This is a genomic window from Streptomyces huasconensis, from assembly GCF_021028635.1.
GTDB classification, from domain to species: domain Bacteria; phylum Actinomycetota; class Actinomycetes; order Streptomycetales; family Streptomycetaceae; genus Streptomyces; species Streptomyces huasconensis.
Window position 1 is genome coordinate 1,316,881 of sequence record NZ_CP086119.1, and the last position, 224,875, is coordinate 1,541,755.

Here is a 224,875-nt window from a genome sequence, read left to right on the forward strand (position 1 = left end):
CGGTGTCGCGCTCGGCGGTACAGATCTCGACGGACTTCGACAAGGCCCCGCTCGCGTACTCCCTCTCGGCACTCGCGGGCCTCGTCTACGGCTTCATCACGTACTCCCTGGTGCGCGGCGGCGACACGGCCCGCAAGGCGGCGCTGGTGTGCTGCGCCGCCGAGCTGGTGGGCGTGCTGGCCGTCGGCACGTGGACGCTGGCGGAGCCGTCCGCCTTCCCGGACGCCACGGTGTGGTCGGACTTCGGAATGGGCTACTTGTTCATCCCGGTGATCCTGCCGGTGACGGCGATCTTCTGGCTGCTCCGCGCGCGGCGGACGGGACGCTAGCGGGGCCGCTCGTCGCGTCCCGGCGCCGCGCCCGGTGAGGGCGCCGGTCTCAGCCGCCGGCCGACGGCTTGGCTTCCGGGGCGCTCGCTGCCCGTCGGTGGGCTCGCCGGCATTCGGCTTGCACAGCGTTACCGACGGCCAGTGGCGGGGCAGATGCCCTTCGGGCCTCGAAGTCCGTGTCTTCGCTGCTGAGCTCCTCGTCGATGAGGCTGAAGGAGATCTCCTGGTCGCCGTTGGGGTAGCAGCCCAGGCTCAGGAGTCCGAGGGCGCACTCGGCCGCGGTGCGCAGAACGACGTCCGAGGGGGCGGTGCCGGGCTCGGCGTCCGCCACCGTCCGGGCGGCTACGTGGTCCAGGAGATCGTCGCGCAGTGCCTGCATCTCCTCGTCGGAGTAACAGTCGTATCGCATGGTGTGCCAGCGGTGGTGGGCCCGCCGCCGGATGTTCTCCAGCGCCTCTTCGATCCGCGGCTCACTCACTTCATGCCGCGCTACGTCCTTGATCGTCATGACGGTCATCCTGGCAGCCGCCACTGACACCGCGGGAAGCCGGCCGTGAGCCCGCTGCCGGCCGGGGCCGGCGGCTTGCGCCGCCGGGCCGGGGTGCGTCAGGCGCTCGCCGCGTACGCGCGGGCGTCGGAGTCCTTGGCGAGGGTCACGACGGTGAGCCGGTCGTTGACCCGCTGGGTCTTCACGGGGGCGTAGCCGTGCTTGCGGTAGAGCTGGAGGTTCTGTTCGCTGCGGTGGCCGGTGAAGAGCTGGAAGCTCTTGGTCGTGCTGTTCGCGCCGAGCTGTCGCTCGATGGCGTTGAGGAGCCGGCCGCCGAGGCCGTGCCGCTGCAGGCGGGGGTGGACGATGAGCTTGCCGATCCGCGCCGTGCCGTCGGCGTCGACGGTGCCGCGCACGGAGGCCACCACCTCGTCGCCGAGCCGGGCCACCAGGACGGTGTCCGAGGCGACTTCGGCCTTGACGGAGTCAAGGGACTGGGTCAGCGGCTCGATCGAGTAGTCGCCGTAGAGCTCGGCCTCGCTCTGGTAGCAGAGGTACTGCAGTTTGAGGATCTGTTCGGCGTCCGCTTCGGACGCCGCCTCCGAGATGGTCACGCTCATGCCCATGTGTGCATGCCTCCCGCTCACCTGCTCCACCGGTTGTCTAACGCTCCCTTCCCCGCGGTGCAGGAGCCGCAACCTCCGCCGCCAGCATTCTGCGCAGGCATCCCAGGCATCGGGAACGTTCCGGTCCCAGACTCCCCTGTGACATTCCCAACTCCCCTGCGATCTCACGGTAGGTGAGGTCCTTGGGGGACAGCAGCGCCGCCAGGAGACGGGGGCAGCGGCCGGGCAGCCTGCGGACCGCGGCGTGCAGGGTGCGGTGCCGGTCGGCGGTCAGGGCGCGCTGCTCGGGGCCGCGGTCGGCGTCGTCGGCGGGCTCGGCCGCGTACGCCACCTCGCGCCGGCTGGCGTGCCGGGAGCGGCGCGCCTCGGACTGGACGGCGCCGCGCAGCCACAGCGCCGGGTCGGTGGGCGGGCCGTCGGACTCCAGGCGCTCCAGCAGGCGCAGCCAGACGGCCTGTTCGAGGTCGCCCGCGTCGGCACCGGAGTCGAGGGCCTCCGCGGACGCCTCGGCGGCGAGCAGCGGACGCAGCGTGGGGATGAGGGTGGGGATGAGCGTGGGGATGGGCTCGTACGTCATGCACGACGGGACGCGGCCGCTCCGGCGGAAGGTTTCCGGAGCGGCCGTCTCTCACCCCAACCGGGGGCGTCCCCACGGCCGTTGACGGGCGTCGCTCAGTCCTTGGCGAAGTCCGCGGCGGCCAGCAGCGCGGTGTCCGGGTTGTCGGAGAAGATGCCGTCGATGCCCGTCTCGAAGTAGGCCTTGAAGGCCCCGAAGGCGTCTCCGTAGGCGGCCGGGTCGGTGCCCTTCCTGAAGTTCGCGGGCAGGAAGGTGTTCTCGTTGCGCATCGTGTACGGGTGCAGGATGAGGTCCGCCTCGTGCGCGTCCGCGACGAGCGTGGTCGGCGTGCCGAGGCTGCCGTCGGCCTTCTTCGGGATGATCAGGTCGAGGGTCGGGCCGATGCCCTGTGCGAAGCGCGCCAACCACGCCAGGCCCTCGGGCTTGATCAGGTCGGCGACGGTGCGCGGGTCGCCCGCCTCGACGAAGTCCCACGGCCGGGAGTTCGCACTGGACAGGAGCACGACGCGGGGCGCGGCGACCAGCTTGGCCAGGCGCTGGATGCTGCCGGGCTCGAAGGACTGGAGGAAGTTCGGCGAGTTCTTCTTGTGGCGGCCGTAGCGGCGCAGGAGCTTGGCAAGCGGCTCTTCGAGGCCGAGGCCCAACTGGCGGAAGTACGTGGGGTGCTTGGTCTCGATGTGCAGCCAGATCTGCCGGCCGCGCCTGCGGCCCTCCTTCTCGGCCCACTCGAAGACCTCTTCGAGGGTGGGGATGTCCCAGCGGCCGTCGTAGAGGGTGTTGTGCCGGCGGGTGCCCGGGATGCGCTCCTTGGCGCGCAGCGTCTTCAGCTCGGCGAGCGTGAAGTCCTCGGTGAACCAGCCGGTGAGCTTGACGCCGTCCACGGACTTGGTGGTCTTGCGGGAGGCGAACTCGGGGCGCGCGGCGACGTCCGTCGTCCCGGTGATGTCGTTCTCGTGACGGCATACGAGATGGCCGTCCTTGGTGGGTACGACGTCCTGCTCGATGACGTGCGCGCCCATGTCCAGGGCGAGCTGGTAGGAGCCGATGGTGTGTTCGGGGCGGTAGCCGCTGGCCCCTCGGTGCGCGACGACGGTGGGCTTGGGCAGGCTCTCGTAGCCGTGCCCGTGTCCGTGCCCCGGCCCGTGCCGCTCGTCGGCTCTCGCCACTCCCGGCAGGCCGACCGCGGCGGCGCCCGCGCCGAGGAGCGCCGCTCCCAGTACCGCTCGGCGTCCCCGGCCCGTCCCCGGCTGCTGCTGACCCGACTCCTGCGTCGCCATTGGCGTTCCTCCCGTTGTGCATCCGCCTTGCACCTGACAAAGCGGGACTGATCGTAGGTGGCCGCGAGTGACGGGTGGGAGACCCCGGACCGAACGGCGGGGTGACGCGACATGGCGAGTGGGCGCACCATGGAGGCTGCGGCCGGGCCCGGTCCGTGCGGCACGGCCGCTACGCAGAGAGAAGTGTGTGGGTGACAAGCACCACTACTTCGGGCCACACCGTTCCCACGGGGATACGGTCGTCGCTAGGGCCACGACCCGGAGCGACGTGGCGCAGAGCCGTGTCAACACTGCGTATCGGGTGCGTGAACCCGATGTGCAAACGGCGGTGACCCGCGAGTACCGTACTCACCTGCACTTACTCGTCACCTACTCGCCGTCGACCCGTTGACACCGGAGGGCCTGTTGTCCCGTCTAGCGCTCATCAAGGCAGTGCTCGGACCGATCTTGCGCCTGATGTTCCGCCCACGGGTAGAAGGCGCCGAGAACATCCCCGGGACCGGGCCCGTCATTCTGGCCGGGAACCACCTGACGTTCATCGACTCGATGATCCTGCCGCTGGTGACCAACCGCCCGGTGTTCTTCATCGGCAAGGACGAGTACGTCACCGGCAAGGGTCTCAAGGGCCGCCTGATGGCGTGGTTCTTCACCGGCGTCGGCATGATCCCGGTGGACCGGGACGGCGGGCGCGGCGGTGTCGCGGCGCTGATGACCGGGCGGCGCATTCTCGACGACGGCAAGGTCTTCGGCATCTACCCCGAGGGCACGCGGTCGCCCGACGGGCGGCTGTACCGGGGGCGTACGGGCATCGCGCGGCTGACGCTGATGACCGGTGCGCCGGTCGTGCCGTTCGCGATGATCGGCACGGACAAGCTGCAGCCCGGCGGCAAGGGGCTGCCGCGGCCGGGCAAGGTGACGGTGCGGTTCGGTGAGGCGATGGAGTTCTCTCGGTACGAGGGGATGGACCGGGACCGGTATGTGCTGCGGGCGGTGACGGACTCCGTGATGGCGGAGGTCATGCGGCTGTCCGGGCAGGAGTACGTGGACATGTACGCCACCAAGGCGAAGGCGGCGTAGCCCTGCGGGGCTTGGGCGGTTTGGTTTGTGCGCCCGCGTCGGTGCGGGGGGCTTTGCCCTTCGGGCCGGGGCGGGCGTTTTTTGTTTTTGGGGTGAGGCGGGTGTTGGGGGTGCGGGGCGGGGTGGGGGCGAGTGCGGGGGGCGTGTGCGGGTTGGTTGCGGTTGCTCGCGCCGTTCCCCGCGCCCCTGACCGGGGCTGGCCCCGGTGCGTCACTGCGGGTTCGTCGGGGTTGCTCGCGCCGTTCCCCGCGCCCCTGGGCGGGGCTGGCCCGCAGCCCCGCCTGTCGCTGGCGCGGCCCTCACGGGGCGTCGTCCTCCGTGGGGAGTGGGCTTTCTTCCAGTTTTTGGCCCTTCAGGAGGAACCATGCCGCTACCGCCGTTGCCAGGAGGACCGCCGCGCCGACCGTCGCCGCCAGGCTGAGGCCGTCCACGAACGCCGTGCGGGCCGCCGCCAGGAGCGCGTCCGCCTCGTGGGGTGGCAGGGCCGTCACCGACTCCACCGCGCCGCCCAGGGACTCGTGGGACGCCGACGCCACGTCGGGCGGAGTGCCGGCGGGGGCCGTGAAGTCGCGGTAGACGCCGGTGACGATGGAGCCGAGGAGGGCGATGCCGAGCGCCGCGCCCAGTTCGTACGCCGTCTCCGAGACCGCGGAGGCCGCGCCGGCCTGTTCCTTGGGGACGCTGGACAGGATGACGTCGGCGGTCACCGTGAACGAGAAGCCCGCGCCGATGCCGACGACCAGGAGCGAGGCCCCCAGCAGCGGGTAGCCGGTGTGCTCGCTCAGACCGGTGAGCGCGGCGAGCGCGAGGCCCACCGCCGCGAGGCCGCCCGCGACCACCACACGGACGGAGAAGCGCCGCGCGACCATGCCCGCGATCAGGCCCGCCCCCACCGCGCCCACCGCGGCCGGCAGTTCGGCGAGGCCCGCCTCGAACGGCCGCCTGCCCTGGACCAGTTGCAGGAACTGGGAAAGGAAGAAGACCAGGCCGGAGAGGCCGAGGACGGTCAGCAGGTCGGCGAGCACCGCCCCGGAGAAACCCCGGTTGCGGAAGAGCCGCATGTCCAGCAGGGGCGCCGGGAGGGTCAGTTGGCGGCGTACGAACCAGGTGAGCGCCGCCGCGCCGATGACCGCCGCCACCACGACGTCCCAGCGCAGACCGTGCGCGGCCGCCTCCTTGATGGCGTACACCACGGCGATCATGCCGATGAGCGACAGCGCGACGCTGACCAGGTCCCAGGGGCCCGGCGCGGGGTTCTTCGACTCCGGCAGCAGCTTGATGCCGACGAGGACGAGCACCGCCATCACCGGCAGGTTGATGAGGAAGACCGAACCCCACCAGAAGTGTTCGAGCAGGAAGCCGCCGACGACCGGCCCCACGGCCGCGCCGGCGGAGGCCATGGCGCCCCAGATGCCGACCGCGAGGCTGCGCTCGCGCGGGTCGTGGAAGATGTTGCGGATCAACGCCAGGGTCGACGGCATCAGGGTCGCGCCCGCGACGCCGAGCAGCGCGCGGGCCAGGATCATCAGCTCCGGGCTCGTGGCGTAGGCGTTGAGGACCGAGACCGCGCCGAAGGCGACGGCTCCGGTGAGCAGCAGTTTCTTGCGGCCGATGCGGTCGCCGAGGCTGCCCATGGAGACCAGCAGGCCGGCGATGACGAAGGAGTAGACGTCGCCGATCCACAGCAGCTGGGTGCCGGAGGGCTTGAGGTCCTCACTGATGTACGGCGTCGCCAGGCCGAGCACGGTCGCGTCGACGGCGACCAGGAGCACGGCGAGGACGAGGACGGCGAGCGCGAGCCAGCGTCCGGGGCCGCGCTCCACGTCGGCCCCGGACGCCCGCTGATGGGTGCTGGTCATGACTCCACTCTCCGTCGTGCGCCGCCGATCAGCAGCTCGGAGATCATGTACGAGACGTCCTTCGCCGCCACCCGGCCGTCCTGCACGGCCCAGGCGCCCGACCCGATGAGGCCGTAGAGCGCCTCGGTGAGCCAGGCTGGGGTCAGGTCGAAGCGGAACTCCCCGCTCTCCTGGCCGCGCCGGAAGAGCGCGGCGAGCCGGGCGTCGATCCGGGACCAGCCCTCGTTCTGCGCCTCGCCCTCGAAGAGCTGGTTCTCGGTGTAGAGGAACGCGAGGAGCCCGGCGGCGGGCTCGATCTCCTTCACCAGGCGCCGCAGGGCGTCCTGCGCGCTGCCCTCCCCGAGTCCGGCCCGGTCCAGGGCCGCCTCGCACTCCTGGAGCCCGAGCTCCTCCAGGGCGCGTACGAGGGCGTCGCGGCCCGCGAAGTGGCGGTGGAGGGTCGCCCGGCTGATCCCTGCGGCGCGGGCGACCTCGTCCATGGTGGAGGTGGATTTTCGGGTGAGCAGGGCCGCGGCGCTGCGCAGGACCTGGTCGCGATCGACAGACATGAGACGACTCTACGCTCTTTGAGACGTAAATGTCTCATAATGGTGTCTCAGGGTGCGCTCACGGGGTCAGTGCCACGGCAGGTTCGCCCGCCGCGTCCAGTACTCCCGCGGCCCCTCCGCCAGCTGCGCGAGCCGCTCCAGGTGTCCCGTTTCCAGGTCGACGGCGGCCGCGTGCAGGTTGGAGACCAGCTGGACCGGGGTCGCCGCCCCGGACAGGACGACGCCCGCCCACGGTGCGCGCAGCACGGCGGCGAGGGCCACGGCGTCGCAGCCGAGCCCGGTCTCCGCGGCGACCTCGCGGAGCGCGGCGGGCGCGTGCGGGGCGGCGAGGCGGCCGTTGGCCATGGCCTCCTTGACGATGACGGTGAGGCCCGCGTCGTGCGCCTCGGCGAGTGCGGGCGCCACCGAGGTCTCCAGGAGGTTGTACGTGGCCTGGACGGTACGGAAGAGCGGTTCCCCGGCCACGGTGACCTCAAGGGCGGCGCGGATCGCCGCCGCCTGCTCGGGGCCGCTCACGGAGAGGCCGACGGTCACGCCCTCCTCGGCCAGCGCGGCGAGACGCGCGTGGAGTTCCTTGTCGGTGAGCGCCGGGCTCTCGGGCGTGACGGAGTGGATCTGGTAGAGGTCGAGCCGGTCGCCGAGCAGGGCGGCGCTCTCCGCGCGCTGCCGGTCGTAGGCGGCCACACTGTGGTCCTTGACCTCGTGCGGGCCCTCGACGTCGGTGCGCCAGTCGGCCGTATACGTGTAGCCCCACTTGCTGCCGACGACGACATCGCGGTGGTCCGGCCTCGCGTGCAGCCAGTCGGCGAGGAACTCCTCGGAACGGCCGTACGAACGCGCCACGTCGACGTAGCGGACCCCCGAGGCGTACGCGGCGTCGAGGAGTTCGAAGGTGCGTTCGCGCAAAGCCTCGACGCTGCGGGACGGCGGCAGGTCGCTCTCGCGGCCCAGCGTGATGTAGCCGGGCCTGCCGACGGCGGCGAGGCCCATCCCGATGTGCGCGGTCGGGGTCGTGGCTGCGGCCAGCCGGGCGAAGGGCATCGCGGGCTCCTCGTCGTTGGGGATCTTCCCGCCAACGTAACCCCCCGCGCCCTGCGTCACCCGCCCCGCCCCACGTCACCGCCTGCGCCCCGCGTCACCCGCCCCACCCCGCGTCATCCCACGCCCCGCGTCACCCGCGCGCGTTCGCCCACTCCCGCTGCGCCGCCAGGTCCGCCTTGACCTCGGCGAGCTGGACCGCGACGGCGGACGGGGCGGTGCCGCCGCGGCCGTTGCGGGAGGCGAGGGCGCCCGGCACGTTCAGGACCGTGCGGACCTCGGGCGTGAGGTGCTCGGAGATCGCGGCGAACTGCTCGTCGGTGAGACCGTCCAGTTCCTTGCCCTCGGCCTCGGCGACCTTCACGCACTCCCCCGCCACCTCGTGCGCGACGCGGAACGGCACGCCCTGCCTGACCAGCCACTCGGCGATGTCGGTGGCGAGCGAGAAGCCGGCCGGGGCCAGCTCCTCCATGCGCTCGCGGTGGACGGTGAGCGTCGCCATCATGCCGGTGAAGGCGGGCAGCAGGACTTCCAGCTGGTCGCAGGAGTCGAAGACCGGCTCCTTGTCCTCCTGGAGGTCGCGGTTGTACGCGAGCGGCAGGGCCTTCAGCGTGGCGAGGAGCCCCGTGAGGTTGCCGATCAGACGGCCCGACTTGCCCCGCGCCAGCTCGGCGATGTCCGGGTTCTTCTTCTGCGGCATGATCGACGAACCGGTCGAGAAGGCGTCGTGGAGGGTGACGAAGGAGAACTCCTTCGTGTTCCAGATGATGACCTCTTCGGCGATCCGCGAGAGGTTCACGCCGATCATCGCGGTGATGAAGGCGAACTCCGCGACGAAGTCACGGGAGGCCGTGCCGTCGATGGAGTTGCCCGCGCTGCCGCGCTCGAAGCCGAGCTCCGCGGCGACCGCCTCCGGGTCGAGGCCGAGCGAGGAACCGGCCAGCGCCCCCGAGCCGTACGGCGAGACGGCCGTCCGCGTGTCCCACTGCCGCAGCCGCTCCGCGTCCCGGGACAGGGACTGGACGTGCGCGAGGACGTGGTGGGCGAAGAGCACCGGCTGGGCGTGCTGGAGGTGCGTGCGCCCCGGCATGGCGACGTCCGGGTGGGCCTCGGCGAGGCCGACGAGCGCGTCCTGGAGGTCGGCGATCAGGCCGCCGATGATCCGCGCGTGGTCGCGCAGGTACATCCGGAAGAGCGTGGCCACCTGGTCGTTGCGCGAGCGCCCGGCCCGCAGCTTGCCGCCGAGGTCGGGGCCGAGCCGCTCCAGGAGACCGCGCTCCAGGGCGGTGTGGACGTCCTCGTCGGCGATGGTCCCGACGAACGAACCGTCGGCCACATCGGCTTCGAGCCGGTCGAGCCCGGCCAGCATGCGGGTCAGTTCGTCCGCGGTGAGCAGCCCCGCCTTGTGCAGCACGCGCGCGTGGGCGCGGGAGCCGGCGATGTCGTACGGCGCGAGGCGCCAGTCGAAGTGGACCGACGCGGACAGCTTGGCCAGGGCCTCGGCGGGCCCGTCGGCGAACCGTCCGCCCCAGAGCCGGACGTCACCGCCGTTGTTGCTGCTCACTGCACGTGCTCCTCAGGGCTGTCGCTTGCGGGTTCACTGGTACGCGCTGCACGCGCCATGCATGAGCATGCAGAAGACTGCATGATTCGTCAATTGACCCATCGATCCACCGACCGCCCCGACGGGGCAGATCACCGAAGTTGTTAGACAGTCGAACGACCTCGGCGATAGGTTCGGCGCCATGGGAAAGACGTACACACGCATAGACGGCCGGCTCCGCGCCTTCATCGAGGAGCAGCCGATGTTCTTCACGGCGACCGCTCCCCTCTCCGGTGACGGCACGGTCAACCTCTCCCCCAAAGGCCTCAAGGGCTCCTTCGCCGTCATCGACGAACTGACCGTCGCCTACCTGGACTTCGCGGGCAGCAGCGCCGAGACCATCGCCCACCTGCGCGAGAACGGCCGTATCACGCTCATGTGGTGCGCCTTCCAGGGACCGCCCAACATCGTGCGGGTGCACGGGCGCGGCGAACCCGTCTTCCGTGACGACCCGCGCTTCAAGGACCTGCTCGGCCACTTCCCCGGCATCGACCCCACGCCGCACGGCCTGCGCGCCATCATCCTCGTGACGGCCGACCTCGTCCGGGACAGCTGCGGCTACGCGGTGCCCTTCATGACGTACGACGAGGACCGCGATCTGCACGGCAAGCGCTTCGGGCGGGAGGACGACGCCTCGCTGAGCGCCTACTTCGGCAAGAAGGAGTACATCGCGCAGAGCATTGACGGCCTTCCCGGGCTGCCGCTTCCACTGCCGCCCTCCAGCGTCTGAGGCATGCGCCCCGAGCCGCCGCCGCCCTCGTCGCCCTCGGCACGGCCGGGGCAGCGCCCGGCGCGGCGCCACCGCTGCCCGAGCGGATGGCCGAGACGGGCGGTGGCAGCCGGCTCATCACCGCCGAGGCGCTGGGTGGCCCGGCTCTTCGTGTAGGGACCACATATCGAGACGGGGTTGCACGGGTGCGGGGCCGGGGCGTTGCATCGCGCCGTGCGAGCCGAACAGACGATCCCTCATCCCGCCGACGACGACACGGACGGCGCCGACAAGGCCGCCCGCCGCGCCGTCACCGTCTTCCCCGTCCTCGTCCTGGCCGCTGGCGCCGTCGGCCTCGCCGCGCCGGGGGCGTTCGAAGGGTGGGGCACCCACGTCCCGTACCTGCTGGGCGTGGTGATGTTCTGCATGGGGCTGACCATGACCCCGCTGGACTTCCAGGGCGTCGTCAAGCGGCCCTGGGCGGTGGCGCTCGGGCTCGTCGCGCACTACGTGATCATGCCGGGGCTCGGCTGGCTGATCGCCCACGGGCTCGGGCTCTCCCCGCAGTTGGCGGCGGGGGTGATCCTGGTGGGCTGCGCCCCGAGCGGCACCGCGTCGAACGTGGTGACGTATCTGGCGCGCGGCGACGTGGCGCTGTCCGTCTCGGTCGCCACCGTCTCGACGGTCCTCGCGCCGCTGGTCACGCCGCCGCTGACGCTGCTGCTCGCGGGCGAGTATCTGCCCGTCGACGCGGGCTCGATGGTCACGGACATCCTGAAGACCGTGCTGCTGCCGGTGCTCGGCGGCCTGGCCGTGCGGCTGCTCTTCGGGCGGTACGTCGACCGGGTCCTCGGCGCGCTGCCGTGGCTGTCGGCGCTGACCATCGCCGCGATCGTGGCCATCGTGGTCGCGGGCAGCGCCGCGGCCATCAAGTCGGCCGCGGCACTGGTGTTCCTCGCGGTGTTCCTGCACAACGGCCTCGGCCTCGCGCTCGGTTACGGCGCGGGCAAGCTGGCCCGCCTCGGCCCGCCCGCCTCCCGCGCCATGGCCTTCGAGGTCGGCATGCAGAACTCCGGCCTAGCGGCGTCCCTGGCCACGGCCCACTTCAGCCCGCTGGCCGCGCTGCCCTCGGCGGTGTTCTCCGTGTGGCACAACGTGTCGGGGGCGCTGGTGGCGGCGTGGATGGCGCGCAGGAGTGCACGCCCGTCCGGTGGCTGAGGACGGGCCGGGCGCGGCCCGGGGTCACTCGTTGGAGGCCAGCCGCAGCAAGTGGTCCGCCAGCGCCTGGCCGCCCGCCGGCTCCCTGCTGATCAGCATCAGCGTGTCGTCGCCCGCGATCGTGCCGAGGACGTCGTGCAGTTCGGCCTGGTCGATGGCGGACGCCAGGAACTGGGCGGCGCCCGGCGGCGTCCGCAGCACGACGAGGTTGGCCGAGGCCTCCGCGGAGATCAGCAGCTCCGCGGAGAGGCGGCGCATCCGCTCCTCCTTGGCCGACTCCCCGAGCGGCGCGCGCGGGGTGCGGAAGCCGCCCTCGCTCGGCACCGCGTAGATGAGGTCGCCCTCGGCGTTGCGGATCTTCACGGCGTTCAGCTCGTCCAGGTCCCGCGAGAGCGTCGCCTGCGTGACGGTCAGGCCGTCGTCGGCGAGCAGCTTCGCGAGCTGGCTCTGGGAGCGCACCGGCTGCCGGTTGAGGATGTCCACGATCCGGCGGTGGCGTGCGGTGCGGGTCTGCGGCACGGCGGGACCCGCGTGATCGCCGTGCTCGTTGCCTTGCGCCTGGCTCATCGTCGTCTCATTCTCCGGATCGTCCGTCCCCGTCGGCCTCGGCGGCCTTGTCCAGTACGCCGGGCAGCGCCCGGAGGAACGCCTCCACCTCGTCGTCGCGCACGTTCAGCGGTGGCATCAGCCGTACGACATCGGGGGCGGGGGCGTTCACCAGGAAGCCGGCGTCCTGAGCCGCCTGCTGGACCTGCGGCGCGAGCGGCTCGGTGAGCACGATACCCAGCAGCAGGCCCGCGCCCCTGACATGCCCGACGAGCCGGTGCCCGAGCGCCTCGATCCCGCCCCGCAGCTTCTCGCCCGCCCGCTTGGTGTTCTCCAGCAGTCCCTCGGCGGCGATGGTGTCGACGACCGCGAGCCCCGCGGCGCACGCGACGGGGTTCCCGCCGAACGTCGTGCCGTGGTGGCCGGGCTTGAACAGCTCCGCGGCGGCGCCGAACGCGACGGTCGCGCCGAGCGGCAGACCACCGCCGAGCCCCTTCGCGAGTGTGACGACATCGGGCTCGACGCCGTCGTGCGCGAGGTGCTCGAACCAGTGGCCGGTGCGGCCGATCCCGGTCTGCACCTCGTCGAGGACGAGGAGGGTCCCGGTGGCGCGGGTGATCTCCCTGGCCGCCTTCAGGTAGCCCGCTGGTGGCACGATGACGCCGTTCTCGCCCTGGATCGGCTCGATGATCACGAAGGCGGTCTCGGTGGTGACGGCGGCGCGCAGGGCCTCGGCGTCGCCGTACGGGACGTGGGTGACGTCGCCGGGCAGCGGCCGGAACGGCTCCTGCTTGCCGGGCTGACCGGTGAGGGCGAGGGCGCCCATGGTGCGGCCGTGGAAGCCTCCGTCGGTGGCGACCATGTGGGTGCGGCCGGTCAGCCGGCCGATCTTGAAGACGCCTTCGTTGGCCTCCGCCCCGGAGTTGCAGAAGAAAACACGGCCTTCGCGTCCGAAGAGTTCCAGGAGGCGTTCGGCGAGTCGGACGGGCGGCTCGGCGACGAAGAGGTTCGAGACGTGGCCGAGCGCGCCGATCTGGGCGCTCACGGCCTCGACGATCGCCGGGTGGGCGTGGCCGAGCGCGTTGACGGCGATGCCGCCGACGAAGTCGACGTACTCCTTGCCGTCGGCGTCCCACAGCGTGCTGCCCGCGCCGCGCACCAGGGGCAGCCGCGGCGTGCCGTAGTTGTCCATGAGCGCGCCCTGCCAGCGCGCGGTCAGCTCCTGGTTGCTCATGACTCCCCCTCGGTGTCGGCGTGGTGCGGCGCGTCCGGCACGACCATGGTGCCGATGCCCTCGTCGGTGAAGATCTCCAGCAGGATCGAGTGCTGGACGCGGCCGTCGATGACGCGGGCGGTCTCCACGCCGTTGCGTACGGCGTGCAGGCAGCCTTCCATCTTCGGGACCATGCCGCTGGCCAGATCGGGCAGGAGTCTCTCCAGCTCGGTGGCGGTGAGCCTGCTGATGACCTCGTCGGAGTTCGGCCAGTCCTCGTACAGGCCCTCGACGTCGGTCAGCACCATCAGGGTCTCGGCATCAAGCGCCGCAGCGAGTGCCGCAGCCGCCGTATCAGCATTGACGTTGTAGACATGGTGATCGTCCTGGGAGCGGGCGATCGAGGAGACGACCGGGATGCGGCCGTCGGCGAGGAGCGCCTCGATGGCGCCCGTGTCGATCTCGGTGATCTCGCCGACCCGGCCGATGTCGACCAGTTCGCCCTCGATGCGGGGCTGGTGCCTGGTGGCGGTGATGGTGTGCGCGTCCTCGCCGGTGAGCCCGACGGCGAGCGGCCCGTGCCGGTTGAGCAGGCCGACCAGCTCGCGCTGGACCTGACCGGCGAGCACCATGCGGACGACGTCCATCGCGTCCTCGGTGGTGACCCTCAGGCCCGCCTTGAACTCGCTGACGATGCCGTGCCGTTCGAGCGCCTTGCTGATCTGCGGGCCGCCGCCGTGCACGACGACGGGCTTGAGGCCCGCGTGGTGCAGGAAGACGACGTCCTGGGCGAAGGCGGCCTTCAGCTCCTCGTCGACCATGGCGTTGCCGCCGAACTTGATGACGACGGTCTTGCCGCGGTGCCGGGTCAGCCAGGGCAGCGCCTCGATGAGGATCTGTGCCTTGGGCAGCGCGGTGTGTTTGCGGGCGGTGGGCTGGCCGCCGGGGTCCTTGCTCATGAGGAGTACGCGCTGTTCTCGTGGACGTAGTCCGCGGTGAGGTCGTTCGTCCAGATGGTCGCGGTCTGATCGCCCGCCGCCAGGTCGGCGGTGATGACGACCTCGCGGTAGCGCATGTCGACCAGGTCGCGGTCCTCGCCCACGGAACCGTTCTTGCAGACCCATACGCCGTTGATGGCGACGTTCAGCCGGTTCGGGTCGAAGGCGGCCGACGTGGTGCCGATCGCGGAGAGCACCCGGCCCCAGTTGGGGTCCTCGCCGTGCAGGGCGCACTTGAGGAGGTTGTTGCGGGCGATGGACCGGCCGACCTCGACGGCGTCGGCCTCGCTCGCGGCGTTGACCACCTCGACCTTGATGTCCTTGCTGGCGCCCTCGGCGTCGCCGATGAGCTGCCGGCCGAGGTCGTCGCAGACCTCGCGGACGGCCTCGGCGAACTCGGCGTACTCCGGGGTGACTTCGGCCGCGCCGGAGGCGAGGAGCAGCACGGTGTCGTTGGTGGACATGCAGCCGTCGGAGTCGACCCGGTCGAAGGTCACGCGGGTGGCGTCCCGCAGCGCCTTGTCCAGGACGTCGGCTTCGAGGTCGGCGTCGGTGGTGAGCACGACCAGCATGGTGGCGAGGCCGGGGGCGAGCATGCCCGCGCCCTTGGCCATGCCGCCGACGGTCCAGCCGTCCCTGGTCACCACGGCGGTCTTGTGCACGCTGTCGGTCGTCTTGATGGCGATGGCGGCCTTCTCGCCGCCGTGCGCGGAGAGTTCGGCGGCGGCCTTCTCGACGCCCGGCAGGAGCTTGTCCATCGGCAGCGTGACGCCGATGAGCCCGGTGGAGGCGACGGCGACCTCGCCCGCGTTCAGGGACAGGACGTCGGCCACCTTCTCGGCGGTGGCGTGCGTGTCCTGGAAGCCCTGGGGGCCCGTGCAGGCGTTGGCGCCGCCGGAGTTGAGGACGACGGCGGAGACGAGTCCGCCCTTGAGGACCTGCTCCGACCAGAGGACGGGGGCGGCCTTGACGCGGTTGGAGGTGAAGACGCCCGCGGCGGCCAGGCGGGGGCCGGTGTTGACCACGAGGGCCAGGTCGGGGTTGCCGTTCTCCTTGATGCCGGCGGCGATGCCCGCCGCCGTGAATCCCTTGGCTGCCGTCACACTCACGGCGCGACTCCGATCGTTGTGAGCCCGGTGGTCTCGTCGAGGCCGAGGGCGATGTTCATGCTCTGCAGGGCGCCGCCCGCGGTGCCCTTGGCGAGGTTGTCGATGGCGCTGATCACGATGACGCGGTCGGCCGCCTCGTCGTACGCGACCTGGATCTGTACGGCGTTCGAGCCGTACACGGCGGCGGTCGCGGGCCACTGCCCCTCGGGGAGCAGGTGGACGAACGGCTCGTCGGCGAAGGCCTTGGCGTACGCGTCCCGGACGGACTCGGCGGTGACACCCGCCTTGGCCTTGGCGCTGCTGGTGGCGAGGATGCCGCGCGGCATCGGGGCCAGGGTCGGCGTGAAGGAGACGGTGACCGGGGTGCCCGCGGCGGCGCTGAGGTTCTGGATCATCTCGGGGGTGTGCCGGTGGGCGCCGCCGACCCCGTACGGGGACATGTTGCCCATGACCTCCGAGCCGAGCAGGTGGGGCTTGGCGGCCTTGCCCGCGCCGGAGGTGCCGGAGGCGGCGACGATCACCGCTTCGGGCTCGACGAGGTCCGCCGCGTACGCGGGGAAGAGCGCGAGGGAGACGGCGGTCGGATAGCAGCCGGGCACCGCGACGCGCTTGGCGCCCGCCAGCGCGGCGCGGGCGCCGGGCAGTTCGGGCAGGCCGTAGGGCCAGGTGCCGGCGTGCGGGCTGCCGTAGAACTTCTCCCAGTCGCCCGCGTCCTGCAGCCGGAAGTCGGCGCCCATGTCCACCACGAGGACATCGGGGCCGAGCTGCTCGGCGACGGCGGCGGACTGCCCGTGGGGCAGCGCGAGGAAGACCACGTCATGCGGCCAGTCCTGCCCCGCGAGGACCTCGGCGGTGGTCGGCTCCAGGACGCGGTCGGCGAGGGGGAGCAGATGCGGTTGCAGCGCACCGAGGCGCTCGCCCGCGTTCGAGTGCGCCGTGAGGGCGCCGATCTCCACCTCGGGGTGGGCGAGGAGCAGGCGCAGCAATTCGCCGCCCGCGTACCCACTCGCCCCTGCCACTGCTGCGCGTACCGCCATGGAACCTCCTCCTGAATGGCATGACTATACGTCTAAGCGCAGGGTTATGCAAAGGGTCAGGAGGCGGGCAGGCGGCGACAGCCGGACCGCAAACTTAGGCAAGGGTACCCTTAGTTGACCTACGCCGGGAACGGGATGCCGGGGCCCGAAATTCACGTGCCGCCCCGTCCCGGCCGCGCTACCGTCGGCCGTATGAACGTCATCGGCCTCTGCCTCACCGCGTCCGCGCGAGCGCCCCGCTCGCCGGCCGCCGCCGCCTGACGTACGTACGTACGTCCCGCACTCCCCACCGGCGACCGGAAACGGCCCCCGCCGGTGGTTCCGTGGTCCTCTCGTCTCATGTCATCCCGGTTCCGGTGATCGCACGGGCCGTCTTCCGGTGCCTCCCGTCGCGACGCGAAGGAGCCACTCCCATGAAGACCCCCCTGAAGACCGGGCCGAGCACCGAGGACATCGTCCGTACGTTCGTCGAGTACTACGAGGAACGCGGGCACCGCCGGATCACCGGCTCGACCCTGCTGCCGCCGCCCGGCGACCCGGTGCTCTTCACCACCTCGGGGATGCATCCGCTCATCCCCTACCTCGAAGGGCGCCCGCACCCCCTCGGCACCCGGCTCGTCAACGTGCAGCGGTGTCTGCGCACCACGGACCTCGACGAGGTCGGCGACCCCACCCATCTGACCGTGTTCGAGATGCTCGGCACCTGGTCACTCGGCGACTACGAGGGACCGCAGAGCCTCGACTGGGGATACGGGCTGCTGACGGAGGGGTTCGGCGTCGATCCCGGGCTGCTGCACGCCACGGTCTTCGGCGGTGACGAGCGGACCGGGCCCGACACCGCCTCCCTGGAGCTGTGGCAGGACCGAGGGGTGCCGGTGGAGCCGACCGACGAGGACAACTGGTGGCCCAGCGGATCGGCCGGGCCGTGCGGGCCCGACTCGGAGATCTTCCTGTGGACCGGCGACGGGCCGCCTCGGTCGACGCCCACGCGCGACGAGCGCTGGGTGGAGGTGTGGAACCACGTGATGATGCGTCACCGCCGCCTCGACGACGGCTCGCTCGTACCGCTGGCCCGGCGCAACGTCGACACCGGCCTCGGCCTGGAGCGGCTGGCCTCGCTGCTCCAGGGCCGGCGGTCGGTGTTCGAGTGCGACGTCTTCGAGCCCTGGCGGCGGCTCGTGCCGGGTCTGTGGCCGCTGGACGAGCCGTCGCTGCGGCTGGTCTGCGACCATCTGCGCTCGGCCGTCGTGGTGATCGGCGACGGCGTGGGCCCGGCCGCCTCAGGCCGCGGCTATGTGCTGCGCCGGCTGGTGCGGCGCGTCCTCACCGTGCTGTGGCGGGACGACGCCTCGCGCACACTCGGCGACCTCCCGGAGGACCTGGTGCGGCACACCCTGGACCGCTTCCGGCAGGACACCGATCCGGGGGCCGTGCGCCGGGTCCTGACCGACGAGGAGCGCCGCTTCAGGCGGCTCCTGGAACGCGGGCGGCAGGTGCTGGCCCGGCCCCGCTTCCGGGGGCCGTTGGGCGAGGAGGACTTCCGCCATCTGCACGACACCCATGGCCTGCCGCGCGAGCTGGTGGTGAGCCTGCGCGCCCGGGGCTAAGGCCTGTCTGACAATTCCCGTCTGCCTCGCGACGCCATGCACGCTCCCCCGAGCTCTTCGAGCAGGGGGTGCCCCCACTCGCCGCACCGGGCGCAGAGCCAAGTACATCCAGTACGAGGCCCTACGCCCGGCACGCCGAGAGCACGCACCTGACGCCGCGAGGCCGCCCTCCGGGCGACGACGGGAATTGTCAGACAGGCCCTAGCGGGCGTCCTCGGCGGTGCGGTCCGCGCGCTTCTGGGCCTGCTCGGCCTGCTTCTCCTTGATCCGCACCGCTTCCTTGCGGACCTCGGCCTGGGTGGCGCGCTCCTGACGCAGCCAGCCGGGCATCTCGTCCTTCAGCGCGTCGATCTGCTCCGTGGTGAGCGGCTCGGTGATCCCGCCGCGGGCGAGGCCCGCGATGGAGACGCCGAGCTTGGCGGCGACGACGGGGCGGGGGTGGGGGCCGGTGCGCCGCAGATCCTGGAGCCACTGGGGCGGATCGGCCTGCAGCGCGTTCAGCTCGCTGCGCGAGACGACGCCCTCCTGGAACTCGGCGGGCGTGGCCTGGAGGAGCACACCCAGCTTCTTCGCCGCGGTCGCGGGCTTCATGGTCTGGGTGTTCTGGTGCGACGTCATGGTGTCAAGGGTATCGAGCATGTGCGCCACCTCTGACCACGGCGGGTAGCCTGGCGAGGTGACAGGCTCGGAAGTAACCCCTTCGTTCCGGCTCGCCTACGTCCCGGGGGTGACGCCCACCAAGTGGGTGCGTATCTGGAACGAGCGGCTGCCCGACGTCCCCCTGACCCTCGTGCAGGTCTCCCCCGCCGAGGCACCTGACGTGCTGCGCGCGGGCGGCGCCGACGCCGGGTTCGTACGCTTGCCGATCGACCGTACGGATCTCAGCGCGATCCCCCTCTACACCGAGACCACGGTCGTGGTGATCCCCAAGGACCACGTCGTGGCCGCGGTCGACGAGGTGTCCCCCGAGGACCTCGCCGACGAGATCGTGTTCCACCCGCTGGACGAGACGCTGGAGTGGGAGCGGCGCCCGGGGCGGCCCGCCGCCGAGCGCCCGGCGACGACGGCCGACGCGATCGAGCTGGTCGCCGCTGGGGTGGGCGTCCTCCTCGTCCCGCAGTCCCTCGCGCGTCTGCACCACCGCAAGGACCTCACCTACCGCCCCGTCACCGACGCCCCCGAATCGCGCGTCGCCCTGTCGTGGCCGGAGGACGCCACCACGGACCTGGTCGAGGACTTCATCGGCATCGTCCGGGGCCGGACGGTCAACAGCTCGCGGGGCCGGACGCCGACCCCCGCGGTGAAGGAGAAGCCGCAGGCCAAGGCCAAGCCCGCGGCCCAGCCCAGGAAGAAGCCCGCGTCCCGCCCCAAAGCCGCCAAGCGCGGCAAGCCGCGGCGTCGGTCCTAAGCTACGCGGAGACATGGAGGGGGGCCTCCCGCCGAGCGGCGGGAGACCCCCTTGTGCACGCACCGGATGAGCCGGTGCCGCGGGCGTCAGCCCAGGATCGACAGCGCCTGGTTGAGCGTCGCGGACGGGCGCATGACCTTGGTGGCCTTGTCGACGTCCGGCTGGTAGTAGCCGCCGATGTCGACCGGGGAGCCCTGCACCGCGATCAGTTCGTCGACGATGGTCTGCTCCTGCTCGGTCAGCGTCTTGGCCAGGGCCGCGAACGCCTCCGCGAGCTGCGTGTCCTCGGTCTGCTTGGCCAGCTCCTGCGCCCAGTACAGGGCGAGGTAGAAGTGGCTGCCGCGGTTGTCGATGCCCCCGAGGCGGCGGCTCGGCGACTTGTCGTTCTCCAGGAACGTGGCCGTGGCGCGGTCCAGGGTGTCGGCGAGGATCTGCGCGCGGGCGTTGCCCGTGGTGGTGGCGAGGTGCTCGAAGCTCACCGCGAGGGCGAGGAACTCACCGAGGCTGTCCCAGCGGAGGTAGTTCTCCTTGACCAGCTGCTGGACGTGCTTCGGGGCGGAGCCGCCGGCGCCGGTCTCGAAGAGGCCGCCGCCGTTCATCAGCGGGACGACCGACAGCATCTTGGCGCTGGTGCCCAGCTCCAGGATGGGGAAGAGGTCGGTGAGGTAGTCGCGCAGGACGTTGCCGGTGACGGAGATGGTGTCCTCGCCGCGGCGGATGCGCTCCAGGGAGAACGCGGTGGCCTCGACCGGCGACAAGATCCGGATGTCCAGGCCCGCGGTGTCGTGGTCGGCGAGGTACTGCTTGACCTTGCCGATGAGCACGGCGTCGTGGGCGCGGGTCTCGTCCAGCCAGAACACGGCCGGGCTGCCGGTGGCGCGGGCGCGGGTGACGGCGAGCTTGACCCAGTCCTGGATCGGCGCGTCCTTGGTCTGGCACATGCGGAAGATGTCGCCGGCGGCGACGGCCTGCTCCAGGACGACCTTGCCCGCGCCGTCCAGGACCCGGACGGTGCCGGTGGTCTGGACCTCGAAGGTCTTGTCGTGGCTGCCGTACTCCTCGGCCTTCTGCGCCATCAGGCCGACGTTCGGGACGGAGCCCATGGTCGCCGGGTCGAAGGCGCCGTTGACGCGGCAGTCGTCGATGACGACCTGGTAGATGCCCGCGTAGCTGCTGTCCGGCAGGACGGCCAGGGTGTCGTGCTCCTCGCCGTCCGGGCCCCACATGTGGCCGGAGGTGCGGATCATGGCCGGCATGGAGGCGTCGACGATGACGTCGCTCGGGACGTGCAGGTTGGTGATGCCCTTGTCGGAGTCGACCATGGCCAGCTCCGGGCCCTCGGCCAGCTCGGCCTCGAAGGACGCCTTGATCCGCTCGCCGTCGGGGAGCGACTCCAGGCCCTTGAAGATGCCGCCCAGACCGTCGTTCGGGGTCAGGCCGGCTGCGGCGAGGGTCTCGCCGTACGCGGCGAAGGTCTTCGGGAAGAAGGCGCGGACCACGTGGCCGAAGACGATCGGGTCGGAGACCTTCATCATCGTGGCCTTGAGGTGCACGGAGAACAGCACGCCCTGCGACTTGGCGCGGGCGACCTGCTGCTTGAGGAACTCGCGGAGCGCCGCGACGCGCATGACGGCGGCGTCGACGACCTCGCCCGCGAGGACCGGTACGGACTCGCGCAGGACGGTGGTGGAGCCGTCGTCACCGACCAGCTCGATGCGCAGCGAGCCGTTCTCGGTGATCACCGCGGACTTCTCGGTGGAGCGGAAGTCGTTCTCGCCCATGGTGGCGACGTTCGTCTTCGACTCGGAGGTCCAGGCGCCCATGCGGTGCGGGTGGGCCTTGGCGTAGTTCTTGACCGACGCGGGGGCGCGGCGGTCGGAGTTGCCCTCGCGCAGGACCGGGTTGACGGCGCTGCCCTTGACCTTGTCGTAGCGGGCGCGGATGTCGCGCTCCTCGTCGGTCTTCGGGTCGTCCGGGTAGTCGGGGAGCGCGTAGCCCTGGCCCTGCAGCTCGGCGATCGCGGCCTTCAGCTGCGGGATCGAGGCCGAGATGTTGGGCAGCTTGATGATGTTCGCCCCGGGCGTCTTCGCCAGCTCGCCGAGCTCCGCGAGGGCGTCGTTGATGCGCTGGCCCTCTTCGAGGCGCTCGGGGAAGCTCGCGATGATCCGGCCCGCGAGCGAGATGTCACGGGTCTCCACGCTGACACCTGCCGTCGAGGCGTAGGCCTGGACCACCGGCAAGAACGAATGGGTCGCCAGGGCCGGGGCCTCGTCAGTGTGGGTGTAGATGATGGTCGAGTCAGTCACCGGGTGCTCCGCTCCGCGTCTGCAACATTGCTCGACATCAAGATATCTCCTCCCTCCCCCCGTACGGACAGGGCCCTGGGCACCTCTTTCTGCGTAGACACTGTCTACGCGATGTAGTAGACAGCGTCTATGAGTACGGAGACGAGTGCGGAGAGCACACGGGACGCCGGGCTGCGGGCCCGGCTGGTGGACGTGGGCGTCGAGCTTCTGGCGGCCGAGGGCGTGCAGGCGCTGACCCTGCGGGAGATCGCCCGCAGGGCGGGGGTCTCGCACGGGGCTCCCCGGCGCCACTTCCCCACGCACGTGGCGCTGCTGTCGGCGATCGCGCGGCGGGGGTACGCGGCGCTGGCCGCCGAGGTGGCGGGGGCCGTGACCGACGGGGACGCGCGTACGCGGCTGAAGGCGCTGAGCCGCGCCTACCTCGGCTTCGCGGCGGAGCACCGCGGCATGTTCGAGCTGATGTTCCGCCACGACCTGCTGGAGAGCGACGGACTCGGCCTGCGGGAGACCAGCCTGCCGCTCTTCGACGTCCTGGTCGGTCTCGTCGCCGAGGCGCGCCCCGCGTCCGGCGCCGGGGCACGGGTCACCGCGGGGGCCCTGTGGGCGAACCTGCACGGCATCGCCCAGCTCTGGGAGTGGGGCAGCCTGCGGCTGGCGTCCGGGGCCGCGGACGTGGAACCGCTGATCGAGGCCGCGCTGGACGCGCACCTCGGGCGGGTGGAACGGTGACCGCCGGGCCGCGAGCGCGGCAGGCCTCCGCTCCCGGGGCAGCGGGGCGGCGCCTGACCCTGGCGTGCAGCGTCCTCGGCGCCATGATCGTCGCCCTGGACGGCACCGTCCTGACCGTCGTCCAGCCCGCGCTCCAGCGTGATCTGGACGCGTCGTTCGCACAGGCGCAGTGGACCAGCACCGGCTATCTGATCGCCGTGGCGAGCCTGCTGGTCTTCGCGGGGCGGCTCGGCGACCGGTACGGGCATCGGCGGGTCTTCGCCGTCGGAACCCTCGGCTTCGCGCTCGCCTCGGCGGGGGTCGGCCTCGCGTCCGGCATCGGGTGGGTGATCGCGCTGCGCGCCGGCCAGGGGGTGTTCGGCGCGCTGCTCCAGCCCGCCACGCTCGGGATGCTGCGGGCCGCGTACCCGGCGGACAGGCTCGGGATGCCGATCGCGGTGCGCACGAGTGCGATCGGGCTCGCGGCGGCGGCCGGGCCGCTGCTCGGCGGGGCGCTCGCGACGGAACTGGGCTGGCGCTCGGTGTTCTTCCTGAGCGTGGTTCCCGCGCTGTTGATCGGCGTACTAGCGCTGGTGGTCCGCGTGCCCGCTCCGCCTCGCGGCAGGCCCGCCGCCGGGCTCGACCTGCCCGGTGCCGCGCTGTTCGCCGTCTCCCTCGCCTGCCTCGTGCACACGCTGGTCGGCGTCGCGGAGGGCGGCCGGCCGGCGGCCACCGTGCTCGGGGCGTGTGCGGCGGCGCTCGCGGCGGCCGCGTTCCTCCGGCACGAACGGCGCGCCGCGAACCCGCTGATACCGCCCCGCCTGATCGGCTCGGCCGCGGTCGGGCCCGCCCTCGGCGTCCTGGTGGCGGCCTCCGCGGCGATGTTCGGGACGCTGTTCGTGGCGACGTACTTCCTTCAGAACGTACGAGGGCTCGACCCGCTGCACAGCGCGGTGCGGGCGCTGCCGCTCGCGATCATGATGATCGTGAGCGCGCCGTACGCGGCGGTGCTGTTGCGCCGGTACGGCCCGCGCGGGACGATCACGGCCGCCATGGCGGTGCTCGCGCTCGGCGTCCTCGCCCTGTCCCGGCTGGACCAGACGGCGGGGCCGGTGGCGGTCGGCGGCGGGTTCCTGCTGGTCGGCGCCGGGTTCGGCACGGTGATGGTCGCCGCGACGGCCGTCGTCGTCCGGCATGCCCCGGTGACCGACGCGGGCGTGGCGGGCGGCCTCCAGCAGACCGCGATGAACGTCGGCCCGACGCTGGGCATCGCCATGGCCACCACGCTGATGACCGCCCTCGCGGGCCGCGCGCACGGCACGGGGCCGCACTGGACCGACGGCGCGTTCCTCAGCGGGATGGGCCCGACCCTGACGGCGCTCGCGGCCGTGGCGGCGCTCGGCGCGGTGGCGGGGAAGAGGCTGCCGGGGCGGGCGGCGAACACAGGGGCGGCGCCCAAGCCGCCGGTCTCCCCTCAGCAAGGTGCCCGGCGACCGGAACCTGCCGCCGACCCCGCGTCGACGGCTCGGCGCGATGGCAGCGACCACACTGCCGGGCCGGGTGGCGAACACCCGGGCGGCGACCAGTCGCCGGGAGCAGTGGCGGGAGCCCGGGGTGCATGAGTCCGTGCCCCCGGTCATCCACGCGTCCCCCGGCCGGCGTCGCTAGCGGCCACCCCCAGACCCACCCCCCAGCACCGCGTCCACCATCCGCAAAGCCGCCCGCGACTGCTTCTCGTTCTGTTCGCGGCTGTCCAGACGCAGCGTGAAGGCGGCGCTGGTCACCGCCATGGCGCCGTCCGAGGTGACGCCGCATTCGGAGACGCAGCCGAGGCTGGTCCCGCCGTGGAACCAGATGCCGTCGCGGCGGCCGGCCACCGGGCGCCAGGCGATGCCGAGGCCGTAGCGGACCCCGGCGGCGGACACCCAGTCCTGCACGGGCACGGTCTGCTTCATCGCCGCCAGCTGGGCCGGGCGCAGCAGGCGTCCGCCGAGCAGGGCGCGCAGGAAGACACCGTGGTCGCGGGGTGTCGAGATGAGGCAGCCGTCCGCGCCGCCGCCGAAGCCGAGGGTGGTGTCGACGGGCCGGGTGCCGTTCGGGAAGTACGTGTAGCCGGTGGCCGTCGGCCTCGGCACGTACGACGACGTGCCGGGGGTGAGGGTGTCGCGCAGGCCGAGCGGTTCGATGATCCGCTCGTGGAGTTCCTGGGCCCAGGGGTGGCCCGTGACCGCCTCGACGAGCAGTCCGGCGACGACGTAGTTCGTGTTGGAGTAGCTCCAGCGCCGCTCCCCCGCCGGGTCGCCGGCGTCGGGCAGCCACTGCGGGGGCTTGCTCAGGGCGGCCTTCAGCTGCTCCTCGGGGGTCTGGGAGCGGAAGCGGTTGCGCCGGTAGGCCTCCGGGGTGAGGTCGTCCGGGTCCGCTCCGAGGGCGACGTAGTCGTTCAGGCCGCTGGTCTGGCGCAGCAGGTTGGTGACGGTGATCCGACGGCCGTCGTTGCCGTGGCCCCGGATCGCGCCGGGCAGCCACCGTTCGACGGTGTCGGTGAGCTTCAACCGCCCCTCACCCACGAGTTGGAGGAGGAGGGTCGCCGTGAACGTCTTGGTGTCGCTGCCGATCCGGTAGTACGCGTTCCACGGCACCGGGTCCTTCGCCGTGCGGTCGGCGACGCCCGCGCGGGCGGCCGTGCGGCCGTGCGGGCCCCGCACCTCGGCGAGGACGCCGGTCACTCCGGTGGCGTGGAGGGCGTCCACGTGACGTTGCAGGGCCGCTTCCCGGCGGGGGGCCGCCGCCGAGGCGGAGGGCGCCGCCCCCGTGAGCAGCGCCGCGGTGGCCGCCGCGAGCCCCGTACGCCTGCTGATGTCCGTCATGAGTGGTCCTCCGGCTTCGGGCAGGTGAGGTCGGCGGCGGGCATCGTGCTCCCTTGGCCCGTCGGTGTCCGCTCCGGCCCACCCGGCCGGAGACGATCACCACGCTAGGGAGCCGCGGGGCACGCCACCATCGGGCCACCGGGCCCAAAACCCCTGGGGACAGCCCCCGTACGCCCCCTCCGGTTCCCCCGAGGCCGTGCGGTCTTGCCCTGGAGTCCGCTCCAGCTCCTAGGGTCGGAGGCGACCACGGAGCACCAGCCAGGAGGTACCACCATGACCGCCCTTCCCACCCGCCGGCTCGGCGCGTTGACGGTCTCTGCCCAGGGACTCGGATGCATGGGGATGAGCCACGGCTACGGCGCGTCGGACGACGACCGGTCGATCGCGACGATCCACCGCGCCCTGGACCTCGGCGTCACCCTGCTCGACACCTCCGACTTCTACGGAAGCGGCCACAACGAGCAGCTCATCGGCCGCGCCCTCGCGGGTGCGCGCCGCGAACGGGCCGTCGTCGCCACCAAGTTCGGCTTCGCCAACCGCCTGGGCGAGCCCCCGTACATCCGGGGTGACGCCGCGTACGTCCGCGAGGCCTGTGACGCCTCGCTGCGCCGCCTCGGCGTCGACCACATCGACCTGTACTACGTGCACCGGGTCGACCAGACCGTGCCGATCGAGGAGACCGTCGGCACGCTCGCCGAGCTGGTCGAGTCGGGCAAGGTGCGCCACCTCGGGCTCTCCGAGGCCGGCGCGGACACGATCCGCCGGGCGCACGCCGTGCATCCGATCGCCGCGCTGCAGAGCGAGTGGTCGCTGTGGACCCGCGACCTGGAGGCGGAGATCGCGCCGGTCTGCCGGGAACTGGGCATCGGCCTCGTGCCGTTCTCCCCGCTCGGCCGCGGCTTCCTCACCGGCCGTTACACCTCGCTCGACGCGCTCTCCGAGGACGACCTGCGGCGCACCCAGCCCCGCTTCGCCGACGGCAACCTGGAGCGGAACCTCGCCATCGTGGACACCCTGAACGCGCTCGCCGCCGAGAAGGGCGTCACCGCCGGGCAGCTCGCGCTGGCCTGGGTGCAGCACCGCGGCGACGACGTCGTGCCGATCCCGGGCACGCGCCGCGAGAAGTACCTGGAGGAGAACGTCGCGGCCGCCACGCTGGAGCTGTCCGCCGAGGATCTCGCCGCCATCGACGCGGCGGCCCCCGCGGACAGGGTCGCGGGCCCGCGGTACGACGAGCGCAGCATGTCGGTGGTCGACAAGTAGCGGTTACCCTGCCGGTATGCCTGCCGGTGCGTCCTGCCTCCACCCCGTCGCGGAGGTCCTCGCCCACCTCGTCGGCGAGTGGCGCGTGACCCGCACGGTCCGCGACCTCACCGACGGGTCCGAGGGCCATTTCACGGGTACGACGCTCTTCTCGCCGCTGCCGTTGCCGACGCCGCCGCTGCCCGCGTCGGAGGAGGGCGGGCTCCTCCACCACGAGTCGGGCACCTTCACCTGGCACGGCGTCGCACGCCCCGCCGAACGCACCCTGCGCTTCCTGCCGGGCGCCGCCCCGGGCACGGCCCGCGTCGAGTTCGCCGACGGCCGCTTCTTCCACGACCTGGACCTGCGCACCGGCCGCCACGCGACGGACCACCCGTGCGCGGCGGACCTCTACCGGGGCGAGTTCGAGGTGTACGACGCGGACCACTGGCGCACCCGGTGGCGCGTCGGCGGCCCCGCCAAGGACCTGCTGCTCGTCACGGAGTACGTACGGGCCGCCCAGGGCCCGCCAGGTCACTGACTGGTTAGCGCCATCCAGTCCTCCGGGGCGTCCAGGGCCTTGAACCCGGCCTTCGCGTAGAGGCCGTGCGCGTCGGCCGTGGCCAGGAGCACGCGGCGCAGGCCGAACGGCTCCAGGTACGCGCGGACCGCGTCCACGAGGGCGGTGCCGAGCCCGCCGCCGCGCGCGGCCGGGGAGACGTACACGTCGCAGAGCCAGGCGAAGGTGGCCCGGTCGGTCACCACGCGCGCGTACGCCACCTGCTGCCCCGAACTCACGTCGTACGCACCGAAGTTGAGAGACCCGGCGATCGCCGCGTCCTGCTTGGCGCGGCTGCGGCCGAGGGCCCAGTACGCGTCCGTGGAGAGCCAGTGGTGGACGCGGGCCGCGTCGATGCGGGCGGGGTCGGCGGAGATCTCGTACGCACCGTGGAGCGTGCTGCTGTCGTTCATGCCCCGACCCTGCCAGCACTCCGCGCGCCGCGTCGACCACTTTCCGCCCGGCAGCTACCCCCGCACCTCGTCGCAGGCCGCCCGCAGCCTGCGCACCCCCTCGCCGATCTCCCCCACCCCCGCGACCGCCGCGAAGCTCAGGCGGACGTACGCCGCCGGGGGCTCCGCCGCGTAGTACGGCCGGCCGGGGGCCACGGCCACGCCCGCGCGCAGGGCGGCCGATGCCAGCGCCGCCTCGTCGGTGCCGTCGGGCAGCCGCACCCAGAGGAGGTAGCCGCCCGCGGGGATGTGCGGCATCGCCAGCTCGGGGAGGTTCAGCCGCAGCGCCGCGGCCATGGCGTCCCTGCGCACCCGCAACTCGCCCGCCACGGACCGCAGATGGCGCGGCCAGGCCGGGGAGCCGACCAGTTCGAGCGCCGCCTCCTGGAGCGGGCGCGGCACGAAGAAGTGGTCGACGACCTGGATGGCGCGCAACCGCTCCAGTACCGGTCCGCGCGCGGCGAGCGCGCTCACCCGGAAGCTCGGCGAGGTGGCCTTGGTGAGCGAGCAGACGTGCACGACGACGCCGTCGTTGTCGTCGGCGCAGAACGGCGGCGGCAGCGGCCCGGCGTCCTCGTGGACGAGGCGGCGCACGAAGTCGTCCTCGACGACGAACGCTCCCGCCTCGCGGGCGATCCGCAGCACCTCGGGGCGGCGCTCGGCGGAGAGCACGGCCCCGGTCGGGTTCTGGAACAGCGGCTGGCAGACGAAGACGCGGGCGCCCGTCGCGCGGAAGGCGGCCGCCAGGAGCTGCGGGCGCACCCCGTCCGTGTCGACGGGCACCGGCACGGGACGCATCCCCGCCGCGCGGGCGATCGCCAGCATGCCCGGGTAGGTGGGCGACTCGACGAGCACCGGCGCCCCCGGCGGCGCGAGCGCGCGCAGCGCCGTGGTCAGCGCGCTCTGCCCGCCCGCCGTGATCAGCACCTCGGCGGCCGTGACGGCCCCGCCGATGCCCCGCGCGAACCACTCCCGAAGCTCCGGCAGGCCGTCGAGCGGCGGCCTGCCCCACGCCCCGGGCCGCCGGCCCGCCCGCGCGAGCGCCGCGGCCATCGCGCGCTCGGGCTGGAGGGAGGCGTCGAGGTAGCCGCCGTTGAACTCGATGACGCCCGGCGGCGGGGCGGCGAGGGTGGCGAGCACCCCGGACGCGTCGACCGCGCGCGGCGCCGGCTCGGCCGTGGCGTCGGCGCTCAGCGACACCTCCTGCCACGAGGTGTCCCCGGTCGGCACGGCGGGCGCCGACGGCTCGGCACGGAAGACACCGGAGCCGGGCCGGGTGACGACGAGCCCTTCGGCGGCCAGCTGCGCGAGGGCCCGCGACACGGTCACCGGGCTCACCCGGAACCGTTCGACGAGCGACCGGCTCGACGGCAGCTTCTCGCCGGGTGAGTAGCGGTTCACCTCGCTCCGCAGCCGTTTCGCCAGTTCACCCACGCTGCTACTCTCTTGCATGACAGCACAGGATAGCGCTACTCGTCCGCAGCGGATAGCGGTCGCCGAAGCCACCACGGCCCCGGAAGGCACCACGGCCCCGGGAGGCACCCCCGCCCCGCACGGCTCACGCCGTACCGGCACCGTGCTCGCCGCCCTCGGCGTCACCGCCTTCTCGCTCACCTTCCCCGCCACCGCCTGGGGCCTCGAAGGCATCGGCCCCTGGAGCCTCGTCACCCTGCGCGGCGCGCTGAGCGCCCTCATCGCGGGCGGCTGCCTGCTCGCCCTGCGCGTCCCGGTGCCGCACCGCCGTCACTGGGCGGGGCTCGCGGTGGTCGGCGCCGGCGTGGTCGTCGGCTTCCCGCTGCTGACCACGCTGGCCCTGCAGACCTCCACCACCGCGCACGCGGCCGTGGTCGTCGGCCTGCTCCCGCTGACGACCGCCGTCCTCTCGGCGCTGCGGACCGGGGCGCGCCCCTCCCGCACGTTCTGGGCGGCGGCGCTCGCCGGGGCCGCCGCCGTCATCGCGTTCACCGTGCAGCAGAGCGGCGGCGCGCTGTCCGCCGCCGACCTCTACCTCTTCGGGGCGCTGCTGATCTGCGCGGCCGGCTACACCGAGGGCGGTCGCCTGGCCCGTGAGATGCCCGGCTGGCAGGTCATCGGCTGGGGGCTGATGCTCTGCCTGCCGCTCAACCTGCTGGGCGCCGCCCTCGCCCTCCAGCACGAGTCCTTCCGGCTCACCGGCCACAGCACGGCGGGGCTGCTCTACGCCGCGATCGGCTCGCAATTCCTCGGCCTGGTCGTCTGGTACCGGGGCATGGCGGCCATCGGGGTCCCCAAGGCCAGCCAGCTCCAGCTCGCCCAGCCGCTGCTGACCCTCGTCTGGTCGGTGTTCCTGCTCGGCGAGGACCTGCCCGTCGCCGCGCCCCTCACGGCGGCCGCCGTACTCGTCTGCATCGCGGTCACGCAACGGGCCCGCGGCTGACTCGAAGCTGACCCGACCGGCGTCCGACCAGGCGCCGACTCCCGCCCTGCGCCCTAGACTGGAGGCCACGGATCGCGACCGCAGAGCGGGACGAGGGAGTACTCCACATGCGCGCAACCGTAGGAGACAGGCTGGTGGTCCACGGCCGGATCGTCGGGCAGCACGACCGGATCGCGGAGGTCGTCGAGGTGCTCGGCGCGGACGGCACCCCGCCGTACCGCGTACGCTTCGAGGACGGCCACGAGACGCTGATGTCGCCGGGCCCCGACACCGTCGTACGGCACGAGGACCCGGCCACCTAGGTCTGCGCGGCCGTCAGCGCGGCGGCCTCGCGGGTTCCTGGTAGTGGTCGGCGACCACCCGTGCCATCGCGCCGATCTTGTCGACGCCGACCTCCTTGGCGGAGAAGTAGATGTGCCCGCGCACCTCGCTGAAGCCCTCGGCGTAGGTGAGGTGGCGGGACAGCTCCGCCGGGTCCTGCCAGGCGGCGGGCTGTGCCGGGTCACCGGCCTTGTAGAGGGCCTCGCCGATGTACAGGCGCACGCCCGTGCCGCGTACGACATCGCTCCACCACGGGACCAGCTTGGCGTAGTCCGCCGCGGGGAAGCCGATGTTCCAGTACACCTGCGGGACGATGTAGTCGAGCCAGCCCTTCGTCACCCAGCCGCGCGTGTCCGCGTACAGGTCGTCGTACGTCTGCACGCCCGCCCGGGTGTCCGAACCCGTCGGGTCGGTCGCCTTGTTGCGCCAGACCGCGAAGGGGCTGATGCCGAACTGCGTGCGCGGCCGGGTCTTCTTGATCCGGCCGGACATCTCGCGCACCAGCCGGTCGATGTTGTCCCGGCGCCAGGAGGCGCGGTCCGCGAAGCCGCCGCCGTGGCGGGCGAAGGCGGCGTCGTCGTCGAAGGTCTGGCCCGCGACGGGGTACGGGTAGAAATAGTCGTCCCAGTGCACCGCGTCCAGCGGATAGCGGCGGACCGCGTCGAGCATCGCGTCCTGCACGAAGCGGCGCACCTCGGGCAGGCCCGGGTTGTAGTAGAGCTTCCCGCCGTAGGGCACCACCCAGTCGGGGTGCACGCGCGCGGGGTGCGTGGCCACCAGCCGCGAGGGGTCGGTGTGGTTCGCGATGCGGAAGGGGTTGAACCACGCGTGCAGTTCCAGGCCTCTGCGGTGCGCCTCCCGCACCGCGGTGCCCAGCGGGTCCCAGCCCGGGTTCTTGCCCTGCGTCCCGGTGAGGTACTCCGACCACGGCTCGTGCGGCGAGGGCCACAGGGCGTCGGCGGTGGGCCGCACCTGGAAGACCACCGCGTTCAGTCTGCGGTTCACCGCCGAGTCGAGGAACGCAAGGAGTTCGCTCCGCTGCTGCTGCGCGGTCAGGCCCGGTTTGGAGGGCCAGTCGCGGTTGACGACGGTCGCCAGCCACATGGCCCGCAGCTCCCGCTCCTTCTTCCGACGCCGGTCGGGGGCCGCCATCGCGTCCCCCGCCGTCGCCAGGCCCGCGATCGTCGCCGCGGCCACCACCGAGAAACCCCGACGTGACATACGCCTCATCTGTACGCCCCTGAGCTCGCTGTGTCCGGCACCTTTCGCCGGGTTGCGGCCAGCATGCCCGACCCGGCACGCCATGGACCCTCAGTTGCGGAGTAACGTTCACGGCCGAGGCAGGCACCATCCATACGGGGGACCTGCCGGCCCCGTTGATCAGCGAAAGGCACGAGGTGACCGACTCCATGACCGATATCGCACGCGTCGGAGTGGTGGGCTGTGGCCAGATGGGCGCCGGAATCGCAGAGGTCTGCGCCCGCTCCGGACTGGATGTGAAGGTCGCGGAGACCACCGGCGAGGCCCTGGAGATCGGCCGCACGCGGCTGTACAACTCGCTCTCCAAGGCGGCCGAGCGCGGCAAGATCTCCGACGAGGAGCGGGACGCGGCGCTGGACCGGCTGAGCTTCACCACCGACCTCGGCGAGTTCGCCGACCGTGACCTCGTCATCGAGGCCGTGGTGGAGAACGAGCAGGTCAAGACCGAGATCTTCCAGGTGCTCGACCAGGTGGTGACCCGGCAGGACGCGATCCTCGCCTCGAACACCTCCTCCATCCCGCTGGTGAAGCTGGCCGTCGCGACCTCGCGGCCGGACCAGGTCATCGGCATCCACTTCTTCAACCCGGCGCCGGTGCAGCAGCTCGTCGAGCTGATCCCGGCGCTGACCACGTCCGAGGGCACCATCAGCCGGGCGCAGGTCATGGTCGAGAAGGTCCTCGGCAAGCACGCGATCCGCGCCCAGGACCGCTCGGGCTTCGTGGTCAACGCGCTGCTCATCCCGTACCTCCTCTCCGCGATCCGGATGTTCGAGTCGGGCATCGCGAGCCGTGAGGACATCGACAACGGCATGGAGATGGGCTGCGCCCACCCGATGGGCCCGCTCAAGCTCGCCGACCTGATCGGCCTGGACACGGTCGCCTCGGTCGCCGACTCCATGTACGCCGAGTACAAGGAGCCGCTGTACGCCGCGCCCCCGCTGCTCCAGCGCATGGTGGACGCGGGCCGCCTCGGCCGGAAGACCGGCTCGGGCTTCTACACGTACGCCTGACGCCCCGTGTGAATCCTCTGTGGTGACGGGCCCGGCACTCCTGCGAGTGCCGGGCCCGCGGCGTTCACACACCGTGTGCGCGGTGGGCTCGCATATGCCCATCGCACACTCTCCCGCCCAGTCCGTCACGCGAGTTGACTTCCCGTGCGGAAGAAGGGGGGACGCGCCACTACAGAGAGGAGTGGACTCGTGACCACCGATGGCGAGCGAGCCGTGGTCCCGGAAGAACTCGCGGAGTTACGCCGCAGCCTGGACGTGGGCCTCGCCCGCGTCGACGGACGGCTGGCGTTGCTGACGCAGCACGACCAGCAGACCGCCAAGAACGTGGAGGCCCTGCAATCCCGGGTCTCCGCCCTGGAACACACGCGCTGGCCGCTCCCCACGATCGTCGCTCTCGCGACGGTCGCGGCGCTCGCCGTCGCGGTCTGGCAGGCCCTCGGCCACTGACCACCGCACGGCTAGCGCGCGTCCTGGCCGAGGCGCAGATGGTGCAGGAGGAGCAGCGCCGCGGCCATGTTGGCGGCCGGGACCTCGCCGCGGGCCACCATGTCGGGGACGAGCTTGAGCGGGACCCACTCACGGCGGTCCGACTCGAAATCGTCCTCGGGATGGCCCACATAGGTCCCTTCGTCGGACCAGTAGATGTGGTGCCGGGCGTCGGTGAGCCCGTTCGAGGGCTCGACGCTCATCAGGTGCCGCAGCGGGCCCGGCCGCCAGCCGGTCTCCTCCTCCATCTCGCGGGCCGCCGCGTACGCGATGTCCTCGCCGTCCTCGACGACGCCCGCCGCGAGTTCCCAGCCCCAGCTGTCGGTGATGAAGCGGTGCCGCCACAGCAGCAGCACTTCGTTGGCGTCGTTGACGACGGTGGCCACGGCCACGGGCCGCATCCGTATGAGGAAGTGGTCCAGATGCCGGCCGTCGGGCAGCTCGACATCCGCGAGATTGACCGTGAACCACCTGTTTCCATACACAGTTTGTTCGCTCTGTTTCGTCCACTGCACGGTTCTGCCACCTTTCGCCGAGTTGACGGCAATATCGCAGCAGGGAGAACCGCAGAGCAGTGGGCGCCAGGGGGCGTCACGGGGCGCCAGGGGTCAGAGCGGGACGCGCAACGCCCCGTCGATGAGTTCGGCCGCCTCGGCCGTGCCCGCGCAGTCGCTGCGCACCAGGTGCTCCCGCACCGCGCGCAGCCGGTCCCGCAGCCGCTGGGACTCCATCCCCCGCGCCTGCTGCGCCATTTCCACCGCGGTGGCCACCGCCTCGTCGGTGTTGCCCTGGCGCAGTTCGATCTGGCTGAGCATGGCGAGGCGGTGGACGCGGCCCCGGTCATGGGCCGGCGTGTCGACGGCCGCGGCGGCATGCTCCCGGGCACTGACCAGGTCACCGAGGCTGAGCAGGGCCTCGGCCACCTGGACGTTGACCAGTCCCGGCTGGACATACCCCGTCTCGTCCGGCTCGCGGCCCCGCAGGATGCGGTCGGCGGCGGCCTCCGCGCGCCGGATGCACGACAGGGCGCTCCGGCCGTCGCCCAGGTGCGCGTACGCCTTGGCCTGCATCGCGTACAGGTCGGACGCCAGCGCCGGGGTGAGGTCGCGGCCCGCGGCCCGCAGCGCCGCCTCGGCGAACGCCACGGCCTGGCGGTACTCCCGCATGAACAGCGACTGGTTGACCAGCAGCGCGATCACATACGCCCCGAGCCCCCGGTCCCCGCTGGCCTTCGCCAGCCGCAGAGCCTGGTGGAAGTAGCGCTGGGCGAGGCCGTGCGCGTCGGAGTCGTAGGCGCAGATGCCCGCTATGGCCACCAACCCGCCCGTGGAGCGGTGCAGTTGGCGGCCCATCTCGTCGGTGTAGCTGCCCCGCAGCAGGGGCGCGGCCTCCGCGTTGAGGAAGCCGACGATGCGGGTGCGGGTCGCGACGCCACCGGTCTTGCGGTACATCTGCTCGTAGTGGGCACGGGCCGCGCGCATCATCTCGATGTCGGCCGTGCTGACGGGGTGGCGTCCGCCGCGGGACACGTCGACGTCCTCGGGCGGGTTCTCCCACTCCCAGACCGGCATCACCGCGGGGGTGCCGGTGACCGCGGGCGCGCCGAGCAGGTGGGGGCGCTGCTGTTCGTCCGAGCGCCACAGCGCGGTGGCGCGCTCCACGAAGCCGGAGAGCGTGCACGTCGCCGATCCCGCGGGGGCGGCGGGGACACCGGGCACTCCCAGGCCGATGTCGTCGAGGGTGACGGGCCGCTGGAGCCGGGCGGCGAGTACCTCGCAGATCAGGTCCGGGACCTGGCCGCGCGGGCGCTGGCCCTTCAGCCAGCGGGAGACGGCGGTGTGTTCGTAGCGCAACGCGAGGCCCCTGGACTTCCCGGCCTGGTTCACGTGGGCGGCGAGTCCCGCGTGCGAGATGCCCGCTTCGTCGAGGATCGCGTCGAGCAGGGTGTTGGGCTGCATGGATGCCCTCCGGTGGCTCGGTGCTGTTCAGAGTAGTGGAGGCGCCTTCACACGGGGTGTGAACGGAGTGCCCGAATCCGGGGGGTGTGCGCTCTGCCGCGTCCCGTGTGGGGCCGCTTGACTGAGGGGCCTCATCAGTCGATGAGGCCGGTGGGTCGCCGGCTCCCCCCTCAATACAGTGCGGCGGCCCCTCCTGGCGCCGTCCGTCCCGTCGTCTGCCCGACAACTCCATGGCGGGGCGGACGGCGCGCGGCTCGCTCCGTCCCACCGGGCGCTCAGCTCATGGTGCGGGTGATGGGCCGCTCGGACTCCTGCTGCCGGTTGGGGGCCTGCTCGCGGTCGTTGCGCAGGACGAGCAGCGCCGCGTCGTCGGACGGCAACTGGCCCGCGTGGCGCAGGAATTCGGCGTAGACCGCGTCGATGAGGTCCTGCGGGGTGGCCGGCCGGGCCCGCGCCGCCTCGGTGAGGGCGGCCTGGAGCGGGAAGAACGCACCCGCCGCGTCGCGGGCGTCCTCCATGCCGTCCGTGTGCAGGACGAGCGACTCGCCCGGCAGCAGCCGCCCGCAGTGCACCACGGGCAGTTCTCCGGGGAGCGGGAAGAGGCCGAGCGGAGGCAGCGGTTCGGCGTCGGCCAGCGGCCGGGCCTGCCGGGTGAGCAGGTACGGCCAGGGGTGGCCGCAGTTGATGGCCAGCAGCTCGCCGTCCTCGCCGATCTCCAGGAGCAGCACGGTGACGAACTCCTCGGCCAGCGCGCCGTCCTGTGCCGCTCTGCCGCTCACGGGCTGCTCGGCGTACGAACGCTCCCGCAGGTGCCGCCCGAGGGCCCGCTCCAACCGGCGCATGACCGCCGGGAGTTCGGGTTCGTCGTGGGCGGCGTCGCGGAAGCTGCCGAGGACGGCGGCGACGGTCCCGATGGCGCCGAGGCCGTGCCCGCGGACGTCACCCATGACGACGCGCACGCCGTGGTCGGTGGCGGCGACCTCGTACAGATCGCCGCCGACACAGGCGCCCCGCGACGCCGAGACCCGGCCGGCGGCGAGCGCGAGCCCTTCGACGCGGGGCGGCAGCGGTCTCAGCAGCACGTTCTGCGCGGCGCCGGCGACCTCGCGGACCTGGCGCAGCTCCCGCAGCAGGGTCCGGTGGACATGCACGACGAGCCCGGTGCCGACGACGAAGAAGACGGCGCTGCTGACGATCCGCGCCCCCATGCCGTCCTGCTGGGCGAGCGGACAGGCCAGTTTGAACGTGATGGCGACGGCGCCCCACACCGTCGGCAGGCCCAGCGAGAGCACCCGGCGGAAGCGACGACGGCCGCCCCCGCAGGCTAGCCGGGGGTCTCTCGCGGGGCCGCGCGGGCCCTTACCACGCGCTCGTGCTCCCCTGGTCCCCGCTCTCGCCCGCGACACCATCGCGCGGGGAGCCCCAGCCCTGATACGGATCATGCTGTCGGCCCCCCTCAGCCCCGTGCGGCGCGCAGACCGACCCCTACGGCCGGAATGATTCTGTCGACCGAGTGACCCGATCGGGCCAGAGTGATGCCCTTTGTCACCCCAACGAGTGAGGGGCTCACCCGGCGATCCGGATGAGCCCCTCTTCGCGCCCCATGGTGCGCGGGGCGTCGCCTACCGGCGGTGACTACGCTCCGCGGAGCACCGCGCCCGTGCGCTCGGCCGCCAGGGCGACGGCCGCGTCACGGGCCGCCGACGCCTCGTCGACCGTCAGCGTGCGGTCGGGCGCGCGGAAGCGCAGCGCGTACGCCAGGGACTTCTTGCCCTCGCCGATCTGTTCGCCCTCGAAGACGTCAAACAGCCGGATGGACTCCAGGAGGTCGCCCGCGCCGCCGGTCAGGTAGTACTCGACCACGGCGGCCGGCACCTCCTTGTCGACGATCAGCGCGACGTCCTGCGTGGCCACCGGGAAGGCGGAGATGCGCGGCGCGCGCAGCGTGCCCTCGCCGGCCCGCGCCAGGCGGTCCAGGTCGACCTCCATGGCGCAGGTGCGGGCGGGCAGGCCGAGCGCCTTGACGACGCGCGGGTGCAGCTCACCGGCGTGGCCCACGGAGACGATGTCGCCGTCGATGACGACCTTCAGCTCCGCGCAGCGGCCCGGGTGCCAGGGGCCGTACTGCCCCTGGTCGACGATCAGCTCGGCACCGGCCTCGCGGGCGAGGGTGCGCGCCGCCTCGACGGCGTCCGCCCAGTCGGCCGGGCGGCCCTTGCCCCACCAGCCGGCCTGCTCGCGGGCGCCCGCGAGGACGACGGCGGCGTGCCGGGGCTGGACGGGCAGCGCGTCGGTGAGGGAGGCGATCTCCTCGTCGGTGGGCCGCCGGTCGACGGGCAGCCGCACCGCGACCTTCAGCTCCTGGCGGGGGTGGAAGACCAGGCCGGTCTCGAAGAGCGCCAGGTCGTGGCTGCCCCGCCCGTCGTTGCGGCGGAGCGCGGCGAGCAGCCCCGGCAGCAGCGTCGTACGGAGGGCGGGCTCCTCGTCGGAGAGCGGGTTGACGAGCTTGACCACGCGGCGGTTCGGATCGTCCGCCTCCAGGCCGAGCTGGTCAAAGACGTTCTCCCCGATGAAGGGGTAGCTCAGCGCCTCCACGTATCCGGCGCCGGCCAGCGCGCGCCCGACACGGCGGTGCAGGCGCTGCCGCTCGGTGAGGCCGCGGCCCGCGGGGGGCTTCGGCAGGGTCGAGGGGAGGTTCTCGTACCCCTCAAGACGGATGACCTCTTCGGCGAGGTCGTTCGGCTCCGCGAGGTCGGGACGCCACGACGGCACGGTGACGGTCAGGTCGTCCTGGCCGTACACGTCGCAGCCGACCTGCTGGAGGCGGCGTACGACGGTCTCGCGGCCGTAGGTGACACCGGCGACCCGGTCGGGGTGGTCGGCGGGCATGGTGATCGTGCGCGGCGCGGTGGGGGCGATGATCTCCGTGACGCCGGCCTCGGCGGTGCCGCCCGCGAGCAGCACCAGCAGGTCGACGGTGCGCTGCGCGGCGGCCGACGTGGCCTGCGGGTCGACGCCGCGCTCGTAGCGCTTGGCGGCCTCGGAGCCCAGCTTGTGGCGGCGCGCGGTGCGCGCGACGGACAGGGCGTCGAAGTGCGCGGCCTCGATCACGACGTCCGTCGTGCCGCCCTCGGCGTCGTGGTCGGCGATCTCGGTGTTGGCGCCGCCCATGACGCCCGCGAGGCCGATGGGCCCGCGCTCGTCGGTGATCACCAGGTCCTCGGCGTCGAGGACGCGCTGTGCGCCGTCGAGCGTCATGAACTTCTCGCCCTGCTCGGCCCGGCGCACGCCGATCGTCCCCTGGATGCGGGAGCGGTCGTACGTGTGCAGGGGCTGGCCCAGCTCCAGCATCACGTAGTTCGCGACGTCGACGGTGAGCGAGATGGGGCGCATCCCGGCCTTCTGCAGGCGCCGCTTGAGCCAGATCGGCGAGCGGGCCTCGGGGCGCAGGCCGGTGACGGTGCGCGCGGTGAAGCGGTCGCAGCCGAGCGGGTCGCTGATCTTGACGGGGTAGCCGAAGGAGTTCGGCGCGGGCACGTCCAGGAGCGCCGGGTCGCGCAGCGGCAGGCCGTACGCGATGGCGGTCTCGCGGGCGACGCCGCGCATCGACAGGGCGTAGCCCCGGTCGGGCGTGACGGCGATGTCCAGGACCTCGTCGACCAGTTCGAGCAGCTCGATGGCGTCGGTGCCGACCTCGTGCTCGGGCGGCAGCACGATGATGCCTCCGCTGCCGTCGTCGCCCATGCCCAGCTCGTCGCCGGAGCAGATCATGCCGTGCGAGGTCTTGCCGTACGTCTTGCGGGCGGCGATCGCGAAGTCACCGGGCAGGACGGCGCCCGGCAGGACCACGACGACCTTGTCGCCGACGGCGAAGTTCCGGGCGCCGCAGACGATCTCCTGCGGCTCGCCGGTGCCGTTGGCGGTGCCGACGTCGACGGTGCAGAAGCGGATGGGCTTCTTGAAGCCCTCCAGCTCCTCGATGGTGAGGACCTTGCCCACGACGAGCGGGCCCTTGAGGCCGCCGCCGAGCTGCTCGACGGTCTCGACCTCGAGGCCGACCTCGATCAGCTTGGCCTGCACGTCACGGCCGGTCTCGGTGGCGGGGAGGTCGACGTACTCCCGCAGCCAGGAAAGCGGGACCCGCATCAGATCTCCATCCCGAACGGCCGGGTGAACCGGATGTCACCCTCGACCATGTCTCGCATGTCTTCGACGTTGTGGCGGAACATCAGCATCCGCTCGATGCCGAACCCGAAGGCGAATCCGCTGTACTTCTGGGGGTCGACGCCGCAGGCGGTCAGCACCTTGGGGTTGACCATGCCGCAGCCGCCGAGCTCGATCCAGCCCTCGCTGCCGCAGGTGCGGCAGGGGCGGTCGGGGTTGCCGACGGACTCGCCGCGGCAGACGTAGCACACCATGTCCATCTCGGCGGACGGCTCGGTGAACGGGAAGTAGTTCGGCCGCAGCCGGGTCTTCATGTCCGGGCCGAAGAGCGCCTGGACCATGTGGTCGAGGGTGCCCTTGAGGTCGGCCATGGTCAGGCCCTCGTCGACGGCGAGCAGCTCGATCTGGTGGAAGACCGGGGTGTGCGTCGCGTCCAGCTCGTCCGTGCGGTACACGCGGCCGGGGCAGACGATGTAGACGGGCGGCTCGCGGCGTTCGAGGAGCGCGCGGGCCTGCACCGGGGAAGTGTGCGTCCGCAGGACGACACCGGACTCGTCGCCCGACTTGCCCTCGGGGCCCTGGACGAAGAACGTGTCCTGCATCTGCCGGGCCGGGTGGTCGGGCGTGAAGTTCAGGGCGTCGAAGTTGAACCACTCCGCCTCGACCTCGGGGCCCTCGGCGACCTCGTACCCCATGGCGACGAAGACGTCCGCGACGCGCTCCATGAGCGTGGTCAGCGGGTGCCGGGCGCCGGCGGCGGTGCGGTCGTACGGCAGGGTGACGTCCACCGCCTCCTCGACCAGCACACGGGCGTCGCGCTCGGCCTCCAGCTCGGCCTGGCGGGCGGCCAGCGCCTTGTTGACGGCGCCGCGCGCCATGCCGACGCGCTTGCCCGCCTCGGCCTTGGCCTGCGGGGGCAGCGCGCCGATCTCGCGGTTGGCGAGGGCCAGCGGCGAGGTGCCGCCGGTGTGCGCGACCTTGGCCTCCTGGAGCGCGTCGAGGGAGTCTGCGGCCGCGAAGGCGGCGAGCGCCTCGTCCCGCATGCGCTCGATCTCTTCAGGTTTCAGTGCCTCGACCTCAACAGGGTCGTACGACTTGTTCGGTGCCGACATCTCTTCCCGTGCTTCCGGTTGGCTGGCGGATGGTCCCCGTCGACGAGTCGGAGACGGAGTGTCCCAAGGTTGGGGACGCAAAGTGCCAACGACCGAGTCTAACGGGGGTGCGGTGATCGAATGCGCCCGCGGGCTGCTCGGAACGTCCTGGCCGGAGTCCGTCGTGGACTCACAGGAGGTACGCGGGAGTCCCCACGGGCAACGTAAATCGGAACTGGGCGCCGCCGCCCGGGGCGCGGCCGACGGTGATCGTCCCGCCGTGCGCCTCCACGATGCCCTTCACGATGTACAGCCCCAGTCCCGTCCCGCCGCGTTTGCTGCCCCGCCAGAAGCGGGTGAAGACGCGGCCCATCGACTCCTCAGGAATGCCGGGACCCTCGTCGCTCACGGTCACGGCGGTCTCGGCGCCGCCTCGCTCCCGGGGGGACGAGGAGGGCGCCACGTCGATGGTGACGGTTCCCTCGCCGTGCCGCACCGCATTTTCCAGCAGGTTGCTCAGTACCTGGTCGATCTTGTCGGGGTCCGCCCACAGGTCGGGCAGCGGCTGCTGGAGGCGGAGCAGGAAGCGGGCGGCGTCCTGGCCGGAGGCGACGTGCGCCTGGATGTGCCGGCCGACGGCGGCGCCTATGTCGACGGGCTGGCGGCGCAGTTCGAGCCGCCCGGAGTCGATGCGGGAGATGTCGAGGAGTTCGGCGATGAGCCGGGTGACGCGGTTGGCGTCGGCGTCGACGGTCTCCAGCATCAGCTTCTTCTGGTCGTCCGTGAACCTCTCCCACTTGGCGAGCAGCGTCGCCGTGAAGCCCTTGACGGAGGTGAGGGGCGAGCGGAGTTCGTGGGCGACCGTGGCGATCAGCTCGGCGTGGCTGCGCTCGGTGCGGCGGCGGGCCTCGGTGTCCCGCAGACAGACGATGACGCGGCGCACGGGCCCGGTGCGGGAGGCGCGCAGATAGCGGGCGGAGACCAGGACCTCGCGGCCGCCCGGCAGCAGCAGATTGCGCTCGGGCTGGCCGACGCGGATGGCGAGGCCTCCGTAGGGGTTCGTCAGCTGCCACCAGCGGCGGCCTTCGAGGTCCTCTAAGGGGAGGGCGTGCTCCAGGGGGCTGCCGAGAGCGTCGGCGGCGGGGACGGCGGTGATCCGGACGGCCGCCGCGTTGAAGCAGATGACGTGGCCCGTCTCGTCCGCGACGACGAGCCCGTCGGGCAGGTCGTCGGGGTCGAGCCCGAGATCACCGGGACCGCTGCGGTCGGCGCGAGCACGGACGACGTCCGGTGCTCCCGGTGCTCTGCTGGTGCCGACACTCATGCCCCGTACCCCACCTCTCGGACTGGCGGTGGGGGTGCCTCCCCGCTCCAGCAAAGGCGTGAGCTTGGGGGAGGGCCCCCGAGCCCGTCACCCTACTAGCTCGATGTGACGGAGCGGCACCCTCCGGCGGCGCGCTGTGCACGAGCGGAGGCGTAGAGGCACACGGCCGCGGCGGTCGCGAGGTTGAGGCTCTCGGCCCTGCCGTGGATCGGAACGCGCACCACGGCGTCGGCGAGTGCGCGGGTCTCCTCCGGCAGCCCCCACGCCTCGTTGCCGAAGACCCAGGCGGTGGGGGTGCCCATGGTGCCCTTGTCGAGCTCGGTGTCGAGGTCGTCCTCGCCCGCGCCGTCGGCGGCGAGGATACGCACGCCGGCGTCCTTGAGTCCGCGTACGGCCGTCTCCACGGGCACCCCGACGGCGACCGGCAGGTGGAACAGCGACCCGACCGAGGCGCGCACGGCCTTGGGGTTGTAGAGGTCCACGGAGGCGTCGGTCAGCACCACGGCCTCGGCGCCCGCGGCGTCGGCGCAGCGCAGCACGGTGCCGGCGTTGCCGGGGTCGCGTACGTGGGCGAGGACGGCGACGAGCTTGGGCCGGGCGGCGAGGATGTCCTCGAAGGGGGTGTCGAGGAACCGGCAGACCCCGACGAGCCCCTGCGGGGTGACGGTCGTCGAGATGTCGGCGATGACGTCCTCGTCGGCGAGGTGCACCCGGGCCCCGGCGGCACGGGCCTCGCCCACGATGTCGGCGTAGCGCTCGGCGGCGTCGACGGTGGCGAACAGCTCGACGAGGGTGTCCGCGTGCCCCGCGGCCTCCCGCACGGCCTGCGGCCCCTCGGCGAGAAACAGCCGCTCCTTCCCCCGGAAATTCCGCTTGGCCAGCCGCCGGGCAGCGCTGACGCGCGGCGACTTGGGGGAGATCGACTCGGGAGCGGCGGTCATGAACTCACCTTCGGGTAGCTATGCGGGCGCCCCCGCAGGGGCAGCCCCGTAGGGGTGCGGGGAACTGCGCGACCAGCCGGTCACGGCCCGCGGACGGCAGACAAGAGAAGAGGGCAGACGAGAGCCCGAACGCAAGCGGACCCGTAAGCCAAGCGGCTTACGGGTCCGAAACAACGCTCAGCTCAGCGCAGTGTCACGCGGCCTTGGGCGCGTTCACGTCGCTCGGCAGCGCCTTCTGCGCGACCTCGACCAGCGCGGCGAACGCGTTCTGGTCGTTGACGGCCAGCTCCGCGAGGATCTTGCGGTCCACCTCGATGTTGGCGGCCTTCAGACCCTGGATGAAGCGGTTGTAGGTGATGCCGTTGGCGCGGGCAGCAGCGTTGATGCGCTGGATCCACAGCTGACGGAAGTCGCCCTTGCGCTTCTTGCGGTCGTTGTAGTTGTAGACCAGGGAGTGGGTGACCTGCTCCTTGGCCTTGCGGTACAGGCGCGAGCGCTGGCCGCGGTAGCCGCTGGCCGCTTCGAGGATCGCCCGACGCTTCTTGTGGGCGTTGACTGCCCGCTTGACGCGTGCCACTTGTTAACTCCTTGTAGCGGGGCCGTGGTTGGACTCACACGACCCGATATCGATTGGGTCCCGGTCAGAGCTGAGGCGCGCGGTGCGCGCCCCGGCTCACTTGCCGAGAAGCTTCTTGATCTTCTTGGCGTCGCCCGGGGCCATCTCGGCGTTGCCGGTGAGGCGACGCGTCAGACGGGACGACTTGTGCTCGAGCAGGTGGCGCTTGCCGGCGCGCTCACGGAGCACCTTGCCGGAGCCGGTGACCTTGAAGCGCTTGCTGGCACCGCTGTGCGACTTGTTCTTCGGCATAGCGCCGTTCTCTCCTCGTCAGTGGCACTCCGATGCCCGGTCGTGAAACCGGGCATCCGGGAGCCATATGTGTCAGGTGGCGATCCCCTGGACTCGCGTCCGGGAGGATCAGGCCTCGGCGTTGGCCTCGGCCGGGGCCTCGGCGGGAGCCTCCTCGGAGTGCTCCTCCCCCTCGGCGGAGTTCTGCGAGCGGCCGGGGTTGGCCTTCGCGTCCGCCTTGCGGGCCGCCTGGGCCTCGCGGGCCTCGGCCATCGCCTCGGTCTTCTTCTTGTGCGGACCGAGAACCATGATCATGTTTCGGCCGTCCTGCTTCGGGTTCGACTCGATGAACCCGAGGTCCTCGACGTCCGAAGCGAGACGCTGCAGCAGCCGGAAGCCAAGCTCGGGGCGGGACTGCTCGCGACCACGGAACATGATCGTGATCTTGACCTTGTCGCCCTGCTTGAGGAACCGGACGACGTGACCCTTCTTGGTGTCATAGTCGTGCGGGTCGATCTTCGGCCGGAGCTTCATCTCCTTGATGACCGTGTGCGCCTGGTTCTTGCGCGCCTCACGGGCCTTCATGGCCGACTCGTACTTGAACTTCCCGTAGTCCATGAGCTTGCACACGGGCGGACGGGCGTTCGCCGCGACCTCGACCAAGTCGAGGTCGTACTCCTGCGCGAGCTCCAGGGCCTTGGCAAGCGGAACAATCCCGACCTGCTCACCGCTGGGGCCGACAAGTCGCACCTCGGGAACGCGAATCCGGTCGTTGATGCGGGGCTCGGCGCTGATGGATCCTCCTCGGTAGCACCACGCGACCGTCTGGCGGACAGCCGCGTTACGTCTGTTGTGGGACCAACCGAGCGAGGCCACAAAAAATGCCCCGACCGATCACAGAAGGGGCTCCATTACTACCGGAGCACCTCCGCGGTGATCGCGGGGCGCACATCGGGCGACCCGAAGCCTCGGGGACTTCGGCCGCCTGACCGGTGACCCGCCGCTCCGGGGAGCGGTCAGGTGGGAGAACGGAGCCTCCACTTGTGGGCCGGGTCCTCGCGTTGGCACGCGGGTCTCCGGCCGGTCGTTACACAAGGTTAGCAGCTCCCCCGGGGTGGGGCGAACCGGTGGGGGCGGCGGCTCCCGGGGCGGGGCGGACGCGGGGCGCGGCTTATCGTGTGGGACATGAGCGACACGACCCCCACCCCCGAGTCTCCCGCGGCCCCCGGGACCGCCGGGCCCGACTCCCCCGACTTCGACACCCTGACCCGTGACATCGCGGACGTCCCCGCGGTCGAGGTGATCACCACGGTGGCGGTCCACCTGATGAGCGCCGCCGCCGTGAACCTCGGCCTCGCCGAGGGCGGCGAGGGCCACAAGGACCTGGACGAGGCCCGCAAGCTGATCCACTCGCTGGCCGGTCTGATGGACGCCAGTGCCACGGAGATCAGCTCGTTCCACGCGGCGCCGCTGCGGGACGGTCTGAAGTCCCTGCAGCTGGCGTTCCGCGAGGCGTCGATCGTGGCGGACGAGCCGGGTCAGGGCCCGGGCGAGAAGTACACGGGCCCGGTCTTCGGCTGAGCCCGCACGCCATGCGTGCGTAGGTCAGACCGTATGGACGTGCGTACGTAGCTCACACCGTACGTACGTAGAGGGGCTCGCCCGGCGGCGTGGCCTCGGCCGGCAGGAGTGCCAGGTCGAGGCCGTGCACCAGGCGGGCCCTCAGTGTTTCGTCGGCGGCGATGCGGCGGGCCACGCGCTGGGCGGCCTCGGCGGGGTCGGCGGACGGGTCGAGGACCAGGGCGAGGGTGCCGTCGGAGCTGCCGGGGCCGAGGTGGGCGCGGAGCACGGCGGGCTCGGCGGCGACGGCCGCGCGTACCGCACCGGTGACGGCGGGGTCGGCGAGCGGGTCGGCGCTGGCGCGGCCCTCGGCGAGGGCGATCAGCGCGGCCCTGCCCAGTTCGTAGGGGACCGGGCCCGCGAGGTCGAGGACGATCGTGTCGGCCTGCTCGTGGGCGGCCGCCTGGAGGGCCTGGTGCAGGGGGACGGCGACGGGCCGGGCGGCCGGGTCCCACAGGGCGAGCGCCTCGATGGAGGTGAACGCGGGCAGCGCCTTGCGGCCGCCGGCCTTCAGGGTGGGCACGGCCATGTCGCTGGTCTTCTCGCGGCGCAGCCCGTTCTCGTCCACCTCGACCTCGCCGAGGACGGCGACGACGGGGACGAGGAGCCGGGCCCCGGCGAGGGCTTCGAGGACGGGGCCGTGGGCCGTACGCTCCTGCGACCAGGCGGTGAGCGCCGCGGCCAGCCGGGGGTCGGCGGTGCCGTCGTCGTCGGAGAAGCCGGGGTCGGGGATGTTCTTGTTCGCCATGTTCGCCACGGTCGTCGACCCTACAGAGGGCCCGCGCCGCGTCCTTCCGGCGGGATGCGCCTGCCGCGCCAGAGCGAGACCGCCGCCGCGAGCAGGACGACGCCGAGGCCGCCCGCCGCCGGGCCGATCCAGCCCGCGGGGCCGTCGTCGCCCCGGCGTGCGTCGGGGCCCCGGCCGAAGTACTTCTCGCCGTACGCCGCCGCCGCGGGCTCGGCCTTCTTCAGCCGGCCGGCGCGGTCGAGGGCGGCGGCCGGGTCGATGAGGCCGAAGCCGCGGGAGTCGTCGCGTCCACCGGGCGGGGCGTCGCGGGCGGTGTCCTCCAGGAGCTGCTTGATCTGCGCGGGGGTGAGGCGGGGGTGGGCGGCGCGGATCAGGGCGACGGCGCCGGAGACGAAGGCGGACGCGGCGCTGGTGCCCCAGCCCTCGTAGTACTTGCGGTCGGGGTCGGCGATGACGATGTCGTCGCCTGGCGCGGCGACGGTGGCGTACCAGCGGCGGGTGGAGAAGGAGGCCCGGGCGCCGTTCTCGTCGACCGCTGTCGCGGCGATCACGCCGGGATAGGCGGCCGGGTAGGAGATGTGGTCGCCGCGCTCGCCGCCGTTGCCCGCGGAGGCGACGACGGCGACGCCCTTCTTCAGGGCGTACTGGACGGCGGCGTCCTCGGCGGGTTCGGGGTGGGCGGACTTGGAGTCGTCGCCGAGGGAGAGGTTGATGACGTCCGCGCCGTGGTCGGCGGCCCAGCGGATGCCTTCGGCGAGCGCGTTGCCGCGGGTGTCGCGGGCCTTCTTGCGGGCGGGGTCGCCGTCTTCGAGGATCACGCGGACCGGCAGGATCTTCGCCTCGGGTGCTATGCCGAGCACGCCGTCGCCGCGGCCGACGCCGTGTCCGTGGCCCGCGATGATGCCGGCCATGGCGGTGCCGTGGCGGGCCCAGGGGCGGTCGCCGCGGCGGGCGCCGAAGCCGACCATGTCCTTGCCTGCGAGGACGTTGCCCACGAGGTCCGGGTGCCGGCCGTCGACGCCGGTGTCCAGGACGGCGACGGTGATGCCCGCGCCCCTGGTGGCCTGCCAGGCCTCGCCGGTGCGCATGGTGTCCAGGGCCCACTGCTGGGCGCGGATGCCGTCGTCGGCGTGTGCCGTGGTGGCGGGGGCGAGGGCCAGCGCGGCGGCGAGCGCGGCGGCGACGAGGGGCCGGCGGGTCCTCGCCATCACGTCTCTTCCGCTCGGGCGATGTTCTTGCGCAGGCCTCGCTCGACGCGGTCGGCGATGCCCTTCGCCTCGTGGCCGAGGCCCGCCTGTGCGGGCGCGGCGGCGGTGTTGCCGCTCATCGCGTCGGTGGCGGACCGGGGGTCCGTGACCGTGCGGCCGTCGGCGAACCCGGACACGGCGTACGCGACGACGGGCGCGTCCGGCAGCACGGACACGGTCCAGGAGGCGCGCTGGGCGTCCCCGAAGCCCTCCGCGACGGTGCCCTTGGCCGGGTATGTCCGGGGCATCAGGTCGGAGCGCTGCTCCAGGCCCTCTTCCGTGAAACGGTTCCGCAGGGCCCGCATGCCGTCGGCGTCCGCCTTGGTGAACAGCAGGCCGACGGTGGTGACATGGCTGCGGGTCGCGTCGGTGTACGTGGCGCGCAGCAGCCGCAGGCAGCCGGCGGGCGCGAGGGCCTTCCTCAGCAGCGGGTCGAAGGCGGCCTCGCAGGTGCTGTCCGGGGCGACGGCGACCCGGCTCCAGGAGCGGTCGGCGCCGCCGGGGCCCGCGCCCTCGCCCTTGAGGGTGGGCGGGAAGAGCCGGTCGACGGGGAGGCTGTGCCAGAGCCGGCCCGTGGCCGCGTACGCGCTGCGGGTGGACCCGGTGGCCGAGGACTCGCCGGTCAGCCAACTGCCGGTCACGGCGCCGCCGATGAGGCCGAGCCCGAGGACGGCGCAGGCCGCGGCGGCGACCGCGCGGCGGCGGACCCGGGCGCCGAGGGGGCGCGGCCGGGGGGCGGTGTCGTCGTCCAGGGCGGGCCGCGCGAGGAAGACGAAGGGCCGCCCGGCGCCGGGCCTCGGCGGCGCGTCGTGGGCGGCGGTGTCCTCGGCCACCGGGCCCGGGGGCGGCGGATCGGCGGGCTGGGGGGCCGTTACGGGTACGGCCGTTCCCTCATCGGCGGTCCGCCCCGGCAGGTCGTCCACGTCGAGGACGCGGAGGGTGCCCGTGGCCGCGGGCGGGGTGTCGGGGAGCCGGGCAGAGGCGGGTGGGGGCGGTGGGGCATCGCTGTCCCTGGCGGAGCCGGGGGGCGCGGCGCTGAAGGGGTCCGTGCACTCTCCGGCCGTCGCGTCCGGCGACGGCGCGACGGGACCGGCGACGCGGACGCCGGCCGGGGTGCTGCCCTCTCGTGCCGCGGACCCGTCACCGCGCCGCGGAGCTGCCGGGCCCCTGCGGCGGGCGGCTTCGTTGAACGGGGCCAGGAGGTCGGCCACGCGGGACGCCCGGTCGGGCTCCTCGGCGTCGAAGCCGGTGTCGGCCGCGTCCGTCTCGGTTCCGTCGGCGGCCTTGCGCGAGTCGGCCCTGCGCGATGCGGTGACGCCCGTACCCCGTCCCTCCGGGCGCGGCGCGGTCAGGAGCCAGTCGTCGTCGATGGGGGGGCGCACGTCGGGGAAGCGGGCGGAGGGGGGCGGAGGCGGCTCGTCCGGCGGGGTGCTGGGGCGAGGCGGCACGGTGGGACGCGGGGGAATCGGGGTGCGTCCCGCCTCCGTGCTCATGCTCCCCCGTCTCCTCGCGCTCCGGCTGCCGGAACGCTCGGCCCGGCGAGGCTCCGTGCGCGTCACTCTACGGGCAGACGCAGGCCGTGCGGGAACTCGGTCCACGGCCCCGGGCGATCTGCCCGGATCATCCCTCTACCCTCGGGTAACCGTGTCTGGCAGGCTTCGGCCATGACTGCCCGTGCCGCGGACCGTGCCGCAGACAGGGCCCGTTACGACCGGGCCACCGCCCACCTCGACGCGCCTCTCGCCCTCGTCGATCTGGCGGCTTTCGACGCCAACGCCGACGACCTCGTACGCCGGGCCGGCGGCAAGCCGATCCGCGTCGCCAGCAAGTCCGTGCGCTGTCGGGCCCTGCTGGAGCGGGTCCTGGCCCGCGAGGGCTTCGCCGGGATCATGTCCTTCACGCTCGCCGAGTCGCTGTGGCTCGCCCGCTCCGGCTTCGACGACGTCCTGCTCGCCTATCCTTCGGCCGACCGCGCCGGCTTCGCCGAACTGACCGCCGATCCCCGGCTCGCGGCGGCCGTGACCGTGATGGTCGACGACCCGGCGCAGCTGCGGCTGATCGACGAGGCCAGGGCCGGCGGGGCCGAAGAGGTGCGGGTCTGCCTGGAGTTGGACACCTCCTTCCGGCCGCTGGGCGGCAAGGTGCGGATCGGCGCGCTGCGCTCGCCCCTGCACTCCCCCGCGCAGGTGGCCGCCCTCGCCCGGGCGATCACCCGGCGGCCCGGTTTCCGTCTCGTGGGCGTCATGGCGTACGAAGGCCATGTCGCGGGGGTGGGCGACGCGGTGGAGGGGCACGCGGCGCGCTCGCGGGCGATCCGGCTGATGCAGGCCGCGGCCCGCAAGGAGCTGGCGGAGCGCCGGGCGCGGGCCGTCGACGCCGTGCGGGCGGTCGCGCCGGACCTGGAGTTCGTGAACGGCGGCGGGACGGGCAGTGTGCAGCACACCACGGCCGAGCGCGCGGTGACGGAGATCGCCGCCGGGTCGGGGCTGTTCGTGCCGCGGCTCTTCGACCACTACACGTCGTTCAGCGGGCGTCCGGCGGCGGTGTTCGCGCAGCCCGTGGTGCGCAGGCCGGGCCCGGGCACGGTGACGGTGCTGGGCGGCGGCTATCCCGCGTCGGGGGTCGCGGGCCCGGACCGCTCACCGGTGCCGTATCTCCCGGAAGGGCTGCGGTACGACCCGCAGGAGGGCGCGGGCGAGGTGCAGACGCCGCTGCACGGGCTCGCGGCGGACGATCTGCGGATCGGCGACAAGGTGTGGTTCCGGCACGCGAAGGCCGGGGAGCTGTGTGAGCGGTTCGACGCGCTGCTGCTGGTGGAGGGCGACCGGGTGACGGGGAGCGTGCCGACGTACCGGGGCGAGGGCCGCACCTTCCTGTGACCCCGCCCGCCTCTTACGAGTCCGGTCCTACGAGTCCGGCGTCGCGCCGACGTCCTCGCCGACGCCGCCGCCCGTCGCGCCGTCCCCGACCGACCGGATGCCCTTGACGATGCGGTCCATGTCGCTGAGGGGCGGCGCGGCCTCGGCGATGTCGATGGAGAGGCGGACGATGACCATCGGTTCGGAGCCGATGCTGGACTTGAAGGCGACCGACTGCACATACCCTCCGGCGCCCTTGCCGGTCCTCACCTTCCAGCGGACGTAGTAGCCGCTGCGGCCCGCGACGGCGACCGTGCCTTCCTTGACCTTCGTGTGTCCGCTCACGCCGCCGTAGTGCTCGTTGTCGAGGACGTCCTTGCCGTAGACGCTGTCGGTCGCGTCCTTGATGTCGCCTCGGGCCAGCGCCTTGGGCGACGTCTCGTCGGTGGAGGTCACCGTGTGCGAGGTGACCTCGCCGTAGCGGCAGAGGCCCGGGTCGCCCGGGCAGTCGAAGGTGTCCGGCGTCTGGAGGGTCGGCTCGTCGTTGATGACGCCCTCCGCCTTCTCCCAGCCGTCGATGACGGGGAGCGTGATGCCGTTCAGGTCGTCGACGAGGACGTTCGGGTCCGCGGTCGGCGAGGCGGACTTCGACTCCGTGGCGGTCGCGGTCGGTGTCGGGCCGGTGGGGGCCGACGGGCTCGGCGCGGGGCCGCCGGCCCGCGGGTCGCCGTCGTCCTTGCCGAGGACGACCACGCCGGTGACGATCGCCGTGACGAGGACGACTCCGGCGGCGGCGAGCGCGATGACCTTCGCCCGGCCGCCGCCGGAGGCCGCCGGCGCCATCACCGCGGTCGCCGCCGGGTCCGGTGCCGGGCCGAAGCCCTGCTGCACCGGCGCCGCCTGGGCGTGCCCGGGGGTGCGCCGGTGCTCGGTCCAGGCGGTTCCGTCCCACCAGCGCTCGACGGCGGGCTGGTTCGGGTCCGGGTACCAGCCGGGCGGAGGTGTCATGCTCATCCCGGCACTCTAGGGCGTGACCCGAACGTCAGTACACCGAGTCCCGCTGGTCGGGCACGACCGAGCCGTCGTCGCGGAGCACCGGGCCCTTGCGGCCGTCGTGTTCGTTGTACGCGGCGGTGGAGCACGGGTACGTGCCGCTCTTGCGCGGCATCGGCTCGATGAACATCGGGTTCACGACCCAGCGGCCGTCGGCGTTGTCGTACGCGCGGCACATGAACTCGCTCTTGTTGCGGTTCAGCACGAGGTGCGCGCCGGTGGCGTCGCCGACGAACGTCACGTCGGTGTCGGCGTCACCGCTCCCGAGCGCGATGCGGTGGTCCCAGTCCTGCTTCTCCCAGGCCGACTTGCCCTTGACCTTGAAGATCTCCTGGTTGATGAAGCAGCGCTTGCCGTCGATGTACGGGATGGCCTCGCCTTTGTTGACGGGCACATCGCCGCAGCCCTGGTTCCAGGTGGTGATACGGCCCTCGCGGTCCAGGACGGAGCGGATGGCGATGGTGTGCGCGCGGTCGATGCCGACGCTCCTGGACCACACCTCGGCGACCGGCTCGGAGCCCGCCGAGACGATGTAGACGTCGAAGCCGGCCTTCTTCAGGGTGCGGATCAGGTCGCGCTGCTGGTCGTAGTAGCGGACGTAGCCGGGGAGTTCGTGGGTGCCGACGGTCTGGGTGGCGCCGATCGGGGCGGCGAGCGCCTCCTTGCGGGCCTTCGCGGCGTACGACTCCAGTTCGGGGACGGTGTGCCCGGCGAAGAGCTGCGGCACCCAGGCGTACTGCGGGACGGTGTGGCGGTGGTCCCACTCGCCCGCGAAGGCGGCGGCGCCGCTCATGGTCTTCCCGTCCTCGCGGATCTCGAAGATCTCGTCCGCGCAGGCGGTGTTCTTGGAGGTCGGCAGGGGATTGCCGACGGGGACGTCGGTGCCGCAGGCCTCGGTGAGGGCGCGGTCCGCCGCGTCCGTCATCCACTTGCTGGTGGACTTCCAGCTCTTGGGGCGGAGGATCTTGTCGTGCCGCAGGGACCAGGCGATGGTCGCGTCGGTGACGTCGTTCTTGGCGACGGTGTTGTCCCAGTCGAAGGCGGCGACGGGACGCTTCTGGCCGTGTCCGAGGCGGGGGTTCGAGCAGCGGCCGCGCTCGTCGATCATGCGCTGGAGCCTGGCGCGGTTGTCGCCGTGCCAGGTGAGCTTCTTCGACAGCTGGGGACAATGCGCGCTGTGGGCACGGGAGTTCGCGGGCGTGGCGGCGACCGCGGGGAGAGCTGCCGGCACGGCTGCCAGGGTGGCGGCCGCGGCCAGGGTCAGCGCCAAGATGTTTCTGTTACGCATGTGAGTGGACCGTACATTCTTTCTGCGGGTCTGACGATGCCTGCCGGGGATCAGGGATTCCGCGTGGCCGCGTGGACCGTGTCCCGCTGGTCGGGGATCACGGAGCCGTCGGTGCGGCGCACCGGGCCCGCGTCGCCGTTCCGTTCGGTGTAGCCGGTGGTGGCGCACGGGTACGGGTCGGTCTTCGCGCCCTTGGGCTCGATGAACATGGGGTTGATCAGCCAGCGGCGGTCGGCGTTGTCGTAGGCGCGGCACATCAGTTCGTTCTTGTTGCGGTTCAGGACGAGCCGCAGGACGGTGGCGTCGCGCAGGAAGGAGATGTCGGTGTCGGAGTCGCCCGCGGCGAACACCTGCCGCTTCGCCGCCGGTCGCACCTTCTCGGCGGCGGCGCCGCGCATCCCGTAGATCTCCTGGTTGATCCAGCAGCGCTTGCCGTCGATGTACGTGATCATCGAGTCGTCGCCGTCCCGCACGGTGCCGCAGCCCTTGAGGTGGGCGGTGTGGCGGCCGTGCGCGGTGACGTTGCGGATGCCGAGGGTGTGCCGGGCGTCGACGCCGACGCTCCGGGACCAGACCTCGGCGACCGGCTCGGGGGACGCGGAGACGACGTACACGTCGAAGCCGGCCTTCTTCAGGGTGCGGATCAGGTCGCGCTGCTGGTCGTAGTAGCGGACCCAGCCGGTGGCCCGGCCGGTGCCGACGCGCTGCCGCGTGCCGATGGGCGCGGCGAGGTTCTCCGCGCGGGCTGCGGCGGCGAACCTCTTGACCTGGGGGGTGGACCAGCCGCGGGTGAGTTGCGCGAGCCAGGCGTACTGCGGCTCCATGCGGCGGTGGTCGAACCCGGCGAAGGCGGCCTTGCCGGTGGTCGTGGTGCCCTCGCCGTAGACGGAGTGGATCTCGTCCGCGCAGGCGGCGCCCCGGGCGGTGTTCCGGTGGGTGGGCAGCGTGGTGCCGGTGGCCGGGCAGGCCGTGGTCAGGGCCTTCGCCGCCGGGTCGGTCAGATAGCGGCTGGTGGTGTGCCAGTCGCCGCCCTGGGGCGTCCGTATCTTGCCGTGGCGCAGCAGCCAGAACATGGTGGCGTCGCCGACGTCGTTCTTGATGACGGTGTTGTCCCAGTCGAAGACGGCGACGGGCTTGGCGCCGCCCTTGCGCTGCCCGTCGCCGCAGTGGCCGTACGTGTCGATCAGGTGCTGGAGCCGCGCCTTGTTCTCGCCGTACCAGCCGCGCGAGACGGTGAGGTCGGGGCAGGCCGCGGCGGGCCGCGCCCGGGGTTCGGGCTGGGTGGCTTCGGCGGTGGCCTGGACGGCGGCGAGGCCGGCGGAGGCGACGGCGAGTACGGCTGCGGCCGCGACGGCGCGGCGCTTGAAGTTCACGAACACACTCCCGTGTCTACGCAGGCCGGCCGGGCACCGTGCGACGCCCGGCCGGCCTGGGGGTAGCTGCTGGGTGAACAGCCCGGAGCCGGGCCTACACCGGGGTGACGTACGCCCCGGAGATGCCGCCGTCGACGAGGAAGTCCGTGGCGTTCACGAACGAGGAGTCGTCGCTGGCGAGGAACGCCACGGCGGCGGCCATCTCGTCGGCCTCGGCGAAGCGGCCCACGGGGATGTGCACGAGGCGGCGGGCGGCGCGCTCGGGGTCCTTGGCGAAGAGTTCCTGGAGGAGCGGGGTGTTGACCGGGCCGGGGCAGAGCGCGTTGACGCGGATGCCCTCGCGGGCGAACTGGACGCCCAGCTCGCGGGACATGGCGAGGACGCCGCCCTTGGACGCGGTGTAGGAGATCTGCGAGGTCGCCGCGCCCATCCGCGCCACGAACGAGGCGGTGTTGATGATCGAGCCCTTGCCCTGGCGCCGCATGTAGGGGATGGCGGCCTTGCAGCAGAGGTAGACGGAGGTCAGGTTGGCCTCCTGGACGCGCTTCCAGGCCTCCAGGCCGGTGTCCAGGATGGAGTCGTCGTCGGGCGGCGCGATGCCCGCGTTGTTGAAGGCGATGTCGACGGAGCCGTAGGTGTCGAAGGCCACCCTGAAGAGCGCCTCGACCTCCTCGGCGTCGGTCACGTCGACCTTCACGAAGGTCCCGCCGACCTCCTCGGCGGCTTCCTTGCCCGCCCGCTCGTCGATGTCGCCGCAGACGACGTGGGCGCCCTCGGAGGCGAGGCGGCGCGCGGTGGCGAGGCCGATGCCGCTGCCGGCGCCGGTGACGACGGCGGTGCGGCCGACGAGGCGGCGGCAGATGTTCTGCTCAGTCACTGTGCGGGACCTTCCGTGCTGATGAAGACGTTCTTGGTTTCCGTGAAGGCGTGGAGGGCGTCCGGGCCGAGTTCGCGGCCGAGCCCAGACTGTTTGTAGCCGCCGAAGGGGGTCCAGTAGCGGACGCTGGAGTGCGAGTTGACGGAGAGGTTCCCGGCCTTGACGGCCTGGGAGACGCGCAGGGCGCGGCCCACGTCCCGGGTCCAGACGGAGCCGGACAGGCCGTACTCGGTGGCGTTGGCGAGCCGGACCGCGTCGGCCTCGTCCTCGAAGGGGATGACGACGGCGACGGGTCCGAAGACCTCCTCGGCGGCCACCGGGGCGTCCGGGGCGACGTCGGTGAGCAGCGTCGGCGGGAACCAGAAGCCGGGGCCCTCGGGGGCCGTGCCGTGGATGCCGTCGCCGGGGGTGACGTAGGAGCGGACGCGGTCCAGCTGGGCCCGGGAGATCAGGGGGCCCATCCGGGTCTTCTCGTCGGCCGGGTCGCCCACCACGATCGACTCGATCGCGGGCGCCACGATCTCCAGGAAGCGGTCGTACACCGAACGCTGGACGAGGACGCGGGTGCGGGCGCAGCAGTCCTGGCCGGAGTTGTCGAGGTACGACATGGGGGTGGCGAGGGCGGCGGCCTCCACATCGGCGTCGGCGAAGACGATGTTGGGGCTCTTGCCGCCGAGTTCGAGGGTGAGCCGCTTCACCCGGTCGGCGCACTTGGCCATGATCTGCTTGCCGACGCGGGTGGAGCCGGTGAACACGATCTTGGCGACGCCGGGGTGCTCGACCAGCGCGTCGCCCGCGACGGCGCCCTCGCCGGGCAGGACCTGGAAGAGGCCTTCGGGCAGCCCCGCCGCCAGGGCGAGTTCGGCGAGGCGCAGCGCGGTGAGCGGCGTCGTCTCGGCCGGCTTGAGGATCACCGCGTTGCCCGCGGCGAGGGCGGGCGCCGTGCCCCAGGCGGCGATCGGCATCGGGAAGTTCCAGGGGGCGATGACGCCGACGACCCCGAGGGGCTCCAGGAGGGTGACGTTCAGGCCGCCGGGTACGGGGATCTGCCGGCCGCTCAGCCGTTCGACTCCCCCGGCGGAGAAGTCGAGCAGGTCGCGGACGTTGCCCGCCTCCCAGCGGGCGTTGCCGATGAGATGACCGGCCTCGCGCACCTCCAGCCGCGCCAGCTCTTCGAGATGGTCGTCGACCTGGGCGGCGAAGCGGCGCAGCAGGCGGGCCCGGTCGGCGGGGGCGGTGGCCGCCCACTGTTCCTGGGCGCGCGCGGCGCGGGTGACGGCGGCGTCGACGTCCTGCGCGGTGGCGGCGGGGACGGTCGCGACGACCTCTTCCGTCGCCGGGTTCAGTACGTCGAGTTTCGATGCGCCGGGTTTCGATGCGTCGCGCTGCGATGCGTCGAGTGGTGATGCGTCAAGCAAGGGTGCCTCACATGCGTTCGAAGGAGCGGCGGAGCTCCCAGTCGGTCACCGCGGAGTCGAAGGCTGCCAGCTCGACCCGCGCCATGTTGCGGTAGTGCGCGACCACCTCGTCACCGAAGGCGGCCTTGGCGATGGCGCTGTTCTCCCACAGCTCGGCGGCCTCTCGCAGGGTGGTGGGAACGTGTTCGTAGTCGCCGGTGTAGGCGTTGCCGGTGCACTCCTCCGGCAGTTCGAGCTGCTGCTCTATGCCGTACAGACCGGCGGCAACCAGGCCCGCGACGGCGAGGTACGGGTTCACGTCGCCGCCCGGCAGCCGGTTCTCGAAGCGCAGCGAACGGCCGTGGCCGACGACGCGCAGGGCGCAGGTGCGGTTGTCGTAGCCCCAGGCGGCGGCGGTCGGCGCGAAGGAGCCGGGGACGAACCGCTTGTAGGAGTTGATGTGGGGCGCGTAGAGGAGGGAGAACTCGCGCAGCGCGGCGAGCTGTCCGGCGAGGAAGTGCCGCATGACGGGCGACATGCCGCCGGGGTCGTCCTGGGAGCCCCGCATGGCGTTGTCGCCGTCGGCGTCCTGGAGCGAGAGGTGGATGTGGCAGGAGTTGCCCTCGCGCTCGTTGAATTTGGCCATGAAGGTGAGCGAGACGCCTTCCTGGGCCGCGATCTCCTTGGCGCCGGTCTTGTAGATGGCGTGCTGGTCGCAGGTGACGAGGGCCTCGTCGTAGCGGAACACGATCTCGTGCTGGCCGGGGTTGCACTCGCCCTTGGCGGACTCCACGACGAGCCCGGCGGCCGTCATGTCGTTGCGGATGCGGCGCAGGAGCGGCTCGATGCGGCCGGTGCCGAGGACGGAGTAGTCGATGTTGTACTGGTTGGCCGGGGTGAGGTCCTTGTACCCGGCGTCCCAGGCCTGCTCGTAGGTGTCCTTGAAGACGATGAACTCCAGCTCGGTGCCGACGTGGGCGGTGTAGCCCAGCTCGGCGAGGCGCTCCAGCTGGCGGCGGAGGATCTGCCGGGGGGCGGCGACCACGGGTGAGCCGTCGCTCCAGGCGAGGTCGGCGATCAGCATCGCGGTGCCGTCGTTCCAGGGGACGCGGCGCAGGGTGGTGAGGTCGGCGTGCATGGCGAAGTCGCCGTAGCCGCGGTCCCAGGAGGACATCTCGTATCCGTCGACGGTGTTCATCTCCGGGTCGACGGCGAGGAGGTAGTTGCAGCCCTCCGTGCCGTGTTCGAGGACCTCGTCGAGGAAGAAGCGGGCGGCGAACCGCTTGCCCTGGAGCCGCCCCTGCATATCGGGGAAGGCCAGGACGACAGTGTCGATCTCGCCGCTCGCGACCAGAGCCGTCAGCTCCTGGACGGTGAGCGGGGGTGTGCGGTCTGCCACGGGAAATGCCTCCTTGGGTCAGCCGGGAGCCATAAGGTATTGCGGAGAACCTTTGCTTGGGAAGGGGGTACGGACATGTCGCACTCGGAAGAGCCATCGGAAGACCACACGGAAGAGCACACGCGAGAGCACCCAGAAGAGGGCGGACCGCCCGCGACACAGGGCGACGACCGGCTGACTCCGGTGCTGCGCCCGGTGCGGGCGGGCAACGGCTTCGAGGAGGCCCTGGAGCAGATCCTCCAGGTGGTCCGCCTCGGTCTGGTGCCGGGCGGCGAACGCCTGCCGTCGGAGCGGGAGCTGGCCGACCGCCTCGGCATCAGCCGGGTCACGCTGCGCGAGGTCCTGAAGGTGCTGACCAGCCAGGGCCTGGTCGAGTCGCGTCGCGGACGGTACGGCGGTACGTTCGTGCGCCCGCGCCCCGAGGCGCCGGGCAAGGACGAGCTGCGGCGCCGCATCAAGGACGTCGACGTGGAGGACGCGCTGCGCTTCCGCGAGGTTCTGGAGGTGGGCGCGGCCGGACTCTGCGCGGCGCACGGCCTCACCGACGAGCAGGCGGACCGGCTGCGCGCGGCGCTCGCGCAGACCCATGACGCGCCCCTGTCGGAGTACCGCCGCGTGGACACGCTGCTGCATCTCACCCTCGCCGAGCTGTGCGGCTCGCCGACGCTGACCGCGCAGTACGCGGCGGTCCGCGCGACCGTCAACGACCTCCTGGACTGCATCCCGCTGCTCGTACGCAACCTGGAACACTCGCAGCGCCAGCACACCGCGCTCGTCGAGGCGGTGCTGGACGGGGACGCGGACGGGGCGCGGGAGATGATGCGGGAGCACTGCGCGGGGACGGCGGCGCTGCTGCGGGGTTTCTTGACGTGAGGGCGCGAGGGACGCGAGGGACCTGGGGGACGTGAGGGGTGTGAGGGGTGATTAACCGCGGTGTAACGCAGGGGTCTTGATTTCTCACCCCCGGCCCGGCAAAGGTATGGATTCGTTCCATTGAGTCACCCTGCCGCCAAGCCGACCGCAGTGCCGCCGCCGCATAGGAGCCGTGCCATGACCGTGGAGTCCAGCAGTCCGAGCCCCGCCGAACCGGCGGACGACCCCGCGGACGACTACCTGGAGCGCAGGACGCTCCGCCGGGGCAGCGCGGGCTGGCTGCTCCTGACCGGCCTCGGCGTCGCGTACGTCGTCTCCGGCGACTACTCGGGGTGGAACTTCGGCCTGGCGGAGGGCGGCTTCGGCGGCCTCGCCATCGCGATGGTCCTCATGGGCGTGATGTACACGTGCATGGTCTTCTCGCTCGCCGAGCTGTCGTCCGTCCTGCCGACGGCGGGCGGCGGCTACGGCTTCGCGCGCCGGGCGCTCGGCCCGTGGGGCGGCTTCCTCACCGGAACCGCAATCCTCATCGAGTACGTCCTCGCGCCCGCTGCGATCTCCATCTTCATCGGGGACTACGTCGAGTCGCTCGGCCTGTTCGGCCTCACCTCGGGCTGGCCGGTCTACCTCGCCTGCTTCGTCCTCTTCATCGGCATCCACCTGTGGGGCGTCGGCGAGGCGCTGCGCTTCAGCTTCGTGGTGACCGGCATCGCGGTGGCGGCGCTGCTGGTCTTCGCGGTCGGCGCGTTCCTGGACTTCGACGCCTCGAAGCTGAACGACATCCCCGTGGAGGCGGACGCGTTCGGCGCCAACTCCTGGCTGCCGATGGGGCTGTTGGGCATCTGGGCGGCGTTCCCGTTCGGCATGTGGTTCTTCCTCGGCGTCGAGGGCGTGCCGCTGGCGGCCGAGGAGACCAAGGACCCGGCGCGCACGCTGCCGCGGGCCATCCGCTGGTCGATGGCCATCCTCGTGGTGCTCGCGCTCCTCACCTTCTTCGCCTCGGCGGGCGCGCGCGGCGCGAACGCGCTCCAGGAGGCGGGCAACCCGCTGGTGGAGGCGCTGCAACCGGACGGCGAGGCGACGGCGCTCAGCCGCGTCGTCAACTACGCGGGGCTGGCCGGCCTGGTGGCCTCCTTCTTCTCGCTCATCTACGCGGGCTCGCGCCAGCTCTTCGCGCTCTCCCGCGCCGGGTACCTCCCCCGCTTCCTCTCCCTCACCAGCAGCCGCAAGGCCCCCTACCTCGGTCTGCTCGTGCCCGGCGCGATCGGCTTCGGACTCGCCGCGGCGACCGGGGACGGGGCGCGCATGCTGAACGTCGCGGTGTTCGGCGCCACCATCTCGTACGCCCTGATGTCGCTCTCACACATCGTGCTGCGCCGCCGCGAGCCGGGCCTGGAGCGGCCGTACCGCACCCCGGGCGGCGTCCTCACCTCGTCGGTCGCGCTGGTCCTCGCCTGTGCGGCGCTGGTCGCGACGTTCCTGGTGGACGTGACGGCGGCGCTGATCGCGCTCACGGTGTACGTGGTGGCCATCGCGTACTTCGGGATGTACAGCCGCAAGCACCTCGTGGCGCGCGCGCCGGAGGAGGAGTTCGCGGCGCTGGCGGCCGCCGAGGCAGAGTTGGCCCGCGACTGACCACCATGGCAAGGAGAACGGTGAAGGAGAACGCAGTGAGCGGCAGGCCGCTGATCGGCGTCAGCACCTACCTGGAGGAGAAGGCGACCTGGCGGGTGTGGGAGCTGCCCTCGGTCCTGCTGCCGGCCGGGTATCCGCGCCTGGTGCAGCGGGCGGGCGGCATCGCCACGCTGCTGCCGCCGGACGATCCCGCGTACGCGGCGTCCGTCGTCGCCCGTCTCGACGGCGTGGTCATCTCGGGCGGGCCCGACGTCGAGCCCGTGCGGTACGGCGCGGAGCGCGAGGAGCACACGGGGCCGCCGGCGCGGGAGCGCGATGCCTGGGAACTCGCCCTGATCAAGGCCGCGTTGGAGGCCGGGAAGCCTCTGCTCGGCATCTGCCGGGGCATGCAGCTGCTGAACGTGGCACTCGGCGGCACGCTGGTGCAGCACATGGACGGGCACACCGTGGCGCCGGGCGTCTTCGGCGCCCACGCGGTGAAGCCGGTGCCGGGCACGCTGTACGAGTCGATCGTGCCGGACGCCTCCACCGATGTGCCGACCTACCACCACCAGGCCGTGGACCGCCTCGGCGAGGGCCTCACGGTATCGGCGTACGCGGCGGACGGCACCCCCGAGGCCATCGAACTCCCGCCCCCGTCCTGGGCGTTGGGCGTGCAGTGGCACCCGGAGATGGGCACGGACACCCGCGTCATGGCCGCGCTGGTCCGAGCCGCCTCCTGAGCCGGTCGACGACGGCCGCGCCCTGGAAGGCCCGCAGGGTCGGCAGCACCACCGGGGCGGTGGTTCCGCTGGAGCGGGGACCCTTCAGGGCCCGGCCCTGCTGAGCAGGGGCTCCGCCGAGCCATGCCTCTGCCGCGCGCGTCAGGCCGTCCCCTGCCCCTTCCCGCCCCGCGTCAGCGTCAGCAGGTCCCGGCCGGGCCCGGCCGGGCGGTGGCCGGTCGGCCAGACCGCCCGCAGCTCCCGGCGCAGGCGGACGTCCTTCAGGGGGATCTCCACCAGGCGCCGCGCGGCCAGCTCCTCCCCCACCGCGAGTTCGCTCAGGACCGAGGGGCCCGCCCCACTGACGGCCGACGCCTTGACCGCCGTCGTGGACGACAGTTCGATCAGCGGGCGGGCGAGGCCGCCGAGTGCCGCGTCGAGGACCTGCCGGGTGCCCGACCCCTCCTCGCGCAGGATCAGCGGCGTCGCGGCCAGTTCCTCGGCGGCCAGCGGTTTCCCGCGCCGCGCCCAGGGGTGCCCCGGCGCCGTCACGACGACCAGGCGGTCATGGGCGATGACCACGCCGTCGAGGCCGCCGGGCACGGTGAGCCCCTCAACGAAGCCGAGGTCGGCCTCCCCGGCGAGCAGCCGGGCCGCCACCGCCGCGGAGTTGCCGGCCAGCAGCGAGACCGCCGTGTCCGGCCGCTGGGTTCGCAGGGCGATCAGCCAGCCCGGCAGCAGGTATTCGGCGATCGTCATGCTCGCCGCGACCCGCAGCCGCGAGTCCCGCCGGTCACGCAGCGCCTGCGCCCCGGCGTCGAAGGCCTCCGCCGCCTCCACGATCCGCCCGGCCCAGTCGGTGACGAGCGCCCCGGCGTCCGTGAGCCGCGAGCCGCGCGGTGACCGGTCGACGAGCGCGACGCCGAGCTGCCGCTCCATGGCACGGACCCTGCTGCTCGCCGCGGGCTGGGTGATGCCCAGCTCCCGCGCGGCCCGCCCGAGGCTGCCGAGCCGGGCCACGGCCAGCAGCAGCTGGAGCGCCCCGAGGTCGGGCACCCGGTGCGCGAGCGGCGGCACCGGCCCCGACGCCTCCGCCGGCGCGGACGAGGGAACGGGAGAGGGAGCGGGCGCGGAGAAAGCGGGCTGGCTCATAAAGGCAGCTTATGCCCCCATAGGTCAATACTCCCTGGTGGCCGCCCCGCCCCCGTAAGACCGTGGACGCATGGTCACCGCCGTCCGCCCCGCCCCTCCGGCCCCCGCCACCGCCGCCCTCCGCCTCCGTCCCCGCCTCCCGGCGGTCCGCCACCTCGGGCCGAACTGGTACGCGTCCGTCATGGGCACCGCCGTCGTCGCCAGCGCCGGTGCCACACTCCCGTACTCGTTCCCGGGGCTGCGCACGGTTTGCGCCGCCGTCTGGGCGCTCTCCCTCCTGATGCTCGCCGTGCTGCTCACCGCCCGCGCCGCGCACTGGCTCCACCACCGCGACCAGGCCCGCGCGCACCTCCTCGACCCGACGATGGCGCCCTTCTACGGCTGTCTGCCGATGGCGCTACTGGCGGTCGGCGGTGGCGCGCTGACCGTCGGCAAGGACTGGATCGGCACCGGCGCCGCCGTTCCGATCGGTGCCGTGCTGTTCGGCGTCGGCACCGCGCTCGGACTCGCCGCGGCCGTCGCCGTCCCGTATCTGATGGTGGTGAGGCACCGCGTGGCCGCCGACCAGGCCTCGCCCGTGTGGCTGCTGCCCGTGGTGGCCCCGATGGTTTCGGCGGCCGTCGGCCCGCTGCTCCTGCCGCACCTGCCCTCCGGCCAGGCCCAGCGGACGCTGCTGTACGCCTGCTGCGCGCTGTTCGGCCTGAGCCTGCTCGCCACGCTGCTGATGCTGCCGCTGGTCTTCGCCCGCCTGGTGACCGCGGGCCCGCTGCCCACGGCGCTCACCCCCACGCTCTTCCTGGTGCTCGGCCCGCTGGGCCAGTCCACGACGGCCGCCAACAAGTTCGCGGACGCCGCGCCCGGTGTCGTGCCCGCCCCGCTCGACCAGGGCTTCCTGATCTTCGCCGTGCTCTACGGCGTTCCCGTGCTGGGCTTCGCGCTGCTGTGGCTGGCGCTCGCGGCCGCCCTGGTGCGGCGCGCCCGGCGTGACGGCATGGGCTTCGCGATGACCTGGTGGGCGTTCACCTTCCCGGTCGGCACCTGCGTGACGGGCGCCGAGGGCCTCGGCGCCCACACGGGCCTCCCGGCCTTCGACTGGCTGGCGGCCGGCCTCTACGCCTTCCTGGTGCTCGCCTGGGCGACGGCCCTGACCCACACCGTGCGCGGCACCCTCACGGGCAGGCTGCTCGCAGCGCCGTGCCGAGCACTGCCGGGGCCTTGGTCAGCGACGGGCCGTACCAGGTGAGGTGGCGGCCGCTGACCAGCGCGACCGGCGTACCCGGTTCGAACGCCTCGGGGCCGTCGTCGCGCGTGAAGCGGTACGGCTCGTCGGGCAGCACCACCAAGTCGAGGCCGGCCGAGCGCAGCTCCTCGACGGCGACACGGGGGTAGCGCTCGGCGTGTCCGGCGTACGCGTTGTCGACGCCCAGACGCGCCAGCAGGTCCCCGGCGAACGTGTCGCGGCCGAGCACCATCCACGGCCGCCGCCAGACGGGCACCGCCGCCCGGAGCCGGGCCGCCGCGCGGGGCGGGTCGGCCCACGCGGCCCGGGCCTCGGCCAGCCAGGGCGGCGACCCCGCCCCGCACGCGGTGAGGACCCGGCTCAGCTCCTGGAAGGCCTGGTCGAGCGTCCGCACCTCGGTGACGAGGACCTCGATGCCCGCGGCCCGCAGCGCGGCCAGGTCGGGGGCGCGGTTCTCCTCCTCGTTGGCGATCACCAGGTCGGGCGCGAGGGCGATGATCCGGGGCACGTCCGGGTTCTTCGTACCGCCCACCCGCGTCACGTCGAGGTCCACCGGATGGCTGCACCAGTCGGTGGCCCCGGCCAGCGCGCCCGGCACGGTCACGGCGACCGCCTCCGTCAGCGAGGGCACCAGGGAGACGACCCGCGGCGGGGTCCGGGCCGAAGTGGCGGCGAGCGGCACGTCAGCGCCCTCCGTCGTCCACCGCCTCGATGTGGTCCCCCACGGCGACCACCAGGACCCGGGTGTCCACCACCGTGGCCCGCCAGCGGTGGCGCACCCCTCCGGTGAGGAACAGGCTGTCGCCGCGCCCGAGGCGGTAGGCGCGGCCCTCGGCCTCCATCTCGACGGCGCCCTCGACGACGTACATCAACTCGTCGTTGCGATGCTGGAATTCGCGGCCCTCGTCGTGGTCGCCGATGAATTCGAGGACGTGTAGCTGGTGGTGGCCGCGGGTCAGCTCCCGCACGCGCGCCTCGGGTGTCGAACCGGTCAGGTCGGTGTCGTCGTCGGCGCGCACCACCTCGACGGTGCGGGCCGGGTCGGCGGCGGCGAGCAGCTCCACGTCGGTGGTGCGCAGCGCGTCCGCGACGCGCTGCAAGGAGCGTCTGCTGGGCCGGGCGCGTTCGTTCTCGATCTGGCTGAGGAACGGGACCGACAGGCCGCTGCGCTCGGCGACGACGGCGAGGGTGAGCTCCAGCTGGCGGCGGCGGCGCCGCACGGCCGAGCCCACCCGGAGGGTCTCCTTGTGCTCGTCCATCGCCTCGGCTCCCTTCAGCGCGTCGGTCCACTCTCAACCCTGACGGGTTTTCTGCACCCTACGCATGTTCGCCAAACGGTTCCGCTCTGTTGCCGCGACCGGTGCCGGGCGCCGTTACGGCCTGTGTCAGTACAGCAGCTCTCCGGCCTCGCCGGGGGCGGAACCCTCGGCTCGGCCGCCGACGGGGTCGTACGCGGGGGTGTCCCGGCTGCCGCAGTGGCCCCGCCTCCCCTGTCCCTCGATTATCACCACGCGCACGGCCCGGTCGAGCGCCGCACCAAAAAGGGGTGGACCTCGCCGCAAGGCGAGGCCCACCCCTCGGAGCGGAATCGTCCGGCCGGTGCTACTTCGCGGAGGTCATCTTCTCCTCGAAGCCCGGGTTCTTCTCCAGCCAGGCGTCGACGGCCTCGGGCTCGTTGCCCTTGCCCGCCTTGTTGATCTCGTTCTCCAGGCCGGCCAGTTCCTTCTCGCTCATCTTGAAGGCCTTGAGCCACTTGGTGAGCCGCGGGTACTGCTCCGGGAACTCCTTACTGGAGATCGTGCGGATCGTGTCGCCCTTGCCGAAGGCGACCTTGGGGTCCTTCAGCTTGGTCAGCTCGTACTCGTTGTACGCCCAGTGCGGCGACCAGAGCAGGACCGCGACCGGCTCCTTCTTGGCGTACGCCGACTTCAGCTCGGAGAGCATCGCGGGCGTCGAACCGGAGACGATCTTGTACTCCTTGTCGAGGCCGTAGCCGGGCAGGACCTTGTCCTTGAGCGCCGTCATCACACCCGTGCCGGGCTCGATGCCGATGATCTTGCCCTTGAACGTGTCGCCCTTGCCCTTGAGGTCCGCCAGCGACTTCACGTCCTTGACGTAGGACGGGACGGCGATCTCCAGCGACGTCGGGCTGTACCAGGAGCCCAGGTCCTTGAGGTCCGCCTTGTTCTTCTCCCAGTACTGCTTCTGGGCCGTGGGCAGCCAGGCGTCGAGGTCCAGGTCAAGGTCGCCCTGGGCGAGCGCGGTGTAGACCGGGCCGACGTCGGACGGCGTCAGCTTCATCTTGTAGCCGCGCTTCTCCAGGACGCGCTTCCACAGATTGGTGACGGCGATGTTCTCGTCCCACGCGAAGTACGCGGCGTTCAGCGGACGCTTCGCCTCGGCGGGCGTGGACGTGTCGGGCAGCGGGGCCAGCTTGTCCACGACGCCCGGGTGCTGCTTCAGCCAGGCGCGGACGGCTTCCTGCTGCTTGCCCTTGCCCGCCCTGTTGATCTCCGCCTCCAGACCCGTGAGCTGCTTCTCGCTCATCTTGAAGTCCTTCAGCCACTTGGCGACCAGGGGGTTCTCCTCGGAGAAGCCCTTGCGCGCCAGCGTGTGCACGCCGTCGCCCTTGCCCCAGGCGCCCTTGGGGTCCTTGAGCTTCTTCAGGTCGAAGTCGCTGTACGCCCAGTGCGGCGACCAGAGCGTGGTGACGATCGGTTCCTTCTTGGCGTACGCGCGCTTCAGCTCGGCCAGCATCGCGGGCGTGGAGCCGTCGACGACCTTGTACTCCTTGTCGAGGCCGTACTCCCCGAGCACCTTGTCCTTGAGCAGGCCCATCATCCCGGCGCTCGACTCGATGCCGACGATCTTGCCCTTGAACGTGCCGCTCTTGCCCTTGAGGTCCGCCAGGGAGTCGACGCCCTTCACGTAGGAGGGCACGGACAGCTCCAGCGAGGTCGGGCCGAACCACGCGCCCATGTCCTCCAGCTTGTCGCCGTACTTCTTCCAGTACGCGGCGTGCGTCGTCGGCAGCCAGGCGTCCGTCTGGAAGTCGACGCTGCCCTGGGCCAGCGAGGTGTAGAGCGGGCCCGCCTCCAGCTGCTTGGTCTGCGGCGTGAACCCGCGCTGCTCCAGGATCTCCTTCCAGAGGAAGGTGGAGGCCACGCCCTCGTCCCAGGGGATGTAGCCGATGTTGATCCGCTTGCCCTGGCCGACGTTCTTGTCGCCCGTGGCCGCTTCCCCGGACTTCGAACCGCCGAAGACGCCCATGCCGCCCGCGACGAGCGCGAGCACGACCACGCCGACCACGGCGACCGCGGCCTGCGGGCGGTAGGTCCAGATGTTCAGGCCCCGCGCGGCACGCGCCTTGGCGGCGGCGCGGCGGCCCAGCGGGGAGACCTGGGTGCCCAGCGAGCTGGTCATCCGGTCCAGGTAGATCGCCAGGATGACGATGGCGACGCCCGCCTCGGAGCCGAGGCCCACGTTGAGCTGGCCGATGGCCTCGTTGACGTCGGCGCCCAGGCCCTCGGTGCCGACCATGCCCGCGATGGCGGCCATGGAGAGGCCCAGCATGATGACCTGGTTGACACCGGCCATGATCGTGGGGAGGGCGAGGGGCAGCTGGATGCGCAGCAGGATGTTGCGCGGCGTGGTGCCGAAGGCGTCCGCGGCCTCGACCAGTTCCTTGTCGACCTGGCGGATGCCCAGCTCCGTCATGCGGACGCCGGGGGCGAGGGCGAAGATCAGGGTGGCGACGATGCCCGCGGGGGCGCCCATCCCGAAGAAGAGGATGGCGGGGATGAGGTAGATCATCGCCGGCAGCGTCTGCATGAAGTCGAGCACCGGGCGGACGACGCCGCTGACCGTGCTGGACCGGGCGGCCCAGATGCCCACGGGCACGGAGATGGCCAGCGCGATGACCGTCGCGACGAGCACCAGGGCCAGCGTCATCATCGCGTGGTCCCACAGTTCCAGCGAGATGATGAACGCGAAGCCCGCGAACGTCAGGACGCCGGCGACCACCCCGCGCAGCCAGAAGGCGATGACGGCGAAGATGCCCGCGAGCAGCAGCGGCTCGGGCGCCTGGAGCACGTCGGCTATGCCGTCGTAGGCGCCCTGGAAGACGGTCTGGAAGAAGTCGAACAGCCAGGCCATGTGGCTGAGCAGCCAGTCGACGGCGTCGTTGACCCACTCGCCGAACGGAATCCTAGGCACCGCTGACCACCTTCTTGCTCTCCTGCGGCTGCTCGTCCTCGGGGGCCTGCGGCTCGCCCTCGGAGGTCATCGGCTCACCGAGGACGGCGAGCAGCCGCGTCCGCGGGACGACGCCGACGAGCTTGCCGTCGGCGTCGGTGACGGCGACCGGCACGTCACTGGTGGAGCAGGGCGTGAACAGCTCGATGATCGGGGTGTCCTCGGTGACGGTGGCGGGGGCGTCGGTCCGCACGTAGTCACCGGCGGGGTCGGCCATGATCGCGCCGGCGGTGAGCACCCGGGAGCGGTCGACGTCCTGCGTGAACGCGGCGACGTAGTCGTTGGCCGGGGTGACGAGGATGTCCTCGGCGTTGCCGATCTGGACGATGCGGCCGTCGCGCATGACGGCGATCTGGTCCCCCAGGCGCATGGCCTCGTTGAGGTCGTGGGTGATGAAGACGATGGTCTTCTTCAGCCGCTTCTGGAGTTCGAGGAGCTGGTCCTGCATGTCGCGGCGGATCAGCGGGTCGAGCGCGCTGAACGACTCGTCCATGAGGAGCAGGTCGGCGTCGGTGGCGAGCGCGCGAGCCAGGCCCACGCGCTGCTGCATGCCGCCGGACAGTTCGTCGGGCCAGGACTTCTCCCAGCCCTTGAGCCCGGCGAGCTCCAGCGCCTCGGTGGCGCGCCGCTCGCGCTCGGCGCGCGGGACGCCCTGCACCTCCAGGCCGTAACCGGCGTTCTCCAGCACGCTGCGGTGCGGGAAGAGCGCGAAGTGCTGGAAGACCATGCTGATCTTCTTGGAGCGCACCGCGCGCATCTCGCGGGCGCTCAGCTCGGTGAGGTCCTGACCGTCGAAGCGGACGTGACCGGCCGTCGGCGTCGACAGCCCGTTGAGCATGCGCAGCAACGTGGACTTGCCGGACCCGGAGAGACCCATGACGACGAAGATCTGGCCCGGTTCGACCTCGAAGGAGGCGTCGATCACGGCGGCGGTGGTGCCGTCGGCGCGCAGCTCCTCCCGGTCGGCTCCGTGGCGGAGTCGCTCCACCGCGTCGGCGGGTCGTCTGCCGAACACCTTGTACAAGTGCTCGGCCTTCAGCCTGGACACATACACCTCTCGGGTTGAACCAAGACGGCCCGCCTCCCCCGCCGGAGGGCCGTGGAGCGCCGTGACCTCTGCTCACTTGCCCGGTCGAAATGTTGAAAGCTCGACGGGGTGCACTCCGGCGGCGCGCCTGCCCCAAGTCGGGAGAAGCAAACGCAGAAGTGACCCAGCTCACCTCGCGACCGGTCCGTATGTCGTCGTCCCAGGTCGAGGCCGGGTGTCGGTGCCGTGCGGCATGATGCGCACCGTGACTCAGCGAACACGACGGCTCATGCTCCTCGACACGGCCTCCCTCTACTTCCGGGCCTACTTCGGGGTCCCCGACTCCGTGAAGGCCCCGGACGGCACGTCGGTCAACGCCGTGCGCGGACTGCTCGACTTCATCGCCCGCCTCGTCCAGGACCACCGCCCGGACGACCTCGTCGCCTGCATGGACGCGGACTGGCGCCCGCACTGGCGCGTCGAACTCATCCCCTCCTACAAGGCGCACCGCGTGGCCGAGGAGACCCCGCAGGGCCCGGACGCCGAGGAGATCCCCGACACCCTCGCCCCGCAGGTCCCGGTGATCGAGGAGGTCCTGGACGCGCTCGGCATCGCGCGCGTGGGCGTCGCGGCGTACGAGGCGGACGACGTCATCGGCACCTTCGCGGCGCGCGCCACGGGCCCGGTGGACATCGTCACCGGCGACCGCGACCTCTACCAGCTGGTCGACGACGAGCGGGGCATCCGCGTCCTCTATCCCCTGAAGGGCGTCGGCACGCTCCAGATCACCGACGAGGCCTGGCTCCGCGAGAAGTACGGCGTCGACGGCCCGGGCTACGTCGACCTCGCCCTGCTGCGCGGCGACCCGAGCGACGGCCTGCCCGGCGTACCCGGCATCGGCGAGAAGACGGCGGCCAAGCTGCTGGACGCCTTCGGCGACCTGGCCGGGATCATGGCCGCGGTCGACGACCCGAGGTCGAAGCTCACCCCGTCGCAGCGCAGGCGGCTCGACGAGTCGCGGGCGTACGTGGCGGTCGCCCCGAAGGTCGTCCGGGTCGCCGGCGACGTGCCGCTGCCCGAGGTCGACGTGGCACTCCCCCGCGCGCCGCGCGACCCGGCCGCGCTCGAAGAGCTGGCCGAGCGGTGGAACTTGGGCGGCTCGCTCCAGCGGCTTCTCCACACGCTCCAGAGCTGAAGTGCTAGCTTAGGTAAGCCTAAGTATCCAGGGATCAGGGGAGGCCGTCGCCGATGGCAGAACGTCCGGCACGCACAGCACCGAAGACCCACGTCGGGCGGGTCGTCCGCACGGAGCGGCTGACCCCGCACATGCAGCGGGTGGTGCTCGGCGGCGAAGGCCTCGCCGAGTTCTCCGCGGGCGAGTGCACCGACCACTACGTGAAGCTGCTCTTCGACGCCGAGGGCGTCACCTACCCGACGCCCTTCGACATACAGCGCATCCGCGAGGAGTTCCCGCGCGACCAGTGGCCGGTCACCCGCACGTACACGGTGCGCTGGTGGGACCCCGAGACCCGCGAGCTGGCCCTCGACTTCGTCATCCACGGCGACGAGGGCCTCGCGGGCCCCTGGGCGCACGAGGCCGAGGCGGGCACCACGATCCGCTTCCTCGGCCCCGGTGGCGGCTACGCCCCGGACGCGGCCGCCGACTGGCACCTGTTGGCCGGTGACGAAAGCGCCCTGCCCGCGATCGCCGCCGCGGCCGAGGCGCTCCCCGCCGGGGCGACCGCCCGGATCTTCGTGGAGGTCGAGGGCCCCGTGGAGGAGCAGAAGATCGCCACGGACGCGGAGATCGTCTGGCTGCACCGCGCGGGCCGCCCGGTGGGCCAGGCCCTGACCGAGGCCGTACGCTCCCTGGAGTTCCCGCGGGGCGACGTCCAGGCCTTCGTCCACGGCGAGGCGGGCTTCGTGAAGGAACTGCGCCGCTACCTCCGCGTGGAGCGCGAGATCCCGCGCGAGCGCCTGTCGATCTCCGGGTACTGGCGCCTCGGCCACAACGAGGACGGCTGGCAGGCCTCGAAGCGGGAGTGGAACGCGCAGGTGGAGGCGGAGCAGGAGAGCGCGGCGTAGGCGCTGGCAGGCTCCGCGACCTGCCGTCGGCCCCGAAGGCCTTGCGGCGTTTCGCTCCGCGGGGCCGGTCGGTCAATGGCCGTAGGGGCTGATGTCCGTGGCCGACGGTCGGCCGTGGTCCGTCCTCGCGCAGTTGCCCGCGCCCCTTGCGGGGCGCCCACTCCCCCCGTTCTCCGCGAGGCGCGCGTGCAGGTGCATGTCGTGCCAGCCGTCCGCGTGCAGCACCGCGCCGCGCTTGGTGCCCTCCGCGGCGAAGCCGGTCCGCAGGGCCACCCGGCACGACGCCTCGTTAGCCGTGGCGTGCGTCAACTCCAGGCGGTGCAGGCCCACTTCGTCGAAGGCCCAGCGCGTGAGGGCCTCGACGCCGCGTGAGGCGACGCCGCGGCCGCGCGCCGACGGCACCGTCCAGTAGGCGATCTCGGCCTGGCCGTCGGCCAGCTCGATCTGCCGCAGGGCGACCCGTCCGACGAGCCGGTCCGTGGCGGTGTCGGTGATCGCCCAGTGCGCGTGGCGCTCACCGGCCCAGGCCCCCCGCCAGTCCTCGATCCAGCCGAGCGCCTCGCTCTCGGAGTCGGCCACGCGGGCGTGCCAGCGCTGGAGCAAGGGGTCCTGGAAGGCCTCGTACACGGCGGGGGCGTCGGTGGGCGCCCAGGGGCGCAGGGTCAGACCGCCGGGGGCGGGGAGCGTCGGCTGCTCCCGGCGGGCGAGGGTACCGGGGGCGACGACATCGGGGACCTTGAGGGGCATGGCCTCATCGTGCACCGGGAGCGCGCGCGACGGCACCGGTTTTCCGGGCCCCGCGGCCGACACCCCGCCCTGACCTGCGGCGCCGCCCCGTACGCTGGGCTCCTGATGAGACACAAGCCCCGCATCCCGCCCGCCCCTCTGCCCCAGCGCGACGGCGTCGACCCGGTCAGGGTCAGGCTGCCGTCCGGCGGGGCGTGGCCAACGGTCCGCGACCATCTGGTGGAGCGGCTCGCGGCCGGGCCCGGCGTCATCGACGCGATGCTGCGCGGCGGCGAGATCGTCGGCGCGGACGGCACGCCGGTCGCGCCGGACGCCCCGTACGCGCCGGGCGCCTTCGTCTGGTTCCACCGGGAGCTCCCGCCGGAGGTCACCGTGCCGTTCGCCCTCGACGTCGTCCACCGCGACGAGCACATCGTGGTGGTGGACAAGCCGCACTTCCTCGCCACCATGCCGCGCGGCGGCCACGTCGTGCAGACGGCCCTCGCCCGGCTGCGCGTACAGCTCGGCATCCCGACGCTGAGCGCGGCCCACCGCCTGGACCGGCTGACCGCCGGGCTGCTCCTGTTCACCGTGCGGCCCGAGGAACGCGGCGCGTACCAGACGCTGTTCCGCGACCGCCTCGTACACAAGGAGTACGAGGCGGTGGCGCCCCACGACCCGCGCGTGCCGCTCCCCCGCACCGTCCGCAGCCACATCGTCAAGGAGCGCGGGCTCATCGCCGCCTACGAGGTCGAGGGCGCCGAGCCGAACAGCGAGAGCCGCGTCGAACTCATCGAGCACCGCGGCGCCCTCGGCCGCTACCGCCTGACCCCGCACACCGGCCGCACCCACCAGCTCCGCGTCCACATGAACGCGCTCGGCCTGCCGATCCTCGGCGACCCGCTCTACCCGGTGGTGACCGGCCCCGCGGAGCCGGACGACTTCCGGCGGCCCCTGCAACTCCTCGCGCGGGTGCTGGAGTTCACGGACCCGGTGACCGGCGCCCGGCACCGCTTCGTGAGCGGGCGGACGCTGGGCGCTTGGTCGGCGTACGAGGACTGGGCCCGGTAGCCGGCCCGCCGACCGGGCTCAGTTGCCGCGCCACCAGGTGACGAAGCGCCGCCACGCCCCCTGGGCCTGCACCGGCTGCGGTGCGGGCGCGGGGTCCGCGGGCGGGGCGGCCTGCGGCAGCGGGGCCGGGGCGGCGGGGGGCGGCGGCTGGGGCGGCGGCGTGGAGATGTGCCACTCCTCGCGGGGCCGGGGCAGCTGCGCGTACGGCCGCACCGTGACGTCCTGCGGAGGGCGCGGCACGAACCGCACCGGCAGCTCCACCAGATGCCGCGAGAGGATCGACGAGGTCCACCGCAACTCCCGCTCGTGCACGTCCAGTTCGACGTCCGGCAGCCGCATCAGGAGCGCGTCGACACCCGTGTCGGCGATGGCGCGGCCGATGTCCTGCCCCGGGCACTCGTGGGGCCCGCCGCTGAACGCCAGGTGCGAGCGGTTGCCCCGCATGTTGGCGGCGAGGTCGGGGCGTACGACGGGATCGACGTTGCCCGGCGCGATGCCGAGGATCAGGCCGTCGCCGGCGCGGATCCGCTGGCCGCCCAGCTCCGTGTCCTGCTTGGCGAAGTAGCCGATCATGGCGGTGAACGGCGGCTCGTCCCACAGCGACTGCTCAACCGCCTCGGGGACCGTCATCTGGCCGCCGCTGAGCTGCGCGCGGAAGCGGGGGTCGGTCAGGACCATCCGCAGGACGTTCGCGATGAGGTTGGCGGTGGCCTCGTAGGCGGCGATGAGCACCAGCCGCAGATGCGCGGCGACCTCGTCATCGGTGAGCTGCGCCGGGTGCGCGATGAGCCGGGTGGCGAAGTCCTCCTCGGGCTGGACGCGGCGCCGCGCCACGAGGCCCGTGAGGACCTCCATGATGTACGCGTTGCTGGCGATGGCCGTGTCGGTGCCCTTGATCATGTCGCGGGCCGACTGCACCATCCGCTCGTTGTACTCCTCGGGCATGCCGAGGACGTGGCACATCACCATCATCGGCAGGTGCTCGGCGAACTGGCTGACCAGGTCGGCCCGGCCGGTCTCGCAGAAGTCGTTGAGCAGCTGGTTCGTGTAGCGGTTGATGTAGCGGCGGACGCCGCGGTGGTCGATGCCCGCCATGGCGTCGGTGACCGCTCCGCGCAGCCGCTGGTGCTCGCCGCCCTCGACGAAGCTGCACATGGGCTGCCAGGTGAAGACGGGCGCGAGCGGATGGTTGGGCCCGGCACTGCCGTCCCGCACCGCGCGCCAGATGCGCGAGTCCCGGGTGAACTGCGAGGGCGTGCGGACCATGTGGAGGTTCTCGCTGTGGCCGAGCACGGCCCAGATCGGCACGTCCTGGTGGAGAAGCGCGGGGGCGACCGGGCCGTGCTCGGCGCGCAGCTTCTCGTACAGACCGGCCAGATCGTTGTCCGCCTCGGGGCCGTAGAGGCGGCGCAGCCCGCCGGGGCCGAGGCCATGGGCGGGGCAGCCGGGGGGCGGCGCGGCGGGGTCGTCGGTGCCGGGCCAGGAGGGGGAGGGGGTCGTCACGGTCGTCGCTCCGGGGTGGCGGAAGGGTTGTGGGTGGCAGCTGTCGCAAGGGTGGGGCGGGTCGGACGCGGGCCACGGTCGGGCCAGGTCAGGGATCAGACGCGGGCCACGGTCAGGGAGTGCAGGTAGCGCATCAGGGTCATCAGGACGTCCCGGCTGGACTCCCTGCGGCGGGCGTCGCAGGCCATGATCGGCACCGCGAGGTCCAGGTCCAGCGCCTTGCGCAGGGTCTCGACGGGGTGCTGCGGCGCGTCCGGGAAGTCGTTGACGGCGACGACGAACGGCACGCCGCGCTCCTCCAGGCGCCCGATCACGTCGAAGCTGACTTCGAGGCGGCGCGTGTCGATGAGTACGACCGCGCCGAGCGCTCCTTCGAAGAGCCCGTTCCACAGGAACCAGAAGCGCTCCTGGCCGGGGGTGCCGAAGAGGTAGAGCACCAGTTCCTCGGAGATGCTGATGCGGCCGAAGTCCATGGCGACGGTGGTGGCCGTCTTGGACTCCGATCCGTAGTTGTCGTCGACGCCGATGCCCGCCTCGGTCATCGTCTCCTCGGTCGTCAGCGGACGGATCTCGCTGACCGAGCCGACCATCGTCGTCTTGCCGACCCCGAACCCGCCGACGATCACGACCTTCACGGCGGCCGCGGCCGTGTGCGGCAGGACGTCCTCGCTGCGCGGGCCGGTGATCGTGTCGGTGCTCTCAGAGCTTCTGTAGTCCATGCATCACCGCTTCGAGGAGGGATCGGTCGGGGAGCGCGGAGCGGACGATGGGCGCGCGCGCCTGCACGAGTTCGGCCGCGAGCAACTCGGTCAGGACCACGGTCACCACACTGAAGGGCAGCGCCATGTACGCGGACAGCTCGGCGACGGAGAGCGGCGTCCGGCACAGCCGCAGCACGGCCGCGTGCTCGGGCTGCGCCGTGGGAGCCGCCTCGCCGTCGGCGACGATCAGCGTGACCAGGTCGAGGGGCGCCCGCTCGGAGTCCTCGCCCGTCAGGATGTACAGCCGCTCGGGGTTGTCCGGGCTGCGTCGCTCGCGCTGGGGAGGGGCGTCGGGGGCGGGGGCGTCCCGGGCGGGCGCGTCCCGCCGGGACGGCGGCTCCCCGTTCGCCGGGCCGGGCAGCGGGCCTTGCGGAGGAGTCATACGGCCTGCCCGTCACGCCGAGGCGGGCTCGTCAGGTGCGCCCCGATGCGTACGACGAGGTCGCGCATCCGGGCGGCGACGAGGCCCGCGTCGACGGTCACGTCGGCGAGCACCGCCAGATAGGCGCCCGCGCCGGCGGCCATCATGTAGAAGTAGCCGCCGTCGATCTCGATGATGACCATCTTCATCCCGCCGTCGCTGTGCGGGATCTCCGTGGCCACGGCGGTGGCGAGGCTCTGCAGACCGGCGCAGGCCGCGGCGATGCGGTCGGCGGCGTCCGGGTCGCCGCCGTAGCGCGCGATGCGCAGTCCGTCGGCGGAGAGCACCACGATCTGCCGTGTCTGCGGCACGCCGTCGGCGAGCTCCTTCAGCATCCAGTCGAAATTGGCGCGCTGCTGGATCACTGCCAGCCCCCCTCGTCGGCGTTGCCGTGGTTGTTCTGGGTGGTTCCCTGCGGAGGGGTGGTTCCCGGCGGGGATGTGGTCCCTTGCGGGGGTGTGGTCCCCTGCGGGGCGGCGGACGGATCGGGGCCGCCCGTGCCCTCACCCTTGACGCCCTTCATGAACGCCTCGACCCACAGGCCCGGTTCGGTCGTCTGCTTCTTGGGCGCGGGGGGCGGCGCGGTCGCGGCGGCGTGCGCCTCGGCGATCCGCTGGGCCTCGGCCTCCCGGGCGTACCGCTCCTTGAGGGTCATCGTGACGCGGCTGCGGCGCTGCGGGAGTCCGTTCTCGGTCCACTCGGTGACCTCGGGGACGTCGTCGCCCATGACCGCCTCGCGCTGGGAGCGCAGCGGCGGGCCCGCGGTGACGACGCGGGGCTTCTTGCGGCGGATGTTGCGGGCGGGCTCCTCGATGAGCCGGCCGCTGTTGTCCACGCGGGGCACGGCGGAGGCGCCGATGCCGTGGGCGAGGCCGGGGGCGGGCCCGGTGGTCATCATCTCGCGCGGCACGATGAGCACCGCGCGGACGCCGCCGTACGCGGACTGCCGCAGGGCGACCTGCATGTTGTACATCTGCGAGAGGCGGCCGACCACGGCCATGCCGAGGCGCGGCGTCTCCCCGAGGTCGTTGAGGCCGATGCCCGCCTGGGCCTGCGCCAGCATGTGCTCCGCCCGGCCACGGGCCTCCTCGCTGAGGCTGACGCCGCCGTCCTCGATCTCGATGGCGATGCCGGTCTGCACCTCGATGGCGGTGACGTGCACCTTGGTGTGCGGCGGCGAGTAACGGGTGGCGTTGTCGAGGAGTTCGGCACAGGCGTGGATGAGCGGCTCGACGGAGGTGCCCTTGATCGCGACGTCGGCGATCGAGTGCAGGGCCACGCGCGGATAGTCGAGGATGCGGGACATGGCGCCGCGCAACACGCTGAACAGCGGTACGGGGTTGGGCCACTGGCGGCCCGGCCGGGCGCCGCCGAGGACCGTGATGGAGTCGGCGAGGCGGCCGATCAGCGCGGTGCCGTGGTCGATGCGCAGGAGGTCGTCGAAGACCTCGGGGTTGCGGCCGTGGAACTCCTCCATCTCCCGCAGCTCCGCGGCCTGTTGGTGGACGATCGACTGGACGCGCCGGGCGATGTTCACGAAGGCGCGCTGCGCGGACTCGCGCCTCGACTCCTCGTCGTCCAGGGTGTTGAGGATCACCCGGAGCAGTACGCGGTGCGTCTCGGGCAGATCGCGGTGCACCCCGCTCTTGTCGACGACGTTGCGGATCACGTCGATGGGCCCTTCGCCCTGCCGCAGCCGCCACAGCGCGTCGGGCAGGATTTCCCGGCCCAGTCGCATCATCTCGCCCTCGTGGGCCGCGATGCACCCTTCGAGGTGGGTCAGTCGCTGTGCGTACTGTGCGCGCTCGCTCCGGATGGTCCGGCCGCGCCGCACGGCTTCGATGCCGACCACGATGACCATGAGCGTCGCCACGGCGCCGCACGAGCCGACCGCGAGCCGGGCCGGCTCGGTCACCGCCGCGACCGCGGCTCCGGTCGCCGCGGCCATCAGCATGGCGGGCAGCAACAGCACGCGCGTGTAGGGGACTTCTCGGCCACCGGGAGGCGATTGAACACTCACCATGTATGCCCTCTGAACAGTCGTCTTGGGGAACTCGGGGAAGGGGGGAGCAAAAACGAACTATCGAAAGATCTGCGAACAAGCGCGCGAATTTCGGCGCAACTCACTTCAACTCGCCGCGCTCCGGGCGAGCTTAGTCCGCCGCAAACATCGCCGAGTCATATTCGGCAACCCCCTGCACGGGCCCGGCCGACAGGAATACACTCGCTCCATTTACACGCCTGGCGATCATTCGAACACGTGGAGTGACACCTTCGAACGACAGGCGACGCGGTGAACTCCGGCGCCTTGCGGGCGAGTTACGGTCGGCTTACCGATGGCCGTGCGGTGGCGCCGCCCGATGACGAGCAGCACGGGAAGCCACGGCTCCGGCAGGTCGGCCGCCACCAGGTGGTGGTACGCCATCCGGTAGCTGAGGGCGGCGGCTATGGCCCAACGCGGGCACTCGGCGCCGAGGGTGACCCGATGGTGGATCTCGACGGTGCGTTCGTACGCCGGGCGCCGGTGGACCACGTACGCGCGGCAGAACGCGCGGACGAGTGTGCAGGTGCGCGCCGGGGGCCGCAGGGCGAAGCGGACGGCGAACATGCCCCCATGGAGTGCCCGACGACATAGGTCCGTTCGACGCCGAGGCGATCGAGGAGCGCCACCGTGTTCGACGCGAGCAGGCCGGAGGTGTGCTACGCCAGGGCCGGTTTCGAGGACCGCCCGAAGCCGATCCGGTCGGGTACGACGACGCGGTACCCGGCGGGGCGCACGCCCGCGCGGCCGGCTTCCACGCCCCGCCGTCGAAGTTCTTGCCGTGCAGCAGAACCGTCCGACCGAACGGCTTCCCCCGGGGGCGCGAGGTCGACGTACGCCATGTTCACCGTCTCGCCCTCGATCACCAGCCGCAGGAAGCCGCACCGGGAAGGGCGGGGGGAAGCCCTCCATGGGGATGCCGACCGGCGCCGCTCGCCGTGGCGGGACCTCCCGCTCCTGCCACGGCGACCGCTCCTGCGGCGGCAGGCTCCGGCGCATGGTCATCGCGCACCCCGGCACACTGGCACGTCAGTACGGCCATCGTGCGCCAACGCCCTTGCGGGGCGCGGGAGTCGGCGCCCCGCGCGGGCGCACTGCCATCCGGGTCGCGTCAGCCCACCGAGCTGTACGCCACCACGCCGCGCAGCAGCTGGTCGACCGCCTTGCGGGCGTTCTTCGCGACCGTGCTGCCCTCGCGGGGAGCCGCCGCCGCGATCTGGCCGAGCACGTCGATGACCTGCTTGCACCAGCGGACGAAGTCACCGGCCGGCATCTCCGCCTCGCGGAGCACCTCGTCCAGGCCCTTGCCGCTCGCCCACATGTACGCCGCCCAGGCGAAGCCGAGGTCGGGCTCGCGCTGCCCGACGCCCTCGGCCTGGTTGATCCTGAACTCCTCCTCCAGCGCGTCGAGACGGCCCCAGATCCGCACCATCTCCCCCAGCGCCGCCTTCGCGGCACCGGACGGCAGCTTCGGGGCCAGCGCGTCGTCACCGACCCGCGACTCGTACACCAACGCCGAGACACATGCGGCCAGTTCGCCCGGGGCGAGGCCCTCCCAGACCCCGGCGCGCAGGCACTCGCTGGCCAGCAGGTCCAGCTCGCCGTAGAGCCGGGCGAGGCGCTTGCCGTGTTCCGTGACGTCGTTGCCCCGCAGGTAGTCCAGCTCGGTGAGGAGCGCGACGATGCGGTCGAAGGTGCGGGCGATGGTGTTCGTACGCCCCTCGATGCGGCGCTCCAGCTGGGCGGTGTCGCGCTTGAGGCGGTCATAGCGCTCGGCCCAGCGGGCGTGGTCCTCGCGCTCGTCGCAGCCGTGGCACGGGTGGGCGCGCAGCTCCGCGCGGAGCCGGGCGATCTCCTGGTCGTCGGCGGCCGCCGCACGGCCCTTGCGGTGCCGCTCCGGCACGATGTGCCCGGCCTTGGTGCGCAGCGCGGACGCCAGGTCGCGGCGGGACTGCGGCGAGCGGGCGTTGAAGGACTTCGGGACGCGCATCCGCTCCAGGGCCTCGACCGGCACCGGGAAGTCCATCGACGCGAGCCGCTTGACCTGCCGCTCGGCGGTGAGCACGAGGGGCCGCGGGCCGTCCACGTGGTCGAAGCCGCGGTGGCCGTTGGCCCGGCCGGCGGGCAGCCCCGGGTCGAGGACGAGGGCGAGGCCCGCGTACTTCCCGGTGGGCACGTGGATGACGTCGCCCGGCTTGAGCTTCTCCAGAGAGGCGGCGGCGGCCGCCCTGCGCTGGGCCGCGCCCTGCTTGGCCAGCTCGGTCTCGCGGTCCTTGAGCCGGCGGCGCAGCCGGGCATACTCCTCGAAGTCGCCGAGGTGGCAGGTCATGGAGGCTTTGTAGCCCTCCAGGCCCGCTTCGTTCTTCTGCACCTGCCGGGAGATCCCGACGACCGACTTGTCGGCCTGGAACTGCGCGAAGGACGTCTCCAGAAGCTCGCGCGAGCGGTGCCGCCCGAACTGCTCGACGAGGTTCACCGCCATGTTGTACGACGGCTTGAAGCTGGAGCGCAGCGGGTACGTGCGTGTGCCCGCGAGCCCGGCCAGGTGCTCGGGGCTCATGGCGCGCTGCCAGAGCACCACCGCGTGGCCCTCGACGTCGATGCCGCGCCGCCCCGCCCGGCCGGTCAGCTGGGTGTACTCGCCGGGGGTGATGTCGGCGTGCTGCTCGCCGTTCCACTTGACGAGCTTCTCCAGCACCACGCTGCGCGCGGGCATGTTGATGCCGAGGGCGAGGGTCTCGGTGGCGAAGACGGCCTTGACGAGGCCGCGTACGAACAGCTCCTCGACGACTTCCTTGAAGGTGGGCAGCATGCCCGCGTGGTGCGCGGCGATCCCGCGCTCCAGGCCTTCCAGCCATTCGTAGTAGCCGAGGACGTGCAGGTCCTCGTCCGGGATCGAGCTGGTCCGCTCCTCGACGATCTCGCGGACCTTCATCCGGGCCTCGTCGTCGTTGAGCCGGAGGCCCGCGTACAGGCACTGCTGGACGGCCGCCTCGCAGCCGGCGCGGCTGAAGATGAACGTGATGGCGGGCAGCAGGCCTTCCGCGTCGAGCCGGTCGATGACCTCGGGGCGGCCCGGCGTCCAGATCCGGGACCGCTGGCGCCGCTCGCGCTCGCGGTCGGCCTCGCGGACCATCTTGCCCTTGCGGCGCTCGCGCGGGTTGTACGAGCGGCTGGCCTCCATGCGGGCCATGCGCGTGAGGTCGGGGTTGACCGCCTTCTTGTGGCCCTCGCCCTCCTCGAAGAGGTCGTACATCCGGCGCCCGGCGAGCACGTGCTGGAAGAGCGGCACGGGCCGGTGCTCGGAGACGATCACCTCGGTGTCGCCGCGGACCGTGTCGAGCCAGTCGCCGAACTCCTCGGCGTTCGACACCGTCGCCGAGAGGGAGACCAGGGTGACCGACTCCTGGAGGTGGATGATCACTTCCTCCCAGACGGCGCCGCGGAAGCGGTCGGAGAGGTAGTGCACCTCGTCCATGACGACATAGCCGAGGTTCAGCAGCGACTGCGAGCCCGAATACAGCATGTTCCGCAGGACCTCGGTGGTCATCACGACCACCGGGGCGTCGCTGTTGACGCTGTTGTCGCCGGTGAGGAGGCCGACCTTGTCCGCGCCGTACCGCCTGGCGAGGTCGGTGTACTTCTGGTTGGAGAGCGCCTTGATGGGCGTGGTGTAGAAGCACTTCTTGCCCTGGCGGAGGGCGAGGTGCACGGCGAACTCGCCGACGATCGTCTTGCCCGAACCGGTGGGAGCGGCGACGAGCACGCCCTTGCCCGCCTCCAGCGCCTGGCAGGCCTCGATCTGGAAGGGGTCGAGGCCGAAGTCGTACATCTCGCGGAAGGAGGCGAGTGCGGTGGCCTGCTCGACAGCGCGCTTGCGCGCCGCCGCGTACCGCTCGGCCGGTGAGAGATCCTCTGTCATCGTGCTTTCGAGACTACCGGCCACCACTGACAACGGACGATCATTATCCGCAAGCCCGGCGGGGGCGCTCAGGGGGCCAGGACCCGCACGGCCCCCGGCACGCACTCGACGGTCAGCGGCAGCGCGCCCAGCGGCTCCCCGTCCGCGTACCCCGTGGTCCCGGGCGCGACCAGCTCGACCGTGGCGGCCCGGTGGACGGTGACCGCGGGGTGGCCGAGGTGCGTGCCCTTGTAGACCCGCGGGAACACCTTGAGCAGCGTCGTACGGCTGCACGGCCCGACCACGGTGATGTCGAAGAGCCCGTCGTCCGGCTCGGCCCCGGCGCAGATCCGCATGCCGCCGCCGTACGAGGAGCCGTTGCCGACGGCGACCAGCGTGGCCTCCGTCTCGTGGACGTCGCCGCCGTCCAGCGTGATCCGGTACGGAACGGGCCTGAAGGCCGCCAGCTCGGCGGCCATCGCCAGGTCGTACTTGAAGCGGCCCGCGGGCCACCGCATCCGGTTGCCGCGGTCGTTCACCCGCGAGTCGAAGCCGGACGCGAGCACGGTCCCGAACCAGGTGCCGCCCACCCTGCCGAGGTCGATGGAGCGGGTGCGGGCCTTCTTGAGCGCCTCGGCGACGAGCCGCCCCGCGGCGCCCGGCTCGCGCACCGGCAGGGCGAGGGCCCGCGCGAAGTCGTTGCCGGTGCCGACCGCGATCACCCCGAGCGGGGTGCGCGTCCCTGCGACGGCCTGGAGCGCGAGGCTCACCATGCCGTCGCCGCCGACGGCTATCAGCGCCCCCGTACCGCCCTCGACGGCCTCGCGGGCCCGCCGCAGCGCGTCGGGGGCGTCCTCACCGATGACCGTCCGCACGCGGAAACCACGGTCCCGCAGAGCGGAAGCGGCCGGCTGCGCCGCGTGGGCGCCCCGGCCGCGGCCCGCGGTGGGGTTGACGAAGAGGGTGATCTCGCCGGTCACGGCGGGGACCCTACAAGGTCATGTCACGTCACGTCGTCGAAACCGTTGACGCGGTGATCGGCCCGGCCGGTGCCCGCCTGCTCGGGCAGGGCCTTGGCCGAGGCGACGGGCTCGATCCCGCCGATGGCCTCGGGGGTGAGGTCGATCGCGGAGGCCTCGTCGTCGTCCAGCTCGGCGTCGGGGTCGTTGCGACGGCGGCGCCTGTCGTTGAGGAGGGAGATGCCGACGGCCATGAAGTAGAGGACGACGATCGGTCCCGCGAGGGCGATCATGCCGACGGGGTCGGTGGTCGGGGTCGCCACCGCGCCGAAGATGAAGACGCCCATGACCACGCCGCGCCACCAGGTGGCCATGCGGCGGCCGGTCACCATGCCCGTCATGTTGAGCATCACCAGGAGCAGCGGTAGCTCGAACGAGATGCCGAAGATGAGGACCATCCTGACGGTGAAGTCGAGGATCGTGTCCATCGGGAGGAGGTTCTCCGCCCCGTCGGGCGTGATGCCGAGCAGGACGCGCATGCTGACCGGGAGGATCGTGTACGCCAGCCAGGCGCCTCCGAAGAAGAGCGGCACGGCGGCGGCGACGAACCAGTAGGTGTACTTCCGCTCGTGCTTGTGCAGGCCGGGGGCGACGAAGGCCCACAGCTGGTAGAGCCAGACCGGGCTGGACACGATGATGCCGACCATGAGGCTGACCTTCACCGTGGTGGTGAAGGGCGACAGCAGGTCGTTGAACGTCACCTTCGCGCAGTGGCCGCCGGTCACCTTCATGCCGGGCTCGCAGCGCGGCACGGGATCAGCCAGGAACTCCATGAGGTCCTGGCTGTAGAAAGCCGCCACGATCGACACGACCGTGATCGCGAGGAGCCCCTTGGCGAGCCGGTTGCGGAGCTCGCGAAGGTGCTCCGCGAGGGGCATCCGTCCCTCGGGGTCCTTCTCCTTCTTGCGGGCAGACTTGAGCAACCCACGTCCTCATCTCGTGCGGCAGGCCGGCCGTCGCCGGCCTTGGATCAGCGCTTCGTCGTGTCGGTCGGCTCGGCGACCGGACGCGAGCTGGTCACGTCGCCGGGGGCCGCCTGGATGGTGCGCTGCTGGACGACCGGGTCGCTCGGCGGGTCGGCCGGAGCGGCGGCGTCGTCCTTGCTCTCGGACTTCATGGCCTTGGCCTCGCTCTTGAGGATGCGGGCCGACTTGCCGAGGGAGCGCGCCATGTCGGGCAGCTTCTTGGCTCCGAACAGCAGGACGATGACGACGAGGATGAGAACGATCTCGGTGGGGCCGAGCCTACCCATAGCTGTTTACCTTCTTCACCGAGGCGACAGGAGTCTGGTTGCCAGGCAGACCGGACATATATCCGATCTCCGCTGTCAGCGATCGTAACCCCCCGGGGTAAACGCACGGCAATCCCCGCGCGTACTCCGGGTGCGGCCCCCGCCTCGATCCGGGCCGCTTTCGCAGCGTACCCGCACGTCTTAGGGAGTTGACAGGCCGCGGACGCTAAAGAGCCCCGCCTCCCGCACGGGCCACTGTGGCCGCCGCCTTCTCCAGGTCCTCGGCCGCCCGGTTGATCTGCCGCGTGGTCTCCGTCACCTGGCGTGCGAGGCGCTGGGCCTCCACGAAGACCTTGACCGCCATCACGCCGAGGACGGCGAGACCCAAGAAGCCCGCCGCGATCGCGAGCATCGCCCAGAACATGCGCCGAGCCTAGACGGTCGAGTGCAGACGCAAGGTCCGCACCCCGCCGTCGGTGAGGAGTTCCACGATGCGCTCCCCCGCGGGCTTGCGCACCGCGGCCCCGCACTCGGGGCAGGTGAAGGAGTAGAAGGTCGTACGGCGGCTGGCGCCCATCACCAGGCGCAGCGCCCCCGCAGAGAGCTCGAAGCGGGCGCGGCAGTCGGTGCAGGCGGCCGTGAAGAGGACGGGCGCGGACCGCTGCGCCGGCACTCCCGGCAGTCCGGACATGATCGGTGAACTCAACTCCCCTGCTCCTGCCGCTTGTGGGCCTGGCTCTGGTCGTACGACGGTTCGGCCGGCGCCTGGCCGTACGGCCCGTCGGCGCCTTGGGCACTGTCCTGGTCGTAGGCGGCGAGGGCCTCGCGTGCCGCCTGCCGGGCGCTGTCGGCGAGCTGGGCCGGCGAGACGATCCGGCCGTCCCTGCCGAGCCGCAGCGCGAGGCGGCGCAGCGAGGCCGGTTCGGGGGTGCGCAGGGTGATCCGCAGGCCGCCGCCGGGCAGCTCCTCGGCGCTGTCGTGGGGGTAGTACTCGGCGACCCAACGGCCGCCGGGGCCGACCTCGACGACGACCTCGGGGTCCTCGGCGGCGGGCTGGACGAGGCCTTCGGACAGGTCGCGCAGTTCGACCTCGGGCGGCGCGGACGGCTCGTCGAGGATCTTGATCTCGGCGACGCGGTCGAGGCGGAAGGTGCGGCGCGCCTCGGAGCGGCGGCACCACGCCTCCACGTAGGTGTGGCCTACGCTCACCAGGCGGATCGGGTCGATCTCGCGTTCGGTGACCTCGTCGCGCGCGGGCGAGTAGTAGCGGATCCAGAGCCTGCGGCGCTCGGAGATGGCCCGGTCGACGTCGGCGAAGACGCCGCCCTCGGACTCGAAGGTCACCGACAGGCGGGAGCTGGCGCCCGCCGCCTCACCGGCCGCGGTCTCCAGCTTCGCGGTGGCCCGGAGCAGCGCGAGGCGGTCGCTCTCGCGCAGGCCGGGCAGGGTGGCGACGGCGCGGGCCGCCACGAGGAGCGCGGTGGCCTCGTCGGCGGCGAGCCGCAGCGGGGCCGCCACGTCGTCGGGGTTGTGCCACCAGATGCGGTCGCCGTCGGTGTCGATGTCGAGCAGGTCACCGCCGCGGAAGCTGGTCCCGCACATGGGCAGCACGTCGAGGTCGGAGATCAGCTCGTCCGGGGTGATGCCGAAGGCGCGGGCGACGTCGCCGACGTGGGCGCCGGGGCGCTCGCGCAGATAGGTCACCAGCGACAGCATCCGCCGCGTCTGGTCGATGGCGTTCGAGGCCATTGGTCTTCCGTCCCCCTCAGCCCTTGGCCACGGCGCGCAGCCGGTCCACGACGTCGGCCCGCAGCTCGGCGGGGTCCAGGACCACCACGTCGGGCCCGAACTCCACCAGCCAGGCATCGAGCCCATGGCCGTACGGAATCTCCAACTCGTCCCAGCCGTCGCCCAGTTCCCGCACCGAGGCGGCCTTGGCGCGCAGCGGGAAACCCGCGTCCGAGCGCAGCTTGATCCGGGCCGTGCGGTCGGCGCTCTCCCCGGCCCAGCTCGCGACGGTCTCACGGACCGTGACGACGTCCGGGACATCGGCGGTGTACTTGCCCGCGCGGGCGCGCACCTTGCCGGTGATCCGGGAGAGGCGGAAGACGCGCTCGGCGCCCCGGTCGCGGTCCCATCCCGCGAGGTACCAGTGGCCGCGCCAGCACTCCAGCGCCCAGGGCTCCACGTGGCGCTGCTCGGGGCGGGCCGCGGTGGCCTTGCGGTAGTCGAAGACGACGGGGCGGCGGTCGCGGCAGGCGAGCATCAGGGGCTCGAAGGCCGCCTCGTGCGCGGGGATGCGGGGTTCCAGGGCGCTGTGCGCCCCGTACGGGTCGGCGTCCTCGGGCAGCCCCGCGGCGCGCAGCTTCTGCAGGGCGCCGCTGGCGGCCCCGGCCAGGCGCGCCTGCTGCCAGACCTTGGCGGCGAGGCCGAGGGCCGCGGCCTCCTCGGCGTCGATGGTGATGGGCGGCAGGCGGTTGCTGTCGCGCCGGGCGAGGTAGCCGACCTCGCCGTCGAGGTTCTCCACGGTCTCGATGACCAGGCCCAGCTCGCGCAGATCGTCCTTGTCGCGCTCGAACATCCGGTTGAAGGAGTCGTCCGACCCCGCTTCCAGGTAGGCCTCAATCGACTCGCGCAGCTCCCGCTTGCTGAGCGGCCGCCGGGTCCCGAGCAGGCACAGCGCAAGATTCATGAGCCGCTCGGCCTTGGCAATGGCCATCGACGCCCTTTCTCGGCCTTACACATGGTGCTTCCGACCGATGACCGTACCGCCCCGGGGTGTCCGGGCAAAAGCCGAGGGCCGCTGCCTGGCCAGGCAGCGGCCCTCGGAGAAACGATCAGGTCGAGGACGTCCTCAGACGGAGACCAGGTCGCAGACGAAGATCAGCGTCTCGCCGGGGGCGATGCGGCCGCCACCGGCGCCGCGGTCGCCGTACGCGAGGTGGGCCGGGATGATCAGCTCGCGGCGGCCACCGACCTTCATGCCCTGCACGCCCTGGTCCCAGCCGGAGATGACCTGGCCGGCGCCGAGCTGGAACTCCAGCGGGGTGCCGCGGTTCCAGCTGGCGTCGAACTCCTCGCCCGTGCTGAAGGCCACGCCCACGTAGTGGACCTTGACGCGGTCGCCCGCCTTGGCGACCGCGCCGTCGCCCTCCCAGATGTCCCTGATCTGCAGCTCGGCCGGCGGCTCGCCACCCGGGAAGTCGACCTCGGGCTTGTCAATGCTCACGAAATGCTCCTGCTTGGTACGGAAAGTCAGCGCGGACAGTCTTACATCCCCGAGGGGGTCACGCCTTCGCGAGGATGTCCACGCAGAAGACCAGCGTGGAGTCCTTCTTGATGGAGCTGTTCTGCGGCGGCTGGTCGCCGTAGCCCAGCTCCGGCGGGATGACGATGAGGACGCGGCTGCCGACCTTCTTGCCCGTCAGCCCCTGCGCCCAGCCCTTGACGACCTGCGCCAGCTGGAACTGGGCGAGTCGGCCGCTCTTGTACGAGGAGTCGAACTCCTTGCCGTCCGCCCAGAGCACGCCCTTGTACTGGCAGAGCAGGCTGTCGGTCTCCTTGATCTCGTCGCCGTCGCCCTCCAGGACGTACGAGGAGACGAGCTTCTTCGGCGCGTCGGTCTTCGGCACGTCGATCGAGGGGGCCTTGCCGTCGGTGTTCGTGCCGACCTTCGGCAGGTCCTTGTTGGACTGCGCGACCTCCTGGCCCTTCGCCGAGCTCTTGGCGTTGAAGGTGTCCACCAGGTCGACGACGAACACGAGGGTGTCCGAGCCCTTGATGCCCGCCTGCTTGTTGCCCTCCTCGCCATAGCCCATCTTCGGGGGGATGGCCAGCTCCACGCGGCTGTCGAGCTTCTTGCCGACGAGTGCCTGGTCCCAGCCCGGGATGACCTGGCCGACCCCGATCTGGAAGACCGTGGGGTTGCCCCGGTCGTAGGAGTTGTCGAAGACCTTCGCCGTCGCCCAGATCTGGCCGAGGTAGTGGGCCTGGAGGTAGTCGCCCTTGGCGACCTCCTTGCCCTTGCCCTCGATCAGGGTCTTCACCGCGAGGTCGGAGGACGCCTTGCCGGGGCCCTTGGCGACGGTCGGCTTCTGGCCGAACTTCGTGCCCTTGGTGATCTCGGGCAGCGGCCCGGCGACGATCTTCGCCGTCGGCGCGGCCGACGGGGAGTTGGTCGGGCTGTCGCTGGGCTTGGTCTTGGCCTTGTCGGCCTTGTCGTCACCACAGCCTGCCAGCGTGAGCAGGCCGGCCGGGACGGCAAGAAGGAGTGAGCGTCGGCGCACGGTGGGGGCCTCGTATCGGTCGATCTTGTGGGTTGGCGTGCGCGCAACTCTACGGCGTGAGAAGGGCGCCGAACGAGGAACGTACGGCGCCCGCGTTGCGTTCCCACAACGCCGCTCACATCACACGGCTCCCACACGGAGGCCTCACCGGGTCTCACCCCGGACCGGGTCACATTCCGGCGATGAGCTTCTCCACGCGGTCGTCGACCGACCGGAAGGGGTCCTTGCACAACACGGTGCGCTGTGCCTGGTCGTTGAGCTTGAGGTGCACCCAGTCGACCGTGAAGTCGCGGCGCTGCTCCTGGGCGCGCCGGATGAAGTCGCCGCGCAGCCGCGCCCGGGTGGTCTGCGGAGGCACCGACTTGCCCTCGAAGATCTTCAAGTCGTTGCAGATCCGGGCGGCTTGGCCCTTCTTCTCCAGGAGGTAGTACAGGCCACGGCGACGGTGGATGTCGTGGTAGGCGAGGTCTATCTGGGCGACCCGCGGGTGCGACATCGTCATGTTGTTCTTGGCGCGGTACCGCTCGATGAGCTTGTACTTCATGACCCAGTCGATCTCGGTGCCGATGCGGTCGAGGTCCTCGGACTCGATCGCGTCCAGCGTGCGGCCCCACAGTTCGAGCACCTGCTCGACGGTGCCGGTGCGGATGCCGCGGCGGTCGACGAAGTCCACCGCCTTCTCGTAGTACTCGCGCTGCACTTCGAGGGCGGAGGCCTCGCGGCCGCTGGCCAGGCGCACCTTGCGGCGGCCCGTGATGTCGTGGCTGACCTCGCGGATGGCCCGGATGGGGTTCTCCAGGGTGAGGTCGCGCATGACCGTGCCGGCCTCGATCATGCGCAGCACGAGGTCGGTGGCGCCGACCTTGAGGAGCATGGTCGTCTCGGACATGTTCGAGTCGCCGACGATGACGTGGAGCCTGCGGTAGCGCTCGGCGTCCGCGTGCGGCTCGTCGCGGGTGTTGATGATCGGCCGGGAGCGGGTGGTCGCGGACGAGACCCCTTCCCAGATGTGCTCGGCGCGCTGGCTGACGCAGTACACGGCGCCACGCGGCGTCTGGAGCACCTTGCCGGCGCCGCACAGCAGCTGCCGGGTCACGAGGAACGGAATGAGGATGTCCGCGAGCCGGGAGAACTCTCCGTGCCGGGCCACCAGGTAGTTCTCGTGGCAGCCGTAGGAGTTTCCCGCCGAGTCGGTGTTGTTCTTGAAGAGATAGACGTCGCCCGCGATTCCCTCCTCGTGCAGGCGGCGTTCGGCGTCGACGAGCAGGCCTTCCAGAATGCGCTCGCCTGCTTTGTCGTGGGTGACCAGCTCGGTCACGTTGTCACATTCGGGTGTGGCGTATTCCGGATGTGATCCCACGTCAAGATAGAGGCGGGCGCCGTTCCGCAGAAAGACGTTGCTGCTGCGGCCCCATGACACAACACGGCGGAAGAGGTAGCGCGCCACCTCGTCAGGCGACAGGCGGCGCTGTCCCCTGAACGTGCACGTGACGCCGTACTCGTTCTCCAGCCCGAAAATGCGGCGGTCCATGACTGAACATTACGCCTGATGCCCGGCGGTGAAACCGGGTTCGACGGTACCGTTTCGATCATTTTCCGATGAACCCGCAACGATCCCCGAGTCAGGGGTCGGCACCATTACCCGAACGGTGGCGAGCAAAACCAGCAGAGCGGCCGCTCCCGCGAGCCCGGGGACGGCGAATCCGCTCGCCGTGCTGCCCCACTCCACGACGGGCCCCGCGGCGGCAGTTCCGAGCGAGGCCCCGACGGTGAACGTGGTCACCAGCCAGGAGAACGCCTCGGTGACGGTCCCGCGCGGGGCGTGCCGGTCGACGATGACGAAGGCACAGGCCAGCGACGGCGCGAGGAAGACCCCCGCGAGGGCGGAGAGCGCGGTCATCGCGGGCGCGCCGGGCACCAGCATCAGGGGCACGTAGCAGACGGCGAGCAGGGCCACCAGGACGCTCAGGCGCCTCTCCGGGACGCCGCGCCACCGCCGCGCGCCATAGACGGAGCCGCCGGCCAGCGCGCCGAGGCCGAGCGCCGCCATCATCCAGCCGTACACCGCGTCGCCGCCGTGCCCGTCCGCGTACGACACACCGGCCACGGTGATGGAGCCCAGCGCCACGCCGATGAAGAGGAACGCGCCGAGGAGCGCGAGGAGCCCCGGTGAGCGCAGGGCGCCGAGCCAGTGCGCCTCGCGGGGCGCCGAGCGCCACGCGCGTGAGGGCTCGGAGACCACCACGGAGAGGGCGCCCAGCACACCCACGGCGTTCACCACGAGCAGCGCCGCCTGCTCCGACCACAGGGCCACGCAGCCCGTGACGAGCAACGGCCCGACGGTGAACATGACTTCCTGGGCGATGGCGTCCATGGCGTACGCCGCGTGGACCTGCTCCTCCTTGCCGAGGACGCTCGGCCACAGGGCCCGCAGCCCGCCTTCCAGGGGCGGGGTGAACAGGCCCGCGGCGCCCACCGCGACGTGGGCGAGGGCCAGCCGGTCGGGGCCGGTGAAGGCGAAGGCCGTCATGGCGAGCGCGGAGAGCAGGGCCGCGGGCAGCTGGACGCGCGGCTGGCCGTACAGGTCGACGAGGCGCCCGAGCAGCGGCTGTCCGACGGCGTTGGCCACGCCGTACACCGCGGCGAGGGCGCCGGCCAGGCTGTAGGTGCCGCCCTCGGCCCGGATGAACAGCACGATCGCGATGGAGGCCGTGGCGTTGGGCAGCCGGCCCACCAGCGTCCCGGCGAGCAGCCGTGTCGCGTATCGCGTCCGGAGGATCTCCGCGTAACCAGCAGCCATGCCGTCCCGCCCCTCCCCCACGCCGTCAGGCCCGGGGTTTTACGTATAACGTCGAGCGTCATACGTACCATGAGCCCTGTCCGCGGGTCCACCGCGCCCGCGTACCGCGGACACGACCAGGAGGTGACAGTGGCCGGGCCACAGCAGGAAACCGGGAGCCCCCGGCCCCCCACCAGCCGCGACGTCGCACGCGCCGCCGGTGTCTCCCAGGCCACCGTCTCCCTCGTGCTCGGCGACAAGTGGCGCGGCCGGGTCGCGGAGCCGACCGCCGAGCGGGTGCGCGCCGCCGCCCGGCAGCTCGGCTACCGCCCCAACCTCGCCGCCCGGAACCTGCGCCTCGGCAGGACCAGGACGGCGCTGCTCGTCGTCCCCGCCCTCACCAACGAGTTCTTCGCGCACGTCTACACCGGAGCCGCCCGCGTCGCCGCCCGGCACGGCTTCGGCGTCCTCCTCTACCCCACCCCCGAGGGGACCGGCCCCGCCCGCGACCCCTTCGAGTCGGCACGGGCCTCACTGGACGGCGTACTCGCCTCCTCCATGGCCTCCGACACGCTCGCCACCATCCGCGGCGACGACCTGCCCCTGGTCATGCTCGACAGCGACCCCGCCCACAGCCTGGGCGCGGCCACCGTCAACCTCGACCTCGCCGCGGGCATGCGCCAGGTGACGGAACATCTCCTCGCGCTCGGCCACCGCGACTTCCTGCACCTCGCCGCGGCCGTCGACTCCTGGACCTTCGACGTACGCGCGGAAGCCCTCGCCACGGCCCTGCACGGCACGGACGCGGCCGTACGCCGCGCCGCGGCACCCCTGACCGTCGACGCGGCCCGCGTGGCCGCAGAGGCCGCCCTGGCCCCCGCGAGCGGGCGCCCCACAGCGGTCATCTGTGACGACGACTTCCTCGCCGCCGGCGTCTGCAAGGCCGCCCGGCGACTGGGACTGCGCGTCCCCGAGGACATCTCGGTGACCGGCTTCGACGACATGACCCTCGCGACCGCCGTCGAGCCGGAGCTGACGACGGTCCGGCTGCCCGCCGAACACTTCGGCGAGCGCGGCATGGAGTCCCTGGTCGCCGTCGTCGAGGGCCGCCGCCCAGAGGCCACCCCGCTCCCCGTCGAACTGGTCGTCCGCGGCTCGACGGGACCCGCCCGCCGGAGCGTCTGACGGGAACGCGAACGCCCCGCGTCCCGGCCGGGCGGCCGGAGCGCGGGGCGCACACACGACAGTGGGCTACTCGATGTCGCCACCGGACTGCGGCGTGGGTCCGGCGTCCTCTTCCGTGTCACTGGCCGCGTCCGTCGCGCCGCCCTCATCGAGCAGCCGCGACAGCTGGCGCCCCACGATCCGCTTGAACTTGCGCTGCTGCGGACGCGTTCGGTCCAGCACCGCCACCTCCAGACGCTCGGCCGGGATCTCCCGCTCGGTGCCGTTCGTGTCGCGGGAGAGGGCGCGCACGGCCAGCTTGAGCGCCTCCGCGAGCGTCATGTTGTCGTTGTGGTGCTGGTCGAGGTAGTTGCTGATCTGCTCGGCGTTGCCGCCGACGGCCAGCGAACCGTGCTCGTCGACGATGGAACCGTCGTGCGGCAGGCGGTAGATCTGGTCGCCCTCGCGGGTCTCGCCCACCTCGGCGACCACCAGCTCGACCTCGTAGGGCTTCTCGGCCGCGCTGGAGAAGATCGTGCCCAGCGTCTGCGCGTACACATTCGCCAGGCCACGCGCCGTCACGTCGTCGCGGTCGTAGGTGTAACCACGGAGATCGGCGTAACGGACGCCGCCGATCCGGAGGTTCTCGTACTCGTTGTACTTGCCTGCGGCCGCGAAACCGATGCGGTCGTAGATCTCGCTGAACTTGTGCAGCGCACGGGACGGGTTCTCGCCGACGAACACGATGCCGTCGGCATACTGCAGGACGACCAGACTGCGGCCGCGCGCGATGCCCTTGCGGGCGTATTCCGCCCGGTCGGCCATCTGCTGCTGGGGTGATACATAGAACGGCGTCGACACCGGATCCGTCCCTTTCTGTCAAAAACTTCAGTCAGTGGCGAATTCGGAGCGATCAGAGCAGCGCGGCGCGCGGGCCGTCCGGCTGTTCCAGCCGCTTCTCCAGGATCGAACGCGCGATCACGGACGACTCCTCGTCCGTGAGCCGCCGGAAGCCCTCGTCGGAGATGACGGTGACGATGGGAAAGATCCGACGCGCCATGTCGGGGCCGCCCGTCGCCGAGTCGTCGTCGGCGGCGTCGTACAGCGCCTGGACGACGAGTGTCGTCGCCTGTTCCTCGGTCAGACCGTCGTGGTACAGCTTCTTCATCGCGCCCCGCGCGAAGACCGCCCCGGAGCCGGTCGCCGCGAACCCGTGCTCCTCGGAGCGGCCGCCCGTGACGTCGTACGAGAAGATGCGGCCCTTCTCGCGGTCCACGTCATACCCCGCGAAGAGCGGCACCACGGCCAGGCCCTGCATGGCCATGCCGAGGTTGCCGCGGATCATCGTGGAGAGACGGTTCGCCTTGCCCTCCAGGGAGAGCGTGGCGCCCTCCACCTTCTCGAAGTGCTCCAGCTCCAGCTGGAAGAGCTTCACCATCTCGACGGCCAGGCCCGCCGTGCCGGCGATGCCGACCGCCGAGTACTCGTCGGCGGGGAAGACCTTCTCGATGTCCCGCTGCGCGATGACGTTCCCCATCGTGGCCCGCCGGTCGCCGGCGAGGACCACACCGCCGGGGAACGTCACGGCCACGATGGTGGTGCCGTGCGGGGCCTCGACGACGCCCTGCGTGGGCGGCAGTTGGCGATTGCCCGGCAGGATCTCGGGCTGGTGCTCGGACAGGAAGTCCATGAAGGACGACGAGCCAGGCGTCAGGAAGGCAGCTGGTAGACGCCCGGTGCTACGAGGGTTGGCTTCCACGAGTTTCCTTCCAGGTAAGCGGTGGCTCGGCGGGTCTTGTCGGGGTCGTCCCCCAACTTGCCGATGCCTGAGTTGCAGTTGAAGCACAGTACGCCTCGGACCTTACCTGTCTCGTGACAGTGATCCACATGCACGGCAGGCGCCTCGAGACAGATCACACAGAGGCCCTTCTGGGCCCCGATCAGTTCGTCACGCTCGGCCTCGGTGATCCCGTACTGGCGCTTGAGATGGCCGGCACGGCCTTCGATGGTTCGACATGCTTTGCACCGAGTGGACAGGCCGTCGGAGGCAGTCTTGTTGCGGTCCCATTCGGCATGAGGCTTGATCTCCCCACACCTGCGGCAGTACTTGTGGCCCGCCGGAGCTGCGACCTTGGGTCGAACGTTCTTCCCCTTGGCCTTCTGCCGCTCCTGGTGATACGCCGCAGCGCACGGCCTGCAGTAGCACTGCAAGCCGTCACGCACTGCCCGATTCGATGCAAACGCCTCGCACGACTTGAACTCTCGGCATCGCGCGCACCGCTTGAGCGGCTCCGACAAAGCCCCTCCCCTCCACCTTCGACCTTCGATTCGAAGGCAAAGTCACTCTCCACCCTTCTGAACGAAGGAGCGCACGAAGTCCTCGGCGTTCTCCTCGAGCACATCATCGATTTCGTCCAGCACGGAGTCCACGTCGTCGCTCAGCTTCTCCTGGCGCTCCTTGAGGTCCTCGGAGGCCTGCGCGTCCTGCGTCTGCTCCTCGGTCTCCTCGGTGGAACGCGTCGCCTTCTGCTGTCCGCCGCCGGTGTCCTTGGTCGCCATCTACCTCACCCCGCTCGCTCGGTTAGACGTTCTTGATCAGACCCTACAATCCAGGTCCGACATCGGCCCCGCACTTCCCTCAACGTGCGGGACCCACCTCTGTGATTCCCCCGCCGGTGACCTTTCAGCCGCCGGAGAGCACCCGAACCAGTTCCTCCGCCGAGCGGCAGCGGTCCAGCAGCTCCTTGACGTGGTTCCTGGTGCCGCGCAGGGGCTCAAGCGTCGGCACTCGTTGCAGGGAGTCACGGCCGGGCAGGTCGAAGATGACCGAGTCCCAGGAGGCCGCGGCCACGTCGTCCGCGTACTGCTCCAGGCAGCGGCCCCGGAAGTAGGCCCGGGTGTCCTCCGGCGGCTTGGTGGTGGCCCGCTCCACGTCCGCCTCGTCCAGGAGCCGCTTCATCTTGCCGCGCGCCACCAGGCGGTTGTACAGGCCCTTCTCGGCCCGTACGTCGGCGTACTGGAGGTCGACGAGGTGCAGCCTGGCGGCGTCCCAGTCGAGGCTGTCGCGGCGACGGTAGCCCTCCATGAGCTCCCGCTTGGCGACCCAGTCCAGCTCTCCGGAGAGGCTCATCGGGTCGTTCTCCAGGCGGCCGAGCACGTCCTCCCAGCGGGCCAGGACGTCCTTGGTCTGCTCGTCGGCGTCGGAGCCGTACCGCTCCTCGACGTACTTGCGGGCCAGCTCGAAGTACTCCATCTGCAGCTGCACCGCGGTCAGTGAACGACCGCTGCGGAGCGTGACCAGGTGCTGGAGCGTCGGGTCGTGGGAGACCTGGTGCAGGGTGCGCACCGGCTGGTCCACGGCGAGGTCCACCGCGATGAAGCCGTCCTCGATCATGGCGAGGACGAGCGAGGTGGTGCCCAGCTTGAGGTAGGTGGAGATCTCCGAGAGGTTCGCGTCGCCGATGATGACGTGCAGCCTGCGGTATTTCTCGGCGTCGGAGTGGGGCTCGTCCCGGGTGTTGATGATGGGCCGCTTCAGCGTCGTCTCCAGGCCCACCTCGACCTCGAAGTAGTCCGCGCGCTGGCTGAGCTGGAAGCCGTGCTCGTGGCCGTCCTGGCCGATGCCGACGCGTCCGGCGCCGGTGACGACCTGGCGGGAGACGAAGAAGGGCGTGAGGTGCCGCACGATGTCCGAGAAGGGGGTCTCCCGCTTCATCAGGTAGTTCTCGTGCGTGCCGTACGAGGCGCCCTTGTTGTCGGTGTTGTTCTTGTACAGGTGGATCGGCTGGGCGCCGGGGAGCTGGGCCGCCCGGTCCGCCGCCTCGGCCATGATGCGTTCGCCGGCCTTGTCCCACAGGACGGCGTCCATGGGGTTGGTGATCTCCGGTGAGCTGTACTCGGGGTGCGCGTGGTCCACGTAGAGACGCGCTCCGTTGGTCAGGATGACGTTGGCGAGGCCGATGTCCTCGTCGGTCAGCTGGCTGGAGTCGGCGGCCTCACGGGCGAGGTCGAAACCCCGCGCGTCCCGCAGCGGGTTCTCCTCCTCGAAGTCCCAGCGGGCGCGTCGAGCCCGGTGCATCGCCGCGGCGTAGGCGTTAACGATCTGGGATGAGGTGAGCATGGCATTGGCGTTGGGGTGGCCGGGGACGGAGATGCCGTACTCCGTCTCGATGCCCATTACTCGCCGTACGGTCATGCGGCCCTCCTTGCCCGGCGGCGCTCCCCTTCGGGAACGGCGCTCAAGTACCGCTGGTTCTCCGGTGCGCGTGCGGTGCCCGTCCCCGCACTGCGCGACTCGGCGGTACCGAAGAGCCTAGAACGCCTTTGCGCTGGTGGGGAGATCATTGTCTTCATTGAAAAGCAGACGGCTGCGGGTACCCGTGAAGGACACCCGCAGCCGGCCTGCGTTCTACAGGTACTGACCGGTGTTGGCCACCGTGTCGATGGAGCGTCCGGTGTCCGCGCCCTGCTTTCCGGTGACGAGGGTGCGGATGTACACGATCCGCTCGCCCTTCTTTCCGGAGATCCGAGCCCAGTCGTCGGGGTTGGTGGTGTTGGGCAGGTCCTCGTTCTCCTTGAACTCGTCGACGCAAGCCTGGAGGAGGTGGGAGACCCTGATGCCCTTCTGGTTCGCCTCGAGGAAGGCCTTGATGGCCATCTTCTTGGCGCGGCCCACGATGTTCTCGATCATGGCGCCGGAATTGAAGTCCTTGAAGTACAGGACTTCCTTGTCGCCGTTGGCGTACGTCACCTCGAGGAAGCGGTTCTCCTCGGACTCCGCGTACATCTGCTCGACGACGGACTGGATCATGCCCTGCACGGTGGCGCGCCGGTCGGCGCCGTGCTCGGACAGGTCGTCGGCGTGCAGCGGGAGCCGCTCGGTGAGGTACTTGGCGAAGATGTCCTTCGCCGCCTCCGCGTCCGGGCGCTCGATCTTGATCTTGACGTCGAGTCGTCCGGGCCGCAGGATCGCGGGGTCGATCATGTCCTCGCGGTTGGAGGCGCCGATGACGATGACGTTCTCCAGCCCTTCCACGCCGTCGATCTCGGCGAGCAGCTGGGGGACGATGGTGTTCTCCACGTCCGAGCTGACACCGGAGCCGCGGGTGCGGAAGAGGGATTCCATCTCGTCGAAGAAGACGATGACGGGGGTGCCCTCGCTCGCCTTCTCACGGGCACGCTGGAAGACCAGGCGGATGTGGCGCTCGGTCTCGCCGACGTACTTGTTGAGGAGTTCGGGGCCCTTGATGTTGAGGAAGTAGCTCTTCCCCGCGGGCTGCCCGGTGACCTCGGCGACCTTCTTGGCAAGGGAGTTGGCGACGGCTTTCGCGATCAGCGTCTTGCCGCAGCCGGGGGGCCCGTACAGCAGCACGCCCTTGGGCGGCCGCAGTTCGTGCTCCTTGAAGAGGTCGGGATAGAGGTACGGAAGCTCGACGGCGTCCCGGATCATCTCGATCTGGCCGCCGAGGCCGCCGATCTTCTCGTAGCTGATGTCGGGGACTTCTTCGAGGACGAGCTCCTCGACCTCGCTCTTGGGAACGACCTCGTAGACGTAGCCGGAGCGGGGTTCGAGCAGGAGGGCGTCGCCGGCACGGATGGTGACGTCGAGGAGGGGTTCGGCGAGCCGCACCACTCTCTCTTCGTCGGTGTGTCCGACCACCAGGGCTCGGTCGCCGCCTTCAAGGATCTCCTTGAGGGTGACGATGTCGCCGACGCTCTCGTACTCCATGGCCTCGACCACGTTGAGCGCTTCGTTGAGCATTACTTCCTGGCCGCGCTTGAGCTCGTCGAGCTCGACGCTGGGGCTGACGTTCACCCGGAGCTTGCGGCCGCCGGTGAAGATGTCCGCCGTGCCGTCCTCGTTCGCCACGAGGAAGACTCCGAAGCCGGCCGGCGGCTGTGCGAGCCGGTCGACTTCTTCCTTGAGGGCCACGATCTGGTCTCGGGCCTCGCGGAGCGTGTTGGCGAGCCGCTCGTTCTGTGCGGACACGCCGGCCAGGTTGGTCTGCAGCTCGACGATCCGCTCTTCGAGAATCCTCGTATGACGCGGAGAGTCGGCGAGCTTGCGTCGCAGGACGGCGATTTCCTGCTCAAGATAGGCAACCTGACCGGCAGGGTCGTCAGACCCTCGTCCCGGCCGGATGCCGCGGTTGTTTTCGTCGTCGTGGGCTGCCACGGTCCTCACCTCCTCCAAGGGGAGCTGGACGCTTCCAGACCCTACCTGGGTGGGTGTCGATTGAAACCCCTAGATCACAAAGACAAGGGGGTGTGTCCGATCTTCACCCTTGCGCTTCCCCTCACACCAGCTCATTACCCACCCAACAACATCGGAAAGCGGGCGGTTGTATCGTCGAAGCGTTCAACACCCGTCAGAGCTGGCCGGACTTACCGATTGGTCGGGCCGCTCGACGCAGCGACCGGCAGGAGAGATGACCGTGCGGCACGACGCCGAGACCGGCAGTGAGGGCCATGATCTGCTGGAGGTCTGGATCGACCAGGACCTCTGCACCGGAGACGGCATCTGCGCGCAGTACGCGCCCGAGGTCTTCGAGCTGGACATCGACGGTCTGGCCTATGTGAAGAGCGGCGACGACGAGTTGCTCCAGGCCCCTGGGGCCACAACGCCCGTCCCGCTGCCACTTCTCCAGGATGTCGCCGACTCCGCGAAGGAGTGTCCGGGCGACTGCATCCATGTACGTCGTGTTTCGGACAGGGTCGAGGTGTACGGGCCCGACGCGGAGTGAGCCGCCGCCCGCCGCGGCGTCAGACGCTGCGCGCCCCGGCGGGCGTGGTCCGTACGAACGCGCCGTCCCGCCACTGCCACTTGGCCGCGTCCTTCTGGTCGGGGCAGCAGCGGGGGACGTCGAGCGAGGAGTAGCCGAGGAGCGTCGCGGTGATCGCGCCGTCACGTACGGCGAAGTCGCTCACGTTCCGCCGGTCCTTCGGGTCGACGAGGGTGGCCACCACGCGGGACTTTCCCGTGCCGGCGCGGGTGATCACGTAGATCCCGTCGGGCGGGGTGCCCGAGCCGGCGCGGCAGTGCACCACGGCGACGGCCTCGGACCTGCCGTCCCCGTCGAGGTCGCCGGTGGCCTTCTTCTGCACGACGGGCTTCACCGGGCCGCAGTCGAGGGGGAACTCCACGGCGGCGGGATCGGGCGCGGGGGCCGGTGCGGGTGCGCCCGCGGCGGCCCTGGTGTGCGTCGGGGGCCCTGTCTGGGCGGCGGTCGCGGGGCCGGGCTGCAGGAAGGCGGAGCCCGCGACGACGGCGGCCAGCGCGGCGGCGGTGGCCAGCCAGTGGACGGGACGGGCGGCGGTGTGTGCCAGGTCCGGGACGGCGGGGTGCTGCACGAGGAAGTGTCTCCTGTGAGGGCTGTGCCGGTGGATGCCCAGCATCGTGCCATAGGTCACAGTGAGGTGGAACACCGGGGTCCGTGGGTACCCGCGGCTCTTTTGGACGCGCCTTCGGTACGGGGCTGGTGTCCCGTCAACGCAACGGCGCCGTCGCCGAGTTCCCTGGTCGGTCAGGGAACTCGGCGGCGGCGCCTGTTCATTGGACGGGGTGCCTCGCGCGGGTCAGCGCGGGCTGCCGCCGTCGGCGTTGGGTCCGGAGTAGTCCTCGCCGTACGCGCCCTTGGCGGGGCGGCGGCGCCGCATGGGCGGCTCCACGCCGTCCGCGAGGCGGCGGGCGGTGAGGAGGAAGCCGGTGTGCCCGATCATGCGGTGGTCGGGGCGGACGGCCAGGCCCTCGATGTGCCAGTTGCGGATCATCGACTCCCAGGCGGTCGGCTCGTTGAAGCCGCCGATCTCGCGGATGGACTCGACGGTCCGGGCGAGCTGGGTGGTGGTCGCCACGTAGCAGCAGAGGATGCCGCCGGGGACGAGCGCCTTGGAGACGGCCTCCAGGCACTCCCAGGGGGCGAGCATGTCGAGGATGACGCGGTCGACCTCGGTGTCGCTGAGGTTGTCCTGGAGGTCGCCGACGGTGAGCTGCCAGGCGGGGTGGGGGCCGCCGAAGTAGCGCTCCACGTTCTGCCGGGCGATGTCGGCGAAGTCCTCGCGGCGCTCGTAGGAGTGCAGCATTCCCTGGTCGCCGATGGCGCGCAGCAGGAAGCTGCTGAGCGAGCCGGAGCCCACGCCCGCCTCGACGACGCGGGCGCCGGGGAAGATGTCGGCGAAGGCCAGGATCTGCCCCGCGTCCTTGGGGTAGACCACGGCGGCGCCGCGGGGCATGGACAGGACGTAGTCGGGGAGCAGGGGGCGCAGCGCCAGGTAGGCGACGTTTCCCGTGGTACGGACAACACTGCCCTCGGGAGCGCCGATCAGCTCGTCGTGGGGGAAGGAACCCTTGTGGGTGTGGAAATTCTTCCCGGCCTCGAGCGTGAACGTGTAGTGGCGTCCCTTGGGGTCGGTGAGCTGGACCTGGTCCCCGACCTTGAAGGGCCCGCGACGGCGGGCGGCACCGGTCGGTTCGGACATGTGACCAGCCTACCGGCAGCGGGCGGGGCTGCGGACCATGGCTCGGGGCGCCCCGGGCGGGGTGGGGTCAGGCGGGCCGGGGGACGATGCTCACGGCGCGGTAGGCGTAGCCGTCCTGTTCGAAGCCGGGGGCTTCCCAGGTGAGGTCCACACGCTGTCCCGGGGACAGGGTGCGGAAGCCGGTCGCCTGGATGTCGGAGAAGTGGCCGAAGCAGCCGCCGGGGGTCTCGGGGGAGTCGAGCACGCCCCAGCCTTCTTCGTCGCGCCATTCGCGGACGGTCGCGGTCACCATGAGGCATTCCTTAACACGCGCATTCGACGGTCATCGCCCGCTGCCGTTCGTCGAGGCAGGCCAGGACGATCGGAGGCAGCCGGTACCGGTCGGAACCATACCGTTCGACGAGGTGGATCTGGGCGAGTTCGTCCAGGAGCGGTTCCGCGGCCCGTTCCGTGACGCCCAGGACGGCTGCCGCGTCCGCGGGGTGCGTCGGGATACCGGCGCCTGGTGGAGGCGGGCCGCCGCCTCGGTCACGCCGCGTGGCGACCAGGACATGACCGCGGCCAGATCCGTGCTGTCCTCGCCGACCGAACAGGTGGGACGGCTCACACTCGCCGCGGATCTCGGCCATCAGTCGCGCCAGGGCCGTCCGGGGGCGCGGTGCCGCTCGTTCGGCGAGGATGCGCAGCGCGAGCGGGAGGCCGCCGCAGAACGCGGCGAGTTCGCACAGCGAGTCCGGCGTGGTGCGGTACCCGGGCAGCAGGGCGTGCAGCAGGGCGACGGCCCGCTGGGGGCCGAGCGGTGCAGGGTCCCGGCGGAACCCTGCCCCCGCAGCGTGCCCACCGTCCGCCGCGACCAGATGGCAACTGCCGGTCAGGCCGTGGGCCAGGCTGTCCAGCGCGTCCGTACCGGACGTGGCTTTCAAGGCGCCGCGCACCGACTCCTCGGTCGGACGACAGCCCGATGGCCGCGGCCCGGACGCCGCCCCGCTGGGCCGTCACCCGTTGGGCCGCGGGGAGCCGGGCGGGCAGCAGAGGGCGGCCTGACACATGACGAGACCTCCTGGCCTCACCGCGGTCCCACTGGTCGCGGTGGCCGATGACTGCATCGTGGGGGTCGGCCGTGGTACTGCCGTGGCGCTCGTGTGGCACATCCGTGCCATGCCTTTGACCTGGTGTCCGATGCCGGTGCTCGGTGCCTGGCGCCTCGCCGGGTGTGCCCGGTGCCTGGCGCCTCGGCGGCTGTGGGTGACGCCGTATTGCCGGGGGTGCGTGGTGGCTGCGGTGCCGTCAGCCGGAGCAGGAGAGTTCGGTTCTCAGCGGCGCCGAGGAGGCTAATATCGCCTGAGCCTCGTCGGGGAGGGCACGGTGGCGGGCGCATCCGATGAGCATTCGACTGCGAAGTTGTTGGCCCTGCTCGGCGGGATCGCATCCGTCCTGTCGATCCTGGCCTGGCTGGGCGTCAGCAACGCGGCGGAGCTGAAAGACCTGCTGGCCGATGCACCTCCTGCCAGTGCCAGTGCCAGCCCCACCCTGAACGTGCCTCCGTCGACCGTCCACGCCCCCGGCGGCTCCGGCACCGGTGGGGGCAGCACTCACACGTCCGGCGCCGAGCCGTCGACCCCCGCTCCGGACCTCACCGAAAAGGCGTTCAAAGCCATCTCGGCCGGTGACTGCCTGGCGGTCTACGACACGGGCCACGGGGGCAGTGCCACCATCGACTGGAGCGTCGATGCCCCGCCGGACCCGGTGTCCTGCGCCGCCGCGCAGGCACAGGTCAAAGTGACCGCCACGGATACGGCCTGCCCTATCGGCCAGAACAAGTCGTACTGGAGCCACCGGTCCGCCACCACCGGCAACACCACGAAGCTCTGCCTCACCCGGATCTACCACTACGGCCACTGCCTGCTCGGCCGGCAGGCCGGCGATGCGATCACCTTCGGCTTCATGGCAGCCGTGGACTGCCGACGCAAGACGGTCCCTGCCCCGTACAACCAGATCATGCACATCACGGGCGTCTACCGCGCCCCGGCGGGCGCCAACGCGAACAACTGCCTCCGTGCGGCGGGGGATCGGACGCGCTACTGGGCGGTCCTGGTGGACGACGGCGCCGTGTTGCTGTGCACCACCATCTACCAGGGCGGCTGACCGGCTACTCGTCTCCGCGCCGCACGCTTCGCGCGGCGGTCCTGGTGCCGGACCCCCGGGCGTTCATCCGCGGTGGTGGACCCGACTGATCACCATGTCCGCCGGCCACCGACCGAGTTCCACTAGAGCCAACTGGCCCTCATGCTGGTTACCGCGTCCGCGTCGACATCGGTTGTGGGCCGGGCGAGCTCGCCGGCCCATACCCGCTCCAGCACGCGGCGGACGGTATCCACGATCTCAGGGGCCGCTGTACGAAGACTGTCCGCATCCGCCGCCGAGATCTCGTCCGGAGAGATGCCGGCCTCACGCAGAAGGCCGGGAATGTCGGTCAGCTTGCTGCTCAACCACGCCAACGGATCGTCGGACAACTCCTTGACGAACGTCCGCGGGCCGGGTTCCCAGCCGACGATGTTGGGGTGGTGGTGCGTCCGGTCGAAGGTGTTCGGGGCGGCGGCCGCGTCCTGGAGGAGATCGACCCGCCACAGCGGGCGGCCGATCGTGATCGGGCGCGCCGCGTAAATGGAACCGGTCAACTCGCCGCTTTCGAAGACTCGCATTTCCAGCCGCACCCCGCGCTCGGGGGTCTCCTGCCCCTGCAACGGCTTCGGGTCGAGGAAGTAGAGGTCGCTCACCACGACGCCGACCCGCTCAAAGGCGAATGCGTACAGCACGCCAACCCCCAAGGGCTACTCGTGAGACAGGCGAGTCCTGTCGGGCCGAGCGTACGGAAGTCCGCCCCCCTCCACCACGACCCGGAATCGGCCAAGCGGTGCGAACATCCCGAGGCGGGGGGCGCGGAGATCACCTTCGGTACGGGCGGGGGCGCCCCCCGGCAGGATTCGGACCTGCGACACCCGCTTTAGGAGAGCGGTGCTCAGGAGGGGCGGGCCATCGCCTTGACGAAGGCGCGTTCCACGTCGGCGGCGGACAGCACTCCGTAGATCTCGCCGGAGTCCTCCACGACGAGGTACTCCGTGGCGGGAGTGGCCCTCAGGGTGTCGAGCAGCTCCTCCCCCGCCAGCTCGGCGGAGATCCGCATGCCTTCGGTGATGTCCTGGGCGAGGCCGCTGACCGCGACCCAGGGGCGGCGGTGCTGGGGCACGGAGACGATGGCCGCCTCACGGACGACCGCCATCGGGTCGCCGTCGGCATCGACGATCACGAGGGCGCGGGCACCCGCGTCGTTGGCCCGGCGCAGCGCTTCGGAGAGCGGGGTGTGGGACTCGACCGGGACGGCTCGGCGGGTCAGGGTGCGGGCGCGGAGTTCGGGCAGGTGTTCGCGCAGGCGGGCCATGCGCAGGCTGTTTCCGGCGCCGGTCCAGATGATCGCGGCGAGGATGGCGGCGAGCAGGGCGTCGGTGACGGTGGTCATGCCGCCGATGTCCTGGGGCTCGCCGCCGAGGGCGCCGGACTGGTTGAGGAGCGGCAGTCCGATCAGTACGGAGATGGCGAGCGCGCGGCCGACCCAGGCGGCGGCGACGGTTCCGCTCATGGGCTTGCCGGTGATCTTCCAGACGACGGCGCGCAGCATGCGGCCGCCGTCCAGGGGCAGGCCGGGCAGGAGGTTGAAGGCGGCGACGATGAGGTTGGAGATCATCAGGCCGGCGAGCAGGACGCCGGGGACGGTGCCGGGCTCGACGACGCGCATGCCGGCGTAGAAGACGCCGGCGAGCACGAGGGAGAGGAGCGGGCCGACGAAGGCGAGGACGAACTCGCGGCCGGGGGTCTCCGTCTCCTTCTCGATCTCGGAGACTCCGCCGAAGAACTGGAGCTGGATGCGGCGCACCGGCAGCTTGAAGCGGAGGGCCGCGATGGTGTGGGCCAGTTCGTGGACGAGTACGGAGGCGTAGAAGGCGACGGCGAAGAAGAGGGATACGAGGTAGCGGGCGCCGCCCAGCTCGGGCAGGACTCGGTCGAGCTGGCCGCCGAAGACCCAGGTGATGAGGGCGGCGACGAGGAACCAGCTGGGCGCGACGTAGACGGGCACGCCGAAGGGCCTGCCCATGAGCAGCCCGCCGCCGGGGTTCTTCCGTCCCGTGGGCGGCGTCGGCCCGCCCCCCTTGCCGTCGGCACGGCCGCCGCCGTCGAAGGCGGGCTGGGGGCGGCGGGGGGTACCGGGGTCGCCGGGACGCGGGTCGGAGGGCCGCTCGGGGGCCGTCCGGGCGTCGTCGCTGGGGGCGGACTGGGAGGTGGGGTGCGGCTCGGGGGTGTGAGGAGCGGTGTCCTGGCCGTCGCGCGGGGGCTTCGTCATGGCGACGGTCGGCCGCGCGGGCGGCTGCTGCTGCGGGGCATCGGCGGCGGAGGCCTCATCGAGCGTGGGCACCCGGCGCTGGTCGGCGGCACGCGCCTCATCCCCCGACGGCTTCGGCGCCGGGGCGGCGGGCCGCTGCCCGGCACCCGAAGCCGAGCCCGCACCATCTGCCACCTCGCCGGGCGCCTCGTCGAGCGTCGGCACCCGCCGCTGCTCAGCGGCACGCGCCTCATCCCCCGACGGCTTCGGCGCCCGGGCGGCGGGCCGCTGCCCGACACCCGAAGCCGAGCCCGCACCATCTGCCACCTCGCCGGACGCCTCGTCGAGCGTCGGCACCCGCCGCTGCTCAGCGGCACGCGCCTCATCCCCCGACGGCTTCGGCGCCCGAGCGGCGGGCCGCTGCCCGGCGCCCGAAGCCGAGCCCGTGCCGCCCGCCGCTTCGCCGGGCGCCTCGTCGACCGCAGGCGTCGGAGTGGTTCGCCGGGGGTCCGGGCCGGGGGTGGGTTCCGGGGTGGCCGTTGGTTCGGGCTTGGCGTTGGTTTCTGCGGGCTTCGTCACAGGGGCGGGGGGCTCCGGTCGGGGGTTCGGGGCCGGGGCGGCGGGGGTGTCCGCCGGGCGCGGTGGGGGCTGCGGGGTGTTGTCCGGGCGCGTCGGCTCGGCGGAGCCGTCCGTCCCGCTCGGCCTCAGCCCCTCGGCGCCGTCGGACTGCGGCCTGCCGCTCTCGCCGCTCTCGTCCACGATGTCCCCTCGTTCGAAGCGTCCCTCGCCCGGTATGGCGCGATTACCCGCACGATCATGCAGGGCGAGAGGGTCTGTCGTCGATGGTATGCGGCCGTTGTCAGTGGCGGGTCGTAGGGTCTGTCCTCATGGAAACCAGCACCGACGGTGCCGCGGCGGCCGTGCGCCCGGCATCTTTGTCGCCCTCGCGCGCGGGCGACTTCATGCAGTGCCCCTTGCTCTACCGGTTCCGGGTGATCGACAAGCTGCCCGAGAAGCCGAGCGAGGCCGCCACGAGAGGCACGCTGGTGCACGCCGTCCTGGAGCGGCTCTTCGACGCCCCCGCGAGCGAGCGCACGGCGCCGCGCGCCAAGTCGCTCATCCCCGGCCAGTGGGACCGGCTGCGCGAGGCGAAGCCCGAGCTGACCGAGCTGTTCGCCGACGATCCGCAGGGCGAGCGCATGGCGCGCTGGCTGGCGGACGCGGAGAAGCTCGTCGAGCGCTGGTTCACCCTGGAGGACCCGACCCGCCTGGAGCCGGCCGAGCGCGAGCTGTTCGTGCAGGCCGAGCTGGCCTCGGGCCTGAAGCTGCGCGGCATCATCGACCGCGTCGACGTCGCCCCTTCGGGGGACGTCCGCATCGTCGACTACAAGACGGGCAAGGCCCCGCGTCCGGAGTACGCGGAGGGCGCGCTCTTCCAGATGAAGTTCTACGCCCTGGTGGTCTGGCGGCTGAAGGGCGTCGTCCCGCGCCGCCTCCAGCTGGTGTATCTGGGCAGCGGTGACGTGATCACGTACGACCCGGTCGTGGCGGACCTGGAGCGGGTGGAGCGGAAGCTGCTCGCGCTCTGGGAGGCGATCGAGCGGGCCACGGTGACGGGCGAGTGGCGGCCCCGGCCGACCAAGTTGTGCGGTTGGTGCGACCATCAGGCGGTCTGTCCCGAGTTCGGGGGGACTCCCCCGCCGTATCCGCTTCCTCTCAGGGCGCCGGAGTCCGCCGAGGGCGAGCAGGGCAGAATGGGCCCGGGCTAGCTAAGGAGAGTTACGTGGCGATCCGCGTCCTACTGGTCGACGACCAGCCGCTGTTGCGCACCGGGTTCCGGATGATTCTGGAGGCCGAGCAGGACATCGCGGTCGTCGGCGAGGCCGGAGACGGCCTCCAGGCTCTCGACCAAGTGCGGGCGCTCCAGCCCGATGTGGTGCTCATGGACATCCGCATGCCGCGGATGGACGGCGTCGAGGCGACGCGGCAGATCACCGGCCCCGGCCGCGACGGCCCGGCCAAGGTCCTGGTGCTGACCACCTTCGACCTGGACGAGTACGTGGTGGAGGCGCTGCGCGCCGGCGCCAGCGGCTTCCTCCTCAAGGACGCCCCGGCGAACGAACTGGTGCAGGCGATCCGCGTGGTCGCCGGTGGCGAGGCGATGCTCGCGCCGAGCATCACGCGCCGTCTGCTCGACAAGTACTCCGCGCACCTGCCGTCCGGCGAGGAGCCGGTGCCGGACACCCTGCACACGCTCACCGACCGTGAGGTGGAGGTCCTGAAGCTGGTGGCCCGCGGGCTGTCGAACGCGGAGATCGCCGCGGACCTCTTCGTGAGCGAGACGACCGTGAAGACCCATGTCGGGCACGTGCTCACGAAGTTGGGCCTGCGCGACCGGGTGCAGGCCGCCGTGTACGCGTACGAGAGCGGGCTGGTGCGTCCCGGCGCGCAGTGACCCGCTCACACGACGCACGGCGCACGAGAACGAGGCACGACGAACGACGACGGTGGCCGTCCCCGGGAGGGGGCGGCCACCGTCGTCTGCACGGTCGGCGCGGTCAGGCGCCATCGGGCGGGCTCAGCCCTTGCTGATCTCCCAGAAGCGGAAGACCGTCGACGCGTCCAGGCACGACTCCAGGCCGTAGACGCTGTCCTGGACGACCGCGTACTGCTTGGCCTGCCAGACCGGCAGGACCGGCACCTGCTCGGCCACGATGTCCTGCAGCTCGGAGTACTGCTTGTCGGTCTTGGTGCGGTCGCTCTCGGTCGCCGTGCCGGGGATGATCTTCCCGGTGATCCGGCTGTTCTCGAAGTGGTTGCCGAGGACGTTGCCCTTGCCGAAGAAGGGCTGCGTGAAGTTGTCCGGGTCCGGGTAGTCCGGCACCCAGCCCTTGACGTAGACGCCGTACTTGCCGGCGGCGATGTCCTTCTCGTACTGCTCGAACTCCACGGACTTCACGTCGGCGTCGAAGAGGCCGGAGGCGTTGAGCTGCTTGGCGATGGCCGTCAGCTCCTGGTCCGTGGCCGGGCCGTAACGCGTCGGGGTCGACCAGAGGGTCAGCTTGACCTTGCCGTCGATGCCGTCGGCGCGCAGGGCGGAGGCGGCCTTCGCGCGCTGCGGGCGGGCGCCGTAGGTGTCGAAGAACGCGGTGTTGTGGCCGCCGATGCCCGCCGGGACGATCGAGTACAGCGGCGTGGCCGTGTTCTGGTAGACCTCCTGGACGAGGGCTTCCCGGTCCAGGAGGTAGGCCATGGCCTTGCGCACGCCGAGCTTGCCCGCGACCGGGTCCTTCATGTTGAAGACCAGGTGCTGCACCTCGGCGCTGCTGCCCTCGACGATGTCGACGGCCTGGCCGGCCTCGGAGGTGTCCTGCTCGATGTCCGCGATGTCGGCGGCGGCGAGACCTCGGTAGGCCACGTCGATCTCGTGGTCCAGGAGCGCCTTCTTCAGGCCCTTCTGGTCGCCGTGGAAGAACTTGAGCGCGACGCCCTCGTTCTTGACCTTGGCGGTGCCCTTGTAGGAGGAGTTGACGGAGAAGGTCGCCTGCTCCTTGTCGAACGAGTCGAGCTTGTAGGGGCCGGAGCCGATCGCCTTGCCGTCCTTGCGCAGCCCGTTCATGTCGTACTCGCGGTGGTCCACGATCGAACCGGCGCCCGAGGCGATCTTGCTGGGGAAGGTCGCGTCGGGGTACTTGAGCCGGAAGACGACGGTCTTGGCGTTCGGGGCCGAGACGCTGTCGAGCATCGGGAACATGATCGCCGGGCCCGCGTCGTCCTTGATCTTGCGTATGCGGTCGAAGGAGAACTTGACGTCCTTCGAGGTGAGGTCGTTGCCGTTGCTGAACTTCAGCCCGTCACGCAGCTCACACTTGAAGACCTTCGCCTCCGTGTCCGTGAAGCCGCAGCTCTTGGCGGCCTCCGGCTGCGGCTCCGTGGCGCCCTTGGGGAAGCTCAGGAGGGACTGGAAGACGTTGTTGAACAGGAGCCACGACCCGGGGTCGTAGCCGGATGCCGGGTCGGTGGCGAGGACGTCGTCGGACATCCCCATCACGACCGCGTCACCCGTGTCCCCGGCCCCGCCCGACTCCGTTCCGCAGCCGGTCAGCAGGGCGGCGGCGAGCCCTCCCGTGAGGGGGAGGACCAGCCACTGGTTACGACTTTTCACGTACGTGCCTTAGTTGTCGAGGTCGTTCGGTGGAACCTGTGGGGGAGGCTGCGAGGTGGGGGGTCAGCCGCTCACGCCGCGGCCGAGTTCCCACAGCTGGAGGTTGGAAGAGGAGTTGAGGGCCCACTGCACGCCCGTGATGTCGTCGCGGGCGGCGATGTACTGCTTGCCCTGCCACAGCGGGAGCACCGGGACGTCCTCGGCCACGATGTCCTGGATCTTGCGGATGCTCTTGGAGGCGGTCAGCCGGTCGGCCTCACGGCGCGAGGTGGGGATCAGCTGGTCGTTGATGTCGCGGTTGACGTACGGCGAGCCGAGGAAGTTGTCCTTGTCGAGGAAGGGCGCGAGGAAGTTGTCGGCGTCCGGGAAGTCGGGGAACCAGCCCATGCCGTACACGTCGTACTTGCCGTCGCGCTCGGCCGCGCGGAACGTGCTCCACGGCGTGCCCTTGATCGAGACGTCGAAGAGACCGGAGTCGTTCAGCTGCTTCTTCAGCAGCTCGAACTCCTTCTTCGTGCCCGGCCCGTAGTGGTCGGTGGTGTAGTGGAGCGTCAGCTTCACCGGCGTGGAGATGTTCGCCTTGTTGAGCAGCGAGCGGGCCTTGGCCGGGCTCGGGTCGCCGTACTTGTTGAAGAACGAGTTGGCGTGGCCCGTGACGCTGGAGGGCACCAGGGAGAACAGCGGGTCGGCCGTCGAGCCGTACACCGAGGAGGCCAGGGCGCCGCGGTCGACGATCTGCGCGATCGCCTGGCGCACGGCCTTGTTCTTGACTGTGGGTGCCTGGGTGTTGAAGGCGAGGTAGCGGATCTCCAGACCCTGCATCTCGACCAGGTCGATCTTCTTGTCCGAGGAGCCGTCCAGCTCCCTGACCTGCTGCGGCGACATGGTGCGCGTCATCAGGTCGATGTCGCCGTCCTCGAGGGCCTTGCCCATGGACGCGGTGTCGGCGAAGTTGCGCAGCTCCACCTTGTCGCTCTGCGGCGTGAACTGGCCCTTGTACTTGGGGTTCTTGGTGAAGACCGTCTTGACCAGGCGGTCCTCCTCGACCTCCTGCTCCGCGGTGTAGGGGCCGGAGCCGGAGATCTCGAAGCCCTCGCGCAGCTTGTTCTTGCTGTAGTGGTCCTTGCTGATGATGCCCGCGGTGGGCGTGGCCAGCTTGAACGGGAACGTCGCGTCGGGAGTCTTGAGGTGGAAGACGACCCCGCGGTCACCCTGGGTCTCGATCTCTTCGACGTTCGCCACCAGACCGTCGGAACCGCTGGGGTCCTTGATCTTGATGTCGCGTACGCGTTCGATGGAGAACTTCACGTCGGCGGCCGTGAGCGGCTTGCCGTCGGAGAACGTCAGGCCCTTGCGCAGGGTGCAGGCGTAGCGCTCGTTGCCCGTGTCGGTGAAGCGGCAGCTCTCGGCGGCTTCGGGCTGCGGGTCGCCGCCGCCGCGCGGCATGGCCATCAGCGTCTGGACGGTCTGCCGCAGCAGGTTCCACGAGCCGGCGTCGTAGGCGTACGCCGGGTCGAAGGGGGCCGGGACCTCTTTGGAGATGGCGAACGCGTCCGTGGTGCCGACGGTGATCGCGTCGTCGCCGTCTCCGCTGCCCGAACCGCCGCATGCGGCGAGAGCGGGGGCGAGCAGACCGATGACGGCCGGCAGCACCAAAGTCTTGCGGTTCATGCTCGACGTTCTCCAGAGCTCTTGGGTCCCGTGAATCCCGCAACGCGGGGTGTGGGTTGACGGAGGCACGGGGGGTGGGGCGATGTTCTCGCGACGACATTAGTCCGCACCACTTGGCCCGTTGCCCGGGGTGGGAGCCGAGCCCCCATCACACAGTGAAACGGGGCGTGGACGCACCGATAACCCGACACCGGAAGGTTTCGTGCACGCTCCCACCAAATCGGGACCAAAGGTCACAGCCCCAGGGGCCCCAAAAGGGGTCTCTGCACACACCGGGCCCGCTGTCGACCCCCGCCGGAGTGGGAAACGTCACACTCCGGACCGGCTCGCGGGCGGAGCTGTCACAGGGTCATGAGCCCTTGCAGGAAAGGAAGGTTGACGTGTTCGAGGGAGGGGACGACGGTGCGCCCCGGGGCCGGCGGGATGGGCGCGACCGACGGCACGGCGACCACCCGGCAGCCGGCGGCCTCCGCGGCGGCGACGCCCGTGGCGGTGTCCTCGATGACGGCGCAGCGGGCGGGCTCGGCACCGATGCCCGCCGCCGCCAGGAGGTAGGGGTCCGGGTGGGGCTTGGTGCGGGGCACCTCGTCGCCCGCGACGGTGAGTTCGAAGTGGTGGGCGCCGATCGAGTCGAGGACGCGGTCGATGATGCGCCGGTGCGAGGCGGAGACCAGCGCCATCGGCACGTCGTGCGCGGCGAGTTCGGCCAGCAGGTTCGCGGCGCCCGGCATCAGCGGCAGGGAACGGGAGATGCGCTCCTCGAAGCCGTCGTTGAGCAGCACGGTCAGCTCGTCGAGGGTGATGTCGGCACCCGTGGAGTCGATGAGGAAGCCGGCGCTGCGGGTCATCGGGCCGCCGACGACGACATCGCGCCAGGCCTCGTCGAGGGTGTGGCCGAGGCGGGCGAAGACCTCGACCTCGGCGTCCCACCAGAAGCCCTCGGTGTCGACGAGCGTGCCGTCCATGTCGAGCAGGACGCCCTGGAGCGTGGCCTCCTCGACGCGCGGGGCCGAGGGCTGGGCGGCGGGGCCGAGGGAGCGGAGAGGGGTGCCGAACGCCGGAACCGTACTGGTCATGCGACCACACCTTCCATGAGGGACGAGAAGGCCGGCTGCCCGCTGGTGACAACGGGCAACCGGCCTGCACTGGACCGACCAGTGTACGACCGAGGTCGGATCAGCGCGCGTTGAAGTACTTCGCCTCCGGGTGGTGGATGACGATCGCGTCCGTGGACTGCTCGGGGTGGAGCTGGAACTCCTCGGAGAGGTGGACCCCGATCCGCTCCGGCTGCAGGAGGTCGGCGATCTTGGCGCGGTCCTCCAGGTCGGGGCAGGCGCCGTAGCCGAGCGAGAAGCGGGCGCCGCGGTACTTCAGGTCGAACATGTCCGCGACGTCGGTGGGGTCCTCGCCGGCGAAGCCGAGTTCGGCGCGGACCCGGGCGTGCCAGTACTCGGCGAGTGCCTCGGCCAACTGGACGGACAGGCCGTGCAGTTCGAGGTAGTCGCGGTAGGAGTCGGCGGCGAACAGCTCGGCGGTGGCCTCACCGATCCTCGAGCCGACGGTGACGACCTGGAGGCCGACGACGTCGGTCTCGCCGGACTCCTCGGGGCGGAAGAAGTCCGCGAGGCACAGGCGGCGGCCGCGTCGCTGGCGCGGGAAGGTGAAGCGGGTGCGCTCCGAGCCGTCGTCGTTGAGGATGATGAGGTCGTCGCCCTTGGACACGCACGGGAAGTAGCCGTGCACGACGGCCGCCTCCAGCAGGTTCTTGGTGTGCAGCTCGTCCAGCCAGCCGCGCAGCCGCGGGCGGCCCTCGGTCTCGACGAGTTCCTCGTACGAGGGTCCGTCGCCGGTGCGGGCCTGCTTGAGGCCCCACTGGCCCTTGAAGAGTGCGCCTTCGTCGAGCCAGGAGGCGTACTCCTTGAGCTGGATGCCCTTGACGACGCGGGTGCCCCAGAACGGTGGGGTGGGCACGGGGTTGTCGGTGGCGACGTCCGAACGGGCGGGTCCCTCCACCTCGTCGGCCGCCAGGACCGCGGCGGTGGCCTTGGTGGGGACGCGGCGCTGCTTCAGCTCGGGCAGGGCCGCGCCGGGCACACCGCGCTTGACGGCGATGAGGGCGTCCATCAGGCGCAGGCCCTCGAAGGCGTCGCGGGCGTAGCGGACCTCGCCCTCGTAGATCTCGTGCAGGTCCTGCTCGACGTAGGCCCGGGTGAGGGCGGCGCCGCCGAGGATCACCGGGTAGTCGGCGGACATGCCGCGCTGGTTCAGCTCCTCCAGGTTCTCCTTCATGATCACGGTGGACTTGACGAGGAGGCCGGACATGCCGATGACGTCGGCCTTGTGTTCCTCGGCGGCGTCGAGGATCGCGGCGACGGGCTGCTTGATGCCGAGGTTGACGACGTTGTAGCCGTTGTTGGAGAGGATGATGTCGACGAGGTTCTTGCCGATGTCGTGCACGTCGCCGCGGACGGTGGCCAGCACGATGGTGCCCTTGCCCTCCTCGCCCTCGACCTTCTCCATGTGCGGCTCCAGGTAGGCGACCGCGGTCTTCATGACCTCGGCGGACTGGAGCACGAACGGCAGCTGCATCTGGCCGGAGCCGAACAGCTCGCCGACGACCTTCATGCCCTCCAGGAGGGTGTTGTTGACGATGTCGAGGGCGGGCGTGTCCGTCAGGGCCTCGTCGAGGTCGGCCTCCAGGCCGTTCTTCTCGCCGTCGATGATGCGGCGCTTGAGGCGCTCGTCCAGCGGCAGGGCGAGGAGTTCCTCGGCCTTGCCGGCCTTCATGGACTTGGTGGAGACGCCCTCGAACAGCTCCATGAGCTTCTGGAGGGGGTCGTAGCCCTCGGCGCGGCGGTCGTAGATGAGGTCGAGCGCGGTGGTGACCTGCTCGTCGTCGAAGCGGGCGATCGGCAGGATCTTGGAGGCGTGCACGATCGCGGAGTCCAGGCCCGCCTTGACGCACTCGTCGAGGAAGACGGAGTTCAGCAGGACGCGGGCGGCCGGGTTGAGGCCGAAGGAGATGTTGGACAGGCCGAGCGTGGTCTGTACGTCCGGGTGGCGCCGCTTCAGCTCGCGGATGGCCTCGATGGTGTGGACGCCGTCCTTGCGGGACTCCTCCTGGCCGGTGCAGATGGTGAAGGTCAGGGTGTCGATGAGGATGTCGGACTCGTGGATGCCCCAGTTGCCGGTCAGGTCCTCGATGAGCCGCTCGGCGACGGCGACCTTGTGCTCGACGGTGCGGGCCTGGCCCTCCTCGTCGATGGTGAGCGCGATCAGGGCGGCGCCGTGCTCCTTGGCGAGGGCGGTGACCTTCGCGAAGCGGGACTCGGGGCCGTCGCCGTCCTCGTAGTTGACGGAGTTGATGACCGCGCGCCCGCCGAGCTTCTCCAGGCCCGCCTGGATGACGGGGAGTTCGGTGGAGTCCAGGACGATGGGCAGGGTGGAGGCGGTGGCGAAGCGGCCGGCCAGTTCAGCCATGTCGGCGACGCCGTCGCGGCCCACGTAGTCGACGCAGAGGTCGAGCATGTGCGCGCCCTCGCGGATCTGGTCGCGGGCCATCTCCACGCAGTCGTCCCAGCGGCCTTCCAGCATGGCCTCGCGGAACTTCTTGGAGCCGTTGGCGTTCGTGCGCTCGCCGATCGCCATGTACGCGGTGTCCTGGCGGAACGGCACCGTCTGGTACAGCGACGCGGCGCCCGGCTCGGGCTGCGGGTCGCGGGCCGGGGTCTGCATGCCGCGGACGCGCTCGACGACCTGGCGCAGGTGCTCGGGGGTGGTGCCGCAGCAGCCGCCGACCAGGGAGAGGCCGTACTCGCGTACGAAGGTCTCCTGGGCGTCGGCCAGCTCGGGCGCCGTCAGCGGGTAGTGGGCGCCGTCCTTGCCGAGGACGGGCAGGCCCGCGTTGGGCATGCAGGAGATCGGGACGCGCGAGTGGCGGGCCAGATAGCGCAGGTGCTCGCTCATCTCGGCGGGGCCGGTGGCGCAGTTCAGGCCGATCATGTCGATGCCGAGCGGCTCCAGGGCCGTCAGGGCGGCGCCGATCTCTGAGCCGAGCAGCATGGTGCCGGTGGTCTCGACGGTGACCGAGCAGATCACCGGGAGGTTCGCGCCGGTGGCGTCCAGGGCGCGGCGGGCGCCGAGGATGGCGGCCTTGGTCTGCAGGAGGTCCTGGGTGGTCTCCACCAGGAGGGCGTCGGCGCCGCCGGCGATCATGCCTTCGGCGTTCTGCTGGTAGGCGTCGCGCAGGGCGGTGTACGGGGCGTGGCCGAGGGTGGGGAGCTTGGTGCCGGGGCCCATGGAGCCGAGGACCCAGCGCTGCTGCCCGGTCTTGGCCGTGTACTCGTCGGCGGCCTCGCGGGCGATGCGGGCGCCGGCCTCGGAGAGTTCGAAGACGCGCTCGGGGATGTCGTACTCGCCGAGGGCGGCGAGGTTGGCGCCGAACGTGTTGGTCTCCACGCAGTCGACGCCGACCGCGAAGTACTCCTCGTGCACGGAGCGCACGATGTCGGGGCGGGTGACGTTGAGGACTTCGTTGCAGCCCTCGAGGTTCTGGAAGTCCTCCAGAGTCGGGTCCTGTGCCTGGAGCATCGTGCCCATCGCGCCGTCGGCCACGACCACGCGGGTGGCGAGGGCCTCACGGAGGGCGTCGGCCCGCGCCCCGCTCTCGGGCGAAACGGGCGTGGACTGCGCGGACGGGGTCGGCGACGAGGCCATGAAAGAACTCCCTGGAGTGCGACGGCTGTCGGCTTTGCGCCTTCTGTGGGGAGGGCGCACTCGGTCAGGGTAGCCGGGACCAAGGTCCCGTGGGGAAGACGTCCACGGGGCGGACGGCGGTGGACAGGGGCGGAGGCGCGCCCCGGAGCTGGCTCGAACAGGTGCTTGACACGGGAAAGCGGAGCAACACGGGCTGTCCGGGCATTAGCGGGAGGTCGACAACGACCGATAGTGTTCAGCATTGTCGAACGTCAAGGGTGCGAGGGTACGGAGGTCGGGGCTGCGATGGCACGCAACATCCAGTCGCTCGAAAGGGCCGCGGCGATGCTGCGGCTGCTCGCGGGCGGCGAGCGACGGCTCGGCCTCTCCGAGATCGCCTCGGCGCTCGACCTGGCCAAGGGTACGGCCCACGGCATCCTGCGCACCCTGCAGGCGGAGGGCTTCGTCGAGCAGGACCCCGCGTCGGGCCGCTATCAGCTGGGCGCCGAACTGCTGCGCCTCGGCAACAGCTACCTGGACGTGCACGAGCTGCGGGCCCGCGCCCTGGTGTGGACCGACGACCTGGCCCGCTCCAGCGGCGAGAGCGTGCACCTGGGGGTGCTGCACCAGCAGGGCGTGCTGATCGTCCACCACGTCTTCCGGCCCGACGACAGCCGCCAGGTGCTGGAGGTCGGGGCCATGCAGCCGCTGCACTCCACGGCCCTCGGCAAGGTCCTCTCGGCCTACGACCCGGTCGCGCACAACGAAGCCGTCGAGGTCGAGCGCGAGGCCTTCACCGTGCGCACCGTGACCGACCCGGAGGGCTTCGAGGGCATCCTCGACCTCACGCGCGCGCGGGGGTACGCGGCGGACATCGAGGAGACCTGGGAGGGCATCGCGTCCGTCGCGGCGCCCATCCACGACCGGCGCCGCATGCCGGTGGGCGCGGTCGGCGTCACCGGCGCCGTGGAGCGCGTCTGCAAGGACGGGGAGCTGCGCCCCGAGCTGATCGCCGCCGTACGGGACTGCGCGCGCGCCGTCTCCCGGGATCTCGGCGCCGGACGCTTCTGAGCCGCCTCAGGGGCGCCCCCGGACCCTTTGTCCCGCCCCGGCGAGCCGCCGCCGAGCTGCGGAATCATCGATAACGCGAAACGATCAATAACGATCGTGTTTTCAATAACAGAACTCTTGACGAGCGAGTAACCCCAGAGCGAGACTCGCGTCCATCGGTCGGCATTGTCGAACACCTACCGGCATTACGCGTTAGAGTGTGACAAGGCCAAGGGCCGGCAACGACCTCACCTGAGGTCGCGGACCACCGGAGGGACCCGGGGTTCGCCTTCCCCTGGACGAAGGACAAAGGAGTCGCGGGTGTCCAGCTCCGACATCTTCATCGGCGAGACCATCGGTACCGCCGTGCTCATCCTGCTGGGTGGCGGCGTGTGCGCCGCCGTCACGCTCAAGCGCTCGAAGGCCAAGGACGCCGGCTGGCTCGCCATCACCTTCGGGTGGGGCTTCGCCGTACTGACGGCCGCCTATCTCGCGGGTGGCGTCTCCGGCGCCCACCTCAACCCGGCGGTCACGCTCGGCCTCGCCATCGAGGGCGGCACCAAGTGGAGCAACGTTCCGCTCTACCTGGCCTCGCAGCTCCTCGGCGCCATGATCGGTGCCGTCCTGGTGTGGGTCACGTACATGGGCCAGTTCAAGGCCCACCTGACCGACCCCGAGGTCCTCGCCGCGCAGCCCGCGGAAGAGGGCATGGTCGACCAGAAGGCCGCCCCCGCCGCCGGCCCGGTGCTCGGCATCTTCTCCACCGGCCCCGAGATCCGGAACTACCTCCAGAACGTGGTCACGGAGATCATCGCCACGGTCGTCCTGGTCCTCGCCATCCTCACGCAGGGCCTGAACGACGGCGGCAACGGCCTCGGTGTCCTCGGCGCCCTGATCACCGCGCTCGTCGTGGTCGGCATCGGCCTCTCGCTCGGCGGCCCCACGGGCTACGCCATCAACCCCGTCCGTGACCTCGGTCCCCGCATCGTCCACGCCGTGCTCCCGCTGCCGAACAAGGGCAGCTCGGACTGGTCGTACGCCTGGGTGCCGATCGTCGGCCCGCTGATCGGCGGCGCCATCGCCGGCGGTCTCTACAACGTCGCCTTCAAGTAGGCGTTCAAGTGGAACCGCGACAGCGACCGATGACCGCTTAAGACGGATGACCACCGCTTAGGACGGATGACCGCCGCAGACGCCCGAGAGCCGTCAGCAAAGAACTTCTGGAGCACACCGTGACCGACGCACACACCGCAGGCCCCTTCATCGCGGCCATCGACCAGGGCACCACCTCGAGCCGCTGCATCGTCTTCGACAAGGACGGCCGGATCGTCTCCGTCGACCAGAAGGAGCACGAGCAGATCTTCCCGAAGCCGGCCTGGGTCGAGCACGACGCCACCGAGATCTGGAACAACGTTCAGGAGGTCGTCGCCGGGGCCGTCGCCAAGGCCGGGATCACCCGCGACGACATCAAGGCGATCGGCATCACCAACCAGCGTGAGACCACGCTGCTGTGGGACAAGAACACCGGCGAGCCGGTGCACAACGCCATCGTCTGGCAGGACACCCGCACCGACGCGCTCTGCCGTGAGCTGGCGCGCAACGTCGGCAAGGACCGCTTCCGCCGCGAGACCGGCCTGCCGCTGGCCTCCTACTTCGCGGGGCCCAAGGCCCGCTGGCTGCTCGACAACGTCGAGGGCCTGCGGGAGCGCGCCGAGGCGGGCGACATCCTCTTCGGCACCATGGACTCCTGGGTCATCTGGAACCTCACCGGCGGGGTGAACGGCGGCAAGCACGTCACCGACGTCACCAACGCCTCCCGCACCATGCTGATGAACCTCCACAAGATGGAGTGGGACGAGCGCATCTGCGAGTCCATCGGCGTCCCGAAGCAGATGCTGCCGGAGATCCGCTCCTCCGCCGAGGTCTACGGCGAGGTCACCGGCGGACAGCTCGGCGACCTGCTCGGCGGCATCCCCGTCGCCTCCGCGCTCGGCGACCAGCAGGCGGCCCTGTTCGGCCAGACCTGTTTCGCCGAGGGCGAGGCGAAGTCCACGTACGGCACCGGCACCTTCATGCTGATGAACACCGGTGACAAGGCCATCAACTCCTACTCCGGGCTGCTGACCACCGTCGGCTACCAGATCGGCGACCAGAAGCCGGTCTACGCCCTGGAGGGCTCCATCGCGGTCACCGGTTCGCTGGTGCAGTGGATGCGTGACCAGATGGGCCTGATCAACTCCGCCGCCGAGATCGAGACGCTCGCGTCGTCGGTCGAGGACAACGGCGGCGCCTACTTCGTACCGGCCTTCTCCGGCCTGTTCGCCCCGTACTGGCGCTCCGACGCCCGCGGTGTGATCGCCGGTCTGACCCGGTACGTCACCAAGGCGCACATCGCGCGCGCCGTCCTGGAGGCCACGGCCTGGCAGACCCGTGAGATCACCGACGCCATGACGAAGGACTCCGGCGTCGAGCTCGCGGCCCTGAAGGTCGACGGCGGCATGACCTCCAACAACCTGCTGATGCAGACCCTCTCGGACTTCCTCGACGCGCCCGTGGTGCGTCCGATGGTGGCCGAGACGACCTGCCTCGGCGCCGCCTACGCCGCCGGTCTCGCCGTCGGCTTCTGGTCCTCGACCGACGAACTGCGCGCCAACTGGCGGCGGGCCGCCGAATGGACCCCGAACATGGACGCGGGCACCCGCGACCGTGAGTACAAGAGCTGGCTCAAGGCCGTGGAACGGTCGATGGGCTGGCTCGATGAGAGTGGCGAGGAGTAAGACAATGACCACCCTGCAGAGCGTCCCTGCCCTCGGGACGCATCCGGCTGCCGGCCTCAACCCGAGCCGCGCCGAGACCCGGGAGCAGCTTTCCAAGGCGACGTACGACCTCCTGGTGATCGGCGGCGGAATCCTGGGCATCTCCACCGCCTGGCATGCCGCGCAGTCGGGACTGCGGGTGGCCCTGGTGGACGCCGGTGACTTCGCCGGCGCCACCTCCTCCGCCTCCTCCAAGCTGCTCCACGGCGGTCTGCGCTACCTGCAGACCGGCGCGGTGAAGCTGGTGGCGGAGAACCACTTCGAGCGTCGCGCGGTCTCCCGTCAGGTCGCCCCCCACCTGGCGAACCCGCTCACCTTCTACCTGCCGGTCTACAAGGGCGGCCCGCACGGCGCCGCCAAGCTGGGCGCGGGCGTCTTCGCGTACAGCGCGCTGTCCGCCTTCGGTGACGGCGTGGGCCACCTGCTGTCGCCCTCCAAGGCCGCGCAGGACGTGCCGGAGCTGCGTACCGACAACCTGAAGGCCGTCGCGGTCTACGGCGACGACCAGATGAACGACGCCCGCATGGCCCTGATGACGGTCCGCGCGGCCGTCGAGGCCGGTGCCGCCGTCCTCAACCACGCCGAGGTCACCGGCCTGCGCTTCACCCGGGGCCGGGTCACGGGCGCGGAGTTGAAGGACCGCATGAGCGGCGATGAGTTCGGCGTGAACGCGCGGCTCGTGCTGAACGCCACCGGCCCGTGGATCGACCACCTGCGCAAGATGGAGAACCCGGACGCGGCGCCCTCCATCCGCCTCTCCAAGGGCGCGCACCTGGTCCTCAAGCGCACCGCCCCCTGGAAGGCGGCGCTGGCGACCCCGATCGACAAGTACCGCATCACCTTCGCCCTCCCCTGGGAGGACATGCTGCTGCTCGGCACCACGGACGAGGAGTTCGAGGGCGACCCGGCGGACGTGAAGGTGACCGAGGCCGACACCGCCCAGATCCTGGACGAGGCCGCGTTCTCCATCCGCGACCAGCAGCTGTCGCGCGACCTGATCACGTACTCCTTCGCGGGTCTGCGGGTGCTGCCGGGCGGTCCCGGTGACACCTCGAAGGCCAAGCGCGAGACGGTCGTCACCGAGGGCCGGGGCGGCATGCTCTCGGTCGCGGGCGGCAAGTGGACCACCTTCCGCCACATCGGCCGTACGGTGATGAAGAAGCTGGAGTCGCTGCCCGGGCACCCGCTCGGCGACGACTACGAGCCGATCTCCGAGCTGCCGAAGAAGCTGCCGCTGCCGGGCATCGCCAACCCGCGTGCCGTCGCCCACCGCCTGCTGGTGGACGGTCCGGCACCCGGCCCGCGCATGGCCGCCGACACCGCCAAGCACCTGGCGACGCACTACGGCTCGCTCTCCTTCGACATCGCCCGCCTGGCCAACGAGAACCCGGAGCTGGCCGAGCGCGTCCACCCCGACGCCCCGGAGATCTGGGCGCAGGTCGTCTACGCCCGGGACAACGAGTGGGCCGAGACGGCGGACGACGTGCTGCGCCGCCGCACGACCCTGACGATCCGCGGCCTGGCCACGGACGAGGTGCGGGGCAAGGTCGAGGACCTGCTGGGCAAGAAGGCCTGACGGTCCATCGGCAGTACGTAGTCACGTAGTAAGGGGCGGCCTCCCTGGAGGCCGCCCCTTACGCGTCCACGCACTGGGACACCCTGTGGCGAGCCGGGGCCGGGAGCTACCATCCCGGGAACACCCGTCCGACCTGCCCTGGAGTGACTCATGACTCTCCTGACGACCTGGCCGGAGGCCGGGCCCGACACCGTCGTCCGCCGCACCTCGGACCCGGCCGAGATCGCCGCCGCCCTCGCACCGATAGGCGTGCGGTTCGAACAGTGGCCGGTGCGCGAGGACGTCCCGGCCGACGCCGACAGCGACACCGTCTTCGCCGCGTACCGCACGGAGATCGACAAGCTCAACGCCGAAGAGGGCTTCCGGACCGTCGACGTGGTGGCGCTGCACCCCGACGGGTCTCCTGAGTGGCCCGCGAAGGCGGCCGGCGCCCGCCAGAAGTTCCTGGCCGAGCACACGCACGACGACGATGACGAGGTCCGCTTCTTCGTCGCGGGCGCGGGCATCTTCTACCTCCACGTGAACGGCGAAGTGCACGCCGTGTACTGCGAGAAGGGCGACCTGCTCGGTGTGCCGCGCGGCACCACGCACTGGTTCGACATGGGCACCTCCCCCGCCTTCACCGCGATCCGCTTCTTCCACGAGGAGGACGGCTGGATCGGGAACTTCACGGGCAGCCCGATCGCGGACCGCTTCCCCGACTTCGACGAGATCCACGCGGCATACGCGGGTGCTGCGGGGTCCGCGGCGTGAGTCTCCGGTTCGACGTGGACGCCGTGGTGCTCGACATCGAGGGCACCACGAGCGCCACCGGGTTCGTGGTGGACGTCCTGTACCCGTACGCGCGTGAGCGGTTCGGGGAGTTGCTGGCCGCGCGGGGCGCGGAGCCCGAGGTGGCGCGGGCCGTCGACCAGGTGCGGGCCGAGATCTGTGAGCCCGGTGCCGACGCGGCGCGGGTGGAGAAGGTGCTCGGCGAGTGGATCGACGAGGACCGCAAGGCCACGCCCCTCAAGACGCTCCAGGGCATCCTCTGGGCGGAGGGCTTCGCACGCGGCGAGCTGGTCTCGCACTTCTACCCCGACGTCATCGAGGTCCTGCGGCGCTGGCACGCGGACGGCGTCCGGCTGTACGTCTACTCGTCGGGCTCGGTGGCGGCGCAGCGGGCGTGGTTCGCACACTCGCCCGAAGGCGATCTGCTGGGGCTCGTCAGCGGGCTGTACGACACCGTGAACGCGGGGCCCAAGCTGGAGCCGGGCTCCTACCGGGCCATCGCCGCGGACACCGGCGACGCCGCCGGACGCCTGCTCTTCCTCTCCGACCGGCCCGGCGAGCTGGACGCGGCGCGGGCCGCGGGCTGGCGGACGGCCGGTGTGCGCCGGGCCGGGGAGCCGTACGCCGACGCCGAGTTCGGTGACCACGCCCAGGTCTCCGGGTTCTCCGAGATCACCCTTCGCGCGAGGAGCAGTTCATGACCGAGACCACCCCTGCCGCCGCCCTGGACGTGGAGGAGGCCGGAGCCGTACTGGCCGCGGAGGCCGCGCGGTTCGCGTCGTTCGGCTGGATGCGGGGCACGTCCGGGAACCTGTCCCTGGTGCTCTCCCGGGAGCCGCTGCGGCTCGCGGTCACGGCGAGCGGCCGGGACAAGGGCGAACTCACGTCGGCGGACGTGGTGGTGACGGATGGTCAGGGTGCCGCGGTCGGTCCGGGCCGCCCCTCGGCGGAGGCGGCCCTGCACGCGCGGGTGGTGCGGCTCACCGGCGCGGGCGCCGTGGTGCACGTCCATACGGTGGCGTCGGTGGTCATGGGGCAGCGCTCCCCCGCCGGCATCCCCTTCGAGGGTTTGGAGATGCTGAAGGGGCTCGGGCATCCGACGCACGAGGTGTCCGTGACCTTGCCGGTGATCGCCAACAGCCAGGACATGACCGAGCTGGGCGACCGGCTGGAGGCCGCCCTCCAGCCGGGGATGCCGGCGGTGGTCGTGGCCGGGCACGGCATCTACGTCTGGGGCGCGGACCCCCGCGAGGCGCGGCACCGGGCCGAGGTCGTGGAGTGGCTGCTTGAGCTGGAGCTGGCGCGGCGCTGAGGACAGGGCGGAGGAAGCGCTGAGTTCTGGGCGGGGCAGGTTCGGGCGGGGAAGGTGCGGGCGCTACTGCAAGCGGGCGCCCGGCAGCTCCCCCGCCGCCACCTCCAGCACGCCCCGCTCCGTGACCAGCGCCGTCACCAGCGAGCCCGGGGTCACGTCGAAGGCGGGGTTGTGGCCGCGCGAGGCCGCCGGGGCGGTGCGGACGCCGGACCACTCCAGCACCTCGTCCTCGCCGCGCAGTTCGATGGGGATGTCGGCGCCCGAGGCCGTGCCGAGGTCCACCGTCGTGGTGGGCGCCGCCACCACGAACGGGATGCCCGCGTGCGCGCACGCCAGGGCGATGGCGACGGTGCCGACCTTGTTGGCGGTGTCGCCGTTGGCCGCGATGCGGTCCGCCCCGACGATCGCCGCGTCGACCTCGCCCCGCAGGATCGTGCCCGCCGCGGCGCCGTCGGCCTGGACGTAGTGCGGGATGCCCTCCTGGACGAGTTCCCAGGCGGTCAGGCGCGCGCCCTGGAGCAGGGGGCGCGTCTCGTCGGCGTAGACCGCCTCGATGCGGCCCCTGGCGTGGAGTTCACGGATGACGCCGAGGGCGGTGCCCCAGCCGGCCGTGGCGAGGGCGCCGGTGTTGCAGTGGGTGAGGACGCGCAGGGGGCGGTCCGCGCCGGGGGCGGCGCGCTTGAGGAGCCAGTCCGCGCCGTACGCGCCCATCGCGTGGTTGGCTTCCAGGTCCTCGCGTACGACGGCGTCGGCCTCCGCGAGGACCGCGGCGATGCCCTCGTCGACGCGCGCCGCCACGCGGTCCACGCACACCATGAGGTTCACGGCGGTGGGCCTGGCCGCGCGGACGCGAGCGATCTCGGCGTCCAGCCGGGCCCGGTCCCAGCCCTCGCGCTCCCCCTGGACCATGGCGAGCGCCACTCCGTACCCGCCCGCCGCGCCGATCGCGGGGGCGCCGCGGACGACGAGGCGCACGATCGCGTCGATCAGCGCGTCGACCGTCGTGACGTCGAGCCGTTCCAGCGTGTGCGGGAGGGACGTCTGGTCGATGAGGGACACGGCCGGGGCGCCGTCCCCCGCGGCGGCCGTCCAGGTCACGGCGCGCAGTTCCTGGCTGTTCATGGGCTCAACTCCGAACGAATAGGGCGTTTTTGGCCATGGGAGGAGGGGTGCCGTCACCGTACCTGACGTGCGCGAACCACATTCCGAGACGTTCGTGCGACTGCCCGAACCTCGGTGCTACTCTCACCGCCACCCAGGACAGATCGGTCCGATCCACGGTGCGAGGAGGCCAGCCCATGACCGCGACAGTCGCCGCGCCGCGCTGCCCCGCCGTGTCCCGCGGCCGCCGCATGTGCGGCTGTCGCCGCTGTTCTCGCTGAGCGACGCCGCTCACGCACGTACGACTCTCCTGTCACCGCCCGGGCCGCTCCCGGGCACCTCCCCTAAGGCGCTCCCTGTGTCCCTGATGTCCTTGCGTACGCGTAGGTCCCCGCGGCTCACCGCCGCCACCGCCGGCGTCGTCTGTGCCGCGCTCCTCGCCACCGGCTGCAACGCCGCCGCCAAGGGCGGGGACTCGGGCGAGGGCGGGAGCGGCAAGGCGTTCACGCTCGTCACGCCCGACCCGGTCGCCCAGAACGAGTTCCTGAAGCTCGCCGTCACCGGCGTGAAGGCCGCGGCGAAGGCGCACGGCGGCTCGCAGAAGGTCTTCCAGAGCAGCGACACCGACTCGCGGCAGCAGAACGTCGCCTCGGCCGTGGACGCCGCGCCCGACGTCGTCGCGCTGGTCGGCTTCGAGTTCGCGGACATCGTGGCGCAGCAGGCCGAGGCGCACCCGAAGCAGCAGTTCCTGCTGGTCGACGCGTGCACGAAGAAGGCGTACGAGAACGTCACGTGCGCCGTCTTCCGCGAGCACGAGGCGGTGTACCTGGCGGGCGCCGAGGCCGGGTCGCTCACCGAGAGCGGGAAGGTCGGGGCCGTCGACGTGCTCGACACCCCGCAGTTCCGGCGGTACAGCGAGCCGTTCGCGGCGGGCGCGAAGAAGGTCGACCCGAAGGTGAGCGCCCGGACGTTGTTCGTGGGCGGGCAGTCGCCGTTCAACGACGCGGCGCGCGCCAAGGACCAGGCGGCGACGCTGCGTTCGGGCGGGGCCGACCAGGTGATGGCGGCCGCGGCGGGCGGCAACACGGGCGTCTTCCAGGCGGCGAAGGGCGCGAAGGGCGGGCACGGCGAGGGCTTCCAGGCGTACGGCGTGGACGCCAACCAGTGCCTGGGCAGCCCCGGGGTCGTCGTCGACAACGTACTGAAGAAGACGGATGTCGCCGTGGAGAAGGGCATCGCGCAGATCCTCGACGGCAAGGGCGGCACCACGGTGTCGTACGGCCTGAAGGAGGGCGGCATGTCGCTGACCGGCCTGGAGCCGGGGGTCGCCGACTCCAAGTGCCTGATCGCGAAGCCCGCCAACAAGGACGTGCTGCGGCGCGTCGAGAAGCTGCGTGACGCGATCGTCGCGGGGAAGCTGACCGTCGATGACCCCGCCGCCTGAGGGAGCCGGCGGCGCGCCCGCCGTCGAACTGCGGAGCATCACCAAGGAGTTCCCCGGCACGCTCGCCAACGACCGGGTCGACCTGACCGTCCGGCGCGGGGAGATCCACGCGCTGATGGGCGAGAACGGCGCGGGCAAGTCCACGCTGATGTCGGTCCTGTACGGCCTGACGCGGCCGGACGCGGGACAGATCCTGCTGGACGGGCGCGAGGTGTCGTTCGCGAGCCCGAGCGAGGCGATCGCGGCCGGGCTCGGGATGGTGCACCAGAGCTTCAAGCTCTTCCCGTCCTTCACGGTCGCCGAGAACGTCGTCTTCGCCGCGGAGCCGCGCCGCTTCGGGCTCGTCGACCGGGGTGAGGCGCTGCGGCGGGTGGCGGCGCTCGCCGAGGAGCACGGGCTCGCCGTCGATCCGGCGGCGCGGGTCGGGGAGCTGCCGGTGGGCGTGCGCCAGCGCGTGGAGATCCTCAAACTCCTGTACCGGGGCGCCCGTACGCTCATCCTCGACGAGCCCACGGCCGTGCTCACGCCCGCCGAGGCGGACGCGCTCTTCGGTGTGCTGCGCTCCCTCGCGGACGAGGGCCGCACCGTCCTGCTGGTCACGCACAAGCTGCGCGAGGTCATGGAAGGCAGTGACGCCGTGACCGTGCTGCGCGACGGGCGGGTGGCGGCGCGCCTGCGGACCGCCGACACGAGCGCGGACGGCATCGCGGCGGCCATGACGGGGCGCGCGGTGGAACTGGACCGGACGCATCCGGCGGGCTCGCCGGGCGCCGAGGTCCTGGCGGTCACGGATTTGGCGGCGGACGGGGTGCGGGGCGTCTCGCTCACGGTCCGGGCCGGGGAGATCGTCGGTGTCGCGGGTGTCGCGGGCAACGGCCAGTCGGAGCTGATCGAGGCCGTCACGGGCTTGCGGCCGGTGACGGCGGGGCGGGTCACGCTCGCCGGGCGGGACGTCACGGGCGCGACGGTGGCGGGACGGCGCGCGGCCGGTCTCGCGTACGTCCCCGAGGACCGCTCGGCGGTCGGCACGGCGCCGGACGCGACGATCGCGGAGAACCTCGCCATGGGCCACCACCGCGGGCACGGACTGCTCCGCCCGGCCCGGCTGCGGGCGCACGCGCGGGCACTGGTCGAGCGCTTCGGCATCAAGGCGGCGTCGACCGGGCACGCGGCCAGGTCCCTGTCGGGCGGCAACCTCCAGAAACTCGTCATCGGCCGCGAACTGGCCCATGGCTCCCCCCTGTTGGTCGTCGAGCAGCCGACGCGGGGCGTCGACATCGGCGCCGTGCAGACGATCCACGACCAGCTGATCGCCCACCGCGACGCGGGCCACGCGGTCCTGCTGGTCTCCGCGGAGCTGAGCGAGATCCGGGGCCTCGCGGACCGGGTCCTCGTGATGTACGAGGGCGAGGTCGTCGCGGAGTATCCGCGCGCGGCGGCGGACGAGAGGACGCTCGGGCTGGCGATGGCGGGAGCGGTGCCCTGCGCGGGCGGCGAGAGCGGGACTGCCGCCAGCGCCCGGCCCTCCGGCGGAGACAACGAGGCGCGGCCCCCGGCCGATGCCCCGCCCGCGCCGCGCCGGGTTCTTCCTGGCTCGCGTACGGACACGCCCGCCGAAGCACCGCTGCCCGCCGAAGCAGCGCCCCACCCCGCCCCAGGCTCCCGCCCGGCGACACCCGCCGAGACACCGCCCGCGCCGCGCCGGGTCCTTCCCGGCTCCCGCACGGACACACCCGCCGAGACACCGTCCGCGCCGCACCGGACCCCCGGCACGCGCCCGGCCGCGTCCGCCGAAGCCGCGGGCGGCTCGGACGACCCGGCTCCGGCTGCCGAACCCCCCGCGCCCACCAAGGAAGGCCCCTGACATGGCCGTCCAGAGTCTGTCCGAGGGGCGCTCCCCGGCCGTGTCGCGGCTGTTGCGTTCCTCCGCCCTGCACTCCGTCGTCGCCGCCGTGCTCGTCGGCGCGCTCTTCCTCGTCGGGACCGGCGCCGACCCCGTCACGGCGTACGGCTCCGTCATCGGCGGGGCCCTCGGGCCCGACGGCATCGGGTCCACGCTGACCACCGGCACCAGCATCCTCGGGCTGGCCGTGGCGCTCGCCCTTCCGATGCGGGCGGGGCTGCTGAACCTCGGCGGTGACGGCCAGTTGGTGCTCGGCGGGATCGCCGCCGCGGCCACCGGGCTGTACGTCCCGCTGCCCGCGCCGCTCGCCGTGGCCGCCGCGCTGCTCGCCGGGATGGTGGCGGGCGGGGCCTACGCCGCGCTCGCCGCCGTCTGCCAGAACCGGTTCGGCGTACCGCTGCTGGTGAGCAGCCTGCTGCTCGGCTATCCCGCGATGTCGTTCGCCTCCTACCTCGCGCGTTTCCCGCTCAAGGAGGACGGTTCCAGCCTGCCGCAGACCAGGCCGCTGCCGGACGGCGTCGCGCTGCCCGCCTTCGGGACCTCGACGGTCACCGTAGGGCTCGTGCTCGTCGTGCTCGCCGCCGCGGTGTTCGCCTTCGCGGACGCCCGCACCGCCACGGGTTACGAGATCCGCATGACGGGGCTCAACCCGCGCTTCGCCGCGTACGCGGGCGTCGACCGGCCCCGCCTCACGCTGCGGCTGATGGGCCTGTCGGGGGCGGTCGCCGGGCTGGTCGGCGCGATCGGGGTGCTCAGCTTCCCGTACCGCTTCATCGACGGCTCGCTGACGGCCGCCGGGCACACCTGGACGGGGCTCACCGCCGCGCTGCTCGCCTCGGCCGCGCCGCTCGGGACGGCCGTCGCCGCCCTGTTCTTCGCCGCGCTCGACGTCGGCGGGCCGCCATGGAGCGGGCCACGGAGGTGCCGCGCGAGCTGACGCAGGTGCTCCAGGCCGTCGTCATCGTCTTCCTGGCCGCGCGGCTGCGGCTCACCTGGCGACGGGCCGCCAAGACCGCACGCGGCAAGGGGGACCTGTGATGTCCGTCGACTCCGCGCTCTTCCACTCGGCGCTGCTCGCCCTCACTCCGATCCTGCTCGCCGCGCTCGGCGGCGCGGTCTGCGAGCGGGCGGGCGTGTTCAACATCGGGCTCGAAGGCATGATGCTGATCGGCTGCTTCAGCGCGGTCGCGGGCAGCTGGTCCACCGGCAGCGCGTGGCTCGGTGTCCTGTTCGGTGCCCTCGCCTCGGCGGCGTACGCGATGATCCTCGCCGTGGGAACCATCACGCTGCGCGGTGACGCCGTCGTCCTCGGGGTCGCGCTCAACCTCCTCGCGGTCGGCCTGACCGGGTTCCTGCTGCGTACGGTCTTCGGTGTGCAGGGCACCTTCTCCGACCCGGAGTTGGCGGGGCTGAGCGGCCTCGACCTGCCGGGCCTCGACGCCGTCCCCTTCGTCGGGCCGGTGCTTTCCGGCCACTCCCCGCTGGTGTACGTCTCCTGGGCGGCCGTGGCCGTCGCGGCCGTGTTCCTCGCCCGCCATCCGCGGGGGCTGCGCCTGCGCGGCGTCGGGGAGGCGCCGGACGCGGCGGCGACGCTCGGCGTGAGCCCGGCGAAGTACCAGTACGCGGCCGTCCTCGTCAGCGGCCTGCTGTGCGGACTCGCGGGCGGCCAACTCGCGCTTGGCAACGTCACGTTGTTCTCGGAGAACATGACGGCCGGGCGCGGCTGGATCGCCGTGGTCGCGGTCATGCTCGGCCGGGCGCTGCCGCTCGGCGTGCTGCTCGCCGCGCTGCTCTTCGGCGTCGGGGAGGCGGTCGGTTTCCGGCTCCAGGGCAACGGCCTGCCGCAGCAGGCGACCGACGCCGCCCCCTACGTGGTGACCCTCATCGCCCTCTTCCTGTCCACGGCGCGCCGCAAGCGGCACAAGCGCCTCACGCCTCCGGTAGGAGCCCCTTCATGACCTCGCCCACCGACACCCTGCCCATCACCCGTGTCCCGCGCACCGGCCTGCCCGCCCAGGCGGTCGTGGTCGGCGATCCGGGCCGCGCCGCCGCCGTCGCCGATCTGCTGTCCGACGCGAAGGAGGTGTCGTACCACCGCGAGTACCGCACCTTCACCGGCACCTGGCAGGGCACGGAGGTCGTCGTCTCCTCGCACGGCGTCGGCGCGCCCGGCGCGATCCTGCTCTTCCAGGAGCTGGCCGAGGCCGGCGTCCGCACGATGCTGCGGCTCGGCACGGCGGGCGCGATCCGCCCCGGCATCCGCGACGGCGACCTGGTCATCGCGGACGCGGCGGTACGCGACGACGGCGTGACCCAGCAGCTGATCCCCGCCGAGTACCCGGCGTTCTCCGCCCCGGAGGCGGTCATCGCCCTGGAGCGCGCGGCGCGGGCGGCCGGCGCGCCCCACCACCGGGGCGTGGTGTGGACGCGGGCGGCGTTCCAGCCGGGCTTCCTGCCGCTGCCCGGCGAGGCGTACGCGGCCGCGGGGATCGCCGCCATCGAGATGGAGCTGTCCGCGCTGTACGTCTTCGCCTCCACGCACGGCCTGACGGCGGGCGGCGCGCTGGTGGTGGACGGCGCGAACGCCGACGAACTCGTCGCCGAGGAGGCGCCGTTCTCGACGAGCGGCTACGACCCGCACCGCGACGTGGTGGCCCAAGGGGTCGACCGAGGTGCCCGGATAGCCTTGGACGCGCTGCGTCTGCTGGCCGCGGCCGAGCACTGAACAGCTGAACACCGACCAGGGAGAGACGCGACTGATGCACACCACCGACCTGCCGGCTCAGGCCCGTGGCGGCTCCCTCGACCTGCTGGTGCACGGCGGGGACGTGCTGACCGTCGACGCCTCGGGCACGGTCGTCGCGGACGGCGCGGTGGCCGTCCGGGACGGCCGTGTCGTCGAGGTGGGGCCGGCCGGGCGGCTGCGCGCCGCGTACGAGGCCGCCGAGGAGATCGACGCGCGGGGCTGCCTCGTGCTGCCGGGGCTCATCAACACCCACACGCACCTCGCGATGAACCTCATGCGGGGCATCGCCGACGACGTCACGCTCCAGGGCTTCCTGGCCCGCGTGATCCCGCGCGAGGCCGAGATCCTCTCCCCCGCCACGGTGACGGCCGCCCTCGGCGCCGCGATCGCCGAGTCCGTGCGCGGCGGGGTGACCACCGCGCTCGACATGTACTGGTTCCACGAGGCGGCCGAGGCGGCGGCGCGCGCGGCCGGGTGGCGGCTGCTGACCGGGCCGACGTTCATGGACGTGCCGGGCCCTCCGGACGGCCGCCCCTACGCGGAGCGGGCCGGCTGGGCGGCGGCCGACCTGAAGTCCCGTACGCCCGCGCCCGGCACCCGCCCCGTCGTCTTCGCGCACTCCGCGTACACCCTGGACCCCGCGCAGCTCACGGAGATCACCGCGCTGGCCCGCGAGCACGGCGCCCTGCTGCACCTGCACGCGGCCGAGAACGCGGGCGAGGTGGCGATGGTCGCCGAGCGGCACGGCATGCGCCCGGTGGAGCTGCTCGACTCGCTCGGCGTCCTCGGCCCCGACACGCTGCTCGCGCACGCCGTCGACCTCACGGACGCGGAGATCGCGACGCTGGCCCGCACCGGCACGGCCGTCGCGCACTGCCCGGTGTCCAACCTCAAGCTGGGCTGCGGCATCGCACGCGTGCCCGAGCTGCTCGACGCGGGCGTCACGGTGGGCCTCGGCACGGACGGCGCCGTGAGCTCCAACACACTCGACGTGCTGGGCGCGGTGCGGATGGCCGCGCTGGTGCACAAGGCGGGCGGCGACCCCACGGCGGTCGGCGCCGAGCAGGCCGTCCGCATGGCGACGATCGAGTCGGCGCGGGCGCTCGGCCTCGACGCCCAACTCGGCTCCCTGGAGGCGGGCAAGCGCGCCGACCTCATCGTGCTCGACCTGGACCGGCCGCACCTGGCGCCCCGGCACGACCCCTGGTCGACGCTGGCGTACGCCGCCACGCCCGGTGACGTGCGGGACACCGTCGTCGACGGGCGGGTTCTGATGCGCGGGCGCACCCTGCGTACGCTGGATGAACCGGCTGTCCTGCGCGCCCTGCGGGACGCGGCGACCGACCCCGAAGTGACGAGCACCGCATGACGTACGACGAGCGGACCACCGCCCGCGAGGCCTTCGAGCCCACCCGCGGCTTCACCGGCCGCGCCCGCGCCGCCGACCGCGACCCGCGCCTGCCGCCGGGCCAGTACGACGCGCGCGACGGCTGGCCCGTCCTGTCCGCCGAGGTGACGCCGCACCTGACCGCCGCCGACTGGACCTTCCGCGTGGACGGACTGGTGGCGGCGGCTCGCACCTGGACCTGGGACGAGGCGCACGCGCTGCCCCGCTCCGAGTACCGCGGCGACATCCACTGCGTGACCAGCTGGTCCAAGTTCGGTGTGCGGTTCGGCGGGGTGAGCCTGGACACCTTCCTGGCCGCCGCCCGGCCGCTGCCGACGGCCACGCACGTCGTCGCGTACTCCCACACCGGCTACACCACCAGCCTGCCGCTCGCGGACGTGACGGGCGGCAAGGCGTGGATCGTCTGGGAGTACGGGGACGCGCCGCTGCCCGCCGAGCACGGCGGCCCGGCCCGGCTGATCGTCCCCCACCTCTACTTCTGGAAGAGCGCCAAGTGGATCGCGGGGCTGCGGCTCCTCGACCGGGACGAGCCGGGCTTCTGGGAGCAGAACGGCTACCACCACCGGGGCGACCCGTGGGCCGAGGAGCGTTACGCAGGTGACTGAGACCCCGTATCACCAGGGCGCTTTCGTGCCGCCGACGCGGTTCGCCGTGCCCGGCCGGATCGCCGTGAGCAACCGTGCCGCCGCCCTGTGGCAGCGGGCGCTGATCACGGAGATCCGGCGGGAGACGGCGGCCGTGTCGACGTTCCGGCTGAAGGTCCCCGACTGGCAGGGGCACCTGCCGGGCCAGCACCTGATGCTGCGGCTCACGGCGGCGGACGGCTATGTCGCCCAGCGGCACTACTCCATCGCCTCCGCGCCCGACGAGAGCGGCGAGATCGAGCTGACCCTCGACCACGTGCCGGGCGGCGAGGTGTCCGGGCATCTGCACACCGTGGCCCAGGTCGGCGACACGGTCGAGGTGCGCGGGCCGCTGTCCGGCTTCTTCGCGTGGCCGGGCGACCGTCCCGCGCTGCTGCTCGGGGCCGGTTCGGGCGTGGTGCCGCTGATGTCGATGGTCCGCCACCACCGCCTCGCGGCTCTCACCGTGCCGCTGCGGCTGGTCGTCTCGGCGCGCACGCCCGCGGAGCTGATCTACGCCGACGAGTACGGGGACGAGACCAGCGTCGTGCTGACCCGCACCGAAGGCCGGCTGAACGCGGGGCACCTGGCGTCCCTCCTCGGTGACGAGGCGCGGCCCGAGGGCGGCTGGGAGGCGTACATCTGCGGCTCCAACGGTTTCGCGGAGCACGCCTCGCGGCTGCTGGTGGAGGCCGGCCAGCCGGTGGACCGGATTCGGATCGAACGCTTCGGCTGAGGCCGCGCCGGGCAGCCGACATAATCAGCACACACATCCGATGTCTGCTGGTTCTTCGATCCCTGAGGCGAGGTCCCCATGGCTGTCACCGACGAGGCCATCGAGAAGATTAAGGGCATGATCGTCTCGGGTGCGCTGCGCCCCGGCGACCGGCTGCCCAAGGAGAGCGAACTCGCCGCCGACCTCGGCCTTTCCCGCAACTCCCTGCGCGAGGCGGTCCGCGCGCTCTCGCTGATCCGCATCCTCGACGTGCGCCAGGGCGACGGCACGTACGTCACGAGCCTGGACCCCCAACTCCTCCTGGAGGCGCTGACCTTCGTCGTCGACTTCCACCGCGACGACACGGTCCTGGAGTTCCTCGCCGTACGCCGCATCCTGGAACCGGCGGCCACCGCGATGGCCTGCGCCCACATCGGCGACGCGGAACTGGACGCCCTGGCGCGGCAGTTGGACGTGCTGGGGGACGCCCCGTCCGTGGAGGAGCTGGTCGCCTGCGACCTGGAGTTCCACCGCGGCATCGTCAAGGCCGCGGGGAACTCCGTCCTGTGCTCCCTGCTGGACGGCCTGTCCGGGCCCACCACCCGGGCCCGCGTCTGGCGCGGCCTGACCCAGGAGGACGCGGTCAGCCGCACGCTGCACGAGCACCGCGCGATCCTCACGGCGCTGCGCGACCGCGACGCGGAGGCGGCCAGGTCGTGGGCGACGGTGCACGTCGCGAGCGTGGAGCAGTGGCTCCGCGCCACGCTGTGACGGCGGCCCGGGCCCGGGTGAACACCCCGTTTCCCGCTGTTTCCCGCCGCCCGAGGTGGGCAGTGATCACGCATTCCCCCGAGCGAGGGGGCTGCTGGAGGCCCCTTCCGACGCCGTAAGGTTGGGGCGTACGCAAGGGAACATCGGAAGGAGGCCTGGGTGATCGAGCTCGAGGGGGTTCCCGAGCTGGTCGACCCGGTCATGGTGGCCGCGTTCGAGGGCTGGAACGACGCCGGCGACGCCGCCTCCGCCGCGGTCGCACACCTCGACAAGGAGTGGAAGGGCGAAGTGTTCGCGGCGCTGGACGCCGAGGACTACTACGACTTCCAGGTCAACCGCCCGACGGTCTGGCTCGACGACGGGGTCCGCAAGATCACGTGGCCGACGACCCGGCTCTCGGTGGTCCGCGTCGGCGGCGACAAGCCCCGCGACCTCGTCCTGGTCCGCGGGATCGAACCGTCCATGCGCTGGCGGTCGTTCTGCAACGAGATCCTCGGCTTCGCGCACGAGCTGGGCGTCGAGCTGGTGGTGATCATGGGGGCGCTGCTCGGCGACACCCCGCACACCCGTCCGGTCCCGGTCAGCGGCGTGACGTCCGACGCGGACCTGGCGCGCACCATGGACCTGGAGGAGACGAAGTACGAGGGCCCGACGGGCATCGTCGGCATCCTCCAGGAGGCGTGCACGCACGCGGGCGTCCCGGCGGTCAGCCTCTGGGCGGCCGTCCCGCACTACGTCTCGCAGCCGCCGAACCCGAAGGCCACGCTCGCGCTCCTCAACCGTCTGGAAGACCTGATCGGCCTGCGCATCCCGCTGGGCGAGCTGGCCGAGGACGCGCGTGCCTGGCAGCTCGGCGTGGACCAGCTGGCCGCCGAGGACAGCGAGGTCGCCGAGTACGTCCAGTCACTGGAGGAGGCCCGGGACACCGCCGAGCTGCCGGAGGCCTCGGGCGAGGCCATCGCCCGGGAGTTCGAGCGCTATCTGCGGCGCCGTGACGGCGGCGGTGGCGGTGACGGCGGCGGGCCCTTCTCGCGCGACACCCCGGGCGACCGCACCCGCCCGCCGAAGCCGAAGCCGACCCAGCGGCCCGGCCAGGGCGAGAGCGAAGGCGACGGCAAGGACTCCGGTCCTGGGACACCCGAATCCTCGGAGGACTGAGGGGTGCCGGCCGGGTGACGCGGACGACGCGGGGCGGAGGGAAGTCCTCCGCCCCGCGTCACCTGCTCCCGCGCGCTTGCAGCACGGCTGCTACGCGCAACGGAACTCGGCCGCGGCCCAGTCCGCGTGGTCCCCGCTCTTGGAGCCGTTGGTGTCCTTCACCTTGAGTTCCACGTGCCGGGCGCCGCGCACGTCGACGTCGACCGGCACGGTCGCCGAGGCCCCCGTCACCTTGGGCGAGGTCCACAGCACCTTGCCGTCGGCCTCGACGGAGAACGCCACCTCCCCATAGCCGTTGATCTCGTCGTCGATGCCGACATCGGCGGTGAACCGCGTGCAGCGCCCGCCCGGGTAGACCTCGATGACGGAGTCCGCGTGCACGCCGATCCCCTTCTCGTAGGTCTTCCCCGCGAGGGTCAGCGTCCGGCCGTCCGCGGCGCCCGACTCGCCGTTGCTGCGGTCGCGTTCGGCCGGTCCGTAGCCGTTGGTGGATTTCAGCCACACCATGTCGCTCGCCCAGGTGGCGTGCTTGCCCGGCGCCTCGGGCATCACGCCGAGCGCGAACCGCTGGACGGCGGTGCGCTCCTGGCCCGCCGAGCGGTGGCGGACCCGCGCGGTCAGCGGCTGCTCGCCCGGCTTCGCGTCCTTCGCCGGGGTGAGGGTCACCTCGACGCGGCGCGTGGTGCCCGCCGGGATCGTGTCGGCCGTCGCGGCGCCGGCGGTCCAGCCCTCGGGCGCGTCGAGCGTGACCTCGACGTCGGTGGCGTTCTTCGTGCCCGCCGTGACGTCGACGGCGACCTTGCCCGGCGCGCCCGCGCCCAGCTCCTGGCCCGCGGGCACGCCGACGGTGGCGGCGGCCCCGGGCACGGCGCCGCCGACCGCGCTGGTGTCGTCGAGGGTCAGTTCGAAGGCGCGGTCGGTGCGCAGGGAGGCGGTCTTGACGCGCACCACACCGCCCCGGTCGTCCCGGTCGTAGAACCAGCCCCGCGCCGCCTTCTCGTACGCGGCCTTCGACGTGAGCCGCGGCAGCCCGCGGCCGTCCAGCTCCACGCGGCTCGGGGCGTCCCCGGTGTGCAGCGTGAACGCGTAGGGCCGGGTGCTCTGCTTTCCGTCGAAGCGTCCCTTGCTCGCGCCGATCCGTACGCTCACGTCGCCCGCGCCGGAGCGCGGCGCCCGCACGTCGGCGCGCTGGGTGGCGTAGGCGCCGTCGCGGTGCCGCCGGGTCACGCCGTCGTCCTCGTACAGCTCGAAGGAGGACTTCCCTTGCGGGTAGATGTCCCAGGCGAGCGGTGAGTCCGGCTTCCGGTCCTCGTAGGAGCGGATGCCGCCCGGCCACATCGGCACGCTCGCGCCGCCCCTGACGAACAGCGGCAGCGTGTCGAGGGGCGCGCTGTAGCCGTCGATCGTCGTCGGCCCCCGGTAGGTGCGGCCGCTCCAGTAGTCGGTCCAGGTGCCCTTGGGCAGGTAGATGCCGTCGCGCGTGGCGGTGTCCTGGTAGACGGGCGCGACGAGGAAGTCCTCGCCGGTCAGGAACTCGTACTTGGCGGCGTCGGTGGCCGCCTTCGGGTCGTCGGGGTACTCCAGGGCCAGCGGCCGCACGGCGCCCACGCCGGTCTCCGTCGCCTCATGGGCGTACGAGTACAGGTAGGGCAGCAGGGACTCGTGCAGCTTGAGGTATTTGCGGTTGATGGAGGTGTAGGGCTCGCCGTACCGGAAGGGCTGCTTGTCGCTTGCGGCCCAGCCGTCCATCGTCATCGTGACCGGCAGGAACATCTTCCACTGGAGATCGCGTACGTACGTCTTGGGGCTGCCGCCGAAGATGCCGTCGACGTCACCGGTCGTGTAGGCGAGGCCGGACATGGTGGACCCGGCGTACGTGGGGATCTGCCAGCGGATGTACTCCCAGCTGCCGCTCTGGTCGCCGGACCACTGGACCCCGCAGCGCTGCGCGCCCGACCAGCTCTCGGGGGCCCAGGTGAAGCCGCGGGCGTCGCTGTTGTCCTCGATGCCCCGGTACGCGTCCTTGCAGCCGTCCAGTGCCTTCTTGTAGCCGTCGCCGACCCAGGCGACGTCCAGCTTGGCGACGCGCTGGCCCGCCTTGACCTGCTCGGCGATCTTGTCGAGGCCGTCCTCGGTCCACAGGCCCATCTTCATCTTGCGTCCGGCGAGGCCCTTGGAGGTCTCGGCGAGGTTCTCGTAGCCGCAGCCGTAGCCGTCGTTGACGAGCATCCAGCCGTTCGGCATGTCGTGCTCGACGTAGCCGTCGGCGACCTTCAGGGCGTCCAGGGTGCGGCGCTCGCCTCGGTTGGCGTTGTGGAGGTAGCAGTCGGCGTCGCCGATCTCCAGGCCGTAGACGGGCGGCAGGAAGGGTCTGCCGGTGAGCTTCGTGTATTGCCCGATGACGTCCTTGGCCGCGTCGCTGCCGCGCCCGGCGAAGTAGTAGGCGTCGAAGCGCTGTTCCTTGGCGGTGGCGGTCACGGGCTCGGCGAAGTCGTACGTGTTGGGGGCGTAGGTGTTGCGGAAGACGCCGTAGCCGGCCGAGGAGAGGTAGAAGGGCACGGAGTTGGGGTGGCCGCCGTCGTTCCAGTTGTAGTCGACGGCGACCTCGACCTTCTTGCCGCGGTGGGAGGTGTTGCCGCGGCCGTTCTGCATGCCGGCGCCGTAGAACTGCTCGTCGGCGCCGCGCGCGAGGCTCTGCGTGGTGGTGTCCTTCGTCCAGGACAGGCCCTTGGTCTCGGCCCACAGGCGGGTGCCGTCGGCGCGGTACAGGGCGAAGCGCAGCGGTGACTTGTAGGCGCGCAGTGTCACCTTGGAGGTGCTGAACTCGTAACGGTCGCTCTTCTCGCGCCACTTGGTGCGCGGGGCCCGGCCCTGCGGCAGGACGATGTCCTTGCCGGTCGGGTCGGTGAACGTGCCGTCGGGGGCCAGTTCGAGGCGGAAGGTCTCCGTGGAGACGAAGGTGACGCGGGCCACGGCCGTGCCCGCGCTCAGGCGGTAGACGCCGCCCGCGTGGTCGAAGCCGGTGACGTCCCCGACGGTGGTGGCGGGGTCGTCGGCGGCCTGCGCCGGGGCGTCGCCGCCGGGCACCGCGAACGCCGCGAGGAGGCCCAGCAGGGCGGCGGCGACCGCCGTTCGGAAGCGCGTGGGAGGTCTCATGGCGGAGGTCTAGCGCGTCGGCCCCCGCCGAGGCCATGGACTTTGCTGGGCCGCTCCTGGATTTGTGGAGCGGCCCATTCAGGGGGCGGGCGGGAAGGCGGGGGTTACAGCGCCACGCCCAGCAGCGCGTCCACCGCCCGCGACACGACGCCGGGCGCCCCCTCGTCCGTACCGCCCTCGGCGGCCTGGCGGGCGGCCCAGCGGTCGACGGCGGCGAGCGCCGACGGTGCGTCCAGGTCGTTCGCGAGGGCCTCGCGGAGTTCCTCGACGAGTGCCTCGGCGGGCGGCCCGTCGGGGCGCGAGACGGCGGCGCGCCAGCGGCCGAGCCGCTCGACGGCTTCCGTGAGGACGGAGTCGGTCCACTCCCAGTCCGCGCGGTAGTGGTGCGAGAGCAGGGCGAGGCGGATCGCCGCCGGGTCGACGCCGTCGCGCCGCAGCTTCGACACGAAGACGAGGTTGCCCTTGGACTTCGACATCTTCGCGCCGTCCAGGGCGACCATGCCGGCGTGGACGTACGCCTTGGCGAAGGGGTACTCGCCGGTCAGCGCCTGGGCGTGCGAGGCGCCCATCTCGTGGTGCGGGAAGGCGAGGTCGGAGCCGCCGCCCTGCACGTCGAAGCCCATCCCCAGGTGCTCCAGGGCGATGGCCACGCACTCGATGTGCCAGCCGGGCCTGCCGCGGCCCAGGGAGCCGCCGTCCCAGCTCGGCTCGCCCTCGCGGGCCGCCATCCAGAGCATCGGGTCGAGGGGGTTCTTCTTGCCGGGGCGCTCGGGGTCGCCGCCGCGCTCGGCGGAGAGCAGCTTCATGGCGGCGGCGTCGAGCCCGGACACCTCCCCGAAGTGGGTGTCGGACTCGACGGAGAAGTAGGTGTCGCCCTCCAGCTCATAGGCGGCGCCCATGTCGCGGAGGCGTTCGACGAGCGGCACGATGCCGGGTATCGCCTCGACGGCCCCGATGTAGTGCTGCGGCGGCAGGAGCCGCAGCGCGGTCATGTCCTCACGGAACAGAGCGGTCTCGCCCTCGGCGAGAGCGACCCAGTCCTTGCCGTCGCGGGTGGCGCGTTCCAGGAGCGGGTCGTCCACGTCGGTCACGTTCTGGACGTAGTGAACCTGCCGCTTGGTGTCGAGCCACACGCGCTGCACGAGGTCGAACGCGTTGTAGGTCGCCGCGTGACCCATGTGGGTCGCGTCGTACGGAGTGATGCCGCAGACGTAGAGACGGGCGACGGGACCGGGGTCGAGGGTGACGAGCTCACCGGTCGCGGTGTCGTGGATCCGGAGGTCGCGGCCCTTGCCGGGAAGGGCGGGGACCTCAGAAGCGGGCCAGGCATGCATGACCTGAGCCTAACCGGACGGAGCGTCCGTATACGAGTGGGGATCAACGATCGGTGGCCGGACGGGCCCTCTTGCGGTCATGGCCGGTCTGTGCGGGGGGCCTGAAGCGGCCGCCGCCCCGGGGACGGCCTGCCGACCGCCATGTCGCCTCGATGCCCGCCCGCTGCGGCCGCTAGACCGGTGGCCAGGGGATCGCGGGCCACTCCCCCGACGGTTCGGGATGGCGGCCGGATTCCAGCAGGGAGTCCACCCGCGCGCGCAGCGCGTCGGTCTCGGCCGCCGTGATGAGCCCGGCGAGCCGCTCGGCGAGGGCGGCACCCTCCTTGAGGGCGTCGCGCAGGGCCCGGAGGACCTCGACGGCCTCCTCGGTCAGCGGCTCCCCCGCCCAGCCCCACAGCAGCGTGCGCAGCTTGTCCTCGGCGTGGAAGGTGACGCCGTGGTCGATGCCGTAGAGACGCCCGTCGGCGGCGAGCAGGTGGCCGCCCTTGCGGTCGCCGTTGTTGATCACGGCGTCGAGCACCGCGAGCCGCCGCAGCCGCGGGTCGTCCGCGTGCACCAGCAGCGCGGTGCGGTCCTCGTCGATCTGGGCGCGCCCGACCGCCTTCCAGCCCTCTCCCGGCTCGTCGGCGTCGACCAGGGCGAGCAGAGCCTCGTCGCCCGAGGGCTCGATCCACAGCTGGCACATGCCCTGGCCGTAGGGCCCGTCCCGCAGCACGGTCGGCGGCACGAGGTCCCAGCCGGTGGCCCGCGACACCTCGTACGCGGCGACCTCGCGCTGGGCGAGCGTGCCGTCGGGGAAGTCCCACAGGGGGCGCTCTCCGGCGACCGGTTTGTAGACGCAGGCCGCTTCGTCGCCCTCGTGGGCGACCGTGCAGTGGAGCACCGCGTTCGAGGCCTCGCGGATCTGGCCGCGCACGGTCAGCTCCCCGTGCGTGAGGAGCGTGACGGGGTCGGTGGTCACACTCCCCGCCGGTATCCGTTCTGGCGCGGGCATACGTGTCCTTCCGGGTCGAGCGGGAGGCTGCACAGCGGGCACGGCGGACGGCCCGCGTTCACGACGTCGAGGGCCCGCTTGGCGAAGGCGCGGGCCTGGGCCCCGGTGAGCCGGACGCGGAGCATCGGCGGGCCGTTCTCGTCGTCCTGGAGGAGCTTCTCCTCGGCCTCGGCGAGGTCGTCCTCGGAGTCGGCGTCCAGTTCGACGAGGGCCTGTGCCTCGACGATCATCCGCTCCTCCTCGCCGTCCCAGGCGAGCGCCATCGTGCCGACGCGGAACTCCTCCTCCACGGGGGCGTCCAGCGGCGCGCTGTCGGTGATCTCGGCGGGCGCGACGGCCGGCACGGCGGCGCTGCCCCCACTGCGGCGCACCACCTCGTCCAGCAGCTCCTCCATGCGCTCGGCGAGGGCGGCCACCTGGGTCTTCTCCAGGGCGACGCTGGTCACCCTGACGCCCGCCGAGGCCTGGAGGAAGAACGTACGCCGTCCTGGCAGCCCGACCGTTCCCGCGACGAAACGCTCCGGAGGGTCGTAGAGGAACACCTGACGGGACACGTCCTGTCTCCATTGGATCGACTGCGAGGGGGTGGACCGACTGCGAGGGGGCTGCTGCTTCAACCGCTCACCCTACTGCGGGCGACGATCACGGTGCGCCCGCACCACCCCCCACCGTCGCGTCGTCGCCCGGCGGCTCCTCCCGAGGCACCAGGGAGGCGAAGTCACCGGTGTCCCCGAGGCGTACGAGGAAGGGGCGCAGCCGGGTGTAGCGGATGACGGTGACGGAGCAGGGCTCCACGGAGATGCGCTGGAACAGGTCGAGGTGGAGCCCGAGGGCTTCCGCGACGAGGGACTTGATGATGTCGCCGTGCGAGCACATCAGGTAGACGGCGTCCTCGCCGTGCTCGCGCTCCACGCGCGCGTTCCACTCGCGTACCGCCTCGGCGGCGCGCGTCTGCATGGCCCGCATGGACTCGCCGCCGGGGAAGGCTGCCGCGGACGGGTGCCGCTGGACGACCTCCATCAGCGGCTCGTCGGCCAGCTCGGCGAGCTTGCGGCCCGACCAGTCGCCGTAGTCGCACTCGCCGATGCGGTCCTCGGTGTGCGCCGGGAGCCCCGGACGGGCGGCGAGCAGCGGCGCGACGGTCTCCCGGCAGCGCTGCAAGGGGCTCGTGACGACTTCGGCGAGGGGGACGCCGGCCAGCCGGGCGGGCAGCGCGGCGGCCTGCTCGGCGCCGCGCTCGTCGAGGGCCACGCCCGGGGTCCACCCGGCGAGGAGTCCCGCGGTGTTGGCGGTGGAGCGTCCGTGCCGGACGAGGATCAGCGTGGGCATGCGGACCAGCCTAAGCGGCCGAGGAGTGATACCTCCGGGATGGCCGGGAACCATGTGCGATGTGATTGTCGACTGTGCCATTTACCGCGAGGGCCGCCGCAGCGAGGGCCCTCATGACTTCTCCGACGCCTTGGACGAGGCGCGGGCCACGGGCGAGGCGTTCGTCTGGATCGGCCTGCACGAACCGACCGAGAGCGAGTTCGACAAGGTCAGCGAGGAGTTCGGGCTCCACCCGCTGGCCGTGGAGGACGCCCTCAAGGCCCACCAGCGGCCCAAGCTGGAGGTGTACGACGACTCGCTGTTCATGGTCCTCAAGCCGGTCGTGTACGAGCCGGACACCGACAACGTCTCCTCCGGCGAGGTCATGATCTTCATGGGCGACTCGTTCGTGGTGACCGTCCGGCACGGCGAGGGCGCCCCGCTCGGTGCCGTGCGCGACCGCCTGGAGGCCGACCCGGACGTCCTGAAACACGGGCCGACGGCGGTCCTGTACTCGATCGCCGACGCCTCCGTGGACCACTATCTGGAGGTCGCCGACGAGTTGCAGGAGGACCTGGAGGTCCTGGAGACGGAGGTCTTCTCACCGGACGGCGGCGGTTCGCGCCACACGGCGTCCAGGATCTACAACTTCAAACGGCAGATCCTGGAGTTCCGCCGGGCCACCGGGCCGCTCTCCCTGCCCCTGGCGCGCCTCTCCGGAGCGGGCCCCTACGGCCCTCCGGTGCCTTTCGCCGACGAGACGGCGCAGCCCTTCTTCCGCGACGTCAACGACCACCTGACGCGCGTGAACGAGTCCGTGGAGGGCCTTGACCGGCTGGTCTCGGACATCCTGTCCGCGCACCTGGCGCAGATGAGCGTGCGGCAGAACGACGACATGCGGAAGATCTCGGCGTGGGCGGCCATGGCCGCGGTCCCGACGATGATCGCGGGGATCTACGGCATGAACTTCGAACACATGCCGGAGCTGCACTGGACGTGGACGTACCCCGCCGTGATCGTTGTGATGCTCGTCCTCGAAGTGCTCCTGTACCGCACGTTCAAGCACCGCGGCTGGCTGTAGCAGGCCGTCCGTCTCCGTGCCGGAGGCGGCCTAGGCGAACTCGGGGGCGGGGCTCGCGGGCCCGCCCAGGGCGTCGCGCCGCTCGGGCGGCCTCAGGGTGACCATCCGCCGCCAGCCGCCGAGCCGCTCGTACGCGTACACGGCGTGGATGCCCGTGGCGAGCACCTTCCGCTTCGTGGGCGGCCAGCGCAGGATGCGCCCCATGTGGTCCAGTACGGCGAGGCTGACGTCGCGGTGGACGCGGATCTCGGTCAGCGCGCACTCGCGCAGGATGCGCTGGATGGCGTGACCGTGCCCGGCGGACGCGAGGCGCAGCAACTCCTCGTTGCAGTACGCGAGGTGGTTGTCCCCGTCGTTCACGATCATTCGGACCGCGCGGCCGATGTCCGGGTGGTCGGCGCAGCAGGTGAGCAGCAGCCGCATCTGCTCGGCGGCGCGCTGCTGGGTGACCCGGCTGTGCGCGAGGTGGACGAGGACGTCCCGGGCGGTCAGTTCCCGCTCGCCCTTCAGCCGCTCGTGGGCGAGACCGATGCCGTGCCTCTCCAGCAGCATCGTGTAATCCGTCTCGTGCGGTACGTCGACGGGCCGCAGGCCGCGTTTCCTCAGCAGGGCGTGGAAGATCCGGCCGTGCTTCTCCTCGTCGGCGCCGTGCCGGGTGATCTTGGGTACGAGTGCGCGCTCGCTCGCGGGGACGAGCGCGGCGATGCGGGCGTTCTCCCAGCCGCCTTGTGCCTCGCCGTCGGCGGCGATGGAGCAGAAGAGCCGGAACGACTCGTCGTTGCCGAGGATCTCCTCGTAAACACTCCTGGCCGAAAGCATCACTGGCACCTCCATGCCCCTGCGCGTGGACCGCGGGGCCCGCCGCCTCGGCCTCCTCGGCCGCCTCCGCAGAGAAGCAGTCAAGTGCGAGGGGCGCCACCGGGCAACAGGGGTGCGGGCCGGTTCGGCCGGAAGGGGGACGCCGACGGCCGGGCCCGAGGCCGTAACCGGGGGGCGCGTGCCGCGTTGTTCCCCGTGACGGCCGTGGCGGGGAAGACCCCCCGAGCCCCCACCACGGCCGCAGAAATCCCCCTCTTCCCGTTACGCCAGTCCGGCGCGTTCCAGCGCCTCGGTGCCGGCCCGCAGCGCGGCGATGCGCTCCTCCAGCGTGAAGCCCGCGGGCGACAGCGTGAGCGTGGTGACACCGGCCGCCGCGTAGGCCTGCATCCGGTCGGCGATCCGCTCCACGGAACCGAGCAGCGCGGTCGAGTCGATCAGCTGCCGCGGGATGGCGGCGGCCGCGCCGTCCTTGTCGCCCGCCAGGTACTTGTCCTGGATCTCGGCGGCCTCCTTCTCGTATCCCATGCGCCGCGCGAGCTGGTTGTAGAAGTTCTGCTTGGGGCTGCCCATGCCGCCGACGTACAGCGCCGTATACGGCCGGAACATGTCCGCGAGGGCGCCGATCCGGTCGTCCCCGCCGACCGCGATCGGCAGCGTCGGGACGACGTCGAAACCGTCCATGGTCTTGCCGGCCTTCTCGCGCCCGGCGCGCAGGTGACGCAGCGTGGTCTCCTCCAGGTGCTCGGCGGCCGGGAAGATCAGCAGGGCGCCGTCGGCGATCTCGCCGGTCTGCTCCAGGTTCTTCGGGCCGATCGCGGCGATGTACAGCGGGATGTGCTCGCGCTGGGGGTGGACGGTCAGCTTGATGGGCTTGCCGGGGCCGCCGGGCAGCGGCAGCGTCCAGTGCTCGCCGTCGTGGGTGAGGCGTTCACGGCTCATCGCCTTGCGGACGATCTCGACGTACTCGCGCGTGCGGGCCAGCGGCTTGTCGAACTTCACGCCGTACCAGCCCTCGGAGACCTGCGGGCCCGAGACCCCGAGGCCGAGGCGGAACCGGCCGCCGGAGAGCGAGTCGAGGGTGGCGGCCGTCATCGCGGTCATCGCGGGCTGCCGGGCCGGGATCTGGAAGATCGCCGATCCGATGTCGATGCGTTCGGTCTGCGCGGCCACCCAGGTGAGCACCGTCGCGGCGTCCGAGCCGTAGGCCTCCGCGGCCCAGCAGACCGCGTAGCCGAGCCGGTCGGCCTCCTTGGCGACCGCGAGGTTGTCCGCGTCGATCCCGGCGCCCCAGTAGCCGAGGTTGATCCCGAGCTGCATGGCCGATCCCCTAACCGCTGTACTCATGAGTAACGCCCTTGTGCGGGCGACTGTAACGCGCGGGCGGCTGATCCGTCAGGGGCCGGCCGGCTCCCCGCACGGGTGGCCGAGTTCTCCACATCCGCCGGTTTGTCCACAGGCTCGCCCGTCGCCGGGGCGTGGCCAGTAATCTCAGCGCCCATGGAGCAGAGGCATCTCGGCCGGACCGGCCTGCGCGTGTCCCGCATCGGACTCGGCACCCTCACGTGGGGCCATACCGAGGAGAGCGACGCCGCCGAGCTGTTGAAGGTGTTCTGGGAGGCGGGCGGCACCCTCGTCGACACGGCGGATGTGTACGGCGACGGCGGGTCCGAGTATCTGCTCGGCCGCCTGATCGAGCGGCTCGTCTCCCGGCGCGACCTGGTCATCGCCACCAAGGCGGGCAGCGTGCCCGACCCCGAGCGGCGCTTCGACGGCTCACGGGGCCACCTGCTCTCCGCGCTCGACGCCTCCCTCGCCCGGCTCGGCACGGATTACGTGGACCTGTGGCAGGTGCACGCCTTCGATCCCCGGACCCCGCTGGACGAGACGCTGCAAGCCCTGGACATCGCGGTCAGCAGCGGGCGGGCGCGGTATGCGGGAGTCTCCAACTTCTGCGGCTGGCAGCTCGCCAAGGCCGCGACGTGGCAGCTCGCGGTGCCGGGCGCCCGCACCCGTATCGCCAGTACGCAGATGGAGTACTCCCTGCTCCAGCGCGGCGTCGAGCGCGAGGTGCTGCCCGCCGCCATCGACCTGGGGGTGGGCCTGCTGCCCTCCTCGCCGCTCGGCCGGGGGGTGCTCACCGGGAAGTACCGCCGCGCGACGCCCGCCGACTCGCGCGGCGGCTCCGACCACATGGCGCCCTTCGTCGCGCCGTACCTGGACGACGCGGCGGGGCACATCGTCGACGCGGTCGCGACGGCCGCCGACGGGCTCGCGGCGACCCCGCTCCAGGTCGCCCTGGCCTGGGTGCGGGACCGCCCGGGAGTGACCGCCCCGATCGTCGGCGCGCGCACCGCGCAGCAGCTCACGGCCGCGTTGTCAGTGGAGACCCTTAGTCTTCCTGACGAGATCTGCCAGGCGCTCGACGATGTGTCGGCGCCCGTGCACCGCTATCCCGATCACGACTGGAGCACGCTGTGAGTACGGAACCCGCCGCCGCGGAGGACCCCGGGACCGCTGCCGCGGAGGGAGCGGAGTCACCCGGCGCGGAGGAGACCGCACCGCCGGTTTCCGGCACCGAGGCCGGGTCGGAGCCCGAGCGGGCCTCTGCGGCTCCGTCGGACCCGGAGGCGGAGTCGAAGCTGGACCCGTCGGTCGAGCCGGTGGGAGAGGCTGCCGCGGACGAGGGCGTGGAGGACTCGGAAGGGTCGCAGGGCTCTGAGGGGTCGCAGGAGTCGGAAGGGTCGGAGGAGGCCGGGGGCGGGGCCGGTGAGGGTGCGGCCGGGAGCGGTGAGGCCCCCGCGCTGTCCGAGGCGGAGGCGGAGATCGCCGCGCAGCGGGAGCTGCGGGAGCGGATCGAGCAGCGCAAGGCGTCCAAGGAAGGCCCCATCGAGGCCGGGACGAAGCTGAGCGGGACCGCCGCCGACCTGCTGGCCGCCGTGCGCGCCGTGGAGAGCGGCGAGAAGCCCGTCGCCAGCGCCTTCCGGGAGCCGGAGCCCGTGCGGCGCAGGCCCGCCCCGGCGCCCGTACAGGAGCCCGTGCGCCCCCGCCCGGCCGAGGCGGCGCCCGCCGAGGAGAGCGTCGCCGCGGTCCGCGCCGTGCTCACCGAAGGAGGCGCGCCGGAGACCCTCGCCGCACCGACCGCGGCCGCGCTCGGCGAGGGTGCGGACGAACAACTGCGGGCGGACCCCTGGCAGCTGCTGCGGGTCGGCGGAGTCCGTCCCGAGCAGGCCGACGGGTTCGCGAGGGCGCTGCTCGGCCCCGCGTGCGGGCCCGACGACGAGCGCAGGGGCCGCGCGGTCACCGTGTGGCTCTTGGAGCAGGCGGCCCTCGCGGGACACACCGCGCTGGACGCCGCCGCGCTGACCGCGGCCCTCGGGCAGCGCGCGGTGCCGGACCCGGACGCCGCGGTGCAGAGCGCCTTGGCGGAGGGCGACGCCCTGGTCTTCCAGGACGCCCTCGAAGGGGCCGAGACGGTGCCGGTGCAGCGCTCGGACGACGAGCGCGAGCAGGAGGCGGCGGGCGGAGAAGAGACGGACGGAGCAGAGGAGCCGGAGCGCCCCGTCCGCGTCCTGATCGGCCTTGAGCGGTACGCGCTGGCGGAGGAGAGCCTCGCCGACGGTCTCGCCCGGATCATCAACTCCCTGCCCAAGGAGGACGACGGCGCGGACCCGGGGGACGCCGACTGGGCGGCCGCCGCGGCCCAGACGTCCGGATCCACGGCCGAGCTGATCCGCGCCGTGGGCGGCCACGGCCTGGTGCTGCACTCCGGTGGTGAGGCGGCGCGTGCCGAGCCCGCCGCGCTGGTGTCCGCGGCCGCCGCGCTCGGCCTTCGGGTGTGCGCCGCCGCCCACAGCGCCGACGGCCGGCGCCGCCTCGCGCAGGCGACCGGTATGCAGGAGGCGGCCGTGACGGTCGCGGGACTGCTCTCCGGTGCGCAGGGCCCCGGGCGCGACGCGGACGGCGCCCTCGCGCTCGACCTGCTGGTCGTCCTGGACGCCCCGCAGCTGGACGTGGAGTCCGCGGCGATGCTCGTGGAGTCCCTGCCGGACGGCGCCCGCCTGGTCCTCAGCGGCGATCCGGCGACGCTGTGGTCGGCGGGCCCCGGGCGGGTCTTCGCCGATCTCGTCGCCGCCCGCTGCTGCCCCCAGGTCGTCTCGCGCACCCCGGACCCCGGCCCGATCGGGGAGCTGACGTCCGGCATCGGCATCGGCGAGCTGAACCAGGTCGAGGCGCCCGCCAAGGAGGTCGTGCTCGTCCCGGTGCGCGACGCCGCCGAGGCGATCCACCGCACGGTGCAGCTCGTCGCGGACTCGGTGCCCCGGGCGATCGGCGTGCCCGCCGAGCACACGCAGGTCATCACGCCGGGCCACGGCGGTGCCGCCGGCACCCGCGTGCTCAACGCCGCGCTGAAGGAGCGGCTGAACCCCGGCCCCGGCCGGTTCGGCGGCTTCGACCCCGGCGACCGGGTCGCCCACGTCCCGGCGCCGGGCCGCACGACGCTCGGCCGCGTGGTGCGGGCCGACGCGGAGGGGCTGCACCTGGAGTGTGACGGCGACCCCGTGCTCGTACGCAGGGAGCGGGTGGAGCGGGAGGTGCGGCATGCCTGGGCGCTCACGGCTCACCAGGCGGCCGGGCTGCGCTGGCCCGCCGTGGTCGTGGTGCTGCCCGGTGACGCGGCGCAGACGCTGACCCGGCCGTGGGTCTACACGGCGTTCAGCCGGGGCGAGCGGCACCTGTCGGTCGTGCAGGGCGTCGAGCAGGCCCTCCCGCACGCGGTGGCGGAGCGCCTCTGGAAGGACCGTACGACGCGCCTGCGGACGCTGCTGCGCCCCCAGGTCCCCTCGGCGGCGTCCTGACCCGCTGATCCGGGCGGCGCCACCGCCCGGACCGGCGACTCCACGAGCGAGCGCGCCGCCCTCCTGGGGCGGCGCGCTCGTCGTACGTGCCGGGAATGTCCGCGGAGGGGTCAGCGACCGGTTCCCCGTGGGCCGGCCCCTGCCCCACCGGCCCCACCGGCCTCATCAGCCGCCTCGCTCACATGGACTCCTCCGCCGACCGCGTCTTCATCGATCTCGTCGATCTCATCGATCTCGTCGAGGGGCACGGCCACATCCGGGTCGATGTCCGGGTCGATGTCGGGGTCGGCGTCCAGCCCGTCGAGCCCTTCGTGGTCCAGTTCGTCGTCGAAGACCGAGCTGACGTCGAAACGGCACACCACCCGGTGCGGGTCGGCCTCGTCGAAGGGGGCGTCGAGCCACTCCCCCGGCTCGGCGGGGGTGTCCGCCGCGGTGACCCACAGCGTGGAGTCGCCCTCCTCCAGGCCGAACTCCTTGTGCCGGGAGGCGATCTCGTCCGGTTCGAACTCCCCGAAGAGGACACCGAGCGCACCGTGCACGGTGTCGGCCGGGCCGGTCCCTCCCGGCCCGCCCGCATCGAGGCCGGCGACCCGCTGGGCCTGGACGAGGAGCCGCTGAGGTTCCGCCACGGCGTAGTCGCGCCGGATCAGCACGCTCAGCGCGTTGGCCTCCTCCGGGCCCTGATAGGGCGGCAACGCGTCGTCGGTGCCGGGGATCTCGAAGGGCGTGACCTCGTCGTAGCGGTCGTAGAGGAGTTCGTCGTACTCCTCGGCCGCGGCGGCGAGTTCGTTGAACGCCTCGTACACGGCCGGATCGTCCTCGCCCGACCTGCGTTCGACCGCGGCCAGGTGGCGGTCGAGCGCGGTCTTGACCGCCTCGGCGGCGGCACGTACCTCGGCAGCGGTGGGCTGCGCAGCATCAGACATAGTGCAGACGCTATCCGTACCGGGCCGGTGCCCGCACAATAGATGCGATGCCGGAATACGAATTTGTCGACGTGTATGTACCGCGCGGGGTCACCCGCAAGGAAGCCACACGTCTGCTGACAGACCACGCAGAGTACGGACACTGGGAGTTGGACCGCCTGAGTCTGCACCCCGACGGGAGCCGCAGGGTGCGGCTGAAACGACGGATCATCCGCCAGGTGCGGGCCACCTGGTGAGCGGAGACGAGCCCGGCTGACCCGGGACGGGACGCCGGCGCGTCCCGGAACGGAGCGGGCTCCGTGACGGCGGGGCCCGCTCCGTTCCGGCGTGCCCGGCGGCTGCGAACCGCCCGGCACAGGTTGATCATCAGTCTGTCGCCCGCGCCCTGCGGTACAGCACCGTGCCCGCGAGCAGCACGCCCGCGCCCATCGGCAGCGCGAGGCCGACCGGCAGCGAGTTGCCGGTCTCCGCGAGCTGCGAGGTGCCCTCGGGCGGGGTGACGGTCCGCGTGCCCGGGTCGTTCGGCTTCCCGGGCCCGCCCGGCTGCCCCGGCTCTCCGGGCTTACCAGGCTCTCCCGGCTTACCCGGCTGCTCGGGCTTGCCCGGCTTCCCCGGCTTCCCCGGCTTCCCCGGCTCCTCAGGCTTACCGGGCTGCTCCGGCTTACCGGGCTGCTCGGGCTTGCCCGGCTCCCCCGGCTTTCCGGGCTCCTCCGGCTTCCCCGGGTGCTCGGGGTCCGTCGGGGGCTTCTCGGCGCCCGGCGGGGTCGCCGGGCCGCCGTTGTTGGCGCAGTTGTTCCCATGGGTCGCGTTGCCGAGACCGCCGATGGTGACGCCGTTGCCGCAGACGTTCACCGGAGCGTGCACCGGCACCTGCACGGTGTTGCCGGAACCGACGCCCGGCGAGTTGCTGCTGCGTCCTTCGGCCTTGGACCCGCCGGAGGGCCTGTGCGCGCCGCCCCCCTTGGAGGAGTTGGCGCAGTTGTTGCCCGCCGCGGGGTTCAGGAGCCCGACGACGTTCACGGTGTTGCCGCACACGTTGACCGGAGCGTCAACGGGGGCCTGGACGGTGTTCCCCGACAGTACGCCGGGAGAGTTCGAACTGCTCCCCCTGGCGGTCGAGTCCGCGTGCGCGTAGCCACCGGACATGGCGAGTACGCCGGTCGCGGCCGCCATGGTGATCAAGCTTTTTCGGGTGCCCTGTCGCATAGCTGTTCCCTGCCTTTTACCTTCCGGAAGACATCCGGGCCTCGCCCGGACCTGGAATGCCCGTCGGCCCCGGAGCGCATGGCACGCACTCCGGGGCCGACGGACTCAGCCCCTCAAGGGGTGAGGCACAACAACGTCACTTGTTGACGCAGGTGTTGCCGAAGGTGGGGTTCAGCAGCCCGATCACGTTGACCGTGTTGCCGCAGGCGTTCACCGGGATGTGGATCGGGGCCTGGATGACGTTGCCCGACACGACACCGGGAGAGTTGACGGCGGCACCCTGTGCACCGGCGTCGGCAGCGGCGACACCCGCGCCGGCGAGCACGAGACCACCAGTGGCAGCCGCAGCGGCGACGATCTTCTTGATCATTGTTCCTCCTTGTTGGCGATGCAGCCCCAGCCGCGGACTGCATCACCTGTAACGAGAAGGGAGTTGACGGGCTACGAGCTGAAGAGTGCTTTCACTCTTTTCAGTCAAGTACGCACGCGCTGGCGATTATTGGAGTGTCGTTTCACCATGAAAAGCAGACGATAGCCGCGACAACCAGCCCCCGGCTGCTTCCCGGCCGGGGACCGGGCCGGTTCCCGTCAGGACGCGTCGATGAACCGGTCGAGCACCCGGACGCCGAACTTCAGGCCGTCGACCGGCACCCGCTCGTCGACACCGTGGAACATGCCCGCGAAGTCCAGCTCGGGCGGCAGCTTCAGCGGCGCGAAGCCGAAGCCCCGGATGCCGAGGTCGTCGAAGGACTTGGCGTCCGTACCGGCCGAGAGCATGTACGGCACGGCGCGCGCGATCGGGTCCTCCGCCCGCAGGGCCGTCTGCATGGCGTCGACGAGCGCGCCGTCGAACGTCGTCTCCAGCGCCTTGTCCGCGTGCACGTCCTCGCGCTTGACCCGCGGGCCGAGAATCCGGTCCAGGTCGGCGAGGAACTCCTCCTCGTACCCCGGCAGGTAGCGGCCGTCGACGTGCGCGGTGGCCTGGCCGGGGATCACGTTCACCTTGTAGCCGGCGCCGAGCTGCGTCGGGTTGGCGGTGTTCTGGAGGGAGGCGCCGATGAGCTTGGCGATGCCGCCGAGCTTGGCGAGCGTCTCGTCCATGTTCTCCGGGTCCAGCTCGGTGCCGAGGGCGTCGCCCAGCTCGTCGAGGAAGTGCCGCAGGGTCTTGGTGACCCGTACGGGGAACGTGTGCCGCCCCAGGCGCCCGACGGCCTCGGACAGCTCGGTGATCGCGTTGTCCTTGTGGATCATCGAACCGTGGCCGGCGGTGCCGTCCACGGTCAGCTTCATCCAGTGCATGCCTTTCTGGGCGGTCTCGACGAGGTAGAGCCGCAGGTTCTCGTTGACGGTGAACGAGAAGCCGCCGACCTCGCTGATCGCCTCCGTGCAGCCCTCGAAGAGGTCGGGGTGGTTGTCGACGAGGTACCGCGCGCCGTACGTGCCGCCCGCCTCCTCGTCGGCGAGGAAGGCGAGGACGATGTCGCGCGGGGGCTTGCGGCCGCTGCGCATCCGGTCCCGGACGACCGCGAGGGTCATCGCGTCCATGTCCTTCATGTCGACGGCGCCCCGGCCCCACACGCAGCCGTCCGCGATCTCCCCGGAGAAGGGGTGGTGCGTCCAGTCCACGGCGTTGGCCGGTACGACGTCGGTGTGGCCGTGGATGAGCAGCGCGGGCCGCGACGGGTCCTCGCCCTCGATCCGCGCCACGGTGGAGGCCCTGCCGGGGTGGGACTCGAAGATCTTCGGCTCCAGACCGACCTCGGCGAGCTTCTCGGCGACGTACTCGGCGGCCTTGCGCTCCCCCGGGCCCGAGTGGTCGCCGTAGTTGCTCGTATCGATCTGGATCAGTTCGCGGCAGAGGTCGACGACCTCGTCCTCACCGGTGACGGCCTTGCCCGTGCTGGACCCGCTCACGCTGGGCTCCTCCCGCATTCGCTGCTGGTGGTCCCCCTCATCCTCTCTCCCCCGGGCTCCGCGCCCAAGGGCGGGCGGGCGTCGTCATCAGCAGTTCACGGTGGGCGGACCTGCGGGGGGAGGGGTGATCGAGCGCCCCCGGAAGCCTGGTAATGTTCTCTGTGTCGCCGCGGGGAACACCCCGCGAAGACAGACACCTGGTCCGGGTGGCGGAATGGCAGACGCGCTAGCTTGAGGTGCTAGTGCCCTTTATCGGGCGTGGGGGTTCAAGTCCCCCCTCGGACACCAGCAAGACCCCAGTTGATCTGGGGTTTTCTGCTTTTCTGAGCGGTGTGTGCCCAAGCCGGTGCGCCCCCTTGGAACCTCGTGAAGGCCCCAGTTCATCGAACTGGGGCCTCACGCCTGTTGGCGGTGGGTCAGGAGTCGCCGTCCCCCGCCGTCAGTTCCTTCAGGGCGATGTTCAGGCGCAGGACGTTCACGCGCGGCTCCCCCATGAAGCCGAGGGTTCGGCCCTCGGTGTTGTCGTCGACCAGGGTCTGGACCCGTGCCACGCTCACGTGGTTCCGCTCCGCCACGCGGTGGACCTGGAGGTCGGCGTAGGACGGGGAGATGTGGGGGTCAAGGCCCGAGCCCGAGGAGGTGACCGCGTCGGCGGGGACCTCGGAGGGGCTGACCTTGTGGGACGCGGTGGAGTTGTCCTTGATGACCGCCTCCTTGGCTGCCTTCACCTGGGCGATCAGCTCCTTGCTGTCGCCCGACAGGTTCGTCGCGCCGGACAGGAGCAGTTCGTGCTGGGTGTTGACGCTGTTCTCGCCCAGGCCGTTCGACGGGCGCGGCTGGAACCACCTCAGGTCGGGCTCGGGGGTCCTCTGGCCCTTCCGCAGGGGGAGGTCGTAGCGCTGGCCGATGAGTTCGGAGCCGACGGTCCTGCCGTCCGCCTTGATCTCGGAGCCGTTGGCCTTGTCGTGGAAGAGGGCCTGGGCGGCGCCGGTCACCGCGAGGGGGTAGAGGACGCCGCAGAGCACGGTCAGGACGAGCAGGGCGCGCAGGCCGGCGCCGAGGAGCCGGGCGGTGTTGGCCACGGAGTTGTTCATGAGCGCGTCACCCAATGCCGGGGATGAGGGAGAGGAGTACGTCGATGATCTTGATGCCGATGAACGGGGCGACGAGGCCGCCGAGGCCGTAGACGCCGAGGTTGCGCCGCAGCATCCGGTCCGCGCTCATCGGGCGGTACCGCACGCCCTTCAGGGCCAGCGGCACGAGCGCGACGATGATCAGGGCGTTGAAGATCACCGCGGAGAGGATCGCGGACTCGGGCGAGGTCAGGCCCATGATGTTGAGCTTGTCGAGGCCCGGGTAGGCCACCGCGAACATGGCCGGGATGATCGCGAAGTACTTCGCGACGTCGTTGGCGATGGAGAAGGTCGTCAGCGCGCCCCGGGTGATGAGGAGCTGCTTGCCGATCTCCACGATCTCGATGAGCTTCGTGGGGTTGGAGTCGAGGTCGACCATGTTGCCGGCCTCCTTGGCGGCCGACGTGCCCGTGTTCATCGCCACGCCCACGTCCGCCTGGGCGAGCGCGGGGGCGTCGTTGGTGCCGTCGCCCGTCATCGCCACCAGCTTGCCGCCGGCCTGCTCGCGTTTGATCAGCGCCATCTTGTCCTCGGGCGTGGCCTCGGCGAGGAAGTCGTCCACGCCCGCCTCGTCCGCGATCGCCTTGGCGGTCAGCGGGTTGTCGCCCGTGATCATGACGGTCTTGATGCCCATGCGGCGCAGCTCGTCGAAGCGTTCGCGCATGCCCTCCTTGACGACGTCCTTGAGGTGGATCACCCCCAGGACCCGGGCCCCCTCAGCGTCTTCCACAGCCACCAGCAGCGGCGTGCCACCAGCCTGGGAAATGGCGTCGGTGAGTTCCTGGGCATCCTTCGCGACCTCTCCCCCGCGCTCCTCGACCCAGGCGACGACCGAACCGGTCGCGCCCTTGCGGACCTTGCGGCCGTCCACGTCCACGCCCGACATGCGGGTCTGCGCCGTGAACTCCACCCACTCGGCGCCGGTCAGCTCGCCCTGGTGGCGCTCGCGCAGGCCGTACTTCTCCTTGGCGAGCACGACGATGGAGCGGCCCTCGGGTGTCTCGTCGGCCAGCGAGGAGAGCTGGGCGGCGTCGGCCAGCTCGGCCGCGGTGGTGCCGCGTACGGGGACGAACTCCGCGGCCTGGCGGTTGCCGAGCGTGATGGTGCCGGTCTTGTCCAGGAGCAGGGTGGAGACGTCACCGGCCGCCTCGACCGCCCGGCCCGACATGGCGAGGACGTTGCGCTGCACGAGGCGGTCCATGCCGGCGATGCCGATCGCGGAGAGCAGGGCGCCGATGGTGGTCGGGATGAGGCAGACCAGCAGCGCCGTCAGGACGATCAGGGAGGTCTGGTCGTCGGCCCCGGCGTAGATCGCGAAGGGCTTCAGGGTGACCACCGCCATGAGGAAGACGATGGTCAGAGACGCGAGGAGGATGTTCAGCGCGATTTCGTTGGGCGTCTTCTGGCGGGCCGCGCCCTCGACCAGGTTGATCATGCGGTCGATGAACGTCTCGCCGGGCTTCGTCGTGATCTTGATGACGATGCGGTCGGAGAGGACCTTCGTACCGCCCGTGACGGCGGAGCGGTCGCCGCCGGACTCGCGGATGACGGGGGCCGACTCACCGGTGATCGCGGACTCGTCGACGGAGGCGACGCCCTCGACGACGTCACCGTCGCCGGGGATGATGTCGCCCGCCTCGCAGACCACGAGGTCGCCGACGCGCAGGTCGGTGCCGGGGACGTGCTCCTCGGTGCCGCGGGCCCCCTCGGCGCCGTCGGTCAGGCGGCGCGCGACCGTGTCCGTCTTGGCCTTGCGCAGCGTGTCCGCCTGCGCCTTGCCGCGGCCCTCGGCCACCGCCTCCGCGAGGTTGGCGAAGAGCGTCGTCAGCCAGAGCCAGACGGTGATCGCCCAGCCGAACCAGTCCCCCGGGTCCTTCACCGCGAGCACGGTGGTGACCACCGAGCCGATGAGGACGACGAACATGACCGGCGACTTGACCATCACCCGCGGGTGCAGCTTGCGGACGGCGTCCGGCAGGGACCTCAGCAGCTGGGCGGGGTCGAAGAGACCCGCGCCGACCTTGCCCTCGTCGGCGGTGCGGTGGCCCGTGGGCACGTCCTGGTGCGGGGCGGGGGTGGGGACGGGCCCGGCGTCGCGCTCGTCCGTCTCGTACTTCTTGGTGTGTGTGCTCATGACGCCAGCCCCTCGGCAAGCGGTCCCAGCGCGAGGGCGGGGAAGTAGGTGAGACCGGTGATGATCATGATGGCGCCCGCCAGCAACCCGGTGAAGAGCGGCTTCTCGGTGCGCAGGGTGCCCGCCGTCTTCGGGATCGGTGTCTGTCCGGCCAGCGAACCCGCGAGCGCGAGGACGAACACCATGGGAAGGAAACGGCCGAGCAGCATGGCGAGGCCGATCGTGGTGTTGAACCAGGTGGTGTCCGCGCTCAGGCCGCCGAACGCCGAGCCGTTGTTGTTGGCGCCGGACGTGAAGGCGTACAGGACCTCGGAGAAGCCGTGCGCCCCGGAGTTGAGCATCGACTCCTTGGGCGTGGGCAGCGCCATCGAGACGGCCGTGAAGCCGAGGACGAGCGCCGGGGTGATGAGGATGTAGCAGGCCGCCAGCTTGATCTCGCGGGTGCCGATCTTCTTGCCCAGGTACTCCGGCGTACGGCCGACCATCAGGCCCGCGATGAAGACGGCGATGACCGCCATGACGAGCATGCCGTAGAGGCCGGAGCCCACGCCGCCGGGCGCGATCTCGCCGAGCTGCATGCCGAGCAGTTCGATGCCGCCGCCGAAGCCGGTGTAGGAGGAGTGGAAGGAGTTCACGGCGCCCGTGGAGGTGAGCGTGGTGGCCACCGCGAAGATCGACGAGCCGCCGATCCCGAAGCGGGTCTCCTTGCCCTCCGTCGCGCCGCCGGCCAGGTCGAACGCCGGGCCGCCGTGGTGGAACTCCGTCCACATCATCAGCGCCGTGAAGCCGAGCCAGATCGTCGCCATCGTGGCGAGGATCGCGTAGCCCTGCCGGACGGAGCCGACCATCTTGCCGAAGGTGCGGGTCAGCGCGAAGGGGATGACGAGGATCAGGAAGACCTCGAAGAGGTTGGAGAAGGGGCCCGGGTTCTCGAACGGGTGGGCGGAGTTGGCGTTGAAGTAGCCGCCGCCGTTGGTGCCCAGGAGCTTGATGACCTCCTGTGTGGCGATCGCGCCGCCGTTCCACAGCTGGGTGCCGCCCAGGAACTGTCCGACCCCGTGGATGCCGGAGAAGTTCTGGAGCACCCCGCAGGCGACCAGGACGAGCGCGCCGAGCACCGAGATGGGCAGCAGGATGCGCACGACACCGCGTACCAGGTCGGCCCAGAAGTTGCCGAGTTCACCGGTACGGGAGCGGGCGAAGCCGCGTACGAGAGCCACCGCCACGGCGATCCCCACCGCCGCCGAGACGAAGTTCTGTACGGCCAGGCCGGCGGTCTGCACGACGTGGCCCATGGCCTGTTCGCCGCTGTACGACTGCCAGTTGGTGTTCGCCACGAAGGAGGCGGCGGTGTTGAACGCCTGGTCCGGGTCGATCGAGCGGAACCCGAGCGAGCCGGGCAGCGAGCCCTGGAGGCGCTGGAGGAGGTAGAGGAAGAGGACGCCGGCCGCGGAGAAGGCGAGGACGCCGCGCAGGTACGCGGTCCAGCGCATCTCGGCGTCGGGGTCGGCGCCGATGGCCTTGTACATCCACTTCTCGACGCGCAGGTGCTTCGTCGAGGTGTAGACGCGGGCCATGTGGTCGCCGAGAGGGCGGTATGCCAGGGCGAGTGCCGCTATGAGGGCGAGCAGTTGGAGCACGCCGGCAAGGACAGGGCTCATATCCGTACTCAGAACCTCTCCGGAAAGACGAGGGCGAGGACGAGATAGCCCAGGAGGGCGACGGCCACGACCAGGCCGACGACGTTCTCGGCGGTCACAGCTTCGTCACCCCCTTGGCGACGAGGGCCACCAGCGCGAAGACCGCGACCGTGGTGGCGACGAAGGCCAGATCGGCCATCGTGAGCTCCTGAAGGAAGTGGATGGATGAACGTGTCGGCCGTCGGCGCACGTGAGCCGACGGGTCCGACGGGTTAGAGGTAATCGCTGTTCAGGGCGTTTTCGGCCACCGTTGACGCCCTCCATACGGTGGCGAGCGGCGTCTTGACGGCTCTCTTACGAGGCGGATGGCTCACGAGAGCCGCAGGCGCAGGCGGCAGACGGCGGCGTCGGTGTCCTTGCGGACCGCGTGGGCGACGACCGCGCCGCGCTGGTTCTGCAGCAGCCGCTGCCAGGCGCGGGCCGGTTCGACCTCGGGGATCAGCACGGTGACGCGGGTACGGGGAGAGGCGGTCTCGATGTGGCGTACGTACGCGGCGACGGGGCGGCCCAGCGTGCGGCGCTCGGAGGGCAGGCGGACCAGGGGCACGCCCGGGTTCCACAGCGCCCAGTCCCGCTCCAGGGCGTCGGCGGCGGCGCGGTCCTCGGGGTCGGCGTGGCAGACGGTCACCGCGCGCACCTCGTCGCCCAGGGACACGGCGGCGGTCAGCGCCTCGCTGGTGAGGCGGGAGAGGGCGGAGACAGGGACGACGACCAGGGAGCGGTCGCGGTGCGGGCGGGCGGGGACGCGGCCGAGGCCGAGCCGCTCGCCGATCGCGGTGTAGGCGCGGTGGACCTTCTCGAAGGCGGCGACCAGCAGCGGCAGGGCGACGACGATCAGCCAGGCCCCGCCGTGGAACTTGGTGGCCGTCACGACGATCGCGCTGACGCCGGTCAGGAGCGCGCCGAAGCCGTTGAGCGCCGCCTTGCCGCGCCACCGGGGGCCGCGCTCGCGGCGCCAGTGGACGACCATGCCGGTCTGCGCGAGGGTGAAGCCGACGAAGACGCCGATCGCGAAGAGCGGGACGAGGGTGTTGGTGTCGCCGCCGGAGAGGACGAGGAGCGCCGCGGAGACGGCGGCGAGGGTGAGGACGCCGTGCCGGTGGACCTGGCGGTCGGCCTTGAGGGCGAAGACGTGCGGCAGGTGGTTGTCGCGGGCCAGGAGCTTCAGGAGGACGGGCAGGCTGCCGAAGGACGTGTTCGCGGAGAGGGCGAGCAGGGTCATCGTGGCGAACTGGACGACGTAGAAAGCCCAGTTGTGGCCGAGTGAGGCGTCCGCGAGCTGGGCGAGGACGGTGACGCCGTCGACCGGCTGGAGGTGGAAGCGGGAGATCAGCACCGCGAGGCCGATCAGCATCACGCCGAGGACGGCCCCGAGGGCGGCCTCCGCGTGCTGGGCGCGGCGGGCGCGCGGGGCGCGGAAGGACGGCACCGCGTTGGCGATGGCCTCGACGCCGGTGAGCGCGGAGCAGCCGGAGGCGAACGCCTTCAGCAGGAGCAGGGCGCCGACGGTGGTGGCGTTGTCGGCGACGACGGAGGCGTGGCCCTGCGCGGCTTCGGTGCTGACGGGCGCGGAGCGGAAGAGGCCGACGGCGATCAGGGTGAGGATCGCGAGGACGAAGACGGCGGTCGGCGCGAGGAAGGCCTTCGCGGAGTCGGCGATGCCGCGCAGGTTGACCGCGGTGATCAGGGCGAGGACGGCCAGGCAGATCCACAGCCGGTCGCCGTACAGCCCCGGGAAGGCGGAGGTGAGGGCGGCGACTCCGGCGGTGACGGCGACGGCGACGTTCAGGACGTAGTCGAGGACCAGGGAGGCGGCGGCCACCAGGGACGCGCGGCGGCCCAGATGGGTCTTGGCGACGGCGTAGGAGCCGCCGCCGTCGGGGAAGGCGGCGATGACCTGGCGGTAGGAGGCGACGAGGACGGCGAGCAGACCGGCGATGGCGAGGGTCACCGGCAGGGTGAAGCCGAGGCCGTGGCCGCCGGCGGCGGCCAGGACCAGGACGATCGCCTCGGGGCCGTAGGCGACGGAGGCCATCGCGTCCAGGGACAACGCGGCGAGGCCGGTGACCGCCGTCAGCCGGTGGCGTTCGCCGGTGTCCGGCTGCTCCTCGGCGAGAGGGGCGGTTTTCGCCGGCGCGGTGGTCAGGACGGACATGCGTACTCCTTCTGGAGCCCGGACAGGTCCGCTCAGGTTCTGTCCGGTTCCAGTCGGTGAAGCGCTTCCCTGGCGCGATCTTCGCGCGTGACGGCCCGGTCTTCACGCGTCCTTGACGCCGCCGTCGACGCCCGTCGCTGCCTGCCTGTCGACGCCTGTCCATGCCCGTTGACGTCGCCGGGAGGCTTCTCGTACGCAGGGCGGGCGAGGCCACCCGGGGGGGTCTACACGGACAGCGCGTGCCCCGTCGTCGCGTCCACGTGGTCCGGGACCTGCTCGTGGCGGTCCCCGACGGTCGAGGTGCCGGTGGGCTCGAAGAGCAGGATGCGTGCCCCGTGCGGGGCGGACGGCTTGTGTTCGGTGCCGCGCGGGACCGTGAAGACCGAGCCCTGCGGCAGGGTGACGGTGCGCTCCCCCTCCGGTCCGCGCAGGCCGATGTGGAGTTCGCCGCCGAGCACGAGGAAGAACTCGTCGGTGTCGTCGTGGACGTGCCAGAGGTGCTCGCCCTCGACCTTGGCCACGCGTACGTCGTAGTCGTTGACGGTGGTGACGATGCGAGGGCTCCACAGGGCGTCGAAGGAGGCGAGGGCCTCGTCGAGGGCGATGGGCCCGCCGTGTGAGGTGGTGTTGTCGGTGCGTTCGCTGTTCATGAGGTGATCTTGCGGCGTGACGGGCCTCGGCCACGAGTGCTAGAAACCGCACATGGCGCAAGAATCCTCGCAACCGGCCGCGCGGCGGTCACCCCACCGGGTCGTGGTCGTCGTCGACGAAGGGACCAACCCCTTCGAAGTCGGCGCCGCCACGGAGGTGTTCGGCCTGCCACGGCCCGAACTCGGCCTGCCCGGCGCCCTGTACGAGATCGTCCTGTGCACCCCGAAGCCGGGCATCCGCATGAACCACGGGTTCTTCACCCTCACCGGGGTGCCCGGACTCGACGCCGTGGAGAGCGCGGACACGCTGATCATGCCGGGCCGGCCGGACAACACCGTGCCGCGCGCCCCTGACGTACTGGACGCCATCCGGCGGGCCCATGCGCGCGGCGCCCGGCTCATGAGCTTCTGCACCGGCGCCTTCGCGCTCGCCGAGTCAGGCGTCCTCGACGGGCGCCCGGCCACCACGCACTGGCAGTGGGCGCCCTCCTTCCGGGAGCGGTTCCCGGCCGTGCGGCTCGAACCGGACGTGCTCTTCGTCGACGACGGCGACATCCTCACCGCGGCGGGCAGCGCGGCCGCGCTCGACCTGGCGCTGCACATCGTCCGCAAGGACTTCGGCGCCGAGGTCGCCAACGCGGTGAGCAGGCGCCTCGTCTTCGCGGCGCACCGGGACGGCGGGCAGCGGCAGTTCGTGGAGCGGCCGGTCCCGCAGATACGGGACGCGTCCCTCGCCCCGTTGCTGGCGTGGGCGCAGGAGCGGCTGGACGAGCCCCTCACGGTGGCCGGTCTCGCGGCCCGCGCCGGACTCAGCTCCGCGACCCTGCACCGACGCTTCCGCGCCCAGTTGGGCACCACCCCGCTGGCTTGGCTCACCGGGGAGCGCGTGGCCCTGGCCTGCCGGCTCATCGAGCGCGGCGAGGAGCGGCTGGACGTGGTCGCGCGGCGCAGCGGCCTCGGCACCGCCGCGAACCTGCGGGCCAAAGTGCGCCGCGAGACGGGGCTGAGCCCCTCCGACTACCGGCGCAGGTTCAGGCGATGAAGCTGCCGTCGACGTACACCCAGGCGCCGTCGACGCGCTCGAAGCGGCTGTGTTCGTGCAGGACCTCGGGGCGGCCGCCGTCGGTGTAGTGCGCCCGGAAGGTGACCGTGCCCGTGGTGTGGAAGGCGGTGCCCTCCGTGGTCTCCTCGATGTCCAGGCCCACCCAGCGCAGCGCCGGGTCGAACTCGACGCGGGGCGGCCGGGTCCTCGGGTGCCAGGTGCGCAGGAGGTAGGGCTCGTCCCCCACCGCGAAGGCGCTGTAGCGGGAGCGCATCAGCTCCTCGGGGGTGGCGGCGGCGGCCTCGCCCCGGTGCAGGCGGCCGCAGCACTTCTCGTACGGCTCGGGGTGCCCGCAGGGGCAGGGCGTGGGGCGTGCGGCGCGTCGGGACATGGCGTCCATTGTCGCCGACCCCTCGGCGCATGTGGCGTCAGGGCGCCAGGATGTCCAGCTCTTCGAGCGCGCCCAGCGCGATCTGCCGGGTCAGCGCCTCCGCGCGGGCCGCGTCGCCCTCCCTGACCGCCTCCGCGACCTGGACGTGCAGGGAGACGGCGGGCGGGTCGGGGTCCTCGAACATGACCTGGTGGGCGGTGCGGCCCGTGAGCACCTCGGCGACGACGTCGCCGAGGCGGGCGAACATCTCGTTGCCGGAGGCGTTGAGGATGACCCGGTGGAAGGCGACGTCGTGCCGGAGGTAGCCCTCCAGCTGGTGGCCGCGCGAGTGGGCGACCATGCCGAGCGCGCACTCGGTCAGCTCCGCGCACTGGGCGGCGGTGGCGTGCCGGGCGGCGAGTCCGGCGGCCACGGGTTCGATCGCGGAGCGCAGCACGGTGAGGGAGCGCAGCTGCCGCGGCCGGTCGGCGCCCGCGAGACGCCACCGGATGACCTGCGGGTCGTAGACGTTCCACTCCTCGGTGGGCAGTACCGTCACCCCGACCCGCCGTCGGGACGCGACGAGGTGCATGGACTCCAGGACCCGGACCGCTTCCCGCATGACGGAGCGGGACACCTCGAAGCGCTGGGCCAGCTCGTCCGTGCGCAGAACGCTGCCCGGCGGGTACTCGCCCGCGGTGATGGCGGGCCCGAGGCTTTCCAGTACGCGGGAGTGCAGCCCTCGGGCCTGTGCGGTCATGCCGAAAGCCTACGAGGAGGCGCCCGTGGACAATAAGTCAGACTTTTATGTCACAGCCTCTTGAATTCGTCATACCTAATGAGTTTCAGTGACGTGAACGAACCGACCGAACCGACCGAACCGACCGATGTCGATGAAGACAGCGAGAGCACGATGCGGCAGCAGCACACCCCCCACGTCGTCGTGATCATGGGCGTGGCAGGGACCGGCAAGACGACGATCGGCCCCCTGCTCGCGGACCGGCTCGGCGTCCCGTACGCCGAGGGCGACGACTTCCACCCGCCTCAGAACGTCGAGAAGATGTCCTCGGGCACGCCGCTCACCGACGACGACCGGTGGCCCTGGCTGGACGCCATCGGCGCCTGGGCGCACGGGCGGGAGGGGCGCGGCGGTGTGGTCAGCAGCTCGGCGCTGAAGCGGAGTTACCGGGACCGGCTGCGGGCCGCCGCGCCCGGCGTCGTCTTCGTCCACCTCACCGGCGACCGGAAGCTCATCGAGGACCGGATGAGGCAGCGCAAGGGGCACTTCATGCCCACGGCGCTGCTGGACTCGCAGTTCGCCACGTTGCAGCCTCTCGGCGCGGATGAGGCGGGGGTCGCCGTGGATGTGTCGGGGAGCCCGGAGGAGATCGCCGAACGGGCCGTCGAGGCCCTGAGCCGGCTCGCCTGAATCACTGGGCCGACTCACCCTTTGTCTGCGGGCCGGATGTGGCTGGTCGCGCAGTTCCCCGCGCCCCAACTCGGGGCGCTTCACCTACCCCCCGTACAAGGAAAGCACCGTGACCCATCTCAGCGTCGAGATGCTGGCAGCGGACCCCGCCGGGCCGATCACCTCGGCGGGCCATGCCCAGCTGGGGATCGCCGTCCTCGCGGGCATCGCCGTCATCGTCCTGCTCATCACCAAGTTCAAGCTGCACGCGTTCCTCGCGCTGACCGTCGGGTCGCTCGCGCTCGGCGCCTTCGCGGGCGCGCCGCTCGACAAGGCCATCGCCAGTTTCACGGCCGGCCTCGGGTCGACCGTAGCGGGCGTGGGTGTGCTGATCGCGCTCGGCGCGATCCTCGGCAAGCTGCTCGCCGACTCCGGGGGTGCCGACCAGATCGTCGACACGATCCTCGCCAAGGCGGGCGGGCGCGCGATGCCGTGGGCGATGGTGCTCATCGCCTCCGTCATCGGGCTGCCGCTCTTCTTCGAGGTCGGCATCGTGCTGCTGATCCCGGTCGTCCTGATGGTCGCCAAGCGCGGCAACTACTCGCTGATGCGGATCGGCATCCCGGCGCTGGCCGGTCTCTCCGTGATGCACGGCCTCATCCCGCCGCACCCCGGCCCGCTCGTCGCCATCGACGCGGTCGAGGCCAACCTCGGGGTAACCCTGGCGCTCGGCGTTCTTGTCGCGATCCCTACGGTGATCATCGCGGGGCCGCTGTTCTCGAAGTACGCGGCGCGCTGGGTGGACGTACCGGCGCCCGAGAAGATGATTCCGCAGCGCCCGTCGGAGGACCTGGAGAAGCGGCCGGGCTTCGGCGTCACGGTGGCCACCGTGCTGCTGCCCGTCGTGCTGATGCTGGCCAAGGCGCTGGTGGACATCGTGGTCGACGACCCCGAGGCCACCGTGCAGCGGGTCTTCGACGTCATAGGCTCGCCGCTGATCGCGCTGCTGGCCGCGGTGATCGTCGGGATGTTCACGCTGGGCCGCGCGGCCGGCTTCACCAAGGACCGCCTGTCGACGACCGTCGAGAAGTCGCTCGCCCCGATCGCGGGCGTCCTGATGATCGTGGGCGCGGGCGGCGGCTTCAAGCAGACGCTCATCGACGTCGGCGTGGGCCAGATGATCCTGGACTTCTCAGAGGACTGGTCGATTCCCGCACTGCTGCTCGCCTGGCTGATCGCGGTGGCGATCCGGCTCGCGACGGGTTCGGCGACGGTCGCGACGATCTCGGCGGCGGGCCTCGTCGCGCCGCTGGCCGCCGACATGTCGACCTCGCACACGGCGCTGCTCGTACTGGCCATCGGCGCGGGTTCGCTGTTCTTCTCGCACGTCAACGACGCCGGGTTCTGGCTGGTCAAGGAGTACTTCGGCCTGGACGTCGGCCAGACGATCAAGACGTGGTCGGTGATGGAGACGATCATCTCGGTGGTCGCGGGAGGCCTGGTCCTGCTGCTCTCCCTGATCATCTAGCCGCCGGGGCTCCGGAACCGTCCCGGGGTTAGTTCCGAAGCCGTCCCGGGGGCTCCCGCCGAAGATCTCGTGGCCGCGCCGGAATCGTCGGCGCGGCCACGAACGATCAAGCCCCGTCCGGCGCTTGAGGACAAACTCGGCGGAGCCGGAGACGGGCCGAACCGATCCGAACCGAGCCGAGCCGAACCGAACCGGGAGCGACCGTCACGCCCCCGGCGAGGAAGACGCCTTCTCCAGCTGGAACGCCTCGTTGCCCAGGCCGATGCGGGCATGCGCCTCGGGGTCGCGGGAGCGCAGGATCGCCCCGTGGGCCACGCCGATGGCCGCCGCCAGGACGATGATGCCGGGCAGCACCCAGCTGAGCGCCGAGTCCGGGCCCGCGCCCACCAGGACGTCGAAGTCCTTGACGGTGTACGCCGCGATGGCGAGCAGGGCGACCGCGGCGAGCGCGGAGGCGGCGATCCGCCAGGCCTGGGCGCGGGCGGCGCCGCGGCGGGCGAAGAAGACGATGACGGCCACGGACGCGGTCGCCATCAGCAGGATCACGCCGAGCGCGCCGATGTTGCCGCCCCAGGTGAACAGGTGAAGCACGGGCGCCGTCGGGTCGCCCGCCTTGCCGTCGTCGGCGACGGCGAAGCCCACGACGACCACCACGGAGACGACGGTCTGCAGCAGCGAGCCGGTGCCCGGGGCGCCGGTCGCGGTGTTGGTGCGGCCGAACGCGGCGGGCAGCAGCCCTTCGCGGCCCATCGCGAAGGCGTACCGCGCGACCACGTTGTGGAAGCTGAGGACCGCGGCGAACATGCCGGTCACGAAGAGCACGTGGAGCACGTCGGTGAAGGTGCCGCCGAGCCGGGACTCGGTGAGGTGGAACAGCAGCCCCGCGCTCTGCTCCCGCGCGGCCGGGACGATACCCGAGGGCCCCGCGGCGACGGTGAGCGCCCAGGAGCTGAGGGCGAAGAAGACGGCGACGAAGCCGACGGCGAAGAACATCACGCGGGCGACGACGACCTGCGGGCGGCTGGTCTCCTCGGCGTACACGGGGGCCTGTTCGAAGCCGGTGAAGGCGGCGATGCAGAAGCACAGGGAGGTGGCGACGCCCGCGCCGGAGAGCGTGTCGAGGTGGAAGGCCTCCAGCGAGAGCCCTTCCTTGGCCGGGTCGGCGACGGCCGCGATGTCGAAGATGACGACGAGCGCGACCTCGATGAGCAGCAGCACGCCGAGCACGCGCGCGTTCAGGTCGATCTTCAGCCAGGCCAGCACGGCGACGGCGGCGACGGCGACCAGCGCCGGGAGCCACCAGGCGACCTCGACCTCGAAGTACGTCTGGAGCAGCCCGGACACCTCGAAGCCGAGCATGCCGTACAGGCCTGCCTGGAGCGCGCTGTAGGCGACGAGCGCGACCAGCGCGGCCCCGGCGCCCGCGGTGCCGCCGAGGCCGCGGGATATGTAGGCGTAGAAGGCGCCGGCGTTGTGCACATGGCGGCTCATCTCGGCGTAGCCGAAGCTGAACAGCGCGAGGACGACGCCGAGGATGAGGAAGAGCAGGGGCTGTCCGACGACGCCCATCACGCCGTACGTGGTGGGCATGACGCCGGCGACGACCATCAGCGGCCCGGTCGCGGCGAGCACGGAGAGCAGGAGCCCCGCCGTGCCGAGGCGGCCCGCGCGCAGCGCGCGCTCCTGTCCCTTGTACGTGCTGATCCCGTTGTCACCCGTCGGTTCGCTGCGGGATCTGGTGCCGTTCGTGCTCGAACTGCCCGTCGCCATGGCGCGGTCGTCCTTTCGGGGGTACGGATGTTCAGGCGTGCGCCCTGCGTCGGACGCGTGGCCCAGTGCTCAGGCGGAGCCGAGCGCGGTGGCGCGCGCGGCGGTGAACGCTTCGTGCGGGTCGCGGTCCGGGTACGACCAGGGGGCCGGGGTCGCGTGCCGTCCGATGCGGTGGAAGAGCACGGCGGCCTCGGCGGCCCTGCCCTCGCAGGACTTCGCGTGGGCGAGGAAGTTGAGGTCGACGTGGCAGCGCGGATGGGCCCGCTCGGCGGGTGTCTCCCACTCCAGCCACCAGTCGAAGGCGGCCTTCATGACGCCGCGGGCGCGCTGCCCGGTCCAGTGCGTGCCCGCCATGGGGTCGGCCGGTTCCATGCCCGCGGTGGCGAGGACGCGGTAGCGCTCGGCGTGCGCGACGACCGGGAGAATCGCCAACGGCGAGTCGGGGGGCGCCTGTTCGGCCGCCCAGGAGGCGAAGTCGTAGACCTCGTGCAGGGGGTCCTGTCCGGCTCCCGGCCGCCGCTCGGCGAGGCGGGCGACCATCAGGTGGTGGGCGTGGTGGTGCTCGGGGTGACGGTGGCGGACCTCGTCGAAGAGGCGTACGACGTCCTCCTCGCGGCCCAGCGAGCGTTCCAGCAGGAGCAGCGCGAGCCAGGGCGTCGGGTCGGCGGGGACACGCCCGGCAGCCTCGCGGCACAGGGCGCGCGCCCGGTCCGAACGCTCCTTGCCGCGCAGCGCCTTGTGCACGGTGGCGAAGGCGAGGAGCACCTCCGCGTCGTAGCTCTCCGGTTCCACGAGGCGCCAGTCACGGGCCCAGGCGGTGGTGGTGGGTTCCTGTGCGAGGACGTCGAAGCGGTGGCCCCTGCGGTCCCAGTCGTCGCCGGTGGCGGCGAGCAGCGCGCGAACCTCGGTCCAGCGGCCCTGGGCCAGGGCGGCCCGGGCGTCCACGAGTCCGGTGTCGCCGAGTGCGGCGTCGAAGGCGTGCGCCGCGGCCCTTTTCTTGCGGGAACGGCCCAGTGGGGGTGGGGGTGGTGACACCGCGGGACTTCCTCCCCGGCGCGGCTCGTGTACGGATGATCACGCACAGCAAAGCGGTAGGGGCTGGTCCACGTCAAGGCCGGCCTCCCCTTTCCTCCTCCGTCAACTCGTCGCCCGTTCTGCGGACTTCGCCCGTCACCTGGGAGAACCGTCCCGGGTAAAGAGCTGCTCAACTCACGTCGCGGGCCGCGGCACGGCCCGCCGCGCGTCCCGAGAAGAGGCAGCCGCCGAGGAAGGTGCCTTCCAGCGAGCGGTAGCCGTGCACTCCCCCGCCGCCGAAACCGGCCGCCTCACCGGCCGCGTAGACGCCCGGGAGCGGTTCGCCGCCCTCGGTCAGGACGCGGGAGGAGAGGTCGGTCTCCAGGCCGCCGAGTGTCTTGCGGGTGAGGATGTTGAGGCGTACGGCGATGAGGGGACCGGCCTTGGGGTCCAGGAGGCGGTGCGGGGCGACGGCCCGGATGAGGCGGTCGCCGAGAAACTTGCGGGCGCCGCGGATGGCCGTGACCTGGAGGTCCTTGGTGAAGGGGTTGGCGATCTCGCGGTCGCGCGCGGCGAGGGCGCGGCGCAGGGCGGCCTCGTCGATGAGCGGCTCCTTGGTCAGCGCGTTCATGCCGCGCACCAGCGCGCCGAGGTCCTTCTCCACCACGAAGTCGACGCCGTGGTCCATGAACGCCTTGACGGGGCCGGGCACGTCGGCCCGCGCGCGGTCGATGACGCCGCGCACCGACTTGCCGGTCAGGTCGGGGTTCTGCTCGGAGCCGCTGAGGGTGAACTCCTTGCCGATGACGCGCTGGTTGAGCACGAACCACGTGTGGTCGTAGCCGGTGCTCATGATGTGGTGCAGCGTGCCGAGGGTGTCGAAGCCGGGGAAGAGGGGCACGGGCAGCCGGTCGCCGCGCGCGTCCAGCCACAGGGACGAGGGGCCGGGCAGGATGCGGATGCCGTGCCGCTCCCAGATGGGGTTCCAGTTCTCGATGCCCTCGGTGTAGTGCCACATGCGGTCGCGGTTGATGAGGTGCGCCCCGGCGGCCTCGGTGATGCCGAGCATCTCGCCGTCCACGTGCGCGGGCACCCCGCAGATCATCTTCTGGGGCGGGGCGCCGAGCCGTTCCGGCCAGTTGGCGCGGACGAGGTCGTGGTTGCCACCGATGCCGCCCGAGGTCACGATGACCGCCTGGGCGCGCAGTTCGAAGGTGCCCGTCACCTCGCGGCTGCTGGCCCTGCCCCGCTCGACGCCGGAGGGTTCGAGGATCTCGCCGGTGACGGTGTCGACGGTGCCCGCGCTGCGCCCGAGGCCGGTGACGCGGTGGCGGAACCGCAGCTCGACGAGGCCGCGCGCCACTCCCGCGCGCACGCGCCGGACGAACGGCGCGAGCAGCCCCGGGCCCGTCCCCCAGGTGATGTGGAAACGGGGCACGGAGTTGCCGTGGCCCTGCGCGTCGTACCCGCCGCGCTCGGCCCAGCCGACGACGGGGAAGAACCGTACGCCCTGCCCGTGCAGCCAGGACCGCTTCTCGCCGGCCGCGAAGTCGACGTACGCCTCGGCCCACTTGCGCGGCCAGTGGTCCTCCGGGCGGTCGAACGCGGCGGTGCCCATCCAGTCCTGGAGGGCGAGGGCGTGGGAGTCCTTGATGCGCAGCCGCCGCTGCTCGGGCGAGTCCACGAAGAAGAGCCCGCCGAAGGACCAGTGGGCCTGGCCGCCGAGGGACTGCTCGGGCTCCTGGTCGAGGAGGACGACCCGGCGTCCCGCGTCGACGAGTTCCGCGGTGGCCGCGAGTCCGGCGAGCCCCGCCCCGATCACGATCACGTCTGCGTCGTACGCCATAGGGGTCGTCCTCCTCGACAGGGGCCCGCGAAGTTACCGGTGGGTCAGATCCTGGGCAGCCCGATGCCGCACGTCAACAGGCCGGACGGGGGAAGTTGATCGGCAGGGGCGGCACCGGGCCCGCGGTGAACCACGGCATGGGCCGGTGAGGTTGGATGGCGGCATGACGACCGACCGCGGGCCGCTGCCCGACCCCCGTGACGAGATCCTGGCCGTCGTCGACGAGAACGACGAGGTCATCGGCGAGGCCCCGCGCGGCGAGGTGTACGCGCGCGGGCTGTGCCACCGCTGTGTGTTCATCCAGGTGCGCGATGCCGAGGGGCGGGTCTTCGTGCACCGCCGCACCGCGACGAAGCTGGTCTTCCCCTCCCTGTACGACATGTTCGTGGGCGGCGTGGTCGGGGCCGGGGAGTCCTGTGACGACGCCGCCCTGCGCGAGGCCAAGGAGGAGCTGGGGGTCCGGGAGCTGCCGCGCCCGACCCCGCTGTTCACCTTCCTCTTCGACGACGGCGCGGGGAAGTCCTGGTGGGCGTACCTCTACGAAGTGCGCTGCGAGACGCCGGTGAACCCGCAGGCCGAGGAGGTCGCCTGGCACGCCTTCCTCACCGACGACGAGTTGGAGCGGCGGCTGACGGAGTGGGAGTGGGTGCCGGACGGGCTCGCCGCCCACCACCGGCTGCGGGCCTTCCGCGCGAGCTGATCACCCCGCCCCTGTGAGCACGGCTTATGGTGCGGCGGTGAGCAATTTCGTACGGAGTCTGAGGCTGTGGTTCGCCCCCGAACACATCCGTGAGGAGGGCGACACCCCCGACTACCGCTTCTCGCTCGCCAACGAACGCACCTTCCTGGCCTGGCTGCGCACCGCGCTCGCGCTGATCGGCGGCGGCTTCGCCGTGGACCAGTTCCTGCCGGACCTGCGCTGGGGCTGGCGGATCGGTCTCGCGCTCGCGCTGCTCGCGGCGGGCGTCCTGTGCTCGCTGCGGGCGGTCAACCACTGGGTGCGGTGCGAACGGGCCATGCGGCGCGGCGAGGACCTGCCGGTCGGCCGCTTCCCGACGGTGCTGAGCCTGGTCGTCGCGGTGGTGGCGCTCGCCATGGTGGTGGTCGTGCTCTTCGGGTGGGAGGGGTGAGCGGGCCCGGCCCCGAGCCGGCGCGCGACCCCGGCCTCCAGCCGGAGCGCACGCGGCTCGCGTGGCGGCGCACGACGCTGTCCTGGACGGTCGCGGCGGTCCTCGCCGCCCGTGCGGTGCTCCACCGGGGCCCGACCACCACCGGCGTCCTGGCCTGCGCCCTGTGCCTGCTGCTCTGGCTCGGCTTCCTCGCGGTCGCCCACCGCAGGATGCTCGCGCTGACCGCCCGGCGCCCGCGGACGCTGGCCGTGCGGGGCGCGTGGACGGCGGCGCTGTGCACCGTGGCGCTGGCCGGGTGCGCGGCGGCGATGGTGGTCTGACGGCGGCCGGAACCCGGTCGGTGGCGGCCCGGGCGGCGGGTCAGTCCTTGTGGTCCACCGTGACGACGATCTTGCCGCGGGTGCGGCCCTTCTCGCTCAGCCGGTGGGCGTCGGCGGCCCGCTCCAGGGGGAACGTCTCGTCGACGTGGACCGTGACGACGCCCTGCTCCGCCAGCTCCGTCAGCCGCAGCAGGTCCACGGCGTCGGGGCGGACGAAGCAGTAGTGGCCGCCGAGACCGAGCACCTCGCCGTCCGCGATGGACGCCAGCCGGCCGCCGCTCGTGAGGAGTTCGGCGGACGCCTTGAGGGTGTCGCCGCCGATGGTGTCGAAGGCGGCGTCGACACCGTCGGGGGCGAGCGCGCGGACCCGTTCGGTCAGCCCGTCCCCGTACGTCACGGGCTCGGCGCCCAGCTCCCGCAGGTAGTCGTGGTTGCGCTCGCTGGCCGTGCCGATGACGCGGGCGCCCGCGTGCCGCCCCAGCTGCACCGCGAGGGAGCCGACGCCGCCGGCCGCCGCGTGTACGAGGACGGTGTCGCCGTCCTTGACCTGGAGCGCCTTGACCATCACCTGGTAGGCGGTGAGCCCGGCCAGCGGCAGCCCCGCGGCCTCCTCGAAGCTGAGGTTGCGCGGCTTGGGGGCGAGGGTGCGCACGGGCGCGGCGACGTACTCCGCGAAGGTGCCGCGGGAGAGGAAGTCCTCGCGTACGTACCCGATGACCTCGTCGCCGGCCTTGAACTCCGGGGCGGAGGCGCCCGGCCGGACCACCACCCCGGCGACGTCCCAGCCCGGGATCGCGGGGAAGACGGGGTCGAGGAGGCCGTCGAGGTGGCCCTCGCGGCACTTCCAGTCGACGGGGTTGACGGCCGCGGCCCGCACCTTCACGAGAACGGAGTCGGGGCCGACCTTGGGGTCGCGCACCTCGCCGTACTGGAGGACGTCGGGGCCGCCGTAGCCGTTGTAGCTGATCGCCTTCATGAGGTCGCCTTCGTCGGGTCGCTTTCACTGAACACCCGCACGGGTCACCTGCGCGGAGGTCGGGGAAACATCGCCAGACTGACATAAAGGAATAAACGGGGCATCGAGGGCTAGCCTGAGAGGGTCAGCCTCCCCGGAAGTCACAGAAGGTGCGCGTCATGACCACGCTCCATCACGAACACCCGGTGCACGACCACATCCACGGCCCGGCCTGCGGCCATCCCGAGGTGCCGCACGGCGACCACGTCGACTACGCGCACGACGGCCACCTGCACCGCCGCCACACCGACCACTACGACGAGTGCGAGCCGACCGGCCACGTCGCCCACCAGGGCCATGACCACCAGCACGGCGACGGCTGCGGCCACGACTCCGTCCTCCACGGCGACCACGTCGACTACGTGCACGACGGACACCGGCACGCCGCCCACGACGGGCACTGGGACGACCACTAGTCCGGGCGCCAGCCCGGCTCGGCACCCCTTGGGGGGCATCCCTCACCCTCAGGGGGGCCTCTTCGCTCCGGCCCTCAGGGGACGGCTTCGCTCTGGACGGCATACCGACTGGTCGGCATCATGGGGTGGCACGCCACCACCACGCCGATCAGGAGCGAAGATGAGCGCAGACCATCCGCCGGGCCTCGACCTCGACCAGTTGCGCGGCCACCTCGACCGCGAGCGGCCGGGCCTGGTGGGCGGACCGCTCACCGCCCGGCTCATCGAGGGCGGCCGGTCCAACCTCACGTACGCCGTGACCGACGGCGCCGCGCGCTGGGTCGTGCGGCGGCCCCCGCTCGGCCACGTGCTGGCCACCGCGCACGACATGAGGCGCGAGCACCGGGTGATCGAGGCGCTGCACCCCACGAACGTGCCGGTGCCCGCACCACTGCTGCTCTGTGACGACGACAGCGTCATCGGCGCGCCCTTCTACGTGATGGAGTTCGTGGACGGCACGCCGTACCGCACCGCGGAGGAGCTGGCGCCGCTCGGCCCCGAGCGCACCCGCGCCGCGGTGCTCGGCCTCGTCGACACCCTCGTCGACCTGCACGCCGTGGACCCGGCGGCGGTCGGCCTCGGCGACTTCGGGCGCCCCGACGGCTTCCTCGACCGGCAGCTGCGCCGCTGGGGCAAGCAGCTGGACGCGTCCCGCAACCGCGACCTCGCCGGCATCGACGAGCTGCACGCGGCGCTCGGGCGCTCCCTGCCCGCCTCGCCCGCGCCGGCCGTCGTCCACGGCGACTACCGCCTGGACAACGTCCTGATCGGCGACGACGACCGGATCAAGGCCATCCTCGACTGGGAGATGTCCACGCTCGGCGATCCGCTCACCGACCTCGGCCTCCTTGTGATGTACAGCGCGAGGCTGGAGGTGCCCGACTCTCCCGTCAGCACCACGGCGGGCGCGCCCGGCCACCCCGACCCGGCCGAGCTGATCGAACGGTACGCCGCGCGCTCGGGGCGCGACGTCTCCGCGGTCTCCTGGTACACCGCCTTCGCGTGGTTCAAGCTCGCCGTGATCCTGGAGGGCATCCACTACCGCTACACGCTCGGCCAGACCGTCGGCGCGGGCTTCGACCGGATCGGCGAGCTGGTGCCGGTCTTCATCGAGCACGGCCGCCGCACGCTCCAGGGACAGGAAGGCTGAGACAGCGCCATGGACTTCGCATACGACGCCCGCACCGAAGAGCTGCGCGCGAAGCTGCTCGCCTTCATGGACGAGCACGTGTACCCGGCCGAGGCCGTCGCCGACGAGCAGCGCGCCGCCCTCGCCTCGCCGTGGCAGACCCCGCCCGTGGTCGAGGAGCTGAAGGCCGAGGCCCGCAGGCAGGGCCTGTGGAACCTGTTCCTCCCCGACACGGAACACGGCGCGGGGCTCACCAACCTCCAGTACGCGCCGCTCGCCGAGATCACCGGCCGCTCCCCGCAGTTGGCGCCGACCGCACTGAACTGCGCGGCGCCGGACACCGGCAACATGGAGGTGCTCGCGCAGTTCGGCAGCGACGAGCAGAAGAAGCGGTGGCTGGAGCCGCTGCTCGCCGGGGAGATCCGCTCGGCGTTCGCGATGACCGAACCGGAGGTGGCGTCATCGGACGCCACGAACATCACGACCCGCATCGAGCGGTCGGCGGACGGCTCGGAGTACGTCATCTCGGGCCGCAAGTGGTACATCTCCGGGGCGATGAACCCCGACTGCGAGATCTTCATCGTGATGGGCAAGACGGACCCGGACGGCGCCGACCCGCGCCGCCAGCAGTCCATGGTGCTCGTCCCGCGCGACACCCCGGGCCTCGAAGTCCGGCGCGCCATGCGGGTGTACGGGTACAAGGACCACTACCACGGGGGTCACGCGGAGGTCGTCTTCGACGGCGTGCGGGTGCCCGCGGCGAATCTGATCGGTGAGGAGGGCGGCGGCTTCGCCATCGCCCAGGCGCGGCTCGGCCCCGGCCGCATCCACCACTGCATGCGGCTCATCGGCATGGCCGAGCGGGCGATCGAGCTGATGTGCCGGCGGGCGGTGGCGCGTACGGCGTTCGGCAAGCCGCTGGCCCAGCAGGGTGTCGTCCAGGAGTGGATCGCGGACGCGCGGGTCGCCGTGGAGCAGGTGCGGCTGCTTGTCCTGAAGACGGCCTGGCTGATGGACACGGTGGGCAACCGCGGGGCCCACACGGAGATCCAGGCCATCAAGATCGCCACGCCGCGTGCGGTGGTCGACATCCTCGACCGGGCCGTGCAGTTGCATGGCGCGGGTGGGGTGAGCCAGGACTTTCCGCTGGCGGAGTTGTGGGCGGCGGCGCGGACGCTGCGGTTGGCCGATGGGCCGGATGAGGTGCATCAGCGGTCGTTGGCGCGGCGGGAGTTGAAGCGGTACGTGTAGCTCCGCTGGGGGGCGGGGGATTGTGCGGGGGGGCGCCGGGGCGCGGGGGCGTCTGCCGTGGCGGGTTTTGTGGCGGGTGCGGGGTCGTGGCTGGTTGATCGCGCAGTTCCCCGCGCCCCCTTCGGGGCGCCGTTGCGTCTGCCGTGGCGGGTTTTGTGGCGGGTGCGGGTCGTGGCTGGTTGATCGCGCAGTTCCCCGCGCCCCCTTCGGGGCGCGGGTGCGTCTGCCGTGGCTCGTTGCTCGCGCAGTTCCTCGCGGCCCTTTGGGGCGCGCCTAAGGGCGTAGGGCCCGTAGGAGCAGATCCGCCAGGTGGTCCGCCACCTGTTGGGGTGTCAGGGGGCCGTCGGGGCGGTACCACGTGGAGAGGTGGTGGACGGAGCCGAAGTGGTAGTCCACCACCAGGTCCGCCGGGGTCGCCGTGGAGAAGACGCCCGACTCCTGGCCCTCCTCGATCAGGGCCCGGAAGCGCTCGTGGTAGCGGCGCCGCTCGGCGCGCACCTGCTTGTTCTTCTCGGCGCCGAGGTGGTGCATGGAGCGGAAGAAGATCGAGGCGTCGTCGAGGTTGTCGATAGTGGTGACCACGACGTCCGCGGCGGCGTCGCGGACCCGCCGCTCGACGGGGGCGTCCGCGTCCGCGATGGCGTCCAGCCGCTCCTGCTGGACACGGAGCATCCGGGCGTACACCTCGTGGAGCAGGTCGTCCTTGGAGCCGAAGTAGTGGTAGAGCGCGCCCTTGGTGACGCCGGCCGCCTCCACGATCTCCTGCACCGAGGTGCGGTCATAGCCCTGGTCGGCGAAGAGCCGGGTGGCGGCGGCCAGCAGCCGCTGCGGGACGGGCGTGCCGTCACCGTCCGTCGTCCTGGCCACTGCCGCCACCTGCCTTTCGTGTCACTGACTGTCCTGTGGGCGGGAACACAGTTCCCGTCGGAGGATCTTCCCACTTGTGGTCTTCGGCAGTTCCGGCAGGATCTCGACCTCGCGCGGGTACTTGTACGCGGCCAGCCGCTCCTTGCAGTACTCCGTCAGCTCCTCGGGCGCGGCGCCGCTGCCCGGACGGAGGCTGACGTACGCCTTGACGCTCTCGCCGCGGTAGCTGTCGGGCACGCCGACGACGGCCGCCTCGCGCACCGCGGGGTGCGCGTACAGGACGTCCTCGACCTCGCGGGGCCAGACCTTGAAACCGGAGGCGTTGATCATGTCCTTCTTGCGGTCGACGACGTAGAGCCAGCCGGCCGGGTCCATGAACCCGATGTCGCCGGTGCGCAGTTCACCGCCGGGGAAGGCGCGGGCGGTGGCGTCGGGGCGACGCCAGTAGCCGGGGACGACCTGGGGTCCGCTGACGACGATCTCGCCGTGCTCGCCGAAGGGGACCTCCTGGCCCGCGTCGTCCAGGATGCGTACGACCGTCTCGGGACCCGGGACGCCGACGGCGAGGGTGCCCGAGAACGGGTCGACGGGCGCCTCCTTGCCCGGCGGCACGGAGGCGCAGGGCGCGGTGCACTCGGTGAGGCCGTAGCCGTTGTGGAGGTAGGGGCCGAAGGCGGCGCGGAACTTCTCCACCAGGGCCGGGGGCAGGGGCGCGCCGCCCGAGGAGATCAGCACGAAGGAGTCGAAGTGGGCGCGGGTCGCCGACGGGTGGGCGGCGAGCGCCATGAACGCCGTGGAGGGACCGACGGTGTACGCGGGGCGGTGCTCGGCGAAGGCGTCGAGGACGACCCCGGCCTCGAAGCGGTAGGTGAGGGCGAGCGTGCCCGCTTTGGCGATGCACCCCGCGAGCTGCGCGACCATGCCGGTGATGTGGAAGAGCGGCGCCAGCGCGAAGTAGCAGGCGCCTTCGGGGATGCCGGAGCCGGTGCGCTGGCGCTCGGCGTTGTAGGTGATGTTGCCGTGGGTGTTCATGGCGCCCTTGGGGGTGCCGCTGGTGCCGGACGTGTAGCTGATCAGCGCCACGTCCGAGGGGCCGGGTTCGCGGCCGGCGGGGGCGGGCAGGCCCTGGCGCGCGACCGCCAGCAGGTCGTCGGCGTCGTCGGGCACCGGCAGGCGCTCGAAGTCCAGGACGCGGGGGTCGTTCCTGGTCTGGAGGTCGAGCTGACAGGCGGTGAGCACGACGCGTACGGAGGAGTCCGCCGCCGTGGCGCGCAGATACGTCTCCCAGGCGCGGTCCGCGCAGATCAGCGCGGTCACGTCGGCGTCGGCGAGGACGTGGGCGACCTCCGCCGACTTGTACATGGGGTTGACGGGCACGACGGTGGCGCCCGCCTTCCAGGCGCCGAGGAGGGCGAGCACGAAGTGCGGGGTGTTCTGGAGGAGGATCGCGACGCGGTCGCCCCGCGCGACGCCACGGGCGGCCAGGTGCCCGGCGACGGAGTCGCTGAGGGCGTCCGTTGCGCGGTAGTCGAGGCGCCCGTCGAAGTAGGTGAGGGCGGTGTGTTCCGGGGCCCTTTCGACGGCGGCGCGGAAGGCGTGCAGCACGGAGGGGGCGGGGGTGACGGGGGTGCGCTGGGCGTCGTTGAGGCGGGCGAGCCAGGGTTTGGCCGCGTAGATCGAGCCGTTCGCGTCCGTGGAGGAGTCGGTCACCGCTGCGTCGCCTCCCACTTCTGCTGGATGCTGTTCATGCCGGTCAGCCACTTGTCGGGGGTGGCGGCGCGCGCCTCGTAGTACGCGGCGACCTCCGGGTGCGGCAGGATCAGGAAGCGGTCCTCGGCCATGCCCGCGAAGAGCGCGTCGGCGACGTCCTCCGGTTCGATCGCGGTGGGCGTGAGGACGAGGTCGCCCGCGCTGCCGGTGGCGGCGAGCATGTCGGTGCGCACGCCCTGCGGGCAGATCGCGTGGACCTTGAGGCCCCGGTGGCGGTAGGTGAGCGAGAGCCACTCGGCGAAGGCGTACGCGCCGTGCTTGGTCACGCTGTACGGCGCGGCGCCGATCATGGTGAGCAGTCCGGCCGCGGAGACGGTGGAGACGAAGCGTCCGCCGCCGCGCTCCAGCCAGCCGGGCAGCAGCGCCTGCGCCGCCCGTACGTGCGCCATGACGTTGACGTCCCAGGCCGCGGCCCAGACCTCCTCGGGCGCGGCCTCGCTGCCGCCGGAGCCGAGCCCGGCGTTGGCGCAGTACACGTCGACCGTGCCGCCGAGTGCCTCGGTGGCCCGCGGCACGATCAGCGAGGCGTCGCCGGGAACGGCGACGCCGCCCACCTCGTCGGCGACGGCCCGCGCCTTGGCTCCGTCCAGGTCGTTGACGACGACGCGCGCGCCCTCGGCGGCGAAGCGGCGGGCGAGCGCGGACCCGATCCCGCCCCCGGCGCCGGTGACGACAACTCCCTTGTCCCGCAGGGTCTCCACGACCGGTCTCCTTCGACGTCGGAATCGACCACGGACTCGACCACGATTCGACCACACCTCGCGCGGCCCGCCTGACACGGCAGACTAACCAGTCGGTATGTGATGGCGGAAGGGGTGCGGCCGCGGGTGGAGCACACCCCGGAGACCTCGGGTCTCAGCAGCCGAGACGAGCCGTCCCAGCTATTGACTGGCCCCTGCATCCACCATGAGAGTGCCGCTCGTGCGGAGCGAAACGACAGCAGCAGACACCCAGCAGGTCCACGACGCGCAGAGCGCCGACGGCAGCCCGGAGACCCTCCGCCGGGTGGCCGTGGCCTCCTTCATCGGGACGGCCATCGAGTTCTACGACTTCTACATCTACGGCACGGCGGCCGCCCTCGTCCTGAACCAGGCGTTCTTCCCGACGCTGGACCCCGTCAACGCCACGCTCGCGTCGTTCTCCACGTACGCGGTGGCGTTCGCGGCGCGGCCCATCGGCTCGGTGATCTTCGGTCACTTCGGTGACCGGGTGGGCCGCAAGTCCGTCCTGGTGGCCTCGCTGCTCCTGATGGGCCTCTCGACCGCCCTCGTCGGTCTCCTCCCCGGCTACGGCACCCTCGGCGTCTGGGCTCCGCTGCTGTTGATCCTGCTCCGCTTCCTCCAGGGCATCGGGCTCGGCGGCGAGTGGGGCGGGGCGGCGCTGCTCGCCGTGGAGCACGCGCCGCGGAAGAAGCGCGGGCTGTACGCCGCCTTCCCCCAACTCGGGCCCTCGGTCGGGTTCTTCGCGGCGACCGGTGTCTTCTGGCTGCTGTCGTCCGTGCTCTCCGACGACGCCTTCCGCGGCTGGGGCTGGCGCGTGCCGTTCCTGCTCTCCTTCCTGCTCGTCGGCGTCGGCCTCTTCGTGCGGCTGCGCATCAGCGAGACCCCGGTCTTCGCGAAGGCCATGGCGGCGCGGGAGGCCAGCAAGGCCCCCGCCCTCGACGTGCTCCGCCGCCACCCGCGCGAACTGCTGCTCGGCGCGGGCGGCATGGTCGTCGCGTACGGCCTCTTCTACACCGCGACGACCTACTGCCTCGCCTACGCCACCGGCACCCTGGACGTCCCCCGCACCACCATGCTGGGCCTGTCCCTCGTGGCCTGTGTCTTCCTCGCGGCCGGCACCTGGCTCGCCGCGACGCGCTCCGACGGCGACGGGCGGCGCAAGCTCGTCCTCGCGGGGGCGGGGCTCTCGGCGGTGTGGGGGTTCGTGCTCTTCCCGCTCCTGGACACCGGGCAGCCGGTGCTGATCGCGCTCGCGCTCGGCGGGGCCCTGTTCTGCATGGGCGTGGTCTACGGCCCGATGGGCGCCTACCTGCCCGAGCTGTTCGGCACAAACGTCCGCTACTCGGGCGCCTCGCTCGCCTACAACCTCGGCGGGGTGCTCGGCGGCGCGGTGTCGCCGCTGGTGGCGACCCGGTTGCAGGCGGCGTTCGGCTCCTCCTCGGTGGGCTGGTACGTGAGCGCGATGGCGGTCGTGTCGCTGGTGTGCGTTCTCGCGCTGCCGGAGACCCGGGAGCGCGAACTGACCTGACGTGCGCGGAGTATGGCCAGGTGGCCGAAGCGGCAGGACCATACGGGCGTGAAGCCCTACTGGGAGTTGACCTTCGACGCCGACGGCGACGCCGACACCGCGCGGCGCGAGGAGCTGCTGTCCGGCGCGGAACGCGGACGCGTCTCCGATCTGCTCGTCTTCGCGCACGGCTGGAACAACGACAAGGAGAGCGCCCGCTCGCTGTACCGGCGCTTCTTCGCCCCCTGCCGGCGCCTGGCCGCGCCGCAGGTGCGCCTCGGCTACGTCGGCGTGCTGTGGCCCGCCATCCGCTTCCCCGACGAACCGATCCCCGACTTCGAGCCCTCGGCGGCGCCCGCCGCTCCCGCGCCGCCGGGCGGCCCCGGGCTCGACGCGGCCACCCGGCGGGCGCTCGACCGCGCCTTCCCCGACCACGGCCCGACGCTCGACCGGATCGCCGAACTGCTCGCGGAGCGTTCGGACGTCCCCTCCCGCCTCTACGAGTTCGGGCGGCACGTCCGTGAGCTGGTCTCCCTGCGTGAGACGAGCCCGGCCCGCCACCTCGGCGAGGACACCGGGGCGGGTGAGCCCGCCATGCTCACCGACGACGCCGTCCAGGTCTGCGAGGTGCTCGCGGCGGCCCGCGCGGACGACGGACAGGCCGAACTCCTCAGCGAGCTGCGCGGCCGGGTGTGGGACGGCGCCCACGAGCTGCTGCGGCAGGGCACCTACTACGCGATGAAGCGCCGCTCGGGCGCCGTGGGCCAGCTGGGCCTGGGCCCCGCCATCGGCCTGCTCGCCGCCCACGCGCCCGGCATCAGGGTGCACCTGATCGGCCACAGCTTCGGCGCCCGGCTCGTCTCGTACGCGCTGCGCGGCATGCCCGCCGGCGTGCGTACGGTGAAGTCGGTGACGTTGCTCCAAGGGGCCTTCTCGCACTACGCGTTCGCCGACCGGCTGCCGCACGACAGGTCGCGCGGCGGCGCCCTGCGCGGTGTGCAGCGGCGGATCGACGGCCCGCTGGTCTCCTGCCACTCGCGCCACGACGACGCCCTGGGACGGTTCTACCCCCTGGCGTCGAAGCTGGCCGGTGACTCCACGAGCTTTCTGAACCTGTGGGACCGGTGGGGCGCCGTCGGCTACGACGGCATCCGGGCGGTGGAGGGCGCCCGGCGCGTCCGGCTCGGCGAGAGGCTGCCCGCCACGGGGTGTGTGAGCGTGGACGCGTCGTCGGTGGTGCGGCGCGGCGGACCGCCCTGCGGCGCGCACAGCGACGTATGCCATGAGGAGCTGGCGCGCGCCGTGTTCGCCGCCGGGCGGATTCCGTCGGCCTGACGGCTAGGGGCGGTGGCGGGGGAACTCGACGACCTGCTGGTAGGTGGGGCGGTTCTGCCACTGGACCGGCTCGTGCGTGATGCCGCCGAGCGCGCGGTGGACGATCGCGTCCGCGCACCACTGGTCGCCCGCCTCGCACGCGTCGTCGCCGGGGTAGACCTCCGTGGCGGGCTTGGCGACGGCCTGCGCGAGCGTGGTGAGCAGGGCGTCCCGGCAGGCGTCGAGCCTGCCGTCACCGCAGTAGGTGTGCGCCAGCTCGCCCTCGACCGGCTCCCCGAGGACCCTGCGCAGGTCCTTGTCGGCGTACCCCCACCACCCGTACTGGAAGGTCGATCCGGCGTGCGCCCCGGTGGGTCCGTGGCCCGCCGAGGGCGCCTCGTCGGTGCTGAGCTGCGCGGTCAGGGCGTCGTACAGCCCCTTGCCCATGCCCGGCTCGAACTGGGCCTTGATCAGCAGCGGCCACCAGGCGTCCATGACGCGCACGGCGTCGGGGTGGGCGTACGCCTTGGAGCCCGCGGCCGTCTGGTTGCGCCGGGCGCCCGCCGCGTGCCAGGCCTCCAACTGCCGCACTGCCTTGTCCAGTTGCGGGTCGGCGACCGGTTTGCTCCGTACGACCTTCAGCAGCTCCGGCAGCACTTGTTCGCCGCGCAGATCGGTGACGGCGGCCTCGGACATGGCCCGGGTCAGCTTGGCGCGGGTGACGCCGCCCTCCTTGGTGAGTTTCCTGACCCGCCCGTCGAGCAGGTCGCCGCGGTGCACGGCGCTCATCCCGAAGCCGGCCGTGCTGAAGTCCTTGGCCTGCTTGTTGTTCCAGGAGATGTAGTAGTCCTGGTTGACGGAGTGCGGGTGTGCGGCGGGCGGGGTCTGCGCCGAGGTGTTGTTCTCGGGGTCGAAGTCCCGCCATTCGTAGGTACGTTCGCCCCGCACGGGCAGGGCGGGGTCGACACTCTCCGCCCGCTCCGGGTTGGCGCCGCTGTTGTAGTACGCGATGTCGCGCGCGTCGGCGTAGAACCAGTTGAAGGCGTAGCTGATGTGCCGCGCCGCCTGCATGAAGCTCGCGGCGTCCTTCACCTGGCCCGGGTCGTTCAGCATCTGGAAGCCGATGATCGAGTCGGCCTCGTGGCGGTAGGTGGAGCGCAGCGAGACGTACGCGACGGGCCTGCCGTCGACGCTCGCGCGGTGCGTGACGACGCCGTAGTGGGTGCGGAAGACCTGCATGCGGTAGGAGCCGGCGGCCGTGGAGTCGGCGAGGGTCGGCTTCCAGGCGTTCGTGCGCTCCAGCTTCTCCATGGGGGTGCAGGTGCCCCGGTAGAGGTAGCCGGTGGACCGCTTCGTGGGGCTACCGCCGCCCGGCTCGCACAGTTCGACGGCGTACGTGTCCGTGATGTCCTGCCCGGCGGAGGTCGCCGACCAGGCGTAGTCCTGGCCGCGCCCCAGCTGGACGTACATCCCGACGCCCGCGAAGGAGACGCCGCGCGCGCTGATGCCGGGGCCCCGGAGTTCCTGCTGCATGAGGAGCTGGGGCGCGAAGTAGCCGGTCTGGGGGCCGAAGACGGCGACCGGGTGGCCGCTCGCGGTGTGCTTCCCCGAGACCAGCAGGGCGTTCGACATGCCCTTCTTGTGGCCGTCGGGCCGGAAGAGGTCGGCGGGCAGGACGCCCTTGTCGTACATCCCCTGGAGCGGCTTGAGCTTCTTCGGGGCCCGCACGGGGTCCTTCGCGCCCGTCCGCGCGCCGCCCTCACGGTCGTACACGAGCTGCTCGCGCTCGACCGATCCGGGGTCGGGCAGCGCGGTGCCGCGCGCCTTGTCCGGCTTTCCGGCGTACGGGAAGCTCGTGCCGTCGTGGAGGGTCTGGACGGCCTCGGGGTCGTTGCGGGCGCGGAAGGACTCCCAGACCCGCGTGCCCTTCTCGACGCCGTACTTCTCCTGGGCCTTGAGGAGGGAGAGCGCGGACTCGACCTCCCCGCCGCCACCGTTGCCGAAGAGCCCGCCGACCACGGAGGCCAGCGCGATCATGTCGGTGATCTTGAAGGGTTCGATCTCGCCGATGTTCGTGATCGCGTCGATCTTGCCGGTGAGGACGTACTCGCCGGGGAAGTAGCGGCCGTTCTTCGCCTTCACGCGGTAGGCGTTGAGCCCGTCGATGTAGGCCTGCGCGTCCGCCATGGCCTGCCTGCCGCGCTCGCCCTGGGTCGTCCTGATGTACTCGACCTGCTTCTCCAGGTCCTTCTCGGTGTACGGGGCCTGCGGCCAGAACTGCTGCTCAAGGCCCTGGTTGGCGGGGGCGCCGCCCGCGAACGAGGTCAGCTGCCCGCGGCCTATGTGGCGGAAGAGGTCGATGAGCCAGAGCCGGTCCTGTCCGGCGGCGTAGCCCGCGCCGAACTCGGTGCCGTAGCGGGTGGTGCCCTTGATGTGCGGGATGCCGTACTTCTTGTCACGGGTGATCGTCACGTCGTCGCGCGGCCTGGTGACGGAGGCGACCTGACCGTCGCGCACGCCGAAGGAGGCGTCGTTGAAGAAGTCGGTGAGGCGGTCGTCGGTGAGCGAGGGGTAGCCGGAGGAGAGCGCGTCGTAGGGACCCAACTGGTCGTCGGCGTGGGCGGGTCGGGTGCCGAGGACGCGGTGTGCGAGGATCTCGGCGAGGGTCGCGTTGCCGTTGGCGCCGGGCGGCAGGATGTCCGCGCACTGCCCCTCGCAGTAGTCGTCGCTCTCCGCGGCCCGGTCCACCGCCGGCTGTGCCGCCGCGGCGCCGGCCCCCGGCAGCGGTGTCAGGAGGCCGGCGCCGAGGGCGAGCACCGCCCCCGCCGTGAGCGTTCCGAGTCTGCGGGCGGGTGGTCGCATGGATGCTCCTCCGGGTGCTGCGGAAGGCGGTTGGGGCGGAGGCTACTGGCGGGTCGCCGAACCTGAAAGATGAACAACCTTCGCCTTTGCCGAATCACCACAACGCGCCCCCCTTCTGGGCGCATCAGCACAGCTCAGGTGGGCAGGCGGAAAGGGGTCGTCCCGAAAGGGAGCCGATTCGCGTGTCGATACGTCTACTCGGCGACGTCGTTTCGATTTCGACTCGACTGCGACGGCGGCAGATACGGAACACGGGGTACCAGGACGAAGTACGTGTGACGGAGGTGCAGGGCGATGGCCGGATTCCGGAGTCTCGCGAGACAGGTGCGTGATCCGCGGAACGATTTGGCACTGCGGCGCTACTCGCTGCGCAAGTGCCTGGAGAGGTTCGCCCCATACGGACACCGGGCGACCTGGGACCATCTGTGCTCCCGGGCGGGCTTCGGGTGCGAGGACAGGTCACCCGATCCGGCGCGGCTGGTGGCCGCGCTGGAGGAGCTGGAGGCGGCGCGGGCGGTCTGGCTCGCCTACGAGGAGGATTTCGCGGAGCGCCGCCGCAAGGAGAAGCACGACGGGCTCAGGCGCCCCGGCAGCCACGACGACTGGCACCGCCGCACCTGGGGCGGCTGCGGGGTCGCCTGGTGCGACGACCCCGACGTCCATCCCCGCGCCCCCCTCGCCGAGGTGCTGCGCCGCCTGATCGCGGCGCTGGAGCGGGAGCCGGGCGCGTCCTGCCCGGTCTGCGGGGACACCTGCCTGGTGTGGAAGCGCGGCCTGGCGCACGAGCCGTCCTCGGGGGCGGTCTGCACGGGCTGCGGCATCGTCGTGCCCGCTCCGGTGCTCACGCCGGACGCGGTGGCCCGTGCGCGGGCGCGCGCGCTGCGCACCCTGGTGTCGGCGTGAGGACCTGAGAATCCGCGGACCTGAGGACCCGAGGACATCCTGAGGACATGAGGAACGGCGCGGTCGGAACGTGATGCGGGGCTCGGCTCAGGGCCTGATCACGTCCGTGTGTATGGCGAGTTTGAACTGGGCGTGCGTCAGCGGCGTGGCGAGCCTCGCGTCTCCCACGCCGCGTGCCGAGATCTTCAGGCCGACGGGCGTCCGGGGGTGGACGAACATCTGCCAGACGTACGACCTGAACTGACTGCCCCTGGTGGGCGCGGAGTCGGTGGTGCCCGTCGAGTCGTACCCGGTCGCCAGGCCCAGCGGGTCGCGGACGAAGCGGGCGCGGTACTCGGTGGGGCCACCGTCCGGCTTCCAGAAGACCAGCGCGGAGAGCACGCCCCAGCCGTCGTGGCTGGGCCATATCAGCCCCGAGCGGGGGCTCGGGAACCGCGCGGGGCCGGCTCCGCCCTTGGCCGGGTCGTGCATGTGCCACGGGTCGTACGACTCCTCGTCCGCCCCGTAGGGGAACCGCACGAGGTGGTAACCGTCGCTGTCGTACCTGATGCGCTGCGGCTCGTCCTGCGCCGCGTCCCACTTCAACGAGCAGATGGCAACGGACATCGGCCCTCCCCCTGAGTGACGTCGTGTGGTGCGCCACGCCCACGGTTCCATACCACGGGGAAAATGCGGTAGTCCCCTGCTTTACCTCCGGGAGAACGGCGAGGGGGTGCAGGCTGTGTCGTACGGCGCGGACGGGCGGCGCGACACGCTCGGGTACGCCGTCTTCGACGTCAGCGCGGAGATCGACGGCCGGCTGCGCCGGCTCGCCACGGCGAAGCTGCTGGACGGCGAACTCCCCCCTGGTCGCTCGGCTGTACGAGGGCCCCTACGACGCCGACCGCGTCCTGGAGCTGACCTCGGGCCGCGAAAGGTATCTGACACACAAGGGCGGCACGGAGTACTAGTGAGCAGGCGTGCCGGGCGGCGGGGCCATGCGCCGTCAACGGGCGGCGGCTGGGTCGCACGCCACCCCCGGCCGTGTTCAGGGGCGGGCGCGGCGCTCCACCATCAGGCGGGAGCCGGTGAGGCGCTCACCGAAGACGTCGTCCGGGTTGGAGAGTACGCAGGTCTCCAGGGACAGGCAGCCGCAGCCGATGCAGTCCGTGAGGTGGTCGCGCAGGCGGCCCAGCTGCTTGATGCGTTCGTCCAGTTCCGCGCGCCAGTGCTCCGAGAGGTGGGCCCAGTCCTCGCGGTTGGGGGTGCGCTCCTCGGGCAGTGAGTCGAGGGCCTCGCGGATCGTGGCGAGCGGGATGCCGACGCGCTGGGAGGCGCGGATGAAGGCGACGCGGCGCAGCGTGTCCCGGTGGTAGCGGCGCTGGTTGCCCGAGGTGCGGCGGCTGCTGATGAGGCCCTTGGACTCGTAGAAGTGCAGGGCGGAGACGGCGGCGCCGCTGCGGGCCGACAGCTGGCCGACCGTGAGTTCATGGACCTTCTCTGGAATCTGGGGCACGCCCCGAACCCTAATGGCCGGTCCGCGCGGCCTCGCGGCCGGTCCGTTGACACGCGTCCCCACACCCCGCATGCTGAGCAAGCGCTTAGTCCGCGCAGTCTGTGTATGTCGCACACGTCTAGGAGGCCAGGGACATGGCGGAGCCGAGGATCTTCACGTCGGCCGAGGAACTGCGGGCCGCGGTCGGCGAACAGCTGGGACACAGCGACTGGCTGGAGATCGACCAGAAGCGGATCGACCTCTTCGCCGAGGCCACGGGCGATCACCAGTGGATTCACGTGGACGCCGAGAAGGCGGCCGCGGGCCCCTTCGGGACGACCATCGCGCACGGCTATCTCACCCTGTCGCTGCTGCCGAGCCTGGTGCCGCAGGTCATGCGGGTCGAGAACATGAAGATGGGCATCAACTACGGCACCAACAAGGTCCGCTTCCCCGCCCCCGTGCCGGTCGGCTCCCGGCTGCGGGCGACCGCCACGCTCACCGAGGTGACCCCCACGAAGGACGGCGGCGTACAGGTGACGGCGCAGGTGACCGTGGAGCGCGAGGGCGCCGACAAGCCCGCGTGCGTGGCGGAGTCGGTGTCGCGTTACTACTTCTGAGCCGCGCTGCTACCGCTGAGGCATCCTGTTGCTGCTGAGGCGCGCCGTTACCGCTCAGACGTCTCGGGGCGCGCGCCCACCATCCGCAGCACGAGGTCGGCGTAGAGCGCGCCGACCTCGTCGGGCGTCCGGCGGCCCGCCACGTTGAACCAGCGGGCCACGTCGATGCAGAGCGAGAGCACGGCGAGCGTGGTGCCCGGCACGTCCGGGACGTCGAACTCCCCCGTCCGCACACCGTCGTTGATGATCTCCCGCACCGCCGCGTCCGTCCGCCGGCGCAGCGCGATGATCTCGGTGCGGTGCTCCTCGCCGAGCGCGTCCAGCTCGTACTGCACCACGCGGGCGGTCATGTGGTGGGCGGCGTGCCAGCCGACGAAGGAGCGCACGGCCGCCGCGAGCCGCTCGGCCGCGGAGCCCTCGCCGTCCGCCGCGGTGCGCAGGATGGCCAGGGCCTTGTCGTGGCCGATCCTGCTGATGCGGTGGAGCAGCTCTTCCTTCGTCTTGTAGTGGATGTAGAGCGCGGCGGGGCTCATCCCCGCGCGGCCCGCAATGTCACGGGTCGTCGTCGCGTGGTAGCCGCGCTCGGCGAAGGCCTCGACGGCGGCGATCAGCAGCCGCCGCGCCGCGTCGGGGCTGACCTCGCCCCACGGCTGCTCCTCGACGCCGGTCTCCTCCGCCGCGCTCATGTCCACTCCTTCGCCTTTTCGGGAGGGACACCATACCCCTGATGGTGAGCAAGCGCTTAGAGGGCTTCGGCCGGGACCGGCCTCACACCTTGGTGAACGGGTCGTGCTCGGCGAGCAGCTTGTCGACGCGGGCCTGGTCGACCCTGCTGACGATCTGCTCCACCTCCTGGCGGTCCCTGATCACCTTGGAGAGGGTGAAGGCGGAGGTCGTCAGGTACAGCACCGAGATGGCGAGGAAGGCCCGCACCCAGGCGGAGGCGTCGAGGTATCCGATCCCGATGGACACGGCGGCCAGCGCGACGGCGAAGGACGCGATGGCCTGGCCGTAGAACGCCGTGGTGCTCTGCTGTTTGATGCGCGGCTCAGTCATGGGGGAAAGCATCGGGCAGCGCGCCGGCCGCGACATCCGCTCGGCTACTCAGCCACGTACTCAGAACGCCGAGACTCCGGTCAGCGCGCGGCCGATGACCAGCTTCTGGATCTGGCTGGTTCCTTCGTAGAGCGTCATCACCCGGGCGTCCCGCAGCAGCTTGCCCGCCGGGTACTCGTCGATGTAGCCGTAACCGCCGAAGACCTGGAGGGCGTTGTTGGCGGCGCGCACGGCGGCCTCCGAGGCGAAGAGCTTGGCGGTGGAGGACTCGGTGGCGAAGGGCTGCCCGCGGTCGATGAGGTCGGCGACCCGCCAGGTCAGCAGGCGGGCGGCGTCCACGTCCACCGCTATGTCGCTGATCAGCTCCTGCACCAGCTGGTGGTGGGCGATGGTTTTGCCGAACTGCTCGCGCTCGCCCGCGTACTTCACCGCGGCGTCCAGGGCGGCCTGGGCGATGCCGACGCAGCCCGCGGCCACCGACATGCGGCCCTTGGCCAGCGCCGACATGGCGACGGAGAAGCCCTTGCCCTCGGGCGCGAGCATGGCCGACGCCGGGACGCGGACGTCCTCCAGGACGAGTTCGGCGGTGGCCTGGCCGCGCAGGCCGAGCTTGCCGTGGACGGTGCGGCGGCCGAGGCCGGGCGTGTCGGTGGGGACGAGGAAGGCGGAGACGCCCTTGTGCCCCGGGGTGTCGTTCGTCCGTGCGAACAGGAGCACGACGTCGGCCCAGGTGCCGTTCGTGATGAACATCTTGGTGCCGTTGATGACGTAGTCGTCGCCGTCGCGCACGGCCCGGGTGGCGAGGTTGCCCGCGTCGGAGCCGGTGCCGGGTTCGGTGAGCCCGAAGCACCCCACGTACTCCCCCGAGGTGAGCCCCGGCAGCCACTGCCGCTTCTGCGCCTCGTCGCCCCAGGACGCGATGGTCTTGGCGACGAGGCCGAGCGAGACGGAGACGATGCCGCGCACGGAGGAGTCGCCCCGGCCCAGCTCCTCGGTGACCAGGCAGTACGCGAGGTGGTCGCCGCCCGAGCCGCCGTACTCCTCGTCGATGGTGAGCCCGAGGAAGCCGACCTCGCCGAGCTTCTTCACGAGGGCCCGGTCGACGCTCTCGGCGCGGTCCCACTCGACGACGTGCGGGGTGATCTCGCGCGCGACGAAGTCCTCGGCCAGTCGGCGGACGGCAGTCTGCTCCTCGCTCAGCTCCAGGTTCATCGTGGGCACCTCTTCACGTCGGGTTACGGCGAGTACGTGGAGTTTTAAATTAGCACTGCTAGTTTCTGTTGGCAGCCCTACTATGTGCCGCATGGCCCGACCGCGCAAGCCCCTCCTCAGCCGAGAACGCATCGTCGAGACGGCGTGTGCCCTCGTGGACGCGGAGGGCCTCGCGGCGGTCTCCACGCGCCGGCTCGCCGCCGAGCTGGGCGTCAGCGGGCCGTCCCTCTACAACCACTTCCGCACCAAGGACCAGATCCTGGAGGCGGTCGCCGACTCCGTGAGCGCCCAGGTCGACCTGTCGATGTTCGATGCCGCCGACGGACGCGACTGGCGTACGGCGCTGCACGACTGGGCGGTCTCCTACCGGGCCGCGCTCACCCGGCATCCGAACATCGTTCCGGTGCTGGCCCGCGGCCCCGGCCGCCGCCCGGCCGGACTGCGGCTCGCGGACGCCATGTTCGGGGCGATGGTCGACGCGGGCTGGCCGCCCGCGCAGGCCACGTCGATCGGCGCGCTGATGCGGTACTTCATCATGGGCTCCGCGCTCGGCTCCTTCGCCGGCGGCTTCGTGGACGACGAGACGGCGTACGACCCGGCGGACTACCCCCACCTCGGCCAGGCCCACCTCCTCGCGGACCGCCAGCAGATCATCGACGACCGCGCCTTCGAGACGGGCCTCAGGGCCCTGCTCGACGGGCTGGCGTCGCAGTACGAGCAGGTGGGCGGCGGAGTACGGGAGCACTGACGGCTCGGGGGCTGTTTCGGCGCCCACCGAAGTGTCCGTCCGGCACGGTGGACGGCACGCGCGCCGCGCGCCTGCTCGCGGTGCTCGACGGGCGAGCCTGGACCTCCGGTGAGCCGGCGCGGCACGCGGGGGTGGCCGCGTCGACGGTGAGCGAGCACCTGGGCAGGCCGGTCGCGGGCGGGCTGCTCGCCGAGGAGCGGCAGGGCCGCCACCGCTCCGTGCGGCTCGCCGACGCCGGAGTCGCCCGGCTCGTCGAGGACCTCGCCGCCCACGCGCTGCCCGAAACCCCGGTTCGGCCCCGTACGCTGCGCGAGTCCGGCGCGGGCAGCGCGATGGCGTGGGGCCGCACCTGCTGCGACCACCTGCGGGACGGCTCGGGATCACGATCACCGGGGTGATGACCTCGCGCGGCCTGCTGCGGCAGGACACCGGCTTCGCCCTGACCGAGCAAGGCGTGGCGTGGTTCGGGGAGTTGGGCATCGACCTGGAGCGCGGCGGACGCCGGCCGCCGGCCCGCGCCCGCCTGGACTGGACCGAGCACCGCCCCCATCCGGCCGGGGCCGCGGGCGCGGCGCTGTGCGCGCACGCGCTCGCCGTGGGGTGGTGCGCGCGGATCGGCTCGCAGCGCGCCGTGCGGGTCACGCCCGCCGGGGCGCGGGCCCTCGCCGCCCACCTCGGCATCGATGACCTCTCGGTTCGGCGGGCCGCCTCCGGGCCGTCACTCCGTGACGATGCGCTCCACCGCCGCGGCCACCAGCGCGTCGCGCTCGGCCTCCGAGAGCACGTCCGGCAGCGTGAGCTGCTCCACGATGAGCCAGTTGAAGGCCAGGTGGAGCAGCCGCACGGCGGTCGCGTCGCCGGGCAGGCCGGAACCTTCGTGGTAGGCGACGTTGGCGTCGAGGTCCGCCCGGACGCGCTCGGTGAGGACGGCGCGCAGGTCCGGGCGGCGGGTGGCCTCCAGGCGCAGTTCGAGCAGGGCGAGGTAGCCGGTGCGGAAGCCGCTGACCCGCCCGAGGACCTCGCGCATGAGGCTCGTGTAGGTCTCCTTGTCCCGCTTGGCGGTGCGCTGGCGCTCGACCTCCTCCTCGCTGGGCCGGAGCCGTTCGTAGACCCGGGCGCCGGCCTGGGTCAGCAGGTCGTCGCGGTTGGCGAAGTAGTTGGAGGCCGTGCCGGTGGGCACGCCGGCCTCGGTGTCGACCGAGCGGAAGGTCAGCCCACGGGCGCCCTCCCTGGCCAGCACCTCGATGGCGGCATCGACCAGGGCCGCCCGCCGTTCGTCGTTCCTGCGCACCATGCCGACACTCCAACCGTAGTACTACGCCCCTACCACTACGATGACAGTAATACAGCGGCCCCGTTCCACCGGGGCCGTTCTGTCGGCACGGACGTGACGCGGGAGTTGCCGTGGTGCATGCGACGGATGCGCTGGACGCCGAAGGCCCGGGGAAGGCCCCACGGGGGTCGGCGCGGGCCGGGGTGCGGGTCCTCGGGCCGCCCCGGCTCCGCGGCTTCGCCGTCCAGGTGTTGCGCGGGCAGGCCCAGGTCACCTTCCTGCCGAGCGCCCTCGCGGGCGCGGTCTTCTGTCTCGCGCTCGCCGCGGCCGGCTGGGAGTACGCGCTCTACGCCCTGGCCGGCACCGCCGTGGGGACGGCCACCGCGCGGTTCCTCGGCGTGGACCGCGACCGTGTCGGAACCGGCCTCGAAGGGTTCAACGCCTGCCTGACAGCGCTGTGTTTCGCGGTGTTCCTGGGCGCGCGCCACCTCTCGACGGCCCTGCTCGCGGTCGCGGGCTGCGTGGTCGTCACGGTCGTGACCGCGGCCGTGGTCCGCCTCCTGGGCACCTGGGGCCTGCCGTCACTCACGCTGCCGTACTGCCTGGTCGCGAGCGCCATGACCCTGGCCGCGCCGGGCTTCCGGCATGTCTGGCACCACGGCGAGGGGCTCGCGGCCCTCCCGGTGCCCGCGACCGGCACCACCGCGCTCCAGCCCGCGGAGCTGGCCCGGGGCTTCTTCGCCGGCTTCGCCGAGATCTTCTTCATGCCGCAGTGGTACGTGGGTGCCCTCCTGCTCCTCGGCCTCCTCCTCGCCGACCGGCGCGCGGCGGGTGTGGCGTGCCTCGGCGGCGCCGTCGGGCTCGCCACGGCGTGGGCGCTGGGCGCACCCGCCGAGCGGATCGCCGACGGCACGGCCGGGTACAACTCCGTGCTCGTCGCCCTCGCCCTGTGCGGCGTCTTCCTGCCCGCGCGGCCCGCGACACTCGCGTACGCGCTCGTGGGCGCCGGCGCCGCGTCGGTGGCAGGCCCGGCCATGGCGGCGCTCTGCGCGCCGTCCGGCGGGCACACCTTCACCTGGCCGTTCGTGCTGACGACCCTGGTGTTCCTGGCGGGGGCCAAGTCCTTTCCGCGCCTCGGCGGTTGGCCCGACCCGGCCTGACCGGGCCCCCGCCGCTGCGGCCGTCCGACGGCCCGGTCAGAAGACGATCAGCGCCCGGCCGCCCTTGCCCGCGAGCATGTGCTCGAAGGCGGCCGGGATGCCGTCGAGGGCGATCCGGTCGGTCACCAGGGCGCCCAGGTCGAGGCGGCCCGCCCGGATGTGTTCGGCGAGGACCGGCAGGTCCACCGCCGGGTCGGAGTTGCCGTAGACGCAGCCGGACAGGGTCCTGCCCCAGTGGAAGAGTTCCAGGGCGTTGAAGGTGACCTGCTGGTCCTTGCCGCCGATGCCCACGACCGTGGTGCGGCCGCCGCGGCGCGTGGACTCCCAGGCCGTGCGGATCGTCACCGCGCGGCCCACGCACTCCACGGCGACGTCGACCCCCTGGCCGCCGGTGAGCCCGCGGATGTCGCGGGCCGTCCTCTCCGAGGCGATCACGTAGTCGGTGGCGCCCGCCGCGCGCGCCAGCTCCTCCTTCTCCGGGGAGACGTCGACCGCGACGATCCGCGAGGCACCGGCGATGCGGGCCGCCTGGAGCGTGGCGAGACCCACGCCGCCCACGCCGTACACCGCGACGCTCTCGCCCGCGCGGACCTTCGCCGAGTGGTGCACGGCGCCGTACCCGGTCAGGACGGCGCAGCCGAGCAGGGCCGCGTCGGTGAGCGGGACGCCGTCCGGCACCGGCAGGACGCACCGCCGCGAGACCACGGTTTCCTCGGCGAACGCGGCGACGTTCAGGCCGGGGTGCAGGTCCGTGCCGTCCGGCCGCCGCGCGTAGACGTCGGCGGCGCCCGCGAGGGCGTTGGCGCAGAGCCACACCTCGCCGAGCGAGCAGGCGTGGCAACTGCCGCAGGAGGGCGCCCAGTTCAGGACGACGCCGTCACCGGGGGCGACCCCGGTGACGCCCTCACCCACCGAGACCACCGTGCCCGCGCCCTCGTGACCGAGGACGGCGGGCACCGGGACCCGCATCGTGCCGTTGGACAGGGACAGGTCGGAGTGGCAGACCCCGGCTGCGGCGAGGCGCACCCGCACCTGGCCGGGGCCGGGCTCCGGCAGCTCGATGTCGGCGATCTCCAGCGGGGAGCCGACGGCGGGGAGGATGGCGGCGCGGACCACGTTCACGTACTCCTTGGGGAAGCGGGCGGACTCGGGCTCGGGCTCCGGTTCGGACGCGGACCGCTCAGAACTGGAGCGACTTCGTCTGGAGGTACTCCATCAGGCCGTGCGCGCCCAGCTCGCGCCCGACCCCCGACTGCTTGTAACCGCCGAAGGGGGCGAGCGGGTTGAAGCCACCGCCGTTGATGTCGACCTGGCCGGTGTCCATGCGGCGGGCGAAGGCCACCGCCTCCGCGTCGTCGGCCGCCCAGACCGCGCCCGCGAGACCGTACACCGTGCCGTTGGCGATCCGCAGGGCGTCGTCCTCGTCCTCGTAGCGGATGAGGGAGAGCACGGGGCCGAAGATCTCCTCCTGGGCGATGGTCATCTCCGGGGTGACGTCGGCGAAGACGGTCGGCCGGACGAAGTAGCCCTGGTCCTTGGGCGCTTCGGGGCCGCCCGCCACCAGCCGGGCGCCCTCCTCGACGCCCTTCTCGATGTAGCCGCGGACGCGCGCCTGCTGCTTGGCGTTGACGAGGGGGCCGATGCGGGGGCCGTACTTGGCCGCGGCGGCGGTGGCCAGCTCCACCGCCTCGTCGTACCGGTCGGTGTGCACCAGCATGCGGGTCCACGCGCTGCACGTCTGGCCGGAGTTGGACATGACGTTCGCGACGCCGACGGCCACGGCCTTGGCGAGGTCGGCGCTCGGCAGGATGACGTTGGCGGACTTGCCGCCCAGCTCCAGGGCGACGCGCTTGACCGCCGCGCCCGCGGTGGCGCCGATCCGCCTGCCGACCGCCGTCGAACCGGTGAACGAGACGAGGTCGACGCCCTCGTGCTCGGCGAGGGCCTGGCCCGCGACCGGGCCGAGGCCGGTGACGAGGTTGAAGACACCCGCGGGCACGCCCGCCTCGTGCACGGCCTCGGCGAAGAGCTGGGCGGTGAGCGGGGTGTCCTCGGCGGGCTTGAGCACCACCGTGCAGCCCGCCGCGAGCGCGGGGGCCACCTTGTTGACGATCTGGTGGAGGGGGTAGTTCCAGGGGGTGATCGCGCCGACCACGCCGACCGGCTCCAGGTAGACGGTGGAGTTGCCGACCTTCTCCTCGAAGGGGTGCGTCGCGGCCAGTTCGGCGTACGAACCGCAGACGGCGATCGGCACCCCGGCGTGCACGGCCTGCGCGAACGGGAGCGGTGCGCCCAGCTCGGCGGTGACGGTCGCGGCGATCTCGTCCTTGCGGGCGACGAGCCGGTCGCGGAGCGCGCCGATCAGGGCCGCGCGCTCGGCGGGCGGCGTGGCGGCCCAGTGGGGCAGGGCGGTGCGGGCGGCGCGCACCGCGGCGTCGATGTCCTCGGCGGTGCCGGCGGGGACCTGGCCGAGGGGCTGTTCGTCCGCCGGGTCGACGACCGTGATCGTGTCGGTGTCCGTGGCCGGGCGCCAGGCGCCGTCGATGTACATGCCGTCGCGGGCCTCGTACCTGCCGTCGGGGGCCTTGTACATGCCGTCGTGGGCGTTCATCGCACTCCTCCAGGTAAGTCGTCCGCAGTACAAACTAGCGTTGATAGTTTTTCGGCACCAGGGGCGGCCGGGCGGGGGGCTTTTCCGCCGCGCTCGCCGGAACAGCCGCGTCCGCCGCCTCCGCGGCCCTACTCTCGCCCGTATGCTGCTGCGCCGGAAGTTGCGGACGACCCTGGCCCTGACCGTGACCCTCGCCGCCGCCCTCGTCGGGGCGACCAAGGGGAGCGCGAGCACCGCTCGCGCCGAGGAGGGACCGCCGCGCGAGCGGCAGCTGCTGTTCTACAACCATGCCTACGGGGTCTTCGACCGGGAGACCGCCGACGCCGTCGAACACTCCCCCTACCTGCGGAAGTTCGCCGACTTCGAGGTCCGCACCACGACAGGGGCCGACGGGACCACCTGGACCGGCCGCTATCTGAAGGGCCGCGAGACCTATCTGGAGATCTTCGGCGTGGGCGACGTGCCCGACACCGCCCTCGGCAGCGCCGGCCTGGCGGTCTCCACCGAGCGCGACGGCGACCTGGCGACCGTCCTCGAACGGCTGCCGGAGCTGGGGGTCACCGACCCGCTCGAATTCCGGCAGACCCGAGACTTCGGCGACGGCGTGCCGGTGCCGTGGTTCGACGGGGTGTTCACCACCGACCAGTACGACGCCTTCGGCACCTGGGCGATGGAGTACCGGCCCGAGTACTTCGCCGACCCGCGCGGCAGGACGGAACCGCCCTCCTACCCCGGTGACGTCGGCCGGGAGCGCTACCTCCCCGACGTCTACCGCGACCGCCTGATGCGCGACGTGACCTCGGTGCGCATCGCGGTGACCGCGCGCGACCTGGAGAACTCGGTGCCACTGCTGCGGGCCGGCGGCTTCGACGTGCGCCCGACGGCGGGCGGTGGCGTCGTCGCGGACCGCGGCGGCACCACGATCCGTCTCGACGCGGTGCCGCGCGAGCGGGTGGGGCTGCGGCAGTTCACGTTCGCGCTGAACGAGGCCGTGAAGAAGCGTCACGTGGAGCGGCTGGGCCACTCGACCCTCACGGTCGGGCCGGGGGCACGCGCGGCGTGGGACTTCGAGGAGCCGCGCGGGACCGGAGCGGGACAGCCCAGCGGGATCGCCCGGCAGGACTGAACCGGCAGTGAACCGGGGCCGAAAACCCCACATTCACCGCGCATTTGCCCGGAATTTGATTTCCGTTGCATGACATACGCATGACAACGCGTCGACTCTCTTGATCTACCCCCGTGAAGGGGCCACGCTACTGCTCTCGACGGGAGCGGCACCGCACCGCTCCCGTCTGTGTGTGCGATCACGCGCACACCCCCCACAGTCGCGTCGCCCCACCACGGGCGCGCCGCCTATGAGGAGGACTCCCTCGTAATGGCAATGCCGCGTAGCAAGAAGACTGTGATCGCCGCCGCGATCTCGACCGCCGCCGCCGCTGTTCTCGGCACGGTCACCGCTCTGCCCGCCCAGGCCGCTCCCGCAGAGGGCACCGTGATCGCCGCGGGCTCCGCCGACGCGGTCAAGGGCAGCTACATCGTCACGCTGAAGAAGAGTTCCGGCCTCAAGGCCGCCACGAGCCAGGGCAAGGGCCTCATAGCCGAGTACGGCGGCTCGGTGACGAAGACCTACAAGTCCGCGCTCAACGGCTACGCCGCGAAGCTGAGCGCGGCGGAGGCGAGACGCCTCGCCGCCGACCCCGCGGTCGCCACCGTCGAGCAGAACCAGCGGGTCCGGGCCACCGCGACGCAGACCAACGCCCCCTGGGGCCTGGACCGCATCGACCAGGCCAAGCTGCCGCTCAACGGCGGCTACACCTACCCGGACACCGCGGGCTCGGGCGTCACCGCGTACATCATCGACACCGGCGTGCGCATCTCGCACTCGGAGATCAGCGGCCGCGCGGTCAACGGCTATGACGCCGTGGACGGTGACACCACCGCCCAGGACGGCAACGGCCACGGCACGCACGTCGCCACGACCGTCGCGGGCACGACGTACGGTGTCGCCAAGAAGGCCAAGGTCGTGGCCGTCCGCGTGCTCGACAACAACGGTTCCGGCACCACCGCCGGGGTCATCGCGGGCATCGACTGGGTGACCCGGCACCACACCGCCGGCGCCCCGGCCGTGGCCAACATGTCGCTCGGCGGCGGCGCCTCCACCTCGCTGGACAACGCGGTGAAGAACTCCATCGCCGACGGCGTCACCTACGCGGTCGCCGCGGGCAACGAGGGCGTCAACGCGGCGAACTCCTCCCCCGCCCGGGTCCCCGCGGCCATCACGGTGGGCGCGACCGGCAGCAACGACGCGAAGGCCAGCTGGTCCAACTACGGTTCGGTCCTGGACATCTTCGCGCCGGGCGTCTCCATCAAGGCGGGCTGGCACACCGGCGACACGGCGACCAACACCATCTCCGGTACGTCGATGGCCACGCCGCACGTCGCGGGTGCCGCGGCGATCTACCTGGCGGGGCACAGCTCGGCCACGCCGGCGCAGGTCGCTTCCGCTCTGGTGAACGGGGCCACGCCGGGTGTCGTGACCAGCCCCGGTACCGGTTCTCCGAACCGGCTTCTCAAGATCGTGCCGTAACCTGCGGTGCTGTACGGGTAGTTGCGCCCCGGGGGTTGTCGACGCCTCCGGGGCGTTGCCGTGCCGGGGCCTGTGGTGCGCTGCGGTGTTGTGCGGTGTCGTCTGCCGGGGCCTCGCCGTTGGCCCGTGCGGGACGAGTGTGGCTGGGCGCGCAGTTCCTCGCGCCCCTGGCGGGGCGGTGCCTCAGGGGTGTTTTGTGCGTGCTCCCAAGGTTGCCGCCAGTAGGAGCAGCCCGCTCAGCATTGCGAATGGGGCCGCCACGCCCGCTGCTCCTGCGAGGAGGCCCCCTGCGGCGGGGGCCGCTGTCTGGCCCAGGCGGTTGCCGGTGAGGCGTAGGGCCAGGGCCGTCGAGCGGGCGCCGGGGGGCGCGGCCTGGACGACCGTTGTCATGGAGAGCGGCTGTCCGACCCCGAGGCAGAAGCCCAGCGCGGCGAGCATCAGGGCGAGCCCCCACACCGGTACGGGCAGCGCCATGCCCGCGCACAGGACTCCGCCGAGCAGGCAGGAGCCGGTGAGCAGGGCCGTCCTGCCGAGCAGCCGGATCATCGGCGTCATCACCAGGCGGCAGGCGATGGTCGACGCGGCGCGCAGGCTCAGGAGCAGCCCTACCGTGGCGGGCGCGATGCCGCGGTGTTCGCCGACCACCGGCAGGTAGGCGGTGAGGATGTCCGTCGCGGAGAGCACGGCGAGGCTGATGAAGATGCCCGCGGAAACGCCCCGGGCGCGCAGGATGCCGAGCACCGGAACCCGCCCGTCACCCCGCCCGTCCCGCTGCCGCCCGGCCGGTGCCTGACGTACGTGCTCGATGCGCCACAGCGAGGTGAGTGACACCGTGCCGACCGCCGCCGAGACGAGCAGGGCCAGCGCACTCGTACGGCCCATGTCGGCGCCGATCAGGACGCCCGCGGCGATCGGCCCGACCAACTGGCCGAGGGAGGCGCCGATGGTGAAGTGCCCGAAGTTGCGGTCCTGTTCGTCGGGCGCGGACTGCCGGGCGACGATCGACTGCGCGCCGATCACGAAGCAGAGGTGGCCGAGTCCCATCACGCCGCTCCACGCGGCCATCGCGGCGAGTGAGCCCGCCATGCCGCTCAGCGCGCAGCCTCCGGAGATCAGGACGACGCCGAGGGGCAGCAGCGGCGCGCACCGCCCGTGGTCGGTCCTGCGGCCCAGCGGCACGGCGGCGAAGAGGGGCAGCAGGGCGTAGACGCCCGCGATGACGCCGACGGCGCGTTCGTCGGCGCCCAGCGCGAGGGCCCGGTAGGAGACGGCGGGCCGCGCCATCGACACCGCCCCCTGCGCGAAGCTGAAGGCGATGACGAGACGGAGCAGCCAGCCCCTGCCACCGGGCCCGGGTATCGCGTACGGCATCAGATGATGCCGAAGAGGATTCCGGCACCGAGCACCACCAGCGACGTGAGCACCGCCCACTTGACGGTGAACCTGGTGTGGTCGCCGAACTCGACCTTGGCCATGCCGACGAGCACGTACACGGCCGGCACGAGCGGGCTCGACATGTGCAGCGCCTGGCCGGCGATGGAGGCGCGGGCGATCTCCAGGGTGGAGACGCCGTGGGCCTGGACGGCCTCGGCCAGGACCGGCAGGACGCCGAAGTAGAAGCCGTCGTTGGACATGAAGTAGGTGAGCGGGATGGAGAGCAGGCCGGTCACCAGGCCCATGTGCGGGCCCATGCCCTCGGGGATGGCGCCGACGAGCCAGTCGGCCATGTGCTCGACCATGCCGGTGCCGGTGAGGACGCCGGTGAAGACGGCGGCGGCGAAGACCATGCCGGTGACGTTGAGGACGTTCTCCGCGTGGGCGGCGATCCGGGCCTTCTGGTCGGGCATGTGCGGGAAGTTGACCGTGAGGGCGAGCGCGGCGCCGAGCAGGAAGAGGACCGGGATCGGCAGCCACTCCATGATCATGGCGGTGAGCAGCAGGACGGTCAGGCCCGCGTTGAACCAGTAGAGCTTGGGGCGCAGGGTCGCGCGGTGCGGGTCGAGTGCCTGAAACCCGTCGTCGTCCGGGTCGTTCGAGGCGTCGGCCCCGGCACCCGCCCCGACCGCACCCGCGCCGGGACCCGAGCCGCCGGTGGCCTTCTTGATGAGCGAGGTCCGCTCCTCGCCGCCGCCCGCGCCCACGAGAACCGTCTCGTCGGCCGTCTCCTTCTCCAGCACCTCATCCAGCGACAGCACCCCGAGCCGCTTGCGCTCGCGCAGGCCCAGTGCGTACGAGAGGAGGAAGACGGCGACCAGGCCCATGGCGAGCGCGGGGATCATGGGGACGAAGATGTCGGCCGCGTCGACCTTCAGCGCGGTCGCGGCGCGGGCCGTCGGGCCGCCCCAGGGCAGGGTGTTCATGACGCCGTTGGCGGTGGCCGCGACGCCCGTCATCACGACGAGGCTCATCTTGAGGCGCTTGTACAGCGGATACATCGCAGAGACCGTGATCATGAAGGTCGTCGAGCCGTCACCGTCGAGGGAGACGATGGCGGCGAGCACGGCCGTGCCGACCACGACGCGCATCGGGTCCGCCTTGCAGAAGCGCAGGATGCCCCGGACGATCGGGTCGAAGAGGCCGACGTCGATCATGACGCCGAAGTACACGATGGCGAACATGAGCATGGCCGCCGTGGGCGCCAGATTGCCGACGCCTTCGAGGACGTACTCCCCGAGATGGGCTCCCTTTCCCACGAACACGCAGAAGAGGGCGGGGATCAGCACCAGCGCCGCGATCGGCGACATCTTCTTCATCATGATCAGCACCAGGAAGGTGGCGATCATGACGAATCCGAGGATTGTCAGCATGGGGGCTACCTAACGTTCACCATCGAACTCCCACCAGGTCTGGCGGTCCGGACGACGGTAGGACCCGCCAGGAAGCGTTAACAAGATGTTGACGCGCGAGCAATAAGCGCAAAACTCCAGGTCAACGCAGCAAAGTGGGAACGCGGCGGCGCGGCCCGGCGTCCGCGCCTCAGTCCAGCGTCCGCGCGAAGTACGCGTGCAGGAGGGTCCGGGCCTCCTCGATCAGGTCCGGGTCACCGGCGGGGCGCCCCCGGAAGGCCAGTTGGAGCACCGCGTCGACCGCCTCGACGCCGACGAGCACGGTCCGGCGCAGCCGCGCGTCCAGCGGGCCGCCGATGTGGTCCGCGAGCAGGGCCGCCACCCGCTCGGCCACCTGGACGTTCGCGTCCGGCATCGCGTCCGGGGCACAGGGCACGCCGAAGTCGACGAGACCGAAGCCGGGCACGGTGCGTTTCATCTCCAGGTACTCGTCGAAGGCGGCGTCGACGGCGCCGCGCCAGTCGGCGTGCCCGACGCCGCTCACCCGGGCGGAGACCCGCTCGGCGTAGGCGTCGAGGTTGCGGTGGGCGAGCGCGTCCGTGAGGGCGCGTTTGTTGCCGAAGAAGCGGTAGACCGAGCCGATCGGGACGCCCGCGCGCCGGGCGACCGCGCGGGTGGTCAGCTCTTCGTAGCCGACCTCGTCCAGGACGTCGGCGCAGGCGTCGAGGATGCGGGTCAGGCGCTCCGCGCTGCGCTCCTGCACGGGCACGCGGCGCAGGGAGGCCGGGGGTCTTGGTTCCTTGGGCGGGTTCCGGTGGTGCATTCCGGGAGAGTAGGGCACCGCTCGGCCTCCCGGCTTCCCCCGCCCACATTCCGGTCGCGGACCTGCGGACAACCCCCCTCCCGAGGCAGAAGGAGGGGGTTTCCCCTTGCGGAAGGAAAACCGGAATCCTACGGTGTCCCATAGGAATCGGACTTCAGGGCAGCCACGAGGGAGCGATGATGAGCGGGGACCACGTGAGGGACGCCGGCCGTGCGGGCGAGGGCGACGCGCGCAAGACGGCCGAAGGGCTGACCTATCTCTCCGGCTTCGGCAACGAACACAGCTCGGAGGCGGTGCCCGGGGCGCTCGTGCACGGCCGCAACTCCCCGCAGCGCGCCCCCCTCGGTCTCTACGCCGAGCAGCTGAGCGGTTCGGCCTTCACCGAGCCCCGCGCACACAACCGCCGCTCGTGGCTCTACCGCATCCGCCCCTCCGCCGCGCACCCCCGGTTCACCCGCGCGGACAACAGCGCAATCCGCACGGCCCCTTTCACCGAGACGGTGCCGGACCCCAACCGGCTGCGCTGGAACCCCCTCCCCGAGCCCGCGCCCGGCACGGACTTCCTGGCCGGCCTGTGGACCCTCGGCGGCAACGGCGACGCCACGCAGCGCACCGGCATGGGCATCCACCTCTACCACGCCAACTCCTCCATGGACGCACGGGTGTTCAGCGACTCGGACGGCGAACTGCTCGTCGTCCCCGAGCAGGGCGGCCTGCTGCTGCGCACCGAGTTCGGCCTGCTGCGCGCCGAGCCCGGCGAGGTCGCGCTGATCCCGCGCGGTGTCCGCTTCCGCGTGGAACTGCTCGACGCGACGGCGCGTGGGTACGTCTGCGAGAACTACGGCGCCCCCTTCCAGCTCCCCGACCTCGGCCCGATCGGCGCCAACGGCCTGGCGAACGCCCGGGACTTCCGGGCGCCCGTGGCCGCGTACGAGGAGGTCGAGGGCCCGGTGGAGGTGGTGAACAAGTTCTGCGGCAACCTCTGGCGCGCGACGTACGACCACTCCCCCCTCGATGTCGTCGCCTGGCACGGCAACCACGTGCCGTACGTCTATGACCTGCACCGCTTCAACGTCATCGGCTCGATCAGCTACGACCACCCGGACCCGTCGATCTTCACCGTGCTCACCTCGCCGTCCGACACCCCGGGCCTCGCGGGCGTCGACTTCGTCGTGTTCGCGCCGCGCTGGCTGGTGGGCGAGGACACCTTCAGGCCGCCGTACTTCCACCGGAACGTGATGAGCGAGTACATGGGCCTGATCGAAGGTGCGTACGACGCGAAAGCCGAGGGCTTCGTGCCGGGCGGTGGCTCGCTGCACAACATGATGTCCGCGCACGGCCCCGACCGCGAGACGTTCGAGAAGGCGTCGGCGGCCGACCTTAAGCCGCAGAAGATCGACGACGGCCTCGCCTTCATGTTCGAGACCCGGTGGCCGGTGACGGCGACGGAGCAGGCTGCCACCGCGTCCCACCTGCAGCGCGGCTATGACGACGTATGGCAGGGTCTGGAGCGCCACTTCCGCGACTGACGCACCGACACGCTGATTCGGAGAGACCGTGACCGCTTTCGCCCCGGACTCGATCGTCCTGAATCGGAAACTGCCGCTCTGGTACCAGGTCTCGCAGTCGCTGCGCGCCTCGATACTCGGCCGCACCCCGGACGCCCCGCTCCGGCTGCCCACGGAGGAGCAGCTGGCGGGGCACTACGGCGTGAGCGTGCTGACCATGCGGCAGGCGCTCAAGGAGCTGGAGGACGAGGGGCTCATCACCCGCCACCGGCGGCGCGGCACCTTCATCGAGCCCAGTGCGCGGCGTGGCTCGCCCGTCCGCCTCCTCGGCTCGGTCGACGCCATCGTGGCCCAGCAGTCGGGCATGACCACCCGCCTCCTCGACCACGGCACCGCCCCGCTCCCCGCCGAACTGGCCGGGCACTTCCCGGACTCCGCCGAGGTGGCGACCTACCACCGGCTGCGCAGTGACGAGAAGACGGGCGAGCCGACCAACCACGCCCGCAACTACATCCGCCCCGAACTGGCCGCCCGCGTCGACCCGGACGACCTGGTGCGCTGGCCGATGACGAAGGTCCTGCGCGACGTGGTGGGCGTGCGCATCAGCCGCATCACCGACACCGTCGAGGCCACGCTCGCCGACCCGGAGACCGCCCGCCTCCTCCAAGTGCCGCTGCTCAGCCCGATCCTGCACTACACGGGCGTCACGTACGACGAGGACGGGCGGACCCTGGACGTGGCCCGCATCCACTACCGCGGCGACCGCTTCTCCTTCTCGGTCACTCTCGACGCGACGTGAGCGGCCCGGACCGGCGCGTCGTACGATGCCGGGCGTGACGCACGACGAAGCGCCGCTGCTCGCGGATCTCATGCCGTGGTCCGTCGCACCGCTCCGGCCGGGCCGCGGGTGGCCGATGGGACCGGACGCCGCCTCCCTGAAGGCCCGCTGGGCGGCCCTCGTCCGCGCGCGGGGCGCCGACCGCGAGGCGCTGTTCCGCCCGACCCGCTCCCGCACGCTGCACACCGCGGTCGCCCAACTCCCGGGCCACCAGGGCGGTACGGTCCGCCTCGCCAGGGAGGGCGGCCCGTGCCCCGAGCCCGTCCGGGTCCTCCACGGCCCCTTCGACGAGCAGTGGCTGATCCCCGACCACCGCCTCATCGACGTCGCCCGGCCCGAGCTGTGGCGCGTCGCCGGCGCGGGGCAGCTCTTCGTGGTCGAGCAGGGGTACGTCGCCGGGGCCGCGGGGCCCGCGGTCCTCGCCTCGGCCGTGCTGCCGGACGGTCACTCCCCGGCCGGGCGGCCGGGGCGCATCCGGCCGCTCTTCCGCCGCCCGGGGGGCCTGGAGCCCAACGTGGCGCCCGGGCTGCTCCCGTATCTCTCCCGGGCGCTGGACCAGGAGGTCACGGCCCGCGCGCTGCTCGCGTGGGTGCTCGCCACGGCGTCCGGCTCGGCGGCGGGCTGCCGGGTGCCGCTCACGGCGGACGCCGGAGTGTGGGCGCGGGGCGTGGAGCTGGGGGAACGGCTGCTGTGGCTGCAGGTGCGCGGCGACGGCGAGCGCCCGAAGCTGCCCGGCGGGCGCAGGCCCTACGTCCGCGCGCCCCTGCCCGCGCGCCCGGGCTCACTGGCGTACGACGCCGAGGAACGGGTGCTGCGCGTCGGCGAGGTGGGGGTGATCTCGCCGGTGCCGCGTGAGGCGTGGGCGTTCGAGGTGGGCGGGGTGCGGGTGATCGAGCGGTGGTTCGGGGCGCGTGCGGCGGGCGGGGACGCCGGGCCGGGGACGCTGGAGGCCATCCGGCCGGCGACGTGGCCGCAGGCCTGGACGTCGGAGCTGCTGGAGCTGATCACAGTTCTCGCGCTGATGGCGGAAGTGGCGCCGCGGCAGCGGGAGTTGGCGACGGGGGCGGATCGCCGGATCACCGTGGACGAGCTGGGCGGGGCGGGTGTGCTGCCCGTGCCGGACGGGGCGCGGCGCCCCGCGTCCGTCCTCGATCACCGCGAAGAGGGGCCGGACGGGCAGTTCGCGCTGATCTGAGCCGCGTGAGACGTGGCCGCGCGAGTCGTGACGCGTGTGCCACGTGACCGCGCGTCACGTGACAGGGGAGGAGGGTGAGCGGGTGGGTGGGAAAGATCCGCCGCGGAGCGGCGGCTCAGTCCCGGGGACCACCCGTGGTCAGCGTCCGCCGAAAAGCGACCGCCGCAGCCTGCGCAGCGGCGCGAAGAGCGAGACGTGCCTCACTCGAGAGCCCCTGCTGCTACGGGCATGCACGGCGTCACGTGACGTGAGCTCACGCATCAGCAGCGTCGCCTCGTGCGCCTCACGCTGCGGGACGGCAGGGCCGCCCAGCACCGAGAGGTGACGGTCGAGGCGCGAGCTGCTCGCGCTGCTCCCGCAAGTGATCGCAGGGACACGCGCCCTGCTGCGCACCGTTATCTGTTCCATGTCACTCCCCACCCGTACGAGGGCACCCGGCCCAGGGCAGGTTAACCCTATCGCCCCGTCCTCACACACGCGTATCCCGGTCACGGGATTCACCTCCCCCACAAGGGGGTTGACGATTACACTCCGAATACGGTTGATTGCAGGGTGAGTTGGACATACAGCCCGGCGTCACTCCGGTCCATGGCCTGCCGCGTGGGCTATCTCACCTGTCGTCATGGCTCCGGGCGGTTGCTACGTTTGTGGAGCATCGCACCGCTGCGGATGGGGGCGCCCCGTGAGTCGGCCAGAGCGTGTGATCGCCGGGCGGTACCGCCTCCTGGCGCCGCTGGGCGAGGGCGGCATGGGCACCGTGTGGCGGGCCCGGGACGACGTGCTCGGGCGCGAGGTCGCCGTCAAGGAGGTGTGCGCCCCGGCCGGGCTCCCGGCGAGCGAGGCCGGCCGGCTCTACGCCCGCGTGGAGCGCGAGGCGTGGGCCGCCGCCCGCATCCCCCACCGGAACGTGGTCACCGTCCACGACGTCGCGCGGCAGGAGGGCCGCCCGTGGATCGTGATGGAGCTGGTGCGGGGCCTCTCGCTCTCCGACGTATTGGACGCGGAGGGCGCCCTGCCGCCGCGGCGCGCCGCCCGCGTCGGCGCCGAGGTGCTCGCGGCCCTGCGCGCCGCCCATGACGCCGGGGTCCTGCACCGCGACGTCAAGCCCGGCAACGTACTGATCGCCAATGACGGCCGCGTGGTCCTCACGGACTTCGGCATCGCGACGGTCGGGGGCGGTTCCGCGCCGACGGTGACCGGTGAGGCCGTCGGCTCGTCCGAATTCCTGGCGCCGGAGCGGGTGTTGGGGCGGCCCCACGGTCCCGCGTCCGATCTCTGGTCCCTCGGTGTGCTGCTCCACACGGCCGTCGAGGGCAGTTCGCCGTTCCGCCGGGACACCCCGCTGGGCACGCTGCGCGCGGTCGTGGACGAGGAGGCGCCGCCCGCGCGCGCCGCGGGGCCGCTCACCCCCGTCATCGTGGGTCTGCTGCGCAAGGACCCGGCCGAGCGGATGCCGGCGGCCGACGCCGAGCGCGATCTGCGGCTCATCGTCTCGGGCGGCAGACCGCTCACCCCCGAGACCTCGAACATCGAGAACCCGAACACCGGGACCCCGGCCACCGGGACTCCGCTCCCCCACCCGCCGACCGCCAAGGCCGAAGGCGCGTCGTCCGGCTCCACGCCGCCCGCCCCCGCCGCCCCGGACACCACGACGACCGGGCCGACCGGGCCGACCGGGCCGACCCGCCGCAGCCGCACGGTGGCCGTCCTGATCGCCGGGCTCATCGCCCTGGCACTGGCCCTCGGCGGACTCACGTACGCACTGGTCAGCCGCGACGACGGCGGTGACGACGGTTCGAGCGGCCGTGGGAGGGGCGGTTCGGCCCCTCCCACGGCCGGCCTGGGTCAGGCCGCCGAGGTGAACACGGGGAGGTAGCCACCGGACTGTCCGGCGGCGGTCGGGTGGTAGGACTCGCCGATGTTGAGCCAGTTCACGCTGTGCAGCCACGCGCTGCCCGAGCAGATCTCGTGGCCGGTGAAGGTGCGGGTGACGTCGCCGAAGGTGAAGCCGTGGTCGGCGGCGCGCTTGGCGGTGGCGGTGTTGAGGTAGTCGGCCGCGTCGTTGATGGCGGCCCGCTCGCGCTCGGTGAGGCCGCTCGTGCAGGAGCCGTTCAGCTTGTAGAAGCGGGGGTAGCCGAGCACCACCACGCGGGCGGAGGGAGCCTTGGCGTCGATCGCCGAGTAGACCTTGTCGAGGTTGCCGGGGAGTGTGGAGTCGACGTACGCGCGTGCCTGGGCGATGCGGGCCAGGCAGCTGCTCTCGGACTGGAGCACACACGTCGTCATGACGTCGGCAAAGCCCGCGTCGTTGCCTCCGACGGTGATCGAGACGAGGCCCGTTCCGGAGCCGAGCGAGCCCAGTTGCTTCGTCAGAACATCACCCGTACGGGCGCCCGCGCACGCCGCGAAGGTGAAGCTGGAGGGTGAGTTCGCGGCCGCCCAGAGTGCCGGGTAGGCGCGCTTGGTGCGCTTGCAGTCGCCGCTGGCGCTGTCGTAGTTGCCGGCGCCGACGCCCGAGGAGTAGGAGTCGCCGAGCGCCACATAGCCGGTGGCTGCCGCGTTCTGGTCCGCTTGTGCCGCCGTGGCCCCGGTGAGGGCGCAGGCGGCGGCGAGGAGGAGTGAGGACGTGTATGCCGTGATGCGGGACAATCTCATGGAACCTCCCTTAGCAGGGTTTCCGCCGAGACCGTGGTAGCACGCACTCCGGCCAGTCGATAGTGCGCATGTCAACGAATTGGCGCGCAATTCCCCTGGGAGCACCGGAAGTTCACCCCCGTCACAGAGGCCGGGAGGGGAACACCTGCACGCCCCCTCCGTACCTTGACGGGCCGCGGGGACTGCGCGACATTGAAGCCCGGCATCCGGCGCGTCGGGGGGCGAAGTCGCCAATGCAGACCATCGGGATCAAGGCACCGCCGGCGGACACGGGGCGGCGCACCGGGCGGCGTCGCGACGGGGATCTGCCGCCGCTGATCGCGGGAGCGGCCGTCGCCGTGGGGGGCGTCGGCGCCGTGCTCGCGCTCGTCGACCTGAGTTCGCCGCTGCGCGGCCCCTGCACCCTCTTCTTCCTCCTCGCCGCGCCTTCGGCGGCGCTCGCCGCGGCGCTGCGCTCGCTGGACCCGTGGGGCCGCGCCGTGGCCTGCGTCGCCGGTGCCGTCGCGGTCAACCTCCTGGTGGCGCAGGCCATGCTGGCGCTGCAGGTGTGGTCGGTGCGCGGCGGGGTCGTCGCCGTCGCCGGCCTCAGCGCGCTCGCCCTCCTGCTGACCGCCGCACGGCGCCCGCGCCGCCGTGCGGCGAGAAGGTGACCGCCTGACGTGAACATCACCGTGCACCGCCCCGGCGAACTCACCGCCGCCGACCGGGCGGCATGGACCGCCCTGCAGTCCAAGGCACATCTCGACGGCGCGCCCGAACTGGCCAACCCCTTCCTCGCCCCGGAGTTCGCCCTCGCCACGGCGCACGGGCGGCGCGGGGTGCGCGTCGCCGTCGTACGCGAGGACGGCGAACCGGCGGCGTTCTTCCCCTTCCAGCGGTCCGTCACCGGCGTGGGCCGGGCCGTCGGTCTCGGCGTCTCGGACTGCCAGGGGCTGGTGCACCGCCCCGGCTTCCGCTGGGACGCCCGGGAGCTGCTGCGCGCCTGTGGGCTCGTGCTGTGGGAGTTCGATCACCTGGTCGGCGGCCAGGGGCCGTTCGAGGCGGGCGCCGGGGGCGGCGTCCGCGCCTTCCCCTCCCCCGTCATCGACGTCGACCAGGGCTACGACACCTACCTCGGCCACCTGCGTGAGCGCTCCCCGAAGTTCACCCGGACGACCCTCGCCAAGGAGCGCCGGCTCGGCCGCGACCACGGAGCGGTGCGCTACGTCCACGACGAGCGCGACCCCGCGGCCCTGGCCGCCCTGATGGGGTGGAAGTCGGCGCAGTACCGCAGGACGGGACGCAGCGACCGCTTCGCGCACCCCTGGATCACCGAGCTGGTCCGCCGGCTCTTCCACACCAGGACCGGGTCGTTCGCCGGAGTCCTGTCGGTGCTCTACGCGTCCGACGTGCCGGTCGCGGCGCACTTCGGGCTGCGCAGCGAGCGGGTCCTCGCCTGCTGGTTCCCCGCGTACGACCCGGCGTTCGCCAAGTACTCGCCCGGCCTGGTCCTGCACCTGCGCATGGCCGAGGCGGCCGCCGCCGACGGGATCGCGTACCTCGACCTCGGCCGCGGCCAGAAGGACTACAAGGACTCCCTCAAGACACGCGAACTGGCCGTGTCCGAGGGGTGGGTGGCGCTGCGCCACCCGGTGGCTCTCGGACACCGGGCGCGGCGCGCCCCGGTGCGGGCGCTGCGGAACACCGTGCTGTCCAGGCCGGAATTCTTCGGACCGGCCGATAAATTGCTCAAGCGGATCGGCGAAATCCGAGCGCTGGGAAAGGAATCAAGGAATAGAGCAGTCCGAAGGTAATCGTCTGGATTGCTCACATCATGAGAAACGTGAGGCCGCGTTCCAGGTCTTGCCATACAGTCTTCATCATCAATACCGTCGTACATCCACCCGCAACGGTCCATCACGCAATGCGATCAAGGGGAGGGCTCGAGATCGCGATGGCACCGGTGCGGGGCGCGGTAGGGGGGTGCCGTGCCCGGTGATCGCTCTTCGGCCGGGTCACGTCCCGCGCGATGCCAGCTCGCCCGGCATGCACGGAGATCTCTTTCGGCATGCTCGGGTGAGAACCCCCCTTTCGAACCGGATCAATTACCGGACCGCCCGGGGGCGGGCGGTCCACCGGACGAGAGGGACCACCGAAATCATGACTTCTTCTGTGCGCCCGGCGGACGCCGGGCAGGACCCGTTGGAAGAGATCTCCAGGCATTACCGCCCGATCTCCACGCACTTGGCGATCACACCGCCGGTGAGTGTGGTGATACCGGCGATGAACGAAGCGGAGAATCTTCCCTACGTATTCAAGACACTGCCCGAGTGGATACACGAGGTCGTCCTCGTGGACGGCAACTCCACCGATGACACGGTGGCCGTCGCCCGCGAGCTGCGGCCGGACGTGAAGGTCGTCCGCCAGCTCGGCAGGGGCAAGGGCGACGCCCTGATCACCGGCTTCGCCGCGTGCACGGGCGACATCATCGTGATGGTCGACGCGGACGGCTCCGCCGACGGCCAGGAGATCGTCTCCTACGTCTCCGCCCTGGTCTCGGGCGCGGACTTCGCCAAGGGCTCGCGGTTCGCCAACGGCGGCGGCACGGACGACATGACGCCGATCCGCAAGCTCGGCAACCACGTCCTGTGCTCCGTGGTCAACGCCAAGTTCGGCGCGCGCTACACCGACCTGTGCTACGGCTACAACGCGTTCTGGCGGCACTGCCTCGACAAGATCGAGCTGGACTGCACCGGGTTCGAGGTCGAGACCCTGATGAACATCCGGGTCGTCAAGGCCGGGCTCAAGGTGCAGGAGATCCCGAGCCACGAGTACCTGCGGATTCACGGCGCCAGCAACCTCAGGGCCGTCCGCGACGGCATCCGCGTACTGAAGGTGATCCTCGCCGAGCGCTCCGGCCGCAGACGCGGCGGTGCCCGGCGCAGGGGCACCCGGGGCCTTCCCTTCGGCAAGGGCCAGGGAGAGGTGTCTTGAGCACGGACATATCCGTCGTCATCTGCGTGTACACCGAGGACCGCTGGGAGGACATCCTCGCGGCGGTCTCCTCGGTGCGCGCGCAGTCCCGGACGGCCCTGGAGACGCTGCTCGTGGTCGACCACAACGCCTCGCTCCTGGACCGCCTCACCGGGGAGTACGAGGAGTGCGCGGCGACCGGGGAGGTGCGGGTGCTCGCCAACGCGGGCCCCCGCGGCCTCTCGGCGAGCCGCAACACCGGCATCGCCGCCGCACGCGGCTCCGTCATCGCCTTCCTCGACGACGACGCCGTCGCCGAGCGGGACTGGTTGCGCCACTTCGCCGAGGGGTTCGAGGACCCGCGGGTGTTCGCCGTCGGCGGGCGCACCCTGCCCGTGTGGGAGTCCGGGCGGCGGCCCGCCTGGTTCCCCGAGGAGTTCGACTGGGTCGTCGGCTGTACGTACAAGGGACACCCCGAGGGCCGCGCGCGGGTGCGCAACGTCCTCGGGGGCAACGCCTCCTTCCGCCGCTCCGCCTTCGACATCGCGGGCGGCTTCGCGACCGGCATCGGCAGGGGCGGCGACAGGCGGCCGCTGGGCTGCGAGGAGACGGAGTTCTGCATCCGCCTCACCCGGGCCCGGCCGGACGCGGTCCTCCTGGTCGACGACCGCGCGGTGATCCACCACCGGGTGCCCGCCGCGCGGGAGCGGTTCCCCTACTTCCGTACGCGGGCGTACGCCGAGGGCCTCTCGAAGGCGCTGGTGGCCCGGAGCGTCGGCGCGGGCAAGGGCCTTGAGTCCGAGCGGCGCTACACCACGCGGGTGCTGCCCGCAGGGGTGGGCCGCGGCCTGCGCGACGCCGTCCTCGGGCGGCCCGGCGGCGCGGGCCGCGCGGGCGCCATCGTGGCGGGCGTCGCCGCCGCAGCCGGGGGGTTCGTGGCCGGGAGCGTCCGTGCGCGCAGGGAGTCCGCCACGTTCTCCGCCGCCGAGGGGGCGGCCCCGTGAGCGACGACAGACGCGTGCCGATCCTGATGTACCACTCCGTCGCGCGGCTGCCGAACGCGGCGACGCACGACCTGTCGGTGGCGCCCGACGCGTTCGCCCGCCAGATGGAGGTGCTCGGCGAGCGGGGGTTCACCCCGCTCACCACCGCTCAACTGGCCGCGGCCTGGCGCTCGCCGGGCGGTCCGCTGCCCGACCGCCCCGTCCTGATCACCTTCGACGACGGCTACGAGGGCGTGCACCGCCACGCGCTGCCCGTGCTCGCCCGGCACGGCTTCGCCTCCACCCTGTTCGTCTCCACGGGCTGGCTGCGCGGGGAGCACGACACCGGGGGCGGCCTCGACCTCATGCTCGACTGGGACCAGGTGCGCGAACTGGCCGCCGCGGGCACCGAGATCGGCGGGCACAGCCACACCCACCCCGAACTCGACCAGCTCGGCGACGAGGAGCTGCGGACGGAGCTGGGCCGCTGCCGGGACATCGTGGCCGGCGAGCTGGGCGCCCCGCCCGCCTCCTTCGCGTACCCGTACGGCTACTCCAGCCGTCGGGTGCGCGGCCGAGTGCGGGAGGCGGGGTTCGCGCAGTCGCTCGCCGTCGGCAACCGTCTGGCCCGCCGTGCCCAGGGGCCCTACGCTCTGCGGCGGGTCACCGTGCGCCGCTCCACCGGGGACGAGGAGTTCGAGCGCCTCGTGGAGGGCCGCGCGATCACCCGCACGTTCGCCAGGGACCACGCCCTGACCAAGGGGTACGCCGTGGTCCGCCGAGCCCGACAGGTCCGCCGGAAGGCCATCCGTTCCCGTGTCTGACACGACCACCGCCCAGGCCGGTTCCGCCGACGCCGGGGGGCGGCCGCCGTCCGGTCCGTCCGGCAGGCCGCGCGGCATCCGCCTGCCGGGGGCGGGCCGCGGCAGCCCGCTGTTCCGCAACGCCTACGCGCTGATGCTCAACACGGGCATCTCCGGTGTGCTCGGCGTCGGCTTCTGGCTGGCCGCCGCCCGCTACTACTCGGAGTCGGCGGTCGGCCAGGGCTCGGCGGCGATCGCGGCGATGAAGCTGCTCGCCGGGCTCACCGCCGTGACGCTGACCGGCGCGCTGGCGCGGTTCATCCCGATCGCGGGCCGCGCCACCGGCCGCCTCATCTTCCGTACGTACGCGAGCAGTTCGGTGGCGGTGGCGCTCGCGGCCGGGGCCTTCCTGCTCACCCTCGACCTGTGGGGGCCCTCGTACCGCTTCCTGCACGGGCCCGTGCACGGCGTCGGGTTCGTCCTCGCCGTCGTGGCCTGGTCGGTGCTGACCCTCCAGGACGGTGTGCTCACCGGGCTGCGCAACGCGCTGTGGGTGCCCGTCGGCACCACCGCCTTCTCCGTGGCCAAGCTGGTGCTGCTCATCGCGATGGCGGCGGCGATCCCCACCGCGGGTGTCTTCGTCTCGTGGGTCGCCGCGATCCTCGTCTCGGTGCTCCCGATGGGCTGGCTGGTCTTCCGGCGCCTGGTGCCGCGCCATGTGAAGGTGACCGCGGGCCGGGCGAGGCCGCCGACGGTGCAGGAGATCGGCCGTTTCCTCGCGGGCGACTACACCGGCTCGCTCTTCTCGCTGGCCGTGGTCTATCTCGTGCCGGTGATCGTCGCCTCGCAGGTCAGCTCGGTCGACAACGCGTACTTCTACATCACCACCACCATCGGCGGCACCGTCAACCTCCTCGCCGTCAACATGGGTGCCTCGCTCACCGTCGAGGGCGCGCACGACCCGGCGCTGCTGGCCGCCCACACCCGTGCCGCGCTGCGCCGGATGGCCGTGATCATGCTGCCGGTGTGCTGCGTCCTCTTCCTGGCCGCGCCGCTCGTGCTGCGCATGTTCGGCCAGGCGTACGCGGACGCCGGCACTCCCCTGCTGCGCTGGTTCGCCGTGGGGGCGCTGCTGCGGGTGGTCATGGAGACGTACTTCGCGGTGCGGCGCGCCCAGAGCAAGACCTCCGGGATCGCCTGGCTCCAGGGGCTGCTGTGCGTGCTGGTCCTCGGCCTCACGCTGATCCTGCTGCCGCGGATGGGGCTGACCGGCGCGGGCATCGCGGAGATCTCCAGTCTGGCCGTGATCGTGGCGATCGCGGCACCCAAGCTGTACCGCGTGACGCGGGCGGCCTCCCCGAGCGGACCGGCCGGTGGCGCGGCCGCCCCGGACAGGCGCCCGGCGAAGGAGCGGCACGGGCCCGCCTGGGCGCTGCGGGAGTCACTGGACTCGGACACGCTCCAACTCGCCGTACAGCTCGACTTCGAACACCAGGAGCGCAGGCCGGACGTGCGGCCCGGCCCGCCCGTGGCCCAGAGCGAGGGGGACGAGATGGAGCACCGGCCCACGTGGGCGCTGAGAACCCCGGCCGCCGCGCCGCCCCCGCCTCCCGCGGAGCCCTCGGAGCCGTCACAGCCCTCGCTGCCCTCGCAGCCTGTGGAGCGTTCGGAGGCGTCGCGGGAGGAATCCGCCGCGCCCGGCGCCGTCGAGGAGCCGGCACACGACGGGCCCGCTGCGCCGCGCGCCCGTCGGCTCCGCGCCCTGCTCGTCGCGCTGCTGCTCGCCGCCGCGCTCGCCCTGTACTGGCTGCCCGCCCTCGGTCTCGGCGAGGAGGATCTCGACGGGATGGGCGGGCTCGGCCTGGTCTCCGTCCTGCCGGTGCCCACACTGGTGGGCGCCGCGCTCCTGATCGTCGTGTTCGCCGTGCTGCTGTGGATGGACCGGCCCCTCAAGGGCCTCCTGCTGGTGACGCTGCTCGCCACCGTCGTGTCACTGCACGCGCTGCCCGCCGTCATCGAGGCCGAGCCGCGGTTCGCCACGGCCTGGCAGCACCTGGGCTTCCTGGAGTACATCGACCGGACGGGCACCGCCGTCCCCGACCTCGACGCGCGCTGGAGCTGGCCCGGCTTCTTCGCCGCGGCCACGTTCGTCGCGAAGGCGTGCGGTGTCTCGGACATGACCGAGGTGATCCGCTGGTGGCCGACCGCCATGCAACTGCTCTACCTCGCGCCGATGTTCCTGCTGGTGCGCTCGATGCGGGCGGCCTGGCGCGCCAAGTGGGCGGGGCTGTGGATCTACGTGCTGAGCGGCTGGGTCGGCCAGGACTACTTCTCCCCGCAGGGCTTCACGTACCTGCTCTACCTCGCCTTCGTCGCCGTACTCCTGGTGTGGTTCCGCGCCCCGCGCGTGCTGTGGGCCAAGCGGCGTCCCGGGGAGAGCGAGGTCGAGCCGACGGGCCGCCGGGAGCGCGCCGTGCTGCTCCTGGTCCTCGTCGGCCTCTTCGCGGCGACCGTGCCCGCGCACCAGCTGACGCCGTTCGTGATGCTCGGCGTCCTCACGGTGCTGGTCCTGGTCGGCCGCTCGGAGCTGCGCGGCCTGCCGCTGCTGTGCACGGTGATGGTCCTCGCCTGGCTGGGCTTCCTCGCCGAGCCGTACTGGTCGGGCCATTTCGACGAGCTGTTCGGCGGGATCGGCGGCGTCGGCGGCAACGTGTCGTCGTCGGTCTCCGGCCGCATCGAGGGCGGCAGTTCGACGCACCAACTGGTGCTGTACGCGCGCGTGGCGATGGCCGGCGCGGTCCTGGCGTTCGCCTGCTGGGGCTGGTGGCGGCGGCGCCTGTGCAAGTACAGCGAGCGCTCGCTCCTGGTCCTCACCTTCGTGCCGTTCCTCGGTTTCGGCATGCAGTCGTACGGCGGTGAGATGGCCCTGCGGGTCTTCATGTTCGCGCTGCCGGGCGCGGCCCTGCTCGCCGGTCTTGCGCTCTTCCCGCGCGCGGGCGTCACGGCGGAGGAGCGGGACCGCGACCGGGTGAGCCTCGCGCCGCTGGCCGCGCTGATGGCCGGGCTCGTGCTGGTGGGCGGCTTCCTGGTGGCGCGCTGGGGCAACGAGCCCTTCGAGCGCGTCCGGCCCGGCGAGGTCGCCGCGATGGAGTACGTGTACGCGCACGACGACCCGACGGTGCGGCTGCTGTGGCTGAGCGACGACCCGGTCGGAAAGGTGACCCCGGCGCTGCCGTGGGGCGCCCGGGACATGGAGAAGGTCCGCTACGTCCCCACGCTCGCGCCCGCCGACCCGGTCCTGGTCTCCGGCCTGGTCAAGGCGCTCAGGGACGCGGGGCCGCAGTCGTACCTGATGGTCAACCGCGGCCAGTCGACCTCTCTCCAGCTGGACGCGGGCTACGCGCGCACCTGGGAGCAGCGGCTGCTGCGCCACCTCGACGACCGCGGGGAGCTGCGGAAGGTCTTCGCCAACGACGACGCGGCCCTCTACAGCCTGCGGGAGCAGCCGGACGGCAGGGTGCCCGAGGCCGACCCGGGGCCGGTCGGGCCGCGGGTGACGTGGACGCCGTGGTCGGTGGTGGGCGCGCTGGCCGCCGTCGCGCTCGTGCTGCTGCTCACCACGCGCGAGGTGGTGCGGGTGGCGGCGGCGCCGAGCGTGCGGCAGCAGCGGTGGCTGCAGGGCAGCTTCTGGTTCTCGCTGCCGCTGCTGGCGGTGCTGCTGGCGTCGCTGGTCCAGCGGTTCGTGACGATGGCGTGAGCGGGGCAGGGGGTGCGGGGGCTCAGCGCTTGAGCCACTTCACCTCGTACCCCGCCATGGTGAACCGTTTGCCGTCGACCTCGGCGCTGACGCGGCGGTCGCGGGTGTTGACCACGAGGACCGCCTCGTCGTCGGCGAGGACGCGGAGGTCCGGCCGGTCGTCGGCGGCGATCGTGACCTTCTCGTACCGCGTGCCGGGGCCGAACTCCGCGCCGAACCGTTCGACGAGTCTCAGCATGGGCAACTCGCGGCCGCCGTCGACGCGTTGGGTAGGCGTCCACAGGCAGCCCGCGCACGTGGCGCCCCGCCTCTGCGGGTTCCAGTAGAAGCCGCTGGTGGCGCCGCCGCGGGCCATCGCCATCAGGCCGGACGCCTGTACGGCGACGCGGTGCGCCTCGGACCAGTCGTCGCGGTTGTCCTGGCTGTCGCCGGGCTCCACGTAGTACTCGGCCCACCACAGGGGCAGGTCGCCGGTCCGCTCGCGCACCCACTCGCCGACGGCCGTCAGCTTGTCGGTGGCCTTGAACTCGTCGGGGAGCATCTCGTCGTCCGCCGTGTAGCTGGCGCCGTCGACGACGACGAAGTCCGCGCCCGCCTTGTGCTCGTTCCAGTACGTGAAGGCGTCGAGGACCCGCTGGTCCAGGCGGCCCCAAGGTCCCTGCACGCGCGAGGCGTTGGCGCTCTGGCGCGGGTGGACGCTGTCCATGACCAGGTAGGGGCCGCCGACCATGATGTCCTTGTCGACCTTTTTCAGCTCCTTGTAGACGAGGTTGTACAGCTCGGTGTAGCCCTCGTGGTCCCAGCGGGCCTTCTCGTCGTTCCAGAAGCCCTTGAACTCGTTCCAGACGATGAAGTGGCGTACGTCGGGGTAGCGCTTGGCGACGGTCGCGGCGAGCTGGGCGAAGTCGTCGTAGTGCTCGGGTTCCGGGGCGGTCTCCAGGGCCTGCCGGCTCCAGTCGGTGTGGTCCGCGCCGGACTCGCCGCCCTTCATCCAGTCCGGGGCGCAGCAGAGCGTGACCACGGGTGTGCCCCCGCTCTCCCGGACGAAGTCGATGCGCCGGTCCATCGCGGAGAAGTCGTAACGCCCCTCGACGGGCTCGGGGTTGCCCGCGCCCCAGCCCATCAGGTGCTGGATCTGCGGGACGGGGGGCCGCCGGCCGGCCAGTTCGGCGCGGACGCGCTCGACGGCCGCCGGCTCGCCCTCGTCCGCGCTGTACTGGGTGTGGGTGAAGCCCCAGCCCACCTCCGGCGCCGTCTCGCCGGGCGGGACGGCGGGGGTGCCGTGCACCTTGGCGCCGTCGGGAGTGGTGCCCGCGGTGCTGCCGCCGTCGCCGGGCAGCGTGGTGGCCAGGGTGACCGCGAGGGCCAGCGCGGCCAGCCCCACGCCGAGCAGTGCGGTGAGCCGCCACCGCCGCGCCCCCGAGAACCACCCATGACGTCCCATCGGCGACCAGCGTATCGGGGGGGTGCCTGCGGTGGGGGCGGGTTTCGCACCACTGCGACGGGTTTCGCACCGCGGCAAACCGGGTGCACGAGGGCGGGTGCGTGCCGGATCATGGCGGCATGCCTGCGAACCCTCACGACGCCCTGCCGATCCGGCTCCACGTCGACGACAGCGACTCCCCGTCGGACGTCGTGGACGCGCTGTTCCTCGGCCGCTTCGCGACGGGCGAGCAGCCCTTCTCGCACAGCGCGAACATCGAACGTGTGAAGAAGGGGTGCACGCTGCTCCCGCCCGGGGCGACGGTGCTGCGCGCGGCCCGCGACGACGACCGCAGCGCGACGCTCGCCGAGGGCGAGGGGTGGACGCTGCTGGTCTCCCGCTGGAACCGCGGCGCGGACGTCACGGTCACGGCGACCACGGCCGACCTCGCCGAGCAGGTCCTCGGGCAGGCCACGGAGGGTGCGCAGGACGAGCCCGAACCCCAGCCGGAGAACGTGACCATGGGGTTCTGGTACGTCTCGCCGCGCCGCGGCCCGCACCGCACCACCCGCCAGATCTCGGCCGGTACGTGGGACGAGGTGCGGCCCAACTACACCGCGCCGGTCGCCGACGCCATGGACAAGCTGATGAAGACGACCCCCGAGGACATCTCGGGTCGTCTGCTCCTGCTGCACGGCCCGCCGGGCACGGGCAAGACGTCGGCGCTGCGGACGCTGGCGCGCTCCTGGCGCGACTGGTGCCAGGTGGACTGCGTCCTGGACCCGGAGCGGCTCTTCAGTGACGTCGGCTATCTGATGGACATCGCGATCGGTGAGGACGACGGCACGGCGAAGGGGCGCTGGCGGCTGCTGCTCCTGGAGGACTGCGACGAACTGATCCGCGGCGAGGCGAAGCACACGGCGGGGCAGGCGCTGTCCCGTCTCCTCAACCTCACGGACGGCCTCCTCGGCCAGGGGCGCAACGTCTTGGTGGGCGTCACGACCAACGAGGACTTGGAGCGCCTGCACCCGGCGGTCGTGCGCCCCGGCCGCTGTCTGGCCCGTATCGAGGTCGGCCCGCTGACCCGTCCCGAGGCCGTGGAGTGGCTCGGCACGGAGGAGGGAGTCTCCCGGGAGGGCGCCACCCTCGCCGAGCTCTTCGCGCTGCGCCGGGGGACGACGCCGACGTCGGTGCCGGACCCGCGGGGAGGGCGCGAGGGGGCGGACGCGGGGCTGTATCTGTGACGCCCCTGTCACTCCGGCCGAACCGCACACCCATGGCGTTTTCGATGACGCGTCCGCCTCCGGATGCCCGTCGGCACCACCGGTCACGACCTGTCCGGACGCTCTGGTGCGCCCCGGCCGGACAGGTCTACGTTCGGCTCCGATGCCCGGACCGGGGCATCTCGACCAAGGGGGAACAATGCGCAAGTTCGCTGCGTCGGCCGCAGGCATGGCCCTCGCCCTCAGCGCCCTCGGACTCACCGTCGCTCCCACCGCCACCGCGGCGACGCCCTGTCCGTCCGGGGCGGTCTGCATCCGTGAGACGAACGGCACCATCCTCAACAAGAACATCTTCTACCGGTACGGCGCCCACAACCTGAACAACGTGACCGGCGAACGTGTGCTCGTCAACAACCAGACGGGAGGCGCCGGCTTCCAGGTCTGCAAGGGGTACAACGGCACCAACTGCTCCGTCGTATCACGCCACGTGGGCGAGTACGCACCGTACGACTTCACGCCGATCAACTCCGTCGTGCTCGTACGCTAAGGCGCGCACGTACGCTAAGGCGCGCACGTGCGTCAAGGCGCGCTCGTGCGGCAAGGGCAGTGTGCCGGGGGGCTCGTCGCGGCTCCCCGGCACGGCGCCGCGGCCGCGCCGGCGCGCTAGCCGGAGGCCCCGTACGCCGCGCGCACGGCGTCGCGTACGGCGGCCAGGGCGTCCTCCTCGGCAAGGCCGAGGCGCCGGACCCGCTCGGCGTACGCCTGCGCGGCGTGGGCCGCCTCCTTCGCGGCGGCGTCCCCCGCGGCGGCGATGAACGTGCCGTTGCGGCCCCGGGTCTCGATGACCCCGTCGGCCTCGAGCGCGCGGTACGCCTTGGCCACGGTGTTCGCCGCGAGCCCCAGCGACTGGGCGAGCCCGCGCACCGTGGGCAGTTTGTGGCCGACGGGCAGCGCGCCCGAGCGTGCCTGCCCGGCGATCTGGGCCCTTACCTGCTCGTACGGCGCGTCGCCCGCGCCCTCGTCGATGTCGATGTGCAGAGTCACGCGGTGATTGTCCCGCACGGCCCCCGGTTCCAGCGGCGCGGACGGCCGCGGAGAGCCGGCGGCCCGCTGACCGGCGGAAAAGAGGAGGCACTCCGGGTCACTCGCCGCGTACCGTGCGGCCCCATGACTGTGATCGTCCGAGCCCTCCGCGCCGACGCCGCCACCGCCCCGGCGGACGACGCGGGTTTCGCCGCCGTACGCCGGGCCTGTGTGCCCGCCATGCTCGCCACTCCCGAGTCGGTCGCCTTCGACCGCGCCCAAGCCCACCCCGACGCCCACTACCGGCAGTTGATCGCCGAGGAGGACGGTGAGGTCATCGGGACGGCGCAGGTGGGCATCGCCTACGACAGCCCCGACCCGGGCCAGGGCTTCGCCAACGTCTACGTGCACCCCGAGCGCCTCGGCGCCGGTGCCGGAACGCTCCTGCTGCGCACGGCCGAGGAGCATCTGGCGGGCGCGGGAGCCACCACGGTCTACTCGTGGGTCCTCGACGAGCCGGCGAACCTCGCCTTCGCCGCCCGCCGCGGCTACCGCGCGAGCCGCCGCGCGCACTTCCTGCGCCTCGACCTCGCGCACGGCACGCTGCCGCCCCGCCGGGAGCCGCCCGCCGGGGTGGAACTGGTCAGCGGCTCGGTGTACGCCGACGACGCGCGGCCGCTCTTCATGCTCGACGCGGAGACGGTGGCGGACGAACCGAGCGATGTGGCCGCGGAGTTCACGGATTACGAGCAGTGGCTCGCCGAGACGTGGCACCACCCGCTGGTCAGCCAGGAGCTGACCACGGTGGCCCTGGTGGACGGCCGCCCCGCGGCGTTCAGCCTGGCCCGCACGGACGGCGCGGGCCGCTACGCCTCCGGCATGACGGGCACCGCCCGCGACCACCGCGGCCGGGGCCTCGCCAAGCTCGCGAAGAACGACTCCCTGCACCGCGCCCGCGCCGCCGGCTGCACGGAGGCGTTCACCGGCAACGACGCGGGGAACGAGCCGATGCTGGCGATCAACGACTGGTTCGGTTACGAGGTGTGCGGTACGGAGGTACGCCATGTCCGAGAGCTCGGCTGACACGCTGGAGGTCGTCCTCGTCAAGGCCGGCCGCACCAAGATCCGCTACCCGGCACGGCTCCTGAGCGACGACGGCACACGCATCACCGTCCGCGCCCCCTGGGCGGCCCCCGGCGCCCGGGACTTCGGCTTCGTCCGCTTCGAGCCGGGCGACGTCTTCACCGAGCACTACTGGCGCGACCGTTGGTACGCGGTCAAGGAGGTCTACGCCGCCGACGGCACCCTCAAGGGCTGGTACTGCGACGTGACGCGCCCCGCGGCCCGCGACGGCGACGCCCTCATGGTGGAGGACCTGGACCTCGACCTGTGGTGCTCGGCGGACGGGGCGACGGTCCTGCGCCTGGACGAGGACGAGTTCGAGGCAAGCGCCCTGCGCACCACGGACCCGGCCGCGGCGGCCGCGGCCCTGCGCGCCCTCGCGGAGCTGGAGTCGCTGGCGCGCGGAGGCCTTCTGCGGACCCTCTGACCACGCGACCGGGGCAGGTTCGCGCAGCTGCTCGATCAGAAAGGTGGGGCGGGGAGGTCTAGCGCGCGGCTTCCGTGGACATCGGTAAGGCAGGGAGGCAGCCATGCGCCGAGTCACCACGCACAAGCCCGCGGTCAAGCCGGTCAGCCGTCGGGTGCGGGAACGCCAGGAAGCCGAGGTTCAGCCCAGGGAGAGGCCGGAGGTCCGCAAGGACGTCCAGCGGACCTGGTGGCCGGACGGGTGAGACGCCGTCAGGACGCGGGCAGCCGCTTGCGGTAGTGCAGGCGGTCGTAGGGGCCTTCGACGCGCCGCTCCACGAGGTCGTATCCGTACCGGGGGTAGATCTTCTGGTTCTCCCACATCAACGCGTTGGTGTAGAGCCGCACTTCCGGGAGGCCGAGGGCACGCGCGTGTGCCTCCACGAAGGCCAGCAGGGCGCGGCCCACCCCCTTGCCCGCGGCGTGGGGGTGGACCGCGATCGACTCCAGGAGGAGATGGGCGTCCTCGCGTGGTGCGGTGCGCGGGACGAGGACCAGGACGCCGACGACCGGGTCCCCGGTGACGTACACCCGCCCCGCCGCCACGTCGGCCGCGTGGTCGGCCTCCATCGGCGCGGGGACGACCCCGATGCGCGCGATGTAGTGGCGGTACGCCGCGTCGGTCACCGCCCGCACGGCGGGCACGTCGGCGGCGGTGGCGGGCCGGATCTCCGCCGGGGCGTCGGGCGTCGTCGAGGTCATGCCTCCACGTCTACGCCGCGGCGCCGGGCCCGCGCCAGTGCCTTCTTCCACAACGGCCACGTCACGATCAGGACGATGAGGCCATGGACCGTGACGGAGAACGGCGTGTCGACGAGCCCGCGGACGCTGCCGTCACTGATCTGGAGGGCGCGCCGCAGCTGTTGTTCGGCGTTGGGGCCGAGGATGACGCCGATGACGGCGGGCAGGACGGGCAGGCCGTAGCGCCGCATGCCGAGGCCGATGAGGCCGATGACGAGCAGGATGACGAGGTCGAGCGGTTCGCCGCCGACCGCGTAGGCGCCGAGCGCCGCGAAGAACAGGATGCCCGCGTAGAGGTAGGGCCGCGGGATGCGCAGCAGCTTCGCCCAGAGGGGGGCGAGGGGCAGGTTCAGGGCGAGCAGGAGCACCATGCCGACGAACAGCGAGGCGATCAGGCCCCAGACCAGGTCGGGTTCGCGTTCGAAGAGCAGCGGGCCGGGCTGGATGCCGTACTGCTCGAAGGCGGCGAGCATCACCGCGGCGACGGCGGTGGTGGGCAGGCCGAGGGTCAGCATGGAGACGAGGGTGCCCGCGGCGGACGCCGACGCCGCCGACTCGGGGCCCGCGACGCCTTCGATGGCGCCCTTGCCCCACTCCTCCTTGTGCCGGGAGAGGCGCTTTTCGGTGACGTAGGAGAGGAAGGTGGGGATCTCCGCGCCGCCGGCCGGGATCGCGCCGAACGGGAAGCCGATGAGGGGGCCGCGCAGCCAGGACTTCCAGGTGCGCCGTACGTCCGCCCTGCCGAGCCAGGGGCGGCCGACGGGGATCGCCTCGGTGCTGGCGCGGCGCAGGTGCGCGGCGACCCACAGCGCCTCGCCGATCGCGAAGAGGCCGACCGCGACGATCACCACGTCGATGCCGTCGGCGAGTTGGAGCGAGCCGAAGGTGAGCCGCTGCTGGCCCGTCATCTGGTCGAGGCCGACCAGGCCGATCGTCAGGCCGATCAGGAGCGAGGCGACGCCGCGGACGCGGGAGGAGCCGAGGACGGAGGTGACCGCGATGAACGCGAGCACCATGAGGGCGAAGTAGTCGGGCGCGCCGATGCCGACGGCGAGGTCGGCGACGGTCGGGGCGAGCGCCACCAGGAGGACCGTGCCGATCATGCCGCCCGCGAAGTGGCCGATGGCGGCGGCCGCGAGGGCCTGGGAGCCGCGTCCCGCCTTGGCCATCGGATGGCCTTCCATGGCGGCGACGACGGCGGCGCTCTCCCCGGGGGTGTTGAGGAGGATCGAGGTGGTGGAGCCGCCGAACATGGCGCCGTAGTAGATGCCGGCGAACATGATGAAGGCACCGGTCGGTTCGAGCCCGTACGTCACGGGGAGCAGCAGGGCGACGGCCATCGCGGGCCCGATGCCGGGCAGCACGCCGATCGCGGTGCCGAGGAGGACGCCGACGGCGGCCCACAGGAGGTTGACCGGGGTGAGGGCCGTGCCGAAGCCGTCCATGAGGGAGGTGAAGGCGTTCATGTCACAGCACTCCCATCAGGGGGCCGCCCGGCAGCGGAACGCCGAGCAGGTTGTTGAAGATCTCGTACGTGACGACGGAGAGCACGGCGGCGATCAGCGGGTCGCGGTCGAGGTGGCGGCTGCCGAGCGCGTACGCGGAGCCCCAGAAGAGCAGGGCGCCGGTGACGGGGAAGCCGAGCGGTTCGATGAGGACGGCGGCGGCGAGGAAGACGCCCGCGAGGAGCAGCACGGTGCGCCAGTCGGCGGGTTCGGACAGGTCGACGTCCTCGCCGCCCTCGGCCTCGCCGCGGCCGCCGCGCAGCACGTCGACGGCGAGCAGGAGGGCGACGACGAGCAGTCCGATGCCGACGGCGACCGGTACGGTCTTGGGGCCGATGGGGCCGCGCTGGGTGATCTCCACGTCCATGGTGAGCGCGTCGGTGAGGACGAGGGCGCCGAGGGCCAGCAGCAGGACGCTGACGCCGAGTTCGGAGTGTTCGCGCAGCCAGGTGCGGCGGTCCGGCCGCTCGCGGGTGGCGTCGGTGGTGGTCACAGTCCCAGCTCCGTCAGGACCGAGACGACGCGCTTGTCCTGGGCGTCGAGGAAGTCGCCGAACTTCTGGCCGGTCAGGAACGCGTCGTCCCAGCCGTTCGTCCTGAGGGACGTGCGCCACTCGGGCGAGGCGTGCAGCTTCTCGACCAGTACGGTGAGCTTCTCGCGCTCGGCGTCGCTGAGGCCGGGCGGGGCGACGATGCCGCGCCAGTTGGTGAAGTTCACGTCGTAGCCGGACTCCTTGAGGGTGGGCCCGTCCAGGCCGCGCACCCGCTTGGGCCCGGTCACGGCGAGCAGCCGCAGTTCCCCGGAGTTGATCTGGTCCAGGTATTCGCCGACCCCGGAGACGCCGAAGGCGACCTTGCTGCCGAGGATGGAGGCGAGGAGTTCGCCGCCGCCGTCGTACGGCACGTAGTTGACCTTCCTCGGCTCGATGCCCGCGGCGCGTGCCATGAGCATCGGGGCCAGGTGGTCAGGACCGCCGGGCGAGGAGCCGCCGCCCACCGGCAGCTTGCCGGGGTTCTTCTTCCAGGCCCGCATCAGCTGGCCGATGGTGCGGTACGGGGAGTCCTTCGCGACCACGACGACGTCCTGCTCCTCGGTGAGCCGGGCGATCGGGGTGGTGTCGGCAAGGGTCTTCGGGGAGTGGTTGGAGCGTGCGGCGCCGACGACGCCGAGCCCCATGGACATCGCCAGCTTGCCGTTGCCGTGCTCGCCGACGAGCCGGGTCAGGCCGACGGTGCCGCCGGCGCCGGGCAGGTTGAACACCTCGATGGTGTGGGTGAGCCCGGCGTCCTCGGCGTTCTTCGCGGCGGTGCGGGCGGTGACGTCGTAGCCGCCGCCGGGGGTGTTGGGGACCATGAGGCGCAGGCCGGGGATCTGGGTGCCGGTCTCGGCACCGCTGCCCGCGGTGAGCAGGGGCGGCGCCACGAGCACGAGGAGCGCGGCACCGAGCAGGGCGAGGGGGGTGCGCAGGCGCACGTGTGCCACCACCTGTCGGCATGGGAGACGGTTGTGAGGTGGCCCACATGGTGCCCGCGCGTCGAGGGCCTGTCTCCCTTCCGGAATCAACGGACGTTGTGGTCGTTGTGGTCGCGCCCATAACCTGCCGCGATGACAAGGGTGCTGGTGGTGGACGACGACTTCATGGTCGCCAGGCTGCACAGCCGGTACGTCGCGGCGGTGGACGGCTGCGCCGTGGTCGGGGTCGCGCACAGCGGCGCCGAGGCGCTCGGCGCGGCGGAGCGGCTCCGCCCCGACCTCGTGCTCCTCGATGTCTATCTGCCCGACATGGACGGCATCGCGGTGCTCCGGGAGCTGCGGGCCGCCGAGGAGCGTGACCCGGCGCGCCGGCCGGTGGACGCGCTGTTCATCACGGCGGCGCGGGACGCGCAGATCGTACGGGCGGCGCTGCGCGCGGGAGCCCTGCACTATCTGATCAAGCCGTTCCACCAGGAGGCGCTGCAGGAGCAGTTGCGGCACGTGGCGGCGGTGCGGGCGCGGCTCGACGGGCTCGGGGAGGCGCGCCAGGAGGACGTGGACCAGATCTTCGGCACGCGGCCGCCCGGCTCCCGGGAGCTGCCGAAGGGTCTGGCGGCGCACACCGCGGAGCTGGTGGAGCGGACCCTGAGGCGGCGTCCCGGGGGCCTGTCGGCGTCGGAGTGCGCGGCGGCGGGCTCGCTCTCCCGCGTGAGCGCCCGCCGCTACCTGGAGTTCTTCGTGGACACCGGCCGCGCCGAGGTGACGCTGCGCTATGGCGGGACGGGGCGGCCGGAGCGGCGGTACCGGTGGCGGGGGTGAGGGCGGCTCAGGGCGTAGCGGCCCGGGGGGACGCCGACCACGCGTTTGAAGTGCCGGTTCAGGTGTGACTGGTCGTAGAAGCCGCAGGCCACCGCCGTCTCGCCGGGCGGCCACCCGTCCAGCAGGAGGCGGCGGGCCCGGTCCACGCGGCGGGCCATCAGGTACTGGTGCGGGGCGATGCCGTATGCCGCGGTGAAGGAGCGCACCAGGTGCGCGGGGTGCGCGTGCAGGAGGGCGGCGGCCTCCTCCAGGGTGAGGCCCTCGACCACGCGGGCGTCGAGGAGTTCGCGCAGGGCGCCCGCGATCCGGCGGTCGGGGGCGGGTCCGGCCGCCCCGGCCAGGCGGGGGCGCAGCCGCTCGCGCAGCCGCTCCGCGACGAGCGCGAGCCGGGCGGCCGCCTCCAGTTCGTCGCCGGGGTGCGCGAGGGCGGTGTGCAGCTGTCCGATGCGGCGCCGCAGCAAGGGGTCGACGAGGTCGGGGCGTCCGCGGCGGGCCCGATGAACGAGGTGTCGAGCGGCCCGTCCTCCGTCGCCTCCAGGTACAGGACGCGTGACCGCGTTCCTCGTGAGCGGGCTCGGCACGCGGCTGCCCGAGCTGGTCGGGGAGCCGTACGAGGACGCCGACGGCACGGCCTACCTGCCGATGTTCCGGCAGCCGGTGCTGGTCCTCCAGGGCGGCGGGGAGGTGCTGGCCGCCGCCCGTGAGCGGGCGCTGGGGCGGGGCCT

General features: G+C 72.1%; 206 protein-coding genes, 2 tRNA genes and 5 pseudogenes (2 of these 213 running past the window's edge). 85 read left to right on the top strand and 128 right to left on the bottom strand.

Features of this window, described 5'->3' with window-relative positions:
* Window positions 1–329: the 3' portion of a hypothetical protein gene (locus J2N69_RS05875; RefSeq protein ID WP_230899786.1), read on the top strand. It extends 112 nt beyond the left edge of the window; the window shows 329 of its 441 coding nt (coding positions 113–441); the start codon falls outside the window, past its left edge; it ends in the stop codon at window positions 327–329.
* Window positions 330–378: 49 nt separating this feature from the next.
* Here J2N69_RS05875 and J2N69_RS05880 read toward each other — a convergent pair whose 3' ends face one another.
* The 4 genes from J2N69_RS05880 to J2N69_RS05895 form a co-directional block, all read right to left on the bottom strand.
* Window positions 379–837, bottom strand: a complete 459-nt coding sequence (locus J2N69_RS05880; RefSeq protein WP_230899787.1) for a hypothetical protein — start codon at window positions 835–837, stop codon at window positions 379–381.
* Window positions 838–935: 98 nt separating this feature from the next.
* The gene (locus J2N69_RS05885; RefSeq protein WP_230899788.1) at window positions 936–1,442 is read right to left on the bottom strand and encodes a GNAT family N-acetyltransferase; all 507 of its coding nucleotides are present in this window, start codon (window positions 1,440–1,442) and stop codon (window positions 936–938) included.
* A 37-nt stretch (window positions 1,443–1,479) separates the two neighbouring features.
* Complete coding sequence (locus tag J2N69_RS05890; protein WP_230899789.1) at window positions 1,480–2,019, bottom strand: RNA polymerase sigma factor; 540 nt, start codon at window positions 2,017–2,019, stop codon at window positions 1,480–1,482.
* Window positions 2,020–2,114: 95 nt separating this feature from the next.
* The gene (locus J2N69_RS05895; RefSeq protein ID WP_230899790.1) at window positions 2,115–3,296 is read right to left on the bottom strand and encodes a glycerophosphodiester phosphodiesterase; all 1,182 of its coding nucleotides are present in this window, start codon (window positions 3,294–3,296) and stop codon (window positions 2,115–2,117) included.
* A 456-nt stretch (window positions 3,297–3,752) separates the two neighbouring features.
* On the opposite strand from J2N69_RS05895, the gene J2N69_RS05900 reads away from it, so the two are divergent.
* A complete protein-coding gene (locus J2N69_RS05900) occupies window positions 3,753–4,373 on the top strand; it encodes a lysophospholipid acyltransferase family protein (RefSeq protein ID WP_230899791.1) in 621 nt (206 codons plus the stop codon).
* A gap of 299 nt (window positions 4,374–4,672) precedes the next feature.
* On the opposite strand, the gene J2N69_RS05905 is transcribed toward J2N69_RS05900, so the two are convergent.
* The 4 genes from J2N69_RS05905 to argH form a co-directional block, all read right to left on the bottom strand.
* The gene (locus J2N69_RS05905; RefSeq protein ID WP_230899792.1) at window positions 4,673–6,232 is read right to left on the bottom strand and encodes an MFS transporter; all 1,560 of its coding nucleotides are present in this window, start codon (window positions 6,230–6,232) and stop codon (window positions 4,673–4,675) included.
* Window positions 6,229–6,780 (bottom strand): TetR/AcrR family transcriptional regulator, encoded by a 552-nt coding sequence (locus J2N69_RS05910; RefSeq protein WP_230899793.1) that lies wholly within the window; start codon window positions 6,778–6,780, stop codon window positions 6,229–6,231. Before J2N69_RS05910 ends, J2N69_RS05905 begins: the two co-directional genes overlap by 4 nt.
* A gap of 66 nt (window positions 6,781–6,846) precedes the next feature.
* On the bottom strand, window positions 6,847–7,821 hold the full coding sequence (locus J2N69_RS05915) for an aldo/keto reductase (RefSeq protein WP_230899794.1): 975 nt from the start codon (window positions 7,819–7,821) through the stop codon (window positions 6,847–6,849).
* A 130-nt stretch (window positions 7,822–7,951) separates the two neighbouring features.
* Entirely contained in the window at window positions 7,952–9,382 is a 1,431-nt protein-coding gene (gene argH / locus J2N69_RS05920; RefSeq protein WP_230899795.1) for an argininosuccinate lyase, read from the bottom strand.
* Between the two features lie 181 nt (window positions 9,383–9,563).
* Here argH and J2N69_RS05925 point away from each other — a divergent pair, with 181 nt between their 5' ends.
* Both J2N69_RS05925 and J2N69_RS05930 read left to right on the top strand, forming a co-directional pair.
* Complete coding sequence (locus J2N69_RS05925) at window positions 9,564–10,151, top strand: pyridoxamine 5'-phosphate oxidase family protein (RefSeq protein ID WP_230899796.1); 588 nt, start codon at window positions 9,564–9,566, stop codon at window positions 10,149–10,151.
* A gap of 213 nt (window positions 10,152–10,364) precedes the next feature.
* Entirely contained in the window at window positions 10,365–11,348 is a 984-nt protein-coding gene (locus tag J2N69_RS05930) for a bile acid:sodium symporter family protein (RefSeq protein ID WP_230899797.1), read from the top strand.
* A 24-nt stretch (window positions 11,349–11,372) separates the two neighbouring features.
* On the opposite strand, the gene J2N69_RS05935 is transcribed toward J2N69_RS05930, so the two are convergent.
* From J2N69_RS05935 to argC, 5 genes are read right to left on the bottom strand one after another with little or no spacing between them, the layout of a single operon-like run.
* The gene (locus J2N69_RS05935) at window positions 11,373–11,915 is read right to left on the bottom strand and encodes an arginine repressor (RefSeq protein WP_030783109.1); all 543 of its coding nucleotides are present in this window, start codon (window positions 11,913–11,915) and stop codon (window positions 11,373–11,375) included.
* Window positions 11,916–11,922: 7 nt separating this feature from the next.
* The gene (locus tag J2N69_RS05940; protein ID WP_230899798.1) at window positions 11,923–13,128 is read right to left on the bottom strand and encodes an acetylornithine transaminase; all 1,206 of its coding nucleotides are present in this window, start codon (window positions 13,126–13,128) and stop codon (window positions 11,923–11,925) included.
* The gene (argB, locus tag J2N69_RS05945; RefSeq protein ID WP_230899799.1) at window positions 13,125–14,066 is read right to left on the bottom strand and encodes an acetylglutamate kinase; all 942 of its coding nucleotides are present in this window, start codon (window positions 14,064–14,066) and stop codon (window positions 13,125–13,127) included. Before argB ends, J2N69_RS05940 begins: the two co-directional genes overlap by 4 nt.
* Window positions 14,063–15,214, bottom strand: a complete 1,152-nt coding sequence (gene argJ, locus J2N69_RS05950) for a bifunctional glutamate N-acetyltransferase/amino-acid acetyltransferase ArgJ (RefSeq protein ID WP_127910461.1) — start codon at window positions 15,212–15,214, stop codon at window positions 14,063–14,065. Before argJ ends, argB begins: the two co-directional genes overlap by 4 nt.
* Window positions 15,211–16,251: an N-acetyl-gamma-glutamyl-phosphate reductase gene (gene argC, locus J2N69_RS05955; RefSeq protein WP_230899800.1), complete on the bottom strand. Its 1,041-nt coding sequence runs from the start codon at window positions 16,249–16,251 to the stop codon at window positions 15,211–15,213. Before argC ends, argJ begins: the two co-directional genes overlap by 4 nt.
* Window positions 16,252–16,664: 413 nt before the next feature.
* On the opposite strand from argC, the gene J2N69_RS05960 reads away from it, so the two are divergent.
* Entirely contained in the window at window positions 16,665–17,858 is a 1,194-nt protein-coding gene (locus tag J2N69_RS05960) for an alanine--tRNA ligase-related protein (protein WP_230899801.1), read from the top strand.
* Window positions 17,859–18,059: 201 nt separating this feature from the next.
* Here J2N69_RS05960 and J2N69_RS05965 read toward each other — a convergent pair whose 3' ends face one another.
* Window positions 18,060–18,476: a DUF5997 family protein gene (locus J2N69_RS05965; protein ID WP_230899802.1), complete on the bottom strand. Its 417-nt coding sequence runs from the start codon at window positions 18,474–18,476 to the stop codon at window positions 18,060–18,062.
* A gap of 58 nt (window positions 18,477–18,534) precedes the next feature.
* Here J2N69_RS05965 and J2N69_RS05970 point away from each other — a divergent pair, with 58 nt between their 5' ends.
* A complete protein-coding gene (locus J2N69_RS05970; protein ID WP_230899803.1) occupies window positions 18,535–19,266 on the top strand; it encodes a LysR family substrate-binding domain-containing protein in 732 nt (243 codons plus the stop codon).
* 86 nt (window positions 19,267–19,352) lie between these two features.
* On the opposite strand, the gene J2N69_RS05975 is transcribed toward J2N69_RS05970, so the two are convergent.
* Complete coding sequence (locus tag J2N69_RS05975) at window positions 19,353–21,572, bottom strand: NADP-dependent isocitrate dehydrogenase (protein WP_230899804.1); 2,220 nt, start codon at window positions 21,570–21,572, stop codon at window positions 19,353–19,355.
* Window positions 21,573–21,701: 129 nt separating this feature from the next.
* Between J2N69_RS05975 and J2N69_RS05980 the strand changes: the two genes are divergently transcribed.
* Together J2N69_RS05980 and J2N69_RS05985 are read left to right on the top strand one after the other, a co-directional pair.
* The gene (locus tag J2N69_RS05980) at window positions 21,702–22,301 is read left to right on the top strand and encodes a TetR/AcrR family transcriptional regulator (protein ID WP_230899805.1); all 600 of its coding nucleotides are present in this window, start codon (window positions 21,702–21,704) and stop codon (window positions 22,299–22,301) included.
* 83 nt (window positions 22,302–22,384) lie between these two features.
* Window positions 22,385–23,902: an MFS transporter gene (locus J2N69_RS05985; protein WP_230904597.1), complete on the top strand. Its 1,518-nt coding sequence runs from the start codon at window positions 22,385–22,387 to the stop codon at window positions 23,900–23,902.
* A gap of 42 nt (window positions 23,903–23,944) precedes the next feature.
* Here J2N69_RS05985 and J2N69_RS05990 read toward each other — a convergent pair whose 3' ends face one another.
* The gene (locus J2N69_RS05990) at window positions 23,945–25,147 is read right to left on the bottom strand and encodes a serine hydrolase domain-containing protein (RefSeq protein ID WP_230899806.1); all 1,203 of its coding nucleotides are present in this window, start codon (window positions 25,145–25,147) and stop codon (window positions 23,945–23,947) included.
* A gap of 273 nt (window positions 25,148–25,420) precedes the next feature.
* Between J2N69_RS05990 and J2N69_RS05995 the strand changes: the two genes are divergently transcribed.
* The gene (locus J2N69_RS05995; protein WP_230899807.1) at window positions 25,421–26,410 is read left to right on the top strand and encodes an aldo/keto reductase; all 990 of its coding nucleotides are present in this window, start codon (window positions 25,421–25,423) and stop codon (window positions 26,408–26,410) included.
* A gap of 16 nt (window positions 26,411–26,426) precedes the next feature.
* A complete protein-coding gene (locus J2N69_RS06000) occupies window positions 26,427–26,930 on the top strand; it encodes a DUF6314 family protein (protein WP_230899808.1) in 504 nt (167 codons plus the stop codon).
* On the opposite strand, the gene J2N69_RS06005 is transcribed toward J2N69_RS06000, so the two are convergent.
* Both J2N69_RS06005 and J2N69_RS06010 read right to left on the bottom strand, forming a co-directional pair.
* Complete coding sequence (locus J2N69_RS06005) at window positions 26,924–27,361, bottom strand: GNAT family N-acetyltransferase (RefSeq protein WP_230899809.1); 438 nt, start codon at window positions 27,359–27,361, stop codon at window positions 26,924–26,926. The genes J2N69_RS06000 and J2N69_RS06005 overlap by 7 nt on opposite strands.
* Before the next feature lie 54 nt (window positions 27,362–27,415).
* Window positions 27,416–28,852, bottom strand: coding sequence for an aminotransferase-like domain-containing protein (locus J2N69_RS06010; protein WP_230899810.1), 1,437 nt, complete (start codon window positions 28,850–28,852; stop codon window positions 27,416–27,418).
* On the opposite strand from J2N69_RS06010, the gene J2N69_RS06015 reads away from it, so the two are divergent.
* Together J2N69_RS06015 and J2N69_RS06020 are read left to right on the top strand one after the other, a co-directional pair.
* Window positions 28,851–29,816, top strand: coding sequence for a DMT family transporter (locus J2N69_RS06015; protein WP_230899811.1), 966 nt, complete (start codon window positions 28,851–28,853; stop codon window positions 29,814–29,816). The two genes, J2N69_RS06010 and J2N69_RS06015, sit on opposite strands and share 2 nt — an antisense overlap.
* A 107-nt stretch (window positions 29,817–29,923) precedes the next feature.
* The gene (locus J2N69_RS06020) at window positions 29,924–30,118 is read left to right on the top strand and encodes a DUF1918 domain-containing protein (protein WP_230899812.1); all 195 of its coding nucleotides are present in this window, start codon (window positions 29,924–29,926) and stop codon (window positions 30,116–30,118) included.
* A gap of 13 nt (window positions 30,119–30,131) precedes the next feature.
* Here the strand turns inward: J2N69_RS06020 and J2N69_RS06025 are convergent, their stop codons facing one another.
* Window positions 30,132–31,367, bottom strand: a complete 1,236-nt coding sequence (locus J2N69_RS06025; protein WP_230899813.1) for a glycoside hydrolase family 10-like protein — start codon at window positions 31,365–31,367, stop codon at window positions 30,132–30,134.
* A gap of 179 nt (window positions 31,368–31,546) precedes the next feature.
* Here J2N69_RS06025 and J2N69_RS06030 point away from each other — a divergent pair, with 179 nt between their 5' ends.
* Together J2N69_RS06030 and J2N69_RS06035 are read left to right on the top strand one after the other, a co-directional pair.
* Window positions 31,547–32,407 (top strand): 3-hydroxybutyryl-CoA dehydrogenase, encoded by an 861-nt coding sequence (locus J2N69_RS06030; RefSeq protein WP_127910454.1) that lies wholly within the window; start codon window positions 31,547–31,549, stop codon window positions 32,405–32,407.
* Between the two features lie 189 nt (window positions 32,408–32,596).
* Entirely contained in the window at window positions 32,597–32,854 is a 258-nt protein-coding gene (locus J2N69_RS06035) for a hypothetical protein (protein WP_230899814.1), read from the top strand.
* An 11-nt stretch (window positions 32,855–32,865) separates the two neighbouring features.
* Here J2N69_RS06035 and J2N69_RS06040 read toward each other — a convergent pair whose 3' ends face one another.
* The 10 genes from J2N69_RS06040 to infC all read right to left on the bottom strand — a co-directional run bounded on the left by J2N69_RS06040 (window position 32,866) and on the right by infC (window position 44,013).
* Window positions 32,866–33,408 carry an NUDIX hydrolase gene (locus J2N69_RS06040; protein ID WP_055530525.1) on the bottom strand — a complete coding sequence of 181 codons (543 nt, stop codon included), beginning with the start codon at window positions 33,406–33,408 and terminating at the stop codon, window positions 32,866–32,868.
* A 93-nt stretch (window positions 33,409–33,501) separates the two neighbouring features.
* On the bottom strand, window positions 33,502–34,851 hold the full coding sequence (locus tag J2N69_RS06045) for a tetratricopeptide repeat protein (protein WP_230899815.1): 1,350 nt from the start codon (window positions 34,849–34,851) through the stop codon (window positions 33,502–33,504).
* Between the two features lie 275 nt (window positions 34,852–35,126).
* The gene (locus J2N69_RS06050) at window positions 35,127–36,257 is read right to left on the bottom strand and encodes a PP2C family protein-serine/threonine phosphatase (RefSeq protein ID WP_230904598.1); all 1,131 of its coding nucleotides are present in this window, start codon (window positions 36,255–36,257) and stop codon (window positions 35,127–35,129) included.
* A 229-nt stretch (window positions 36,258–36,486) separates the two neighbouring features.
* Window positions 36,487–38,997 carry a phenylalanine--tRNA ligase subunit beta gene (gene pheT, locus J2N69_RS06055; RefSeq protein WP_230899816.1) on the bottom strand — a complete coding sequence of 837 codons (2,511 nt, stop codon included), beginning with the start codon at window positions 38,995–38,997 and terminating at the stop codon, window positions 36,487–36,489.
* Window positions 38,997–40,127, bottom strand: coding sequence for a phenylalanine--tRNA ligase subunit alpha (gene pheS, locus J2N69_RS06060; RefSeq protein ID WP_127910452.1), 1,131 nt, complete (start codon window positions 40,125–40,127; stop codon window positions 38,997–38,999). Before pheS ends, pheT begins: the two co-directional genes overlap by 1 nt.
* Window positions 40,128–40,296: 169 nt before the next feature.
* Window positions 40,297–41,430 carry a sensor histidine kinase gene (locus J2N69_RS06065; RefSeq protein ID WP_230899817.1) on the bottom strand — a complete coding sequence of 378 codons (1,134 nt, stop codon included), beginning with the start codon at window positions 41,428–41,430 and terminating at the stop codon, window positions 40,297–40,299.
* A 95-nt stretch (window positions 41,431–41,525) separates the two neighbouring features.
* Window positions 41,526–42,371 (bottom strand): TrmH family RNA methyltransferase, encoded by an 846-nt coding sequence (locus J2N69_RS06070; protein WP_230899818.1) that lies wholly within the window; start codon window positions 42,369–42,371, stop codon window positions 41,526–41,528.
* A gap of 193 nt (window positions 42,372–42,564) precedes the next feature.
* Window positions 42,565–42,948 (bottom strand): 50S ribosomal protein L20, encoded by a 384-nt coding sequence (gene rplT, locus J2N69_RS06075; protein ID WP_030783035.1) that lies wholly within the window; start codon window positions 42,946–42,948, stop codon window positions 42,565–42,567.
* 96 nt (window positions 42,949–43,044) lie between these two features.
* The gene (gene rpmI / locus J2N69_RS06080; RefSeq protein WP_007829094.1) at window positions 43,045–43,239 is read right to left on the bottom strand and encodes a 50S ribosomal protein L35; all 195 of its coding nucleotides are present in this window, start codon (window positions 43,237–43,239) and stop codon (window positions 43,045–43,047) included.
* Window positions 43,240–43,347: 108 nt separating this feature from the next.
* Window positions 43,348–44,013, bottom strand: a complete 666-nt coding sequence (gene infC / locus J2N69_RS06085) for a translation initiation factor IF-3 (protein WP_230904599.1) — start codon at window positions 44,011–44,013, stop codon at window positions 43,348–43,350.
* Window positions 44,014–44,403: 390 nt separating this feature from the next.
* Between infC and J2N69_RS06090 the strand changes: the two genes are divergently transcribed.
* The gene (locus J2N69_RS06090; protein WP_230899819.1) at window positions 44,404–44,799 is read left to right on the top strand and encodes a DUF1844 domain-containing protein; all 396 of its coding nucleotides are present in this window, start codon (window positions 44,404–44,406) and stop codon (window positions 44,797–44,799) included.
* A 52-nt stretch (window positions 44,800–44,851) separates the two neighbouring features.
* On the opposite strand, the gene J2N69_RS06095 is transcribed toward J2N69_RS06090, so the two are convergent.
* The 3 genes from J2N69_RS06095 to J2N69_RS36505 are packed head-to-tail and all read right to left on the bottom strand — an operon-like array spanning window position 44,852 to window position 48,326.
* The gene (locus tag J2N69_RS06095) at window positions 44,852–45,586 is read right to left on the bottom strand and encodes an SseB family protein (protein WP_230899820.1); all 735 of its coding nucleotides are present in this window, start codon (window positions 45,584–45,586) and stop codon (window positions 44,852–44,854) included.
* Between the two features lie 20 nt (window positions 45,587–45,606).
* Entirely contained in the window at window positions 45,607–46,794 is a 1,188-nt protein-coding gene (gene mycP, locus J2N69_RS06100) for a type VII secretion-associated serine protease mycosin (RefSeq protein ID WP_230899821.1), read from the bottom strand.
* Window positions 46,794–48,326: a hypothetical protein gene (locus J2N69_RS36505; protein WP_330166798.1), complete on the bottom strand. Its 1,533-nt coding sequence runs from the start codon at window positions 48,324–48,326 to the stop codon at window positions 46,794–46,796. The genes mycP and J2N69_RS36505 overlap by 1 nt, the downstream gene beginning before the upstream one ends.
* Window positions 48,327–48,497: 171 nt before the next feature.
* Here J2N69_RS36505 and J2N69_RS06110 point away from each other — a divergent pair, with 171 nt between their 5' ends.
* Window positions 48,498–49,712, top strand: a complete 1,215-nt coding sequence (locus tag J2N69_RS06110; protein ID WP_230899822.1) for an amino acid deaminase/aldolase — start codon at window positions 48,498–48,500, stop codon at window positions 49,710–49,712.
* A 27-nt stretch (window positions 49,713–49,739) separates the two neighbouring features.
* On the opposite strand, the gene J2N69_RS06115 is transcribed toward J2N69_RS06110, so the two are convergent.
* From J2N69_RS06115 to J2N69_RS06140, 6 genes are all read right to left on the bottom strand, one after another.
* Window positions 49,740–50,705 carry a DUF2510 domain-containing protein gene (locus tag J2N69_RS06115; RefSeq protein ID WP_230899823.1) on the bottom strand — a complete coding sequence of 322 codons (966 nt, stop codon included), beginning with the start codon at window positions 50,703–50,705 and terminating at the stop codon, window positions 49,740–49,742.
* Window positions 50,706–50,733: 28 nt separating this feature from the next.
* Entirely contained in the window at window positions 50,734–52,032 is a 1,299-nt protein-coding gene (locus J2N69_RS06120; RefSeq protein ID WP_230899824.1) for an HAD family hydrolase, read from the bottom strand.
* A 50-nt stretch (window positions 52,033–52,082) separates the two neighbouring features.
* Window positions 52,083–53,405, bottom strand: coding sequence for a haloacid dehalogenase-like hydrolase (locus tag J2N69_RS06125; protein ID WP_230899825.1), 1,323 nt, complete (start codon window positions 53,403–53,405; stop codon window positions 52,083–52,085).
* A 94-nt stretch (window positions 53,406–53,499) separates the two neighbouring features.
* Window positions 53,500–54,282: a 3-oxoacyl-ACP reductase gene (locus tag J2N69_RS06130; protein ID WP_230899826.1), complete on the bottom strand. Its 783-nt coding sequence runs from the start codon at window positions 54,280–54,282 to the stop codon at window positions 53,500–53,502.
* Window positions 54,279–55,628 carry an aldehyde dehydrogenase family protein gene (locus J2N69_RS06135; protein WP_230904601.1) on the bottom strand — a complete coding sequence of 450 codons (1,350 nt, stop codon included), beginning with the start codon at window positions 55,626–55,628 and terminating at the stop codon, window positions 54,279–54,281. The genes J2N69_RS06130 and J2N69_RS06135 overlap by 4 nt, the downstream gene beginning before the upstream one ends.
* Before the next feature lie 79 nt (window positions 55,629–55,707).
* The gene (locus J2N69_RS06140; RefSeq protein ID WP_230899827.1) at window positions 55,708–57,078 is read right to left on the bottom strand and encodes a glutamine synthetase family protein; all 1,371 of its coding nucleotides are present in this window, start codon (window positions 57,076–57,078) and stop codon (window positions 55,708–55,710) included.
* Between the two features lie 75 nt (window positions 57,079–57,153).
* On the opposite strand from J2N69_RS06140, the gene J2N69_RS06145 reads away from it, so the two are divergent.
* The 3 genes from J2N69_RS06145 to J2N69_RS06155 all read left to right on the top strand — a co-directional run bounded on the left by J2N69_RS06145 (window position 57,154) and on the right by J2N69_RS06155 (window position 60,308).
* Entirely contained in the window at window positions 57,154–57,951 is a 798-nt protein-coding gene (locus tag J2N69_RS06145) for a FadR/GntR family transcriptional regulator (RefSeq protein WP_230899828.1), read from the top strand.
* 177 nt (window positions 57,952–58,128) lie between these two features.
* On the top strand, window positions 58,129–59,586 hold the full coding sequence (eat, locus tag J2N69_RS06150) for an ethanolamine permease (protein WP_230899829.1): 1,458 nt from the start codon (window positions 58,129–58,131) through the stop codon (window positions 59,584–59,586).
* A 35-nt stretch (window positions 59,587–59,621) separates the two neighbouring features.
* On the top strand, window positions 59,622–60,308 hold the full coding sequence (locus J2N69_RS06155) for a gamma-glutamyl-gamma-aminobutyrate hydrolase family protein (RefSeq protein ID WP_230904602.1): 687 nt from the start codon (window positions 59,622–59,624) through the stop codon (window positions 60,306–60,308).
* Between the two features lie 141 nt (window positions 60,309–60,449).
* On the opposite strand, the gene J2N69_RS06160 is transcribed toward J2N69_RS06155, so the two are convergent.
* Window positions 60,450–61,439, bottom strand: coding sequence for a LysR family transcriptional regulator (locus J2N69_RS06160; RefSeq protein WP_408056677.1), 990 nt, complete (start codon window positions 61,437–61,439; stop codon window positions 60,450–60,452).
* Between the two features lie 70 nt (window positions 61,440–61,509).
* On the opposite strand from J2N69_RS06160, the gene J2N69_RS06165 reads away from it, so the two are divergent.
* Window positions 61,510–62,682, top strand: a complete 1,173-nt coding sequence (locus tag J2N69_RS06165; protein WP_230899830.1) for a TDT family transporter — start codon at window positions 61,510–61,512, stop codon at window positions 62,680–62,682.
* Here J2N69_RS06165 and J2N69_RS06170 read toward each other — a convergent pair.
* The 4 genes from J2N69_RS06170 to J2N69_RS06185 form a co-directional block, all read right to left on the bottom strand.
* Window positions 62,609–63,361 carry a helical backbone metal receptor gene (locus J2N69_RS06170; protein ID WP_230899831.1) on the bottom strand — a complete coding sequence of 251 codons (753 nt, stop codon included), beginning with the start codon at window positions 63,359–63,361 and terminating at the stop codon, window positions 62,609–62,611. The genes J2N69_RS06165 and J2N69_RS06170 overlap by 74 nt on opposite strands.
* 1 nt (window position 63,362) lies before the next feature.
* The gene (locus J2N69_RS06175) at window positions 63,363–63,938 is read right to left on the bottom strand and encodes a helix-turn-helix transcriptional regulator (RefSeq protein ID WP_230899832.1); all 576 of its coding nucleotides are present in this window, start codon (window positions 63,936–63,938) and stop codon (window positions 63,363–63,365) included.
* 343 nt (window positions 63,939–64,281) lie between these two features.
* Window positions 64,282–66,894 carry an ABC transporter permease/substrate binding protein gene (locus J2N69_RS06180; RefSeq protein ID WP_230899833.1) on the bottom strand — a complete coding sequence of 871 codons (2,613 nt, stop codon included), beginning with the start codon at window positions 66,892–66,894 and terminating at the stop codon, window positions 64,282–64,284.
* The gene (locus tag J2N69_RS06185; protein WP_230899834.1) at window positions 66,887–67,981 is read right to left on the bottom strand and encodes a quaternary amine ABC transporter ATP-binding protein; all 1,095 of its coding nucleotides are present in this window, start codon (window positions 67,979–67,981) and stop codon (window positions 66,887–66,889) included. The genes J2N69_RS06180 and J2N69_RS06185 overlap by 8 nt, the downstream gene beginning before the upstream one ends.
* Window positions 67,982–68,216: 235 nt before the next feature.
* On the opposite strand from J2N69_RS06185, the gene J2N69_RS06190 reads away from it, so the two are divergent.
* Together J2N69_RS06190 and J2N69_RS06195 are read left to right on the top strand one after the other, a co-directional pair.
* Window positions 68,217–69,155 (top strand): 5'-3' exonuclease, encoded by a 939-nt coding sequence (locus tag J2N69_RS06190; protein WP_408056678.1) that lies wholly within the window; start codon window positions 68,217–68,219, stop codon window positions 69,153–69,155.
* 53 nt (window positions 69,156–69,208) lie between these two features.
* On the top strand, window positions 69,209–70,045 hold the full coding sequence (locus tag J2N69_RS06195) for a siderophore-interacting protein (RefSeq protein WP_230899835.1): 837 nt from the start codon (window positions 69,209–69,211) through the stop codon (window positions 70,043–70,045).
* 72 nt (window positions 70,046–70,117) lie between these two features.
* Here J2N69_RS06195 and J2N69_RS06200 read toward each other — a convergent pair whose 3' ends face one another.
* A complete protein-coding gene (locus J2N69_RS06200) occupies window positions 70,118–70,792 on the bottom strand; it encodes a GNAT family N-acetyltransferase (protein WP_408056679.1) in 675 nt (224 codons plus the stop codon).
* 105 nt (window positions 70,793–70,897) lie between these two features.
* Between J2N69_RS06200 and J2N69_RS06205 the strand changes: the two genes are divergently transcribed.
* The gene (locus tag J2N69_RS06205) at window positions 70,898–71,842 is read left to right on the top strand and encodes an RluA family pseudouridine synthase (protein ID WP_230899836.1); all 945 of its coding nucleotides are present in this window, start codon (window positions 70,898–70,900) and stop codon (window positions 71,840–71,842) included.
* Between the two features lie 18 nt (window positions 71,843–71,860).
* Here J2N69_RS06205 and J2N69_RS06210 read toward each other — a convergent pair whose 3' ends face one another.
* From J2N69_RS06210 to J2N69_RS06295, 18 genes are all read right to left on the bottom strand, one after another.
* Window positions 71,861–73,345: a cytochrome P450 gene (locus J2N69_RS06210; RefSeq protein WP_230899837.1), complete on the bottom strand. Its 1,485-nt coding sequence runs from the start codon at window positions 73,343–73,345 to the stop codon at window positions 71,861–71,863.
* 95 nt (window positions 73,346–73,440) lie between these two features.
* Complete coding sequence (locus J2N69_RS06215) at window positions 73,441–74,064, bottom strand: GTP-binding protein (RefSeq protein WP_230899838.1); 624 nt, start codon at window positions 74,062–74,064, stop codon at window positions 73,441–73,443.
* On the bottom strand, window positions 74,045–74,488 hold the full coding sequence (locus J2N69_RS06220; protein ID WP_230899839.1) for a DUF742 domain-containing protein: 444 nt from the start codon (window positions 74,486–74,488) through the stop codon (window positions 74,045–74,047). Before J2N69_RS06220 ends, J2N69_RS06215 begins: the two co-directional genes overlap by 20 nt.
* Entirely contained in the window at window positions 74,485–74,892 is a 408-nt protein-coding gene (locus J2N69_RS06225) for a roadblock/LC7 domain-containing protein (protein ID WP_230899840.1), read from the bottom strand. Before J2N69_RS06225 ends, J2N69_RS06220 begins: the two co-directional genes overlap by 4 nt.
* A complete protein-coding gene (locus tag J2N69_RS06230) occupies window positions 74,889–76,550 on the bottom strand; it encodes an ATP-binding protein (RefSeq protein WP_230899841.1) in 1,662 nt (553 codons plus the stop codon). The genes J2N69_RS06225 and J2N69_RS06230 overlap by 4 nt, the downstream gene beginning before the upstream one ends.
* A 225-nt stretch (window positions 76,551–76,775) precedes the next feature.
* Window positions 76,776–77,135: a hypothetical protein gene (locus J2N69_RS06235; RefSeq protein WP_230899842.1), complete on the bottom strand. Its 360-nt coding sequence runs from the start codon at window positions 77,133–77,135 to the stop codon at window positions 76,776–76,778.
* Window positions 77,136–77,679: 544 nt separating this feature from the next.
* Window positions 77,680–80,490, bottom strand: coding sequence for a DEAD/DEAH box helicase (locus tag J2N69_RS06240; RefSeq protein WP_230899843.1), 2,811 nt, complete (start codon window positions 80,488–80,490; stop codon window positions 77,680–77,682).
* A 68-nt stretch (window positions 80,491–80,558) separates the two neighbouring features.
* Window positions 80,559–81,449, bottom strand: coding sequence for a diacylglycerol kinase (locus tag J2N69_RS06245; RefSeq protein ID WP_230899844.1), 891 nt, complete (start codon window positions 81,447–81,449; stop codon window positions 80,559–80,561).
* Between the two features lie 23 nt (window positions 81,450–81,472).
* Entirely contained in the window at window positions 81,473–82,366 is an 894-nt protein-coding gene (tatC, locus tag J2N69_RS06250) for a twin-arginine translocase subunit TatC (RefSeq protein WP_127911322.1), read from the bottom strand.
* 92 nt (window positions 82,367–82,458) lie between these two features.
* A complete protein-coding gene (gene tatA, locus J2N69_RS06255) occupies window positions 82,459–82,740 on the bottom strand; it encodes a Sec-independent protein translocase subunit TatA (protein WP_127911308.1) in 282 nt (93 codons plus the stop codon).
* 205 nt (window positions 82,741–82,945) lie between these two features.
* Window positions 82,946–83,143 carry a G protein-coupled receptor family protein gene (locus J2N69_RS06260; RefSeq protein WP_127911309.1) on the bottom strand — a complete coding sequence of 66 codons (198 nt, stop codon included), beginning with the start codon at window positions 83,141–83,143 and terminating at the stop codon, window positions 82,946–82,948.
* Window positions 83,144–83,152: 9 nt separating this feature from the next.
* Window positions 83,153–83,410, bottom strand: a complete 258-nt coding sequence (locus J2N69_RS06265) for a hypothetical protein (protein WP_230904605.1) — start codon at window positions 83,408–83,410, stop codon at window positions 83,153–83,155.
* Window positions 83,411–83,421: 11 nt separating this feature from the next.
* Complete coding sequence (locus J2N69_RS06270) at window positions 83,422–84,468, bottom strand: helix-turn-helix transcriptional regulator (protein WP_230899845.1); 1,047 nt, start codon at window positions 84,466–84,468, stop codon at window positions 83,422–83,424.
* 16 nt (window positions 84,469–84,484) lie between these two features.
* On the bottom strand, window positions 84,485–85,438 hold the full coding sequence (locus J2N69_RS06275; RefSeq protein ID WP_230899846.1) for a helix-turn-helix transcriptional regulator: 954 nt from the start codon (window positions 85,436–85,438) through the stop codon (window positions 84,485–84,487).
* Window positions 85,439–85,573: 135 nt separating this feature from the next.
* The gene (locus J2N69_RS06280; RefSeq protein ID WP_230899847.1) at window positions 85,574–85,948 is read right to left on the bottom strand and encodes an FKBP-type peptidyl-prolyl cis-trans isomerase; all 375 of its coding nucleotides are present in this window, start codon (window positions 85,946–85,948) and stop codon (window positions 85,574–85,576) included.
* 58 nt (window positions 85,949–86,006) lie between these two features.
* Entirely contained in the window at window positions 86,007–87,005 is a 999-nt protein-coding gene (locus J2N69_RS06285) for an FKBP-type peptidyl-prolyl cis-trans isomerase (RefSeq protein WP_230899848.1), read from the bottom strand.
* A gap of 169 nt (window positions 87,006–87,174) precedes the next feature.
* Window positions 87,175–88,536, bottom strand: a complete 1,362-nt coding sequence (gene pafA, locus J2N69_RS06290) for a Pup--protein ligase (RefSeq protein WP_055567245.1) — start codon at window positions 88,534–88,536, stop codon at window positions 87,175–87,177.
* 9 nt (window positions 88,537–88,545) lie between these two features.
* Window positions 88,546–89,805, bottom strand: coding sequence for an MFS transporter (locus J2N69_RS06295; protein WP_230899849.1), 1,260 nt, complete (start codon window positions 89,803–89,805; stop codon window positions 88,546–88,548).
* A 69-nt stretch (window positions 89,806–89,874) separates the two neighbouring features.
* On the opposite strand from J2N69_RS06295, the gene J2N69_RS06300 reads away from it, so the two are divergent.
* A complete protein-coding gene (locus J2N69_RS06300; RefSeq protein ID WP_230899850.1) occupies window positions 89,875–90,969 on the top strand; it encodes a LacI family DNA-binding transcriptional regulator in 1,095 nt (364 codons plus the stop codon).
* 66 nt (window positions 90,970–91,035) lie between these two features.
* Here the strand turns inward: J2N69_RS06300 and prcA are convergent, their stop codons facing one another.
* The 6 genes from prcA to arc form a co-directional block, all read right to left on the bottom strand.
* Entirely contained in the window at window positions 91,036–91,809 is a 774-nt protein-coding gene (gene prcA / locus J2N69_RS06305; protein ID WP_230899851.1) for a proteasome subunit alpha, read from the bottom strand.
* Window positions 91,810–91,861: 52 nt separating this feature from the next.
* On the bottom strand, window positions 91,862–92,707 hold the full coding sequence (gene prcB / locus J2N69_RS06310; RefSeq protein WP_230899852.1) for a proteasome subunit beta: 846 nt from the start codon (window positions 92,705–92,707) through the stop codon (window positions 91,862–91,864).
* A complete protein-coding gene (locus tag J2N69_RS06315) occupies window positions 92,659–93,246 on the bottom strand; it encodes an endonuclease VII domain-containing protein (protein WP_230899853.1) in 588 nt (195 codons plus the stop codon). The genes prcB and J2N69_RS06315 overlap by 49 nt, the downstream gene beginning before the upstream one ends.
* 42 nt (window positions 93,247–93,288) lie before the next feature.
* On the bottom strand, window positions 93,289–93,507 hold the full coding sequence (locus tag J2N69_RS06320) for a ubiquitin-like protein Pup (RefSeq protein ID WP_124267463.1): 219 nt from the start codon (window positions 93,505–93,507) through the stop codon (window positions 93,289–93,291).
* A gap of 124 nt (window positions 93,508–93,631) precedes the next feature.
* Entirely contained in the window at window positions 93,632–95,143 is a 1,512-nt protein-coding gene (gene dop, locus J2N69_RS06325; RefSeq protein ID WP_408056680.1) for a depupylase/deamidase Dop, read from the bottom strand.
* Between the two features lie 213 nt (window positions 95,144–95,356).
* A complete protein-coding gene (arc, locus tag J2N69_RS06330; RefSeq protein WP_230899854.1) occupies window positions 95,357–97,123 on the bottom strand; it encodes a proteasome ATPase in 1,767 nt (588 codons plus the stop codon).
* A 253-nt stretch (window positions 97,124–97,376) separates the two neighbouring features.
* On the opposite strand from arc, the gene J2N69_RS06335 reads away from it, so the two are divergent.
* Entirely contained in the window at window positions 97,377–97,691 is a 315-nt protein-coding gene (locus J2N69_RS06335) for a ferredoxin (RefSeq protein ID WP_127911317.1), read from the top strand.
* A gap of 19 nt (window positions 97,692–97,710) precedes the next feature.
* Here J2N69_RS06335 and J2N69_RS06340 read toward each other — a convergent pair whose 3' ends face one another.
* The 4 genes from J2N69_RS06340 to J2N69_RS06355 all read right to left on the bottom strand — a co-directional run bounded on the left by J2N69_RS06340 (window position 97,711) and on the right by J2N69_RS06355 (window position 100,361).
* Window positions 97,711–98,298 carry a hypothetical protein gene (locus tag J2N69_RS06340; RefSeq protein WP_230899855.1) on the bottom strand — a complete coding sequence of 196 codons (588 nt, stop codon included), beginning with the start codon at window positions 98,296–98,298 and terminating at the stop codon, window positions 97,711–97,713.
* A gap of 225 nt (window positions 98,299–98,523) precedes the next feature.
* Window positions 98,524–99,426: a tRNA (adenine-N1)-methyltransferase gene (locus J2N69_RS06345; RefSeq protein WP_230899856.1), complete on the bottom strand. Its 903-nt coding sequence runs from the start codon at window positions 99,424–99,426 to the stop codon at window positions 98,524–98,526.
* Window positions 99,427–99,493: 67 nt separating this feature from the next.
* Entirely contained in the window at window positions 99,494–99,718 is a 225-nt protein-coding gene (locus J2N69_RS06350) for a cold-shock protein (RefSeq protein WP_230899857.1), read from the bottom strand.
* A 10-nt stretch (window positions 99,719–99,728) separates the two neighbouring features.
* Window positions 99,729–100,361, bottom strand: a complete 633-nt coding sequence (locus tag J2N69_RS06355; protein WP_230899858.1) for a hypothetical protein — start codon at window positions 100,359–100,361, stop codon at window positions 99,729–99,731.
* 430 nt (window positions 100,362–100,791) lie between these two features.
* Between J2N69_RS06355 and J2N69_RS06360 the strand changes: the two genes are divergently transcribed.
* Entirely contained in the window at window positions 100,792–101,571 is a 780-nt protein-coding gene (locus J2N69_RS06360; RefSeq protein ID WP_230899859.1) for an LppU/SCO3897 family protein, read from the top strand.
* Window positions 101,572–101,693: 122 nt separating this feature from the next.
* Here the strand turns inward: J2N69_RS06360 and J2N69_RS06365 are convergent, their stop codons facing one another.
* From J2N69_RS06365 to J2N69_RS06375, 3 genes are all read right to left on the bottom strand, one after another.
* Window positions 101,694–102,242 carry a hypothetical protein gene (locus J2N69_RS06365; protein WP_230899860.1) on the bottom strand — a complete coding sequence of 183 codons (549 nt, stop codon included), beginning with the start codon at window positions 102,240–102,242 and terminating at the stop codon, window positions 101,694–101,696.
* Window positions 102,243–102,394: 152 nt separating this feature from the next.
* Window positions 102,395–102,478, bottom strand: a tRNA-Ser gene (locus tag J2N69_RS06370).
* The gene (locus J2N69_RS06375) at window positions 102,446–104,128 is read right to left on the bottom strand and encodes a site-2 protease family protein (RefSeq protein ID WP_408056877.1); all 1,683 of its coding nucleotides are present in this window, start codon (window positions 104,126–104,128) and stop codon (window positions 102,446–102,448) included. The genes J2N69_RS06370 and J2N69_RS06375 overlap by 33 nt, the downstream gene beginning before the upstream one ends.
* 560 nt (window positions 104,129–104,688) lie before the next feature.
* Here J2N69_RS06375 and J2N69_RS06380 point away from each other — a divergent pair.
* Together J2N69_RS06380 and J2N69_RS06385 are read left to right on the top strand one after the other, a co-directional pair.
* Window positions 104,689–105,570 (top strand): RecB family exonuclease, encoded by an 882-nt coding sequence (locus tag J2N69_RS06380; RefSeq protein WP_230899861.1) that lies wholly within the window; start codon window positions 104,689–104,691, stop codon window positions 105,568–105,570.
* A gap of 14 nt (window positions 105,571–105,584) precedes the next feature.
* The gene (locus J2N69_RS06385; protein WP_127912309.1) at window positions 105,585–106,256 is read left to right on the top strand and encodes a response regulator; all 672 of its coding nucleotides are present in this window, start codon (window positions 105,585–105,587) and stop codon (window positions 106,254–106,256) included.
* A gap of 123 nt (window positions 106,257–106,379) precedes the next feature.
* Here J2N69_RS06385 and J2N69_RS06390 read toward each other — a convergent pair whose 3' ends face one another.
* The 4 genes from J2N69_RS06390 to metH all read right to left on the bottom strand — a co-directional run bounded on the left by J2N69_RS06390 (window position 106,380) and on the right by metH (window position 114,353).
* Window positions 106,380–107,966, bottom strand: a complete 1,587-nt coding sequence (locus J2N69_RS06390; RefSeq protein ID WP_230899862.1) for an ABC transporter substrate-binding protein — start codon at window positions 107,964–107,966, stop codon at window positions 106,380–106,382.
* 63 nt (window positions 107,967–108,029) lie between these two features.
* The gene (locus J2N69_RS06395) at window positions 108,030–109,637 is read right to left on the bottom strand and encodes an ABC transporter substrate-binding protein (RefSeq protein WP_230899863.1); all 1,608 of its coding nucleotides are present in this window, start codon (window positions 109,635–109,637) and stop codon (window positions 108,030–108,032) included.
* Between the two features lie 341 nt (window positions 109,638–109,978).
* Window positions 109,979–110,713 (bottom strand): HAD family hydrolase, encoded by a 735-nt coding sequence (locus J2N69_RS06400; protein ID WP_230899864.1) that lies wholly within the window; start codon window positions 110,711–110,713, stop codon window positions 109,979–109,981.
* 100 nt (window positions 110,714–110,813) lie between these two features.
* A complete protein-coding gene (gene metH, locus J2N69_RS06405) occupies window positions 110,814–114,353 on the bottom strand; it encodes a methionine synthase (protein WP_230899865.1) in 3,540 nt (1,179 codons plus the stop codon).
* Window positions 114,354–114,638: 285 nt separating this feature from the next.
* On the opposite strand from metH, the gene J2N69_RS06410 reads away from it, so the two are divergent.
* The 7 genes from J2N69_RS06410 (at window position 114,639) to mtnB (ending at window position 121,857) form a co-directional block, all read left to right on the top strand.
* Entirely contained in the window at window positions 114,639–115,403 is a 765-nt protein-coding gene (locus tag J2N69_RS06410; protein ID WP_230899866.1) for an IclR family transcriptional regulator, read from the top strand.
* Window positions 115,404–115,703: 300 nt separating this feature from the next.
* A complete protein-coding gene (locus tag J2N69_RS06415; protein WP_230899867.1) occupies window positions 115,704–116,495 on the top strand; it encodes an MIP/aquaporin family protein in 792 nt (263 codons plus the stop codon).
* 119 nt (window positions 116,496–116,614) lie between these two features.
* Entirely contained in the window at window positions 116,615–118,159 is a 1,545-nt protein-coding gene (gene glpK, locus J2N69_RS06420) for a glycerol kinase GlpK (RefSeq protein WP_127912313.1), read from the top strand.
* 4 nt (window positions 118,160–118,163) lie between these two features.
* Window positions 118,164–119,774, top strand: coding sequence for a glycerol-3-phosphate dehydrogenase/oxidase (locus J2N69_RS06425; RefSeq protein ID WP_230899868.1), 1,611 nt, complete (start codon window positions 118,164–118,166; stop codon window positions 119,772–119,774).
* A 150-nt stretch (window positions 119,775–119,924) separates the two neighbouring features.
* Window positions 119,925–120,527 carry a 1,2-dihydroxy-3-keto-5-methylthiopentene dioxygenase gene (locus tag J2N69_RS06430; protein WP_230899869.1) on the top strand — a complete coding sequence of 201 codons (603 nt, stop codon included), beginning with the start codon at window positions 119,925–119,927 and terminating at the stop codon, window positions 120,525–120,527.
* Window positions 120,524–121,246, top strand: a complete 723-nt coding sequence (mtnC, locus tag J2N69_RS06435) for an acireductone synthase (protein WP_230899870.1) — start codon at window positions 120,524–120,526, stop codon at window positions 121,244–121,246. The genes J2N69_RS06430 and mtnC overlap by 4 nt, the downstream gene beginning before the upstream one ends.
* Window positions 121,243–121,857: a methylthioribulose 1-phosphate dehydratase gene (gene mtnB, locus J2N69_RS06440; protein ID WP_230899871.1), complete on the top strand. Its 615-nt coding sequence runs from the start codon at window positions 121,243–121,245 to the stop codon at window positions 121,855–121,857. The genes mtnC and mtnB overlap by 4 nt, the downstream gene beginning before the upstream one ends.
* A gap of 63 nt (window positions 121,858–121,920) precedes the next feature.
* On the opposite strand, the gene mtnA is transcribed toward mtnB, so the two are convergent.
* On the bottom strand, window positions 121,921–122,979 hold the full coding sequence (gene mtnA / locus J2N69_RS06445; RefSeq protein WP_230899872.1) for an S-methyl-5-thioribose-1-phosphate isomerase: 1,059 nt from the start codon (window positions 122,977–122,979) through the stop codon (window positions 121,921–121,923).
* A 346-nt stretch (window positions 122,980–123,325) separates the two neighbouring features.
* Between mtnA and J2N69_RS06450 the strand changes: the two genes are divergently transcribed.
* The 10 genes and pseudogenes from J2N69_RS06450 to J2N69_RS06495 all read left to right on the top strand — a co-directional run bounded on the left by J2N69_RS06450 (window position 123,326) and on the right by J2N69_RS06495 (window position 133,726).
* Window positions 123,326–124,402: a BMP family ABC transporter substrate-binding protein gene (locus tag J2N69_RS06450; protein ID WP_230904608.1), complete on the top strand. Its 1,077-nt coding sequence runs from the start codon at window positions 123,326–123,328 to the stop codon at window positions 124,400–124,402.
* Window positions 124,386–125,876 (top strand): annotated as a pseudogene (locus tag J2N69_RS06455) (ABC transporter ATP-binding protein); the annotation flags it as partial. The gene J2N69_RS06450 and the pseudogene J2N69_RS06455, both read left to right, overlap by 17 nt.
* Before the next feature lie 391 nt (window positions 125,877–126,267).
* Window positions 126,268–127,343 (top strand): annotated as a pseudogene (locus J2N69_RS06460) (ABC transporter permease).
* Window positions 127,343–128,263 carry an ABC transporter permease gene (locus J2N69_RS06465; RefSeq protein ID WP_230899873.1) on the top strand — a complete coding sequence of 307 codons (921 nt, stop codon included), beginning with the start codon at window positions 127,343–127,345 and terminating at the stop codon, window positions 128,261–128,263. Before J2N69_RS06460 ends, J2N69_RS06465 begins: the two are co-directional and overlap by 1 nt.
* Window positions 128,260–129,030, top strand: a complete 771-nt coding sequence (locus J2N69_RS06470) for a phosphorylase family protein (protein ID WP_230899874.1) — start codon at window positions 128,260–128,262, stop codon at window positions 129,028–129,030. Before J2N69_RS06465 ends, J2N69_RS06470 begins: the two co-directional genes overlap by 4 nt.
* Window positions 129,031–129,064: 34 nt before the next feature.
* Complete coding sequence (locus J2N69_RS06475) at window positions 129,065–130,420, top strand: amidohydrolase (protein ID WP_230899875.1); 1,356 nt, start codon at window positions 129,065–129,067, stop codon at window positions 130,418–130,420.
* The gene (locus tag J2N69_RS06480) at window positions 130,417–131,064 is read left to right on the top strand and encodes a sulfite oxidase-like oxidoreductase (protein ID WP_230899876.1); all 648 of its coding nucleotides are present in this window, start codon (window positions 130,417–130,419) and stop codon (window positions 131,062–131,064) included. Before J2N69_RS06475 ends, J2N69_RS06480 begins: the two co-directional genes overlap by 4 nt.
* Window positions 131,057–131,818 (top strand): ferredoxin reductase, encoded by a 762-nt coding sequence (locus J2N69_RS06485; RefSeq protein WP_230899877.1) that lies wholly within the window; start codon window positions 131,057–131,059, stop codon window positions 131,816–131,818. Before J2N69_RS06480 ends, J2N69_RS06485 begins: the two co-directional genes overlap by 8 nt.
* A 78-nt stretch (window positions 131,819–131,896) precedes the next feature.
* On the top strand, window positions 131,897–132,568 hold the full coding sequence (locus tag J2N69_RS06490) for a FadR/GntR family transcriptional regulator (protein ID WP_230899878.1): 672 nt from the start codon (window positions 131,897–131,899) through the stop codon (window positions 132,566–132,568).
* 159 nt (window positions 132,569–132,727) lie between these two features.
* Window positions 132,728–133,726 carry a PAC2 family protein gene (locus J2N69_RS06495; RefSeq protein ID WP_230899879.1) on the top strand — a complete coding sequence of 333 codons (999 nt, stop codon included), beginning with the start codon at window positions 132,728–132,730 and terminating at the stop codon, window positions 133,724–133,726.
* 90 nt (window positions 133,727–133,816) lie between these two features.
* Here the strand turns inward: J2N69_RS06495 and J2N69_RS06500 are convergent, their stop codons facing one another.
* The 5 genes from J2N69_RS06500 to J2N69_RS06520 all read right to left on the bottom strand — a co-directional run bounded on the left by J2N69_RS06500 (window position 133,817) and on the right by J2N69_RS06520 (window position 140,539).
* Entirely contained in the window at window positions 133,817–136,882 is a 3,066-nt protein-coding gene (locus J2N69_RS06500; protein ID WP_230899880.1) for an NPCBM/NEW2 domain-containing protein, read from the bottom strand.
* A 104-nt stretch (window positions 136,883–136,986) separates the two neighbouring features.
* Window positions 136,987–138,216 (bottom strand): cysteine--1-D-myo-inosityl 2-amino-2-deoxy-alpha-D-glucopyranoside ligase, encoded by a 1,230-nt coding sequence (gene mshC, locus J2N69_RS06505; RefSeq protein ID WP_230899881.1) that lies wholly within the window; start codon window positions 138,214–138,216, stop codon window positions 136,987–136,989.
* Between the two features lie 172 nt (window positions 138,217–138,388).
* Complete coding sequence (locus J2N69_RS06510) at window positions 138,389–139,210, bottom strand: SCO1664 family protein (protein ID WP_230899882.1); 822 nt, start codon at window positions 139,208–139,210, stop codon at window positions 138,389–138,391.
* Window positions 139,174–139,764: a DUF3090 domain-containing protein gene (locus J2N69_RS06515; RefSeq protein ID WP_230899883.1), complete on the bottom strand. Its 591-nt coding sequence runs from the start codon at window positions 139,762–139,764 to the stop codon at window positions 139,174–139,176. The genes J2N69_RS06510 and J2N69_RS06515 overlap by 37 nt, the downstream gene beginning before the upstream one ends.
* A gap of 88 nt (window positions 139,765–139,852) precedes the next feature.
* A complete protein-coding gene (locus J2N69_RS06520) occupies window positions 139,853–140,539 on the bottom strand; it encodes a histidine phosphatase family protein (protein ID WP_230899884.1) in 687 nt (228 codons plus the stop codon).
* Window positions 140,540–140,600: 61 nt separating this feature from the next.
* Here J2N69_RS06520 and corA point away from each other — a divergent pair, with 61 nt between their 5' ends.
* On the top strand, window positions 140,601–141,599 hold the full coding sequence (gene corA, locus J2N69_RS06525; protein WP_230899885.1) for a magnesium/cobalt transporter CorA: 999 nt from the start codon (window positions 140,601–140,603) through the stop codon (window positions 141,597–141,599).
* 30 nt (window positions 141,600–141,629) lie between these two features.
* Here corA and J2N69_RS06530 read toward each other — a convergent pair whose 3' ends face one another.
* Together J2N69_RS06530 and J2N69_RS06535 are read right to left on the bottom strand one after the other, a co-directional pair.
* The gene (locus tag J2N69_RS06530) at window positions 141,630–142,418 is read right to left on the bottom strand and encodes a ferritin-like domain-containing protein (protein ID WP_230899886.1); all 789 of its coding nucleotides are present in this window, start codon (window positions 142,416–142,418) and stop codon (window positions 141,630–141,632) included.
* A gap of 261 nt (window positions 142,419–142,679) precedes the next feature.
* Window positions 142,680–143,735, bottom strand: a complete 1,056-nt coding sequence (locus J2N69_RS06535) for an LLM class F420-dependent oxidoreductase (protein WP_230899887.1) — start codon at window positions 143,733–143,735, stop codon at window positions 142,680–142,682.
* A 180-nt stretch (window positions 143,736–143,915) separates the two neighbouring features.
* Here J2N69_RS06535 and J2N69_RS06540 point away from each other — a divergent pair, with 180 nt between their 5' ends.
* The gene (locus J2N69_RS06540; protein ID WP_230899888.1) at window positions 143,916–144,896 is read left to right on the top strand and encodes an aldo/keto reductase; all 981 of its coding nucleotides are present in this window, start codon (window positions 143,916–143,918) and stop codon (window positions 144,894–144,896) included.
* Window positions 144,893–147,274 carry an AAA family ATPase gene (locus J2N69_RS06545; protein ID WP_230899889.1) on the top strand — a complete coding sequence of 794 codons (2,382 nt, stop codon included), beginning with the start codon at window positions 144,893–144,895 and terminating at the stop codon, window positions 147,272–147,274. Before J2N69_RS06540 ends, J2N69_RS06545 begins: the two co-directional genes overlap by 4 nt.
* Before the next feature lie 236 nt (window positions 147,275–147,510).
* Here J2N69_RS06545 and J2N69_RS06550 read toward each other — a convergent pair.
* Window positions 147,511–148,200 (bottom strand): annotated as a pseudogene (locus J2N69_RS06550) (hypothetical protein); the annotation flags it as partial.
* Between the two features lie 47 nt (window positions 148,201–148,247).
* On the opposite strand from J2N69_RS06550, the gene J2N69_RS06555 reads away from it, so the two are divergent.
* Complete coding sequence (locus J2N69_RS06555) at window positions 148,248–148,436, top strand: DUF5703 family protein (protein ID WP_127911640.1); 189 nt, start codon at window positions 148,248–148,250, stop codon at window positions 148,434–148,436.
* A gap of 130 nt (window positions 148,437–148,566) precedes the next feature.
* Here J2N69_RS06555 and J2N69_RS06560 read toward each other — a convergent pair whose 3' ends face one another.
* The 3 genes from J2N69_RS06560 to J2N69_RS06570 all read right to left on the bottom strand — a co-directional run bounded on the left by J2N69_RS06560 (window position 148,567) and on the right by J2N69_RS06570 (window position 151,338).
* Window positions 148,567–149,406 carry a chaplin gene (locus tag J2N69_RS06560; protein WP_230899891.1) on the bottom strand — a complete coding sequence of 280 codons (840 nt, stop codon included), beginning with the start codon at window positions 149,404–149,406 and terminating at the stop codon, window positions 148,567–148,569.
* Window positions 149,407–149,542: 136 nt separating this feature from the next.
* Window positions 149,543–149,776: a chaplin gene (locus J2N69_RS06565; RefSeq protein ID WP_127911639.1), complete on the bottom strand. Its 234-nt coding sequence runs from the start codon at window positions 149,774–149,776 to the stop codon at window positions 149,543–149,545.
* A 218-nt stretch (window positions 149,777–149,994) separates the two neighbouring features.
* Window positions 149,995–151,338, bottom strand: a complete 1,344-nt coding sequence (locus J2N69_RS06570) for a M20/M25/M40 family metallo-hydrolase (RefSeq protein WP_230899892.1) — start codon at window positions 151,336–151,338, stop codon at window positions 149,995–149,997.
* Window positions 151,339–151,520: 182 nt separating this feature from the next.
* Here J2N69_RS06570 and J2N69_RS06575 point away from each other — a divergent pair.
* A tRNA-Leu gene (locus J2N69_RS06575) sits at window positions 151,521–151,608 on the top strand.
* Between the two features lie 128 nt (window positions 151,609–151,736).
* On the opposite strand, the gene J2N69_RS06580 is transcribed toward J2N69_RS06575, so the two are convergent.
* From J2N69_RS06580 to J2N69_RS06605, 7 genes are all read right to left on the bottom strand, one after another.
* Window positions 151,737–152,414, bottom strand: coding sequence for a potassium-transporting ATPase subunit C (locus tag J2N69_RS06580; RefSeq protein ID WP_230899893.1), 678 nt, complete (start codon window positions 152,412–152,414; stop codon window positions 151,737–151,739).
* A 7-nt stretch (window positions 152,415–152,421) separates the two neighbouring features.
* On the bottom strand, window positions 152,422–154,587 hold the full coding sequence (kdpB, locus tag J2N69_RS06585) for a potassium-transporting ATPase subunit KdpB (RefSeq protein ID WP_230899894.1): 2,166 nt from the start codon (window positions 154,585–154,587) through the stop codon (window positions 152,422–152,424).
* Window positions 154,584–156,248 carry a potassium-transporting ATPase subunit KdpA gene (gene kdpA / locus J2N69_RS06590; protein WP_230899895.1) on the bottom strand — a complete coding sequence of 555 codons (1,665 nt, stop codon included), beginning with the start codon at window positions 156,246–156,248 and terminating at the stop codon, window positions 154,584–154,586. Before kdpA ends, kdpB begins: the two co-directional genes overlap by 4 nt.
* Window positions 156,249–156,256: 8 nt before the next feature.
* Window positions 156,257–156,346 carry a K(+)-transporting ATPase subunit F gene (gene kdpF / locus J2N69_RS06595; protein ID WP_037802756.1) on the bottom strand — a complete coding sequence of 30 codons (90 nt, stop codon included), beginning with the start codon at window positions 156,344–156,346 and terminating at the stop codon, window positions 156,257–156,259.
* Window positions 156,343–156,477: a hypothetical protein gene (locus tag J2N69_RS36395; protein WP_269075596.1), complete on the bottom strand. Its 135-nt coding sequence runs from the start codon at window positions 156,475–156,477 to the stop codon at window positions 156,343–156,345. Before J2N69_RS36395 ends, kdpF begins: the two co-directional genes overlap by 4 nt.
* A gap of 120 nt (window positions 156,478–156,597) precedes the next feature.
* A complete protein-coding gene (locus J2N69_RS06600; RefSeq protein ID WP_230899896.1) occupies window positions 156,598–158,442 on the bottom strand; it encodes an APC family permease in 1,845 nt (614 codons plus the stop codon).
* A 224-nt stretch (window positions 158,443–158,666) separates the two neighbouring features.
* Window positions 158,667–159,092, bottom strand: coding sequence for a cupin domain-containing protein (locus J2N69_RS06605; RefSeq protein ID WP_230899897.1), 426 nt, complete (start codon window positions 159,090–159,092; stop codon window positions 158,667–158,669).
* Between the two features lie 52 nt (window positions 159,093–159,144).
* On the opposite strand from J2N69_RS06605, the gene J2N69_RS06610 reads away from it, so the two are divergent.
* Window positions 159,145–160,134, top strand: coding sequence for a GlxA family transcriptional regulator (locus J2N69_RS06610; protein WP_230899898.1), 990 nt, complete (start codon window positions 159,145–159,147; stop codon window positions 160,132–160,134).
* Here J2N69_RS06610 and J2N69_RS06615 read toward each other — a convergent pair.
* Together J2N69_RS06615 and J2N69_RS06620 are read right to left on the bottom strand one after the other, a co-directional pair.
* Window positions 160,124–160,525 carry a YchJ family protein gene (locus J2N69_RS06615; protein WP_408056681.1) on the bottom strand — a complete coding sequence of 134 codons (402 nt, stop codon included), beginning with the start codon at window positions 160,523–160,525 and terminating at the stop codon, window positions 160,124–160,126. The two genes, J2N69_RS06610 and J2N69_RS06615, sit on opposite strands and share 11 nt — an antisense overlap.
* A 37-nt stretch (window positions 160,526–160,562) precedes the next feature.
* The gene (locus tag J2N69_RS06620) at window positions 160,563–161,264 is read right to left on the bottom strand and encodes a FadR/GntR family transcriptional regulator (RefSeq protein WP_127911628.1); all 702 of its coding nucleotides are present in this window, start codon (window positions 161,262–161,264) and stop codon (window positions 160,563–160,565) included.
* 153 nt (window positions 161,265–161,417) lie between these two features.
* Between J2N69_RS06620 and J2N69_RS06625 the strand changes: the two genes are divergently transcribed.
* On the top strand, window positions 161,418–161,933 hold the full coding sequence (locus tag J2N69_RS06625; RefSeq protein ID WP_230904609.1) for a gluconokinase: 516 nt from the start codon (window positions 161,418–161,420) through the stop codon (window positions 161,931–161,933).
* 109 nt (window positions 161,934–162,042) lie between these two features.
* Window positions 162,043–163,440, top strand: a complete 1,398-nt coding sequence (locus J2N69_RS06630) for a GntT/GntP/DsdX family permease (protein WP_230899900.1) — start codon at window positions 162,043–162,045, stop codon at window positions 163,438–163,440.
* Between the two features lie 204 nt (window positions 163,441–163,644).
* Here the strand turns inward: J2N69_RS06630 and J2N69_RS06635 are convergent, their stop codons facing one another.
* The 3 genes from J2N69_RS06635 to J2N69_RS06645 form a co-directional block, all read right to left on the bottom strand.
* Window positions 163,645–165,210, bottom strand: a complete 1,566-nt coding sequence (locus J2N69_RS06635; protein WP_230899901.1) for an APC family permease — start codon at window positions 165,208–165,210, stop codon at window positions 163,645–163,647.
* 69 nt (window positions 165,211–165,279) lie between these two features.
* Window positions 165,280–166,245: a hypothetical protein gene (locus tag J2N69_RS06640; RefSeq protein WP_230899902.1), complete on the bottom strand. Its 966-nt coding sequence runs from the start codon at window positions 166,243–166,245 to the stop codon at window positions 165,280–165,282.
* A gap of 169 nt (window positions 166,246–166,414) precedes the next feature.
* A complete protein-coding gene (locus tag J2N69_RS06645) occupies window positions 166,415–168,070 on the bottom strand; it encodes an FAD-binding dehydrogenase (RefSeq protein ID WP_230899903.1) in 1,656 nt (551 codons plus the stop codon).
* A gap of 163 nt (window positions 168,071–168,233) precedes the next feature.
* Between J2N69_RS06645 and J2N69_RS06650 the strand changes: the two genes are divergently transcribed.
* The 3 genes from J2N69_RS06650 to J2N69_RS06660 are packed head-to-tail and all read left to right on the top strand — an operon-like array spanning window position 168,234 to window position 169,520.
* Window positions 168,234–168,770 (top strand): NUDIX hydrolase, encoded by a 537-nt coding sequence (locus tag J2N69_RS06650; protein ID WP_230899904.1) that lies wholly within the window; start codon window positions 168,234–168,236, stop codon window positions 168,768–168,770.
* 37 nt (window positions 168,771–168,807) lie between these two features.
* Complete coding sequence (locus J2N69_RS06655; protein ID WP_230899905.1) at window positions 168,808–169,200, top strand: YidH family protein; 393 nt, start codon at window positions 168,808–168,810, stop codon at window positions 169,198–169,200.
* Complete coding sequence (locus J2N69_RS06660) at window positions 169,197–169,520, top strand: DUF202 domain-containing protein (RefSeq protein ID WP_230899906.1); 324 nt, start codon at window positions 169,197–169,199, stop codon at window positions 169,518–169,520. The genes J2N69_RS06655 and J2N69_RS06660 overlap by 4 nt, the downstream gene beginning before the upstream one ends.
* Window positions 169,521–169,560: 40 nt before the next feature.
* Here the strand turns inward: J2N69_RS06660 and J2N69_RS06665 are convergent, their stop codons facing one another.
* Complete coding sequence (locus J2N69_RS06665; RefSeq protein ID WP_230899907.1) at window positions 169,561–170,496, bottom strand: NADP-dependent oxidoreductase; 936 nt, start codon at window positions 170,494–170,496, stop codon at window positions 169,561–169,563.
* A gap of 158 nt (window positions 170,497–170,654) precedes the next feature.
* Here J2N69_RS06665 and J2N69_RS06670 point away from each other — a divergent pair, with 158 nt between their 5' ends.
* The 3 genes from J2N69_RS06670 to J2N69_RS06680 all read left to right on the top strand — a co-directional run bounded on the left by J2N69_RS06670 (window position 170,655) and on the right by J2N69_RS06680 (window position 173,370).
* Window positions 170,655–170,951, top strand: a complete 297-nt coding sequence (locus J2N69_RS06670) for a hypothetical protein (protein WP_230899908.1) — start codon at window positions 170,655–170,657, stop codon at window positions 170,949–170,951.
* 160 nt (window positions 170,952–171,111) lie between these two features.
* Window positions 171,112–172,140: a phosphotransferase family protein gene (locus J2N69_RS06675; RefSeq protein ID WP_230899909.1), complete on the top strand. Its 1,029-nt coding sequence runs from the start codon at window positions 171,112–171,114 to the stop codon at window positions 172,138–172,140.
* A 9-nt stretch (window positions 172,141–172,149) separates the two neighbouring features.
* Window positions 172,150–173,370 (top strand): acyl-CoA dehydrogenase family protein, encoded by a 1,221-nt coding sequence (locus tag J2N69_RS06680; protein WP_230899910.1) that lies wholly within the window; start codon window positions 172,150–172,152, stop codon window positions 173,368–173,370.
* Between the two features lie 273 nt (window positions 173,371–173,643).
* Here the strand turns inward: J2N69_RS06680 and J2N69_RS06685 are convergent, their stop codons facing one another.
* Genes J2N69_RS06685 through J2N69_RS06695 form a run of 3 tightly spaced genes read right to left on the bottom strand, consistent with a single transcriptional unit; the run spans window position 173,644 to window position 176,699 of the window.
* The gene (locus tag J2N69_RS06685; RefSeq protein ID WP_230899911.1) at window positions 173,644–174,237 is read right to left on the bottom strand and encodes a TetR/AcrR family transcriptional regulator; all 594 of its coding nucleotides are present in this window, start codon (window positions 174,235–174,237) and stop codon (window positions 173,644–173,646) included.
* 21 nt (window positions 174,238–174,258) lie between these two features.
* On the bottom strand, window positions 174,259–175,947 hold the full coding sequence (locus J2N69_RS06690; RefSeq protein WP_230899912.1) for a class I adenylate-forming enzyme family protein: 1,689 nt from the start codon (window positions 175,945–175,947) through the stop codon (window positions 174,259–174,261).
* A complete protein-coding gene (locus J2N69_RS06695; protein ID WP_408056878.1) occupies window positions 175,944–176,699 on the bottom strand; it encodes an SDR family oxidoreductase in 756 nt (251 codons plus the stop codon). Before J2N69_RS06695 ends, J2N69_RS06690 begins: the two co-directional genes overlap by 4 nt.
* A 229-nt stretch (window positions 176,700–176,928) precedes the next feature.
* Here J2N69_RS06695 and J2N69_RS06700 point away from each other — a divergent pair, with 229 nt between their 5' ends.
* Window positions 176,929–178,257, top strand: coding sequence for an MFS transporter (locus tag J2N69_RS06700; protein WP_230899914.1), 1,329 nt, complete (start codon window positions 176,929–176,931; stop codon window positions 178,255–178,257).
* Between the two features lie 48 nt (window positions 178,258–178,305).
* Complete coding sequence (locus J2N69_RS06705; protein WP_230899915.1) at window positions 178,306–179,571, top strand: serine-threonine protein kinase; 1,266 nt, start codon at window positions 178,306–178,308, stop codon at window positions 179,569–179,571.
* Between the two features lie 3 nt (window positions 179,572–179,574).
* Here J2N69_RS06705 and J2N69_RS06710 read toward each other — a convergent pair whose 3' ends face one another.
* Entirely contained in the window at window positions 179,575–182,412 is a 2,838-nt protein-coding gene (locus J2N69_RS06710) for a penicillin acylase family protein (RefSeq protein ID WP_230899916.1), read from the bottom strand.
* 294 nt (window positions 182,413–182,706) lie between these two features.
* Here J2N69_RS06710 and J2N69_RS06715 point away from each other — a divergent pair, with 294 nt between their 5' ends.
* Window positions 182,707–183,315 carry a hypothetical protein gene (locus tag J2N69_RS06715; protein ID WP_230899917.1) on the top strand — a complete coding sequence of 203 codons (609 nt, stop codon included), beginning with the start codon at window positions 182,707–182,709 and terminating at the stop codon, window positions 183,313–183,315.
* Window positions 183,316–183,402: 87 nt separating this feature from the next.
* On the opposite strand, the gene J2N69_RS06720 is transcribed toward J2N69_RS06715, so the two are convergent.
* Window positions 183,403–183,921 carry a hypothetical protein gene (locus tag J2N69_RS06720; protein WP_230899918.1) on the bottom strand — a complete coding sequence of 173 codons (519 nt, stop codon included), beginning with the start codon at window positions 183,919–183,921 and terminating at the stop codon, window positions 183,403–183,405.
* A 421-nt stretch (window positions 183,922–184,342) separates the two neighbouring features.
* Window positions 184,343–184,810 (bottom strand): redox-sensitive transcriptional activator SoxR, encoded by a 468-nt coding sequence (soxR, locus tag J2N69_RS06730; RefSeq protein WP_127909311.1) that lies wholly within the window; start codon window positions 184,808–184,810, stop codon window positions 184,343–184,345.
* 134 nt (window positions 184,811–184,944) lie between these two features.
* Here soxR and J2N69_RS06735 point away from each other — a divergent pair, with 134 nt between their 5' ends.
* Window positions 184,945–185,409 (top strand): MaoC family dehydratase, encoded by a 465-nt coding sequence (locus J2N69_RS06735; protein ID WP_127909310.1) that lies wholly within the window; start codon window positions 184,945–184,947, stop codon window positions 185,407–185,409.
* Between the two features lie 47 nt (window positions 185,410–185,456).
* On the opposite strand, the gene J2N69_RS06740 is transcribed toward J2N69_RS06735, so the two are convergent.
* The 3 genes from J2N69_RS06740 to J2N69_RS06750 all read right to left on the bottom strand — a co-directional run bounded on the left by J2N69_RS06740 (window position 185,457) and on the right by J2N69_RS06750 (window position 187,677).
* A complete protein-coding gene (locus J2N69_RS06740; RefSeq protein ID WP_230899919.1) occupies window positions 185,457–186,095 on the bottom strand; it encodes a TetR/AcrR family transcriptional regulator in 639 nt (212 codons plus the stop codon).
* An 82-nt stretch (window positions 186,096–186,177) separates the two neighbouring features.
* On the bottom strand, window positions 186,178–186,465 hold the full coding sequence (locus J2N69_RS06745; RefSeq protein WP_230899920.1) for a YiaA/YiaB family inner membrane protein: 288 nt from the start codon (window positions 186,463–186,465) through the stop codon (window positions 186,178–186,180).
* 60 nt (window positions 186,466–186,525) lie between these two features.
* The gene (locus J2N69_RS06750) at window positions 186,526–187,677 is read right to left on the bottom strand and encodes an acyl-CoA dehydrogenase family protein (protein WP_230899921.1); all 1,152 of its coding nucleotides are present in this window, start codon (window positions 187,675–187,677) and stop codon (window positions 186,526–186,528) included.
* Window positions 187,678–187,768: 91 nt separating this feature from the next.
* On the opposite strand from J2N69_RS06750, the gene J2N69_RS06755 reads away from it, so the two are divergent.
* Together J2N69_RS06755 and J2N69_RS06760 are read left to right on the top strand one after the other, a co-directional pair.
* Window positions 187,769–188,425, top strand: a complete 657-nt coding sequence (locus tag J2N69_RS06755) for a TetR/AcrR family transcriptional regulator (RefSeq protein ID WP_230899922.1) — start codon at window positions 187,769–187,771, stop codon at window positions 188,423–188,425.
* Window positions 188,422–189,125, top strand: a pseudogene (locus tag J2N69_RS06760) (ArsR/SmtB family transcription factor); the annotation flags it as partial. The gene J2N69_RS06755 and the pseudogene J2N69_RS06760, both read left to right, overlap by 4 nt.
* Before the next feature lie 18 nt (window positions 189,126–189,143).
* On the opposite strand, the gene J2N69_RS06765 reads toward J2N69_RS06760, so the two are convergent.
* Window positions 189,144–189,719: a TetR/AcrR family transcriptional regulator gene (locus J2N69_RS06765; RefSeq protein ID WP_230899923.1), complete on the bottom strand. Its 576-nt coding sequence runs from the start codon at window positions 189,717–189,719 to the stop codon at window positions 189,144–189,146.
* Between the two features lie 113 nt (window positions 189,720–189,832).
* On the opposite strand from J2N69_RS06765, the gene J2N69_RS06770 reads away from it, so the two are divergent.
* Window positions 189,833–190,858 (top strand): urea transporter, encoded by a 1,026-nt coding sequence (locus J2N69_RS06770; protein ID WP_408056683.1) that lies wholly within the window; start codon window positions 189,833–189,835, stop codon window positions 190,856–190,858.
* A gap of 36 nt (window positions 190,859–190,894) precedes the next feature.
* Here the strand turns inward: J2N69_RS06770 and J2N69_RS06775 are convergent, their stop codons facing one another.
* The gene (locus J2N69_RS06775) at window positions 190,895–191,974 is read right to left on the bottom strand and encodes a Zn-dependent alcohol dehydrogenase (RefSeq protein WP_230904611.1); all 1,080 of its coding nucleotides are present in this window, start codon (window positions 191,972–191,974) and stop codon (window positions 190,895–190,897) included.
* 64 nt (window positions 191,975–192,038) lie between these two features.
* Window positions 192,039–193,451, bottom strand: coding sequence for an aldehyde dehydrogenase family protein (locus J2N69_RS06780; protein ID WP_230904612.1), 1,413 nt, complete (start codon window positions 193,449–193,451; stop codon window positions 192,039–192,041).
* A gap of 160 nt (window positions 193,452–193,611) precedes the next feature.
* Here J2N69_RS06780 and J2N69_RS06785 point away from each other — a divergent pair, with 160 nt between their 5' ends.
* Together J2N69_RS06785 and J2N69_RS06790 are read left to right on the top strand one after the other, a co-directional pair.
* The gene (locus tag J2N69_RS06785) at window positions 193,612–194,595 is read left to right on the top strand and encodes a DUF5829 family protein (RefSeq protein ID WP_230899924.1); all 984 of its coding nucleotides are present in this window, start codon (window positions 193,612–193,614) and stop codon (window positions 194,593–194,595) included.
* 249 nt (window positions 194,596–194,844) lie between these two features.
* On the top strand, window positions 194,845–196,056 hold the full coding sequence (locus tag J2N69_RS06790; RefSeq protein ID WP_230899925.1) for a S8 family peptidase: 1,212 nt from the start codon (window positions 194,845–194,847) through the stop codon (window positions 196,054–196,056).
* A 183-nt stretch (window positions 196,057–196,239) separates the two neighbouring features.
* Here J2N69_RS06790 and J2N69_RS06795 read toward each other — a convergent pair whose 3' ends face one another.
* The 3 genes from J2N69_RS06795 to J2N69_RS06805 all read right to left on the bottom strand — a co-directional run bounded on the left by J2N69_RS06795 (window position 196,240) and on the right by J2N69_RS06805 (window position 199,665).
* Entirely contained in the window at window positions 196,240–197,427 is a 1,188-nt protein-coding gene (locus J2N69_RS06795; RefSeq protein ID WP_230899926.1) for an MFS transporter, read from the bottom strand.
* Window positions 197,427–198,863 (bottom strand): CitMHS family transporter, encoded by a 1,437-nt coding sequence (locus J2N69_RS06800; RefSeq protein ID WP_230899927.1) that lies wholly within the window; start codon window positions 198,861–198,863, stop codon window positions 197,427–197,429. Before J2N69_RS06800 ends, J2N69_RS06795 begins: the two co-directional genes overlap by 1 nt.
* Window positions 198,864–199,032: 169 nt before the next feature.
* Window positions 199,033–199,665: a TetR/AcrR family transcriptional regulator gene (locus tag J2N69_RS06805; RefSeq protein ID WP_230899928.1), complete on the bottom strand. Its 633-nt coding sequence runs from the start codon at window positions 199,663–199,665 to the stop codon at window positions 199,033–199,035.
* A gap of 179 nt (window positions 199,666–199,844) precedes the next feature.
* Between J2N69_RS06805 and hmgA the strand changes: the two genes are divergently transcribed.
* The 3 genes from hmgA to J2N69_RS06820 are packed head-to-tail and all read left to right on the top strand — an operon-like array spanning window position 199,845 to window position 203,206.
* On the top strand, window positions 199,845–201,194 hold the full coding sequence (hmgA, locus tag J2N69_RS06810) for a homogentisate 1,2-dioxygenase (RefSeq protein WP_230899929.1): 1,350 nt from the start codon (window positions 199,845–199,847) through the stop codon (window positions 201,192–201,194).
* Window positions 201,195–201,222: 28 nt separating this feature from the next.
* A complete protein-coding gene (locus tag J2N69_RS06815) occupies window positions 201,223–201,972 on the top strand; it encodes a GntR family transcriptional regulator (protein ID WP_230899930.1) in 750 nt (249 codons plus the stop codon).
* 25 nt (window positions 201,973–201,997) lie between these two features.
* Entirely contained in the window at window positions 201,998–203,206 is a 1,209-nt protein-coding gene (locus J2N69_RS06820; protein ID WP_230899931.1) for a type ISP restriction/modification enzyme, read from the top strand.
* 138 nt (window positions 203,207–203,344) lie between these two features.
* On the opposite strand, the gene J2N69_RS06825 is transcribed toward J2N69_RS06820, so the two are convergent.
* A complete protein-coding gene (locus J2N69_RS06825; RefSeq protein WP_127909301.1) occupies window positions 203,345–203,614 on the bottom strand; it encodes a hypothetical protein in 270 nt (89 codons plus the stop codon).
* A 274-nt stretch (window positions 203,615–203,888) separates the two neighbouring features.
* Here J2N69_RS06825 and J2N69_RS06830 point away from each other — a divergent pair, with 274 nt between their 5' ends.
* Window positions 203,889–205,082, top strand: a complete 1,194-nt coding sequence (locus tag J2N69_RS06830) for a serine/threonine-protein kinase (protein WP_408056684.1) — start codon at window positions 203,889–203,891, stop codon at window positions 205,080–205,082.
* Here the strand turns inward: J2N69_RS06830 and J2N69_RS06835 are convergent.
* Window positions 205,052–205,861 carry an SGNH/GDSL hydrolase family protein gene (locus tag J2N69_RS06835; RefSeq protein WP_230899932.1) on the bottom strand — a complete coding sequence of 270 codons (810 nt, stop codon included), beginning with the start codon at window positions 205,859–205,861 and terminating at the stop codon, window positions 205,052–205,054. The genes J2N69_RS06830 and J2N69_RS06835 overlap by 31 nt on opposite strands.
* A 233-nt stretch (window positions 205,862–206,094) precedes the next feature.
* Here J2N69_RS06835 and J2N69_RS06840 point away from each other — a divergent pair, with 233 nt between their 5' ends.
* The 6 genes from J2N69_RS06840 (at window position 206,095) to J2N69_RS06865 (ending at window position 214,356) form a co-directional block, all read left to right on the top strand.
* On the top strand, window positions 206,095–206,511 hold the full coding sequence (locus J2N69_RS06840) for a hypothetical protein (protein ID WP_230899933.1): 417 nt from the start codon (window positions 206,095–206,097) through the stop codon (window positions 206,509–206,511).
* Window positions 206,512–206,520: 9 nt separating this feature from the next.
* Entirely contained in the window at window positions 206,521–207,654 is a 1,134-nt protein-coding gene (locus J2N69_RS06845; RefSeq protein ID WP_230899934.1) for a GNAT family N-acetyltransferase, read from the top strand.
* 346 nt (window positions 207,655–208,000) lie between these two features.
* Window positions 208,001–208,834, top strand: coding sequence for a glycosyltransferase family 2 protein (locus tag J2N69_RS06850; protein ID WP_230899935.1), 834 nt, complete (start codon window positions 208,001–208,003; stop codon window positions 208,832–208,834).
* Window positions 208,831–209,817, top strand: a complete 987-nt coding sequence (locus J2N69_RS06855) for a glycosyltransferase family 2 protein (RefSeq protein WP_230899936.1) — start codon at window positions 208,831–208,833, stop codon at window positions 209,815–209,817. The genes J2N69_RS06850 and J2N69_RS06855 overlap by 4 nt, the downstream gene beginning before the upstream one ends.
* Window positions 209,818–209,843: 26 nt before the next feature.
* A complete protein-coding gene (locus J2N69_RS06860; protein ID WP_230904613.1) occupies window positions 209,844–210,620 on the top strand; it encodes a polysaccharide deacetylase family protein in 777 nt (258 codons plus the stop codon).
* Complete coding sequence (locus J2N69_RS06865) at window positions 210,613–214,356, top strand: lipopolysaccharide biosynthesis protein (RefSeq protein WP_230899937.1); 3,744 nt, start codon at window positions 210,613–210,615, stop codon at window positions 214,354–214,356. The genes J2N69_RS06860 and J2N69_RS06865 overlap by 8 nt, the downstream gene beginning before the upstream one ends.
* Window positions 214,357–214,378: 22 nt before the next feature.
* Here J2N69_RS06865 and J2N69_RS06870 read toward each other — a convergent pair whose 3' ends face one another.
* A complete protein-coding gene (locus J2N69_RS06870; protein WP_230899938.1) occupies window positions 214,379–215,800 on the bottom strand; it encodes a GH39 family glycosyl hydrolase in 1,422 nt (473 codons plus the stop codon).
* A gap of 119 nt (window positions 215,801–215,919) precedes the next feature.
* Between J2N69_RS06870 and J2N69_RS06875 the strand changes: the two genes are divergently transcribed.
* Together J2N69_RS06875 and J2N69_RS06880 are read left to right on the top strand one after the other, a co-directional pair.
* Window positions 215,920–217,023 carry a DUF5925 domain-containing protein gene (locus tag J2N69_RS06875; protein ID WP_230899939.1) on the top strand — a complete coding sequence of 368 codons (1,104 nt, stop codon included), beginning with the start codon at window positions 215,920–215,922 and terminating at the stop codon, window positions 217,021–217,023.
* 178 nt (window positions 217,024–217,201) lie between these two features.
* The gene (locus J2N69_RS06880; RefSeq protein WP_127909297.1) at window positions 217,202–217,549 is read left to right on the top strand and encodes a hypothetical protein; all 348 of its coding nucleotides are present in this window, start codon (window positions 217,202–217,204) and stop codon (window positions 217,547–217,549) included.
* 116 nt (window positions 217,550–217,665) lie between these two features.
* On the opposite strand, the gene J2N69_RS06885 is transcribed toward J2N69_RS06880, so the two are convergent.
* On the bottom strand, window positions 217,666–218,046 hold the full coding sequence (locus J2N69_RS06885) for a GntR family transcriptional regulator (protein ID WP_230899940.1): 381 nt from the start codon (window positions 218,044–218,046) through the stop codon (window positions 217,666–217,668).
* Between the two features lie 123 nt (window positions 218,047–218,169).
* Between J2N69_RS06885 and J2N69_RS06890 the strand changes: the two genes are divergently transcribed.
* The 3 genes from J2N69_RS06890 to J2N69_RS06900 all read left to right on the top strand — a co-directional run bounded on the left by J2N69_RS06890 (window position 218,170) and on the right by J2N69_RS06900 (window position 219,818).
* On the top strand, window positions 218,170–219,108 hold the full coding sequence (locus J2N69_RS06890; protein ID WP_230899941.1) for a GNAT family N-acetyltransferase: 939 nt from the start codon (window positions 218,170–218,172) through the stop codon (window positions 219,106–219,108).
* Complete coding sequence (locus J2N69_RS06895; RefSeq protein ID WP_230899942.1) at window positions 219,089–219,574, top strand: ribonuclease FAU-1 family protein; 486 nt, start codon at window positions 219,089–219,091, stop codon at window positions 219,572–219,574. Before J2N69_RS06890 ends, J2N69_RS06895 begins: the two co-directional genes overlap by 20 nt.
* A 103-nt stretch (window positions 219,575–219,677) precedes the next feature.
* Window positions 219,678–219,818 (top strand): hypothetical protein, encoded by a 141-nt coding sequence (locus J2N69_RS06900; protein WP_167515822.1) that lies wholly within the window; start codon window positions 219,678–219,680, stop codon window positions 219,816–219,818.
* A gap of 7 nt (window positions 219,819–219,825) precedes the next feature.
* On the opposite strand, the gene J2N69_RS06905 is transcribed toward J2N69_RS06900, so the two are convergent.
* Genes J2N69_RS06905 through J2N69_RS06920 form a run of 4 tightly spaced genes read right to left on the bottom strand, consistent with a single transcriptional unit; the run spans window position 219,826 to window position 223,331 of the window.
* Entirely contained in the window at window positions 219,826–220,314 is a 489-nt protein-coding gene (locus J2N69_RS06905; RefSeq protein ID WP_230899943.1) for a GNAT family N-acetyltransferase, read from the bottom strand.
* Window positions 220,311–221,819, bottom strand: a complete 1,509-nt coding sequence (locus tag J2N69_RS06910) for a tripartite tricarboxylate transporter permease (RefSeq protein WP_230899944.1) — start codon at window positions 221,817–221,819, stop codon at window positions 220,311–220,313. Before J2N69_RS06910 ends, J2N69_RS06905 begins: the two co-directional genes overlap by 4 nt.
* A 1-nt stretch (window position 221,820) precedes the next feature.
* A complete protein-coding gene (locus tag J2N69_RS06915; protein ID WP_127909293.1) occupies window positions 221,821–222,351 on the bottom strand; it encodes a tripartite tricarboxylate transporter TctB family protein in 531 nt (176 codons plus the stop codon).
* Complete coding sequence (locus tag J2N69_RS06920; RefSeq protein WP_230899945.1) at window positions 222,348–223,331, bottom strand: Bug family tripartite tricarboxylate transporter substrate binding protein; 984 nt, start codon at window positions 223,329–223,331, stop codon at window positions 222,348–222,350. The genes J2N69_RS06915 and J2N69_RS06920 overlap by 4 nt, the downstream gene beginning before the upstream one ends.
* Window positions 223,332–223,463: 132 nt before the next feature.
* Here J2N69_RS06920 and J2N69_RS06925 point away from each other — a divergent pair, with 132 nt between their 5' ends.
* On the top strand, window positions 223,464–224,150 hold the full coding sequence (locus J2N69_RS06925; RefSeq protein ID WP_230899946.1) for a response regulator: 687 nt from the start codon (window positions 223,464–223,466) through the stop codon (window positions 224,148–224,150).
* Here the strand turns inward: J2N69_RS06925 and J2N69_RS06930 are convergent.
* Window positions 224,102–224,724: pseudogene (locus J2N69_RS06930) on the bottom strand (helix-turn-helix transcriptional regulator); the annotation flags it as partial. The gene J2N69_RS06925 and the pseudogene J2N69_RS06930 overlap by 49 nt on opposite strands.
* On the opposite strand from J2N69_RS06930, the gene J2N69_RS06935 reads away from it, so the two are divergent.
* Window positions 224,700–224,875: the 5' portion of a DUF2000 domain-containing protein gene (locus J2N69_RS06935; RefSeq protein ID WP_230899947.1), read on the top strand. It continues 169 nt past the right edge of the window; only the first 176 of its 345 coding nucleotides appear in the window; its start codon is at window positions 224,700–224,702; its stop codon lies off the right edge, out of view. The pseudogene J2N69_RS06930 and the gene J2N69_RS06935 sit on opposite strands and share 25 nt — an antisense overlap.

Excerpts from the sequence above, each read along its gene's own strand:
- J2N69_RS05880 (WP_230899787.1), bottom strand. The coding sequence starts at position 837 with ATGACGATCAAGGACGTAGCGCGGCATGAAGTGAGTGAGCCGCGGATC.
- J2N69_RS05885 (WP_230899788.1), bottom strand. The coding sequence starts at position 1,442 with ATGGGCATGAGCGTGACCATCTCGGAGGCGGCGTCCGAAGCGGACGCC.
- J2N69_RS05890 (WP_230899789.1), bottom strand. The coding sequence starts at position 2,019 with ATGACGTACGAGCCCATCCCCACGCTCATCCCCACCCTCATCCCCACG.
- J2N69_RS05895 (WP_230899790.1), bottom strand. The coding sequence starts at position 3,296 with ATGGCGACGCAGGAGTCGGGTCAGCAGCAGCCGGGGACGGGCCGGGGA.
- J2N69_RS05900 (WP_230899791.1), top strand. The coding sequence starts at position 3,753 with ATGTTCCGCCCACGGGTAGAAGGCGCCGAGAACATCCCCGGGACCGGG.
- J2N69_RS05905 (WP_230899792.1), bottom strand. The coding sequence starts at position 6,232 with ATGACCAGCACCCATCAGCGGGCGTCCGGGGCCGACGTGGAGCGCGGC.
- J2N69_RS05910 (WP_230899793.1), bottom strand. The coding sequence starts at position 6,780 with ATGTCTGTCGATCGCGACCAGGTCCTGCGCAGCGCCGCGGCCCTGCTC.
- J2N69_RS05915 (WP_230899794.1), bottom strand. The coding sequence starts at position 7,821 with ATGCCCTTCGCCCGGCTGGCCGCAGCCACGACCCCGACCGCGCACATC.
- J2N69_RS05925 (WP_230899796.1), top strand. The coding sequence starts at position 9,564 with ATGGGAAAGACGTACACACGCATAGACGGCCGGCTCCGCGCCTTCATC.
- J2N69_RS05935 (WP_030783109.1), bottom strand. The coding sequence starts at position 11,915 with ATGAGCCAGGCGCAAGGCAACGAGCACGGCGATCACGCGGGTCCCGCC.
- J2N69_RS05940 (WP_230899798.1), bottom strand. The coding sequence starts at position 13,128 with ATGAGCAACCAGGAGCTGACCGCGCGCTGGCAGGGCGCGCTCATGGAC.
- argB (WP_230899799.1), bottom strand. The coding sequence starts at position 14,066 with ATGAGCAAGGACCCCGGCGGCCAGCCCACCGCCCGCAAACACACCGCG.
- argC (WP_230899800.1), bottom strand. The coding sequence starts at position 16,251 with ATGGCGGTACGCGCAGCAGTGGCAGGGGCGAGTGGGTACGCGGGCGGC.
- J2N69_RS05960 (WP_230899801.1), top strand. The coding sequence starts at position 16,665 with ATGAAGACCCCCCTGAAGACCGGGCCGAGCACCGAGGACATCGTCCGT.
- J2N69_RS05965 (WP_230899802.1), bottom strand. The coding sequence starts at position 18,476 with ATGACGTCGCACCAGAACACCCAGACCATGAAGCCCGCGACCGCGGCG.
- J2N69_RS05980 (WP_230899805.1), top strand. The coding sequence starts at position 21,702 with ATGAGTACGGAGACGAGTGCGGAGAGCACACGGGACGCCGGGCTGCGG.
- J2N69_RS05985 (WP_230904597.1), top strand. The coding sequence starts at position 22,385 with ATGATCGTCGCCCTGGACGGCACCGTCCTGACCGTCGTCCAGCCCGCG.
- J2N69_RS05990 (WP_230899806.1), bottom strand. The coding sequence starts at position 25,147 with ATGACGGACATCAGCAGGCGTACGGGGCTCGCGGCGGCCACCGCGGCG.
- J2N69_RS05995 (WP_230899807.1), top strand. The coding sequence starts at position 25,421 with ATGACCGCCCTTCCCACCCGCCGGCTCGGCGCGTTGACGGTCTCTGCC.
- J2N69_RS06000 (WP_230899808.1), top strand. The coding sequence starts at position 26,427 with ATGCCTGCCGGTGCGTCCTGCCTCCACCCCGTCGCGGAGGTCCTCGCC.
- J2N69_RS06005 (WP_230899809.1), bottom strand. The coding sequence starts at position 27,361 with ATGAACGACAGCAGCACGCTCCACGGTGCGTACGAGATCTCCGCCGAC.
- J2N69_RS06015 (WP_230899811.1), top strand. The coding sequence starts at position 28,851 with ATGACAGCACAGGATAGCGCTACTCGTCCGCAGCGGATAGCGGTCGCC.
- J2N69_RS06010 (WP_230899810.1), bottom strand. The coding sequence starts at position 28,852 with ATGCAAGAGAGTAGCAGCGTGGGTGAACTGGCGAAACGGCTGCGGAGC.
- J2N69_RS06020 (WP_230899812.1), top strand. The coding sequence starts at position 29,924 with ATGCGCGCAACCGTAGGAGACAGGCTGGTGGTCCACGGCCGGATCGTC.
- J2N69_RS06025 (WP_230899813.1), bottom strand. The coding sequence starts at position 31,367 with ATGAGGCGTATGTCACGTCGGGGTTTCTCGGTGGTGGCCGCGGCGACG.
- J2N69_RS06030 (WP_127910454.1), top strand. The coding sequence starts at position 31,547 with ATGACCGATATCGCACGCGTCGGAGTGGTGGGCTGTGGCCAGATGGGC.
- J2N69_RS06045 (WP_230899815.1), bottom strand. The coding sequence starts at position 34,851 with ATGCAGCCCAACACCCTGCTCGACGCGATCCTCGACGAAGCGGGCATC.
- pheT (WP_230899816.1), bottom strand. The coding sequence starts at position 38,997 with ATGCGGGTCCCGCTTTCCTGGCTGCGGGAGTACGTCGACCTCCCCGCC.
- pheS (WP_127910452.1), bottom strand. The coding sequence starts at position 40,127 with ATGTCGGCACCGAACAAGTCGTACGACCCTGTTGAGGTCGAGGCACTG.
- J2N69_RS06065 (WP_230899817.1), bottom strand. The coding sequence starts at position 41,430 with ATGAGTGTCGGCACCAGCAGAGCACCGGGAGCACCGGACGTCGTCCGT.
- J2N69_RS06070 (WP_230899818.1), bottom strand. The coding sequence starts at position 42,371 with ATGACCGCCGCTCCCGAGTCGATCTCCCCCAAGTCGCCGCGCGTCAGC.
- rpmI (WP_007829094.1), bottom strand. The coding sequence starts at position 43,239 with ATGCCGAAGAACAAGTCGCACAGCGGTGCCAGCAAGCGCTTCAAGGTC.
- J2N69_RS06090 (WP_230899819.1), top strand. The coding sequence starts at position 44,404 with ATGAGCGACACGACCCCCACCCCCGAGTCTCCCGCGGCCCCCGGGACC.
- J2N69_RS06095 (WP_230899820.1), bottom strand. The coding sequence starts at position 45,586 with ATGGCGAACAAGAACATCCCCGACCCCGGCTTCTCCGACGACGACGGC.
- mycP (WP_230899821.1), bottom strand. The coding sequence starts at position 46,794 with ATGGCGAGGACCCGCCGGCCCCTCGTCGCCGCCGCGCTCGCCGCCGCG.
- J2N69_RS36505 (WP_330166798.1), bottom strand. The coding sequence starts at position 48,326 with ATGAGCACGGAGGCGGGACGCACCCCGATTCCCCCGCGTCCCACCGTG.
- J2N69_RS06110 (WP_230899822.1), top strand. The coding sequence starts at position 48,498 with ATGACTGCCCGTGCCGCGGACCGTGCCGCAGACAGGGCCCGTTACGAC.
- J2N69_RS06115 (WP_230899823.1), bottom strand. The coding sequence starts at position 50,705 with ATGAGCATGACACCTCCGCCCGGCTGGTACCCGGACCCGAACCAGCCC.
- J2N69_RS06120 (WP_230899824.1), bottom strand. The coding sequence starts at position 52,032 with ATGCGTAACAGAAACATCTTGGCGCTGACCCTGGCCGCGGCCGCCACC.
- J2N69_RS06145 (WP_230899828.1), top strand. The coding sequence starts at position 57,154 with ATGTCGCACTCGGAAGAGCCATCGGAAGACCACACGGAAGAGCACACG.
- eat (WP_230899829.1), top strand. The coding sequence starts at position 58,129 with ATGACCGTGGAGTCCAGCAGTCCGAGCCCCGCCGAACCGGCGGACGAC.
- J2N69_RS06160 (WP_408056677.1), bottom strand. The coding sequence starts at position 61,439 with ATGAGCCAGCCCGCTTTCTCCGCGCCCGCTCCCTCTCCCGTTCCCTCG.
- J2N69_RS06165 (WP_230899830.1), top strand. The coding sequence starts at position 61,510 with ATGGTCACCGCCGTCCGCCCCGCCCCTCCGGCCCCCGCCACCGCCGCC.
- J2N69_RS06175 (WP_230899832.1), bottom strand. The coding sequence starts at position 63,938 with ATGGACGAGCACAAGGAGACCCTCCGGGTGGGCTCGGCCGTGCGGCGC.
- J2N69_RS06190 (WP_408056678.1), top strand. The coding sequence starts at position 68,217 with ATGCGCACCGTGACTCAGCGAACACGACGGCTCATGCTCCTCGACACG.
- J2N69_RS06195 (WP_230899835.1), top strand. The coding sequence starts at position 69,209 with ATGGCAGAACGTCCGGCACGCACAGCACCGAAGACCCACGTCGGGCGG.
- J2N69_RS06200 (WP_408056679.1), bottom strand. The coding sequence starts at position 70,792 with ATGCCCCTCAAGGTCCCCGATGTCGTCGCCCCCGGTACCCTCGCCCGC.
- J2N69_RS06205 (WP_230899836.1), top strand. The coding sequence starts at position 70,898 with ATGAGACACAAGCCCCGCATCCCGCCCGCCCCTCTGCCCCAGCGCGAC.
- J2N69_RS06215 (WP_230899838.1), bottom strand. The coding sequence starts at position 74,064 with ATGGACTACAGAAGCTCTGAGAGCACCGACACGATCACCGGCCCGCGC.
- J2N69_RS06220 (WP_230899839.1), bottom strand. The coding sequence starts at position 74,488 with ATGACTCCTCCGCAAGGCCCGCTGCCCGGCCCGGCGAACGGGGAGCCG.
- J2N69_RS06230 (WP_230899841.1), bottom strand. The coding sequence starts at position 76,550 with ATGGTGAGTGTTCAATCGCCTCCCGGTGGCCGAGAAGTCCCCTACACG.
- J2N69_RS06235 (WP_230899842.1), bottom strand. The coding sequence starts at position 77,135 with ATGTTCGCCGTCCGCTTCGCCCTGCGGCCCCCGGCGCGCACCTGCACA.
- J2N69_RS06240 (WP_230899843.1), bottom strand. The coding sequence starts at position 80,490 with ATGACAGAGGATCTCTCACCGGCCGAGCGGTACGCGGCGGCGCGCAAG.
- tatC (WP_127911322.1), bottom strand. The coding sequence starts at position 82,366 with ATGCCCCTCGCGGAGCACCTTCGCGAGCTCCGCAACCGGCTCGCCAAG.
- tatA (WP_127911308.1), bottom strand. The coding sequence starts at position 82,740 with ATGGGTAGGCTCGGCCCCACCGAGATCGTTCTCATCCTCGTCGTCATC.
- J2N69_RS06260 (WP_127911309.1), bottom strand. The coding sequence starts at position 83,143 with ATGTTCTGGGCGATGCTCGCGATCGCGGCGGGCTTCTTGGGTCTCGCC.
- J2N69_RS06265 (WP_230904605.1), bottom strand. The coding sequence starts at position 83,410 with ATGTCCGGACTGCCGGGAGTGCCGGCGCAGCGGTCCGCGCCCGTCCTC.
- J2N69_RS06270 (WP_230899845.1), bottom strand. The coding sequence starts at position 84,468 with ATGGCCTCGAACGCCATCGACCAGACGCGGCGGATGCTGTCGCTGGTG.
- J2N69_RS06275 (WP_230899846.1), bottom strand. The coding sequence starts at position 85,438 with ATGGCCATTGCCAAGGCCGAGCGGCTCATGAATCTTGCGCTGTGCCTG.
- pafA (WP_055567245.1), bottom strand. The coding sequence starts at position 88,536 with ATGGACCGCCGCATTTTCGGGCTGGAGAACGAGTACGGCGTCACGTGC.
- J2N69_RS06295 (WP_230899849.1), bottom strand. The coding sequence starts at position 89,805 with ATGGCTGCTGGTTACGCGGAGATCCTCCGGACGCGATACGCGACACGG.
- J2N69_RS06300 (WP_230899850.1), top strand. The coding sequence starts at position 89,875 with ATGAGCCCTGTCCGCGGGTCCACCGCGCCCGCGTACCGCGGACACGAC.
- J2N69_RS06320 (WP_124267463.1), bottom strand. The coding sequence starts at position 93,507 with ATGGCGACCAAGGACACCGGCGGCGGACAGCAGAAGGCGACGCGTTCC.
- dop (WP_408056680.1), bottom strand. The coding sequence starts at position 95,143 with ATGACCGTACGGCGAGTAATGGGCATCGAGACGGAGTACGGCATCTCC.
- J2N69_RS06335 (WP_127911317.1), top strand. The coding sequence starts at position 97,377 with ATGACCGTGCGGCACGACGCCGAGACCGGCAGTGAGGGCCATGATCTG.
- J2N69_RS06345 (WP_230899856.1), bottom strand. The coding sequence starts at position 99,426 with ATGTCCGAACCGACCGGTGCCGCCCGCCGTCGCGGGCCCTTCAAGGTC.
- J2N69_RS06350 (WP_230899857.1), bottom strand. The coding sequence starts at position 99,718 with ATGGTGACCGCGACCGTCCGCGAATGGCGCGACGAAGAAGGCTGGGGC.
- J2N69_RS06380 (WP_230899861.1), top strand. The coding sequence starts at position 104,689 with ATGGAAACCAGCACCGACGGTGCCGCGGCGGCCGTGCGCCCGGCATCT.
- J2N69_RS06395 (WP_230899863.1), bottom strand. The coding sequence starts at position 109,637 with ATGAACCGCAAGACTTTGGTGCTGCCGGCCGTCATCGGTCTGCTCGCC.
- J2N69_RS06400 (WP_230899864.1), bottom strand. The coding sequence starts at position 110,713 with ATGACCAGTACGGTTCCGGCGTTCGGCACCCCTCTCCGCTCCCTCGGC.
- metH (WP_230899865.1), bottom strand. The coding sequence starts at position 114,353 with ATGGCCTCGTCGCCGACCCCGTCCGCGCAGTCCACGCCCGTTTCGCCC.
- J2N69_RS06410 (WP_230899866.1), top strand. The coding sequence starts at position 114,639 with ATGGCACGCAACATCCAGTCGCTCGAAAGGGCCGCGGCGATGCTGCGG.
- J2N69_RS06425 (WP_230899868.1), top strand. The coding sequence starts at position 118,164 with ATGACCACCCTGCAGAGCGTCCCTGCCCTCGGGACGCATCCGGCTGCC.
- J2N69_RS06430 (WP_230899869.1), top strand. The coding sequence starts at position 119,925 with ATGACTCTCCTGACGACCTGGCCGGAGGCCGGGCCCGACACCGTCGTC.
- mtnB (WP_230899871.1), top strand. The coding sequence starts at position 121,243 with ATGACCGAGACCACCCCTGCCGCCGCCCTGGACGTGGAGGAGGCCGGA.
- mtnA (WP_230899872.1), bottom strand. The coding sequence starts at position 122,979 with ATGAACAGCCAGGAACTGCGCGCCGTGACCTGGACGGCCGCCGCGGGG.
- J2N69_RS06450 (WP_230904608.1), top strand. The coding sequence starts at position 123,326 with ATGTCCTTGCGTACGCGTAGGTCCCCGCGGCTCACCGCCGCCACCGCC.
- J2N69_RS06465 (WP_230899873.1), top strand. The coding sequence starts at position 127,343 with ATGTCCGTCGACTCCGCGCTCTTCCACTCGGCGCTGCTCGCCCTCACT.
- J2N69_RS06470 (WP_230899874.1), top strand. The coding sequence starts at position 128,260 with ATGACCTCGCCCACCGACACCCTGCCCATCACCCGTGTCCCGCGCACC.
- J2N69_RS06475 (WP_230899875.1), top strand. The coding sequence starts at position 129,065 with ATGCACACCACCGACCTGCCGGCTCAGGCCCGTGGCGGCTCCCTCGAC.
- J2N69_RS06480 (WP_230899876.1), top strand. The coding sequence starts at position 130,417 with ATGACGTACGACGAGCGGACCACCGCCCGCGAGGCCTTCGAGCCCACC.
- J2N69_RS06490 (WP_230899878.1), top strand. The coding sequence starts at position 131,897 with ATGGCTGTCACCGACGAGGCCATCGAGAAGATTAAGGGCATGATCGTC.
- J2N69_RS06500 (WP_230899880.1), bottom strand. The coding sequence starts at position 136,882 with ATGAGACCTCCCACGCGCTTCCGAACGGCGGTCGCCGCCGCCCTGCTG.
- mshC (WP_230899881.1), bottom strand. The coding sequence starts at position 138,216 with ATGCATGCCTGGCCCGCTTCTGAGGTCCCCGCCCTTCCCGGCAAGGGC.
- J2N69_RS06510 (WP_230899882.1), bottom strand. The coding sequence starts at position 139,210 with ATGCCCGCGCCAGAACGGATACCGGCGGGGAGTGTGACCACCGACCCC.
- J2N69_RS06520 (WP_230899884.1), bottom strand. The coding sequence starts at position 140,539 with ATGCCCACGCTGATCCTCGTCCGGCACGGACGCTCCACCGCCAACACC.
- J2N69_RS06530 (WP_230899886.1), bottom strand. The coding sequence starts at position 142,418 with ATGCTTTCGGCCAGGAGTGTTTACGAGGAGATCCTCGGCAACGACGAG.
- J2N69_RS06535 (WP_230899887.1), bottom strand. The coding sequence starts at position 143,735 with ATGCAGCTCGGGATCAACCTCGGCTACTGGGGCGCCGGGATCGACGCG.
- J2N69_RS06540 (WP_230899888.1), top strand. The coding sequence starts at position 143,916 with ATGGAGCAGAGGCATCTCGGCCGGACCGGCCTGCGCGTGTCCCGCATC.
- J2N69_RS06555 (WP_127911640.1), top strand. The coding sequence starts at position 148,248 with ATGCCGGAATACGAATTTGTCGACGTGTATGTACCGCGCGGGGTCACC.
- J2N69_RS06560 (WP_230899891.1), bottom strand. The coding sequence starts at position 149,406 with ATGCGACAGGGCACCCGAAAAAGCTTGATCACCATGGCGGCCGCGACC.
- J2N69_RS06565 (WP_127911639.1), bottom strand. The coding sequence starts at position 149,776 with ATGATCAAGAAGATCGTCGCCGCTGCGGCTGCCACTGGTGGTCTCGTG.
- J2N69_RS06570 (WP_230899892.1), bottom strand. The coding sequence starts at position 151,338 with ATGCGGGAGGAGCCCAGCGTGAGCGGGTCCAGCACGGGCAAGGCCGTC.
- J2N69_RS06580 (WP_230899893.1), bottom strand. The coding sequence starts at position 152,414 with ATGAACAACTCCGTGGCCAACACCGCCCGGCTCCTCGGCGCCGGCCTG.
- kdpB (WP_230899894.1), bottom strand. The coding sequence starts at position 154,587 with ATGAGCACACACACCAAGAAGTACGAGACGGACGAGCGCGACGCCGGG.
- kdpA (WP_230899895.1), bottom strand. The coding sequence starts at position 156,248 with ATGAGCCCTGTCCTTGCCGGCGTGCTCCAACTGCTCGCCCTCATAGCG.
- J2N69_RS06600 (WP_230899896.1), bottom strand. The coding sequence starts at position 158,442 with ATGTCCGTCCTGACCACCGCGCCGGCGAAAACCGCCCCTCTCGCCGAG.
- J2N69_RS06605 (WP_230899897.1), bottom strand. The coding sequence starts at position 159,092 with ATGAACAGCGAACGCACCGACAACACCACCTCACACGGCGGGCCCATC.
- J2N69_RS06610 (WP_230899898.1), top strand. The coding sequence starts at position 159,145 with ATGGCGCAAGAATCCTCGCAACCGGCCGCGCGGCGGTCACCCCACCGG.
- J2N69_RS06615 (WP_408056681.1), bottom strand. The coding sequence starts at position 160,525 with ATGTCCCGACGCGCCGCACGCCCCACGCCCTGCCCCTGCGGGCACCCC.
- J2N69_RS06620 (WP_127911628.1), bottom strand. The coding sequence starts at position 161,264 with ATGACCGCACAGGCCCGAGGGCTGCACTCCCGCGTACTGGAAAGCCTC.
- J2N69_RS06625 (WP_230904609.1), top strand. The coding sequence starts at position 161,418 with ATGCGGCAGCAGCACACCCCCCACGTCGTCGTGATCATGGGCGTGGCA.
- J2N69_RS06635 (WP_230899901.1), bottom strand. The coding sequence starts at position 165,210 with ATGGCGACGGGCAGTTCGAGCACGAACGGCACCAGATCCCGCAGCGAA.
- J2N69_RS06645 (WP_230899903.1), bottom strand. The coding sequence starts at position 168,070 with ATGGCGTACGACGCAGACGTGATCGTGATCGGGGCGGGGCTCGCCGGA.
- J2N69_RS06650 (WP_230899904.1), top strand. The coding sequence starts at position 168,234 with ATGACGACCGACCGCGGGCCGCTGCCCGACCCCCGTGACGAGATCCTG.
- J2N69_RS06665 (WP_230899907.1), bottom strand. The coding sequence starts at position 170,496 with ATGAAGGCGATCAGCTACAACGGCTACGGCGGCCCCGACGTCCTCCAG.
- J2N69_RS06670 (WP_230899908.1), top strand. The coding sequence starts at position 170,655 with ATGACCACGCTCCATCACGAACACCCGGTGCACGACCACATCCACGGC.
- J2N69_RS06675 (WP_230899909.1), top strand. The coding sequence starts at position 171,112 with ATGAGCGCAGACCATCCGCCGGGCCTCGACCTCGACCAGTTGCGCGGC.
- J2N69_RS06680 (WP_230899910.1), top strand. The coding sequence starts at position 172,150 with ATGGACTTCGCATACGACGCCCGCACCGAAGAGCTGCGCGCGAAGCTG.
- J2N69_RS06710 (WP_230899916.1), bottom strand. The coding sequence starts at position 182,412 with ATGCGACCACCCGCCCGCAGACTCGGAACGCTCACGGCGGGGGCGGTG.
- J2N69_RS06715 (WP_230899917.1), top strand. The coding sequence starts at position 182,707 with ATGGCCGGATTCCGGAGTCTCGCGAGACAGGTGCGTGATCCGCGGAAC.
- J2N69_RS06720 (WP_230899918.1), bottom strand. The coding sequence starts at position 183,921 with ATGTCCGTTGCCATCTGCTCGTTGAAGTGGGACGCGGCGCAGGACGAG.
- J2N69_RS06735 (WP_127909310.1), top strand. The coding sequence starts at position 184,945 with ATGGCGGAGCCGAGGATCTTCACGTCGGCCGAGGAACTGCGGGCCGCG.
- J2N69_RS06740 (WP_230899919.1), bottom strand. The coding sequence starts at position 186,095 with ATGAGCGCGGCGGAGGAGACCGGCGTCGAGGAGCAGCCGTGGGGCGAG.
- J2N69_RS06745 (WP_230899920.1), bottom strand. The coding sequence starts at position 186,465 with ATGACTGAGCCGCGCATCAAACAGCAGAGCACCACGGCGTTCTACGGC.
- J2N69_RS06750 (WP_230899921.1), bottom strand. The coding sequence starts at position 187,677 with ATGAACCTGGAGCTGAGCGAGGAGCAGACTGCCGTCCGCCGACTGGCC.
- J2N69_RS06755 (WP_230899922.1), top strand. The coding sequence starts at position 187,769 with ATGGCCCGACCGCGCAAGCCCCTCCTCAGCCGAGAACGCATCGTCGAG.
- J2N69_RS06765 (WP_230899923.1), bottom strand. The coding sequence starts at position 189,719 with ATGGTGCGCAGGAACGACGAACGGCGGGCGGCCCTGGTCGATGCCGCC.
- J2N69_RS06780 (WP_230904612.1), bottom strand. The coding sequence starts at position 193,451 with ATGTACAAGGCCCCCGACGGCAGGTACGAGGCCCGCGACGGCATGTAC.
- J2N69_RS06785 (WP_230899924.1), top strand. The coding sequence starts at position 193,612 with ATGCTGCTGCGCCGGAAGTTGCGGACGACCCTGGCCCTGACCGTGACC.
- J2N69_RS06790 (WP_230899925.1), top strand. The coding sequence starts at position 194,845 with ATGGCAATGCCGCGTAGCAAGAAGACTGTGATCGCCGCCGCGATCTCG.
- J2N69_RS06795 (WP_230899926.1), bottom strand. The coding sequence starts at position 197,427 with ATGCCGTACGCGATACCCGGGCCCGGTGGCAGGGGCTGGCTGCTCCGT.
- J2N69_RS06800 (WP_230899927.1), bottom strand. The coding sequence starts at position 198,863 with ATGCTGACAATCCTCGGATTCGTCATGATCGCCACCTTCCTGGTGCTG.
- J2N69_RS06805 (WP_230899928.1), bottom strand. The coding sequence starts at position 199,665 with ATGCACCACCGGAACCCGCCCAAGGAACCAAGACCCCCGGCCTCCCTG.
- hmgA (WP_230899929.1), top strand. The coding sequence starts at position 199,845 with ATGAGCGGGGACCACGTGAGGGACGCCGGCCGTGCGGGCGAGGGCGAC.
- J2N69_RS06820 (WP_230899931.1), top strand. The coding sequence starts at position 201,998 with ATGCCGGGCGTGACGCACGACGAAGCGCCGCTGCTCGCGGATCTCATG.
- J2N69_RS06825 (WP_127909301.1), bottom strand. The coding sequence starts at position 203,614 with ATGGAACAGATAACGGTGCGCAGCAGGGCGCGTGTCCCTGCGATCACT.
- J2N69_RS06835 (WP_230899932.1), bottom strand. The coding sequence starts at position 205,861 with ATGAGATTGTCCCGCATCACGGCATACACGTCCTCACTCCTCCTCGCC.
- J2N69_RS06840 (WP_230899933.1), top strand. The coding sequence starts at position 206,095 with ATGCAGACCATCGGGATCAAGGCACCGCCGGCGGACACGGGGCGGCGC.
- J2N69_RS06850 (WP_230899935.1), top strand. The coding sequence starts at position 208,001 with ATGACTTCTTCTGTGCGCCCGGCGGACGCCGGGCAGGACCCGTTGGAA.
- J2N69_RS06860 (WP_230904613.1), top strand. The coding sequence starts at position 209,844 with ATGTACCACTCCGTCGCGCGGCTGCCGAACGCGGCGACGCACGACCTG.
- J2N69_RS06870 (WP_230899938.1), bottom strand. The coding sequence starts at position 215,800 with ATGGGACGTCATGGGTGGTTCTCGGGGGCGCGGCGGTGGCGGCTCACC.
- J2N69_RS06875 (WP_230899939.1), top strand. The coding sequence starts at position 215,920 with ATGCCTGCGAACCCTCACGACGCCCTGCCGATCCGGCTCCACGTCGAC.
- J2N69_RS06880 (WP_127909297.1), top strand. The coding sequence starts at position 217,202 with ATGCGCAAGTTCGCTGCGTCGGCCGCAGGCATGGCCCTCGCCCTCAGC.
- J2N69_RS06890 (WP_230899941.1), top strand. The coding sequence starts at position 218,170 with ATGACTGTGATCGTCCGAGCCCTCCGCGCCGACGCCGCCACCGCCCCG.
- J2N69_RS06895 (WP_230899942.1), top strand. The coding sequence starts at position 219,089 with ATGTCCGAGAGCTCGGCTGACACGCTGGAGGTCGTCCTCGTCAAGGCC.
- J2N69_RS06900 (WP_167515822.1), top strand. The coding sequence starts at position 219,678 with ATGCGCCGAGTCACCACGCACAAGCCCGCGGTCAAGCCGGTCAGCCGT.
- J2N69_RS06905 (WP_230899943.1), bottom strand. The coding sequence starts at position 220,314 with ATGACCTCGACGACGCCCGACGCCCCGGCGGAGATCCGGCCCGCCACC.
- J2N69_RS06910 (WP_230899944.1), bottom strand. The coding sequence starts at position 221,819 with ATGAACGCCTTCACCTCCCTCATGGACGGCTTCGGCACGGCCCTCACC.
- J2N69_RS06925 (WP_230899946.1), top strand. The coding sequence starts at position 223,464 with ATGACAAGGGTGCTGGTGGTGGACGACGACTTCATGGTCGCCAGGCTG.